The sequence below is a fragment of the Enterobacter ludwigii genome (genome assembly GCA_023023105.1).
In the GTDB taxonomy this organism is placed as follows: Bacteria; Pseudomonadota; Gammaproteobacteria; order Enterobacterales; family Enterobacteriaceae; genus Enterobacter; species Enterobacter adelaidei.
In genome coordinates this window covers 922,742-1,153,427 of record CP083824.1, presented here as the reverse complement: position 1 = coordinate 1,153,427, position 230,686 = coordinate 922,742, and the positions used below count along the sequence as shown (strand labels likewise).

General features: G+C 53.4%; 215 protein-coding genes, 2 tRNA genes, 1 other RNA gene, 4 pseudogenes and 1 other annotated feature (2 of these 223 cut by a window edge). Of the genes and pseudogenes, 83 read left to right on the top strand and 139 right to left on the bottom strand.

Translation table 11 applies throughout. The annotated features are described in order from the left end of the window. From LCD46_05385 to fimA, 4 genes are all read right to left on the bottom strand, one after another. Window positions 1–2,294, bottom strand: partial view of a fimbrial biogenesis usher protein gene (locus tag LCD46_05385; GenBank protein UOY71767.1) — the 5' portion only. 271 nt of this gene lie to the left of the window's left edge; 2,294 of the gene's 2,565 nt are visible here — the first part of the coding sequence; its start codon is at window positions 2,292–2,294; the stop codon falls past the left edge of the window. Between the two features lie 14 nt (window positions 2,295–2,308). After that, window positions 2,309–3,001 carry a type 1 fimbria chaperone FimC gene (gene fimC, locus LCD46_05380; GenBank protein ID UOY71766.1) on the bottom strand — a complete coding sequence of 231 codons (693 nt, stop codon included), beginning with the start codon at window positions 2,999–3,001 and terminating at the stop codon, window positions 2,309–2,311. Window positions 3,002–3,035: 34 nt separating this feature from the next. Beyond that, the gene (gene fimI, locus LCD46_05375; protein UOY71765.1) at window positions 3,036–3,581 is read right to left on the bottom strand and encodes a type 1 fimbrial protein subunit FimI; all 546 of its coding nucleotides are present in this window, start codon (window positions 3,579–3,581) and stop codon (window positions 3,036–3,038) included. A gap of 63 nt (window positions 3,582–3,644) precedes the next feature. Then, a complete protein-coding gene (fimA, locus tag LCD46_05370) occupies window positions 3,645–4,205 on the bottom strand; it encodes a type 1 fimbrial major subunit FimA (protein ID UOY71764.1) in 561 nt (186 codons plus the stop codon). Window positions 4,206–4,515: 310 nt separating this feature from the next. Here fimA and folD point away from each other — a divergent pair, with 310 nt between their 5' ends. From folD to LCD46_05345, 5 genes are all read left to right on the top strand, one after another. Next, on the top strand, window positions 4,516–5,382 hold the full coding sequence (gene folD, locus LCD46_05365; GenBank protein ID UOY71763.1) for a bifunctional methylenetetrahydrofolate dehydrogenase/methenyltetrahydrofolate cyclohydrolase FolD: 867 nt from the start codon (window positions 4,516–4,518) through the stop codon (window positions 5,380–5,382). Between the two features lies 1 nt (window position 5,383). Continuing rightward, the gene (ybcJ, locus tag LCD46_05360; protein ID UOY71762.1) at window positions 5,384–5,596 is read left to right on the top strand and encodes a ribosome-associated protein YbcJ; all 213 of its coding nucleotides are present in this window, start codon (window positions 5,384–5,386) and stop codon (window positions 5,594–5,596) included. A 233-nt stretch (window positions 5,597–5,829) separates the two neighbouring features. Further along, window positions 5,830–7,329, top strand: coding sequence for a PTS transporter subunit EIIC (locus LCD46_05355; protein ID UOY71761.1), 1,500 nt, complete (start codon window positions 5,830–5,832; stop codon window positions 7,327–7,329). Between the two features lie 83 nt (window positions 7,330–7,412). Continuing rightward, window positions 7,413–8,429: a Mal regulon transcriptional regulator MalI gene (malI, locus tag LCD46_05350; GenBank protein UOY71760.1), complete on the top strand. Its 1,017-nt coding sequence runs from the start codon at window positions 7,413–7,415 to the stop codon at window positions 8,427–8,429. A 73-nt stretch (window positions 8,430–8,502) separates the two neighbouring features. Continuing rightward, window positions 8,503–9,030, top strand: coding sequence for a metal-dependent hydrolase (locus LCD46_05345; GenBank protein UOY71759.1), 528 nt, complete (start codon window positions 8,503–8,505; stop codon window positions 9,028–9,030). An 89-nt stretch (window positions 9,031–9,119) separates the two neighbouring features. On the opposite strand, the gene cysS is transcribed toward LCD46_05345, so the two are convergent. Beyond that, entirely contained in the window at window positions 9,120–10,505 is a 1,386-nt protein-coding gene (gene cysS, locus LCD46_05340) for a cysteine--tRNA ligase (protein UOY71758.1), read from the bottom strand. Between the two features lie 175 nt (window positions 10,506–10,680). On the opposite strand from cysS, the gene ppiB reads away from it, so the two are divergent. The 7 genes from ppiB to mnmH all read left to right on the top strand — a co-directional run bounded on the left by ppiB (window position 10,681) and on the right by mnmH (window position 16,372). After that, a complete protein-coding gene (gene ppiB / locus LCD46_05335; protein UOY71757.1) occupies window positions 10,681–11,175 on the top strand; it encodes a peptidylprolyl isomerase B in 495 nt (164 codons plus the stop codon). 3 nt (window positions 11,176–11,178) lie between these two features. Continuing rightward, window positions 11,179–11,901, top strand: a complete 723-nt coding sequence (gene lpxH, locus LCD46_05330) for a UDP-2,3-diacylglucosamine diphosphatase (GenBank protein UOY71756.1) — start codon at window positions 11,179–11,181, stop codon at window positions 11,899–11,901. Between the two features lie 161 nt (window positions 11,902–12,062). Beyond that, window positions 12,063–13,183 (top strand): IS3-like element ISSen4 family transposase gene (locus LCD46_05325; protein ID UOY71755.1). Its coding sequence is split into 2 segments (ribosomal slippage): window positions 12,063–12,321 and window positions 12,321–13,183, totalling 1,122 coding nucleotides; the frame shifts between segments, so codons are not numbered across the junction. Window positions 13,184–13,262: 79 nt separating this feature from the next. Continuing rightward, window positions 13,263–13,472 carry a DUF1471 domain-containing protein gene (locus LCD46_05320; GenBank protein ID UOY71754.1) on the top strand — a complete coding sequence of 70 codons (210 nt, stop codon included), beginning with the start codon at window positions 13,263–13,265 and terminating at the stop codon, window positions 13,470–13,472. Between the two features lie 171 nt (window positions 13,473–13,643). Further along, entirely contained in the window at window positions 13,644–14,153 is a 510-nt protein-coding gene (gene purE, locus LCD46_05315) for a 5-(carboxyamino)imidazole ribonucleotide mutase (protein ID UOY71753.1), read from the top strand. Next, window positions 14,150–15,217: a 5-(carboxyamino)imidazole ribonucleotide synthase gene (gene purK / locus LCD46_05310; GenBank protein ID UOY71752.1), complete on the top strand. Its 1,068-nt coding sequence runs from the start codon at window positions 14,150–14,152 to the stop codon at window positions 15,215–15,217. Before purE ends, purK begins: the two co-directional genes overlap by 4 nt. Window positions 15,218–15,301: 84 nt before the next feature. Continuing rightward, complete coding sequence (gene mnmH, locus LCD46_05305; protein ID UOY71751.1) at window positions 15,302–16,372, top strand: tRNA 2-selenouridine(34) synthase MnmH; 1,071 nt, start codon at window positions 15,302–15,304, stop codon at window positions 16,370–16,372. Window positions 16,373–16,497: 125 nt separating this feature from the next. On the opposite strand, the gene LCD46_05300 is transcribed toward mnmH, so the two are convergent. The 3 genes from LCD46_05300 to LCD46_05290 all read right to left on the bottom strand — a co-directional run bounded on the left by LCD46_05300 (window position 16,498) and on the right by LCD46_05290 (window position 20,923). Next, window positions 16,498–17,643, bottom strand: coding sequence for a porin (locus LCD46_05300; protein ID UOY71750.1), 1,146 nt, complete (start codon window positions 17,641–17,643; stop codon window positions 16,498–16,500). 182 nt (window positions 17,644–17,825) lie between these two features. After that, window positions 17,826–20,240: an ABC transporter permease gene (locus LCD46_05295; protein ID UOY71749.1), complete on the bottom strand. Its 2,415-nt coding sequence runs from the start codon at window positions 20,238–20,240 to the stop codon at window positions 17,826–17,828. Then, on the bottom strand, window positions 20,237–20,923 hold the full coding sequence (locus LCD46_05290) for an ABC transporter ATP-binding protein (protein UOY71748.1): 687 nt from the start codon (window positions 20,921–20,923) through the stop codon (window positions 20,237–20,239). The genes LCD46_05295 and LCD46_05290 overlap by 4 nt, the downstream gene beginning before the upstream one ends. On the opposite strand from LCD46_05290, the gene tesA reads away from it, so the two are divergent. From tesA to LCD46_05275, 3 genes are read left to right on the top strand one after another with little or no spacing between them, the layout of a single operon-like run. Further along, window positions 20,894–21,517, top strand: coding sequence for a multifunctional acyl-CoA thioesterase I/protease I/lysophospholipase L1 (gene tesA / locus LCD46_05285; protein ID UOY71747.1), 624 nt, complete (start codon window positions 20,894–20,896; stop codon window positions 21,515–21,517). The genes LCD46_05290 and tesA overlap by 30 nt on opposite strands. 28 nt (window positions 21,518–21,545) lie before the next feature. Next, window positions 21,546–22,316 carry an SDR family oxidoreductase gene (locus LCD46_05280; protein ID UOY71746.1) on the top strand — a complete coding sequence of 257 codons (771 nt, stop codon included), beginning with the start codon at window positions 21,546–21,548 and terminating at the stop codon, window positions 22,314–22,316. A gap of 1 nt (window position 22,317) precedes the next feature. Next, complete coding sequence (locus tag LCD46_05275; GenBank protein UOY71745.1) at window positions 22,318–23,229, top strand: co-chaperone YbbN; 912 nt, start codon at window positions 22,318–22,320, stop codon at window positions 23,227–23,229. A gap of 51 nt (window positions 23,230–23,280) precedes the next feature. Here the strand turns inward: LCD46_05275 and fetB are convergent, their stop codons facing one another. Together fetB and fetA are read right to left on the bottom strand one after the other, a co-directional pair. Then, window positions 23,281–24,063: an iron export ABC transporter permease subunit FetB gene (gene fetB / locus LCD46_05270; protein UOY71744.1), complete on the bottom strand. Its 783-nt coding sequence runs from the start codon at window positions 24,061–24,063 to the stop codon at window positions 23,281–23,283. Continuing rightward, window positions 24,056–24,727: an iron ABC transporter ATP-binding protein FetA gene (gene fetA / locus LCD46_05265; protein UOY71743.1), complete on the bottom strand. Its 672-nt coding sequence runs from the start codon at window positions 24,725–24,727 to the stop codon at window positions 24,056–24,058. The genes fetB and fetA overlap by 8 nt, the downstream gene beginning before the upstream one ends. A 136-nt stretch (window positions 24,728–24,863) precedes the next feature. On the opposite strand from fetA, the gene LCD46_05260 reads away from it, so the two are divergent. Then, window positions 24,864–25,778 (top strand): SPFH/Band 7/PHB domain protein, encoded by a 915-nt coding sequence (locus LCD46_05260; GenBank protein ID UOY71742.1) that lies wholly within the window; start codon window positions 24,864–24,866, stop codon window positions 25,776–25,778. Further along, window positions 25,775–26,227 carry an NfeD family protein gene (locus LCD46_05255; GenBank protein ID UOY71741.1) on the top strand — a complete coding sequence of 151 codons (453 nt, stop codon included), beginning with the start codon at window positions 25,775–25,777 and terminating at the stop codon, window positions 26,225–26,227. Before LCD46_05260 ends, LCD46_05255 begins: the two co-directional genes overlap by 4 nt. On the opposite strand, the gene cueR is transcribed toward LCD46_05255, so the two are convergent. Further along, window positions 26,224–26,634 (bottom strand): Cu(I)-responsive transcriptional regulator, encoded by a 411-nt coding sequence (gene cueR / locus LCD46_05250; protein ID UOY71740.1) that lies wholly within the window; start codon window positions 26,632–26,634, stop codon window positions 26,224–26,226. The genes LCD46_05255 and cueR overlap by 4 nt on opposite strands. 108 nt (window positions 26,635–26,742) lie before the next feature. Here cueR and copA point away from each other — a divergent pair, with 108 nt between their 5' ends. The 3 genes from copA (at window position 26,743) to ybaK (ending at window position 30,765) form a co-directional block, all read left to right on the top strand. Then, window positions 26,743–29,241, top strand: coding sequence for a copper-exporting P-type ATPase CopA (gene copA, locus LCD46_05245; protein UOY71739.1), 2,499 nt, complete (start codon window positions 26,743–26,745; stop codon window positions 29,239–29,241). A gap of 50 nt (window positions 29,242–29,291) precedes the next feature. Further along, window positions 29,292–30,086: a TraB/GumN family protein gene (locus LCD46_05240; GenBank protein UOY71738.1), complete on the top strand. Its 795-nt coding sequence runs from the start codon at window positions 29,292–29,294 to the stop codon at window positions 30,084–30,086. Between the two features lie 199 nt (window positions 30,087–30,285). Beyond that, window positions 30,286–30,765 (top strand): Cys-tRNA(Pro)/Cys-tRNA(Cys) deacylase YbaK, encoded by a 480-nt coding sequence (gene ybaK, locus LCD46_05235; protein UOY71737.1) that lies wholly within the window; start codon window positions 30,286–30,288, stop codon window positions 30,763–30,765. A gap of 47 nt (window positions 30,766–30,812) precedes the next feature. Here the strand turns inward: ybaK and ushA are convergent, their stop codons facing one another. Continuing rightward, window positions 30,813–32,465, bottom strand: coding sequence for a bifunctional UDP-sugar hydrolase/5'-nucleotidase UshA (gene ushA, locus LCD46_05230; protein ID UOY71736.1), 1,653 nt, complete (start codon window positions 32,463–32,465; stop codon window positions 30,813–30,815). Window positions 32,466–32,634: 169 nt separating this feature from the next. Here ushA and LCD46_05225 point away from each other — a divergent pair, with 169 nt between their 5' ends. Together LCD46_05225 and LCD46_05220 are read left to right on the top strand one after the other, a co-directional pair. After that, window positions 32,635–33,855, top strand: a complete 1,221-nt coding sequence (locus LCD46_05225; GenBank protein UOY71735.1) for an MFS transporter — start codon at window positions 32,635–32,637, stop codon at window positions 33,853–33,855. A gap of 230 nt (window positions 33,856–34,085) precedes the next feature. After that, window positions 34,086–35,762 carry a Kef family K(+) transporter gene (locus tag LCD46_05220; GenBank protein UOY71734.1) on the top strand — a complete coding sequence of 559 codons (1,677 nt, stop codon included), beginning with the start codon at window positions 34,086–34,088 and terminating at the stop codon, window positions 35,760–35,762. Between the two features lie 92 nt (window positions 35,763–35,854). On the opposite strand, the gene LCD46_05215 is transcribed toward LCD46_05220, so the two are convergent. The 9 genes from LCD46_05215 to LCD46_05175 form a co-directional block, all read right to left on the bottom strand. Then, window positions 35,855–37,159: an inosine/guanosine kinase gene (locus tag LCD46_05215; protein UOY71733.1), complete on the bottom strand. Its 1,305-nt coding sequence runs from the start codon at window positions 37,157–37,159 to the stop codon at window positions 35,855–35,857. A 62-nt stretch (window positions 37,160–37,221) separates the two neighbouring features. Then, window positions 37,222–38,184, bottom strand: a complete 963-nt coding sequence (hemH, locus tag LCD46_05210) for a ferrochelatase (protein UOY71732.1) — start codon at window positions 38,182–38,184, stop codon at window positions 37,222–37,224. Between the two features lie 124 nt (window positions 38,185–38,308). Continuing rightward, complete coding sequence (gene adk, locus LCD46_05205; protein ID UOY71731.1) at window positions 38,309–38,953, bottom strand: adenylate kinase; 645 nt, start codon at window positions 38,951–38,953, stop codon at window positions 38,309–38,311. Window positions 38,954–39,147: 194 nt separating this feature from the next. Next, window positions 39,148–41,022 carry a molecular chaperone HtpG gene (gene htpG, locus LCD46_05200; GenBank protein ID UOY71730.1) on the bottom strand — a complete coding sequence of 625 codons (1,875 nt, stop codon included), beginning with the start codon at window positions 41,020–41,022 and terminating at the stop codon, window positions 39,148–39,150. Window positions 41,023–41,132: 110 nt separating this feature from the next. Beyond that, window positions 41,133–41,738: a recombination mediator RecR gene (gene recR, locus LCD46_05195; protein UOY71729.1), complete on the bottom strand. Its 606-nt coding sequence runs from the start codon at window positions 41,736–41,738 to the stop codon at window positions 41,133–41,135. After that, window positions 41,738–42,070, bottom strand: coding sequence for a YbaB/EbfC family nucleoid-associated protein (locus tag LCD46_05190; protein UOY71728.1), 333 nt, complete (start codon window positions 42,068–42,070; stop codon window positions 41,738–41,740). The genes recR and LCD46_05190 overlap by 1 nt, the downstream gene beginning before the upstream one ends. 54 nt (window positions 42,071–42,124) lie before the next feature. Further along, on the bottom strand, window positions 42,125–44,053 hold the full coding sequence (gene dnaX, locus LCD46_05185; GenBank protein ID UOY71727.1) for a DNA polymerase III subunit gamma/tau: 1,929 nt from the start codon (window positions 44,051–44,053) through the stop codon (window positions 42,125–42,127). Further along, window positions 42,731–42,795 (bottom strand) — a sequence feature (DnaX frameshifting element). Its footprint overlaps the gene before it by 65 nt. 88 nt (window positions 44,054–44,141) lie before the next feature. Further along, on the bottom strand, window positions 44,142–44,693 hold the full coding sequence (apt, locus tag LCD46_05180; GenBank protein ID UOY71726.1) for an adenine phosphoribosyltransferase: 552 nt from the start codon (window positions 44,691–44,693) through the stop codon (window positions 44,142–44,144). Between the two features lie 152 nt (window positions 44,694–44,845). Further along, window positions 44,846–45,223, bottom strand: a complete 378-nt coding sequence (locus LCD46_05175) for a DUF454 family protein (GenBank protein ID UOY71725.1) — start codon at window positions 45,221–45,223, stop codon at window positions 44,846–44,848. Window positions 45,224–45,273: 50 nt separating this feature from the next. Here LCD46_05175 and priC point away from each other — a divergent pair, with 50 nt between their 5' ends. Together priC and rsmS are read left to right on the top strand one after the other, a co-directional pair. Beyond that, entirely contained in the window at window positions 45,274–45,801 is a 528-nt protein-coding gene (gene priC / locus LCD46_05170; protein ID UOY71724.1) for a primosomal replication protein N'', read from the top strand. 14 nt (window positions 45,802–45,815) lie between these two features. Further along, window positions 45,816–45,974, top strand: a complete 159-nt coding sequence (gene rsmS, locus LCD46_05165) for a pleiotropic regulatory protein RsmS (GenBank protein ID UOY71723.1) — start codon at window positions 45,816–45,818, stop codon at window positions 45,972–45,974. A 29-nt stretch (window positions 45,975–46,003) separates the two neighbouring features. On the opposite strand, the gene mscK is transcribed toward rsmS, so the two are convergent. Then, window positions 46,004–49,351, bottom strand: coding sequence for a mechanosensitive channel MscK (gene mscK, locus LCD46_05160; GenBank protein ID UOY71722.1), 3,348 nt, complete (start codon window positions 49,349–49,351; stop codon window positions 46,004–46,006). Window positions 49,352–49,464: 113 nt separating this feature from the next. Then, window positions 49,465–50,118 (bottom strand): multidrug efflux transporter transcriptional repressor AcrR, encoded by a 654-nt coding sequence (gene acrR / locus LCD46_05155; protein ID UOY71721.1) that lies wholly within the window; start codon window positions 50,116–50,118, stop codon window positions 49,465–49,467. Between the two features lie 141 nt (window positions 50,119–50,259). On the opposite strand from acrR, the gene acrA reads away from it, so the two are divergent. The 6 genes from acrA (at window position 50,260) to LCD46_05125 (ending at window position 57,103) form a co-directional block, all read left to right on the top strand. Beyond that, complete coding sequence (gene acrA / locus LCD46_05150) at window positions 50,260–51,453, top strand: multidrug efflux RND transporter periplasmic adaptor subunit AcrA (protein ID UOY71720.1); 1,194 nt, start codon at window positions 50,260–50,262, stop codon at window positions 51,451–51,453. Window positions 51,454–51,475: 22 nt separating this feature from the next. Further along, window positions 51,476–54,622 (top strand): multidrug efflux RND transporter permease subunit AcrB, encoded by a 3,147-nt coding sequence (gene acrB / locus LCD46_05145; GenBank protein ID UOY71719.1) that lies wholly within the window; start codon window positions 51,476–51,478, stop codon window positions 54,620–54,622. Window positions 54,623–55,135: 513 nt separating this feature from the next. Beyond that, entirely contained in the window at window positions 55,136–55,510 is a 375-nt protein-coding gene (tomB, locus tag LCD46_05140) for an Hha toxicity modulator TomB (protein ID UOY71718.1), read from the top strand. A 27-nt stretch (window positions 55,511–55,537) separates the two neighbouring features. After that, window positions 55,538–55,756, top strand: coding sequence for a hemolysin expression modulator Hha (gene hha / locus LCD46_05135; protein ID UOY71717.1), 219 nt, complete (start codon window positions 55,538–55,540; stop codon window positions 55,754–55,756). Window positions 55,757–55,966: 210 nt separating this feature from the next. Beyond that, complete coding sequence (maa, locus tag LCD46_05130; GenBank protein UOY71716.1) at window positions 55,967–56,518, top strand: maltose O-acetyltransferase; 552 nt, start codon at window positions 55,967–55,969, stop codon at window positions 56,516–56,518. 117 nt (window positions 56,519–56,635) lie between these two features. Next, complete coding sequence (locus LCD46_05125) at window positions 56,636–57,103, top strand: YlaC family protein (protein ID UOY71715.1); 468 nt, start codon at window positions 56,636–56,638, stop codon at window positions 57,101–57,103. Here LCD46_05125 and LCD46_05120 read toward each other — a convergent pair. Then, window positions 57,075–58,535, bottom strand: coding sequence for a PLP-dependent aminotransferase family protein (locus LCD46_05120; protein ID UOY71714.1), 1,461 nt, complete (start codon window positions 58,533–58,535; stop codon window positions 57,075–57,077). The genes LCD46_05125 and LCD46_05120 overlap by 29 nt on opposite strands. 101 nt (window positions 58,536–58,636) lie before the next feature. On the opposite strand from LCD46_05120, the gene LCD46_05115 reads away from it, so the two are divergent. Then, window positions 58,637–59,347, top strand: a complete 711-nt coding sequence (locus LCD46_05115; GenBank protein UOY71713.1) for a GNAT family N-acetyltransferase — start codon at window positions 58,637–58,639, stop codon at window positions 59,345–59,347. On the opposite strand, the gene ykgO is transcribed toward LCD46_05115, so the two are convergent. Next, entirely contained in the window at window positions 59,344–59,484 is a 141-nt protein-coding gene (ykgO, locus tag LCD46_05110) for a type B 50S ribosomal protein L36 (GenBank protein ID UOY71712.1), read from the bottom strand. The genes LCD46_05115 and ykgO overlap by 4 nt on opposite strands. A 2-nt stretch (window positions 59,485–59,486) precedes the next feature. Continuing rightward, window positions 59,487–59,747 (bottom strand): type B 50S ribosomal protein L31, encoded by a 261-nt coding sequence (locus tag LCD46_05105; GenBank protein ID UOY71711.1) that lies wholly within the window; start codon window positions 59,745–59,747, stop codon window positions 59,487–59,489. Window positions 59,748–59,968: 221 nt separating this feature from the next. Here LCD46_05105 and LCD46_05100 point away from each other — a divergent pair, with 221 nt between their 5' ends. Further along, window positions 59,969–61,534, top strand: coding sequence for an EAL domain-containing protein (locus tag LCD46_05100; protein UOY71710.1), 1,566 nt, complete (start codon window positions 59,969–59,971; stop codon window positions 61,532–61,534). Here the strand turns inward: LCD46_05100 and LCD46_05095 are convergent. After that, a complete protein-coding gene (locus LCD46_05095; GenBank protein ID UOY71709.1) occupies window positions 61,527–61,799 on the bottom strand; it encodes a metal-sensing transcriptional repressor in 273 nt (90 codons plus the stop codon). The two genes, LCD46_05100 and LCD46_05095, sit on opposite strands and share 8 nt — an antisense overlap. A 136-nt stretch (window positions 61,800–61,935) precedes the next feature. On the opposite strand from LCD46_05095, the gene LCD46_05090 reads away from it, so the two are divergent. Continuing rightward, a complete protein-coding gene (locus LCD46_05090) occupies window positions 61,936–62,775 on the top strand; it encodes a nickel/cobalt efflux protein RcnA (GenBank protein ID UOY71708.1) in 840 nt (279 codons plus the stop codon). Between the two features lie 39 nt (window positions 62,776–62,814). Here the strand turns inward: LCD46_05090 and LCD46_05085 are convergent, their stop codons facing one another. The 3 genes from LCD46_05085 to LCD46_05075 form a co-directional block, all read right to left on the bottom strand. Beyond that, complete coding sequence (locus tag LCD46_05085; protein UOY71707.1) at window positions 62,815–65,904, bottom strand: beta-galactosidase; 3,090 nt, start codon at window positions 65,902–65,904, stop codon at window positions 62,815–62,817. Between the two features lie 104 nt (window positions 65,905–66,008). Next, window positions 66,009–67,079, bottom strand: a complete 1,071-nt coding sequence (locus tag LCD46_05080) for a LacI family DNA-binding transcriptional regulator (GenBank protein ID UOY71706.1) — start codon at window positions 67,077–67,079, stop codon at window positions 66,009–66,011. Window positions 67,080–67,156: 77 nt separating this feature from the next. After that, window positions 67,157–67,768 carry a hypothetical protein gene (locus tag LCD46_05075; GenBank protein UOY71705.1) on the bottom strand — a complete coding sequence of 204 codons (612 nt, stop codon included), beginning with the start codon at window positions 67,766–67,768 and terminating at the stop codon, window positions 67,157–67,159. Between the two features lie 87 nt (window positions 67,769–67,855). On the opposite strand from LCD46_05075, the gene LCD46_05070 reads away from it, so the two are divergent. After that, window positions 67,856–69,277, top strand: a complete 1,422-nt coding sequence (locus tag LCD46_05070; protein ID UOY71704.1) for a PLP-dependent aminotransferase family protein — start codon at window positions 67,856–67,858, stop codon at window positions 69,275–69,277. Window positions 69,278–69,356: 79 nt separating this feature from the next. Here the strand turns inward: LCD46_05070 and LCD46_05065 are convergent, their stop codons facing one another. The 3 genes from LCD46_05065 to ffs all read right to left on the bottom strand — a co-directional run bounded on the left by LCD46_05065 (window position 69,357) and on the right by ffs (window position 70,178). Continuing rightward, window positions 69,357–69,572 carry a hypothetical protein gene (locus LCD46_05065; protein UOY71703.1) on the bottom strand — a complete coding sequence of 72 codons (216 nt, stop codon included), beginning with the start codon at window positions 69,570–69,572 and terminating at the stop codon, window positions 69,357–69,359. Then, window positions 69,569–69,820, bottom strand: a complete 252-nt coding sequence (locus tag LCD46_05060) for a hypothetical protein (GenBank protein UOY71702.1) — start codon at window positions 69,818–69,820, stop codon at window positions 69,569–69,571. The genes LCD46_05065 and LCD46_05060 overlap by 4 nt, the downstream gene beginning before the upstream one ends. Before the next feature lie 261 nt (window positions 69,821–70,081). Next, an RNA gene (gene ffs / locus LCD46_05055) (signal recognition particle sRNA small type) lies at window positions 70,082–70,178 on the bottom strand. A 169-nt stretch (window positions 70,179–70,347) separates the two neighbouring features. Here ffs and LCD46_05050 point away from each other — a divergent pair. Then, a complete protein-coding gene (locus LCD46_05050; protein ID UOY71701.1) occupies window positions 70,348–70,659 on the top strand; it encodes an MGMT family protein in 312 nt (103 codons plus the stop codon). Window positions 70,660–70,692: 33 nt separating this feature from the next. Here the strand turns inward: LCD46_05050 and LCD46_05045 are convergent, their stop codons facing one another. Next, entirely contained in the window at window positions 70,693–71,220 is a 528-nt protein-coding gene (locus LCD46_05045) for a YbaY family lipoprotein (GenBank protein ID UOY71700.1), read from the bottom strand. Between the two features lie 203 nt (window positions 71,221–71,423). Between LCD46_05045 and tesB the strand changes: the two genes are divergently transcribed. Then, window positions 71,424–72,284, top strand: coding sequence for an acyl-CoA thioesterase II (tesB, locus tag LCD46_05040; protein UOY71699.1), 861 nt, complete (start codon window positions 71,424–71,426; stop codon window positions 72,282–72,284). A 96-nt stretch (window positions 72,285–72,380) separates the two neighbouring features. Here tesB and amtB read toward each other — a convergent pair whose 3' ends face one another. From amtB to LCD46_05015, 5 genes are all read right to left on the bottom strand, one after another. Then, window positions 72,381–73,670, bottom strand: coding sequence for an ammonium transporter AmtB (amtB, locus tag LCD46_05035; GenBank protein ID UOY71698.1), 1,290 nt, complete (start codon window positions 73,668–73,670; stop codon window positions 72,381–72,383). Between the two features lie 35 nt (window positions 73,671–73,705). Continuing rightward, entirely contained in the window at window positions 73,706–74,044 is a 339-nt protein-coding gene (gene glnK, locus LCD46_05030) for a P-II family nitrogen regulator (protein UOY71697.1), read from the bottom strand. Between the two features lie 221 nt (window positions 74,045–74,265). Further along, on the bottom strand, window positions 74,266–76,047 hold the full coding sequence (locus tag LCD46_05025) for a SmdB family multidrug efflux ABC transporter permease/ATP-binding protein (protein ID UOY71696.1): 1,782 nt from the start codon (window positions 76,045–76,047) through the stop codon (window positions 74,266–74,268). Further along, window positions 76,040–77,812, bottom strand: coding sequence for a SmdA family multidrug ABC transporter permease/ATP-binding protein (locus LCD46_05020; protein UOY71695.1), 1,773 nt, complete (start codon window positions 77,810–77,812; stop codon window positions 76,040–76,042). Before LCD46_05020 ends, LCD46_05025 begins: the two co-directional genes overlap by 8 nt. A 30-nt stretch (window positions 77,813–77,842) precedes the next feature. Continuing rightward, window positions 77,843–78,301: an Lrp/AsnC family transcriptional regulator gene (locus LCD46_05015; protein UOY71694.1), complete on the bottom strand. Its 459-nt coding sequence runs from the start codon at window positions 78,299–78,301 to the stop codon at window positions 77,843–77,845. A 115-nt stretch (window positions 78,302–78,416) separates the two neighbouring features. Here LCD46_05015 and LCD46_05010 point away from each other — a divergent pair, with 115 nt between their 5' ends. Beyond that, window positions 78,417–79,463 (top strand): PLP-dependent cysteine synthase family protein, encoded by a 1,047-nt coding sequence (locus LCD46_05010; GenBank protein UOY71693.1) that lies wholly within the window; start codon window positions 78,417–78,419, stop codon window positions 79,461–79,463. Between the two features lie 40 nt (window positions 79,464–79,503). Here LCD46_05010 and cof read toward each other — a convergent pair whose 3' ends face one another. After that, on the bottom strand, window positions 79,504–80,322 hold the full coding sequence (cof, locus tag LCD46_05005; GenBank protein UOY71692.1) for an HMP-PP phosphatase: 819 nt from the start codon (window positions 80,320–80,322) through the stop codon (window positions 79,504–79,506). 101 nt (window positions 80,323–80,423) lie between these two features. Between cof and LCD46_05000 the strand changes: the two genes are divergently transcribed. Then, window positions 80,424–82,124 carry an SgrR family transcriptional regulator gene (locus tag LCD46_05000; protein ID UOY71691.1) on the top strand — a complete coding sequence of 567 codons (1,701 nt, stop codon included), beginning with the start codon at window positions 80,424–80,426 and terminating at the stop codon, window positions 82,122–82,124. Window positions 82,125–82,189: 65 nt separating this feature from the next. Beyond that, a complete protein-coding gene (gene queC / locus LCD46_04995; protein ID UOY71690.1) occupies window positions 82,190–82,885 on the top strand; it encodes a 7-cyano-7-deazaguanine synthase QueC in 696 nt (231 codons plus the stop codon). Between the two features lie 62 nt (window positions 82,886–82,947). Here queC and LCD46_04990 read toward each other — a convergent pair whose 3' ends face one another. The 9 genes from LCD46_04990 to bolA form a co-directional block, all read right to left on the bottom strand. Next, window positions 82,948–83,346, bottom strand: a complete 399-nt coding sequence (locus LCD46_04990; GenBank protein UOY71689.1) for a YbgC/FadM family acyl-CoA thioesterase — start codon at window positions 83,344–83,346, stop codon at window positions 82,948–82,950. A gap of 99 nt (window positions 83,347–83,445) precedes the next feature. Beyond that, the gene (locus LCD46_04985) at window positions 83,446–83,814 is read right to left on the bottom strand and encodes a helix-hairpin-helix domain-containing protein (protein UOY71688.1); all 369 of its coding nucleotides are present in this window, start codon (window positions 83,812–83,814) and stop codon (window positions 83,446–83,448) included. 148 nt (window positions 83,815–83,962) lie between these two features. After that, on the bottom strand, window positions 83,963–85,834 hold the full coding sequence (gene ppiD, locus LCD46_04980; protein UOY71687.1) for a peptidylprolyl isomerase: 1,872 nt from the start codon (window positions 85,832–85,834) through the stop codon (window positions 83,963–83,965). Window positions 85,835–86,046: 212 nt separating this feature from the next. Beyond that, a complete protein-coding gene (gene hupB / locus LCD46_04975; GenBank protein UOY71686.1) occupies window positions 86,047–86,319 on the bottom strand; it encodes a DNA-binding protein HU-beta in 273 nt (90 codons plus the stop codon). A 210-nt stretch (window positions 86,320–86,529) separates the two neighbouring features. Continuing rightward, window positions 86,530–88,884 carry an endopeptidase La gene (gene lon, locus LCD46_04970; GenBank protein UOY71685.1) on the bottom strand — a complete coding sequence of 785 codons (2,355 nt, stop codon included), beginning with the start codon at window positions 88,882–88,884 and terminating at the stop codon, window positions 86,530–86,532. Window positions 88,885–89,067: 183 nt separating this feature from the next. Next, window positions 89,068–90,342 (bottom strand): ATP-dependent protease ATP-binding subunit ClpX, encoded by a 1,275-nt coding sequence (clpX, locus tag LCD46_04965; GenBank protein UOY71684.1) that lies wholly within the window; start codon window positions 90,340–90,342, stop codon window positions 89,068–89,070. 127 nt (window positions 90,343–90,469) lie between these two features. Next, window positions 90,470–91,093, bottom strand: coding sequence for an ATP-dependent Clp endopeptidase proteolytic subunit ClpP (gene clpP, locus LCD46_04960; GenBank protein ID UOY71683.1), 624 nt, complete (start codon window positions 91,091–91,093; stop codon window positions 90,470–90,472). Between the two features lie 260 nt (window positions 91,094–91,353). Then, on the bottom strand, window positions 91,354–92,652 hold the full coding sequence (gene tig, locus LCD46_04955; protein ID UOY71682.1) for a trigger factor: 1,299 nt from the start codon (window positions 92,650–92,652) through the stop codon (window positions 91,354–91,356). A 330-nt stretch (window positions 92,653–92,982) separates the two neighbouring features. Further along, entirely contained in the window at window positions 92,983–93,300 is a 318-nt protein-coding gene (bolA, locus tag LCD46_04950; protein UOY71681.1) for a transcriptional regulator BolA, read from the bottom strand. A 305-nt stretch (window positions 93,301–93,605) separates the two neighbouring features. Here bolA and LCD46_04945 point away from each other — a divergent pair, with 305 nt between their 5' ends. Next, on the top strand, window positions 93,606–94,184 hold the full coding sequence (locus tag LCD46_04945; GenBank protein UOY71680.1) for a lipoprotein: 579 nt from the start codon (window positions 93,606–93,608) through the stop codon (window positions 94,182–94,184). A gap of 45 nt (window positions 94,185–94,229) precedes the next feature. Then, complete coding sequence (ampG, locus tag LCD46_04940; protein ID UOY71679.1) at window positions 94,230–95,705, top strand: muropeptide MFS transporter AmpG; 1,476 nt, start codon at window positions 94,230–94,232, stop codon at window positions 95,703–95,705. 45 nt (window positions 95,706–95,750) lie between these two features. On the opposite strand, the gene LCD46_04935 is transcribed toward ampG, so the two are convergent. Beyond that, the gene (locus tag LCD46_04935) at window positions 95,751–96,059 is read right to left on the bottom strand and encodes a hypothetical protein (GenBank protein UOY71678.1); all 309 of its coding nucleotides are present in this window, start codon (window positions 96,057–96,059) and stop codon (window positions 95,751–95,753) included. 124 nt (window positions 96,060–96,183) lie between these two features. On the opposite strand from LCD46_04935, the gene cyoA reads away from it, so the two are divergent. The 6 genes from cyoA to LCD46_04905 all read left to right on the top strand — a co-directional run bounded on the left by cyoA (window position 96,184) and on the right by LCD46_04905 (window position 102,479). After that, on the top strand, window positions 96,184–97,131 hold the full coding sequence (gene cyoA / locus LCD46_04930) for a cytochrome o ubiquinol oxidase subunit II (GenBank protein UOY71677.1): 948 nt from the start codon (window positions 96,184–96,186) through the stop codon (window positions 97,129–97,131). A 16-nt stretch (window positions 97,132–97,147) separates the two neighbouring features. Continuing rightward, a complete protein-coding gene (gene cyoB, locus LCD46_04925; protein UOY71676.1) occupies window positions 97,148–99,139 on the top strand; it encodes a cytochrome o ubiquinol oxidase subunit I in 1,992 nt (663 codons plus the stop codon). Then, window positions 99,129–99,743, top strand: a complete 615-nt coding sequence (locus LCD46_04920; GenBank protein ID UOY71675.1) for a cytochrome o ubiquinol oxidase subunit III — start codon at window positions 99,129–99,131, stop codon at window positions 99,741–99,743. Before cyoB ends, LCD46_04920 begins: the two co-directional genes overlap by 11 nt. Continuing rightward, window positions 99,743–100,069 carry a cytochrome o ubiquinol oxidase subunit IV gene (locus tag LCD46_04915; GenBank protein ID UOY71674.1) on the top strand — a complete coding sequence of 109 codons (327 nt, stop codon included), beginning with the start codon at window positions 99,743–99,745 and terminating at the stop codon, window positions 100,067–100,069. The genes LCD46_04920 and LCD46_04915 overlap by 1 nt, the downstream gene beginning before the upstream one ends. Before the next feature lie 11 nt (window positions 100,070–100,080). Continuing rightward, window positions 100,081–100,968 (top strand): heme o synthase, encoded by an 888-nt coding sequence (gene cyoE / locus LCD46_04910; protein UOY71673.1) that lies wholly within the window; start codon window positions 100,081–100,083, stop codon window positions 100,966–100,968. Between the two features lie 149 nt (window positions 100,969–101,117). Continuing rightward, complete coding sequence (locus LCD46_04905) at window positions 101,118–102,479, top strand: MFS transporter (protein UOY71672.1); 1,362 nt, start codon at window positions 101,118–101,120, stop codon at window positions 102,477–102,479. 32 nt (window positions 102,480–102,511) lie between these two features. On the opposite strand, the gene LCD46_04900 is transcribed toward LCD46_04905, so the two are convergent. Then, window positions 102,512–103,003 (bottom strand): YajQ family cyclic di-GMP-binding protein, encoded by a 492-nt coding sequence (locus tag LCD46_04900; protein UOY71671.1) that lies wholly within the window; start codon window positions 103,001–103,003, stop codon window positions 102,512–102,514. 121 nt (window positions 103,004–103,124) lie between these two features. Between LCD46_04900 and panE the strand changes: the two genes are divergently transcribed. Both panE and yajL read left to right on the top strand, forming a co-directional pair. Beyond that, complete coding sequence (gene panE, locus LCD46_04895; protein UOY71670.1) at window positions 103,125–104,036, top strand: 2-dehydropantoate 2-reductase; 912 nt, start codon at window positions 103,125–103,127, stop codon at window positions 104,034–104,036. After that, window positions 103,999–104,589 carry a protein deglycase YajL gene (gene yajL / locus LCD46_04890; protein UOY71669.1) on the top strand — a complete coding sequence of 197 codons (591 nt, stop codon included), beginning with the start codon at window positions 103,999–104,001 and terminating at the stop codon, window positions 104,587–104,589. The genes panE and yajL overlap by 38 nt, the downstream gene beginning before the upstream one ends. A 63-nt stretch (window positions 104,590–104,652) precedes the next feature. On the opposite strand, the gene thiI is transcribed toward yajL, so the two are convergent. Further along, complete coding sequence (gene thiI / locus LCD46_04885; protein UOY71668.1) at window positions 104,653–106,101, bottom strand: tRNA 4-thiouridine(8) synthase ThiI; 1,449 nt, start codon at window positions 106,099–106,101, stop codon at window positions 104,653–104,655. Window positions 106,102–106,292: 191 nt separating this feature from the next. Here thiI and xseB point away from each other — a divergent pair, with 191 nt between their 5' ends. From xseB to LCD46_04865, 4 genes are all read left to right on the top strand, one after another. Continuing rightward, window positions 106,293–106,535 (top strand): exodeoxyribonuclease VII small subunit, encoded by a 243-nt coding sequence (xseB, locus tag LCD46_04880; GenBank protein UOY71667.1) that lies wholly within the window; start codon window positions 106,293–106,295, stop codon window positions 106,533–106,535. After that, entirely contained in the window at window positions 106,536–107,435 is a 900-nt protein-coding gene (gene ispA, locus LCD46_04875; GenBank protein UOY71666.1) for a (2E,6E)-farnesyl diphosphate synthase, read from the top strand. It begins immediately after the preceding gene. A gap of 24 nt (window positions 107,436–107,459) precedes the next feature. Beyond that, entirely contained in the window at window positions 107,460–109,322 is a 1,863-nt protein-coding gene (gene dxs / locus LCD46_04870; protein UOY71665.1) for a 1-deoxy-D-xylulose-5-phosphate synthase, read from the top strand. 64 nt (window positions 109,323–109,386) lie between these two features. After that, on the top strand, window positions 109,387–110,361 hold the full coding sequence (locus LCD46_04865) for an aldo/keto reductase (protein ID UOY71664.1): 975 nt from the start codon (window positions 109,387–109,389) through the stop codon (window positions 110,359–110,361). A gap of 484 nt (window positions 110,362–110,845) precedes the next feature. On the opposite strand, the gene thiL is transcribed toward LCD46_04865, so the two are convergent. From thiL to nrdR, 5 genes are all read right to left on the bottom strand, one after another. Beyond that, complete coding sequence (gene thiL / locus LCD46_04860; GenBank protein UOY71663.1) at window positions 110,846–111,817, bottom strand: thiamine-phosphate kinase; 972 nt, start codon at window positions 111,815–111,817, stop codon at window positions 110,846–110,848. A 77-nt stretch (window positions 111,818–111,894) separates the two neighbouring features. After that, window positions 111,895–112,314, bottom strand: coding sequence for a transcription antitermination factor NusB (nusB, locus tag LCD46_04855; GenBank protein ID UOY71662.1), 420 nt, complete (start codon window positions 112,312–112,314; stop codon window positions 111,895–111,897). Window positions 112,315–112,335: 21 nt separating this feature from the next. Then, on the bottom strand, window positions 112,336–112,806 hold the full coding sequence (gene ribE / locus LCD46_04850) for a 6,7-dimethyl-8-ribityllumazine synthase (protein ID UOY71661.1): 471 nt from the start codon (window positions 112,804–112,806) through the stop codon (window positions 112,336–112,338). 87 nt (window positions 112,807–112,893) lie between these two features. Beyond that, on the bottom strand, window positions 112,894–113,997 hold the full coding sequence (gene ribD, locus LCD46_04845; protein ID UOY71660.1) for a bifunctional diaminohydroxyphosphoribosylaminopyrimidine deaminase/5-amino-6-(5-phosphoribosylamino)uracil reductase RibD: 1,104 nt from the start codon (window positions 113,995–113,997) through the stop codon (window positions 112,894–112,896). 4 nt (window positions 113,998–114,001) lie between these two features. Further along, a complete protein-coding gene (gene nrdR / locus LCD46_04840; GenBank protein ID UOY71659.1) occupies window positions 114,002–114,451 on the bottom strand; it encodes a transcriptional regulator NrdR in 450 nt (149 codons plus the stop codon). A 152-nt stretch (window positions 114,452–114,603) separates the two neighbouring features. Between nrdR and LCD46_04835 the strand changes: the two genes are divergently transcribed. Both LCD46_04835 and LCD46_04830 read left to right on the top strand, forming a co-directional pair. Continuing rightward, a complete protein-coding gene (locus tag LCD46_04835; protein UOY71658.1) occupies window positions 114,604–115,143 on the top strand; it encodes a DUF3251 domain-containing protein in 540 nt (179 codons plus the stop codon). Window positions 115,144–115,410: 267 nt separating this feature from the next. After that, the gene (locus LCD46_04830) at window positions 115,411–116,295 is read left to right on the top strand and encodes a nucleoside-specific channel-forming protein Tsx (protein UOY71657.1); all 885 of its coding nucleotides are present in this window, start codon (window positions 115,411–115,413) and stop codon (window positions 116,293–116,295) included. A 46-nt stretch (window positions 116,296–116,341) separates the two neighbouring features. Here the strand turns inward: LCD46_04830 and LCD46_04825 are convergent, their stop codons facing one another. The 7 genes from LCD46_04825 to queA all read right to left on the bottom strand — a co-directional run bounded on the left by LCD46_04825 (window position 116,342) and on the right by queA (window position 123,006). Further along, window positions 116,342–117,022 carry a YafY family transcriptional regulator gene (locus LCD46_04825; protein UOY71656.1) on the bottom strand — a complete coding sequence of 227 codons (681 nt, stop codon included), beginning with the start codon at window positions 117,020–117,022 and terminating at the stop codon, window positions 116,342–116,344. A gap of 14 nt (window positions 117,023–117,036) precedes the next feature. Further along, the gene (locus LCD46_04820) at window positions 117,037–117,402 is read right to left on the bottom strand and encodes a VOC family protein (GenBank protein UOY71655.1); all 366 of its coding nucleotides are present in this window, start codon (window positions 117,400–117,402) and stop codon (window positions 117,037–117,039) included. A gap of 140 nt (window positions 117,403–117,542) precedes the next feature. Continuing rightward, on the bottom strand, window positions 117,543–118,514 hold the full coding sequence (gene secF, locus LCD46_04815) for a protein translocase subunit SecF (GenBank protein ID UOY71654.1): 972 nt from the start codon (window positions 118,512–118,514) through the stop codon (window positions 117,543–117,545). Between the two features lie 10 nt (window positions 118,515–118,524). Further along, the gene (gene secD / locus LCD46_04810) at window positions 118,525–120,372 is read right to left on the bottom strand and encodes a protein translocase subunit SecD (protein UOY71653.1); all 1,848 of its coding nucleotides are present in this window, start codon (window positions 120,370–120,372) and stop codon (window positions 118,525–118,527) included. A gap of 27 nt (window positions 120,373–120,399) precedes the next feature. Then, window positions 120,400–120,732: a preprotein translocase subunit YajC gene (yajC, locus tag LCD46_04805; protein ID UOY71652.1), complete on the bottom strand. Its 333-nt coding sequence runs from the start codon at window positions 120,730–120,732 to the stop codon at window positions 120,400–120,402. Window positions 120,733–120,754: 22 nt separating this feature from the next. Then, the gene (gene tgt / locus LCD46_04800; protein UOY71651.1) at window positions 120,755–121,882 is read right to left on the bottom strand and encodes a tRNA guanosine(34) transglycosylase Tgt; all 1,128 of its coding nucleotides are present in this window, start codon (window positions 121,880–121,882) and stop codon (window positions 120,755–120,757) included. Window positions 121,883–121,935: 53 nt separating this feature from the next. Then, window positions 121,936–123,006, bottom strand: coding sequence for a tRNA preQ1(34) S-adenosylmethionine ribosyltransferase-isomerase QueA (gene queA, locus LCD46_04795; protein UOY71650.1), 1,071 nt, complete (start codon window positions 123,004–123,006; stop codon window positions 121,936–121,938). Window positions 123,007–123,098: 92 nt separating this feature from the next. Here queA and acpH point away from each other — a divergent pair, with 92 nt between their 5' ends. Together acpH and LCD46_04785 are read left to right on the top strand one after the other, a co-directional pair. After that, window positions 123,099–123,680, top strand: coding sequence for an ACP phosphodiesterase (gene acpH, locus LCD46_04790; GenBank protein UOY71649.1), 582 nt, complete (start codon window positions 123,099–123,101; stop codon window positions 123,678–123,680). 127 nt (window positions 123,681–123,807) lie between these two features. Beyond that, entirely contained in the window at window positions 123,808–124,410 is a 603-nt protein-coding gene (locus LCD46_04785; protein UOY71648.1) for a peroxiredoxin, read from the top strand. Window positions 124,411–124,455: 45 nt separating this feature from the next. Here the strand turns inward: LCD46_04785 and LCD46_04780 are convergent, their stop codons facing one another. The 8 genes from LCD46_04780 to phoB form a co-directional block, all read right to left on the bottom strand. Further along, window positions 124,456–126,324: an amidohydrolase gene (locus LCD46_04780; GenBank protein UOY71647.1), complete on the bottom strand. Its 1,869-nt coding sequence runs from the start codon at window positions 126,322–126,324 to the stop codon at window positions 124,456–124,458. Window positions 126,325–126,345: 21 nt separating this feature from the next. Continuing rightward, entirely contained in the window at window positions 126,346–126,891 is a 546-nt protein-coding gene (locus tag LCD46_04775; GenBank protein ID UOY71646.1) for an antibiotic biosynthesis monooxygenase, read from the bottom strand. Between the two features lie 48 nt (window positions 126,892–126,939). Continuing rightward, entirely contained in the window at window positions 126,940–127,581 is a 642-nt protein-coding gene (locus tag LCD46_04770; GenBank protein UOY71645.1) for a hydrolase, read from the bottom strand. Window positions 127,582–127,781: 200 nt separating this feature from the next. Further along, the gene (gene malZ / locus LCD46_04765) at window positions 127,782–129,599 is read right to left on the bottom strand and encodes a maltodextrin glucosidase (GenBank protein UOY71644.1); all 1,818 of its coding nucleotides are present in this window, start codon (window positions 129,597–129,599) and stop codon (window positions 127,782–127,784) included. Between the two features lie 131 nt (window positions 129,600–129,730). Beyond that, complete coding sequence (gene proY / locus LCD46_04760) at window positions 129,731–131,104, bottom strand: proline-specific permease ProY (GenBank protein UOY71643.1); 1,374 nt, start codon at window positions 131,102–131,104, stop codon at window positions 129,731–129,733. Between the two features lie 81 nt (window positions 131,105–131,185). Then, window positions 131,186–132,505 carry a branched-chain amino acid transporter carrier protein BrnQ gene (gene brnQ / locus LCD46_04755; protein ID UOY71642.1) on the bottom strand — a complete coding sequence of 440 codons (1,320 nt, stop codon included), beginning with the start codon at window positions 132,503–132,505 and terminating at the stop codon, window positions 131,186–131,188. A 409-nt stretch (window positions 132,506–132,914) separates the two neighbouring features. Then, entirely contained in the window at window positions 132,915–134,210 is a 1,296-nt protein-coding gene (gene phoR, locus LCD46_04750) for a phosphate regulon sensor histidine kinase PhoR (protein ID UOY71641.1), read from the bottom strand. 21 nt (window positions 134,211–134,231) lie between these two features. Then, entirely contained in the window at window positions 134,232–134,921 is a 690-nt protein-coding gene (gene phoB / locus LCD46_04745) for a phosphate response regulator transcription factor PhoB (GenBank protein ID UOY71640.1), read from the bottom strand. 187 nt (window positions 134,922–135,108) lie between these two features. Here phoB and sbcD point away from each other — a divergent pair, with 187 nt between their 5' ends. Continuing rightward, on the top strand, window positions 135,109–136,314 hold the full coding sequence (gene sbcD / locus LCD46_04740) for an exonuclease subunit SbcD (protein UOY71639.1): 1,206 nt from the start codon (window positions 135,109–135,111) through the stop codon (window positions 136,312–136,314). Next, window positions 136,311–139,442 carry an exonuclease subunit SbcC gene (gene sbcC, locus LCD46_04735; GenBank protein UOY71638.1) on the top strand — a complete coding sequence of 1,044 codons (3,132 nt, stop codon included), beginning with the start codon at window positions 136,311–136,313 and terminating at the stop codon, window positions 139,440–139,442. Before sbcD ends, sbcC begins: the two co-directional genes overlap by 4 nt. A 74-nt stretch (window positions 139,443–139,516) precedes the next feature. Here sbcC and mak read toward each other — a convergent pair whose 3' ends face one another. Beyond that, entirely contained in the window at window positions 139,517–140,422 is a 906-nt protein-coding gene (mak, locus tag LCD46_04730; GenBank protein ID UOY71637.1) for a fructokinase, read from the bottom strand. Between the two features lie 123 nt (window positions 140,423–140,545). Here mak and rdgC point away from each other — a divergent pair, with 123 nt between their 5' ends. Then, window positions 140,546–141,460, top strand: a complete 915-nt coding sequence (gene rdgC, locus LCD46_04725; protein UOY71636.1) for a recombination-associated protein RdgC — start codon at window positions 140,546–140,548, stop codon at window positions 141,458–141,460. 48 nt (window positions 141,461–141,508) lie between these two features. Here the strand turns inward: rdgC and ppnP are convergent, their stop codons facing one another. The 5 genes from ppnP to LCD46_04700 all read right to left on the bottom strand — a co-directional run bounded on the left by ppnP (window position 141,509) and on the right by LCD46_04700 (window position 144,147). After that, complete coding sequence (gene ppnP, locus LCD46_04720; GenBank protein UOY71635.1) at window positions 141,509–141,796, bottom strand: pyrimidine/purine nucleoside phosphorylase; 288 nt, start codon at window positions 141,794–141,796, stop codon at window positions 141,509–141,511. Between the two features lie 71 nt (window positions 141,797–141,867). Further along, complete coding sequence (locus LCD46_04715; protein UOY71634.1) at window positions 141,868–142,545, bottom strand: AroM family protein; 678 nt, start codon at window positions 142,543–142,545, stop codon at window positions 141,868–141,870. Between the two features lie 237 nt (window positions 142,546–142,782). Continuing rightward, the gene (locus LCD46_04710) at window positions 142,783–142,974 is read right to left on the bottom strand and encodes a hypothetical protein (GenBank protein UOY71633.1); all 192 of its coding nucleotides are present in this window, start codon (window positions 142,972–142,974) and stop codon (window positions 142,783–142,785) included. 45 nt (window positions 142,975–143,019) lie between these two features. Next, complete coding sequence (gene aroL / locus LCD46_04705; GenBank protein ID UOY71632.1) at window positions 143,020–143,544, bottom strand: shikimate kinase AroL; 525 nt, start codon at window positions 143,542–143,544, stop codon at window positions 143,020–143,022. Between the two features lie 144 nt (window positions 143,545–143,688). Further along, window positions 143,689–144,147, bottom strand: coding sequence for a YaiI/YqxD family protein (locus tag LCD46_04700; GenBank protein ID UOY71631.1), 459 nt, complete (start codon window positions 144,145–144,147; stop codon window positions 143,689–143,691). Window positions 144,148–144,244: 97 nt separating this feature from the next. Here LCD46_04700 and proC point away from each other — a divergent pair, with 97 nt between their 5' ends. Beyond that, window positions 144,245–145,054 carry a pyrroline-5-carboxylate reductase gene (gene proC / locus LCD46_04695; GenBank protein UOY71630.1) on the top strand — a complete coding sequence of 270 codons (810 nt, stop codon included), beginning with the start codon at window positions 144,245–144,247 and terminating at the stop codon, window positions 145,052–145,054. Window positions 145,055–145,070: 16 nt separating this feature from the next. Here proC and adrA read toward each other — a convergent pair whose 3' ends face one another. From adrA to LCD46_04670, 5 genes are all read right to left on the bottom strand, one after another. Further along, window positions 145,071–146,174: a diguanylate cyclase AdrA gene (adrA, locus tag LCD46_04690; protein ID UOY71629.1), complete on the bottom strand. Its 1,104-nt coding sequence runs from the start codon at window positions 146,172–146,174 to the stop codon at window positions 145,071–145,073. A gap of 102 nt (window positions 146,175–146,276) precedes the next feature. After that, the gene (gene psiF / locus LCD46_04685) at window positions 146,277–146,597 is read right to left on the bottom strand and encodes a phosphate starvation-inducible protein PsiF (GenBank protein ID UOY71628.1); all 321 of its coding nucleotides are present in this window, start codon (window positions 146,595–146,597) and stop codon (window positions 146,277–146,279) included. 89 nt (window positions 146,598–146,686) lie between these two features. Beyond that, window positions 146,687–148,102, bottom strand: coding sequence for an alkaline phosphatase (gene phoA, locus LCD46_04680; GenBank protein UOY71627.1), 1,416 nt, complete (start codon window positions 148,100–148,102; stop codon window positions 146,687–146,689). A 99-nt stretch (window positions 148,103–148,201) separates the two neighbouring features. Further along, the gene (iraP, locus tag LCD46_04675) at window positions 148,202–148,462 is read right to left on the bottom strand and encodes an anti-adapter protein IraP (GenBank protein UOY71626.1); all 261 of its coding nucleotides are present in this window, start codon (window positions 148,460–148,462) and stop codon (window positions 148,202–148,204) included. Window positions 148,463–148,672: 210 nt separating this feature from the next. After that, the gene (locus LCD46_04670; protein UOY71625.1) at window positions 148,673–149,887 is read right to left on the bottom strand and encodes a multidrug efflux MFS transporter; all 1,215 of its coding nucleotides are present in this window, start codon (window positions 149,885–149,887) and stop codon (window positions 148,673–148,675) included. A gap of 293 nt (window positions 149,888–150,180) precedes the next feature. On the opposite strand from LCD46_04670, the gene ddlA reads away from it, so the two are divergent. Next, window positions 150,181–151,281, top strand: a complete 1,101-nt coding sequence (gene ddlA, locus LCD46_04665; protein ID UOY71624.1) for a D-alanine--D-alanine ligase — start codon at window positions 150,181–150,183, stop codon at window positions 151,279–151,281. Here ddlA and LCD46_04660 read toward each other — a convergent pair. Then, entirely contained in the window at window positions 151,278–151,514 is a 237-nt protein-coding gene (locus LCD46_04660) for a DUF2754 domain-containing protein (protein ID UOY71623.1), read from the bottom strand. The two genes, ddlA and LCD46_04660, sit on opposite strands and share 4 nt — an antisense overlap. Before the next feature lie 248 nt (window positions 151,515–151,762). Between LCD46_04660 and LCD46_04655 the strand changes: the two genes are divergently transcribed. Next, complete coding sequence (locus tag LCD46_04655; GenBank protein UOY71622.1) at window positions 151,763–152,062, top strand: YaiY family protein; 300 nt, start codon at window positions 151,763–151,765, stop codon at window positions 152,060–152,062. Here the strand turns inward: LCD46_04655 and LCD46_04650 are convergent. From LCD46_04650 to LCD46_04640, 3 genes are all read right to left on the bottom strand, one after another. After that, complete coding sequence (locus tag LCD46_04650; protein UOY71621.1) at window positions 152,059–153,156, bottom strand: DUF1615 domain-containing protein; 1,098 nt, start codon at window positions 153,154–153,156, stop codon at window positions 152,059–152,061. The genes LCD46_04655 and LCD46_04650 overlap by 4 nt on opposite strands. 14 nt (window positions 153,157–153,170) lie before the next feature. After that, window positions 153,171–154,391, bottom strand: coding sequence for a peptide antibiotic transporter SbmA (sbmA, locus tag LCD46_04645; protein UOY71620.1), 1,221 nt, complete (start codon window positions 154,389–154,391; stop codon window positions 153,171–153,173). A 115-nt stretch (window positions 154,392–154,506) separates the two neighbouring features. Beyond that, a complete protein-coding gene (locus LCD46_04640) occupies window positions 154,507–155,040 on the bottom strand; it encodes an isochorismatase family protein (protein UOY71619.1) in 534 nt (177 codons plus the stop codon). Window positions 155,041–155,244: 204 nt separating this feature from the next. Between LCD46_04640 and ampH the strand changes: the two genes are divergently transcribed. Next, a complete protein-coding gene (gene ampH / locus LCD46_04635) occupies window positions 155,245–156,405 on the top strand; it encodes a D-alanyl-D-alanine-carboxypeptidase/endopeptidase AmpH (protein ID UOY71618.1) in 1,161 nt (386 codons plus the stop codon). Between the two features lie 2 nt (window positions 156,406–156,407). Here the strand turns inward: ampH and LCD46_04630 are convergent, their stop codons facing one another. Further along, a complete protein-coding gene (locus LCD46_04630) occupies window positions 156,408–157,031 on the bottom strand; it encodes a helix-turn-helix domain-containing protein (protein ID UOY71617.1) in 624 nt (207 codons plus the stop codon). 88 nt (window positions 157,032–157,119) lie between these two features. Beyond that, a complete protein-coding gene (locus tag LCD46_04625) occupies window positions 157,120–159,894 on the bottom strand; it encodes an autotransporter outer membrane beta-barrel domain-containing protein (protein ID UOY71616.1) in 2,775 nt (924 codons plus the stop codon). Between the two features lie 395 nt (window positions 159,895–160,289). On the opposite strand from LCD46_04625, the gene hemB reads away from it, so the two are divergent. Continuing rightward, window positions 160,290–161,264 (top strand): porphobilinogen synthase, encoded by a 975-nt coding sequence (gene hemB / locus LCD46_04620; protein UOY71615.1) that lies wholly within the window; start codon window positions 160,290–160,292, stop codon window positions 161,262–161,264. 72 nt (window positions 161,265–161,336) lie between these two features. After that, on the top strand, window positions 161,337–163,037 hold the full coding sequence (locus LCD46_04615) for a lysophospholipid acyltransferase family protein (GenBank protein UOY71614.1): 1,701 nt from the start codon (window positions 161,337–161,339) through the stop codon (window positions 163,035–163,037). A 105-nt stretch (window positions 163,038–163,142) separates the two neighbouring features. Here LCD46_04615 and tauD read toward each other — a convergent pair whose 3' ends face one another. The 9 genes from tauD to LCD46_04570 all read right to left on the bottom strand — a co-directional run bounded on the left by tauD (window position 163,143) and on the right by LCD46_04570 (window position 171,514). Beyond that, window positions 163,143–163,991, bottom strand: coding sequence for a taurine dioxygenase (tauD, locus tag LCD46_04610; GenBank protein UOY71613.1), 849 nt, complete (start codon window positions 163,989–163,991; stop codon window positions 163,143–163,145). Then, the gene (tauC, locus tag LCD46_04605; GenBank protein UOY71612.1) at window positions 163,988–164,815 is read right to left on the bottom strand and encodes a taurine ABC transporter permease TauC; all 828 of its coding nucleotides are present in this window, start codon (window positions 164,813–164,815) and stop codon (window positions 163,988–163,990) included. The genes tauD and tauC overlap by 4 nt, the downstream gene beginning before the upstream one ends. After that, a complete protein-coding gene (tauB, locus tag LCD46_04600) occupies window positions 164,812–165,579 on the bottom strand; it encodes a taurine ABC transporter ATP-binding subunit (protein UOY71611.1) in 768 nt (255 codons plus the stop codon). Before tauB ends, tauC begins: the two co-directional genes overlap by 4 nt. Before the next feature lie 10 nt (window positions 165,580–165,589). Next, window positions 165,590–166,552: a taurine ABC transporter substrate-binding protein gene (tauA, locus tag LCD46_04595; GenBank protein UOY71610.1), complete on the bottom strand. Its 963-nt coding sequence runs from the start codon at window positions 166,550–166,552 to the stop codon at window positions 165,590–165,592. A 172-nt stretch (window positions 166,553–166,724) separates the two neighbouring features. Further along, the gene (gene mmuM, locus LCD46_04590; GenBank protein ID UOY71609.1) at window positions 166,725–167,657 is read right to left on the bottom strand and encodes a homocysteine S-methyltransferase; all 933 of its coding nucleotides are present in this window, start codon (window positions 167,655–167,657) and stop codon (window positions 166,725–166,727) included. After that, a complete protein-coding gene (mmuP, locus tag LCD46_04585) occupies window positions 167,644–169,044 on the bottom strand; it encodes an S-methylmethionine permease (protein UOY71608.1) in 1,401 nt (466 codons plus the stop codon). The genes mmuM and mmuP overlap by 14 nt, the downstream gene beginning before the upstream one ends. A gap of 232 nt (window positions 169,045–169,276) precedes the next feature. Then, entirely contained in the window at window positions 169,277–169,996 is a 720-nt protein-coding gene (locus LCD46_04580) for a hypothetical protein (GenBank protein ID UOY71607.1), read from the bottom strand. A gap of 194 nt (window positions 169,997–170,190) precedes the next feature. Next, the gene (locus LCD46_04575; protein UOY71606.1) at window positions 170,191–170,640 is read right to left on the bottom strand and encodes a hypothetical protein; all 450 of its coding nucleotides are present in this window, start codon (window positions 170,638–170,640) and stop codon (window positions 170,191–170,193) included. Between the two features lie 176 nt (window positions 170,641–170,816). Further along, a protein-coding gene (locus tag LCD46_04570; GenBank protein ID UOY71605.1) for an IS1 family transposase occupies window positions 170,817–171,514 on the bottom strand; the annotation gives its coding sequence in 2 pieces (ribosomal slippage) (window positions 170,817–171,265 and window positions 171,265–171,514; 699 coding nt in all). A gap of 254 nt (window positions 171,515–171,768) precedes the next feature. On the opposite strand from LCD46_04570, the gene LCD46_04565 reads away from it, so the two are divergent. The 5 genes from LCD46_04565 (at window position 171,769) to ansB (ending at window position 179,222) form a co-directional block, all read left to right on the top strand. Beyond that, the gene (locus LCD46_04565; GenBank protein UOY71604.1) at window positions 171,769–172,878 is read left to right on the top strand and encodes an AI-2E family transporter; all 1,110 of its coding nucleotides are present in this window, start codon (window positions 171,769–171,771) and stop codon (window positions 172,876–172,878) included. A 120-nt stretch (window positions 172,879–172,998) separates the two neighbouring features. Continuing rightward, a complete protein-coding gene (locus tag LCD46_04560) occupies window positions 172,999–174,783 on the top strand; it encodes a diguanylate cyclase (GenBank protein UOY71603.1) in 1,785 nt (594 codons plus the stop codon). A 397-nt stretch (window positions 174,784–175,180) separates the two neighbouring features. Further along, window positions 175,181–175,675: an oxidoreductase gene (locus LCD46_04555; GenBank protein UOY71602.1), complete on the top strand. Its 495-nt coding sequence runs from the start codon at window positions 175,181–175,183 to the stop codon at window positions 175,673–175,675. 17 nt (window positions 175,676–175,692) lie between these two features. Further along, window positions 175,693–177,624, top strand: a complete 1,932-nt coding sequence (locus tag LCD46_04550; protein UOY71601.1) for an EAL domain-containing protein — start codon at window positions 175,693–175,695, stop codon at window positions 177,622–177,624. A gap of 551 nt (window positions 177,625–178,175) precedes the next feature. Then, window positions 178,176–179,222: an L-asparaginase 2 gene (gene ansB / locus LCD46_04545; protein ID UOY71600.1), complete on the top strand. Its 1,047-nt coding sequence runs from the start codon at window positions 178,176–178,178 to the stop codon at window positions 179,220–179,222. 105 nt (window positions 179,223–179,327) lie between these two features. Here the strand turns inward: ansB and LCD46_04540 are convergent. Beyond that, window positions 179,328–179,474: pseudogene (locus LCD46_04540) on the bottom strand (YggW family oxidoreductase). A 450-nt stretch (window positions 179,475–179,924) separates the two neighbouring features. Between LCD46_04540 and LCD46_04535 the strand changes: the two are divergent. Further along, on the top strand, window positions 179,925–180,593 hold the full coding sequence (locus LCD46_04535) for a hypothetical protein (protein UOY71599.1): 669 nt from the start codon (window positions 179,925–179,927) through the stop codon (window positions 180,591–180,593). 123 nt (window positions 180,594–180,716) lie between these two features. Here LCD46_04535 and LCD46_04530 read toward each other — a convergent pair whose 3' ends face one another. The 6 genes from LCD46_04530 to LCD46_04505 all read right to left on the bottom strand — a co-directional run bounded on the left by LCD46_04530 (window position 180,717) and on the right by LCD46_04505 (window position 186,907). Then, window positions 180,717–181,253 (bottom strand): hypothetical protein, encoded by a 537-nt coding sequence (locus tag LCD46_04530; protein ID UOY71598.1) that lies wholly within the window; start codon window positions 181,251–181,253, stop codon window positions 180,717–180,719. 22 nt (window positions 181,254–181,275) lie between these two features. Beyond that, window positions 181,276–181,728, bottom strand: a complete 453-nt coding sequence (locus LCD46_04525; protein ID UOY71597.1) for a MarR family transcriptional regulator — start codon at window positions 181,726–181,728, stop codon at window positions 181,276–181,278. Then, window positions 181,725–183,305, bottom strand: coding sequence for an AMP-binding protein (locus LCD46_04520; protein ID UOY71596.1), 1,581 nt, complete (start codon window positions 183,303–183,305; stop codon window positions 181,725–181,727). Before LCD46_04520 ends, LCD46_04525 begins: the two co-directional genes overlap by 4 nt. Window positions 183,306–183,598: 293 nt before the next feature. Further along, window positions 183,599–185,578: an FUSC family protein gene (locus LCD46_04515; protein UOY71595.1), complete on the bottom strand. Its 1,980-nt coding sequence runs from the start codon at window positions 185,576–185,578 to the stop codon at window positions 183,599–183,601. Between the two features lie 12 nt (window positions 185,579–185,590). Continuing rightward, window positions 185,591–186,610, bottom strand: a complete 1,020-nt coding sequence (gene mdtN / locus LCD46_04510) for a multidrug transporter subunit MdtN (GenBank protein ID UOY71594.1) — start codon at window positions 186,608–186,610, stop codon at window positions 185,591–185,593. A gap of 9 nt (window positions 186,611–186,619) precedes the next feature. Beyond that, complete coding sequence (locus tag LCD46_04505; protein ID UOY71593.1) at window positions 186,620–186,907, bottom strand: hypothetical protein; 288 nt, start codon at window positions 186,905–186,907, stop codon at window positions 186,620–186,622. A gap of 138 nt (window positions 186,908–187,045) precedes the next feature. Between LCD46_04505 and LCD46_04500 the strand changes: the two genes are divergently transcribed. Beyond that, window positions 187,046–187,672, top strand: a complete 627-nt coding sequence (locus LCD46_04500; protein ID UOY71592.1) for a TetR/AcrR family transcriptional regulator — start codon at window positions 187,046–187,048, stop codon at window positions 187,670–187,672. Window positions 187,673–188,218: 546 nt separating this feature from the next. On the opposite strand, the pseudogene LCD46_04495 reads toward LCD46_04500, so the two are convergent. After that, window positions 188,219–189,297: pseudogene (locus tag LCD46_04495) on the bottom strand (IS3 family transposase). A gap of 187 nt (window positions 189,298–189,484) precedes the next feature. Between LCD46_04495 and LCD46_04490 the strand changes: the two are divergent. After that, complete coding sequence (locus LCD46_04490; protein ID UOY71591.1) at window positions 189,485–190,615, top strand: KAP family NTPase; 1,131 nt, start codon at window positions 189,485–189,487, stop codon at window positions 190,613–190,615. 271 nt (window positions 190,616–190,886) lie between these two features. Here the strand turns inward: LCD46_04490 and LCD46_04485 are convergent, their stop codons facing one another. Next, window positions 190,887–192,029, bottom strand: a complete 1,143-nt coding sequence (locus LCD46_04485) for a hypothetical protein (protein UOY71590.1) — start codon at window positions 192,027–192,029, stop codon at window positions 190,887–190,889. A gap of 54 nt (window positions 192,030–192,083) precedes the next feature. Further along, a complete protein-coding gene (locus tag LCD46_04480; GenBank protein UOY71589.1) occupies window positions 192,084–192,320 on the bottom strand; it encodes a hypothetical protein in 237 nt (78 codons plus the stop codon). Window positions 192,321–192,550: 230 nt separating this feature from the next. Here LCD46_04480 and LCD46_04475 point away from each other — a divergent pair, with 230 nt between their 5' ends. Continuing rightward, complete coding sequence (locus LCD46_04475; GenBank protein UOY71588.1) at window positions 192,551–193,132, top strand: hypothetical protein; 582 nt, start codon at window positions 192,551–192,553, stop codon at window positions 193,130–193,132. A 341-nt stretch (window positions 193,133–193,473) separates the two neighbouring features. On the opposite strand, the pseudogene LCD46_04470 reads toward LCD46_04475, so the two are convergent. The 5 genes and pseudogenes from LCD46_04470 to proB form a co-directional block, all read right to left on the bottom strand. Next, window positions 193,474–193,860: pseudogene (locus LCD46_04470) on the bottom strand (DNA primase). A 2-nt stretch (window positions 193,861–193,862) separates the two neighbouring features. Beyond that, window positions 193,863–194,105: pseudogene (locus tag LCD46_04465) on the bottom strand (Arm DNA-binding domain-containing protein). Between the two features lie 164 nt (window positions 194,106–194,269). Beyond that, window positions 194,270–194,345 (bottom strand) — tRNA-Thr (locus tag LCD46_04460). Between the two features lie 111 nt (window positions 194,346–194,456). Then, on the bottom strand, window positions 194,457–195,710 hold the full coding sequence (gene proA / locus LCD46_04455) for a glutamate-5-semialdehyde dehydrogenase (GenBank protein ID UOY71587.1): 1,254 nt from the start codon (window positions 195,708–195,710) through the stop codon (window positions 194,457–194,459). 11 nt (window positions 195,711–195,721) lie between these two features. Then, on the bottom strand, window positions 195,722–196,825 hold the full coding sequence (proB, locus tag LCD46_04450; protein UOY71586.1) for a glutamate 5-kinase: 1,104 nt from the start codon (window positions 196,823–196,825) through the stop codon (window positions 195,722–195,724). A gap of 304 nt (window positions 196,826–197,129) precedes the next feature. Between proB and phoE the strand changes: the two genes are divergently transcribed. Further along, window positions 197,130–198,182 (top strand): phosphoporin PhoE, encoded by a 1,053-nt coding sequence (phoE, locus tag LCD46_04445; protein ID UOY71585.1) that lies wholly within the window; start codon window positions 197,130–197,132, stop codon window positions 198,180–198,182. Window positions 198,183–198,277: 95 nt separating this feature from the next. Here phoE and crl read toward each other — a convergent pair whose 3' ends face one another. From crl to gpt, 3 genes are all read right to left on the bottom strand, one after another. Further along, on the bottom strand, window positions 198,278–198,679 hold the full coding sequence (gene crl / locus LCD46_04440) for a sigma factor-binding protein Crl (GenBank protein UOY71584.1): 402 nt from the start codon (window positions 198,677–198,679) through the stop codon (window positions 198,278–198,280). Between the two features lie 57 nt (window positions 198,680–198,736). Beyond that, window positions 198,737–199,981: an esterase FrsA gene (gene frsA / locus LCD46_04435; GenBank protein UOY71583.1), complete on the bottom strand. Its 1,245-nt coding sequence runs from the start codon at window positions 199,979–199,981 to the stop codon at window positions 198,737–198,739. Between the two features lie 105 nt (window positions 199,982–200,086). Continuing rightward, complete coding sequence (gene gpt / locus LCD46_04430; GenBank protein UOY71582.1) at window positions 200,087–200,545, bottom strand: xanthine phosphoribosyltransferase; 459 nt, start codon at window positions 200,543–200,545, stop codon at window positions 200,087–200,089. 260 nt (window positions 200,546–200,805) lie between these two features. Here gpt and pepD point away from each other — a divergent pair, with 260 nt between their 5' ends. Continuing rightward, window positions 200,806–202,263: a cytosol nonspecific dipeptidase gene (pepD, locus tag LCD46_04425; GenBank protein UOY71581.1), complete on the top strand. Its 1,458-nt coding sequence runs from the start codon at window positions 200,806–200,808 to the stop codon at window positions 202,261–202,263. Window positions 202,264–202,334: 71 nt separating this feature from the next. Here the strand turns inward: pepD and dinB are convergent, their stop codons facing one another. The 8 genes from dinB to LCD46_04385 all read right to left on the bottom strand — a co-directional run bounded on the left by dinB (window position 202,335) and on the right by LCD46_04385 (window position 209,541). Continuing rightward, window positions 202,335–203,393: a DNA polymerase IV gene (gene dinB / locus LCD46_04420; protein UOY71580.1), complete on the bottom strand. Its 1,059-nt coding sequence runs from the start codon at window positions 203,391–203,393 to the stop codon at window positions 202,335–202,337. Between the two features lie 107 nt (window positions 203,394–203,500). Then, window positions 203,501–203,704, bottom strand: coding sequence for a (Na+)-NQR maturation NqrM (gene nqrM, locus LCD46_04415; protein UOY71579.1), 204 nt, complete (start codon window positions 203,702–203,704; stop codon window positions 203,501–203,503). Then, entirely contained in the window at window positions 203,704–204,927 is a 1,224-nt protein-coding gene (gene nqrF, locus LCD46_04410; GenBank protein ID UOY71578.1) for an NADH:ubiquinone reductase (Na(+)-transporting) subunit F, read from the bottom strand. Before nqrF ends, nqrM begins: the two co-directional genes overlap by 1 nt. A gap of 10 nt (window positions 204,928–204,937) precedes the next feature. Further along, entirely contained in the window at window positions 204,938–205,534 is a 597-nt protein-coding gene (gene nqrE / locus LCD46_04405) for an NADH:ubiquinone reductase (Na(+)-transporting) subunit E (GenBank protein UOY71577.1), read from the bottom strand. Between the two features lie 6 nt (window positions 205,535–205,540). Continuing rightward, window positions 205,541–206,179: an NADH:ubiquinone reductase (Na(+)-transporting) subunit D gene (locus LCD46_04400; GenBank protein ID UOY71576.1), complete on the bottom strand. Its 639-nt coding sequence runs from the start codon at window positions 206,177–206,179 to the stop codon at window positions 205,541–205,543. Further along, window positions 206,172–206,966, bottom strand: a complete 795-nt coding sequence (locus tag LCD46_04395; GenBank protein ID UOY71575.1) for a Na(+)-translocating NADH-quinone reductase subunit C — start codon at window positions 206,964–206,966, stop codon at window positions 206,172–206,174. The genes LCD46_04400 and LCD46_04395 overlap by 8 nt, the downstream gene beginning before the upstream one ends. Beyond that, window positions 206,959–208,194: an NADH:ubiquinone reductase (Na(+)-transporting) subunit B gene (locus LCD46_04390; GenBank protein ID UOY71574.1), complete on the bottom strand. Its 1,236-nt coding sequence runs from the start codon at window positions 208,192–208,194 to the stop codon at window positions 206,959–206,961. Before LCD46_04390 ends, LCD46_04395 begins: the two co-directional genes overlap by 8 nt. Before the next feature lie 3 nt (window positions 208,195–208,197). Beyond that, window positions 208,198–209,541: a Na(+)-translocating NADH-quinone reductase subunit A gene (locus LCD46_04385; protein UOY71573.1), complete on the bottom strand. Its 1,344-nt coding sequence runs from the start codon at window positions 209,539–209,541 to the stop codon at window positions 208,198–208,200. A gap of 298 nt (window positions 209,542–209,839) precedes the next feature. Between LCD46_04385 and LCD46_04380 the strand changes: the two genes are divergently transcribed. Beyond that, complete coding sequence (locus LCD46_04380; GenBank protein UOY71572.1) at window positions 209,840–210,580, top strand: murein L,D-transpeptidase; 741 nt, start codon at window positions 209,840–209,842, stop codon at window positions 210,578–210,580. Here the strand turns inward: LCD46_04380 and LCD46_04375 are convergent. Both LCD46_04375 and lpcA read right to left on the bottom strand, forming a co-directional pair. Then, window positions 210,551–211,318, bottom strand: coding sequence for a class II glutamine amidotransferase (locus LCD46_04375; GenBank protein ID UOY71571.1), 768 nt, complete (start codon window positions 211,316–211,318; stop codon window positions 210,551–210,553). The two genes, LCD46_04380 and LCD46_04375, sit on opposite strands and share 30 nt — an antisense overlap. Before the next feature lie 46 nt (window positions 211,319–211,364). Beyond that, a complete protein-coding gene (lpcA, locus tag LCD46_04370) occupies window positions 211,365–211,943 on the bottom strand; it encodes a D-sedoheptulose 7-phosphate isomerase (protein UOY71570.1) in 579 nt (192 codons plus the stop codon). A 239-nt stretch (window positions 211,944–212,182) separates the two neighbouring features. On the opposite strand from lpcA, the gene fadE reads away from it, so the two are divergent. Beyond that, window positions 212,183–214,627 carry an acyl-CoA dehydrogenase FadE gene (fadE, locus tag LCD46_04365; protein ID UOY71569.1) on the top strand — a complete coding sequence of 815 codons (2,445 nt, stop codon included), beginning with the start codon at window positions 212,183–212,185 and terminating at the stop codon, window positions 214,625–214,627. Between the two features lie 108 nt (window positions 214,628–214,735). Further along, window positions 214,736–215,506 (top strand): amidohydrolase, encoded by a 771-nt coding sequence (locus tag LCD46_04360; protein UOY71568.1) that lies wholly within the window; start codon window positions 214,736–214,738, stop codon window positions 215,504–215,506. A gap of 51 nt (window positions 215,507–215,557) precedes the next feature. Here LCD46_04360 and LCD46_04355 read toward each other — a convergent pair whose 3' ends face one another. From LCD46_04355 to dnaQ, 9 genes are all read right to left on the bottom strand, one after another. Then, the gene (locus LCD46_04355) at window positions 215,558–217,159 is read right to left on the bottom strand and encodes a gamma-glutamyltransferase family protein (protein ID UOY72893.1); all 1,602 of its coding nucleotides are present in this window, start codon (window positions 217,157–217,159) and stop codon (window positions 215,558–215,560) included. Between the two features lie 9 nt (window positions 217,160–217,168). Next, entirely contained in the window at window positions 217,169–218,044 is an 876-nt protein-coding gene (locus LCD46_04350; protein ID UOY71567.1) for an ABC transporter permease, read from the bottom strand. Window positions 218,045–218,046: 2 nt separating this feature from the next. Further along, window positions 218,047–218,988: an ABC transporter permease gene (locus LCD46_04345; GenBank protein ID UOY71566.1), complete on the bottom strand. Its 942-nt coding sequence runs from the start codon at window positions 218,986–218,988 to the stop codon at window positions 218,047–218,049. An 18-nt stretch (window positions 218,989–219,006) separates the two neighbouring features. Continuing rightward, window positions 219,007–220,521: an ABC transporter substrate-binding protein gene (locus tag LCD46_04340; GenBank protein ID UOY71565.1), complete on the bottom strand. Its 1,515-nt coding sequence runs from the start codon at window positions 220,519–220,521 to the stop codon at window positions 219,007–219,009. Window positions 220,522–220,523: 2 nt separating this feature from the next. Then, on the bottom strand, window positions 220,524–221,606 hold the full coding sequence (locus LCD46_04335) for an ATP-binding cassette domain-containing protein (GenBank protein ID UOY71564.1): 1,083 nt from the start codon (window positions 221,604–221,606) through the stop codon (window positions 220,524–220,526). Next, a complete protein-coding gene (locus tag LCD46_04330; GenBank protein ID UOY71563.1) occupies window positions 221,603–222,616 on the bottom strand; it encodes an ABC transporter ATP-binding protein in 1,014 nt (337 codons plus the stop codon). Before LCD46_04330 ends, LCD46_04335 begins: the two co-directional genes overlap by 4 nt. Then, the gene (locus LCD46_04325; GenBank protein ID UOY71562.1) at window positions 222,613–223,332 is read right to left on the bottom strand and encodes an FCD domain-containing protein; all 720 of its coding nucleotides are present in this window, start codon (window positions 223,330–223,332) and stop codon (window positions 222,613–222,615) included. Before LCD46_04325 ends, LCD46_04330 begins: the two co-directional genes overlap by 4 nt. Before the next feature lie 379 nt (window positions 223,333–223,711). Beyond that, window positions 223,712–223,788: transfer RNA gene (locus LCD46_04320), tRNA-Asp, on the bottom strand. Window positions 223,789–223,919: 131 nt separating this feature from the next. Then, entirely contained in the window at window positions 223,920–224,651 is a 732-nt protein-coding gene (gene dnaQ / locus LCD46_04315; GenBank protein ID UOY71561.1) for a DNA polymerase III subunit epsilon, read from the bottom strand. A gap of 31 nt (window positions 224,652–224,682) precedes the next feature. On the opposite strand from dnaQ, the gene rnhA reads away from it, so the two are divergent. Further along, window positions 224,683–225,183: a ribonuclease HI gene (gene rnhA / locus LCD46_04310; GenBank protein ID UOY72892.1), complete on the top strand. Its 501-nt coding sequence runs from the start codon at window positions 224,683–224,685 to the stop codon at window positions 225,181–225,183. Here the strand turns inward: rnhA and LCD46_04305 are convergent. Further along, window positions 225,180–225,899: a class I SAM-dependent methyltransferase gene (locus LCD46_04305; protein ID UOY71560.1), complete on the bottom strand. Its 720-nt coding sequence runs from the start codon at window positions 225,897–225,899 to the stop codon at window positions 225,180–225,182. The two genes, rnhA and LCD46_04305, sit on opposite strands and share 4 nt — an antisense overlap. A 32-nt stretch (window positions 225,900–225,931) precedes the next feature. On the opposite strand from LCD46_04305, the gene gloB reads away from it, so the two are divergent. Both gloB and mltD read left to right on the top strand, forming a co-directional pair. Continuing rightward, entirely contained in the window at window positions 225,932–226,690 is a 759-nt protein-coding gene (gloB, locus tag LCD46_04300) for a hydroxyacylglutathione hydrolase (GenBank protein ID UOY71559.1), read from the top strand. A gap of 68 nt (window positions 226,691–226,758) precedes the next feature. Then, the gene (mltD, locus tag LCD46_04295) at window positions 226,759–228,123 is read left to right on the top strand and encodes a murein transglycosylase D (protein ID UOY71558.1); all 1,365 of its coding nucleotides are present in this window, start codon (window positions 226,759–226,761) and stop codon (window positions 228,121–228,123) included. Between the two features lie 52 nt (window positions 228,124–228,175). On the opposite strand, the gene LCD46_04290 is transcribed toward mltD, so the two are convergent. From LCD46_04290 to LCD46_04280, 3 genes are all read right to left on the bottom strand, one after another. Further along, window positions 228,176–228,949, bottom strand: a complete 774-nt coding sequence (locus LCD46_04290) for a methyltransferase domain-containing protein (protein UOY71557.1) — start codon at window positions 228,947–228,949, stop codon at window positions 228,176–228,178. A gap of 75 nt (window positions 228,950–229,024) precedes the next feature. Further along, on the bottom strand, window positions 229,025–229,825 hold the full coding sequence (locus LCD46_04285; protein UOY72891.1) for an endonuclease/exonuclease/phosphatase family protein: 801 nt from the start codon (window positions 229,823–229,825) through the stop codon (window positions 229,025–229,027). Window positions 229,826–229,961: 136 nt separating this feature from the next. Further along, window positions 229,962–230,686 carry the 3' portion of an MFS transporter gene (locus tag LCD46_04280; GenBank protein ID UOY71556.1) on the bottom strand. Its footprint extends 451 nt past the window's final position, so only the last 725 of its 1,176 coding nucleotides appear in the window; its start codon lies off the right edge, out of view; it ends in the stop codon at window positions 229,962–229,964.

Sequence of the window (230,686 nt, the reverse complement as noted above, 5' to 3'; positions counted from 1 at the left end):
AAGCTGGCGCGAACCAGCGCGCCTTTGGTTGGCACCACGCTGCTCACGTTGTTTTCGATATCGGTGTTGTTGCTCATGGTGTTGGTATCCAGCGCCACGCGGTTGTAGCGATAGACGGTGGCATACGGCATAACCGCGTAGCCTCGCCAGTCGGTTTTCACGCCGGTCTGGTTTTCCACGCTGACGCCCGATGCTCCCGGCGCTTTGATCAGTACGTTGGTGTCGCCCAGTGGCTGACTGAAGGTCACCCCGTCGGCATGACCGACCACGCCCCCGGAGAGCTGCCAGTTGAGATCGTGCTGATCGCGTGAGTAGTTATAACCCGCGGCCAACGTGCCGTAAGTCGCCTGCCAGTTGGCACTGGCGCTACCGCTTGAGCCATTATTGCTGGTGTGTCCCTGGGTCACGCTGTAGTTTAGGTTGCGATCCTCCAGCAGCGTACCGCTGACGCCGGTTTGCCAGCTTGTATCGCCATCGCTGTTTCGGCTGGCGGATGCCGTGGCATAGGCGCGGTCTATCGCGCTGTCACGGCGATATCCCTGACGGGTAAAGAGGCTAAACGGCACGGAGACGTTAAACGACGCGATCCGGTCGGTACCTTCTATCCCGACGGATTTGTTCCACGACCAGGAAACGGAGTAGTTGATCCCCTTCACGCCCCCCGCATACCCCAGCTGATACCAGAGGTTTGTCTCGTCGGTTCCCCAGTAGCTCTGCTCGCTGCCGGAGATATATACCGATCCATAATCCCCCAGCGACTGAGACACATTGAGCTGGAAACGCCCTTTTTTATTCCACGTCAGGTTGTGATAACTCTGCACGTCCGGGACGCTGTTATCATCCTGGTTATCCGCATACTGATAACCTTCCATTGAGCGCCAGGCCACATCGTCCAGGGTGTAAAACCCTTTTGTGGAGTAGCGGTAACCCAGCAGCTGGAAGTTGGTGCCGAAGCCGTTGAGTGATTTCGCATAGAGGAAGCGCAGAGACTGTCCTTCATGTTTGCTGTCGTCCGCGAGCTGGCTGCGGGCGTGAGTAATATCGAGCGAGACCGCGCCCCAGTCACCGAGGTTTTTTCCGGCCCCGATAGCCACCGCGGTATAACGAGATGCCAGTTGGGTACCACCGTACAGCGTGTAACCATTGGCAAGACCGGTAATCAGGGTTCCCTGAGTAAAGAATGGCGTATCCTGATCGCTGTTACCGCTGCGGTAATCCCCGGCAACAAGATCGTACTTCCAGCGCCCTTCACGCTGCAGGAGCGGTACGGTGGAGTACGGCACGGTATAGCGCTGCTGGGTACCGTCTTTCTCTTCGACCGTCACTTCCAGGTCACCGCTTGAGGAGGTCGGGTTGAGATCGGTAATGGCGAACGCGCCGGGCTGGACATAGCTTTGATAAATGACATAGCCGTTCTGACGCACCACAACTTTAGCTGGCGTCCTGGCAATTCCGCGTACGGTTGGGGCATAGCCCTGCAGGCTGTCAGGGTACATGCTGTCAGATGAAAAGAGCCGTCCGCCGCGAAAACCGACGCTGTCGAAGACATCATTACCGGTATTACTGTCACCCAGCACCAGTTCACTTTTAAGCGGAATAACGGTGCGTTGCGCCCAGGTGCCGATATTCTGCCACTCGCTGTGTCGCTGCCCGTTATTCTGCGTGTAACGCCATGCGCCATTGTTACGTAAACGCCAGGCACCATAGTTCAACCCGCTCTGCAGGTTCAGATAATAACTGTCGTCTTCGCTGCCCCGGTTACCGGTGAAACTGTAGTTCAACAGTGCGGCGGGAATGCCTTCATCCCATTGTTCAGGCGGAATGTAGCCACGGGCGCTGTTCTGCAACGCCACCTGCGGCAGGCTGACGTTCAGACGCTGAGAGGCAAAGTTAAATGCCGTCTCACTACCAGGAATGGCCGTGGTCAGCGGAACGCAGGTATCGCCCTGTACATTTGCCAGTTCAGGAAATGCCGCAACATTGACACCAAAGCGATCGAGCATCGCGCGCGTGATGCACGGCGATAAACCGCCCGCCACTGGCGGGGTGTTTTCGGCTTGCTCAAAACGCACGTCCTGGGTGCCGATAAACTCATCGTTACGCCAGATATCCACACGATAAACGCCGGGTGCCTGCTGGTGACCTTGTTCAAAACGCGACAAATCCGCCACGCTGGCGGTATCGTCGGACAAGAAGGCCGGGTTGAAGTAGCTTTCGCTCCAGCCAGACTGCGGCCAGAGCGCGGCCATCAGCGCCAGTGCAACCGGGCAGTAACGTCCCAGATGATTTTTCATCGCCCTGACTCTGCTCACAGGTTGACGCTACGCGCCGGTGTAATGGCACCGTAGTCATTCACGCTCTGCCAGGAGAGCGTGCCGCTCGCACCGGCTGGCAGTACCTGCTGTGCCGAGTTTTTAGGCGCAACCATCAGGTTATCCAGCGTCTTGCCACCCAGCTTCATGTTGACCAGGGTGATGTAATACGGAGACGCGTTGCTGACTTTGAGGTGGTTGCCAGTACGCTCAAAACGCAGCTGGGAGAGCGCCTCTTCCGGCTGCATCGCCAGATTGTTCGGGCGTACAAACAGTTTGATACGCGAAAGGATCGCCAGCTGCAGCACGTTATTGTTTTCCGTTTTCTCCTTGTTCACTGACGGGATCGCTTTCACGTTCATGTAAAAGAGCGATTCGCGGTCGGCGGGCAGCGTCGGTCCGGCGTAAATAATACGCAGCGTGTTTTCGCTGTTTGGCTCACTCACAAACAGGGGCGGTGTGACGGCAAAGGTTTTTTCTTTTTGCCCGTTCGCATTTTCGATCCACGCGTTGATTAAATAGCGTTCTTGTTTGTTGCTGTTAGTGATCGCCAGCGACGTTTGCTTCGCATCTGCCGGATAAATAACGCGCGTGGCCCCCAGCGCAATACCGCCGGAAGCATTCGCGCAAGCAGAAACCATCATCAAAATAAACGATAAAAAAAGTCCTGGTTTAATTCGGGTATTCATCACAACCGTACCTTTAATAATGTGTTCGCAGGTGTTATGGATAAATCAACGTAAACCAGACATCCGACTGAATATTGCCTGGCATGAGATGTTCGGAAATAGCCCGATAGCGGGCGCTAAAATGAAACGCGAGTTCACTGGTATTTACCGGCAACCAGCTGACGGCAGTGGCATTTGGGATAATCTGACGTTGTTGTTCGTCAAAGAGCGCCAGCCCCACACCGCTGCTGACAGGTGTTTCACCTGGCCGCGATGTCGCCAGAAAAACCTGCGGATCTTCTGCGGGTGTGACACCCTGAAACTGGATCCCCACGGTGCGCGAGACATCAACGCTGCAATCCAGTAGCCGCACGGTGAAGGGGACATTCACCGTGGAAAAGCTCCCCACACCGGCAAATGAATTGGTTCGATACTGTCCCATGTCGATGCGCATATTCTGGCTGTCGGGCGCAACGGCGCAGCCGCCGTTCACCAGTTCACCTCTGAGGTGAACTTTGCCACCTTCGATCACCACGGTATGTGCCGATGCCTGGTTAGTCATCGCAAGCGCTAAAAGCAGTAATGCTCCCGTTTTTATCATCCTTCGTTCCTGGCATTAGCGTATGACGGCCTCGTCCCTGAGGCCTGAACATCCTTGTACGAATTATTCGTATTTCATAACGAAGGTGGCGTCAGCGTTTGCCTGGCCTGGCTCGGTGGTCGCAGCCGTTGATTTATAACGTGCGGTGAATTTCAGGGTGTTAGTACCTTCGATCAGGCTCTGTGCAGCAGAGAAGGTTGCACCGTCTGGAGTCAGAACGCTGGATTTGCTGTCAAGGATCTCGATACCCACGCCTTTCGCGGTGTTATCGTTGCTACCGGAAGTCACTGCCAGCAGGGTTTTGTCAGTTGCATCAATCTGACCGGTGAACGCAACGGCGGCGGTTTTCGCTACCAGTGGATCGCAATCGTTCAGTTCAATGTTGAATGGGATATTAGAGGTGGTGTCGCCCACTTTAGTGAATTTCGCGGTACGGTACTGACCGAGATTAACAGTCTGCTCGGAAGAATCAGTATTTACTGAACATGCAGCATTAACCAGTTCACCTTTAAAATGCACAGTACCGCCATTTACGGAAACCGGAGCAGGATCGGCTGCATGAGCGGCACCCGCGACCAGGGCCAGAGTTGCAATAACAGTAGAAGCAATGTTGCTGAGTTTCATGTCTATTCCTTTAAAATGTAAATAACCCTTCCCGCGAATAATCGGGAATAAGAAATACGTTCAATTGTTGAATTGAAAGCTTATTTCGGAGGAGACAAAGTAGCTCAGGAATCATTTTTTAAATATGTCAAAACGCTGCCATTTCTCCAGGTCACATCCTAATCCCGCCTAAGAAATTGACCATCCATCCCGAAGGGTTTTTATGCCCTACTGATGAAAACTCGCAAAGGGTGACTGACAGCGGCGCTCGCTTCTGACAAAATACAGGCAATCCCCCCTTTCAAACGTTACAGACGGAATCTTCTCTCTGATGGCAGCAAAGATTATTGACGGTAAAACGATTGCGCAGCAGGTGCGCTCTGAGGTTGCGGAAAAAGTGAAGGCGCGTAAAGCCGCCGGAAAACGCGCCCCTGGGCTGGCCGTTGTGCTGGTTGGTAGCAACCCGGCATCACAAATTTATGTCGGCAGCAAACGCAAAGCGTGTGAAGAGGTGGGCTTCGTCTCCCGCTCTTACGATTTGCCAGAAACCACCAGCGAAGCAGAACTGCTGGAACTTATTGACACTCTGAATGCCGATAAAGAGATCGACGGTATTCTGGTTCAGTTGCCGCTGCCCGCAGGCATCGACAACGTGAAGGTGCTGGAGCGTATCGCACCGGATAAAGACGTTGACGGTTTCCATCCGTACAACGTTGGCCGCCTGTGCCAGCGTGCACCGCGTCTGCGTCCATGTACGCCACGCGGTATCGTGACGCTGCTGGAGCGTTATAACATTGACACCTACGGTCTGAACGCCGTGGTCATTGGTGCCTCCAACATTGTGGGCCGCCCGATGAGCATGGAACTGCTGCTGGCCGGCTGCACCACTACCGTCACCCACCGTTTCACCAAAAATCTGCGTCACCACGTAGAGAACGCCGATCTGCTGATCGTTGCCGTCGGGAAACCGGGCTTTATTCCAGGTGAATGGATTAAAGAGGGTGCGATTGTCGTGGACGTCGGAATTAACCGTCTGGAAAACGGCACAGTCGTCGGTGACGTAGTGTATGAAGATGCTGCGGCACGTGCCTCTTACATCACCCCAGTACCGGGCGGCGTAGGCCCGATGACGGTTGCCACATTGATTCAGAATACTTTGCAGGCATGCGAAGAGTACCATGATGTAGAGGACGCGTAAGATGGCGACATTTTCATTAGGAAAACACCCACACGTTGAACTGTGCGATCTGCTGAAGCTGGAAGGCTGGAGCGAAAGCGGCGCGCAGGCGAAAATCGTGATCGCCGACGGGCGAGTAAAAGTCGACGGCGTGGTGGAAACGCGCAAGCGCTGCAAGATTGTCGCGGGACAGACCGTGAGCTTTGAAGGACAGAGCGTGACCGTTACGGCCTGAGCCATTTGACGCCCTCACCCCAACCCTCTCCCAGCAGGAGAGGGTTAAAAATCCCCTCACATCCATCACGGTTATTTATCGATCAACTTCAAATAATCACTATTTCCTCTGTTGAATAGTGAAAATTCAGTTGCGCGTTTTTCACACTTTGCCCACGATAAGTAGAACGTTCTACTAAAACGTTCTACTTACAATAACAGCGCTAAAAAAAGCGCTACTCGGGGGAAATCAGCATGAGTCTGATATCAGGGTTTGTTAAATCGCTGTCTAAGTTGTCTATGATTGGTCGCGCCTTGATGCTGCCAATTTCACTGCTTCCCGCTGCGGGCCTGCTGCTGGCCTTCGGCGATAAGTTCCACCTGCCGCTGATGATGAACGCGGGCGGGGTTATTTTTGATAACCTGCCGATGCTGTTCGCCATTGGCTCTGCCGTGGGTCTGGCGTCAGAATCCGGTATCGCTGCGCTGTCTGCGGCGGTATCGGTATTTGTCACGAATATCACCATTAGCACCGTGCTGAGCATCACGCCGGAAATGGCCTCTCAGGGCGGGAAATACGCCATGGTGGTCGGCATCCCGACGTTGCAAATGGGCGTCTTCGGCGGCCTGATCTGCGGTATTCTCGCGGCCTGGTGCTATAACCGCTTCCACACCATGCAGCTCCCGGAGTTCCTGGGCTTCTTCTCCGGTAAGCGCTTCGTGGCAATTGCAACGGCGTTCCTCTCGTTCCTGATGGGGCTGCTGCTGCCCTACATCTGGCAACATATCCAGGCCGGTATCGACGCACTCTCCGTAGTGGTTAACGGCGATAATCAGGCGGCGTCGACCTTTATCTTCGGTCTGGTGGAACGCGCGCTGATCCCGCTCGGACTGCACCACATCTGGTATCCATCCTTCTGGTATTCGTTTGGGGATTACACCACCCAGGCAGGCCAGGTGATCCACGGCGACCAAACCATCTGGTTCAAGATGCTGGAAGAAGGGGTCAAATCCTTCAGCAGCGACACCTACCAGAATGCCGGTAAGTTCATGCAGGGTGAATTCCCGCTGATGCTGTTCGCGCTGCCTGCGGCGTGCCTGGCGATGTATCACGAAGCCCATACGAAGAATAAGAAAATCGCGGCCGGTATTCTGTTCTCTGCGGCGTTGACCTGCTTCCTGACGGGGATCACCGAACCGGTTGAGTTTACCTTTATCTTCGTGGCGCCGATTCTGTACGTCTTTAACGCCATCATGGCGGGCCTGGCTTATATGACCATGTATCTGCTGCATGCGCATATCGCCAAGTCGTTCTCCGCGGGCTTTATCGACTATCTGTCATTCGGGATCCTGCCGTCGTTTAACGGTTACAAAACCAATTTCCTGAACGCCATTATCATCGGCATTCCAATGGGCCTGATTTATTACTTCACGTTCCGCTTTGTGATCCGTCGTTTCGACGTGAAAACGCCGGGCCGCACTGAAGTGACAGCCAATGCGGATGAGAAGTCAGATTCCGAACTCGCGACCGAGATCATCACCCTGCTGGGCGGAGCGCATAACATCAACTCCGTCGGCGCCTGTATCACCCGTCTGCGTCTGGAAGTGGCAAAAAGCGAGGCAGTTGATAAAGACGGCCTGAACGGACTTGGCGCGCGCGGCGTGGTCTTCGTCGGCGACAACGGTATTCAGGTGATTTTCGGTGCCAGAGCACAGTTTATCGCCCAGACCATGTCCACCATGATCGGCAAATAATAAGATGCCTGAACGACACGTCTCCTGTACGCTGGGAGACGTGTTTTATCTGGCTGATAATCGGCAAATTTCAGGGAGCGGTTTTGAAGAAAGTCAGCATTATTGATGTCGCAAAGCACGCGGGCGTTTCGGTCTCAACCGTCTCGCTGGTGTTGCGCCAGAAAGGGAAAATCTCAGAGGCAACGATCGAGAAGGTCAACGCTGCCATCAATACCCTGGGCTATGTTCATAACGTCGCCGCCGCCAACCTTCGCGCCAACACCTCCAATCTTATTGGTCTTATCCTCCGTGACTTCAGCGACAGCTTCTCCATCAAGGTGATGGCGAGCATCGTCCAGGAGCTGGAAAAACAGGGGTATATGGTGTTTCTCGGCCAGCCGCAGAATGACTATGACCATCTGGAACGCTGCCTGCTGTCGTTTAAACAGCAGGGCGTCGCCGGTGTGATTTACCTCGCTTCTGACACCCGGACATCCACCCTGCCGGAACACATTCGTCATTGCCCACTGCCGTTGGTTGCGGTCTCTCAGTCGTTGCTGGAGGAAAAATGCAACCTGGTGATGCGTGATAACCGTCAGGCGGCAAATCTGGCGGTACGTTATCTTATCGAGCGCGGCCATCGCAATATCGCCTACATTGGCGGGCGTGAGGGCTGCCTTATCCGCGAGCAGCGTCTGCTCGGTTTTCGCAGCGCGATGACGCAAAACGGGCTGGTCTGGCGCGATGAATACTCTCCGGCCTGCAGTGATGACACGCTGGCCGCGGGTTTCGCCACCCGCCAACTGCTGGAAAAAAACAACACCTTCACCGCCCTGCTCTGCCACTCGCCTGATGCCATGATCGGCTCTATATCAGCGATTCATCAGGTAGGACGTACGGTGGGTAAAGACGTGTTTCTGACGCAGCAGGTCGCGCTGGTCGGTTTCGAAGATATGCTGCACGTAAACCTCACGTCACCGTCATTGACCTACGTCTCCTCCGCCAGTGAAGAGACGGGGCGTCAGGCTGCCGGGTTGATTATTCGCAAGCTGAAAGAGCCGGACTTGCAAACGCAGCGGATTACGCTTTCCGGGCAGCTTATCGCGCGCGAATCGGCGTAAAATCAGAATTTAGCACAGGTCTGTTAGCGCGAGATTACTGCTATATTTCCATGATTTGCCATGGATAATGTCAATGCCTACCGTTATTACGCACGCTGCTGTTCCGCTTTGCCTGGGCTTAGGCCTGGGAACCAGAGTTATTCCGCCTCGTCTGCTGTTCACCGGAATTGTCCTCGCGATGTTGCCGGACGCCGACGTGCTGGCGTTTAAGTTCGGCGTTGCCTATGGCAATGTTTTCGGCCATCGCGGCTTTACTCACTCCCTGCTGTTTGCCTTTGTGGTGCCGATACTCTGCTTGCTGATCGGTCGACGATGGTTCAGAGCCAGCCTGCCCCGGTGCTGGCTGTTTTTAACCGTGTCATTACTGTCGCACAGCCTGCTGGATTCCATTACCACGGGGGGGAAAGGGGTTGGCTGGCTGTGGCCGTGGTCAGACGAACGCTTCTTTGCGCCATGGCAGGTGATTAAGGTCGCACCGTTCGCGCTGTCACGCTATACCACGCCGTACGGGCATCAGGTGATCATTTCAGAATTGCTGTGGGTGTGGCTGCCGGGAGTAGTGCTGATGGGGATGTTGTGGTGGAGAAGACGTGCGCGCTGATGCCCTCACCCCGACCCTCTCCCACGGGGAGAGGGAGCAAACCTGACCATTCCCTCTCCCTGCGGGAGAGGGTTAGGGTGAGGGGAAGATTACTTACGGCGCCAGGTGGTTCCCTGAGGGCCATCTTCCAGAATGATGCCCATCTCGGTCAGACGGTTACGCGCCGCATCTGCCGCCGCCCAGTCTTTCGCCTGACGCGCTTCCAGACGCGCGTTGATCAACGCTTCAATTTCCGCCACTTCACCGTCGTCCGCCTGCGCACCGCTTTGCAGGAACACGTCCGGCTCCTGCTCCAGCAGGCCGAGAACGGAAGAGAGCTTACGCAGATGGGACGCCAGCGCATTCGCTGCCGCCATATCCTCTGACTTCAGGCGGTTCACTTCGCGCGCCATGTCGAACAGCACGGAGTACGCTTCTGGCGTATTGAAGTCGTCGTTCATCACCTCAATGAAGCGCGCTTCGAACGCTTCGCCGCCCGCAGCAGGAACAGACCTGTCGGTACCGCGCAGCGCGGTGTACAAACGCTCCAGTGCCGAGCGCGCCTGCTTCAGGTTCTCTTCGCTGTAGTTCAGCTGGCTACGGTAGTGACCGGACATCAGGAAGTAACGCACGGTTTCCGCATCGTAATACTTCAGCACGTCACGCACGGTGAAAAAGTTGCCGAGTGATTTAGACATCTTCTCGCGGTCAACCATCACCATCCCGGAGTGCATCCAGTAATTAACGTACTCGCCGCCATGTGCACAGGTAGATTGTGCAATTTCGTTTTCATGGTGCGGGAACATCAGATCCGAGCCGCCGCCGTGAATATCGAAATGGTTGCCCAGCTGTTTGCAGTTCATCGCCGAACATTCAATGTGCCAGCCAGGACGCCCTTCGCCCCACGGAGATGGCCAGCTCGGTTCACCCTCTTTGGACATCTTCCACAGCACGAAGTCCATCGGGTTGTGCTTCACGTCAACGACGTCAACGCGGGCACCGGCCTGAAGCTGATCCAGATCCTGACGGGAAAGCGCGCCGTAGGTTGGGTCCGTCGGCACGGAGAACATCACGTCGCCGTTATCCGCAACGTAGGCATGACCGCGTGCGATCAGCTTTTCGGTGATTTCAATAATTTCGTGAATATGGTGGGTCGCACGTGGCTCGCTGTCCGGGCGCTGAATATTTAATGCATCAAAGTCTTTGTGCATTTCAACGATCATGCGGTCCACCAGCGCCACAAAGCTCTCGCCATTTTCATTAGCGCGTTTAATGATTTTGTCGTCAATGTCGGTGATGTTGCGCACGTACTTCAGGTTGTACCCCAGAAAACGCAGGTAGCGCGAAACAACATCGAAGGCGACAAAGGTACGGCCATGGCCAATATGACAGAGATCGTAAACCGTAATACCACACACGTACATGCCGACTTCCCCGGCATGGATAGGTTTAAATTCCTCTTTTTGGCGCGTCATTGTATTAAAGATTTTTAACATCGAAGATTCCATGTAAACACGTGTGTGGGTTGTTTGTTCCCTATAATACCCATAATTCGGAATAGGATCAGCACACAATGCAAGGTGATCGCGTCCTGTGGTTATGCTATAACAAGCCCCTATATGTGACCCGAACACGGGTTGACGCACCACAATAACGGAACAGGATGCAAAAATGGTTACTTTCCACACTAATCATGGCGATATCGTAATCAAAACCTTTGATGACAAAGCGCCTGAAACAGTTAAAAACTTCCTGGACTACTGCCGCGAAGGTTTCTACAACAACACCATTTTCCACCGCGTGATCAACGGCTTTATGATCCAGGGCGGCGGTTTTGAACCTGGCATGCACCAGAAAGAGACCAAAGAAGCGATCAAAAACGAAGCGAACAACGGTCTGAAAAACACCCGTGGCACGCTGGCGATGGCCCGTACTCAGGCGCCTCACTCTGCTACTGCCCAGTTCTTCATCAATGTGGCCGACAACGACTTCCTGAACTTCTCTGGCGAAAGCCTGCAGGGTTGGGGCTACTGCGTATTCGCAGAAGTGGTTGAAGGTATGGACGTGGTTGATAAGATCAAAGCCGTCTCTACTGGCCGCAGCGGCATGCACCAGGACGTTCCTAAAGAAGACGTAGTGATTACCAGCGTGACCGTCAGCGAGTAATAGGTGGCGACACTCTTTATTGCGGATTTGCATCTGCAAACAGAAGAACCGGCGATCACCGCCGGTTTTCTGCGTTTTTTACGCGGTGAAGCGAAAAGCGCCGACGCGCTGTACATTCTGGGCGACCTGTTCGAAGCCTGGATTGGCGACGACGACCCTAACCCGCTGCACCGGGAAATGGCTGCAGCCATTAATGCGCTGGTGGATTCCGGCGTTCCCTGCTACTTCATCCATGGCAACCGTGATTTCCTGCTCGGCAAGCGCTACGCTCGCGAAAGCGGTATGCAACTGCTGCCGGAAGAACAGGTGCTCGAACTCTATGGCCGAAAGATCCTGATCATGCATGGCGATACGCTCTGCACCGACGATACCGGTTATCAGGCCTTCCGCGCCAAAGTCCACACCCCGTGGATCCAAAAAGTGTTCCTGTCCCTGCCGCTGTTTATCCGCAACCGTATCGCAGCCAGAATGCGCGCGGGCAGTAAAGCCGCCAACAGCAGCAAATCCATGACCATCATGGACGTCAACCCGCAGACAGTGGTCAACGTGATGGAAAAGCATCGCGTCCAGTGGCTGATCCACGGTCATACTCATCGCCCCGATGTACATTCCCTTATCGCCAACGGCGAACCGGCCCACCGCGTCGTACTGGGTGCCTGGCACAGTGAAGGCTCCATGGTCAAAGTCACACCAGAGAGTGTAGAGCTGATCGCTTTTCCGTTTTAACCCCTCAAATATCATTCTATTTTTTTGAATAACATTGGCAAATTGTTCCGATTTTAATCAGCCCATGGTTAGCCTAATATTTATCACATCTGACCTGCTCCCCGTTGATTAGTACACCCCGATGTTAGTAATGTCTTCATAAGCCACATGAGGACATCCCCATGAAGAAGCGTTTTTCCGACGAACAGATCATCAGTATTCTCCGCGAAGCCGAAGCTGGGGTACCCGCCCGTGAACTCTGCCGCAAGCATGCCATTTCCGATGCCACGTTTTACACCTGGCGTAAGAAGTATGGCGGTATGGCGGTGCCTGAAGTTAAGCGCCTGAAGTCGCTTGAGGAAGAGAACGCCAGACTCAAGAAGCTGCTTGCCGAAGCCATGCTGGATAAAGAGGCGCTTCAGGTGGCTCTTGGGCGAAAGTACTGACGACAGACCAGAAGCGGGAAGCCGTGATGTTGATGTGTGATGCGACCGGTCTGTCGCAACGTCGTGCCTGCAGGCTTACAGGTTTATCCCTGTCGACCTGCCGCTATGAGGCTCACCGTCCGGCTGCTGATGCGCATTTATCAGGGCGCATCACTGAGCTGGCACTGGAGCGCAGGCGTTTTGGCTACCGTCGTATTTGGCAGTTGCTGCGCCGTGAAGGGCTTCATGTTAATCATAAGCGCGTGTACCGGCTTTATCACCTCAGTGGCCTGGGCGTAAAACGCAGAAGACGTCGTAAAGGGCTGGCAACAGAACGTCTGCCGCTGCTCCGTCCGGCGGCGCCCAATCTGACCTGGTCGATGGATTTCGTCATGGACGCACTTTCCACCGGTCGCAGGATCAAGTGTCTTACCTGCGTCGATGATTTCACAAAGGAATGCCTGACGGTCACTGTTGCCTTTGGGATTTCAGGCGTTCAGGTCACGCGTATTCTGGACAGCATTGCACTGTTTCGAGGCTATCCGGCGACGATAAGAACTGACCAGGGGCCGGAGTTCACTTGCCGTGCACTGGATCAATGGGCCTTTGAGCATGGTGTTGAGTTGCGCTTAATCCAGCCGGGCAAGCCAACGCAGAACGGATTTATTGAGAGCTTTAACGGACGATTTCGCGATGAATGTTTGAATGAGCACTGGTTCAGCGATATCGTTCATGCCAGGAAAATTATTAATGACTGGCGGCAGGATTATAACGAATGCCGCCCGCACTCCACGCTGAATTATCAGACACCGTCTGAATTTGCAGCGGGCTGGAGAAAGGGTCATTCTGAGAATGAAGATTCCGACGTTACTAACTGAGTGTTGTATCTAATCGTGGGGGCAGGTCACATCAGGGCAACACGCCCTATCCCAGATAAATTACTTCAGGAATACGACCATGAAATCCATCAAAACTTTCGTTGCAGTTGCCGCTCTTTCTATGATCTCTTTTGGTTCTTTCGCTCAGAGCGTCAGCGCGAGTGCTTCTACCCTCGACCGCGCAGAAGCGAAAATCGCCGCTCAGGCTGCTGAACAAGGTGCGTCTTACAAAATCACCAGCGCACAGGTTAACAACCGCGTATACATGACCGCAGAACTGACCAAATAAAGACACCTGATTGATGAAAACAGACCGCCAGATAGCGGTCTGTTTTGTTATGTCCTGGCGGTCACAACGGCTCAAGTTTTAACCGCGCAACCGTTTTCCTTCCCCGTATTACATGCTATTCTCTGTGCCCTCGAAAGCAGTGTGTTTCGCACCACAGGAGTTTTAAGACGCATGTCTTCCCGCAATAATCCGGCGCGTGTCGCCATCGTGATGGGGTCCAAAAGCGACTGGGCTACCATGCAGTTCGCCGCCGAAATCTTTGAAATCCTGAATGTTCCGCACCACGTTGAAGTGGTTTCCGCACACCGTACACCGGACAAACTGTTCAGCTTCGCCGAAGGCGCTGAAGAGAACGGTTATGAGGTGATCATTGCCGGTGCGGGCGGCGCAGCACATCTGCCAGGCATGATTGCCGCTAAAACGCTGGTCCCCGTTCTGGGCGTGCCGGTACAAAGCGCTGCGTTGAGCGGTGTCGATAGCCTCTATTCCATCGTGCAGATGCCGCGGGGTATTCCGGTCGGCACGCTGGCGATTGGTAAAGCGGGTGCTGCAAATGCTGCCCTGCTGGCTGCACAGATCCTGGCGACGCATGATAAAGACTTACATCAGCGTCTGGCTGACTGGCGTAAAGCACAGACCGACGAGGTGCTGGACAATCCGGACCCACGGGGTGCGGCATGAAGCAGGTTTGCGTCCTCGGTAACGGTCAGTTGGGCCGTATGCTGCGCCAGGCGGGTGAACCGCTGGGTATTTCCGTCTGGCCCGTCGGGCTGGATGATGAACCTGAAGCGGTACCGTTCCACCAGAGCGTGATCACCGCCGAGATCGAACGCTGGCCGGAAACGGCGCTGACTCGCGAGCTGGCGCGTCATAACGCCTTTGTTAACCGCGATGTTTTCCCGATTATTGCCGACCGTCTGACGCAAAAGCAGCTGTTCGACAAGCTCGGTCTGCCGACTGCACCGTGGCAGCTCCTGTCGGATAAAAGCGAGTGGAATGATGTTTTCGCGATGCTGGGCGAACTGGCCATCGTGAAGCGCCGCGTGGGCGGTTACGATGGCCGCGGTCAGTGGCGCCTGCGTGCAAATGAAACGGCAGAACTGCCGGATGATTGCTACGGCGAGTGTATCGTTGAGCAGGGCATCAACTTTAGCGGCGAAGTGTCGCTGGTTGGCGCGCGCGGGCACGACGGGCATACCGTCTTTTATCCGCTGACGCATAACCTGCATCAGGACGGCATTCTGCGCACCAGCGTGGCGTTTCCGCAGGCCAGTGCGGAACAACAGGCACAGGCGGAAGACATGCTGTCTGCCATCATGCACGAACTGGGCTACGTCGGCGTAATGGCGATGGAGTGCTTTGTCACCCCGTCAGGTCTGCTGATCAACGAGCTTGCGCCGCGCGTGCACAACAGCGGCCACTGGACGCAAAACGGCGCGTCCATCAGCCAGTTCGAACTGCACCTGCGCGCCATCACTGAGCTGCCTCTGCCGCAGCCGGTGGTGAATAGCCCGTCAGTGATGATCAACCTGATCGGCACCGATCTGAACTACGACTGGCTGAAGCTGCCGCTGGTACACCTGCACTGGTATGACAAAGAGGTTCGCCCGGGTCGTAAGGTCGGTCACCTGAACCTGAACGACAGCGACACGGGCCGTCTGAGCGCCACCCTCGAAGCCATCATCCCTCTTCTGCCGCCGGAATACGCGAGCGGAATTGTCTGGGCACAGTCTAAGATCAAGTAACACACCTGCGCCGGGGAGTTGACCTTCCCCTTCCCCGGCGTACAATCCCCGCCCATTGCTGCTGAGTTTTCTTCTGGAATAACCATGAACGATGGAACGGACTATCGCGCGATCCTCGCGTCCGATACCCCTTTAATCGACGTTCGCGCGCCGATCGAATTTGCACAGGGCGCGATGCCCGCCGCGCTCAACCTGCCTTTAATGAACGACGACGAGCGCGCCGCCGTCGGCACCTGCTATAAGCGGCAGGGCCCCGAGGCCGCGCTGGCGCTCGGCCATAGTCTGGTGAACGGCGCAACGCGTGAGGCACGGATCAACGCCTGGCGGGAGGCCAGCCTTGCCCATCCTGAGGGCTATCTCTGCTGCGCACGCGGCGGCCAGCGTTCGCACATCTCACAGGCATGGCTGAAAGAGGCGGGTGTCGACTACCCGTTGATCCGCGGCGGCTATAAAGCCCTGCGTCAGACGGCGATTCAGGTCACAACCGAGCAGTCACAAAAACCGATGGTACTTATCGGTGGCTGTACCGGCAGCGGTAAAACCCTGCTGGTTAAGCAACATGTCCAGGGCATTGATCTGGAAGGACTGGCTCGCCATCGCGGTTCATCGTTTGGCCGCACGCTCACGCCGCAGCTTTCCCAGGCCAGCTTTGAAAATCACCTTGCGGTTGAGCTATTAAAAAAAGACGCTGCACGCTGGGTGCTGGAAGATGAAGGTCGGATGATTGGTTCCAACCACCTGCCGGAGTGCCTGCGCGACCGTATGGTTGAAGCTCCTATCGTTGTCGTCGACGACCCGTTTGATATCCGTCTTGAGCGCCTGCGAGAAGAGTATTTCGACCATATGTGGGCAGATTTTTCTGCGGCTTACGGTGATGAAGAAGGCTGGAAAGAGTACAGCGAGTACCTGCACCACGGCCTGTTCGCCATTCGCCGCCGTCTGGGGCTGCAGCGGTATGCAGAATTCACCGAGCTGTTAGATTCCGCGCTGCTGGAACAACAACGCTCTGGCAGCACTGATGCGCACTTCCGCTGGCTTGCCCCGTTGCTGAATGATTATTACGACCCGATGTACAGCTATCAGCTTGGAAAGAAAGCGGAGAAGATTGTCTATCGCGGAACGTTCGAAGAAATTGCTGAGTGGCTTGATCGCTGAAAAATAAAGCCGGGTGACGAGGTAAAAGCAAAACGGCAACCAGGGTTGCCGTTTTTAATGTTTGTTCCCTCTCCCTGTGGGAGAGGGTCAGGGTGAGGGCATCAGGCCGCACCCTACAAGATCACTTAGAAGTCGTAACGCAGACGGACCAGGTTCATATCGCCCAGATCGTCGGTGCTGGAGGTGAATACGTGTTCGTAATCAACACGGAAACCATAATCCAGCTGGAAGCTGATACCCACACCGTTGTCGATGCGCTGGTAGTTACGGCCGTTCACGTACTCGATGCGATCGCCCATGAAGTAAGGCTGGATGGATTTAACCGCATACTGATTGATTGGGAATTTATACCCTGCGAAGTATTCAATACCCCACGCGTCGCCCGCAAAGTAGTCGTTAACAGACACTTTTTTGGTGGTCAGGAAGTTCTGGTACCAGCCGCCGCCAAAGGAGAAGGTCCAGTTGTCAGGTTTCCAGCTCAGCGCAGTACCGAGGATGTTCTGATCGTAGGTTTTGCTGTCGCCGTTGTCCGGGTTACGCATGTCGGCGCGGGTGTAGTTCCACGCCGTACCCCAGGTCAGATCTTTAGTCAGGTGATAATCCAGACCCAGTGAACCGCCGCCTTTACGCTTGTAGCGCAGGCCGTTGCCCGGCAGGTATTCGCTGTCTTCAAACAGGTAGGATGCATAAATGTCAGCATCGCCAACGGTTTTCTTATATTTCAGCATGTTGCGTGAACGATAAGAACCGTCGTAGTCACCGTTGATACCGTTACCTGGTGCCTGACCGATCATGTCGTAGTCCCAGATATCGGTTTTCACGCCAACCACATCATAGTAAACGCTGTTCTGCTGACCATAGGTCAGTGTACCCCAGGTGTCGCTCTTCAGACCGGTGTACAACATACGGCGAGTCGTGTTGTTCGCGCCTTCTTTGTAGTGGTTGTCCCAGTCGAACAGCGCAGGAATGTTCACGCCCAGCTCGTAGTAGCTTACCCAACTGATGTCATCAAACAGGTAGTAATCGGCTGCGAAACGGAAACGGGTACCGCCGTCGAAGCCATTACGTTTGTAGGAACCTTTGTCGCCATCGCCCGTCATCATGTTGAACTGAGGACGGATACTGTCGCCCACGGTGAAGTTCAGACGGCTCAGTGGATCGCCCGCCTGAGGATCCTGTTTAAGAACGGTGATTTCCGCCTGAGAAGCGAAGGTAGTCAATGCCACTGCCGCGCCGATCGTAACCGCCAGCGCTGATTTTTTTATAGTCATTATTTTTCCTTAATAGACACGCTGCTAAATATTTAGCGGGTGAATATTAACTGGAAATAATCAGTCTGTGTGGACGGTTTTTTAATGTTTTGTGCTACTAAATGAGTGGGTATTATCTTTTTGTGCCATTAAATTACTACGCACCGATATAAAAACCGGTGCGTAATTATCACCACATTGAATCAACTCTCAAACTGGCGGAACAGGGCTTTGCCCTTTAACAAGCGTGTACCGAGCCAGCCTCCACAGAGGGAAAGCAGTACCGCACCAAAGAGAGGCAATGTCAGCCAAAGACGCCAGTCAGGCTCCCATGGGAAGTCGAAGACCTTTGTCTGCAGGACAGCCAGCGCCGTCTCTGCACCAATGGCCGCGACCAGACCTGCCACCAGCCCCAGCAGTGCGAATTCACTCCAGAGCGTCGCCCGCAGCAGCCGCTTACCGGCCCCCAGCGTGCGGTAAACCACCAGCTCCTGATGGCGCTGGCGCATCCCCACCTGTACCTGGGCCAGCAGCAACAGCACGCCACAGATCGTAACCAGCACCACCATCACCTCCAGTGCGCGGCTCACCTGCTCCAGCACCTGTCCCACCTGCTTCAGGATCGCCCCAATATCCAGCAGGCTGACCGTCGGAAACTCCCGGTTAAGCTGGGTCAGCATGCCGTTGCCGTTTTCCCAGCGGAAGCTGGTCAGCCAACTCTGTGGCTGCCCGTCCAGCGCCCCCGGCGGGAAGATAAAGAAGAAGTTGGGCCGAAGGCTTTCCCAGTCCACCTTACGCAGGCTGGTGACTTTCGCGGTAAAATCCTGCGTATCCCCGGTAAACGTGACGCTGTCTCCCAGCTTAACGCTCAGACGCTTCGCCAGCCCCTCTTCCATCGACACTTCCCCCACTTTCGGCGGCCAGGTTCCGGCGGTAATGGGGTTATGATCGGGGCGTTTTTCCTGCCAGGTCAGGTTCAGCTCGCGGTTAAGCGACTCGTCCTTGTTCCCTTCCGTTGACTGACCGTTGATCTGCGTCAGCCGCGCGCGAACGATGGGGTAGAACGACTCGGGGATAATGTGATGCTCCGACAGAAATCCCTTCAGCGGCGTGACCTGCTCAGGCGCGATATTGATCAGGAAATAGTTTGGGCTTTCCGGCGGAAGCTGCTGCTGCCAGCGATCCAGCAGATCGCCTCGCAGCACCAGCAGAAGTGCCAACAGCATAAACGACAGCGAAAACGCCGAAAGCTGGCTGAGCGTGGACCAGGGCTGATGCAGCAGACGGTTCACTGCCAGCCGCACGGGAAGCGATTTTACCGTGATTTTTTTCAGAATATTGAGCAGTATCCAGCCCAGTACGCCGCACAGCAGCGCCAGAACAACCGCCCCGGACAGTACTGCCCAAAGCAGAGTGCTGCCCCCCATCAGCCAGGTCAGCAGCCCAACCGCCACCGCGATTATCACAGGAAGATAGAACTTCAGCGGCCAGACGTTTGCCACGACGTCACGGCGTAAAACACGCAGCGGCTGCGTCGCAATCAACAGCCGGTACGAACGGAGCCCCACCAGCACCGAAATTACCGTCATCGCGCCCATCGCCCACAGCCACGGCCAGAGGCTGGCCGGCGGCAATGCTGCCGGGAGCACCGGTTTCAGCATCACCATCAGCAGTTTTTCGAACAGTAGCCCCATTACCCCGCCGGTGAAGGCCGAGAAAAGCAGCAGCATCAGCCACTGGCCGACAATCAGCTTACGCAACTGCACCCTGCCCGCACCCAGCGTTTTGAGAACCGCCACCAGATCGTAACGGCTGCGGCAGTAGTGCCCCATTGCGACGGCAACTGCCGCCACTGCCAGCAATAGCGTTAACAGGGCCGAAAGCAGCAGGAACTGCTGAGAACGCTCGAGGGACTTACCGAGCGCTCCCTCGTCCTGCTCCAGCCCGTACCAGCGGTGTTCCGGTTTTAACTGCGGCAGAAGCCATTTTTCATACGCGTCAAGCTGGGCAGGCGTGCCGCCAAACTTATAGCGCCAGGTGACGCGGCTACCCGGCTGTACGGCATTGGTTTTCGCCACATCGGCGGTGTTCATCAGTAATCGCGGCGCGAGCTGGAACGGATTAAACCCGGAGTCAGGTTCCTGAACCACTTCCCCGGCAATTTTCAGCGTAGCATCACCGACATCAATGCTGTCGCCCGTATTCAGGTTCAACAGCGCCATCAGGCGCGGCGCTAGCAGCACCGTGCCGGGTTTGGGTTTCAACCCTGGTGGGCTGGTTTGCAGTTCGCCATACATCGGGTAGATGTCATCGACGGCTTTGACGCTTGCCAGCTGCGGCGTTTCGCCCGCGAAGGTCATGGTCTGGAAGCTTATCTGCTCCCCGACCTTGAGCCCCCGCTTGCGCGCTTCATCAATCCAGCCCGGCGGAACCCCGCGTGAACTTTGTAGCGCCCTGTCTCCCGCCATAAACTCCCGGCTTTGCTGACTGAGCCCTTTCTCCATGCGGTCGCTGACGCTGCCGAGCGCCAGCACGCACGCTACCGCCAGGCTTAAGGCCAGCCAGACTATCAGCAGCGAGGGCGAGCGCCACTCGCGCCAGAACCAGCGGGCAATCATGCTTCCTCCTGAAGAACACCGTTGACCAGCCGCAGACGACGGTCACAGCGGGCGGCAAGTTGCGGGTCGTGGGTCACGAGGATCAGCGTAGTGCCATGTTCACGGTTGAGCGAAAACAGCAGGTCAGCAATCTTGTCCCCGGTTTTACGGTCAAGGTTACCGGTAGGCTCATCAGCGAACAGTACCTCCGGACGACCGTTAAACGCGCGCGCCAGCGCCACGCGCTGTTGCTCCCCGCCGGAAAGCTGTGCCGGAAGATGGTCGAGGCGTTTGCCCAACCCCAGTTGCTCCAGTAAGGCCTTTGCATGCGCGCGGCTTTCACGGCTATTTTCGCCGCGCAGAAGCGCCGGGAGTTCGACGTTTTCCAGCGCGTTCAGCGTCGGGATAAGCATAAAGGACTGAAAAACAAAACCGATGTGTCGCGCACGCAGCGCAGCGCGCGCCTCTTCATCAAGCTGATGCAGCGGTTGCCCGACAAGGTGGACCCCTCCGCTGCTTCCGTCGTCCAGACCCGCCAAAATTGCCAGCAGCGTAGACTTACCGGAACCGGATTCGCCAATCAGCGCGATGGTTTCAGCGCGTTTGACAACGAGTTCAACTCCAGTAAGGATGGAAAGCTCGTGTTCCCCCTGACCGACGGATTTCTTAAGACGATGAACTTCAACACTGTTTTCCGCTGGCATTTGCCCTTCCTGTTTTTGATTCTGATGACCTTCCGCGCGGCGGCAGCGGACACGTTACTGGTTCTCGGCGACAGCCTGAGTGCAGGCTATCGCATGGCCGCCAGCGCGGCCTGGCCTGCTTTGCTCAATGATAAATGGCAGAGCACAACGCCGGTGATCAATGCCAGCATCAGCGGCGATACCTCGCAGCAGGGCTTGTCGCGGCTGCCTGCCTTACTCAAACAGCATCAGCCGCGCTGGGTGCTGGTTGAGCTTGGCGGCAATGATGGCCTGCGCGGTTTTCAGCCTCAGCAAACAGAACAGACGCTGCGCACCATTCTGCAGGATATCAAGGCGGCAAACGCCCAGCCGCTGCTGATGCAAATTCGCCTGCCCGCTAACTACGGTCGTCGGTATAATGAGGCCTTTAGCGCGATCTACCCAAAGCTTGCCAAAGAGTTTGATATTCCGCTGCTGCCATTTTTCATGGAAGAGGTCTATCTCAAACCCCAATGGATGCAAGACGATGGGATCCATCCCAATCGCGATGCTCAGCCGTTTATTGCCGACTGGATGGCAACGCGGCTGGCCCCTTTAGTTAAACATGACTCCTGATTAAGCGGAGATCCTGACAGGTAAAGTTATGCAAAAATCGGTCTTAATTACAGGATGTTCCAGTGGAATTGGCCTTGAAAGCGCGCTCGAATTAAAGCGCCAGGGATTTCGGGTCCTGGCAGCCTGCCGTAAACCCGACGATGTCGAACGCATGAACGGGATGGGGTTTACCGGCGTGCTGCTGGATATGGACTCGCCGGAGAGCGTTGAACGCGCCGCCGATGAAGTGATCGCGCTGACCGATAATCGTCTGTACGGGCTCTTTAACAATGCCGGCTACGGCGTGTATGGCCCGCTGGATACGCTCTCCCGCGAAACGCTGGAAAAACAGTTTTCGACCAACTTCTTCGGCGTGCATCAACTGACTATGCGCCTGCTCCCCGCCATGCTGCCGCACGGTGAAGGACGTATCGTGATGACCTCCTCGGTGATGGGCCTGATCTCCACCCCAGGCCGCGGCGCCTACGCCGCCAGCAAATATGCGCTGGAGGCCTGGTCTGACGCCCTGCGCATGGAGTTGCGTCACAGCGGCATTAAGGTCAGCCTGATTGAACCCGGCCCCATCCGCACCCGCTTTACCGAAAACGTCAACCAGACGCAGGCGGACAAACCGGTCGAAAACCCTGGCATCGCCGCACGTTTTACCCTCGGGCCGGAAGCGGTTGTCGCGAAAGTGCGCCATGCTTTTGAGAGTGAAAATCCAAAAATTCGCTATCCGGTGACGCTGGTCACCCATGCCGTAGGCTGGTTAAAACGCCTGCTGCCGGGCCGGATGATGGACAAAATTTTACACGGTTGAGTTGAAGCAACGACGCTCACCCCCATGTAAAGAACAAACCGACAAAAGAGAAAGCCGCATGTCCGTACAGAATATCGTCAATATTACTGAAGCAAACCTGCAACAGACCCTCGAACAGTCAATGACCAAACCGGTGCTGTTCTACTTCTGGTCTGAGCGAAGCCAGCACTGCCTGCAGCTGACGCCGGTACTGGAAAGCCTTGCCGCACAGTACAACGGCCAGTTCATTCTCGCCAAACTGGATTGTGACGCCGAGCCAATGGTGGCATCTCAGTTTGGTCTGCGCGCGATTCCAACCGTCTATCTTTTCCAGAACGGTCAGCCTGTTGATGGTTTCCAGGGGCCGCAGCCGGAAGAGGCTATTCGCGCTCTGCTGGATAAAGTCCTGCCGCGTGAAGAAGAGCTGAAAGCGCAGGAAGGCATGGCGCTAATGCAGGAAGGCAAATATGACGAGGCGCTGCCGCTGCTCAAAGAGGCATGGCAGTTGTCGAAGCAAAACAGCCAGATTGGTCTGCTGCTGGCGGAAACGCAGATTGCACTACACCGCTCAGAAGACGCAGAAGCCGTGCTGAAGACGGTTCCACTTCAGGATCAGGACACCCGTTACCAGGGGCTGGTCGCGCAAATTGAGCTGCTGAAGCAGGCGGCAGACACCCCGGAAATTCAGCAGCTGCAACAGCAGGTAGCTGACAACCCGGCCGATGCCGCGTTGGCAAGCCAGCTGGCGCTGCAGCTGCATCAGGTAGGGCGTAACGAAGAAGCACTGGAGCTGCTGTTTAGCCATCTGCAAAAAGATCTGGCTGCCGCAGACGGCCAGGCGCGTAAGATGTTCCAGGAAATTCTGGCCGCGTTGGGCACCGGCGACGCGCTGGCGTCGAAGTATCGTCGTCAGCTTTACGCGCTGCTGTATTGATGCACTTTGCCCGGGGGCGGCTTCGCCTTACCGGGCCGACAAAAGCCGATATTACCCCGTCTTTTTCAACTGCGTCACCACCAGCTGGTGGCGCGCGTTATAGAACTTCCGGTAGGTCAGGTAACAGGCAATGATGGTTGACAGGCTCGCCGTTGAGAGCAGCATAAACGTTACCATAATCTGATACTTAATCGCTTTTACCGGATCGATACCGGCAAAAATCAGCCCCGACATCATACCCGGCAGGCTCACCAGTCCCACCGTTTTGGCAGAATCCACCGTCGGGATCAGCGATGAACGGATGCTCTCACGGATCAGCCGCGCCGAGGCCATTTTAGGCGTTGCCCCCAGGCTTAACTTCTCCTGCAACTGCTGCTGTTCACTGCTGAACCGTTGGCCCAGATTGTTGTAACACAGCCCCACGGCAACCATCGCGTTTCCGGCGATCATTCCGGAAATGGGGATGACCTGCATTGGCGTAAACACAATTGAACCAGAGAGCACCAGCACTGCCAGCGTGAGCGCCGTCCCGGTCGTTATGGCAATAAACGACGAGATAAAGGCCTTATCAATGTACTTACTGCGTTTTTGCGCATTCCACGCTGCGTTAAAGCAGATAAAAAGCACCATCAGCAGCGTCAGCACGGCGTGGTTGACGTTGAAAATATACTTCAGCACATAGCCGACAATAATCAGCTGAATAACCGCCCGGCAGATACTCCACAGAATATCTTTTTCCAGCCCCAGCTTTTCCCGGTAGCTGACCACAATCGCAATCAGCACCAGCACCATCGAAAACGCCAGGGATTCATTGGTAATATTATGCTCACCCACGGTTAGCCTCCTGCATTTTCCCACCGTGCGGCTGGAGCGTAATCACGTCATCCGCATGGGTTATTTCGTTAGCGTCGTGCGTCACCCACAGCACGGCAACATTCTGCTTGCTGGCGTAATGATGAATGATGTCGTTAACGTTGCGCTTATTGGCCTCATCCAGCGCGCTGGTGATTTCGTCCAGCAACAGCACCCTGGGTAAAAATTGCAGATTACGGATCAGCGAGACGCGTTGCTTTTCTCCACCCGACAACTCACTCACGGCTTTGGTCAGCGTCTCCTGCGGCAAGCCAAAACGTTCCAGATCGGCCGATAACCGCTCAGGATCGGGCGTCTTATTGCGAATTTTCCAGGGAAAAATCAGGTTGTCATACACCGTATCGCCGAAGAGCGTGGGCGTTTGTACCGAGTATGAGACCTGCTGGCGATACGCCTCAGGAGAGAGCGTTGCAATATCCTTCCCCTCAAAAAAAATCTTGCCTGAGGTCGGGCTGAGCAGCGAGGCAATGATTTTTAGCAGCGTACTTTTCCCGCAGCCCGATGGCCCGGTGATCAAACGAAACTCCCCCGGCGAAACGGTAAAGCTGACATTATTCAGAATAGTGGTTTCACCCACACGGTAGCCTACATCCGCGATTGTTAAAATCGCGCTGTTATCCTTCATGTTATTTCCTGCCTTCATCCCAATAATTAGCAGTAGTCTACGGCGATTAGTGATTGTATGGCGACTTTCCTCGTATACTTAGGGTCAACAAACAGCCATACGGTTTCCGCCACAGCATGCAAAACAGGAGGTTTTTATGCTCATCGTTGTTCCTGTCCTTATTTTCGTTGCGCTGGTTATTGTCGGCGCTGGCGTCAAAATTGTCCCGCAGGGTTACCAGTGGACAGTCGAGCGTTTCGGACGTTACACCAACACATTACAACCTGGTTTAAGCCTGATTGTCCCTTTCATGGACAGAATTGGTCGTAAGATCAACATGATGGAACAGGTGCTGGATATTCCTTCTCAGGAAGTGATCTCTAAGGATAACGCCAATGTCACCATTGATGCCGTCTGTTTTATTCAGGTAATTGATGCGCCAAAAGCGGCCTATGAGGTGAGCAATCTGGAGCTGGCTATCGTTAACCTGACGATGACCAATATCCGTACCGTACTGGGTTCGATGGAGCTGGATGAGATGCTCTCACAGCGAGACAGCATCAATACCCGACTGCTGCACATTGTCGATGAAGCGACGAATCCGTGGGGGATCAAAGTCACCCGTATTGAGATCCGCGACGTTCGCCCGCCGGCTGAACTGATCGCCTCCATGAACGCCCAGATGAAGGCCGAGCGAACCAAACGTGCCTATATTCTTGAAGCCGAAGGGGTACGTCAGGCCGAGATCCTCAAAGCGGAAGGGGAAAAACAGTCGCAGATCCTCAAAGCCGAGGGCGATCGCCAGTCTGCGTTCCTCCAGGCGGAAGCGCGTGAACGTTCGGCCGAAGCGGAAGCTCGTGCCACCCAGATGGTGTCAGAGGCGATTGCCGCTGGTGATATCCAGGCCGTGAACTACTTTGTCGCGCAAAAATATACCGACGCGCTGAAACAGATCGGCTCAGCAAACAACAGCAAAGTGGTCATGATGCCGCTGGATGCCAGCAGTCTCATGGGCTCTATTGCCGGGATCGCTGAACTGATCAAAGACAGCGGAAACGAGCGTAAAAAATGATTGAGCTTATTGCCGCATATCCTCACGCTTTCTGGCTAAGCCTCGGGGGGTTATTGCTGGCCGCTGAGATGCTGGGCGGCAACGGCTACCTGCTCTGGAGCGGTGTCGCCGCCGTCATTACCGGGCTGCTCGTGTGGCTTCTGCCGCTCGACTGGGCGTGGCAAGGTGCGTTGTTTGCCGTACTGACACTGGTGGCTGCATGGCTGTGGTGGCGCTGGCTTAACCGACGGGTTAACGAGCAGAAACCGTTAGATGCGCACCTTAATCAGCGCGGGCAGCAGATTGTCGGCCAGCGTTTTACGCTCGACACCGCGCTGGTGAACGGGCGTGGACATATGCGCGTGGGCGACAGTTCGTGGCCTGTCGTGGCCGACGATGACCTCAGCGCCGGAACGCGGGTTGAGGTCGTTGCGGTAGAAGGAATAACTCTGCGGGTTAAAGCCTGTTAAACAGATGCCTTACGATGGCAGCAGCCAGCAAGATTATCTATGATCGGGCAATCGGCGCTGTCATCTCCCGGACATGATTCCGCCAGCGCCAGCAGCTGTTTGCGCATCGCCTGTAACTCGGTGATGTGGCGTTCAATCTCAGCCACCTTTTCCAGCGTGCGATTTTTCACATCAGCGCTGTGACGCTTCGGATCGTTAAACAGATTCACCAGCTCGCCACACTCTTCCAGATTAAAACCGACCTGTCTTGCCTGACGCAGCAGCGTCAGTTCGTCAAGATGCAGTTGCGTGTAACTGCGGTAGCCGTTTTCGCTGCGCAGCGGCGGTGTCACCAGCCCTTTCTCTTCATAAAAGCGAATCGCTTTGCTGGTTAAGCCGGTTTTTTTCGCAACATCACTGATATTCACATTTCCCCCTTGACCTTCCCCTTGATGGAAGGTTTAACCTTCATAACAGTTAGCCAAAAGCGTTATGTTGGTCAACAACTGACCAGATCATTATACGGGAGTTTTGTTATGTCTCACACTATTGACCTGACATTGGACGGCCTCTCCTGCGGCCACTGTGTCAAACGCGTTAAAGAAAGTCTGGAACAGCGTCCTGACGTTGAAAGTGCTGAAGTTACCATCGATCATGCCGCCGTAACCGGTAGCGCCAGCGCGGATGCGCTGATTGATACCATCAAGCAGGCCGGTTACGGGGCGGAGCTGAGCCACCCAAAGGCTAAACCGCTGGCAGAGTCATCATCCCCGTCGGAAGCACTGACAGCGGCCACTCCTGAGCTTCCGGTAGCTGATGATATTGATGACAGCCAACAGCTGCTGATCAACGGCATGAGCTGCGCCAGCTGCGTCTCCCGGGTACAAAACGCCTTACAGGCCGTACCGGGCGTCGCGCAGGCACGGGTCAATCTTGCGGAGCGCACCGCGCTGGTGATGGGCAGTGCCTCCGCCGCAGATTTAGTGCAGGCCGTTGAGAAAGCAGGCTACGGCGCTGAAGCCATCGAAGACGATGCAAAGCGTCGTGAACGTCAGCAGGAAACGGCGGTTGCCACCATGAAACGCTTCCGCTGGCAGGCAATAGTTGCCCTGCTGGTCGGGGTTCCGGTGATGGTGTGGGGCATGCTCGGCGACAACATGATGGTCACCGACGACAACCGCACGCTGTGGCTGGCGATCGGTTTGATCACCCTTGGGGTGATGATCGTTGCAGGCGGACATTTTTATACCAGCGCCTGGAAGAGCCTGAAAAACCGCACGGCGACAATGGATACGCTGGTAGCGCTCGGCACCGGCACGGCGTGGCTATATTCGATGAGCGTGAACGTCTGGCCCCAGTGGTTCCCGATGGAGGCGCGACATCTCTATTATGAAGCGAGCGCGATGATTATCGGCCTGATTAACCTGGGCCATATGCTGGAAGCCCGCGCGCGTCAGCGTTCCTCAAAAGCGCTGGAAAGATTACTTGATTTAACGCCGCCAACCGCGCGCGTGGTCACAGAGGACGGTGAAAAGAGCGTTCCGCTGGCCGAGGTTCAGCCCGGCATGACGCTGCGACTGACCACGGGCGACCGCGTGCCCGTTGACGGTAAGATATCCCAGGGCGAAGCCTGGCTGGATGAAGCGATGCTGACCGGCGAGCCTATCCCTCAGCAGAAATCCCACGGTGACGCCGTTCATGCCGGTACGGTGGTACAGGACGGCAGCGTGCTGTTCACCGCCAGCGCCGTCGGCAGCCACACCACCCTGTCACGCATTATCCGCATGGTGCGCCAGGCGCAGAGCAGCAAGCCGGAAATTGGCCAGCTTGCGGATAAAATCTCAGCCGTTTTTGTTCCGGTCGTGGTCGGTATTGCCCTGCTGAGCGCGGCTATCTGGTACTTTTTCGGCCCCGCACCGCAGATTGTTTATACCCTGGTGATCGCCACCACGGTGCTGATCATCGCCTGTCCTTGCGCACTCGGTCTTGCCACACCGATGTCGATTATCTCCGGCGTAGGCCGCGCCGCCGAGTTTGGCGTGCTGGTGCGGGATGCGGATGCACTGCAGCGGGCCAGTACGCTCGACACGCTGGTGTTTGATAAAACCGGCACGCTGACCGAAGGCAAACCGCAGGTTGTGGCCGTGAATACGACAGGCCTGACAAAAAATGACGCACTGCGTCTTGCTGCCGCGCTTGAGCAAGGCTCCAGCCATCCTCTGGCTCGCGCGATTATTGAGAAAGCCGGGAATGCCAGCCTGCCGCAGGTGAGCAATTTCCGCACCCTGCGCGGGCTCGGCGTCAGCGGTGAAGCAGATGGCCACGCGCTGCTGCTGGGCAACCAGGCATTGCTCAATGAAAACGGTATTGATACTGCCGAGCTGGAAAGCGAGTTGAAGGCGCAGGCGTCTCAGGGCGCCACGCCGGTTCTGCTGGCGGTGGATGGCAAAGCCGCCGCGCTGCTGGCCGTGCGCGATCCGCTTCGCCAGGACAGTGTGGATGCCTTAAAACGCCTGCACCGCGCGGGTTATCGCCTGGTCATGCTGACCGGGGATAACCCGACCACCGCCAACGCCATCGCGAAAGAAGCCGGTATTGATGAGGTCATTGCTGGCGTACTGCCGGACGGTAAAGCTGACGCAATCAAGAAACTGCAAAGCCAGGGGCGTCAGGTGGCAATGGTCGGCGACGGCATCAACGATGCCCCTGCGCTGGCCCAGGCGGATGTCGGTATCGCCATGGGAGGCGGGAGCGATGTCGCTATCGAGACGGCAGCGATCACGCTGATGCGCCATAGCCTGATGGGCGTTGCTGATGCGCTGGCCATTTCAAAAGCCACGTTGCGCAACATGAAGCAGAACCTGCTGGGGGCATTTATCTACAACAGTTTCGGCATTCCGATTGCCGCCGGGATTTTGTGGCCGCTGACCGGCACGCTGCTGAACCCGGTGGTCGCAGGTGCAGCCATGGCGCTCTCCTCCATCACCGTGGTGAGCAACGCCAACCGACTGTTGCGGTTTAAACCGAAAGATTGAACCTTGTTCTCGTACGCGCTAGCATGAACCTTTCAGTTCATGGAGCGCGTATGAGTCTGTTTAATCGTATAAAAACATCGTTTCGCGCCCTATTCCCCCGCCGTTATGCCTGGCCCGGTCTGGATATCTCGCTTCCTGGCGGCCAGCACCTGCACCTGGTGGGCAGCATCCATATGGGTACGCAGGATATGTCTCCCCTGCCTCCTGGTCTGATAAAACTTCTCAAGCGCGCCGATGCGCTGGTTGTTGAGGCGGACATTTCGGGCCATGAATCACCGTTTGCCGGTCTGGAGAGCACTCTCAGCCTGGCAGAACGTCTGGATGATGATCTGCTCGCGGAACTGACGCGCGTCGCGGATGAGACGGGCGTGTCGCTCTCGATGCTCGACGCTCTGCCGCTCTGGCAAATTGCCATGGTGCTTCAGGCCACGCAGGCGCAACGTCTGGGTCTGCGCGGTGATTACGGCATTGATTACCAGTTACTGAATATGGCAAGGGCACGCAGGATGCCGATCATCGAACTGGAAGGGACGGACAGCCAGATTGCGCTGTTGCGACAACTGCCTGACGACGGTCTGATGCTGCTGGATGATACCCTGACCCACTGGCACACCAACGCGCGCCTGCTGCAGACCATGATCGGCTGGTGGCTGGATGCTCCCCCCGCAGACAGTAAGCTGGCGTTACCGTCTACATTCAGCGAATCGCTGTATGATGTGCTGATGAATGCGCGTAATAAAGCCTGGCGGCAGACGCTGCATGCCTTACCTGCCGGGCATTACGTTGTCGCAGTAGGTGCATTACATTTGTACGGAGAAGGGAATTTGCCGTCACTGTTGAAATAAAAAAATGGCCAATATTTCTATTGGCCCGTCAAAGAGGAATTTCATCGTTTTTATTATGCCGAAGGAGACCTTCGGTTGAGCCGATTGTCGCTCAAAGTGACCATCACTGCCAATACTATTGCGCAAGATGGTGCTATTTTTTAGACAAACGTCAGGCGTATGCTGTGAGCATGAATTGTCTGTCGTAAGAAGGATAGCTATGACTCCCGCCGTTAAATTACTCGAAAAAAACAAAATTCCTTTCCGGATCCATACCTACGATCACGATCCGAATGAAACCAATTTTGGTGATGAAGTGGTGCGCAAACTGGGGCTGAACGCTGACCAGGTCTATAAAACGCTGCTGGTCGCCGTGAATGGCGACATGAAGCACCTCGCCGTCGCGGTTACGCCCGTCGCCGGGCAGCTTGACTTGAAGAAAGTGGCGAAAGCGCTGGGCGCGAAAAAAGTGGATATGGCAGACCCAATGGTTGCGCAACGCACCACGGGCTACCTGGTCGGCGGGATCAGCCCACTCGGGCAGAAAAAACGGCTGCCGACGCTGATAGATGCGCCTTCACAGGAGTTTGAAACCATCTTTATATCCGGCGGCAAACGCGGGCTGGATATTGAACTCGCGGCGGGCGATCTGGCGAAAATGCTGGACGCGAAATTTGCGGATATTGCACGCCGGGAGTAAGAGAAAAGCCGGGTAAGGCGCAGCCGCTACCCGGCAAAACAACCGCACTACTGCCAGCTCACCTCACCCTTCGGCTCGTATGCATTCACATCAATCGGCGAGTTTTGCTCGATGAACTGCTTCAGCACTTCCGCGTCGATAAAACCGGTGTTCACATAGCCTGGTTTGTTATCAATATGCGGATAGCCGTCACCGCCGGTGGCGTTAAAGCTTAACGTCGCCAGACGGTACGTTTTAGCCGGATCAACCGGTTCGCCTTTGATCTTCAGATCGTTAAGCTTGCCGTCTTTCGCCACAAAGCTCACGTTGGCAAACTGCGGATAGGCACCGGAATCCGGCTTCATCTGCGCCACGGCGGTCAGGTAGTCCATGACCTCTTTCCCGCTCATGTCCGCATAGACCACCACGTTACCGAACGGCTGCACCTTCAGAACGTCTTTATAGGTAATGTTTCCACCTTCGATGGAATCACGAATACCGCCGCCGCTCATTACGCCAAAATCAGCGCCGGTACGCGTCATTTGCGCTGCCAGCACCAGATGCCCCATATTGGTCTGCACGAAGCGAACTTTGCTACGATCCCCTTCCAGACGACCATTGAGCGTGCCAATCTTCACATCCAGCTGTGCCTTACCTTTATTCTGGAACGGCGTCAGCAGGGAGAGCATCTGCTGGTTTTCAGCAATCTCCGGGGTGTAAAGTACGCGCTCACTTTTCCCGTCAGGATAAGTGACTTTCTTCTTCAGGTTGACCGGGATGAGCTGGTAATGCACCAGTTTCATCTCGCCGTTACGGAACTCAAAATCCGCCCGGCCCACGTATTTGCCCCACTCATGCGCCTGCACAATCCAGATGCCGTTCTGACGGTCTGGGGCACACGGCGTGCCTGGCACGTAATCAACCTGCTTTTTATTCTCGGAGGCCATGCAGACCGGATCCTGTGAGTGACCGCCCACAATCATTGCCAGCGAGCCAGCCGGCAGGCTGCGCGCCATCTCCACGTCACCTGGCGCATTAGAGCCGTGCTCGCCATTGTCATAGTGCCCCATGTGGGTGGTGGCAATAATCACATCCGGTTTTTCGTTCTGCTGTAATTCCTGAATAACCAGCTTTGCTTCGTCTGCCGGTTTACGGAATTCGATATCGGTAAAGAACTCCGGGTTGCCAATTTTCGCCGTATCGTCAGTGGTTAGGCCAATCACCGCGATTTTCAGGTCCTGGCGCTTAAACAACGCCCAGGGTTTAAACAGGCGTTCGCCGGTACTTTTCTGGTAAATATTGGCGGAGAGGAACGGGAATTTTGCCAGTTTTTCCTGCTGGCGCAGTACCGTTAGTGGATTATCAAACTCGTGGTTGCCGACGGCCATCGCATCGTAACCAATCAGATTCATACCGCGAAAATCGGGCTCGGCATCCTGTAAATCGGATTCCGGTACCCCGGTGTTGATATCTCCCCCGGACAGCAACAGCACGCTGCCGCCCTGAGCCGCCACCTCTTTACGAATACCATCCACCAGCGTTTTTTGCGCCGCCAGACCATATTCGCCGTATTCACTGCGCCAGAAATGCCCGTGGTGATCGTTGGTATGCAGAATGGTGATTTTGTAGGTTTTATCTTTTTCGTATGCCTGCGCGGGCAGGCTTACCAGGCCCCATGCGGCGATAAGCGCCAGCGCGACGCCCCGCTTCATTAACTTCATCTTTTCTCTCCCTGACCAATAGACAAAGGCAAAAATTACAATGACTCACAATAATAGACAAATAAGTTTTCAGAATTGCGACTTTCTTCAAATGCCCCTGACAGGTATGTTAGTTGGATAATAATTACATCCTGCATTTCTAATAACTAAAGACGTGGTAATTCTCTCTATGGCAATCAGTGAATCAACCCAGCCCGTTCCGGGCGTGCCGGCGTCACCGCCGAAATCGCGCACCTCTTTTAAAGTCTTAGGTGCAATCAGTCTTTCTCATCTGCTCAACGATATGATCCAGTCGTTGATTCTGGCAATTTATCCGCTGCTGCAATCAGAGTTCTCTTTAACCTTCGTGCAGATCGGGATGATCACCCTGACCTTCCAGCTCGCGTCCTCGCTACTGCAGCCAATAGTGGGCTACTGGACGGACAAATACCCGATGCCATGGTCGCTACCGATTGGCATGTGTTTCACCTTAAGCGGGCTGGTACTGCTGGCCATGGCTGGGAGTTTTGAAGCGGTGTTAATCGCCGCCGCACTGGTGGGCACCGGCTCGTCGGTCTTCCACCCGGAATCCTCCCGCGTGGCGCGTATGGCCTCCGGTGGTCGTCACGGCCTGGCGCAGTCACTCTTCCAGGTGGGCGGTAACTTTGGTAGCTCTCTCGGCCCGCTATTGGCCGCGGTGATTATTGCCCCTTACGGTAAAGGCAACGTGGCATGGTTTGTGCTAGCCGCACTGCTGGCGATTATCGTACTGGCGCAGATCAGCCGCTGGTATGCCGCTCAACATCGGGTGAACAAGGGTAAACCTAAAGCGAAGGTGATTAATCCTCTACCGCGTAACAAGATTATCCTGGCGGTTTCCGTCCTGCTGGTGCTGATTTTCTCGAAATATTTCTATATGGCGAGCATCAGCAGCTATTACACCTTTTATCTGATGCAAAAATTCGGATTATCGGTACAAAATGCGCAGATCCACCTGTTTGCCTTCCTGTTTGCGGTCGCTGCCGGGACAGTGATTGGCGGGCCTGTGGGGGATAAGATTGGGCGTAAATATGTAATTTGGGGCTCTATTCTCGGCGTGGCACCGTTTACCCTTATTTTGCCGTACGCCAGCCTTGAATGGACGGGAATTTTAACCGTGATTATTGGTTTTATCCTCGCTTCCGCGTTTTCCGCCATTCTTGTCTATGCGCAAGAGCTGTTACCTGGTCGTATCGGTATGGTTTCCGGACTCTTTTTCGGGTTCGCCTTTGGCATGGGTGGGCTTGGTGCTGCGGTGTTAGGGATGGTTGCGGATCACACCAGCATCTTCCTGGTTTATAAAATCTGCGCTTTCCTGCCACTTCTTGGGATGTTGACCATATTCCTGCCTGATAACCGTCACAAAGCGTAAATTACAGGTAGCCAAAGTTTTACTTTGGCTACCTGACACCCTGATGCCATAAGGGTTTCTTCTGCCTCCCCCTGCTGAATTTATCAAAATGCGCTTTTTTTCGTGCTTATTGCTGTTTTATTCAAATTTCAACAATTATTCATAAACATAAGAGTAAAAATTGTCATAAACTATTACTCGGTTTTTTTGGTTTGCGCCAAAAAGGAACACCCACAACGAAAGGAGACGGAATGCATCACGCCACACCGCTTATCACCACCATTGTTGGTGGCCTTGTGCTCGCTTTTATCCTTGGCATGATTGCCAATAAACTGCGTATTTCTCCCCTTGTCGGCTATTTGTTAGCGGGTGTCCTGGCGGGACCGTTTACGCCGGGTTTCGTTGCGGATACCAAACTGGCTCCTGAACTGGCGGAATTAGGCGTGATTCTGCTGATGTTTGGCGTCGGTTTGCATTTTTCACTGAAGGACCTGATGGCGGTAAAGTCGATCGCCATACCGGGAGCGATCGCCCAGATAGGGGTAGCGACGCTGCTGGGGATGGCGCTTTCAGCAATTCTTGGCTGGTCGCTGATGACCGGCATCGTTTTTGGGCTGTGTCTTTCCACCGCCAGTACCGTGGTGTTGCTGCGCGCACTTGAAGAGAGACAGCTGATTGACAGCCAGCGCGGACAAATTGCGATAGGCTGGTTGATTGTTGAAGACCTGGTGATGGTGTTAACGCTGGTACTGCTGCCCGCAGTCGCCGGGATGATGGAAAAAGACAACGTCGGCTTTGCCTCGCTGGCACTGGATATGGGCATTACCATCGGTAAAGTTGTGGCGTTTATCGCCATCATGATGCTGGTGGGCCGCCGTCTGGTGCCGTGGATCATGTCCCGCAGCGCAGCAACCGGCTCACGCGAGCTGTTTACCCTCTCCGTGCTGGCGCTGGCGCTGGGTATCGCCTTTGGTGCCGTAGAGCTGTTTGATGTCTCCTTTGCCCTGGGCGCGTTCTTCGCCGGGATGGTGCTGAACGAGTCCGAGCTGAGCCACCGTGCGGCGCATGACACTCTGCCGCTACGTGATGCTTTCGCCGTACTGTTCTTCGTTTCCGTCGGGATGCTGTTTGACCCGATGGTCCTGATTCATCAGCCGCTGGCTGTGCTGGGCACGCTGGCGATTATTATCTTTGGTAAGTCGCTCGCGGCTTTCTTCCTGGTAAGGATGTTTGGCCACTCCCCGCGTACGGCGCTGACCATCGCCGCCAGTCTGGCGCAAATTGGTGAGTTTGCCTTTATTCTGGCGGGTCTGGGCATGGCGCTGAACCTGCTACCGCAAGCCGGGCAGAACCTGGTGCTGGCAGGTGCAATCCTGTCGATTATGCTGAACCCAGTCCTGTTCGCACTGCTGGAAAAATACCTCGATAAAACCGAAACGCTTGAAGAACAGACGCTGGAAGAAGCTATCGAAGAAGAGAAGCAGATCCCGGTAGATATTTGTAATCACGCCCTGCTGGTTGGTTTTGGTCGCGTAGGCAGCCTGCTCGGTGAGAAACTGATGGCGCAAGGGATCCCTCTGGTAGTGATTGAAACGTCACGCACCCGCGTCGACGAGCTGCGTGAGCGCGGTATCCGAGCGGTGCTGGGCAATGCGGCAAACGAAGAGATCATGAATCTGGCGCATCTGGACTGCGCACGCTGGCTGCTGCTGACCATCCCAAACGGCTATGAAGCGGGTGAAATTGTGGCTTCCGCGCGCGAGAAGTGCCCGACGATTGAGATTATCGCCCGGGCACATTATGACGATGAGGTGGAGTACATTACCGAGCGCGGTGCGGATAAGGTCGTGATGGGCGAGCGCGAGATTGCGAATACGATGCTGACGCTACTGGAGAAACCGCCGGCTGAAGAGGCGGTGACGGGGTAGGTTTGGTGCGGCCTGATGCCCTCACCCTGGCCCTCTCCCACGGGGAGAGGGAACAAACATTAAAAAAGGCAACTTACGTTGCCTTTTTACATTTACCGATCCCAATAAGCCTCTTCCAGGCTGTCTTCCCTTTCCGGCAGACCACGCGTTAAGCGCGGGGAATGCTGATTAAGCACCTGATAACTCACGCGGTTAGCGTATTTGCACACCTGCGCCAGCGACGAATAGGTCAGCCAGTTGAACTTGTGCTTGCTGGAATTCGGGACGTTAGTTTTATGGTAAGCATTCGCGGTGATGTCATGGAGCAATGCGGCCAGCGCGCCATCACCTGCACCGTTGGTGTTCATGATCTTCTCTGGCCCGCCCATATACGGGGCGATGTGCGAGTAGATACGCAGCGGATTAACACAGTCTTTAAAACGCATACCACGGCTGAACTCGTACTGGTTGAACTCGGCGATCGCGCCAGGCAGCAATGGATGCTGGGTTTTGCGCTTGCTCTCTTCTTCGGTGAAGCCCGCCATGTATAACCCAACCGGCCCTGCGGTACAGAGAACCAGATCCACCCACTCCAGCGCTTTATCAGACGCCAGCAGCGGATCGCTTTCGCCCGTCAGCGCTTCCGCCTCTTCTTCGTTCATCGCCAGAATCGAGACGTGCTCTTTCAGGAACACCTGCCACCACTCCGGATTGTCGGCAATCACGAATTTGGTGCCCAGCGTGAGAACGACGGGGACATTGTATTTCTTCGCGTACTCAATCGCTTTCATGGTCGCGTCCGGCATCGGCTCACCCGGTTTGCAGCGCACCAGATAGGAGGTCAGCACCAGCGCCGAGGCGCCTGCAATCACCTCTTCCGGGATGCTCTCGGCACGCAGTTTGTTCATGTGACCCGGGCTGATGGCAAAGGTACGCTCGCCGGACTCACCGATCAGCGTAAAGCAGCGGCCAATCGGCCCGTCGACCCCCTGGAGATAGTTCAGATCGGTACGGCTTGAGGTATTGCACAGATAACGGTAGGCATAGCCTCCAATTTCGATATTGCTGCACATTACGCCCAACAGTACCGAGCGGTCATCAGCCAGTACGGAGTAGTTGTGCATGGTGTTACCGATGGTACCGCCGGCAAACTGATGGGTGATCAGGTTTTCGCGCACCAGTTCCTGGTAAAGCGCTTCGGCAACGTCGTCCTCAATCACCAGCGAGTGCCCCGCGCTCAGACCGTAACGGGCGACAAACGCATCATCCACTTTCGCTTCAATGTCCACCAGCGTCTGGTCGATACCAACGACCCATGCGGCACTGGTTTCATTCTCAGGCTGGATTTGCTGCAGGAGCGGATCGCGGGCATCAACGGGAAAGTAGTGTTTGGATTTGCGTTTACCGGGAAATTTCATGGTCTGAACTGTACAAAGAATATGGGCCGGGAATGTTAGCACAAACCCGGCCCGGAGTGCGATCAGCGACTGTTTGTCACCAGAGAGACCATCATGTCGATATGCTCAGGCGAGTCGTTAAGTGCCGGAATGTATTCGTACTTCGTGCCCCCCGCTTCCAGGAAGAACTCTCTGTTTTGCACAGCAATTTCTTCGAGCGTTTCCAGGCAATCCGCCGAGAAGCCTGGCGACATCACCTGAATATGCTTCACCCCTTTCTCACCAAGCATCTTAAGCGTTTCATCGGTATATGGGGTGAGCCACGGCTCGCGGCCAAAGCGCGACTGGAAGGTCATCATCACCTTCTCCGGCGGCAGGCCGAGGGCAGAAACCAGTTCGCGCGTGGTATCACGACAACGCTGCGGGTAATCATCCCCCTCGTCAGCGAAACGCTGCGGAATGCCGTGATAAGACAGCAGCAGCAGATCCGGCTCGCCGTGTTTTTCGAACGACGCACGCGCGCTGTTGGCAAGCGCCTTGATATAGAGATCGTTATCCGCGTAGTCGCGAATAAAGGTCACGCCAGGTATGCGACGGCGAGTCGCCAGAATACGCGCCAGTTCATCCCATACCGCAGCAACCGTCGAACAGGAGTACTGCGGATAGAGCGCCAGCACCACAATGTGGTCAACCCCCTGCGCCAGCAGTGATTCAACCGCACTTTCCAGCGAGGGTTTACCGTAGCTCATGCCGAGCGCAACGGGCATATCCGGCAGGCGTGCGGCCAGCGCCTTTTCCTGGCGACGGCTGTAAACCATCAGCGGAGAACCTTCTTCCATCCAGACGGACTGATAGAGCCTGGCGACGCGCGGAGAACGAATCGGCAGAATCACGCCACGGAGCAACGGCCACCACAGCAGTCTTGGGGTATCCACGACGCGCGTGTCGCTTAAAAATTGTCGCAGGTAGCGTTTTACCGCGTCTGATGTAGGTGCTTCTGGGGTGCCCAGATTGGCAAGCAGGATGCCGGTTTTCGCCTGACTCATTCACGCCTCTTAACCATTTGAATGGTTGTCAATTGTAGCGGAAATGCATTTAAACGAAACCCATTGCTGCGATAGGAAAGATGGGAATATTTCTCACCCGGAGCCCCGGGTGAGAAAGGTGCGATTAGCCGAGGATTTTTTCCAGCTCTGCACGTACGTCAGCAACGGCTTTGGTACCGTCAACTTTCGCGTATTTGGTGTTACCCGCCTGCGCTTCTTTGGTGTAGTAGCCAATCAGCGGTGCAGTCATCTGGTGGTATTCCACCAGGCGCTTACGCACGGTCTCTTCCTGATCGTCTTTACGGGTAGTCAGCTCTTCGCCGGTCACGTCGTCTTTGCCTTCAACCTTAGGTGGGTTGAATTTGATGTGGTAAACGCGGCCAGAAGCAGCGTGTACGCGACGGCCAACGATACGGTCAACGATCAGCTCGTCCGGTACGTCGAACTCCAGAACGTAGTCCACGTTGATGCCCGCTTCTTTCATGGCGTCAGCCTGAGGAATGGTGCGTGGGAAGCCGTCCAGCAGGAAACCGTTACGGCAGTCTTCCTGAGCAATGCGCTCTTTGACCAGAGCGATAACCAGCTCGTCGGTCACCAGCTTGCCTGCGTCCATGATGTCTTTCGCTTGTTTACCCAGCTCGGAGCCAGATTTAACAGCGGCGCGCAGCATGTCACCGGTGGAGATTTGCGGAATACCGTATTTCTCCATGATGAACTGAGCCTGAGTTCCTTTACCCGCGCCCGGAGCGCCAAGCAGAATAATACGCATTGCGAAAATCCCCTCAAAAGTCGTTTCAATTTTTCAAAAGCGCTAAACAATACCACCAGAACGGGCATCGCTCAAGGAAGGCGGGAAGGCTGAAACGGTTAACGGGGGGAGATTATTTGGGAGGGTGGGGTCTGGTGCCCTCACCCCGGCCCTCTCCCACGGGAGAGGGAGAAGACCAGGGGAGGCGTGGTCAATTACGCCAGCAGCAGCGCATTCACACGTTTAATGAACAGGTTAGGATCTTCCAGCGTGCCGCGCTCGGCCAGCAGGGACTGATCCAGCAGCAGTTCAACCCACTCGGCAAAGCGGGCGTCGTCCTGGGTGTCCGCCGCGCGTTTCACCAGAGGATGATCCGGATTAAGCTCAAAGATATATTTCACTTCCGGCATCGCCTGGCCCGCCGCAGCGAACAGTTTCGCCATCTGGGTGCCCATTTCGTCAGCGTCGGTGGTAACGATCGCCGGGGTATCAGTCAGACGATGAGTGAAACGCACCTCTTTCACACGTTCGCCCAGCAGGGTTTTCACGCGCTCAACGAATGGTTCCAGCGCCTTCTCGGCTTCTTTCGCGCTTTCATCCACTTCATCCGCCAGCTTGTCGATGGACTCATCCGCTTTGGCAACGGACTGGAACGCCTTACCGTCAAACTCGGTCAGGTAGTTCATCATCCACTCGTCGATGCGGTCAGAAAGCAGCAGCACTTCGATGCCTTTCTTGCGCAACAGCTCGAGGTGCGGGCTGCTCTTCGCCGCCGCGTAGCTGTCGGCGGTGATGTAGTAAATCTTCTCCTGCCCTTCTTTCATGCGCGAGACGTACTCTTCCAGCGACACGGTCTGCGCGGAGGAGTCGGTGTGCGTAGACGCGAAGCGCAGCAGTTTGGCGATGGCCTCCACGTTCGCGGTATCTTCCGCCGGGCCCTCTTTCAGCACCAGGCCGAATTGTTTCCAGAAGGTCTGGTATTTTTCCGCATCGTCTTTCGCCAGTTTTTCCAGCATCTGCAGCGCACGTTTGGTCAGGGCGTTGCGCAAGTTACGGGTGACGGTGCTGTCCTGCAGAATTTCGCGGGAGACGTTCAGCGGCAGATCGTTGGAATCTATCAGACCACGCACAAAACGCAGGTAGTTCGGCATGAACTGCTCGGCATCGTCCATGATGAACACACGCTGTACGTACAGCTTCAGGCCGTGCTTGTGATCGCGGTTCCACATGTCCCACGGTGCCTGTGCCGGAATGTACAGCAGGCTGGTGTACTCCTGCTTACCTTCCACACGGTTGTGGCTCCAGGTCAGAGGGTCGGTAAAATCGTGGGCGATGTGTTTGTAAAACTCGTTGTATTCGTCGTCTTTGATTTCAGACTTGTTGCGCGTCCACAGTGCCTGCGCCTTGTTGATCTTCTCCCAGGAGACCACGGTTTCGCCGTCTTTCTCTTCCTGTTTTTCAATCTCAACCGGCAGGGCGATGTGATCGGAATATTTGCTGATGATGGAGCGCACGCGCCAGTCGTTCAGGAAATCATCTTCGCCTTCACGCAGGTGCAGGGTGATTTCGGTGCCGCGATCCGCCTTGGTGATGTCATCAACGGTGTATTCGCCTTCACCTTTGGACTCCCAGAACACACCATTTTCCGCGCTGTCACCTGCTGCACGGGTACGCACGGTAACTTTGTCCGCGACGATGAACGCCGAGTAGAAACCAACGCCGAACTGACCGATCAGCTGGCTGTCTTTCGCCTGGTCAGAGCCCATGGACTCCAGGAACGCTTTGGTGCCGGATTTGGCGATGGTCCCGAGATGGTCGATGACCTCATCGCGATTCATCCCGATGCCGTTATCGGCGATGGTCAGGGTACGGTTCTCTTTATTGAAAGAGACGCGCACGCGCAGCTCACCGTCGCCTTCGTACAGATCCGGGTTAGACAGTGCGCGGAAGCGCAGCTTGTCCGCCGCATCGGAGGCGTTGGAAATCAGCTCACGCAGGAAGATTTCTTTGTTGGAATACAGGGAATGGATCATCAGGTGCAGAAGCTGTTTTACTTCTGACTGGAAACCACGGGTTTCTTGTCCTTTCATCTAAGTCGACCTCAACAATGCCATTTAATGGGGTTTTAAAACGTTGAGGGATAGATGGGGATAAGGGGGGGAAATTTCAAGCGGAGGCCACGGACGCAGCCTCCGTTTGGTCAGAAAATAATCTTGTGGCGTCCCGCAAGAGAGTGCGACAGCGTGGTGCCATCGACCATCTCCAGCTCGCCGCCCACCGGCACGCCGTGGGCGATACGGCTGGCGTCAACGCCGTACTGCGAGCAAAGCTCGGCGATGTAGTTGGCCGTTGCCTCCCCTTCCACCGTAGGATTGGTGGCGAGGATCACTTCGTTGATCGTTTCGGACTCAAGACGCTGTTCAAGGCGGTCAAGACCGATATCGTCCGGGCCAATACCGTCCAGCGGGGAGAGATGCCCCATCAGCACGAAATAGCGGCCGGAAAACTGCCCGGTCTGCTCAATGGCGTAGATGTCCGCCGGACTCTCCACCACGCAAATCTGACCGTTTTCCTGGCGACGCGGGTTCGAACAGATGTTACACACGTCCTGCTCGGTAAAGGTACGGCAATCCGCACAGTGACCAATTTCTGACATGGCGCGGGTCAGAGCCTGCGCCAGGCGCATCCCGCCGCTGCGGTCGCGCTGCAATAGCGTAAACGCCATGCGCTGCGCCGACTTCGGGCCAACGCCCGGCAGGCAGCGCAGTGCTTCCATTAACTGCGTGAGCAGCGGACTGGTTTGCATCAGAATGGCATCTTGAAGCCAGGTGGCAGTTGCATGCCGCTGGAAACAGAGGCCATTTTCTCTTTCTGAGTTTCGTCGATACGGCGAGCGGCATCGTTAAACGCGGCTGCAACCAGATCTTCCAGCATCTCTTTGTCGTCTTCGAGCAGGCTTGGGTCGATCTCAACGCGGCGGCAGTTGTGCGCACCGTTGATGGTCACTTTGACCAGACCGGCACCGGATTCACCCGTGACTTCCAGCTGAGCGATCTCTTCCTGCATCTTCTGCATTTTTTCCTGCATCTGCTGAGCCTGCTTCATCAGGCCACCCAGACCGCCTTTTCCACCAAACATAGGCTTCTCTCTTTTTTCACGTTTAAGGATTACAACCGTAAGTCAGACTCACGATCAAATGGGGCGAATACTCTCTTCATCCAGATCGGCGTCGAAGAACCGGCGCAGGGTCTGAATGTTGTTATCCGCGATAATTGCCTCGCGCGCCTGCGCGAGCTTCTCTTCATAAATGGCCTGACGCCACTCCAGCGGCGTTTTCACTGCCGGATTATCATCTTCAATGATAGTCAATTCAACCGGCGCCCCCTGTAATGCGGTGAGCGCCTCGGCCAGCGCCTTTTGCGCGCCTGGCGAATTCAGGTGTCGTTGACCAGGACGCAGGTGTAACCGCACCTGATTGCCGTCCTGCTCTTTCCAGGCATTCAGCGCGACCTGCTCCACCAGCTTGGGCAACTGAAGCTTACTGACCTCGGCGGCCCAGGCATCACGCGCAATTGACTCTTCGGCGAGCTTCGCAGAAAGCTCCGGCGTTTTCTCATGCTCCAGCGCCTTTTTCAGCGCTTTCGGGGTGGCGACTTCTTCCTTCACCTCTTCGATGATAGTGGTCGCCTTCCAGCGGTAAGCCTCTTCTTTCACCGGGGCTTTCTGCTCGAGCGCGGAGGGTGCAGGACGCGACTGTACGCGCTCCGTTACCGAGGCCAGTCGTTCAAGCGCGGCGTTGTTAACCGGCCGCGCTCTTGCAGGCGCTGCCGGTTCACTCTTTTTTGGTTTGGTTGCTCCCTGCGCACGCTGCAACTGGCTGCGCGCGGCAAGCACCGAACTGGTGGCGTCCGACAGCGGCACATTTTGCTGCGGCGGCGGTGTCGGCTGCGGTGGTACCTGCTGCGGTGACATCACCGCCGTCGGTGCGACCGGAGCAAAGGATTGTCGCGGTACGTCCGGTTCCGGCAACGGCATACGCGGGTGGAACGCCAGCGCGCGCAACAGCGTCATTTCAACGCCCATACGCGGATCCGGCGCGAACGGTAACTCTTTGCGGCCAATCAGCAGCGTCTGGTAGTAAAGTTGAACATCAGCAGGCGGCACGGTGCGGGCAAGTTCACGCATCCGCTGTTCGATAGCCGCCATATCCGCACCAATGGCAGACGGAGAAAGCTGCAGCATCGCCACGCGGTGCAGCAGGCTGAGCATCTCGACCAGCAGCCCTTCGCATTCGATACCCCGGGCAGCGGCCGCATCGACCTGCGACATAACACGCTCGCCGTTGGCGGCAATCATCGCTTCGATAAGGGAGAGCGCCTGATCGTCATCCAGCGTGCCGAGCATGGTGCTGACCGCCTCGGTCGAGAGCTTGCCGTCACCGCTGGCTATCGCCTGATCGGTAAGACTTAACGCATCACGCAGGCTGCCGTCCGCTGCACGAGCCAACAGCTGCAGAGCACGCGGTTCGTGGACAATTTTCTCTTCGTCGAGAATATGTTCAAGCTGAGCACGGATCTGTTCAACGTCCAGCGCCTTCAGATGGAACTGCAGGCAGCGCGACAAAATGGTGACCGGCAGCTTTTGCGGATCGGTGGTCGCCAGCAGGAATTTCACATGCGCGGGCGGTTCTTCCAGCGTTTTCAGCAGGGCGTTGAAGCTGTGACGCGACAGCATATGCACTTCATCGATCAGGTAGACCTTGAAGCGCCCACGCGCCGGGGCATACTGCACGTTGTCGAGCAGATCGCGGGTATCTTCAACTTTCGTGCGTGAAGCAGCGTCGATCTCGATCAGATCGACAAAACGCCCCTGCTCAATCTCCCGGCAGTTATCGCATACGCCACACGGCGTGGCGGTGATCCCGGTTTCGCAGTTCAGACCTTTTGCCAGCAAACGGGCAATAGAGGTCTTGCCGACGCCGCGGGTGCCGGAGAAAAGATAGGCGTGATGGATGCGACCTAGCGACAAGCCGTTCGCCAGGGCCGTCAGCACATGTTCCTGACCGACAACGTCAGCAAAGGTTTGTGGTCGCCACTTACGGGCTAACACCTGATAACTCATGGGCAGGCTCTGCAACGCTGGAAGGTGAATTTATGGAGGGGAATGCTATCACAACCTCACCCATTGAGCGAGGTTGTGAAAATCGGGATCAGTGACCCGGGAATGGCACCAGGCTGTAGCTGGTAATACCCTGTTTTTCCAGGCGCTGTTCACCGCCCAGATCGAACAGGTTGATGATGAATGCCGCATCGGTCACTTCACCACCCAGACGACGGATCAGCTTCACGGTCGCTTCGATGGTGCCGCCGGTTGCCAGCAGATCGTCAACCACCAGCACTTTGTCGCCAGGGACGATCGCATCAACGTGGATCTCCAGCTGATCGGTGCCGTATTCCAGCTCGTAGCTTTCAGCGATGGTTTCACGTGGCAGTTTGCGCGGTTTACGTACCGGAACAAAACCCACACCCAACGCCAGCGCAACCGGTGCGCCAAACAGGAAGCCACGGGCTTCGGTACCTACTACTTTGGTGATCCCGGCGTTTTTATAACGCTCAACCAGCAGTTCAATGCTGAGCGCGTACGCTTTCGGGTCTTCCAGCAAGCTGGTGACATCACGGAAAAGAATGCCAGGTTTTGGATAGTCCTGGATACTTTTGATGCTGTTTTTCAGATATTCAAGCTGCTGTGCAGTTGCGGTCATCGGTTTGTGCCTAAATGAAACAGTGTTACTCACAGCGCGCAACGAGTCGATTAAAGATAACAATTGTTTAACCTTTAACCAGGCGCACCTGTGCTCGAAAACGGTCGAATTTACTGGCTGTGCGAGATAATTGCAACAGACATTATAAGGCGTCAGTGCTTTTGTTGCTTTTCATCAACCACCGGGATTCGCCACATAAAGATGAGCAGGCATGTCAGGATCGCCAGCAACAGGATCCGTACCCACATCATTTTCACCAGCCATAATGAAATAGCGAAGGTAATGAGGATCACCGCGATCGCGCGCGGTTTAGCACCGGGCGGCATGGCCCGGTGTTTTTGCCAGTGGCGCAGATAACCGCCAAACCATGAGCGATACAGCAGCCAGTGGTGAAAACGCGGCGATGATCGGGCGAAGCACCAGGCCGCCAGCAGGATAAACGGCGTGGTCGGCAGCAAGGGTAAAACCACACCTAATGTGCCAAGCACTACCGCCAGCCAGCCAATGATGATTAAAATAGTACGCTGCATAATGCGAATCGTTATCAAACTGAACGGCTACTTTACCACTGGAGAGCGCCTTGAAAACAGCCTTGCTTCTGGAGACGCTGCAAAAACAGCTGACCACCCTGCGAGCAGAGGCTACCCCTCTGATGGGGCACGCCACGCTGAAGCCGCGCTTTGACCGGCAACTTTTTCGCACCCGAAGCACGCTCATTCAGGATTATATTGCTGAAGCCCAGGCCCATCTTGATGAGCTTCGCCACGCGGTTGAGCACAAGCAAACACAGCAGGTGGCCTGGCTTGCAGAGCATCTCACCGGGCAAATCACCGCCCTGCGCCGGGAAATTGCCACCTGGACGCTGCGCGCCTGGGACGGTGCATCTCCGGGGCTCGGCAAATGGCAGCGTAAGCGGCTGGAGAACCAGGAGTTTGAACGCCGGTTGTTCGAGATGAAGCGCGAGCGGGAAGCGCGCCTGAGCAACAGTGAAACGCTGGAAGAGCAGCAATTATTGATGCGTGAGATTAGCGCGCTGGAAGGACGCCTTGTCCGCTGCCGTCAGGCGCTGGATGAGATTGAACGCGTGATTGCACGTTTGACCCGTTAACAGGAGCCACACAAATGTCACTGGAAAATGCACCCGATGAGGTCAAGCTGGCCGTTGATTTGATTATGTTACTGGAGAATCATGAAATCCCCCCAGAGACGGTGCTTAAGGCGCTGGAGATTGTACGGCGAGACTTTGAAGGTAAGGTGAGGGCAATACAGCCCTCACCCTAACTCTCTCTCACTGGGAGAGGGAAAATAGATTAGGCAGGAGTAGGATCATCACCCTTAATGTCGCGCTTCACTTCCGTATGCTCGTCACCTTTCTCGTTACGCAGGTGAACTTCAAGCTGGTTGAAGGCGATATTAATATCGTTCTCACGACACAGGCGATCGATAGAGCGGTTCAGCTCATCCACGGTATAACTGCGGTCACGCAGTTCACGTACGTATAAACGCAGCTCGTGATCCAGCGTGCTCGGCCCAAAGGTGGTGAAGAAGACCGATGGCGCAGGATCGTGCATCACTTTCGGATGTTCAGACGCCGCCTGCAGCAGTACCTCTTTTACCTTATCCAGATCCGAACCGTAGGCCACGCCCAGGCGGATAACTACGCGCGTCACGGTGTCTGAAAGCGACCAGTTGATCAGGCGCTCGGTCACGAACGCTTTGTTCGGGATGATCACCTCTTTGCGATCAAAGTCGGTAATGGTGGTGGCTCGAATACGGATCTTGCTGACCGTACCGGAGAACGTGCCGATGGTGACGGTATCGCCGATACGAACTGGACGTTCGAACAGGATGATCAGGCCGGATACAAAGTTACCGAATATCTCCTGCAGGCCAAAACCAAGACCTACCGAGAGCGCGGCAGCCAGCCACTGGAGTTTATCCCACGAGACACCCAGCGAGCCAAAGACCGTCATCGCCCCGACAATAATAATGACGTAGTTGAGGATGGTAGTAATGGCATAGGACGCCCCCTGACGCAGGTTCAGGCGCGACAGTACCAGTACTTCCAGCAGGCCCGGCAGGTTGCGAATCAGCGCCCAGGCCACCATCGATGAAACCAGCGCAAAGAGCAGGCTGCCCATGGTGACGCTCTTCATGACCGCAGCACCGGCTTCGGTACCGTTGTATTGCCAGAGGGTGATACTGTCCAGATAGGCGAAGACGGTAATTAAATCAGACCAGATAGCCCAGAACATCACCGCAAACAGAGCGACCATCACCAGCATGGTGATACGCAGCGTCTGCTGGTTGACCTGCTCCAGGGCGATGGTCGGCTCTTCCTGTGGCTCCGCCCCTTCCGCGCCCTCTTTTACCTGATGTTGACGACGCGCAATGGCACGGCGATAGGCGATACGACGGGCCGCAACACTCAAACCTCGCAGAACGGTCTGATAGAGCAGGTTCCAGATGATCACCAGATAAACCGTTTCAATCCAGCGACCAGACAGACGCAGCGTGGTGTAGAAGTAGCCCGTTGCCGTGAGCACCATCAGCGCCAGCGGAATGATTGCCAGTACCGTCACGGTAGCCAGACGAATATTGTGGGACTCTTTATCACGCCAGCTATCGCGGCACATCGGCCACATCAGAATGGCAATCAGGAGCAGGTTCAACAAAATAACCAACTGCCCCAGTACATCATCCATCAGATGCAGCGGGGAAAGTTCAGAGACAACCGACCAGAAGTGCAGCGGCAGAAGAGCCAGGCTGATACGCACAATCTGACGACGCCAGTGGCTGGTCAGCTGCGCAGGCATGTTGAAATGGCGCACTGCCACGCCGTCTTTTTCCAGTACCTTCCAGCACAGACCAAACACCAGCCAGAACAGCGCCAGTTTCTTACTGAATGCCCACAGCAGATCGCTGACGTTAAGCTGCATCGTGAGCAGAATCAGACCTACCGCCAGGATAATCAGGCACACCGGCAGGGCGCGGATGAGATCGATCAGAATCGCTTTCGGCGTATGAAGCTGGCTATCGTTTCGCAGTTGTCCCACTTCGGATGCCAGTTTCGCCTGATACTTCTTCAGCCAGCCCAGACGCCAGCGGATCAGACCGGCAATCAGCAGCAGCGGTAATCCCGCCAGGAAGGCAATCATCACCGCAGGCCAGGCTTTCTCCCAGTTCACGGTAATTTTCATGCTCTTGATCTGCGTTTTCAGCGTCTCAGGGAAGGATTTAATCCAGTCCCAGTCCATTGGCTTGTTGCTGTTTACCCAGAAAATCTGCTGCGTCAAAATTTCCTGCAGACTTTTCGAGACGCTCACCAACTGCTGCTGGTTGATCTGCAGGTTAATGGCCATCATCAACTGGTTGCCCAGCTGTTTGTTGAGCTGGTCCAGCAGTTCGCGACGCATATCCACTACCTGAAGTAGCGCATCGTGCACCTCCGGGTTCACGTCACTGGAATGGCCTTCTTCAATTTTGGCGACAAAGGTATCGCTCTGGAAAAGGGCATCTCGCTGCTGGTTGACATCAAACTGCTCCAGACGCAAATCCGCGATGCGGTTGGTCATATCCTCCAGTTCATCGGCAGACGGGAGCGTCTGCTGCTGTTGGTAGAGAATACGCGACAGGAGGAGGCTGCCTTTCAGAACCGCAATCTGCTCTTTAATGTTGCGTTCAGCCTGCAGCGCGCGGTCCAGCCAGTTTTTTACTTTGATATTTTGCTGAACCAGCGAGTTACCGCTTTCCGTCGCCTGTATCAGACGCTGGCTGAGCTGATGGTTAGCCTCGAGTTCCTGTTTCACCAGTGGGTTCGCCTGAATACGAGCGGTTTCGTCAGGTGATACTGCCTCCTGGGCGGTTTTTTCTGTCAGCGTCAGGCGTTTACTGTTAACCGCCTCCTGCAACAGCTGCAGCTGGTGTTCCAGGCGATTAATATTCGCGGTGACGTAATCACGCTGTTTCTGAAGCGTGTCCTGCAGCACCGTATTCCCTTCCAGGCTCTTACGCTGCTGTTCGATTTGCGCGTTGAGTAATGTTTGCTGAACCAGCAGCAGGGTTTGCTGCGTCGGGCGTAAAGTGCCCTCACCCACCGTCGTGCCATTCAGGCGGTTACGGATCTGCTGCAGCTGTTGGGACGCGGCGTACATTGCGTTTTGCACGCGCTCGGGCTGAGTCTGCAGTGAGACAAGTTGGCTATTATACGTTGCGAGATCGGACTGTGCGGTTTGCAGATCGTCAAGTGATTGCGAGACACGCGACTCCAGCTGACGTAAAGAAAGGGTCGCGAGTGTTTTACGTGTTTCATCGTCGTTATCGACGTCACTCAGGGCATTCAGCGCATCCGTTGCCTTGCGCATGTTGTCAGGAGCCTGAGCCACCTTCTGACGCAGTTGCGCGGTTTCAGCTTTGACACGCTCAATTTTATCGTACGTTTCCAGCGTTTCCGTCAGATCCTGCTGGATAAGCTTCTCCTGAGGAGAGAGATCTTTCTGTTTGTTCAGGGTGTCGAGTTGCGACTGAACATCAGCGCGCGAGGGAATATCATTGCTGTTGTCGGCACGGGCCCAGGAAAGCGGTGCCGTGGCGAAGAAAAACAGCATCGCAAGGAGCAATGCAAAAACAGGATGTTGCGAGCGATTGATGGGCAGCATAGTCGTGAATGATGTCAGAAGATGACCGAAAATAGTCCGGCGTGAAGAATATCACGCTCGCCTGAAGCAGAATAGCGCGAACGTTATCCTCTGAGATAAATCCTGGAAAGGGGTCAGGCCGTTAACGAAGGCGTGTCGCTGCGCAGCGTGGGGCAGAGCTGTAGCATTTCCAGTAAAATCGCCACATAACTGCGAGCTTCCTCTCTGAGGTCAAAGGATTCCGGCGCAAAAAGCCAGTTTTCCATCAGGCCTGAAATGTAGCTGCGCATCAGAATAGCCGCCCGTCGGGTCATCAGATTGGCCGGTAACAGCTTTGCCTGCATACACACGCTCAGGTTCTGTTCGATGCGGTCATAGCTCTCCAGGCTGAGACTGCGCTGCGCCTGCTGCACCACCGCCATCTCACCCACGAACTCGCATTTATGGAAAATAATTTCCATCATTAACCTGCGACGTTCCTCAACGACTGTCGCTTCAAGGATATATACTAATATTTCTCTTAATACTGAGAGTGGATCGTCAGGGAATTTTGCCCGATACTCACTCTCTAGATCGCTAATGCTGGACTCTGAAAGCTCCCAGATTTCACTGAACAGATCTGACTTGTCTTTAAAATGCCAGTAAATCGCTCCCCGCGTGACACCTGCGGCCTGAGCAATCTGTGCCAGCGAGGTCGATGAAACACCCTGCTGAGAGAACAAACGCATTGCCACATCCAGAATGTGTTGTCGGGTTTCCAGCGCTTGTTGTTTAGTTTTTCGTGCCATAGGTGGGTGAATTTACAGGAGTCAGATTTACATACATTTGTGAATGTATGTACCATAGCATGACGATAATATAAACGCAGCAATGGGTTTTTGGACTCAGGACCATTGATCAATTTGAAATCGGACACTAGAGGTTTACATATGAACAAAAACAGAGGGTTAACGCCTCTGGCGGTCGTTCTGATGCTCTCAGGCAGCTTAGCGCTTACAGGATGTGACAATAAACAGGCTCAACAAGGAGCTCAGCAGATGCCAGAAGTTGGCGTTGTGACGCTCAAATCCGAACCTCTTCAAATCACTACAGAATTACCCGGCCGTACAAATGCATATCGCATTGCGGAAGTTCGTCCTCAGGTGAGTGGCATTATCCTGAAACGTAACTTTACCGAAGGCGGGGATGTTAAAGCGGGTGAGTCTCTGTATCAGATTGATCCGGCAACCTATCAGGCATCTTATGAAAGCGCCAAAGGCGACCTGGCGAAAGCACAAGCCGCAGCCAAAATCGCCCAGTTGACGCTGAACCGCTACCAAAAACTGCTCGGTACCAAGTACATCAGCCAACAGGATTACGATACCGCCCTGGCAGATGCCCAGCAGGCTAACGCGGCCGTAGTGGCAGCGAAAGCAGCTGTCGAAACCGCCCGCATTAACCTGGCCTATACCAAAGTGACCTCTCCGATTAGCGGTCGTATTGGCAAATCTTCCGTGACGGAAGGGGCACTGGTGCAGAACGGTCAGGCCACTGCGCTGGCGACTGTGCAGCAGCTTGATCCAATCTACGTCGACGTGACCCAGTCGAGCAACGATTTCCTGCGTCTGAAACAGGAGCTGGCTAACGGCACCCTGAAGCAGGAAAACGGCAAAGCCAAAGTGGAACTGGTGACGAACGACGGTATCAAGTTCCCGCAGGAAGGTACGCTGGAATTCTCTGACGTGACGGTCGACCAGACCACCGGCTCCATCACCTTACGTGCGATTTTCCCGAACCCTGACAAGAATCTGCTGCCAGGTATGTTTGTTCGCGCACGTCTGGAAGAAGGGACCAACCCAACCGCCATTCTGGTTCCACAGCAGGGTGTAACCCGTACACCTCGCGGCGATGCGAGCGCACTGGTTGTCGGGGCTGATGACAAAGTCGAAACACGTAATATCACTGCTACACAGGCGATTGGCGATAAATGGCTGGTGACGGAAGGTCTGAAAGATGGCGATCGCGTGATTATTACTGGTTTGCAAAAAGTTCGTCCTGGCGCGCAGGTCAAAGCACAGGAAGTGAAATCTGACGATAAACAACAAGCTTCGGCCGCTGGCCAGTCAGAACAAACCAAGTCTTAACTTAAACAGGAGCCGTTAAGACATGCCTAATTTCTTTATCGATCGCCCCATATTTGCGTGGGTGATCGCCATAATCATCATGCTGGCTGGGGGACTTGCGATCCTGAAGCTGCCTGTCGCGCAATATCCGACCATTGCGCCACCGGCGGTGACAATTTCCGCAACCTACCCAGGGGCTGATGCGAAAACGGTGCAGGATACCGTTACTCAGGTCATCGAACAGAACATGAACGGTATTGATAACCTGATGTACATGTCCTCAAACAGTGACTCCACCGGTACGGTACAGATCACCCTGACCTTCCAGTCAGGTACTGATGCTGACATCGCGCAGGTTCAGGTGCAGAACAAACTGCAGCTGGCGATGCCACTGCTGCCGCAGGAAGTACAACAGCAGGGCGTGAGCGTCGAGAAATCGTCCAGTAGCTTCCTGATGGTTGTCGGCGTTATCAACACCAACGGCACCATGACGCAGGAGGATATTTCCGACTACGTGGGCGCCAACATGAAGGACGCCATTAGCCGTACTTCTGGTGTGGGTGACGTTCAGCTGTTCGGTTCCCAGTATGCAATGCGTATCTGGATGGACCCGAACAAACTGAACAACTTCCAGCTGACGCCGGTTGACGTCATCAGCGCCATCAAAGCCCAGAACGCCCAGGTTGCTGCCGGTCAGTTAGGTGGTACGCCACCGGTGAAAGGCCAGCAGCTTAACGCCTCGATCATCGCGCAAACGCGTCTGACCTCTGCCGCTGAGTTCAGTAAGATCCTGCTGAAAGTGAATCAGGACGGTTCACAGGTTCGCCTGCGCGACGTGGCAAAAGTGGAACTGGGTGGTGAGAACTACGACATCATCGCGAAGTACAACGGCAAACCGGCTTCCGGTCTGGGTATTAAGCTGGCGACAGGCGCTAACGCCCTGGACACCGCTACAGCGATCCGCGCAGAACTGAAGAAGATGGAACCGTACTTCCCGTCAGGCCTGAAGATCGTCTACCCGTATGACACCACGCCGTTCGTTAAAATCTCGATTCACGAAGTGGTTAAAACCCTGGTAGAAGCGATCATCCTGGTATTCCTGGTAATGTATCTGTTCCTGCAAAACTTCCGCGCGACGTTGATTCCAACCATCGCCGTTCCGGTTGTATTGCTCGGTACCTTTGCCATCCTGTCGATATTCGGTTATTCGATAAACACCCTGACGATGTTCGGGATGGTGCTCGCCATCGGCCTGCTGGTGGATGACGCCATCGTGGTAGTAGAGAACGTTGAGCGTGTAATGGCGGAGGAAGGTCTGCCGCCGAAGGAAGCCACCCGTAAATCAATGGGCCAGATCCAGGGCGCGTTGGTCGGTATCGCGATGGTTCTGTCGGCGGTATTTATCCCGATGGCGTTCTTCGGGGGGTCTACCGGTGCGATTTATCGTCAGTTCTCGATTACCATTGTTTCTGCAATGGCGCTGTCGGTACTGGTTGCGTTGATCCTGACACCTGCTCTGTGTGCCACCATGCTGAAGCCAATTCAGAAAGGTGGTCACGGCGAGCATAAAGGGTTCTTCGGCTGGTTTAACCGCATGTTTGATAAGAGTACGCACCACTACACCGACAGCGTGGGCAACATCCTGCGCAGTACCGGTCGTTACCTGCTGCTCTATATCATCATCGTGGTGGGCATGGCCTATCTGTTCGTTCGTCTGCCAAGCTCGTTCCTGCCAGACGAAGATCAGGGCGTGTTCCTGAGTATGGCTCAGCTTCCGGCGGGTGCGACACAAGAACGTACTCAGAAAGTACTGGATGAGATGACCGACTACTACCTCACCAAAGAGAAGGACAACGTTGAATCCGTATTTGCGGTTAACGGCTTTGGTTTTGCGGGTCGTGGTCAGAACACAGGTATTGCCTTCGTTTCTCTGAAAGACTGGTCTGAACGTCCAGGTAAGGAAAACAAGGTCGAGGCGATTACTGGCCGTGCCATGGGCACGTTCTCGAAGATCAAAGATGCGATGGTCTTTGCCTTCAACCTGCCTGCGATTGTTGAACTGGGTACGGCGACCGGTTTCGACTTCCAGCTGATTGACCAGGGTGGTCTGGGTCACGAGAAACTAACGCAGGCACGTAACCAGCTGTTTGGCGAAGTGGCAAAACACCCTGACCTGCTGGTGGGCGTGCGCCCTAACGGCCTGGAAGATACGCCGCAATTCAAAATCGACATTGATCAGGAGAAAGCTCAGGCCCTGGGCGTTTCCATCAGTGACATCAATACCACTCTGGGCGCAGCCTGGGGCGGTAGCTACGTCAACGACTTCATCGACCGTGGTCGTGTGAAGAAAGTGTACGTGATGTCAGAAGCCCAATACCGTATGTTGCCGAACGATATCAATAACTGGTTCGTCCGCGGCAGTAACGGTCAGATGGTACCTTTCTCCGCGTTCTCTACGTCACGCTGGGAATACGGTTCGCCGCGTCTGGAGCGCTATAACGGTCTGCCTTCCATGGAAATTCTGGGTCAGGCTGCTCCGGGTCGAAGCACCGGTGAAGCGATGGCGATGATGGAGCAACTGGCGAGCAAGCTGCCGTCGGGAATTGGCTACGACTGGACCGGTATGTCCTATCAGGAACGTCTGTCCGGTAACCAGGCCCCTGCCCTGTACGCCATTTCACTGATTGTGGTCTTCCTGTGTCTGGCAGCACTGTACGAGAGCTGGTCGATTCCGTTCTCCGTCATGCTGGTGGTTCCGCTGGGGGTTATCGGTGCACTGCTTGCCGCAACCTTCCGTGGCCTGACCAACGACGTGTACTTCCAGGTAGGCCTGCTGACAACCATTGGCTTGTCGGCGAAGAACGCGATACTTATCGTGGAATTCGCCAAAGATCTGATGGAGAAAGAAGGTAAAGGCCTGATTGAGGCGACGCTGGAGGCGGTACGTATGCGTCTGCGTCCAATCCTGATGACGTCTCTGGCGTTTATCCTCGGCGTTATGCCACTGGTTATCAGCTCTGGTGCTGGCTCCGGTGCACAGAACGCAGTAGGTACAGGTGTAATGGGTGGTATGGTCACCGCGACCGTTCTGGCCATCTTCTTCGTACCGGTGTTCTTCGTGGTGGTTCGCCGCCGCTTCAGCCGCAAGAATGAAGATGTTGAACACAGTCATTCAGTAGAGCATCACTGATACCGGTTTCACATGATAAAAAGGCCGCATTAGCGGCCTTTTTCATTTCCTGAAAAAATCATAAAATACGCTTATTGTTTTTCCATTTATTTCCTGCCATGTTTATTAGGCATATCATAATTAACTGATCGCTTAATCGGTGAATTCGGGATTTTTTTAATTTCATTTCCACGCTTAAGCTATTAGGAATATTCCTAACAACAAGTTCGGACAAACAGAACTCCGGACCAGGACGTCTTCCCATCGTTTAAGCTAAACCAATGAAACGTAAGGAAGCGAAAAAAAATTCTTTGTTAATTTAGATCAAAATGTTCACTTCCGGACAAACATTTGCGTAAACGCTCGCAGTCTGCGGTTTTATTTGTAATTTTTCGTAATAGCGCGGTGAAATCTTGAATGGAGTGGCTTATAGTTAGAGATATCAGGAACACAGCACCCATGTGGCTAAGTATGTTGTATCCATCCCGACAATGATGTTCGGTGAGTAAGAAATCACTCAGAAGGGGATGCGCTATGGACGAGTACTCGCCAAAAAGGCATGATATCGCGCAGTTGAAATTTCTCTGCGAATCCTTGTACCATGACTGCCTTGCCAATCTTGATGAAAGCAACCATGGCTGGGTGAACGACCCAACGTCTGCCATCAATTTACAGTTGAATGAGCTTATAGAGCATATCGCAACCTTCGCACTTAATTATAAAATTAAGTACAATGAAGATAATAAGCTCATTGAGCAAATTGATGAATACCTGGATGACACCTTTATGTTGTTCAGCAGTTACGGCATTAACGCCCAGGATTTGCAAAAATGGCGTAAATCGGGAAACCGGCTATTCCGCTGTTTCGTCAACGTGAGCAGAGCTAACCCGGTTAGTCTTTCCTGTTAAAATTATTACAATTACTAAGGTGAATTTATGTCTGATAAACCACTCACAAAGATCGATTATTTGATGCGCTTACGACGCTGTCAGTCAATTGACACGCTCGAACGTGTCATTGAAAAGAATAAATACGAGCTTTCTGATAATGAACTGGCGGTATTTTATTCAGCTGCAGACCATCGTCTTGCTGAGCTGACGATGAATAAGTTGTATGACAAAATTCCTACTTCTGTATGGAAATTTGTTCGTTAATCTTTGAAGTGTGCCTGTAGAGTTCTACGCCACGTTCTGAACTGTATTCACCTATCCAGCTATGCTCCCTGTGCAAAAGCCAGGTCTCCATGTAAAACATGCGCATCAACAACAATGTTGTGACAATAGTCACATCGGTTATTAGGGAACGTTCCCATGTCGAGCGGTTAATATTACCCTGCGGTAAATACGTTCACAGAGGTTTCCAGGATGAGCATTGAAAAACAGAAGATGATTGCAGGTGAACCTTATCGCCCTGGTGATGAGACATTACGGACTGACCGCCTGCGGGCCCGCCATCTGGTTCATCGTTATAACCACACCGCACCTGATGAAAAAACAGAACGCCAGAACATTCTGGCGGAACTTCTGGGAAAAAGCGAAGGGGCTTATATTGAACCGAGCTTCCGATGCGACTACGGATATAACATTTATCTGGGTAAAGACTTTTACGCTAACTTCGACTGCGTGATGCTCGATGTGTGCCCAATTCACATTGGTGATAACTGCATGCTCGCGCCGGGAGTTCATATTTATACGGCAACCCATCCACTGGACGCCGAAGAACGTAATAGCGGCGTGGAGTTTGGCAAACCCGTGAGAATCGGTAACAACGTCTGGATTGGTGGACGTGCGGTCATTAATCCCGGCGTAACCATTGGCGATAATGTAGTGGTGGCCTCCGGCGCTGTCGTGACGAAAGACGTCCCGACCAATGTCGTCGTTGGCGGTAACCCGGCAAAAATCATCAAAAAACTGTAAGGCTGCGGGGAGTCAACTGTTATGGTCTTTTAGCGCCATACTGTTACTTTTTTCAACCAAATGGCTCCCCTAAAATTGACAGATCCCCTGTATTGTCAACTCTCATGAAGGCAAAAAATGACCGAGATACAGCGCCTGCTCACTGCCACCATCGACGAACTTAACCTCCGCGAAAAGCGCGACAATCGCCCGCGCTTTAGCATTAGCTTTATCCGCAAACATCCTGGACTGTTTGTTGCAATGTATGCCGCCTGGCTGGCGACGCTTATTGTGATGCTGAAATCCGAAACGCTGGTGGACTCCGTCTGGCTACTCGTTGTGCTGTTTGTTGTATTTAACGCCTTTTTCTTTTTCGACGTGAATCCCCGCTACCGCTACGAAGATATCGACGTACTCGATTTTCGGGTCTGCTACAACGGCGAATGGTACAACACCCGTTACGTACCAACAGAGCTAATCGACAGCATCATGCACTCTCCGGCTGTCGAAAACGTGCAAAAAGAGAAGCTACAGAAAATGATCTCTACCAAAGGTCAGCTTTCTTTCTACGATGTCTTTACCCTTTCTCGCCCTGTTGCTGCGTAATTAAGGCCTGCAGGCGTCGGATCCCCGGCACAAACTGAGAAGCAGAGGTATTGCCGTAACCTAATACCAGACCGGTTTGCCCCTGCTTTTTCTCCAGGTAATATCCGCTCAATGCAGCGGGGGCCAGCTGAAACGCCCTCGCCTGCTCCACCAGCTTCTGGTCATCAATCCCTTCTATCGCCAGCGTCAGGTGCATTCCGCCCTCGCCAGCAAGAATGCGATGCGGAGTATGAAGCTCCCCGCTCAGCACCTCCCGTAACTGGCGGTAACGTTTACGATAGAGCCGACGCATGGCGGCAAGATGACGGGCATAATGGCCTTCTTCAATAAACAGCGCCAGAGTACGCTGTTCAGCACGGTGTCCACCGCGTAACAGTGCACCAATAGCCGGATGAGCCGCATTTGCCAGCGCCGGGGGTAACACCATGAACCCCATTCTGAGCGACGGAAACAGCGTTTTGCTGAATGTCCCCAGATAGACGACGGGGGCATTCGCTACCATTCCCAACATTGCCGGCACGGGCTCACCGGTGTAACGGAACTCACTGTCGTAATCGTCCTCAATAATCCAGGCGTTATGTTGCCGGGCAAGTTCCAGCAATGCCAGACGCCGCCGCGCACTGAGTACGCTTCCGTAAGGGAATTGATGTGAAGGCGAGGTGAAAATAAGCGAGGGGGAAGGAACATCCAGCCCTTCCCAGCACATTCCCTCGTCATCAACAGGTATTGCCGTCATCTTCAGACCGTTTTTTACAAAAGCACTTTTTGCCCCGCTATATCCGGGATTTTCCACCCACGCGACATCTCCCTGCTCGCTCAACAGCATCGTGCAAAGATTGACGCCTTCAAGCGCGCCTTCCGTTATTACAATCTGGCTGGCGTCACAGTCAATTCCGCGAGACAGGGCAAGATGACGGGCAATGGCCGCCCGCAGCGACGGTTCCCCGGCAGGTGAACCATATCCCAACAGGCTACTCCCCTCCTCCCGCAACACGCGATCGAACAATCTTCGCCACAGCGGTAGAGGAAAATAGTTGATGGCAGGCGTCCCGGGGGTGAATGCCATAACCGGTGTATCCCGGGCCACTGGCGCAGGTAACAAGGAGACCCGCTTTGCGAGCGTGATGGCAGAATCCGGCAATGCCCGGGCGACAGAACGGTGAGCTAACTGTGCCACACGCGTTCCCTGTCGGTTACGCAGTAAATATCCTTCGAGCGTGAGCTGATCCAGCGCTGCATTCACGGTGTTCCGCGAAAGAGAAAGTTGACGAGCCAGCGTCCGCGAACCCGCAAGCTGGCAGCCAGACTGTAACCTGCCGCACAGTATGGCCTCCCGCAATGTTAGATAGAGCGTACGTTGAAGCGTCTCCTCACCACGCGCTTTCAGAGCAGCATTGAGCAACGTATAAAATTCATCACCGGGTATATTCATCTCACCTCCGCCTGGTACCACCAAAACATAGCCGAGTGGTTCTTTTTATGGAACCAGTAACTCACTAGTCTGGAACTCTTTTCAACGTCACGGACATTAAGATGAAGACATTCAATCAGTTTGGTCAGCCAGTGGGTGAACCTCTTATCGACTGGCAACCTCGTCAGCACCCGTCTCGGGTCGTCCTTCAGGGGCGCTATTGTCGGCTTGAGCCTCTGCGAGTGGAGCATGCCGACGCACTGTTCAACGCTTATTCCCGGGCCGAAGATACCCGCAGCTGGACATGGCTGCTACGGGAGCCAGATGCCTCGGCGGGTGAGTTTGCCGGGTGGGTGGCGAGCGTGTGTGAATTATCCGATCCCATTCACTTTACCGTAATTAATAACCACACAGAGTCTCCTGTCGGAACACTGGCCCTGATGCGGATCGATCCTAAAAACGGTGTAGTGGAAGTGGGACACGTTCATTTCTCCCCACTGTTAAGCCGCACGCCAGAGTCAACAGAAGCGCAATATCTGCTGATGCAGTACGTGTTCGATACTCTTGGCTACCGCCGTTATGAGTGGAAATGTAACAGTCTGAACGAACCTTCGCGCAAAGCGGCACTGCGTCTTGGTTTTCAGTTTGAGGGGCGTTTTCGCCAGGCGCTGGTCACAAAAGGTCATAACCGGGATACCGACTGGTTTTCGATACTCGACAAAGAGTGGCCGGCGCTGGCGAAGGCCTTTGAAGGGTGGCTTGCCATCGACAATTTTACTGCCGATGGCAAACAGAAAAGATCCCTGGAAAGTTGGCGAGAAACACGCATCTAGCGTCTTTTTTTACGTCCCTGAACCGCCTTAAAGCGCGGGTTAGATTTGCAAATCACATATAAGCGTCCCTTGCGTTTGACTATCTGGCAATCCGGGTGACGCTGTTTCGCACTACGTAATGAGTTAAGTACCTGCATAGTTAGCCCCGCTTCGCATTAAGAAAACCACCAAAACGCTTGCGGAAGCGTGCCGCGCTGCCATCCGTAGAGAACGTTTTCTGCTTGCCGGTATAGAACGGATGCGATTTTGAAGAGACCTCAATAGTGATGTAGGGATAGGTTTCACCGTCGAGTTCAATTTCGCGGTCGGTCTTTATGGTCGAGCCAACTTTAAAGTACTCATTGGCACTGGTATCGTGGAAAACCACGGTGCGATAGGCGGGATGGATATCTGGTTTCATCGTAAGCTCTTCTTGTTTTGTTATAACATAACAAAATGATATCGAAGCTCTGATGAAATAACAACCCCCCTCTATCCTGATGCTATTTTCTGATTTGCCTTAGATAAAATGAAAACCAGGCTACACACGTGCTATAACTACATCATTTCGCGGTAAAATCTTTCTCTTCAGGCAGGGAACTCTGTACCCAGGAACGGGCATATGAGGAAGGAAACGACAGCATGAAAACCCGGCATATGGTCAGTCTGGTGACTGGTGTACTTATCTTTTCTGTGTTGATCCCCATTTGCCTTAGCATCTGGCTGGCGCACCGCCAGGCGGAAGAAAAATTTGTCGATGCGCTGGACAGGTATGCCTCACGTGTACTGGTACGTACTGACATGGTTATGGAGCAGGCAAAAGAGGCGCTAAATCATTTGCAGGCCTTTAAGGGAGTCCCCTGTAGCCCTACGCATTTAATGGAAATGCGCCGGTCCGCTTTCTCGTGGCGTTATGTCCAGGAAGTTATCTATGTCGACAATCTTAAGCCCCTCTGCTCCTCCCTGGAGCAAACCAGCAAAGCGGTCTCTTTTCCCCCTCCGATGCGTATTACAGAAGATGGTTACAGCACATGGCTAACCACACAAAACGATCTCGGCTTTAACCGCTATATGGCTGTCATGGGGAAAGGCCATTACCTTGTACTGATTGATCCCGCCTCGCTTGTCGATGTAATCCCTTTCAGTCAGCTCACGATCAATGCCTCCCTGGTGGGGCATAAAACACATCTCATTTTTGCCAGAAGTAACAAACTTGATCCGCATATCCGTAACATGGTTATGGGTCAGAAGGTCACCAGCATTCAGTACAACGGGTCAATGTACATCATGAAGCCGGTGCCTGAGTTAGGGTTTACGATCGTGGCCTGGGCTGCACTCAAGCCACTGGCTGAAACCTGGCACCAGCAGCTTATTTTCTGGCTACCTTTCGGCATACTGATAAGCCTGCTTGCCGCGTTCTTCGTCTTGCGCGTATTGCGCCGTATCCAGTCGCCGCGCAATCGCCTGCTTGACGCCATTAACAGCCGCGACATTGTGATTCACTATCAACCCATTGTGGCACTCTGTAGCGGAAAAATTGTGGGTGCTGAGGCGCTGGCACGCTGGCCTCAGCCAGACGGGAGCATTCTCGCGCCAGATATTTTTGTTCCACTTGCTGAGCAAACCGGGCTCATCTCGCAGCTGACCCAGTTAGTTATCGAAAAAGTATTCGAAGATATGGGCAACTGGCTGCACCTTCACGAGGAACAGCATATCTCCATCAACCTCGCGCCTGCGGATTTGACCTCCGGCGATCTGCCACCACTGCTGGGTCAATTACTGAATAAGTGGGCAGTCCATCCGAAACAAATCGCCCTTGAGTTAACCGAACGTGGCTTTGCCGACCCTAAAATCAGCGCGCCAGCCATCGCCGCCTTCCGTCGTTCAGGGCACTCTATCTATATTGATGATTTTGGTACTGGCTATTCCAGCCTGAGCTATCTGCAGGATCTTGATGTCGATACGCTAAAAATTGATAAATCGTTTGTGGATGCACTGGAGTACAAAAACGTCACCCCGCACATTATTGAAATAGCGAAATCGCTGAAGCTGGCGATGGTTGCGGAAGGGATTGAGACAGCTGGGCAGCTCGCATGGCTGCACCGCCACGGGGTGCAGTATGGTCAGGGATGGTACTACAGTAAGGCACTGCCAAAAGCAGAATTTATTTTTTGGGCTGAAAATAACCTCAGGATGCATTCTACTTAAGGTAGGATTTGATCACCTGTAACACCACGCCAAGATCGGCTTCACGCTTTGCTTCTTCGGGCTCTTTCACCACGTGATCGGTTAAATGCCCTTCGATCACCTGCATCATCATGCCGTTAACCGCTCCACGGATCGCCGCCAGCTGTTGTAGCACCTCGGCACATTCGTGATCACTGTCCAGCATTTTCTCCAGGGCGTTACTCTGCCCCTGAATTTTCTTCAGGCGAGTCAATAACATTTTCTTGTCGCGAACGGTATGTGACATCTGGTGATCCCTTCTCTTTTTTGACGTTTAAAGCATATCACGCTCTACTCCCCCTGAGTATTTTTCTACTGGGGGGTAGTATTAATCTACTGGGGGGGAGTAGTATTTGATCTCGCTTTCCATTCCGGAATCTTCGATGAACGATTTTGCTTCACTCCTGCAACAGGGCAACGCCTGGCTGTTTGTCCCCAGCGCTATCCTGCTCGGCGCGCTGCATGGCCTCGAACCGGGCCACTCAAAAACGATGATGGCCGCCTTTATCGTGGCAATCCGCGGTACGATGAAACAGGCTGTGATGCTCGGTCTGTCGGCAACACTTTCCCACACGGCGGTGGTCTGGATCATTGCCATGGCTGGTTTATGGTTTGGTCAGGGATGGGATGCACACACGTCCGAACCCTGGTTCCAGCTGATCTCCGGGGTATTGATCATAGCAATCGCCTTGTGGATGGCCTGGCGAACCTGGAAAGAGAGTCAGCCGCACGATCATCATCACGATCACCACCATGACCATGACCATGACCATGACCATGACCATGACCATGACCACCATCATGAGCATCACCACCATGGACATCAACTGGTTGAGGAGGAGTGGCAGGACGCCCATCAACGGGCACACGCACAGGATATTAACCGACGTTTCAACGGTCAAAACGTCACCACCGGGCAGATCGCGATGTTTGGCCTGACCGGGGGGCTTATCCCCTGCCCAGCATCAATAACTGTCCTGCTGATCTGCCTGCAGCTGAAGCATTTTGCCCTCGGCGCAACGCTGGTGTTCAGTTTCAGCATTGGCCTGGCGATCACGCTGGTGGCTTCCGGCGCAATTGCCGCCTTAAGCCTCAAGCACGCGACCAAACGCTGGCCCGGGTTTAGCGAATTCTCCCGTAAAGCGCCATGGATCTCCGCTGCGCTGATTACCATAGTAGGGATTTACATGAGCCTGCATGGCCTGAGCGGCATTCTGGCGTAAGACTGCGGCCACGCTCTGTGGCCGCATCTTCATGGTCAGTTAAGAGTTCTGCTGCCAGCTGAAGGTATAGCGAAGCTGGCGCCTCTGCAGAATGAATTCCGGTGAGACGCTGGGGCTCCAGGAATCGTCGCCGCCCACGCCCATATGGAACGCATCGAGATTGAGCCAGCAACCAGGCTCCTCACGCAACAAATGATGGTGGGTTGTCTCACGCAGCTGCTGTTGGCTGTAGCGGCTCGCGGAGAAATGGAACCGACCCTTTAACTGGTGCCTTCCCAGCACAACTTCACGGGTATCGCAGCGCAAACCATTTTCTGTAGGGAAAATATACGGTGTGTGCATCGCCTCCAGTGGTAGTGTCCAGCGCCCCTGCTGGGCCGCCAGCTTTCTGTCCGGGTAGTTTTCGTGCGGTCCCAGCCCCAGCCAGTGAACGTTTTCCGGCGTTTCGACGAGGTGAACGCTCAGGCCAATCCGCGCGGGTTCCGGGATATCAGACGCAATATCGACCTGAATGTCACCGTGCAGCACGCCCCGGTCATCCACCCGCCAGATTTTACGACTCAGGAACAGCGCTTTGCCGTGAAACTCCAGGGCATGCAGGGTGGTGACCACCACCTCACCCGCGTGCTGCTCTGAGCCACACTGCAGAACGCGCGAAGTAAGATCGTACATACCCGCCGCTTTCCAGCGCTCAACCCAGGCATTCGGATCGATCCGCGTCGCCTCACTCACACCAATGTCATTGTCCAGCGGTGCACGGCTGAAGTTATCCGTCACAGGTGAAATCAGCGTTTCAACACCATTACGCCACCATTGCGTCAGGTTCCCGGACTGGCGGTCGAACTGCCAGCGTTGTTGCTGATGCGTGATTTCAAGCATACGATCGTTTTGCGTCAAAACAGGAGCCACACCCGCGGGAGCTGGCGGAGAGATAAACAGCGGAGCCGGAAGCGGCCACTGTTCCCACGCGCAGCGATGATCTGCCGGTGACCACGGTGTTGCCCGCGGCTGAAATACTTCGACATTCAGCCAAACTTCACCCGGTTCTGGCTTGATCTCCGGAAGATCGATTTCCACATGCTGAGTCTCTCCAGGAGCAACAGCGAGTGTGACCTCGCCCGCGTCCAGTACGTTCCCATCCCGGGCAATCGTCCATTTCAGCACTTCGTTATCGGTATGGCGGAACAGATAGTCGCTTCGCACCGCAATCACCCGCGGTGACGAACTCACCCACGTAAACGTGAAAAACTGCTGCGCACGCTGCGCCTCATACAGCGCCGGATGTGGCGTGCGATCGGGAAACACCAGACCATTCAGGCAGAACTGACGGTCATTCGGTTTATCGCCAAAGTCCCCGCCGTACGCCCAGAACGTGTTGCCATTTTGATCTTTTTTCGTCAGGGCCTGATCGACCCAGTCCCAGACAAAGCCACCCTGCAGGCGAGGATGGCTGCGAAACGCCTGCCAGTATTTCGCGAACCCACCGAAGCTGTTCCCCATCGCGTGGGCATATTCGCAGAGGATCAGCGGACGCGTTTCATCCGGCATGCCGATCCATTTCTTGATTGACCATTTGGGTACAGCAGGGAAAGGCTGGTCCTGATCGACCCGGGCGTACATCGGGCAAACAATATCGGTCGCGGCTGTGTTCGCGCCGCCACCTTCATACTGTACCGGGCGCGTTGGATCCGTGGATTTCACCCAGCGATACAGTGCGTCGTGGTTTGCACCGTGCCCGGACTCATTGCCCAGCGACCAAATGATAATTGAGGGATGATTACGATCGCGCTGCACCATGCGGGTCACACGCTCGCTCATAGCAGGCAACCAGCGCGGATCGTCTGCGAGGCGACTCATCGGCACCATGCCATGGGTTTCGATATTAGCTTCGTCAATGACATATAGCCCGTAGCGGTCGCATAACGTGTACCACAGCGGATGGTTTGGGTAGTGCGAGCAGCGCACAGCGTTGAAGTTGTGCTGCTTCATGATTTCGATATCGCGCCGCATCGTCGCTTCGTCCATCACCTGGCCATTTTCCGGATGATGTTCATGCCGGTTTACCCCGCGGATCAGCAGCGCTTTACCGTTGAGTTTCAGCAGACCGTTGCTGATTTCAACGCGGCGGAAGCCAACATCGCAGGCTTCAATCTCCAGCACGTTGCCCTGCGCATCCCGAAGCGCGATCGTCAGGCGATACAGCTCCGGCGTTTCAGCACTCCATAACGCCGGGGCATCAACGGGAATGGCTACCGTTAAACGCTCGGCCCAGCTGCCGCGCTCGTCCACAATAGCAGACCCGGGGCACTGGGTTGCGCTGACGCATTTTTCCCCCTTACGCCACAGGGTAAAGGCCACCTCGCAGTCTGCAAAACCAGCGCCTGCCAGTTGGACGTCGACCTTCAGCACTGCGCGGTCCAACTCTGCGTTCAGGTCTGTCGCCACCTGATAATCAGCTATATGCGTCTCGGGTTTATGCAGCAACGACACATCGCGGAAAATGCCGCTCATGCGCCACATGTCCTGATCTTCCAGATAACTCCCGTCGCACCAGCGCAATACCATAACGGCCAACCGGTTTTGTCCGGGGCGTAATACCGCCGAGAGATCAAATTCGGCGGGGAGTCGGCTGTCCTGTGAATACCCCATCCACTGCCCGTTGCACCACAGATGAAACGCCGAGTTCACGCCGTCAAAGATAATCCGGGTTTGCCCGCTCTGCAGCCAGGCGTCATCCACTTCAAATGTGAGCGAATAACAACCGGTCGGGTTTTCCTGTGGAACGAAAGGTGGGTTAACAGGTATTGGATAAGTGACGTTGGTGTAGATGGGGGTGTCAAAACCCTGCATCTGCCAGTTAGACGGTACGGGCATCGTGACAGCATCCGCGCAATCTTCTGTCACCCATTTTTGGGGAACCTGCTCCGGCGCTGGAAAGTAGCTAAATTGCCATTCCCCGTTAAGGGAGCGTTTGCTGAGAGATGCGGCATCATCCCGGGCAGGTTGTTCATGATGCCAACTGTGTAACGGCGCGTGTGCGGCCAGGCGGTTCCACTGGGTTACCCCTGGGTTTTCCCAGTCCCGACGGGCCAGAATTGCGCTGAGAGTCAGCGATAGTGTGTTGGGCATATCAACCTCTTTTGCGAAGCGCTCACAATTTTGCTTAACATGCCCTGCCACTGGGTTACGGTAAAGTGTTCGATCGTGGGGTAGCGAGTCAGATCACAAAAGTCTTATTTACGGGCAAGTTGTTCAGCCCGTAGCGCCAGGCTTCTGAGCTGCTGCGCGAGATCCTCATATTCTGCCTGCTGCGGCACACGGCGCGCGCTGGAATGACGAGTCACCAGCGTAACAGGCAACTGAACCTGCCAGCACTCTTCTCCCTGAGTGGGCGCCAGCAGCCACTCCACACTTTGCTCTCCCGCCTCACGAAACGCCTGGCGAACGGTTGTCAGCGGCGGGGAAAACCAGGCGCTGTCTGCGGTATCGTCAAATCCAACCACGGATATCTGGCCGGGAATGGATATCCCCTTTTCTGCGCAGGCACGCATTACTCCGAGCGCCATTTGATCGTTCGCTACCAGAATGGCATCAGGTAATTCCACCGCCGATAACAGCAGATGTCCTTTCTCATATCCACAAGCCGCACTCCAGTCACCGTATGCCAACGCGATGGGTTCAAGGCCAGCCTCTGCCAGCGTAGCTTTCCAACCCGCCAGACGCGCCCGCGCAGAAACCGAGCTTTCCGGTCCGCTCAGCAGGGCAATGCGTTGATGCCCTAATGAAAGTAAATGCTCAACGCCCAGACGTGCCCCCTGCGCGGCATTAAACACCAGGCTGTTCACCTGCGCTGCAGGGGATACATCAATGAACAGCACCGGGACGGGTGACGCCAGCGCCCTGAGCTGTTCAGCGAGACGATCGTCAAGCGGAACATTCACCAGTAGCGCTTCCACGCGCTGCGCCAGCAACGCCTGAAGTGCGCTCTGACACTGCTGCGGTTGCTCAACCATGGAAATAAGGACGCTCGCCCCCTGTTCCGACGCACGCAATTTTACCGCCGACACAATTTGCGAAGGCGCGTGCAGGGCCAGGTCGGTAGTGATGAAGCCCAGCGTACGGATGCGTTTACCCGCCAGCTGCTGTGCCCGAAGGTTAGGAACGTAGTGCAGCTCCGCCATCGCCTGCTGCACCTTTTCCCGCGTACGGGCAGAGACATGTTCCGCATCGTTAATGACGCGGGACACGGTCTGATAAGAAACCCCCGCAAGGAGGGCAACATCATAGAGAGTGATTGCTTTCATGCATTCTGGCGTCGCAATTTTAGAAGCTTCTATTCTGGCACAGCGACGCCGTTAAAGCATGTGAGCGCTTCGCAAAATTAAACAACCCGTTCCGGCTGAGGTACTTTCTCAATGCGCGGCTTCTGGCGGAACCAGGGCAGACAGAGCTGGATAAGCGGGCCAATGGTCAGGGCATACAAGACGGTTCCCACACCAAAAGTGCCGCCAAGCACGCACCCAATCAGCAGAACAGACACTTCAATTGACGTACGCACGCTGCGAATTGACCACCCCATACGAGCATGAATACCCGTCATCAGACCATCGCGTGGGCCAGGCCCGAAACCCGCACCGATGTACATGCTGGTCGCAATCGCGTTCATCACGATGCCCGACACCAGAAAAGCGATTCGAATAGATAAGGAATCAAGTTCCGGGATAAGCGCCATGCTGGCGTCCGCCGCCAGACCGATACAAATCACGTTACTGATTGTGCCAAGACCCGGCATCTGACGCAGGGGGATCCACAGCAGCAGCACCGCAGCGCCGGTCACAATGATCACCGTCCCGATAGTCATCCCCAGTTGTATCCCTACTCCAAGGTGGAAAACATCCCATGGATCAACACCCAGATCAGAACGAATAAACATCGCGGTTGAAAGCCCATACAGCCCTAAACCAACATAAAGTTGTAGCAGACGACGTACCATTTTTTATCTTCTCCAGTGAACCAGACTTTCATCCTGACCTAAAATGGCACTATGATTAATGTCCAGTTTTCAAATAGTGGACTGCATATGTCATCACGTCGCTTCGGAAGCCAGTCTCTGGTACGTCTTTTAGGCCACTGGCAGCAAACCTCATCCCGCACCCCACTCTGGCGTCAGCTGGCCGACGCGCTGCGTCTGTTAATCCTTGATGGCAGACTGGCACTGAATACGCGGCTACCAGGCGAACGGGAACTGGCCACCGCGCTGGATGTGAGCCGGACGACTATCAGCAGCGCCCTCGCCCATCTGCGCGAAGAGGGATACCTCGAAAGCCGCCACGGAAGCGGATCGCGCGTGATCCTCCCGGATACGCGCGCCGTTCCAACACTTTCAGCGGCAAGCGCCGCGCTGGATCTCTCCACTGCCGCGCTCAATGCCGGGCCAGAGATCCACCAGGCTTATACCCATGCGCTCACGGCCATTACCCAGCATCTCTCGCTGACGGGTTACGATCAGCTTGGGCTGCCGTCACTGCGGGAAGCCATCGCTGCACGCTATACCGCGCGTGGTCTTCCGACCAGGGCGGACGAGGTGATGGTGGTTAATGGTGCCGTCAGTGGTTTTGCGCTGGTACTGCGGATGATGACCGGGCCGGGGGATCGTGTCGTGGTCGATCATCCCACCTATCCGCTGGCGATTGCCGCCATTAAGGGGGCACAGTGTCGGCCCGTGGGGGTCTCACTGCCGGAAACCGGCTGGGATACGAATGGCTTTGCGGCAACGCTTGCCCAGACGGCGCCTCGTCTGGCGTATCTGATGCCAGACTTTCATAACCCGACCGGGCGATGTATGGATATCGCGACCCGTCAGGCAATAACCGATATCGCCGCGCAAACCCGCACGGCGCTGGTGGTGGATGAAACGATGGTCGATCTCTGGTTTGACTCACCGCCGCCGCCGCCGCTGGCATCGTTTAACCCGCAAGCCAACGTAATCACGCTAGGTTCTGCCGGAAAAAGTTTCTGGGGAGGACTGCGTCTAGGCTGGATCCGCGCCTCTTCGCGCACCATCGCGACACTTGCTCAGACGCGAGATACCCTGGATTTAGGCTCACAGCTGCTGGAGCAGCTGGCGACACTGTGGCTTATCGACAATAGCGATCGTTTTCTGCCCGCTCGTCGCAAGATGCTGGCAGAACGACGCGATCGATGCGGTGAACTGTTGCGCGAACATTTCCCGGAATGGAAATTTCATGAAGCGGAAGGTGGACTCTCATACTGGATCGAACTGCCTGGTATGCAGGCAACACAGCTAGCCGCACGAGCGGAAATACTAGGGATCAACCTGGGGACCGGTACACGGTTTGGCTTATCGGGGGCGTTTGATCGCTATTTACGTATGCCTTTTTCGCTCGAACCGACAGAGCTTGAACAGGCTTTACTGAGGATTAAGCCACTCTGGCTCTCCCTGAATAAAAACGCGCCATCAGTAAAACGCAGTCTGGTGTAATATAAAAACTTGAAGTTGATCATAAAATAAAAACTGCTGACTGTAATACATGCAGTCAGCAGTTTTCACCTGTCAGGATTTAGTGCTGAGGAGGAATAGGAAAGCCTTTCAGTGAAATAACGAAGTTTTCACCGTCTTTCTTTATTTTTGCGCCGGTATCGCACCAGTCAGACGCAATACGAAAGAACTCATCACTACCGACATTCCAGCCAAGACGTACATGCTTCACGTAGCCTGAACGCAACAAATCGCAGGCCTCTTTGTAGTCACTGGCAGTAGACAGTTGTTGTTTCATTTTCTCTTCTTCAGAAGTTTACGTAGAGCTTTGATTTCTTTAGGAGTAAAAGGAGAAACACTCTCTTCTTCCGTATGCTGATTATCAATATCCTCTTCCGATACTCCCGCCTCTTCTACTGCTTCAAATGCCAGCAGCAGCAGTTTCTCTGTCGTCACGCTTAAATTCTCGTTATTCACTTCCGCATAGTGACGAAGTCTTTCTTTTAGCGTGCCATCAATTTTAACGTTTAATACCGCAGTAGCCATGTTTGTCACTTCCCTTCGGAATAAGTGTTTTATTTAATACACGAAGTTAACAATGTTATCCAGATATATATTTTTTTGAGTTATGGAAGAAAATAGACATCCAATGATAAAATGACAGTCTATTATTACAGGTTTATGACAATAATATTTCAATACAATGAAATATATATTACACGATATAGGCGTACTAATATTGTGGACTAACCGTTTAAGGGGAAGGAGAAGCAGGGTAAGTCTTGCGGAGCCACAAATGGGTGGGGGCCCTGCCAGCTACATCCCGGCACACACGTCGTCTGCCCTGGCTGCTTCCTTCCGGACCTGACCTGGTGAACAGAGTAGCGTTGCGGGAGAACCAACAGAGCCCCCATTGAGAGCGTTGATAACCAACGCGCTGGCGCATTATCCCTGTGCTAACGCCCAATTGCAAGCTGCCAGGAACCGGATGCTGGTTTCTTGCGCAAACTGGCGCAGCAATCCTGACGATCTTCGTTTAACATGACTGTCCAGTAAATCCCGCAGGTGAACGTATGGACGAACACGACTCATTTCCACAGCGTGTATGGCAAATCGTGGCCTCTGTTCCGGAAGGCTATGTTACCACCTATGGTGATGTCGCGCGTCTGGCGGGCTCCCCGCGTGCAGCGCGGCAGGTGGGCGGTGTCCTGAAACGACTGCCGGAAGGCAGTACGTTGCCCTGGCACCGGGTGGTGAACCGTCATGGTGTCATCTCGCTGACGGGTCCGGATCTCCAGCGTCAACGTCAGGCATTACTCTCAGAAGGTGTGCAGGTGTCGGGGTCAGGGCAGATCGATTTACAGAAGTATCGCTGGGTATATTGACCCCTCTCCCGAAGGAGAGGGGCAATGCAGAAATTACATCTGCGTCGGTGGGGTTGGCAGGGAAGGCTGATTGGTCTGCGGAGCAACCGGGACTTCGGTCTGCTGCACCGGCACCAGGTTCAGGTCAACTTTGGTCCCACCGTTGTTAATCGCTTCCTGGACCGTATCGGTGATAAAGACCAGCTTACCGTTAATGGTTACCGCAGCGCTCAGCAGGATACGGGCATTAGGCTGCACGTCTGATGGGTTGTACGGCAACACGAAGCTAAACGGTGCTTGCTTACCTTCAGTACGGACGGCACGCTGCGCCAGCACTTTCGACGGCGCGTCTGCCAGAGAAGCATCAGACAGGGTTACCGTTAACACCGCATCCGGCGGTAAGGCCACTTTCTGTTTAATCCAGATGGTACCGGAAACGTTAGGCTGCTGAATGGATTGCTGAGAAAGGGTATTAATCCCGTTTGGGTCTGCTGCTGGCACTGGCACCTGGGCGCTCTTACCGGCACAGGCGGACAACGCCACCGCAATAGCTACACCACTTAGCATGGGCACGAGTTTCATTGAAGTCTCCTTATCATCAATGCACCAGCGGGATCGATCCCATCCGATGTCGTTTCAATCACATAACGTATTCAAGTGTGGCACAGATCACTGATTAATGCCTGAGATCGTCCCGATATTCAGATTATTCTACCCATCGGACCACTTTCATTTCTGCGTTATACTCTGCCTATCTTTCGCTACGGCGTTTATTGAGGACAACTATGAGTCAGGCACTGAACAATCTGCTGACATTACTGAATCTGGAAAAAATTGAGGAAGGACTCTTTCGCGGACAGAGCGAAGATTTGGGCTTACGCCAGGTCTTCGGCGGGCAAGTCGTTGGACAAGCGCTGTACGCTGCAAAGGAGACTGTCCCGGCAGACCGTCTGGTGCATTCATTCCACAGCTACTTCTTACGCCCTGGCGATAGCGCAAAACCGATTGTTTATGACGTCGAAGTCTTGCGAGATGGCAACAGTTTCAGCGCGCGCCGCGTAGCAGCCATTCAGAACGGTAAGCCAATCTTTTACATGACCGCCTCTTTCCAGGCACCTGAAACCGGATATGAGCACCAGAAGGCGATGCCTCCGGCCCCGGTACCCGACGAGCTGAAATCTGAAACAGACATCGCCCGCGCGCTGGCGCATCTGCTTCCACCGCAGGTCAAAGAGAAGTTCCTCTGTGACAAGCCGCTTGAGATCCGTCCCGTCGAGTTCCATAACCCGATGAAAGGTCACACCGCCGAGCCGACGCGCCAGGTCTGGATCCGGGCTAACGGTAATGTGCCAGAAGACTTCCGCGTTCATCAGTATTTGCTGGGTTATGCGTCTGATTTCAACTTCCTGCCGGTGGCGCTGCAGCCGCACGGCGTCGGGTTCCTGGAAAAAGGGATGCAGGTTGCGACGATTGATCACTCCATGTGGTTCCACCGTCCTTTCAACATGAATGAGTGGTTGCTCTACAGCGTGGAGAGTACGTCAGCGTCAAGCGCGCGCGGGTTTGTACGTGGGGAGTTTTATACCCAGGATGGCGTGCTGGTGGCCTCGACGGTACAGGAAGGGGTGATGCGTAATCGCGGGTGATTATGTGCGGCCTGATGCCCTCACCCTGACCCTCTCCCACGGGGAGAGGGAATACACACTAAAAACGGCAACCTGAGGTTGCCGTTTTGCTGTTTATTACGCGTTATACGCATTCTCGCCGTGGCTGTTGACGTCCAGACCTTCGCGCTCCTGCTCTTCCGGTACGCGCAGACCAACCGTCATGTCCGCCAGTTTATAGCCAATGAAGGCCACTACAGCAGACCACACAACGGTGATAGCAATACTTTCCAGCTGTACCAGCAGCTGATGAGCCATGGTGACGCCTTCTGCATAACCCACGCCACCGAGAGATTTCGCGGCGAAGATACCTGTCATGATACAACCGATGATGCCGCACACGCCGTGTACACCAAACACATCGCAAGGGTCATCAACGCGCAGAATACGTTTCAGTGCAGTCACGCCCCACAGACCCGCCAGACCGGACACCAGGCCGACCAGCAGCGCACCGCCTACACCTACATAACCACACGCTGGCGTGATGCCAACCAGACCGGCAATCGCCCCTGAACAGGCACCCAGCAGGGAAGGTTTACCGCGCACCGCCCACTCACCAAATACCCAGGAGAGGATTGCACCCGCCGTAGCCACTACAGTGTTCACGAAAGCCAGTGCAGCAATTTCGTTCGCGGCACTTGCCGAACCGGCGTTGAAGCCGAACCAGCCAAAGTAGAGGATCGCAGTACCCGTAAAGACCATCGGCAGGTTGTGCGGTTTGAACGCCTCTTTACCGAAGCCAACACGTTTGCCAATCAGGTAGGCCCCTACCAGACCCGCTACCGCGGCGTTGATGTGTACAACGGTACCGCCCGCGAAGTCCAGCGCACCGTGCGTTGCCAGCAGACCACCGCCCCAGACCATGTGTGCAATTGGCACATAGGAGAGCGTCAGCCAGACCACGACAAAAATCAGCACCGCAGAGAAGCGAATACGTTCAGCCAGCGCGCCCACAATCAGCCCCACGGTAATACAGGCGAACGAGCCCTGGAAAGCAACATGGATGTACTGGTAGAAGCTGCCCATCAGCGCGGTCAGCTCAATATTTTTCAGCATCACCCAATCGAAGTTGCCAAAGAAGGCGTTGCCGGTGCCGAAGGCCAGCGAGTAACCGTAAACCACCCATAGCACGCAGACCAGTGCAAACGTCACGGCAACCTGCGTCAGCATGGAGAGAACGTTTTTGCCACGGATCAGGCCACCGTAGAACAGCGCAATGCCCGGAATTGACATGAACAGCACCAGCGCGGTGCTGATCATCATAAAGGCATTATCGGCTTTGTCTGCCACCGCAGGAGCAGCAGCCAGCGCCAGGCCCGGCAGCAGTGCCAGCGAACCCAGACCCGTTTTAAGTGTTGCTATCTTCATTTTCTCGATCCCTATCACTGTGTGCCAGGAGTTACTTACAGTGCCGCTTCGTCAGATTCGCCGGTACGGATGCGAATGACGCGCTGCAGTTCGGCAACGAAAATTTTGCCGTCGCCAATTTTGCCGGTGTAGGCCGCTTTGCTGATCACATCGATGACTTCATCAAGCTGGTCATCAGCAATCGCGACATCAATTTTTACTTTTGGCAGGAAGTTAACGCTGTATTCCGCCCCGCGATAAAGCTCGGCATGACCTTTCTGACGACCAAAGCCTTTCACTTCGGTGACAGTCAGTCCCTGAATACCCATTGAAGACAACGCTTCACGCACGTCTTCGAGTTTGAATGGTTTGATTACAACCGTAACCAGCTTCATAGATCCCCTCCAGTCAGAATTCGGTAATGGCCGCAGCTAACGCAGAGGATATTGCAAGGGGTGTGCCAGAAATGAAAAACAGGGTGAATCGCGGTGCAAGGAGCGTTACGCGGCCTTGATCAACAAACGGGTGAAAAAAAAACGCACCATGCCGGTGCACGGTGCGTTTCAGTTTTGCACCAACAGGAATGACTGTTAGTGCGCCGCCTCATTTTGGTGCGTCAGGCGCTCAGTGACTCTTCCTCGCGCACGCTGGCAGCCAGCTCTTCGCCTGCCAGTTGCAACTGGTACATCTGCCAGTAGCGCCCTTTTGCTTCCAGCAACTCCCGGTGTGTACCGCGCTCAACGGCTTGTCCACGGTGCAGCACCAGAATAGTATCCGCCTCAACAATCGTGGAAAGGCGGTGGGCAATTACCACCAGCGTCGTATGGTCACGCACGGCGGCAAGTGCCTGCTGGATAGCTTGTTCGGTACCGGAATCAATACTGGCCGTTGCTTCGTCCAGAATCAAAATTTGCGGCGTTTCAATCAGTACCCGCGCCAGCGCCAGAAGCTGTTTTTGCCCAACAGAGAGATTGTTCCCCTGCTCACCCAGCTTCGTATTGATCCCGTCGCTGAACCCACGAGCCAACTCTGCCAGTTGCACTTTCTCCAGCACCTCCCAGACCTGTTCATGGGTATAGTCCCGACCCAGCGTCACGTTGGCGTAGAAGGTATCCGCCATCACGACCGGATCCTGCTGCACCATTGCAACGCCTTTACGTAACACATTATGGTTGAGAGACGCGAGCGGGCGTCCGTCGAGGCGAATTTCACCTTGGCTTAGCGGGTAGTAACCCATCAACAGGCTTGCGAGCGTACTCTTACCGCTGCCGGTATGCCCCACCAGCGCAACAAAGCCCCGCGACGGGACATCCAGCGTGATGTCCTGCAATACCAGCCGGTCTTCGCGATAAGCAAACGAGACGTTATCAAAGGCAATGGCCCCGCTTTGCAGCGCGCGGTCATCGTTGCCGTAGGTCTGACGTGGTCTGTCCATCAACTCGAACACTCGCTCCCCTGCCACGACGGCCTGCTGGAGCATCGACTGCTGTGTCGTAAGCTCAATCAACGGTTCGTTAAGGCGGCCAAGGTAGCTGATAAAAGCATACAGGACCCCAACCTCAATGGTTCCGTGAGTGGTCAGGCCAAACAGCATGAGCAGACCACAGAGCACCAGCGCGGAGAAGAGGCTCAACAGCGGGCGTAACAGGAAACCGTCAAGCCGCAGCGTCTGCATACGCGCCATATAGTGTGAACGACTGGCTTCGCCCATCCGCTCGCCAAAACGTGCCTGCTGGCGGAACTGCTGGATGACGCTCATGCCGTTGATCACTTCATTGAAGCCATCATTAATATCGGCCAGATAGGCTCGCACCCGACGCACAATGGGTGTGCTGTAACGTTGATAGATAACCATCACAATCAACACCGCCGGGAAGATGGTGATCGCCACCAGTGCCATACGCCAGTCGAGGCTGAACATCGCCACCAGCATCGCGCCAATCAGCGCCGCGCTGCGCAGGACGGTTGCCACCACGGTGACGTACAGATCGCGGATCACCTCCGTATCGTTGGTCACGCGCGAAATCACCTGCCCGACTGGCTGGGTATCAAACTCGCTGAGCGGCTGGCGCAGCGCAGCGTCCATGACATCAGTACGCAACTGCTGCACGACCCCCACGGCTGCACGGTTAAACAGCAACGACTGGGCATAATGAAGCCCCGCCGCCGTCAGCTGTAAGCCAACGTAAGCCACACCCAGGCCCGCCACCAGCCCCAGAGGCAGGTAGCTTTTGGCAACCATATTGTCGATGAAATAGCTAATAAGCAGTGGACCGCTGACTTCAGCAATCGCCGCAATCCAGAGCAACAGCACGGCAACAGACAGCGGTTTTCGCCACGGTGAACCGTAGGCCAGCAGACGTTTTAGCGTCGGCCACATCGAGCCAAATTTACGCATTAGCGGCCTCCGTATCCTGCTCCGGGGCATCATCCAGCGCCGCTTCAAGCTGTTGATAACGATACATGTCGCGATACCAGCCCGATTGCTCAGCCAGTTTTTCATGCTGCCCGCGCTGGGCAATGTGCCCATGCTGCAACACTAAAATTTCGCTGGCTTCCGCCAACGCCGACAAACGGTGGGCACTGATAATCACCGTACGTCCGTCGCCCCACTGGCGCAGGTTATGCAGGATCTGGTGCTCGGTACGCCCATCCACAGCGGAAAGCGCATCATCCAGAATCAGGATTTCGGCATTGAGAAGCAGCGCGCGGGCAATTGAGATTCGCTGCTTTTGTCCTCCGGACAACATGACGCCACGTTCCCCGACCTCCGTTTCGTAGCCCTGCGGCAGACGCAAAATATCATCATGTACGCTGGCTAAACGCGCCACATGTTCAATCTCTTCCTGCGTCGCCGACGGGCGTCCGAGGGCGATATTGTTTGCTACCGTGTCCGAAAATAAAAACGGCGTCTGGCTGACGACCGCCAGACGACCTCGCCAGTCGTCCAGCAGCAGTTGCGTCAGGGGAATATCATGGAAGCGAATATCGCCCTGCGTGACGTCAAAGTGGCGCTGAATCAGTGAGAGCACGGTACTTTTGCCAGAACCTGTTGGGCCACAAATGCCCAACATCTGACCAGGCTTGAGCGTAAAACTAACGTTCTCCAGTACCGGATGTTCCGTTTGCGGATAAACAAACTTACGGACGTCAACATTTATGACACCGCGCCCTTCCGGTACGGCTTGGTTGCCGTCATTCACCACCGGTGCTTCGGCCAGCATGGCGCGAATACGGCTGTAGGCGGCGCTGCCGCGCTCCACGATGTTAAACATCCAGGCCAATGCCAGCATCGGCCAAATCATCAGCCCCAGGTACATCGCAAAGCTGGTCAATTGTCCCAGGGTTAACGAGCCCTGTACCACCATCCAGCTCCCCCCACCAATAGCCAGCAGGTTTGCCATACCGATCGCGACATAGATTGTCGGGTCAAAACGCGCATCAATTCGCGCGACGCGCATGTTCTTCGCCCCCGTGTCTGCGGCATCGGCGGCAAACAGTGCTGATTGCCGGTCCTCCAGACCAAAGGCTTTAATCATACGGATGCTGGTCATACTCTCCTGCGTACGGTCGTTCAGTGAAGAGAACGCCGCCTGCGCCAGCTTAAAGCGCTCATGCAGTTGCTCACCAAAACGGTTGATCGCCAGTGCCATCAGCGGCATCGGCAACAATGCCAGCAGGGTGAGCTGCCAGCTGATCTGGGTCGACATCACAATCAGGACCGCGCACCCCATGACCAGAGAATCCACCAGCGTTAACACCCCTTCTCCTGCGGCGAACACCACACGATCGACGTCGTTTGTCGCGCGTGCGATGAGATCCCCGGTGCGATGTCGCAGATAAAACTCTGGGTGTTGTCGGCTCAGCTGGCGGTAAAAATCTTCACGCAGCTCAACGGCCAGCTGATAGGAAGCGCCAAAAAGGAGCACGCGCCAGACGTAGCGCAGCAGATAGACAATGACGGCCGTCAGCACAAGCGTGCCAACCCACATCAACACCCGTGCGGTGGTGTAATGCTGTTCGGTGACGCCATCCACGACGTAGCCCACCACCTTCGGCGGGATCAGCTGCAGAATGGCAATGATAATAAGCAGGGCTACTGCACCGAGGTAGCGTTGCCACTCCCGACGAAAGTACCAGCTTAATTGGGCAAATAATCGCACGCGGTTTGTTCCTGAAGGTATTTTACGAAGTTATTCAATAGGTAGTGCTGTGGTGTATTTAATCTGTTCCATGGCGAAGCTCGAGGTGACGTCCGACAAGCCCGGCACGCTGTTCACCAGTCGTTTGTAAAAATCGTCATAGCGCTTCATGTCAGCTACCTGAACGCGCATCAGGTAATCGTACTCTCCGGCCATACGCCAGAAACCGAGCACCTCAGGCATGTCAGAAACCTGAGTGACAAAACGGCAATACCACTCGCTGCTGTGATGCTGGGTTTTAATCAGCACAAATGCCGTTAACCCAAGCCCCAGTTTTTCGGGATCTAATAACGCGACGCGTCCCAGAAGAATGCCGTCATCTTCAAGCTTCTTGAGGCGCTTCCAGCACGGTGTGGTGGTCAGATTAACGGCATCTGCCAGCGCCTGCAAAGAGAGGGTACAGTCACTTTGCAGCAGTGAAAGAAGCTTGCGGTCAATTTTATCTAGCATACCCACCTCACAGAGAAAATTTTTCTCCCTTCATTCTATTTTAAAGGCCAGATAGCAACAATTTTTTCTGTGCTTTTCGCTATGCTGGGCACAAAATGACAAACGGATAACTACGATGAATAGCTCCTGGGTTAAACATGCCATCAGCGAAATCAATGCCGACTATCAGCGCTCGGCGGATACGCACCTGATTCGACTTTCCCTGCCGGGATTTGACGGTATTCAGCTCTATCTGAAAGATGAAAGCACCCATCCTACCGGTAGCCTGAAGCATCGCCTGGCGCGTTCACTGTTTTTATACGGTTTATGTAACGGCTGGATTAAAGAAGGTACCACCATCATTGAATCCTCATCCGGTTCAACGGCGGTGTCTGAAGCCTATTTTGCCCGCCTGCTGGGTTTACCCTTCATCGCCGTGATGCCTTCCTGCACGGCGAAACGTAAAATTGAACAGATCGAATTCTACGGCGGACGATGCCACTTTGTGGAAAGCGCCTGTGAAATCTACGCGGCATCTGAAATGCTGGCACGCGAGCTGAACGGCCACTACATGGATCAGTTCACCTTTGCGGAACGAGCCACCGACTGGCGCGGTAATAACAATATCGCCGACAGTATTTTCCGTCAGATGTCCCACGAGCCGCATCCCGTTCCCTCATACATTGTGATGAGCGCCGGGACGGGCGGCACCTCCGCCACCATCGGGCGTTATATCCGCTGCCAGGGCTACGACACCCAACTAATGGTGGTTGATCCGCAAAACTCCGTGTTCCTCGACTACTGGCAGAACCGCGATATCGGCCTGCGCAGCCCGGTGGGCAGTAAAATTGAAGGGATTGGCCGCCCACGCGTGGAACCGTCGTTCATCCCGGATGTGGTGGATGAGATGTTGCGCGTGCCGGATGCCGCAAGTGTCGCCACCGCGCACTGGCTGGAGACCCAGCTTGGCCGCAAAGTCGGCGCTTCTACCGGGACCAATATGTGGGGAGCCCTGCAGCTAGCGGTACGCATGCGTGAAGAGGGTCGAACAGGATCCATCGTCACCCTGCTCTGCGACAGCGGCGAGCGCTACCTTGAGACCTATTACAATGCGCAATGGGTGCAGGCAAATATCGGCGATATTGAGCCCTGGAAAGCGCAAATTGCACAGCTGGTGAAATAAAAAAAGCCAGACCGAAGTCTGGCTTGCTGGAAGGGTCTCACTATTCGGGGGAATATGGGAGGTTGTTGTTGTCCAGCCAATGCGTCAAAAAATGGGACACCGCTTCGTTACCGCAATGCCCGATAACAGGCAGATGAGGAAGTTCTGCAATTAGCTGCGGCATCGCATTCCCCATTATCAAACCGCGACCTACGCTGCCCAGCATCTCGCGGTCATTCATGGCATCGCCAAACGCCATACAATCCTGCAGTGTGAAGCCCAGGTGGTCACTCAGTACCGCCAGGGCAGAACCTTTGTTACAGCCAACGGGGAGCACTTCCAGGCAATCCACCGCCGAGAAGGTCAGGTGCGCCTTGTCTCCCAGAGACTCATTTAACTGAATGCGCAAGCGACAGAGATCGTCATGATCGCCACAAAAACAGATTTTGGTCACCGCATGGGCAGGGATCCGACGCAGATCGATAAGCTGATATTTAAAACCGCTGTAGACATGCGCATGCAACAGCTCCGGTATTTCACGCCCGGTAAACCAGCCGTTATCGTTAAAAACATGGAGGCTGGCCTGCGTATCCCAGGTACTGTGTAGCACGATATCCGCCACTTCCGGGTTAAGATCCTGACGGTGCAGAACGTCCCCTTCCACGGAATGAATGCGCGTCCCGTTGCCCGTGATCAGAAAAGCGTCCAGGGAAAACGCCCCCAGTAAATGGCGCATCTCCAGCACATGGCGACCGGTGGCAAACGTCAGAGTGACATCACACTCGTGCAGACGCTTCAGCGTATTCAGGGTTTTCTCCCCTAAACGGTGATCCGGCATTAACAGCGTACCGTCCATATCAAATGCAGCGAGCCGAGCCATGATTACTCCTGAAGTGTGATGCGGTTAACTTGTGCTTCAGTATTACGTGAGATATACGGAAGTAATAGTGAATAGATGACAAATATTGTTCCGGGTTTCTCATGCGCCAGCTCAACCGACTCAACCAGTATCACCGTTTGTGGCAGCCTTCCGCTGGCGCGACACAACACGTCACCATCAGCGAACTGGCCACCCGCTGTTTCTGTAGTGAAAGACATGTTCGAACGCTGCTGCGTCAGGCTCATGACGCGGGATGGCTTACCTGGCGTGCGCAGTCTGGTCGCGGAAAGCGCGGTGAACTGACGTTCCATGTCACCCCGGAGTCACTGCGCAATGCGATGATGGAAGAGGCTCTGAAGCATGGACAGCAGCACAATGCGCTTGAGCTGGCCCAGCTTGCGCCACAAGAGTTACGTTCATTGCTGCATCCGTTCTTAGGCGGACAGTGGCAAAACGATACGCCGACGCTGCGCATTCCCTATTACCGCTCACTGGATCCCCTTCATCCGGGTTTTTTACCCGGCCGGGCAGAACAGCACCTGGCAGGACAGGTTTTTTCCGGGTTAACACGCTTTCACGGCAACAGCAGTGAACCAGCTGGCGATCTTGCCCATCACTGGGAAGTGTCAGAGGACGGTTTGCGCTGGCATTTTTATATTCGCTCAACGCTACACTGGCATAACGGTGATAAGGTCGAAACCATGCAGCTTCAACAAAGCCTGATGGCACTGCTTGCCCTGCCTTCCTTGCGTAAGTTGTTCCAGAGCGTCTTACATATTGAAGTCACCCATCCCCAGTGCCTGACCTTTATCCTGCATCAACCGGACTTCTGGCTGGCGCACCGGTTGACAACCTACTGTAGCCGGCTTGCGCATCCCGACCAGCCGATGACGGGTAGCGGCCCCTTCAGACTCAGCGTGTACGACCCCGACCTGGTGCGCCTTGAAAGCCACGAACAGTACCATCTCAGCCATCCATTGCTTAAAGCTATCGAATACTGGATAACACCGTCGCTGTTTGACTATGGGTTAGGTACCAGCTGTCGCCATCCGGTGCAGATCGCCATTGGCGAGCCGGATGAACTGGAGCGCCTGCGTCTGGTCACTAACAGCACCAGTCTGGGTTTTTGTTATCTCACCCTGAAGCAAAGCCCGCGCCTGAGTGAAATGCAGGCTCGGCGGCTCATCAATATCATCCATCTCTCAACGCTTCTGCATACGCTTCCACTGGATGAAGGGTTGATTACCCCGACAGAGGAGTTACTCCCCGGCTGGACGATCCCAAAGTGGCCTGAATTAACGAATGTACCTCTGCCGGAAAAATTAATACTGGCTTACCATTTGCCCGTCGAGTTACATACGATGGCAAGCCAACTAAAACTGTATCTTGCGCAACAGGGCTGTGAGCTTACGGTCATCTTTTACGATGCGAAAACCTGGGACGGATGCCAAAATCTTGCTGATGCTGACATCATGATGGGGGACAGACTGATTGGCGAAGCGCCGGAATATACGCTTGAACAATGGCTGCGCTGTGACGTCTTATGGGCACACCTGCTGAACGCGCCGCAATTTGCCCATCTGCAGGCCACTCTGGACGCCGTACAGACCCAGACCGACGAACAGGCCAGACATGCCGGGCTCAAAGCCATTTTCTCACAGCTCATGGAAAAAGCTGTACTAACGCCACTGTTCAACTATCAATACCAGATCAGCGCCCCGCCAGGGGTCAACGGTATTCGGCTCAACACTCGCGGCTGGTTTGATTTTACCGAAGCCTGGCTGCCCGCCCCCAAATCGTGAAGAAGCTGGTCGCCGTCGTGGTCAGGCGGTAACATAACGTTTTATCGTAACTATCGAGATGATTTATGAAACGTGCCGTCGTCGTGTTCAGCGGAGGACAAGATTCTACTACCTGCCTGGTTCAGGCCCTTCATCAGTATGATGAAGTTCACTGTGTCACTTTCGATTACGGTCAACGCCATCGCGCTGAAATCGACGTTGCGCGTGAACTGGCTCTGAAACTGGGCGCACGCGCGCACAAGGTGCTGGACGTTACGCTGTTAAATGAACTCGCCGTCAGTAGCCTCACACGCGACAGTATTCCTGTACCTGACTATGTACCTGACGCCAGCGGTATCCCAAATACCTTTGTTCCTGGCCGTAATATTCTTTTTCTGACCCTGACGGCGATTTATGCTTACCAGGTGCAAGCCGAAGCGGTGATCACCGGCGTATGTGAGACCGACTTCTCTGGCTACCCGGACTGCCGTGACGAGTTCGTGAAGGCACTAAACCACGCGGTCAATCTTGGGATGGCGAAAGAGACGCGCTTTGAAACACCACTGATGTGGCTGAATAAAGCAGAGACCTGGGCACTGGCGGACTACTGGGGCAAACTGGACCTGGTTCGCAGTGAAACCCTCACCTGCTATAACGGTATCAAAGGCGATGGTTGCGGTCAGTGCGCTGCCTGCAACCTGCGCGCTAACGGGCTTAATCACTACCTGGCCGATAAGGCCGGCGTAATGGCCGCGATGCAGAAAAAAACCGGACTGAAATAGAGTTACTTCACCGTGCTGTCGACGAATGAGCGTCGACAGCACAGGTGAACTGGAAAAAAACCCTACACGATCATCTGCTCCAGCTTTTCACGCAACTCTCCTTCCAGCGGCAGCGCTTTCTGGGTTTTAAGATCAATACAGACAAAGGTAATGAGAGCATCAGCCACCACCTGTCCTTCGGGATCCAGCGTCACTACCTGACTTAACACGCCACTCTTCCCATTTAGCTGCTGTACCTGGCTGGTGACAGTCAGCACATCCCCCAGTACGGCAGGACGGCGGTAGTTAATATTAATATTGACGACCACGAACGCGATGTTATGCGCAGTCAGCCATTGAAAACTTTCGCTGTTTTCCAGACCGTCCCAGCGAGCCTCCTCAAGAAACTCAAGATAGCGGGCGTTATTGACATGCTGGTATACATCAAGATGGAAACCGCGAACTTTGATTTTTGTCTGCATAGCGCAATAGCCTTTAGTGTTGTTATAGGATTAGAGGTCACAACTGGTATGACCTCATTATCCTGGCAAATTTTTGCAGCAGTGCAAGAAATTGCTTATTTACAACGTCAGGTGTGAGAGATTGCGCTCAACCAGTGAGCTACCCATCCCCGGGACCTGCTTCAGGTCGTCGACCGTTTTAAAGGGGCCATACTCTTCGCGGTAGCTGACAATGGCCTGCGCCTTTTTCAGCCCTACCCCATTCATCACGCGAGCGATATCCTCTGCTGATGCTGAATTGATGCTGACTCGCGAGCCATCATTGTCAGCCGCTTTGTTACTCCCTGTTGTTTTGGCGGGAGCATTCGTTTGTGCTGGTGTCTCTGCCTGACTTTGTACGACCTGTGCTTTTGCAGCCAGCGCGCCAGCGCTCATCCCGGTGGTGGCAATAGCCAGTGTAATGAGCAGTACTTTGATTCCACATTTCATGCTGTTATCTCCTTGTTTGTTGACAGCCACACCACGATAGCCGCCCCGGAAAACAGGCACAAACGACAGATAACAGAAATGGAAAAGGCCGCGAAAGCGGCCTTTAGTTTTTGCAGAGCGTTACGAAAATCTGCGAGCAGTTACGTAATTATTGCTGCTGAGTCATCACATCGCCCAGCTTAATCTTGGCTTCTTTACGCAGGTTGCTCATCATCGCCTCGAAAGCAATCTGGGCGTTGTTCTGAGTAATCCCCTGAACCATCGCTTTCTTCTGCGCTTCTGGCATCGTGCCGGCTTTCACTTCATCCAGCGCCAGCAGAACCACATTGCCCTGCATATCCGTTGTGGTACCGAAGCTCGGTTTGTCTTTTGCTGGCAGGGAGAGACCAAACGCAGCCTGGCTGATTGGATCCTGACCGGTACGGCTCAACGTTTTCGCCTCACCGAAGCTCAGGCCAGCGGCTTTCAGCGCGTCCTGTTTGCCTGCTTTCAGATCAACCAGAATCTTCTCAGCATCCAGTTTCGCCTGCTGTTCCGCTTTGTTGTGCTTAACCTGGGCGACAATCTGATCCTTCACTTCCGTCAACGGTTTAATCGCTTCTGGTTTGTGCTCGCTGACACGCAGAACGAATGCACGATCGCCGTCAACGGTAATGATGTCAGAGTTACTGCCAGGGGTGCCATTCTCGCCCACCAGACCACCGTTGAAGATGGCATCAGAAACCGGTTTGAAGTTCAGCTCTTCCGGCAGGTTGTCACGTCCAAACCAGCCCGTCTCAACCGCTTTCACACCAGCCGCCTGCTCTGCACCAGCCAGAGACTCGTTGTCGTTGCTGGCGGCATCGCTCACTTTCTGCTGCAGCGCGTAGTAGGCATCCAGCGCTTTCTCTTGCTTCACTTTCGCCGCGATATCATCGCGAACCTCAGTCAGTGGTTTGGTTTTCGCAGGGATAATATCGTCCAGACGCGCGACCAGGAAACCAACGGAAGACTTGATTACGCCAGAGAGCTGGCCTTTGTCTTTCAGACCGGCATTTTTCAACTCATCAGGGGTCGTTGCATCTTCCAGCCAGCCCATATCACCGCCGTTTTTCGCGGAGATAATATCGGTGGATTTCGCTTTCGCGACGGTGGCGAAATCAGCACCTTTGCTCAGTTCGTCCAGAACCGCCTTAGCATCTGCTTCCGTTTTAGTCTGGATCACGCTGTAGCGGTTACGCTGCGGCTGAGTGAACTGATCCTGATGCTGATCGTAATAAGACTGGATTTCCGCATCTGACGCAGTTTCCTGCAACGCTGCAGCATCCAGCTTGATGTAGCTCACACGGAACTGCTCCGGAGAAATAAAGGAATTCTTATTCTGCTCGTACCAGGCATTAACGTCAGCGTCGCTCACCTGCTGTTTCGCGGCCAGGGCATTCACATCAATGGTCGCTTCACGTACAACGCGCTGCTGCGACACTAATGCTGCCAGTTCATCCGTTTCACCTTTGAGCATGAAATCGGTACCCACGACGGCATTGATGAGCTGCTGGGTGGTTAGCTGGTTACGCAGCGCCTGAGCGTACTGATCGGCCGTCATCCCCATCTGGTTGACGATGCTGTTGTAACGTGCGTTGTCGAATTTGCCGTTAGACTGGAAGGCTTGTGTAGAGAAGATGGCTTTTTTCACCTGCTCATCACTGATGCCCAAACCCAGTTTTTTTGCATACTGATCCAGCAGCGCTTCGTCGATAAGACGGTTCAGTGTCTGTTGGCGCAGGGTCTTCATATACCCTTCGTTCGCCGCCAGTTCAGAGAATTGGTCGCCCAGCTGTTGCTGCATACGGTTACGTTCACCGGCAAAAGCATTCTCGAACTGACCACGGCTGATTTCCTGGCCATTCACTTTTGCGGCATAGTTTGCGCCACCGCCAATAAGGTAACTGCTCACGCCGGTCAATATGAACGACACGATAATGATACCGAAAATAATCTTGAGCACGAGACTGTTAGCAGCCGTGCGTAAGCTGTCCATCATGGTGTAACAACACTCCGCTGTAGGTGACTGGTTACCTGACGCTGACGGAAAATCCTGCCCGTCGCGCGTGAAGGCGTATTGTGACAAGAAAACGGGGCGATTGTCAGCCCACAACTCGCATAAACTCGCACAAATCAGGTCTGGACAAACAAAAAAGGCACATCAAATGATGCGCCCTTGTACTATTCAGCTTCCCTGAATCGGGAAAGCAATCAGTTTACTGCGTCTTTCAGCGCTTTACCTGCACGGAAACCCGGCACTTTAGCAGCAGCAATGGTGATCTCTTTACCGGTCTGAGGGTTGCGGCCAGTACGGGCAGCACGCTCTTTAACAGCAAAAGTACCGAAGCCTACCAGTGCAACGTCGTCCCCAGCCTGCAGAGATTCAGTAACAGAAGCAATTAATGCATCTAACGCACGTCCAGCTGCAGCCTTAGAAATATCAGCACCAGCAGCAATTTTGTCAATCAGTTGAGATTTATTCACTGTTCTCTTCCTCTCTTTATAATTTATATCGCGCCTGAATCCTTCACAACGCGACCGCGCAGCAGTTATATCAGGCCTGCCATGACCTTACAACACCCGTTGTTGATGGCTGACCTAATCAGCAATCTAAATTAGCTATACAAAAAAAGGCTGGCAAGTGCGAAATGACTTACCAGCCTTGTTTTTATTGACGCTCTTTGCGCGAGGTCACTATTTTGCGGTTACAACCTGCATTCCGGAGGGTTCATTCTGCAGTGCGAGACTAAGAACTTCCTCAATGCGTTTAACCGGATGGATCTGCAGATCGGCAATTACGTTGTCCGGAATCTCTTCCAGATCGCGTTTATTCTCGTAAGGAATCAATACCGTTTTGATCCCACCACGATGTGCAGCCAGCAGTTTTTCTTTTAATCCACCGATTGGCAGTACCTGTCCACGCAGGGTTATTTCCCCCGTCATCGCCACATCGGCACGCACCGGGTTCCCCGTCAGGCAGGAAACCAGAGCGGTACACATGGCAATACCCGCGCTTGGGCCATCTTTCGGCGTCGCGCCTTCAGGAACGTGCACGTGGATGTCGCGTTTTTCGTAGAAATCCGGGTTGATACCCAGTTTTTCCGCGCGCGCACGTACCACGGTCAATGCAGCCTGAATGGATTCCTGCATCACTTCACCCAGAGAGCCGGTGTAGGTCAGCTTACCTTTACCCGGTACACAGGCGGTTTCGATGGTCAGCAGATCGCCACCCACTTCCGTCCATGCCAGACCCGTCACCTGACCCACGCGGTTTTCGTTGTCCGCGCGACCATAGTCAAAACGCTGAACGCCGAGATAGGCATGCAGATTGTCGCCGTTAATCACAATGTGTTTCAGGCTCTTATCCAGCAGCAGCTGTTTCACCGCTTTACGGCACAGTTTAGAGATTTCACGCTCAAGGCTACGCACGCCCGCTTCACGGGTGTAGTAGCGGATGATGCCAATAATCGCGCTGTCCTCTACGGTCAGCTCGTTGGCTTTCAGCGCGTTACGCTCAATCTGTTTCGGCAGCAGGTGCTGCTTAGCGATGTTCAGCTTCTCATCTTCGGTATAGCCGGAGAGACGGATCACTTCCATACGATCCAGCAGCGGGGCCGGAATGTTCATGGAGTTGGAGGTCGCCACGAACATCACATCGCTCAGGTCGTAGTCCACTTCCAGGTAATGATCGCTAAACGCCACGTTTTGTTCTGGATCAAGCACTTCCAGCAGCGCAGACGCAGGATCGCCACGCATGTCCGATGACATTTTGTCGATCTCATCGAGCAGGAACAGCGGGTTTTTAACGCCCACTTTCGCCATTTTCTGGATCAGTTTACCCGGCATAGAACCGATGTAGGTACGACGGTGACCGCGGATTTCCGCTTCATCGCGTACACCACCCAGCGCCATACGGATGTACTTACGCCCGGTCGCCTTGGCGATGGACTGACCCAGAGAGGTTTTACCCACACCAGGAGGTCCTACCAGGCACAAAATTGGGCCTTTGATTTTGTTTACACGGCTTTGTACCGCGAGGTACTCAAGAATACGGTCTTTCACGCGTTCCAGGCCGTAGTGGTCGGTATCGAGGATTTCCTGGGCCTGACGCAGGTCTTTTTTGACCTTGCTGCGGGCGTTCCACGGAACCTGCACCATCCACTCAATGTAGCCGCGTACAACTGTCGCTTCAGCCGACATTGGAGACATCATTTTCAGCTTCTGCAGTTCCGCTTCCGCTTTCTCTTTTGCCTCTTTTGGCATCTTCGCCGCGTCGATCTTGCGCTTCAACGCTTCGTTTTCGTCCGGCGCATCGTCCATCTCGCCCAGCTCTTTCTGAATAGCTTTCATTTGCTCATTCAGATAGTACTCACGCTGAGATTTCTCCATCTGCTTTTTCACGCGGTTGCGAATACGCTTCTCAACCTGCAGCAGATCGATTTCAGACTCCATCATCGCCATCAGATATTCCAGACGCTCGTTAACGTCGGACATTTCCAGCACGGACTGTTTGTCAGCCAGCTTCAGCGGCATATGTGCAGCGATGGTGTCCGCCAGACGGGCAGGATCGTCGATGCTGTTCAGCGACGTCAGCACTTCTGGTGGGATTTTCTTGTTCAGCTTGATATAGCCTTCAAACTGGCTGATCGCGGTGCGTACAAGCACTTCCTGCTCGCGTTCATCAAGCTGAGGCGAATCAAGGTACTCTGCCTTCGCAGAGAAATGTTCGCCATTGTCAGACAGAGTGGTAATACGCGCACGCTGCAGGCCTTCAACCAGCACCTTGACGGTGCCGTCAGGCAGCTTCAGCATCTGCAAAATAGAGGCCACGGTCCCGACGGTGAAAAGATCGTTTACACCCGGCTCATCCGTTGATGCTTCCTTCTGCGCCACCAGCATGATTTTTTTATCATGATCCATGGCGGATTCGAGGCAACGGATAGATTTTTCCCGCCCTACAAATAAGGGTATGACCATGTGCGGATAAACCACCACATCGCGCAACGGCAATACGGGGATTTCAATGCGTTCAGAACGCTCAGGATTCATAGAGCTCTCTCTTAGTTTAGTGTCCGCCAGGTAAGCTGGTCATGTAACAGTACTTCACACAACCATTAACATGTATCCAGTATATGGGGATGTTTCCCACACATTCAACGCCATGATTACGGAAAAAGTAAAGGGGAGATAAAATCCCCCCTTTTTGATTAACTGCTTGTATGTTTTGGTGAATTATTCGCCAGACGCCTGCTGCGCTTCCGGTTTGCCGTAAATCAGTAACGGTTTGGTTTGACCGCTAATGACGGACTCGTCGATAACCACTTTTTCGACATCTTCCATCGATGGCAGATCGTACATGGTATCCAGCAGCGCCGCTTCTACGATAGAACGCAGACCACGCGCACCGGTTTTACGAATCATCGCTTTTTTAGCAATCGCATCCAGCGCTTCGTCACGGAACTCCAGATCAACACCTTCCAGATTGAAAAGCGCCTGATACTGTTTAGTCAGCGCATTTTTCGGCTCTTTCAGGATCTGGATCAGCGCCTCTTCACTCAGCTCATTCAGCGTGGCCACAACCGGCAGACGACCAATGAATTCAGGAATCAGACCGAATTTGATCAGATCTTCTGGTTCAACCTGAGATAGCAGTTCGCCTTCGTTCGGTTTTTCTGACGTCGATTTCACCGTCGCGCCAAAACCAATGCCGGAGCCGGTTTCAACACGGTGGGAGATAACTTTATCCAGACCCGCAAACGCACCACCACAGATGAACAGGATCTTGGAGGTATCAACCTGCAGGAACTCCTGCTGCGGATGTTTACGACCTCCCTGTGGCGGAACAGCGGCAACAGTCCCTTCGATCAGCTTCAGCAGTGCCTGCTGTACGCCTTCACCCGACACATCACGGGTGATCGACGGGTTGTCGGATTTACGAGAAATCTTGTCGATCTCATCGATGTAAACAATCCCGCGCTGGGCTTTCTGTACGTCGTAATCGCACTTCTGCAGCAGTTTCTGGATGATGTTTTCTACATCTTCACCCACATAACCCGCTTCGGTCAGAGTGGTGGCATCCGCCATGGTGAACGGAACATCCAGCAGACGCGCCAGAGTTTCAGCCAGCAACGTTTTACCGGAACCGGTTGGGCCGATCAGCAAAATGTTACTTTTACCCAGTTCTACGCCATTGCTGGTATCACCGTTACGCAGACGTTTGTAGTGGTTATATACCGCTACCGCCAGTACTTTCTTAGCCTGCTCCTGACCGATGACATAATCGTCAAGGTGATGACGAATTTCATGCGGAGTTGGCAGCGCGCTACGCTCACGGTGTGGCGCAACTTCTTTAATCTCTTCGCGAATGATGTCGTTACATAAATCGACACATTCGTCGCAGATATACACGGACGGCCCGGCAATCAGTTTACGCACTTCATGCTGGCTTTTGCCGCAAAAAGAGCAGTACAGCAGTTTGCCCGAACCATCTTTGCGTTTATCTGTCATGAGTCCAAACCTCTTTTTAAGTTCTTTGTGCCGCACATGACGACGCAAATGCCATTCTAAGACGCAAGCTGCTCTCAGGCAGAGTGCCGCCCTACTTTAGTATAGCGGCACACTTGCGTCGCGGGCATCAATTACGATGGGTCAATACGGAGTCGACTAAGCCGTACTCAACTGCCTCTGAAGCAGAGAGGAAGCGATCGCGCTCGGTATCGCGCTCGATCTGCTCAAGCGATTGACCTGTATGCTGCGCCATGAGTTCATTCATGCGCGCTTTTACTTTCAGAATTTCACGGGCGTGGATTTCAATATCCGTCGCCTGCCCCTGGTAACCACCCAGCGGCTGGTGAATCATCACGCGGGAATTAGGTAAGCAGAAACGCTTGCCTTTAGCCCCTGCTGTTAACAGGAACGCGCCCATAGATGCAGCCTGACCCATACAGATAGTGCTTACATCCGGCTTGATGAATTGCATGGTGTCATAAATGGACATACCTGCCGTAATCACGCCACCCGGGGAGTTAATGTACAGGTAAATGTCTTTTTCCGGGTTTTCCGCTTCCAGAAACAGCATCTGCGCCACGATCAGGTTAGCCATGTGGTCTTCCACCTGACCGGTCAGAAAGATAACGCGTTCCTTGAGCAGACGGGAATAGATATCAAAAGAACGCTCACCACGTGAGGTCTGTTCAATAACCATTGGCACCAGCGCCATATGGGGTGCAAAGTTATCTCGTTCGCCACTGTATGACATTTCCGTCTCCTGGATCAAAATTGAAAACACCTGCTGTACTGATTGTAACCTTACGGACGGATTATCAGCCAGTCTCATTCATCGTGATTACACACTTATGGGGTTCACTGTGCCCTATTTCAAGCATAACAACCTTTTGTTGTTACGCTAACACTGAAAGGGCGTTTTAGCACTCTTCCTGGGCTATTGGTGTGATAAAAAAAACCCGCTGCCACAAGGCAACGGGTTTTCTGTTCAAACTTTAAACCTTTGGGGCGAAATTACGCCTGCTGGTTCATCAGTTCGTTGAAAGAGGTCGCTTTTTCGGACACTTTAGCTTTCGCCAGTACCGCTTCAACAGCCTGCTCTTCCAGTGCGACATTGCGCATGTTGTCCATCAGCTCTTTGTTTTTACCGTAGAACTCGATAACTTCTGATGGATCTTCGTATGCAGACGCCATCTCTTCGATCAGGCCTTTCACACGCTCTTCGTCAGCTTTCAGCTCGTGGGTACGAATCACTTCGCCCAACAGCAGGCCAACAACAACGCGGCGTTTAGCTTGCTCTTCGAACAGCTCACGCGGCAGTTCCATTGCTTGCTGCTGGTTGCCACCGAAACGCTGTGCAGCCTGACGGCGCAGCACGTCGATTTCGCTGTCGATCAGGGCAGCTGGAACGTCGATGTCGTTCGCTTTCACCAGACCTTCGATCGCCTGAGATTTCACACGGTTACGCACAGCGCCGTTCAGCTCGCGCTCCATGTTTTTACGCACTTCTGTACGCAGACCCGCTACAGAACCATCTTCCACGCCGAAACGTTTGATGAATTCTTCAGTCAGTTCTGGCAGTTCGCGCTCTTCAACTTTCTTCAGATTGATAACGAACTTGGCCGCTTTACCTTTCAGGTTTTCAGCGTGGTACTCTTCAGGGAAGGTCACATCAATAGTGAACTCTTCGCCAGCTTTGTGGCCTTTGATACCGTCTTCGAAGCCTGGGATCATACGACCCTGACCCATTGCCAGTACGAAATCAGACGCTTTACCGCCTTCGAACTCTTCGCCGTCTACAGAACCGGTGAAGTCGATGGTCACACGGTCTTCCGCGTCAACAGCGCCTTCTTTCTCTTTCCAGTTCGCCTGCTGCTTACGCAGGGTGTCCAGCATGCCGTCAACGTCTTCGTCAGTCACGGACACAATCGGTTTTTCAACTTCGATTGATTCCAGACCTTTCAGCTCAACTTCCGGATACACTTCGAACTCTACGGAGTAGGTGAAGTCTTCGCCCAGTTTGTATTCGCCTGGAACGTAGTTTGGCGCGCCGGCCGGATTGATTTTTTCTTTGATGATCGCATCAATAAAGTTACGGCTCATCAGTTCACCCAGCACATCCTGACGCACGGAAGCGCCATAACGCTGAGCAACAACATTCATTGGTACTTTGCCCTTACGGAAGCCGTCAATACGTACTTTTTTTGCTACGTTGACCAGCTCGCTTTTCACAGCAGTTTCGATGCTGTCAGCAGCGATAGTAATCGTTACACGGCGGCCAAGGCCTTGAGTGGTTTCAACTGAAACTTGCATCTTGTTACCTCAAAAAAATCACAGTGCTCGGTCAACTCTGAATCTGTCTGTTATACCGGGATGCTCTCTTAGTGCAGATTCACATTCCCTGTCGCCAGAATCATCCCGAAGACATTCAATAAGACGCGGCATTATAGCGGCATCACTTAGGTGAGTCGAGAACGGTTGGGGCATGTTGCTGCGGCTTTTTTCACACTTTAAGGCTATTTTTAGCCTTAAAATCGCACCATCCGCTCAAAACTCAGACAAAACAAAACGGCCCGGAGGCCGTTTTGAGGAAATCTTTAAGCAACATACTGGAAAAACTCCAGCCGTTGCAAATCCGATTTATCAGGCGATGGTGCCAGCACCGCGGCAAGGCGGCGATGCGAAAACCGTATCCTGCAAACCTTCCCATTCCTTAATGGTGTAGGTATGCAATGCCAGCGCATGTACGGTTGTGGAGAGTTCTTCCGTCAAGGTGCTGTAGATCAAGCGGTGTCGGTTCAGGAAACGTTCTCCCGTGAAGCGATCGCTAACCAGAACCACTTTAAAGTGGCTTTCAGAACCTGCCGGCACGTTATGACGATAGCTTTCGTCGACGACTTCGAGGAACACAGGGTTGAACGCTGCCCTTAATTTATCTTCTATCTGCTCACGTATCATCATGAAATTACTCCTCCGACAACGCCAGGATGTCACCCATCCCTTTAAATGTTAGCCGCTTTTACCGTTTCCATTACACCTTGACAACAAATATTTAGCTTTCGTCTGATTTTCTCATTCAAACGAATGAAGTTAACTGTGTGGCTCATACCTTTTGTCATTCACACGAGGTGAAAAAGGGTGCAAAGGTCAGTTTTCAGACAAGGCGATGAATTTACATGCGTTGACCACTTCCCCTGACCGTTGGCGATGTTATGATGGCGGCAATTTTTCTCTCTATATGCTTACGATTCGTTGAGAACCTGAAAATGTTAAAAAAACTCTTCTTTCCGTTGGTAGCCCTTTTTATGCTGGCAGGCTGTGCGACTCCGCCTACCACCATCGATGTCTCACCAAAAATTACCCTGCCTCAGCAGGACCCAAGCCTGATGGGTGTTACCGTGAGTATTAACGGTGCCGATCAGCGTCAGGATCAAGCGCTGGCAAAAGTGACCCGCGATAACCAGCAGGTAACGCTGACTGCATCCCGCGACCTGCGCTTCCTGCTGCAGGAAGTGCTGGAAAAACAGATGACTTCTCGTGGCTATATGGTTGGCCCAAGCGGTGCGGTAGATCTGCAGATCATCGTGAACAACCTTTATGCTGATGTTTCTCAGGGTAACGTTCGCTACAACATCGCCACCAAAGCGGATATCGCCATCATTGCCACCGCGAAGAATGGCAACAAGATGACCAAGAACTATCGCGCGAGCTACTCTGTAGAAGGCGCGTTCCAGGCATCGAATAAAAATATTGCTGATGCGGTTAACAGCGTGCTGACGGATACCATTTCCGACATGGCGCAGGACACCAGCATTCACGACTTCATCAAGCAGAACGCGCGTTAATCCTGCTGACTGACCCGGTTTTTAGCCGGGTCAGTTTTTAAGAACATGTCCAGTCATTACTTACGCATTTTCCAGCAACCGAAATCAGCGATTCTGCTGATCCTTGGCTTTGCCTCCGGTTTACCTCTCGCGCTCACTTCAGGCACCTTGCAGGCATGGATGACCGTCGAGAATATCGATCTCAAAACTATTGGCTTCTTCTCACTCGTCGGCCAGGCTTATGTCTTTAAGTTCCTGTGGTCGCCGGTGATGGATCGCTACACCCCACCGTTTCTCGGCCGCCGTCGCGGCTGGCTGGTTATGACGCAGGTGCTGTTGCTGCTGGCCATTGCCGCCATGGGCTTCCTGGAACCGTCAACTCAACTTCGCTGGATGGCCGCCCTTGCGGTGGTGATCGCCTTCTGTTCCGCGTCCCAGGATATTGTGTTTGATGCCTGGAAGACGGACGTGTTGCCTGCTGAAGAACGTGGAGCTGGTGCGGCCATCAGCGTGCTGGGCTATCGCCTTGGCATGCTGGTTTCCGGTGGGCTGGCATTGTGGCTGGCCGACCGCTACCTTGGTTGGCAAGGCATGTACTGGCTGATGGCCGCCCTGCTGATCCCGTGTATTATTGCCACCCTGTTCGCCCCCGAACCGAGTGATGTCATCCCGGTTCCCCGCTCTCTGGAACAGGCCGTCGCCGAACCATTACGCGATTTCTTTGGCCGCAACAACGCCTGGCTGATCCTGTTGCTTATCGTCCTCTATAAACTGGGCGATGCCTTTGCGATGAGCCTGACCACCACCTTCCTCATTCGTGGTGTGGGTTTTGATGCGGGTGAAGTGGGCGTGGTGAATAAAACGCTGGGGCTGTTTGCGACCATTGTCGGGGCACTTTATGGCGGCGTGTTGATGCAACGCCTGACGCTGTTCCGTGCGCTGCTGATCTTTGGCATCCTGCAAGGCGCATCCAACGCAGGCTACTGGCTGTTGTCAATTACCGACAAACATATGATCAGCATGGCCGCAGCGGTGTTCTTTGAAAATCTCTGCGGCGGTATGGGGACCGCGGCATTTGTCGCCCTGCTGATGACCCTGTGCAACAAGTCATTTTCCGCCACGCAGTTCGCACTGCTCTCGGCGCTCTCTGCCGTTGGCCGCGTGTACGTTGGGCCAATTGCCGGCTGGTTTGTAGAAGCCCACGGTTGGCCAACGTTTTATCTCTTCTCCGTGGTGGCTGCCGTACCGGGTATTTTATTGTTGCTGGTCTGTCGCCAGACGCTGGAATACACCCAACGGACGGAACACTTTATGCCGCGCACTGAATATCACCGCGCTTACCGTTTCGCGTTACGTCTGTTAATGGCGGGTTGCTTCGCGCTGGTGCTCTGGCTTGTAGTGCTCATTATTAATGCCAGCACCTCTATGGCACTTCCCCTTGTAACCCTTCTGCTGGATGCCGGAGCCCTACTGGCTGTCGCCGGGATCCTGATCGGGGGTCTGCTCGATTTCATGGCTCTGCGTAAAACGCAGATGACCTGAAGAGAAATGCGAAAGGTTATTTCCCGTTGTAATCACTAAACGAAATTATAACGGTGAAATAGCCGCCAACCGCTGAAAAAAATAATTGTTGTTTTGTGCGGGATAAAATTTGGAAATTATTGGAGCCTGTTCCAAAACACTATTTTTCATTAACCGATTCAGCATCAGATAGTTTGATTTTTCGTTTTTTATATGTCTCTTTATTGATAATAAATTGTTAATTTTTTGTTTATTTTCAACAATGGTTATACCAATTGCCCCTTTTAGGGTATGCTTGGGGGTCCTTTCGTTATAAAGCCCTTGCCATGCGGCTTCGGTCATAAAAACCGACATAATTTGCAACACTTGTGACACGTGCGGCAGAACCCGGTAACACCTTCCTGACACAGTCCTAATGATGTTTACAGTAATGTAACCTTCCCGTAAAATGCCCGCACACTTTAAACGCCACCAGACTCCGTGGAATTGAGGTCGTTAAATGAGACTCGGGAAATACAATAAAAGTTTGGGATGGTTGTCATTATTCGCGGGCACTGTATTACTCAGTGGCTGCGATTCTGCACTACTAGACCCCAAAGGGCAGATTGGACTGGAACAACGTTCACTGATATTGACGGCTTTTGGCCTGATGTTGATTGTGGTTATTCCTGCCGTTTTGATGGCTGTTGGTTTCGCCTGGAAGTATCGTGCGAGCAATAAAGATGCGAAGTATAGTCCTAACTGGTCACACTCCAATAAAGTGGAAGCTGTGGTCTGGACAGTGCCTATTCTGATCATCCTGTTCCTTGCCGTGCTGACCTGGAAAACCACTCACTCCCTCGAACCTAGCAAGCCGCTGGTTCATGATGAAAAACCGATTACCATCGAAGTGGTCTCCATGGACTGGAAATGGTTCTTCATCTATCCGGAACAGGGCATTGCTACCGTGAATGAAATCGCCTTCCCGGCGAACACTCCGGTTCAGTTCAAAGTGACCTCCAACTCCGTAATGAACTCCTTCTTCATCCCGCGTCTGGGTAGCCAGATTTACGCGATGGCCGGTATGCAGACTAACCTGCACCTGATTGCCAATGAAGCAGGCACCTATGATGGTATCTCCGCCAGCTATAGCGGTCCGGGCTTCTCAGGTATGAAGTTCAAAGCTATTGCGACGCCAGACCGTGCCGCTTTCGACCAGTGGGTTGAAAAAGCGAAACAGTCTCAAAACACCATGTCTGACATGGCGGCGTTCGATAAAGTGGCTGCACCTAGCGAATACAACAAGGTGGAGTACTTCTCTAACGTGAAACCTGATTTGTTCAAAGACGTTATTGGCAAATTTATGGATCACGGTAAGAGCATGAACATGTCCCAGCCAGAAGGCGAGCACAGCGCGCATGAAGGTATGGAAGGCATGGACATGAGCCACGCGGAAACCGCTCACTAAGGGGCCGAGGAAGAAAATGTTCGGAAAATTGACACTGGATGCAGTGCCATACCATGAACCCATTATCGTGGTTACGGTGGCTGCAATTATCATTGGTGGTGCGGCTTTACTGGCCTTAATCACTTACTTCGGTAAGTGGAGCTACCTGTGGAATGAGTGGTTGACTTCGGTTGACCACAAAAAACTCGGTATCATGTACTGCATCGTCGGTATCGTCATGTTAATTCGTGGCTTTGCGGATGCGATCATGATGCGTAGCCAGCAGGTGCTTGCCTCTGCGGGTGAAGCTGGCTTCCTGCCACCTCACCACTACGATCAGATCTTTACCGCCCACGGCGTTATCATGATCTTCTTCGTGGCGATGCCGCTGGTTATCGGTCTGATGAACGTTGTCGTTCCGCTGCAAATCGGCGCGCGCGACGTTGCATTCCCGTTCCTGAACAACCTGAGCTTCTGGTTCACGGTTGTTGGCGTAATCCTGGTTAACCTGTCACTGGGCGTGGGCGAGTTTGCTCAGACCGGCTGGCTGGCTTATCCACCGCTTTCGGGAATTGAATACAGTCCTGGCGTAGGTGTCGACTACTGGATTTGGGCAATTCAGCTCTCCGGTATCGGTACAACCCTGACCGGTATTAACTTCTTCGTGACTATTATCAAGATGCGTGCCCCTGGCATGACGATGTTCAAGATGCCAGTATTTACCTGGGCATCTCTGTGCGCCAACATCCTGATTATTGCCTCCTTCCCAATTCTGACCGTCACCGTCGCGCTGCTGACCCTGGACCGCTACCTGGGCACCCATTTCTTTACCAACGATATGGGTGGCAACATGATGATGTACATCAACCTGATTTGGGCCTGGGGTCACCCGGAAGTGTACATTCTGGTTCTGCCTGTCTTCGGTGTGTTCTCCGAAATCGCAGCGACCTTCTCACGTAAGCGCCTGTTTGGTTACACCTCTCTGGTGTGGGCAACCGTGTGTATTACCGTGCTGTCGTTCATCGTTTGGCTGCACCACTTCTTCACCATGGGTGCAGGCGCGAACGTAAACGCCTTCTTCGGTATCACCACCATGATTATCGCCATCCCGACCGGGGTGAAGATCTTCAACTGGCTGTTCACCATGTACCAGGGCCGCATCGTGTTCCACTCAGCAATGCTGTGGACCATCGGCTTCATCGTGACCTTCTCCGTGGGCGGGATGACCGGCGTACTGCTGGCGGTACCGGGTGCTGACTTCGTACTGCACAACAGCCTGTTCCTGATTGCGCACTTCCATAACGTTATTATCGGTGGTGTGGTCTTCGGTTGCTTCGCTGGCGTCACTTACTGGTGGCCAAAAGCGTTCGGCTTCACGCTGAACGAGACCTGGGGCAAACGTGCGTTCTGGCTGTGGATCATCGGCTTCTTCGTAGCGTTCATGCCGCTGTATGTGCTGGGCTTCATGGGTATGACCCGTCGCCTGAGCCAGCAGATTGACCCTCAGTTCCACCCAATGCTGGTTGTTGCAGCCTGTGGTGCGGCGCTGATTGCACTGGGTATCGCATGCCAGCTGATTCAGTTCTACGTTTCTATTCGCGACCGCGATCAGAACCGTGACCTGACCGGTGACCCATGGGGTGGCCGTACGCTGGAGTGGGCGACCTCTTCTCCACCTCCGTTCTATAACTTTGCCATCGTGCCACACGTTCACGAACGTGACGCATTCTGGGAAATGAAAGAAAAAGGTGAAGCGTACAAGCAACCTGCTCATTACGAAGAGATCCATATGCCGAAAAACAGCGGCGCGGGCATTGTGATTGCCGCTTTCGCAACGGTGTTTGGTTTCGCAATGATCTGGCACATCTGGTGGTTGGCGATTGCGAGCTTCGCTGGCGTCATCATTAGCTGGATTGTGAAGAGCTTTGACGAGGACGTGGACTACTACGTACCAGTCCGTGAAGTCGAAAAACTGGAAAACCAGCATTTCGACGAGATTTCTAAAGCGGGGCTGAAAAATGGCAACTGATACTCTGGCGCACTCAACTGCCCACGCGCATGAACATGCGCACCACGATACAGGACCGACCAAAGTCTTCGGTTTCTGGATCTACCTGATGAGCGACTGCATTCTGTTCTGCTGTCTGTTCGCGACCTATGCCGTTCTCGTGAACGGCACAGCGGGCGGCCCGACTGGCAAGGACATCTTTGAACTGCCGTTCGTTCTGGTTGAAACCGCACTGCTGTTATTCAGCTCTATCACCTACGGCATGGCGGCTATCGCCATGTATAAAAACAACAAGAGCCAGGTTGTCTCCTGGCTGGCGTTGACCTGGTTGTTTGGTGCTGGATTTATCGGGATGGAAATCTATGAATTCCATCACCTGATTATGGAAGGTTTCGGGCCTGATCGTAGTGGCTTCCTGTCCGCGTTCTTCGCGCTGGTCGGTACTCACGGTCTGCACGTAACCTCAGGCCTGATCTGGATGGCGGTACTGATGTTCCAGGTATCCCGTCGCGGCCTGACCAGCACTAACCGTACCCGTATCATGTGCCTGAGCCTGTTCTGGCACTTCCTGGACGTGGTATGGATCTGTGTGTTCTCTGTTGTCTATCTGATGGGGGCGATGTAATGAGTCATTCAACCGATCATGGCGCTTCCCACGGTAGCGTAAAAACCTACATGACAGGTTTTATCCTGTCGATCATCCTGACGGTGATCCCGTTCTGGATGGTGATGAGCGGTTCTGCTTCTCACGCGGCGATTCTGGGCACCGTCCTGGTTACCGCAGTGGTTCAGATTCTGGTGCATCTGGTTTGCTTCCTGCACATGAACACCAAGTCCGATGAAGGCTGGAACATGACGGCCTTCGTCTTTACCGTGATTATCATCGCTATCCTGGTAGTCGGTTCCATCTGGATTATGTGGAACCTCAACTACAACATGATGGTTCACTAAGAGCGGCGAGTATGTTTAAGCAATACCTGCAAGTAACGAAACCAGGCATCATCTTTGGCAACCTGATCTCCGTGATCGGAGGGTTCCTGCTGGCCTCTAAAGGTAGCATTGATTACACCCTCTTTATCTACACGCTGGTCGGTGTGTCACTGGTTGTTGCGTCCGGTTGTGTATTTAACAACTACATCGACATGGATATCGACAAGAAGATGGAAAGGACCAAAAATCGGGTGCTGGTGAAAGGCCTGATCGCCCCTTCCGTCTCGCTGGTGTACGCCACCTTGCTGGGTATTGCTGGCTTTATGCTGCTGTGGTTTGGTGCTAACCCACTGGCCTGCTGGCTGGGGGTGATGGGGTTCGTGGTATATGTGGGCGTCTACAGCCTGTATATGAAACGCCACTCCGTCTACGGCACGCTGATTGGTTCTCTCTCCGGCGCTGCGCCGCCGGTGATTGGCTACTGCGCGGTCACGAACGAGTTCGACAGCGGTGCAGCTATCCTGCTGGCTATCTTTAGCCTGTGGCAGATGCCGCACTCCTATGCCATCGCGATTTTCCGCTTTAAGGATTATCAGGCAGCGAACATCCCAGTTCTGCCGGTCGTGAAAGGCATTTCCGTTGCCAAGAACCACATCACGCTGTACATCATCGCCTTTGCCGTGGCGACGCTGATGCTCTCTCTGGGCGGATACGCTGGATACAAATATCTGGCAGTAGCGGCCGCAGTGAGCGTCTGGTGGCTCGGTATGGCGCTGCGCGGTTACAAAGTGGAAGATGACAAAGTCTGGGCGCGCAAACTGTTTGTGTTCTCGATTGTGGCCATCACCTCGCTGTCCGTGATGATGTCCGTAGACTTCATGGTGCCTGAATCACACAACCTGCTGACTTACGTCTGGTAAGCCACAACAGGTGAATAAAGGGGTGCTTCGGCACCCTTTTTTATTCACTGAATCTATTAATAACGCATGTAATATTTGTTAAATAACCCTTTATTTACCCCGCTCCTTCCCCGCACTACACTATGGCCTGCTTTTGAACTGAGGTGGTAATGAACGATTATAAAATGACGCCAGGCGAGCTACGCGCGACCTGGGGCTTAGGGACTGTCTTCTCGCTACGGATGCTTGGCATGTTTATGGTCCTGCCTGTTCTGACCACGTACGGTATGGCGCTGCAGGGAGCCAGCGAGGCGCTGATTGGACTTGCAATCGGTATCTACGGACTGGCGCAGGCGGTATTCCAGATCCCGTTTGGGCTGCTCTCTGATCGGGTTGGACGAAAACCGCTGATTGTCGGTGGTCTGCTTATTTTTGTTCTCGGGAGCGTCATTGCCGCCCTCTCCCACTCAATATGGGGCATTATTCTTGGCCGGGCCTTGCAGGGTTCCGGTGCGATAGCTGCTGCGGTGATGGCACTGTTGTCAGATTTAACTCGCGAGCAAAACCGCACCAAGGCCATGGCGTTTATCGGCGTAAGCTTTGGCGTCACCTTTGCGATTGCGATGGTGCTCGGCCCCATTATTACCCATGCACTCGGCCTGCACGCCCTGTTCTGGATGATTGCCGTGCTGGCGACAATCGGTATCGCCTTAACACTATGGGTGGTGCCAGACAGCAAAAACCACGTTCTCAACCGTGAATCTGGAATGGTAAAAGGCTGCTTCAGCAAAGTGATTGTCGAGCCTCGCCTGCTCAAGCTCAATTTTGGCATTATGTGCCTGCATATCCTGCTGATGTCGACCTTTGTCGCCCTGCCAGGCCAGCTTGCCGCGGCGGGCTTCCCGGCCGCTGAGCACTGGAAAATCTATCTGGTCACGATGCTGATTTCGTTTGTCTCCGTCGTACCGTTCATCATCTACGCCGAAGTGAAGCGCAAGATGAAGCGCGTCTTCGTGGGCTGCGTGGCGGTACTGCTGATTGCCGAGATTGTACTCTGGGGCTCCGGCCCGCACTTCTGGGAACTGGTAGCGGGTGTGCAACTCTTCTTCCTGGCGTTTAACCTGATGGAAGCGTTGCTGCCGTCGCTTATCAGTAAAGAATCGCCTGCGGGTTACAAAGGCACGGCGATGGGTATTTACTCCACCAGCCAGTTTATCGGCGTGGCAATTGGCGGTTCGCTTGGCGGCTGGGTGGATGGTCTGTTTGACTCACAAACCGTATTCCTTGCAGGCGCGCTGCTGGCCACTGTCTGGCTGCTGGTCGCCAGCACTATGAAAGAGCCGCGCTACGTCAGCAGTCTGCGAGTAGAAATCCCTGATGATGTTGAGATCAACGACGCGCTAAAACAGCGTCTTGAAACCACGGAGGGGGTAAGTGAAGTGCTGATCGCCCCGGAAGAGCGTAGTGCCTATGTCAAAATAGACAGTAAGGTAACTAACCGCTTTGAAGTCGAGCAGGCACTCAAAGCCTGAAAAAATGCCCGGTCTGACCGGGCATTTTCGTCTTAATCGCGGAAGTTTTTAAACTGGAACGGTTGCCCCAGATCGCCGCCACGCACCAGCGCCATTACGGACTGCAAATCATCACGTGATTTGCCGGTTACACGAATTTCTTCGCCCTGGATCTGCGCCTGCACCTTCAGCTTACTGTCTTTGATGAGCTTAACGATCTTCTTCTGCACCGCGCTCTCAATGCCCTGCTTCAGTTTGGCTTCGACAAACCAGTTTTTACCGCTGTGCACAAACTCTTCCGGCACATCCAGAGATGTTCCTTCAATGCCGCGCTTTAACAGCTTGGCACGCAGAATGTCGAGCAGCTGATTTACCTGGAAATCAGACTCGCTCAGCACCTTAATGGTCTTATTTGCATCGTTCAGCTCAAACGTTGCTTCAACGCCACGAAAATCGAAACGTGACTCAACTTCGCGGGTTGCGTTCTCTACGCCGTTGCGAACTTCCTGGATATCAACTTCGGAAACAATATCGAAAGATGGCATCTTTTCTTCTCCCTTCACTTTTGTTGCGTTGCATAATACCCGCTACGAGGCATAACTCAACAGAAGCTTAGCTGTATAATTAAGCTGTAACACCTGGCGCAGTTGCAGGTGAGGAGGAACAATGAAAATTACAGTGCTCGGATGCGGAGCGCTTGGTCAGCTGTGGCTGACCGCGCTGTGCAAGCACGGACATGAGGTTCAGGGCTGGCTGCGCGTGCCCCAGCCCTATTGCAGTGTAAATCTGATTAGTGAAGACGGAAGCATCTTTAATGAATCTCTCACCGCGAACGATCCTGACTTCCTGGCGCAAAGCGACCTTTTACTGGTGACGCTCAAGGCATGGCAGGTTTCAGACGCCGTAAAAGCACTGGCCGCTCAACTCCCCCCCACATCCCCTGTTCTGCTGCTGCATAACGGCATGGGGACGCTTGATGAGCTCAAAAGCATCCCGCAGCCGCTGCTGATGGCGACGACCACGCACGCTGCACGTCGCGACGGTAATATCATCGTACATGTCGCCAGTGGGGTGACGCATATCGGCCCTGCCAGGGCACAGGATGGCGACTTCGGTTATCTGGCAGACGTACTGCAGAAGGTATTGCCGGACGTGGCCTGGCATAACAATATCCGTCCTCAGCTGTGGCGCAAGCTGGCCGTAAACTGCGTGATTAACCCGCTCACGGCGCTGTGGGATTGCCCTAACGGCGAGCTAAAAAACCATCCGCAAGACGTCGCCGTCCTATGTGCGGAAGTCGCGGAGGTCATTGAGCGGGAAGGCTTGCATACCTCGGCAGAGGATTTACGCTATTATGTCGAACAGGTTATTGATAGTACTGCAGAAAATATCTCCTCGATGTTGCAGGATGTTCGGGCATTACGCCACACTGAAATCGACTACATTACCGGCTATCTGCTAAAACGCGCCCGCGCACACGGTATTGCGGTGCCGGAAAACGCCCGTCTGTATGACCTGGTTAAACGTAAGGAGAGTGAATATGAGCGCGTCGGCACTGGTCTGCCTCGCTCCTGGTAGCGAAGAGACAGAAGCGGTCACCACCATTGATTTGATGGTGCGCGGCGGTATTAAGGTGACAACCGCCAGCGTCGCCAGCGACGGTAATCTGGCAATCACCTGCTCACGCGGGGTAAAAATCCTCGCGGATGCCCCGCTGGTGCAGGTGGCCGACGGGGAATACGACATCATCGTCCTGCCTGGTGGCCTGAAGGGCGCAGAGTGTTTTCGCGACAGCCCGCTGCTGGTCGAAACCGTGCGCCAGTTTCATTTATCCGGCCGTATCGTCGCGGCAATCTGTGCCGCCGCCGGAACGGTTCTGATTCCGCACGATATCTTCCCCATCGGCAACATGACCGGTTTCCCGGGTCTTAAGGATACGATCCCGGAAGCACATTGGGTGGATAAACGCGTCGTCTGGGATCCGCGCGTCAACCTGCTCACCAGCCAGGGGCCCGGCACCGCGATTGATTTTGGCTTAAAGATTATTGACCTGCTGGTCGGACGCGAGAAAGCGTACGAAGTGGCGTCATCGCTGGTGATACCGGCGGGGATTTATAATTATTACGAATAGGAGTTCTCCCTCACCCTGTGGGAGAGGGGCGGAGGCAACAGGTCGCCCCCGCCCTGCAATAAACTACGGGCGATACACCTTCACATTCGCAAAGCCCTGCTCGAGCAGATACAGCGCCTGCAGACGGCTCATCACCCCACGCTCACACCACAGCAGATAGGTTTTGCTCTGGTCGAGGTCGCCAAATTTGGTGCTCAGCTTGTAGAACGGCAGAGAAACCACTTCGACGCCTTCAACCTGCAGCGGCTTGTCATCCTGCTCATCAATGGAGCGAATATCCAGAATTGCATCGTTAGCGCCGAAACCGCTCACGGTTTCAACTTCTACGACTTCCTGCTCGGTCTGCTGGGCAATCTCGCGGATATCAATGTTGGACGCTTCCGCCACCACTTTTTCCAGGATGCTAAAATCGAAGTTCTCTTCTTCCGCTTCGATCTTCGCCTTAACCGCTTTCACCGTTGGGCTTTTTGAGATCACGCCGCAGTATTCCGGCATGGTACGGGCAAAATCTTCAGTACCGATTTCGCGCGCCAGATCGATGATGTGCTCTTTATCGTGGGAAATCAGCGGACGCAGGATCAGCGTATCTGACACGTTGTCGATCAGACGCAAGTTGGTCAGCGTCTGGCTGGAGACCTGGCCAAGCGCCTCACCGGTAACCAGCGCCTGCACGCCGTAGCGCTCAGCCACTTTGGATGCTGCACGCACCATCATACGCTTCAGCACCACGCCCATCTGGCCGTCGTCGACTTTCTCGAGGATTTCACCCACGACCGGCTCAAAGTTGATCGCCACGAAACGCACGCGGTGGGAACTGCCGAAGCGGTTCCACAGATAATGCGCAACCTGACGAACGCCGATTTCATGCGCCGCGCCGCCCAGGTTGAAGAAGCAGTAGTGCACGCGGCAGCCGCGACGCATCAGCATATAGCTGGAGACGCCGGAATCGAAGCCACCCGAGATCAGAGACAGCACATCTTCCTGAGTACCAATTGGGAAACCGCCGATACCTTCGTAACGACCTTTCACCAGCAGCAGACGATCGTTTTCGATCTCCAGGTTAACGGTTACGTCCGGGTTGGTCAGACGCACGCGCGCAGACTCGACGTGCTGATTCAGACCGCCGCCAACGTAACGTTCCACTTCAATGGAGCTGAATTCGTGCTTGCCGCGACGCTTCACGCGCACGCAAAAGGTTTTGCCTTCGATCTGGTCGCGGTACTGCACCAGCGCTTTTTCGAAGATGTCATGCAGAGAGGTGAAAGGAACATCTTCCACTTCCAGAATATGGTGGATGCCCGGAATACGGGTCAGCGCGTCGCGGATATCCTGACGCTTGTTTTCGTCTTTCGCGCGGACTTCAACGTGGTCCCAGTGGCGCACCACGGCGAGGGTTTCGTCGTAGTGCTTTAATACGTTACGAATGTTCCCGGTGAGAATTTTAATAAAGCGCAAACGCACAGATTGGCTTTTGATGGTGATTTCAGGGAACAATTTAATGATAAACTTCATGGCGGCAATGTTTCTTAGGCAAGCTTATAAGGCTTGTAATGGAAAAATACAGCAGCCCCTATAACCGAAGGCTGCTTCCAGGCGCGCAAGTATACCACCATCGCGCCGCTCCTGTGCACATTGCGCGTTATTTGATAATTGCCCTGAGTCCGTTACCATGTCGGGGCTGAGAATATAAGAGTCAATTCACTATGCCGAAGAAGAACGACGCACCGGCCAGTTTCGAAACTGCGCTGAGTGAACTGGAGCAAATCGTTACCCGTCTTGAGAGCGGCGATCTCCCGCTGGAAGAGGCACTCAACGAATTCGAGCGTGGCGTGCAGCTGGCACGTCAGGGGCAGGTCAAACTGCAGCAGGCCGAGCAGCGCGTGCAGATCCTGCTTTCCGACAGCGAAGACGCGAAAACCACGCCTTTTACACCGGACGCCGAGTAAATGGATTTTGCCAACGAGCTTCAGGCATGCGTCGCGCGTGCCAACGATGCGCTGCGCCGTTTTATCGAGCCACAGCCTTTTCAGAACACTCCACTGGTTGAAGCCATGCACTATGGCGCACTCTTGGGAGGAAAGCGCCTGCGCCCATTCCTGGTCTATGCCACAGGCAATATGTTTGGTATCAGCGAAAACACGCTGGACGCCCCGGCAGCTGCCGTTGAGTGTATCCATGCCTACTCACTGATCCACGATGATTTACCGGCAATGGACGATGACGACTTACGTCGGGGTCAGCCTACCTGCCATATCAGGTTTGGCGAAGCAAATGCTATTCTGGCGGGAGATGCCCTGCAAACGCTGGCATTTTCGATTCTGAGCGATGCACCGATGGCTGAAGTGGCCGATCGCGACCGCCTGGCAATGATCTCCGAACTGGCCATGGCCAGCGGCGTGGCCGGTATGTGCGGGGGGCAGGCACTGGATCTGGACGCCGAAGGACGTCAGGTTAATCTGGAACAACTGGAGCGTATTCATCGCCATAAAACCGGGGCATTGATTCGTTCCGCCGTTCGCCTGGGCGCGCTGAGCGCGGGTGAGCAAGGGCGCAAAGCCCTGCCGATTCTGGACAGATACGCAGAAAGTATCGGTCTGGCATTCCAGGTTCAGGATGACATTCTGGATGTGGTGGGCGATACTGCAACATTGGGTAAACGTCAGGGTGCGGACCAGCAGCTTGGCAAAAGTACCTACCCCGCCCTGCTGGGTCTTGAGCAAGCCCAACGTAAAGCCCGGGATCTGATAGAGGATGCCCGCCAGTCGCTGAATCAACTGGCCGCGCAATCACTGGATACTTCGGCACTGGAAGCGCTAGCGGACTATATAATCCAGCGTGATAAATAAACACACTATCTCGATGAGCCTTTGATGAGTTTTGATATTGCCAAATACCCGACACTGGCGTTAGTTGACTCCACCCAGGAGTTACGTCTGTTGCCGAAAGAGAGCCTGCCGAAGCTGTGCGACGAGCTGCGTCGTTACCTGCTCGACAGCGTAAGCCGCTCCAGCGGTCATTTCGCCTCCGGGCTTGGCACGGTAGAGCTGACCGTGGCGCTGCACTATGTCTATAACACGCCGTTCGATCAGCTCATCTGGGACGTGGGTCACCAGGCCTATCCGCACAAAATTCTGACCGGGCGTCGCGATAAAATTGGCACCATTCGTCAGAAAGGCGGCCTGCATCCATTCCCGTGGCGCGGTGAAAGCGAGTATGACGTGCTGAGCGTCGGCCACTCCTCCACTTCAATTTCCGCGGGTATCGGGATTGCCGTCGCTGCCGAAAAAGAGAACAAGCAGCGCCGCACCGTCTGCGTGATTGGCGACGGGGCCATCACTGCCGGTATGGCCTTTGAGGCCATGAACCACGCGGGTGATATCAAGCCGGACATGCTGGTTATTCTTAACGATAACGAAATGTCGATTTCTGAGAACGTCGGCGCGTTGAACAACCATCTGGCCCAGTTGCTCTCGGGTAAGCTTTACTCCTCGCTGCGTGAAGGCGGGAAAAAAGTCTTCTCCGGCGTACCGCCGATCAAAGAGCTGCTCAAGCGTACCGAAGAACACATCAAAGGCATGGTTGTACCGGGTACCCTGTTTGAAGAGCTGGGCTTTAACTATATTGGCCCGGTTGACGGACACGACGTGCTGGGGCTGGTGTCGACGCTCAAGAACATGCGGGATCTTAAAGGCCCGCAGTTCCTGCACATCATGACCAAAAAAGGGCGTGGCTACGAGCCAGCGGAAAAAGATCCGATCACCTTCCACGCGGTACCGAAATTCGACCCGTCCAGCGGCTGTCTGCCAAAAAGCAGCGGCGGCATGCCGAGCTATTCAAAAATCTTCGGCGACTGGCTGTGCGAAACCGCGGCAAAAGACAACAAGCTGATGGCGATCACCCCGGCCATGCGTGAAGGCTCCGGCATGGTGGAGTTCTCCAGAAAATACCCTGACCAGTATTTTGACGTTGCCATTGCCGAGCAGCACGCGGTGACGTTTGCAGCGGGCCTGGCGATTGGCGGCTACAAACCGGTTGTCGCGATCTACTCCACCTTCCTGCAGCGCGCTTACGATCAGGTGATCCATGACGTTGCCATTCAGAAGCTGCCTGTGCTGTTTGCTATCGATCGTGCGGGCATCGTCGGTGCGGACGGACAGACACACCAGGGGGCTTTTGACCTGTCGTTCCTGCGCTGTATCCCGGATATGGTCATCATGACGCCATCCGACGAGAACGAATGTCGTCAGATGCTGTTTACCGGCTACCACTATCAGGACGGCCCAAGCGCGGTTCGCTACCCACGCGGTAATGCGGTAGGCGTTGAGCTGCAACCGCTGGAGAAGCTGGCGATAGGTAAAGGTCTGGTGAAGCGTCGCGGTGACAAAGTGGCGATCCTGAACTTCGGCACATTGATGCCAGAGGCCGCGAAAGTGGCTGAAACGCTGAATGCCACTCTGGTGGATATGCGCTTTGTGAAACCGCTCGATGAATCCCTGATCCTGAACATGGCAGAAACCCATGACGTGCTGGTGACGCTGGAAGAAAATGCCATCATGGGCGGCGCGGGCAGCGGCGTGAACGAGGTGCTGATGGCGAATCGTAGAGCCGTTCCGGTACTGAACCTCGGTCTGCCGGATCACTTCATTCCGCAAGGTACTCAGGACGAAGCCCGCACGGCGATTGGCCTGGATGCCGCAGGTATCGAAGCAAAAATCCGCTCCTGGCTGGGCTGATCCCTCCCCCTGTTCTGCTCCTGCTATGCTTAAACGTATTGTTTAAAACAGCAGGAGTGGAACCATGCAATACACAACATTAGGAAAAACAGACCTTAAGGTTTCCCGACTTTGCCTGGGGTGCATGACCTTTGGCGAGCCTGACCGGGGTAATCATGCCTGGACGCTGCCGGAAGAGAGTAGCCGCCCTATCATCAAACACGCCATCGAAGGGGGCATTAACTTCTTTGACACCGCTAACAGCTACTCCAACGGCAGCAGTGAGGAGATTGTCGGCCGTGCCCTGCGTGATTTTGCCCGTCGGGAAGAAATTGTGGTCGCCACCAAGGTGTATTACCCGGTTGGCGATCTGGCTCAGGGCCTTTCTCGCACGCAGATCCTGCGTTCTATTGATGACAGTCTTAGACGCCTGAACATGGATTATGTCGATCTGCTGCAAATTCACCGCTGGGATTACAACACGCCGATCGAGGAGACGCTTGAAGCACTCAACGACGTGGTGAAAGCGGGTAAAGCGCGCTACATCGGCGCCTCATCAATGCACGCGTCGCAGTTTGCACAGGCGCTCGATCTCCAGGCACAGCATGGCTGGGCGCGCTTCGTCACCATGCAGGATCACTACAATCTGATCTATCGCGAAGAAGAACGTGAGATGCTGCCGCTGTGCCATCAGGAGGGCGTGGCGGTGATCCCGTGGAGCCCGCTGGCGCGCGGTCGTCTGACCCGTCCGTGGGGGGAATCCACGGCCCGCCTGGTATCGGATGAAGTGGGAAAAAATCTGTATGAAGGAACAGAGGCCAGCGATGCGTTGATTGCAGAACGTTTAGCCGGGATTGCTGACGAAACCGGTGCAACCCGGGCCCAGGTGGCGCTGGCGTGGCTGCTGGGTAAACGCGGGGTTACGGCACCGATTATTGGAACATCGCGGGAAGAACAGCTTGATGAACTGCTGAATGCGGTGGACATCACGCTGACGCCGGAGCAGATTGCCGAGCTGGAGACGCCATATCAACAGCATCCGATGGTGGGGTTTAAGTAAGCCCTCACCCTGACCCTCTCCCGGTGGGGTGAGGAATCCCCAGTAATTTTTTTTAACCGGAAGCGATGAATATTGCTTCAGGAAAATTAATGGCTTACAGCGATGTCTGGTCCGGCTGTAAATCGCCGAAGCGTTTCCGTAAGGCCGGGGCGAGGCGCAGGGATGCGCCGAGAGGGCGTGGCCTGCAGGGATGCAGGCTCATGCCCGACCCGATAGCCTGAAGGAATAAGCTGAGGGTACCGCGAAGCGGCGATTTACCGCCGGGAGCCCGGGTCGCCAGGGTGGCGGCGATTGAGCCGCCCTGGCACGTTCACAGGTCATGCTGTTACAGAGTAGCAATGAACATAAAGTGAACGGAATGACCACCAGAGCCGTATGCTCCCCCTCACCCCAGCCCTCTCCCTCAAGGGAGAGGGGGGTCGTCCGTGCTGGTATTATTTTGTGGGGATCCCTCAGCCCGGTGGGAGAAGGGAAAAAAGCAAACTTACGCGAAGTGATCGTATCCTTTCCAGTCCAGCGTAATGGGCGTACCGTCTCTCACAAACTTCAGCCCTTCGCTCTCCGGCATGATCTGCCCGATGCAGGTAAATTTCGCGCCGAGATGCGCTAACGCCACGTCCAGCGTTCCACGGTTGAGCTCAGGCACCGTGAAGCACAGCTCGTAATCTTCTCCACCGGAGAGCGCCCAGCGCAGCGCCTGCTCAGGATCCACATGGCGAAGCAGTGGCTCTGACAGCGGGAAGAGATCCAGGTCAACACGCGCACCCACGCCGCTGGCCTTCAGAATATGACCGAGATCTGAGATCAGCCCGTCAGAGAGATCGATAGCCGAACTTGCCCGCTCGCGCAGCGCCTGACCGTGCAGAATACGCGGTGTTGGCCGCAAATGGCGTTTCACCAGATATGCCGCGTCGTCAGCATCCTTCACGGTTAAGCGGTCCTGGAGGATCGCCAGCCCTGCGGCACTCTCGCCAGGCGTACCGGTCACGTAGATCCAGTCACCGGGTTTTGCACCCGATCGTTTCAGCGCGCGACCGAGCGGCACATAGCCGTGGATTGCCAGCGTCATCGACAGCGGCCCGGCAGTGGTATCACCGCCAATCAACTGCATATCGTAATAGTTGAGCTGCTCAAACAACGCATCGCTAAAGGCTTCAAGCCAGACTTCATCTATCTCTGGCAGCGTCAGAGCCAGCGTCAGCCACGCGGGATCGGCGCCCATTGCCGCCAGATCGCTCACGTTGACGGCCAGCGCTTTATACGCCAGATCGGCAGGATCGATATCCGGTAAAAAATGACGTCCGCACACTAAGGTGTCGGTGCTGATTGCCAGCGTCTGTTTTTCGGGAATATTGAGAAGTGCGCAGTCATCGCCAATGCCGGTTTCAACATCAAGACGAGAGGTTCTGACACGGTCGAAATAACGGGCAATCAGGGAGAATTCGCCGCATGCCATACGTTATGCCTCAGCAAATAAAAGAAAAAACCGGAGCCGCACTGCCCATCAGGCAATGCAGAACTCCGGTTTGCGGATCACTTTTTGTGGGGACGGATCGCAGGTGCTGCTTTATCAAGTACGCCGTTTACAAACTTGTGGCTGTCTTCAGCGCCGAAGGTTTTCGCCAGTTCGATCGCTTCGTTGATGGCCACTTTATACGGCACATCATCACGTTTAGACAGCTCAAACAGCGCAATGCGCAACACTGCTTTTTCAACCTGACCCAGCTCTTCGAGCAGACGGGACAGGTAGGGCTTCATCAGACCATCGAGATACGCGCTATTAGTCGCCACTCCCGACAGCAGTTCACGGAAGTACAGAACATCGACGTCTTTTACGTCCTGTTCTGACAGGAACTGGTATTCAACATCAGCGATGTCGTTCTGGGACAACTGCCAGGAGTAAAGTGCCTGGACGGCACATTCACGGGCGCGGCGACGAGCAGCAGGTTTCACGGAATTCCCCTTACAAAAAAATCAGGCCTTGATGGCTTTCAATACATTGATCATTTCAAGCGCGGTCAGTGCAGCTTCTGCGCCTTTGTTACCGGCTTTAGTGCCAGCACGTTCGATGGCTTGTTCAATACTTTCGGTGGTCAGCACGCCGAACGCGACAGGAATTTCAGCATCCTGCGCAACGTGAGCCAGACCATTGCTTGCACCGCCCGCAACGTATTCGAAGTGCGCAGTGCCGCCACGAATAACGGTACCCAGAGCAATCACCGCGTCGTATTTACCGGTTTTTGCCAGCGCGCCTGCTGCCAGTGGCAGTTCGTAAGCACCTGGAACCCAAACAACGGTAATGTTGTCATCTTTAACCTGGCCGATACGTTTCAGGGCGTCAATGGCACCTTCCAGCAGGCTGTCGTTGATGAAGTTGTTGAAACGCGCAATGGTGATGGCGACGCGAGCGTCCGGGGTAGCTACAGCAGCTTCAATAATGTTCATACTCTTCCTTTACGGGTTCATTTGGCCCCGCAGGGGGGCGGATTTTATCATAATACTTTGCGTACTGCTTCCCTATTTCAGGAGCAATTACGCTGTCGTTAAATGGAGGCAGACATCCGGACCCACCGGACGAATCTCGCTAAATTTGAGTTGTGGTGCATCGGCCAGCTTTTCAAGGCCGGGCAGCACAAACAGGCCACGCGCGTCGCTACCCAACAGTTTAGGCGCAACATAAACAATCAGCTCATCCACCAGCCCAGCCTGTAAGAGCGCACCGGCGAGCGTTGGCCCCGCTTCTACCCAGATGCTGTTTACCTGTTGTTTGCCAAGTAACATCATTAACACCACGAGATCCAGATGCCCGTTATGCTCCGGCACCATGATGCTGCGCACGCCTTCCGGCCAGTCACGTGAATCTTCTTTAGTGCGCGCAATCCAGGTTTCACCGGGCTGCTGCACAATGCGGTGTTCAGGTGTGACGCGGTTCTGGCTATCTATGACAATACGCAGCGGCTGACGCAGGTTCTCCTGCGGGTAAAGCGCCTGGGTATCGGCATTCAGTTCGTTCCAGCGCACGGTCATGGCGGGATCGTCAGCCAGAACGGTTTCACTGCTGGTGAGGATAGCATGGCTTTGCGCACGCAGACGTTGCACATCGCGCCTTGCCTGCGGAGAGGTGATCCACTGGCTCTCACCGTTCGCCATTGCCGTGCGACCGTCCAGAGAGGCGCCCAGCTTAAGTTGGATATACGGGAACCCGGTGCGCATGCGCTTGAGGAAGCCTTTATTGATCGCTTCCGCGTCTTGCATCATCAGCCCATGGCTGACGTCAATCCCTTCCTGCTGCAGACGATACAAACCGCGGCCGGCGACCTGCGGGTTCGGGTCCTGCATTGACGCGACGACGCGTGAAACACCCGCCGCAATCAGTGCTTCACAGCACGGTGGCGTACGGCCATGATGGCTGCAGGGCTCCAGCGTGACGTAGGCCGTAGCACCGCGCGCCTTCTCACCGGCCATGCGCAACGCGTGCACCTCAGCATGCGGCTCGCCCGCGCGATAGTGAAAACCTTCGCCCACAATCTCGCCATCTTTGACGATAACGCACCCGACATTCGGGTTGGGATGGGTGGTAAAACGCCCGCGCTGCGCCAGCTTCATGGCTCGCGCCATGTAAATCTCATCCTGCATGAGCTTAATCCTGTAAGCGGGCGATCTCTTCGCCAAACTCTTTGATATCTTCGAAACTGCGGTAGACCGAAGCGAAGCGGATATAGGCGACCTTATCGAGCTTTTTCAACTGCTCCATCACCAGGTTGCCAATCATCTTGCTTGGCACTTCACGCTCACCCAGACCACGAAGATAAGATTTAATGTGGTTTAACGCCATTTCAACGTCATCCGCGCTGACGGGACGTTTTTCCAGGGCCTTCAGCATTCCGCTGCGCAGTTTCTCTTCGTTAAACGGCTCGCGCACGTCGTTGCTTTTTACCACGCGCGGCATTACCAGCTCAGCAACCTCAAAGGTCGTGAAACGCTCGTTGCACACCAGACATTGCCGACGACGGCGTACGGATGACCCTTCGCCCACAAGACGAGAGTCGATGACTTTGGTATCCACAGCGGAGCAGAATGGGCAATGCATACGGTATCCCTGTTATCCGGTTAACTGATTTTCATTTTACCCTGATCTGGCCTGACAACAAAGGAAGAGCTTTTTGAGACAAAGGATCTATGTCTGACAGGTGGATGCTGGCTACCATAATGAGGATCCGTTATTTCAAGGAAATAAACGCAATGACAAGACGTTACCTGAAGATTTTGCTGGTGGGGAGCCTCTTCACCCTTAGCGCCTGTGCACAGCAAACCGAAGTTCGCCAGATGAAACAAAGCGTCAATACGCTCAATACGGCAATGGATAAGCTGAATAAAGAAACGGTGAAGATCACCCAACAAAACGCGCTGAACGCAAAATCCAGCAGCGGGGTGTATCTGCTGCCTGGTGCCAATACGCCTGCGCGACTCAACAGCCAGATTGGCACGCTGAAAATGTCACTGGTGAACGTTTCGGCGAATGCAGATGGTACTCGCGCAACATTACGCATCCAGGGTGAATCCAACGATCCCCTTCCGGCCTTCACTGGCACCGTCGAGTGGGGCCAGATCCAGGGCACTACCGAGAGCTACCAGGAAGTGAATGTGAAGAACCAACTATTCACCGCCCCCGCGAGTATACTGGCGCCCAGCGATGTTGATATCCCGCTTCAGCTGAGTGGACTCACGCCAGATCAGTTAGGTTTTATCCGCATCCACGATATCCAGCCCGCCGCGCAATAACCCCTCCTGCAGCGGAGTGCAATGTCACTCCGCTAACATTTACATTTCGTATGGATTGGCAACATTAATGATTGTCGCTACAATCCCGGCCGTTTAAAGTACGCAAACGTGAACGCAATCGATTACGCGTGTGAGAGATATGTGAAACAACACATATTTTTGTGAGCAGGGATTCCTATAATAGGCACCGCAGAAACACGAAATATTTAGAAACGCAATTCGCGCATTTTTCACTCCCGGAAGGGAATTTCAATCAGTGGCATGATTATGAAAAAAACATTACTTGCAGCCGGCACCGTGCTGGCACTTTCCTCCTCTTTCACTGTTAACGCAGCGGAAAACGATAAACCACAATATCTCTCCGACTGGTGGCACCAGAGCGTTAACGTCGTCGGCAGCTACCACACCCGTTTCGGACCACAGATCCGCAACGATACCTACCTGGAGTACGAAGCATTCGCCAAGAAAGACTGGTTTGATTTCTACGGTTACGTGGATCTGCCGGTGTTCTTCGGTGGTAATACCGATGCGAAAGGTATCTGGAACAACGGTTCCCCGCTGTTCATGGAAATCGAACCGCGCTTCTCCATCGACAAACTGACCGGCACCGATCTGAGCTTCGGTCCGTTCAAAGAGTGGTACATCGCGAACAACTACATCTATGACATGGGTCGCAACGATTCTCAGGAACAAAGCACCTGGTATATGGGTCTGGGTACCGACATCGACACGGGTCTGCCGATGAGCCTGTCCATGAACATTTACGCGAAATACCAGTGGCAGAACTACGGTGCGTCCAACGAAAACGAGTGGGATGGATACCGTTTCAAAGTGAAATACTTTGTACCGCTGACGCAGCTGTGGGGCGGTAATCTGAGCTACATCGGTTTCACTAACTTTGACTGGGGTTCAGATCTGGGTGACGATAACTTCTATGACAACAACGGGAAGCATGCTCGTACCAGCAACTCTATCGCTTCCAGCCACATCCTGGCTCTGAACTACGATCACTGGCACTACTCCGTTGTTGCTCGTTACTGGCACAACGGTGGCCAGTGGAACGACGATGCCAGCCTGAACTTCGGTAAGGGTGACTTCAGCGTTCGTTCTACCGGTTGGGGTGGTTACCTGGTCGTGGGTTACAACTTCTAATCTTGTGGTAGCCGCCGGACAAAAAGCCAGCTCACGAGCTGGCTTTTTACTGCTTAACCTTCCGCAAAAAATCCGCCAGAGACCTGTCTGCACTCTCGCTAAACCGCCGCTCCGTCTGCACAATGTTAAGACACCTGTCGAGCCGGAAACAGCGGTAGTCATCGCGCCGTTCACACCAGGCCGCCAGCAGCCAGCGCTCCCCCCAGAAGAACAATCCCAACGGCTGAACCTCACGCTGTGAGAGCTGTCCGGCTTCATCACGGTAATGCAGCGCCAGCACGCGCTGGGCGGAAATTGCCTGATGAATCATGTCAAAATCGCTACGGGAGTGGCTTTGCATGCAAAAATCCGGGGCGTAGATCCGCGTCTGCTCCGCCTTTCGACGACTCTCCTCAGGCAGAATCGCTAACACCTTCTCCTGAGCCGACTCCAGTTCGCGCGACAGCGAGTCTCCTCCCCAGGTTTTGAGCAGGCGAATCGCCACCATCAGCGCCTCTGACTCCTTGTTTGTCAGCATCAGCGGCGGTAAATCAAAACCCGACATCAGCCGATAGCCGCTTCCCGCCTCGCCCTCCACCGGCACGCCGGAAAGTGACAAGTCGCGGATATCGCGGTAGACCGTCCGCTCAGACACGCCAAGCCTGTCCGCCAGATGCGCTGCCGTTGTCAGACGCCTGCCCCGCAGGATCTGCACAATCTGAAACAAACGGTCAGCGCGTCGGGTCATATTTTCGTTAACTCTCAGGCAGGTTGATGGAGACCGACGCGATTACCTTCACTGTCGGTAAACAATGCGATAGTGCCAATGCCACGAGGTAATTCCAGTGGGCCGAATACACACTCACCGCCTGCGGTAACGATACGATCGAGCGTAGCAGGCAGATTGTCAGTATGCAGGTAGATAATAGCGCCTTCGTGAGACGGCACAATGCCCTCAAATTTTGCCAGCGCTCCGCCGGTACCCGGATCCTCATGCGGGAAAACGGCCAGCTCAGCGCAGTCCATTTTCTCGCGTTTTAACGAAACCTGCATCACTGGCTCATAAAAAGTAATCGCGCGATCCATATCCGTGACCGGGATTTCAAACCAGTTAATTACACTTTTCATACATCCTCCTGACTGTTTGTTTGGGTTCGACAAGAGTCTACGACAGGGCTCCTGACAGCATACTGTCAGGAGTGTTTGTCAGGAGCAGATAAAAAAAATCCCGGTCAACAGACCGGGATTTCGATAACGCGATAAACGTCTTACGGCAGAATTGACGGCTGATCCGCACCTTCTTTCTCGACTTTCTGCTGGAGCAAATGCTCGCGCTTCATGCCGAGTTTCAGTGCCAGTGCGGATGCGACGTAAATAGAAGACGCCGTACCGATAGTCACACCGATAAGCATGGTCAGCGAGAAGCCTTCCAGCACCGGACCACCGAAGAGATACAGCATCAGGATAACCATCAAGGTTGTACCGGATGTGATCAAGGTACGGTGCAGCGTCTGGGTCAACGACACGTTAAAGATTTCGTACGGCGTACCGCGACGGATCTTACGGAAGTTTTCACGAATACGGTCAGATACCACGATACTGTCGTTCAGTGAGTAACCGATAACGGACATCAGCGATGCCACGATCGTCAGGTCAATCTCAATGTGGAACAAAGACAGTACGCCCATGGTGATCACCACGTCGTGCGCCAGCGCGATAACCACACCTGCCGCCAGTCGCCACTCGAAGCGGAAACCAACGTAAATCAGGATGGAGATCAGCGCCACCATCAGCGCCATTGCACCGGTTTGGGCAAGGTCTGCACCCACGCTTGGGCCGACAAACTCAATACGCTTAACCGTCGCATTCTGGCTGGTTGTTTCGTTAATCACGCTAACAACCTTGCTGCCCAGCTCCTGGCTGCCGTTGGCATCGTGTACCGGAGGCATACGCACCATGATATCGCGGCTGCTGCCGAAGTTTTGCAGCAGCGGCTCTTCAAAGCCCGCTTTCTGCAGCGATTCGCGCATCTGGTCCATATCAATCGGTTTTTCCAGGGAAATTTCAATTACCGTACCGCCGGTAAAATCGAGACCCCAGTTAAAGCCTTTCACACCCATAATAACGATGGACAGAATCAGCAGAAAACCTGAAATGCCGAAGGCCCAGTAGTCCCAGCGCATAAAGTCCCAGACTTTACGGCCGTGGTTTAATTGTTCAACAGTATATTCCTGTGCCACAACGCACTCCTCAGATAGACAGCTTTTTGACGCGCTTGCCGCCGTACAGCAGGTTCACGATGGCACGGGTGCCGACAATAGCGGTAAACATCGACGTTGCAACACCGATACCGGTAGTAATCGCAAAGCCTTTGATCGCGCCAGTACCCACTGCATACAGGATAAGAACCTTAATCAGTGTTGTTACGTTCGCATCGAAGATGGAGCTGAACGCGCCTTTATAGCCTTCTTCAATCGCCTGCTGCACAGAGCGACCGTTGCTCAACTCTTCTTTGATACGTTCGTTGATCAGTACGTTGGCGTCGACCGCCACCGCAAGGGTCAGAACGATACCCGCAATACCCGGCATGGTCAGCGTCGCACCCGGCAGCAGGGACATGATGCCGATGATCAGCACCAGGTTAGCCAGCAGCGCGGACGTCGCAATAAGACCAAACTTCTTATAGAAGAAGATCATGAACAGGATAGAGACCACCAGACCGGCCAGACACGCTTCCAGACCCTGCTGGATGTTTTGCATACCCAGAGTAGGACCAATGGTACGTTCTTCAACAATCTGAATTGGTGCAATCAGCGCACCGGCACGCAGCAGCAGAGAGAGCTGACGCGCTTCGTTCGGGTTGCTGATACCGGTAATACGGAAGCTGTTACCCAGACGAGACTGGATATTGGCGATGTTAATCACCTCTTCCTCTTTCACCAGCACTGCACGGCCATTGGCATCTTTCTTACCGCTGTCTTTGTACTCCACGAACAGGGTCGCCATCGGTTTACCGATGTTGTCCTTGGTGAAGTTAGACATGATGTTACCACCCGCGCTATCCAGCGAGATGTTAACCTGCGGCTGGTTGTATTCGTCCTGGCTGGAAGTGGAGTCAGTGATGTGGTCACCGGTCAGGATCACGCGTTTGTACAGCACAACAGGCTGACCTTCGCGGGTCTGTTTCACTTCGGAGTCACCCGGAATACGGCCTGCTGCGGCAGCGGACTGATCAACGTTGGAGTTAACCAGACGGAATTCGAGCGTTGCGGTCGCACCCAGAATCTCTTTCGCACGTGCGGTATCCTGGATACCTGGCAGTTCGACCACGATACGGTCAGCACCCTGGCGCTGTACCAGAGGCTCAGCCACACCCAGTTGGTTTACACGGTTACGCAGAATGTTAATGTTCTGCTGAACGGCGTATTCACGCGCTTCACTCAGACGCGCATCGGTCATCACCGCGCGCAGCTGGTTGCTGCCTGAAGAGGTGATCACCAGATCGCGGTGACGCTGAGACAGATAAGTTACAGCCTGATCGCGCGCCGCGCTGTCGCGGAACGTGATGCTCATACCGTAGTTATCTTCTTTACGTACGGTAGTGTACGCGATGCCTTTTTCACGCAGATCGCTACGCAGGCTGTCGATATTCTGTTCCTGCAGTTTGCCCAGCGCGGTATCCATATCCACTTCCATCAGGAAGTGAACGCCACCACGCAGGTCAAGACCGAGTTTCATTGGCTCTGCGTTCAGTGCAGCCAGCCAACGAGGGGTTGCAGGAGCAAGGTTAAGCGCCACGACATATTTATCACCCAGCACGCCCATCAGCGCTTCACGGGCGCGGAGCTGCGTGTCGGTGGTGTCGAAGCGAGCAAGAATTGCACCCTCTTCCAGAGCCACAGACTTAGCGGTAATTTTTTCTTCTTGTAACGTTTTCTGGACCTGGATCAGCGTTTGCTCACTGGCGGCGACACCGCGCGCGCCAGTGATTTGAACAGCCGGATCCTCACCATACAGGTTGGGAAGCGCGTACAGCAGGCCGACGAGAATCACGACGACCAGCATGATGTACTTCCACAAAGGATAACGGTTTAACACGGCAGTTCCCTTTGGGAAAAGTTGGGATTACAGCGCCTTCATAGTGCCTTTCGGCAGAACGGCAGCTACGAAGTCACGTTTGATAACCACTTCAGTGGTGTCGTTCAGCGCGATAGCAATGTAGCCGCTTTCAGCCACTTTGGTTACGCGACCAACCAGACCACCGTTGGTCAGCACTTCATCGCCTTTCGCGATGGAGTCCATCAGCTTTTTGTGCTCTTTGGTACGCTTTTGCTGTGGGCGCAGGATCATGAAGTAGAAGATCAGACCGAACACAACCAGCATCAGAATCAGAGACATCGGGCTGCCCTGCGCCGGAGCACCTGTTGCCGCTACCGCATCAGAAATAAAAAAGCTCATTCAAATTCCCTCATTATTAAAATTAATCAACGTTCAAAGGTGGAACGGTTCGACCCTGACGTTGGTAGAAATCGGTCACGAAGCTCTCTAATTTACCCTCTTCGATAGCCTTGCGTAAACCAGCCATTAAGCGCTGATAATAGCGAAGGTTATGAATGGTATTGAGACGCGCACCCAAAATCTCATTGCAACGATCGAGATGATGCAGATACGCGCGAGAATAATTGCGACAGGTATAGCAATCGCACTCGGCATCGAGCGGACTGGTGTCACTCTTATGCTTCGCGTTACGGATTTTCACCACGCCATCGGTAACAAACAGATGACCATTACGCGCGTTACGGGTTGGCATCACGCAGTCGAACATATCAATGCCGCGACGTACACCTTCAACCAGATCTTCTGGTTTACCCACACCCATCAGGTAACGGGGTTTATCTGCCGGGATTTGCGGGCAGACATGTTCCAGAATGCGATGCATGTCTTCCTTCGGCTCACCCACAGCCAAACCGCCGACAGCGTAGCCATCAAAACCTATCTCTACCAGACCTTTAACGGAGATATCACGTAAATCTTCGTAAACACTGCCCTGAATAATGCCGAACAGCGCATTTTTGTTCTCCAGGGAGTCAAAACGATCGCGGCTACGCTTCGCCCAACGCAAAGACATCTCCATAGAACGTTTAGCGTAATCCCAGTCGGCCGGATACGGTGTACATTCGTCGAAGATCATGACGATGTCAGAACCGAGATCGTACTGAATCTCCATCGATTTTTCTGGATCGAGGAAAATAGGATCGCCGTTGATCGGGTTACGGAAGTGTACGCCCTGCTCAGTGATCTTGCGAATATCACCCAGGCTGAAGACCTGGAAACCGCCGGAGTCGGTCAGGATTGGGCCTTTCCACTGCATGAAGTCGTGCAGGTCACCGTGGAGCTTCATGATCTCCTGACCCGGACGCAGCCACAGGTGGAAGGTGTTGCCGAGGATAATCTGTGCGCCAGTGGCTTCCACTTCTTCCGGCGTCATCCCTTTTACGGTGCCGTAGGTGCCCACAGGCATAAACGCGGGGGTTTCCACCACACCGCGATCAAACACCAGGCGACCGCGACGCGCGCGGCCATCGGTGGTATCGAGTTCAAATTTCATTTTTTCTCCGACGTCAGAAAAACAGTCCAACGTTGTAAAACGGTGCCGCGGACTTATTCCCCGACACGCTCATTCAAAGCCTGCGGATTGTACGTGATAAACATCGCGTCCCCGTAGCTAAAAAAGCGATATTTTTGTTCTACCGCAGACTTGTAGGCATTCATCGTATGCTGATAACCCGCAAACGCGGACACCAGCATAATCAGCGTGGATTCAGGCAGATGGAAGTTGGTCACCAGCGCATCAATGACTTTGTACTGATAACCTGGGTAGATGAAGATCTGCGTATCGCCAAAGAACGGTTCGATAAGATCGTTCTTCGCGGCCTGTGCGGCGCTCTCAAGCGAACGCACAGAGGTAGTGCCGACGGCAATCACGCGGCTCCCCCGGCCTTTCGCCGCCAGAACAGCATCCACTACGTCCTGCGTTACTTCGGCATACTCGGAGTGCATGATGTGATCTTCGATGCTGTCCACGCGCACCGGCTGGAAGGTACCCGCGCCAACGTGCAGCGTCACGAACGCCATCTCAACGCCTTTTGCACGCAGTTTTTCCAGCAGCGGTTCATCAAAGTGCAGACCCGCGGTCGGCGCGGCGACTGCGCCAGGTTTCTGGCTATAGACAGTCTGGTACAGCTCGCGGTCGGCCTCTTCGTCCGGACGCTCAATGTACGGCGGCAACGGCATGTGGCCGATAGCATTCAGAATGTCGAGCACAGAACGCTCGTCATCGAATTCCACCTCGAACAGCGCATCGTGGCGCGCGGTCATGGTCGCTTTGATGCTCTCGTCATCACCGAGCAGCAGTTCTGCACCCGGTTTGGGTGCTTTAGAGGCGCGAATATGTGCCAGAATACGTTTATCATCGAGCATACGTTCGACCAGCACTTCAATCTTGCCGCCGCTGGCTTTACGGCCGAACAGGCGCGCTGGGATCACGCGGGTATTGTTAAAGACCAGCAGATCGCCAGGGTTGAGCTTGTCGAGCAAATCGGTGAAAGTACCGTGCGTCAGCTCGCCCGTTGGCCCATCCAGTGACAGCAAACGACAGCTACTGCGCTCAGGCATTGGATAGTGAGCAATCAGGGATTCAGGTAGTTCAAAGGAGAAATCGGCGACGCGCATGACGTATACTCGTGACTTAAAAACAGGCGGCATAGTCTAGTGCTCACACCCTTTTGCTGCAACAACTAGCCACCCCCGGACAAATAAAACGCATGAATTTTCTCGCTCACCTGCATCTCGCGCACCTCGCTGACAGCTCCCTTTCCGGTAATTTGCTGGCCGATTTCGTACGCGGTAACCCCGCTGAGAACTATTCCCCTGAGATCGTTGACGGTATTTTTATGCATCGCCGTATCGACGTGCTGACAGATAACTTGCCGGAAGTGACGGAAGCCAAAGCGTGGTTTCGCCCCGAAACGCGCCGGGTAGCGCCGATCACGCTTGATGTGATGTGGGATCATTTCCTGTCGCGCCACTGGGCACAACTCTCGCCGGAGTTGCCATTAACGGATTTTGTGCGCTATGCCCACCAGCAGGTGTCAATCATTTTGCCCGACTCGCCGCCGCGCTTTGTGAATCTGAATAACTACCTGTGGTCAGAACGCTGGCTGGAGCGCTATCGCGAGATGGATTTCATTCAGAATGTGTTAAATGGGATGGCCAGTCGCCGACCGCGCCTGGATGCGCTGCGCGACTCCTGGTATGACCTGGATGAACATTACGATGCGCTGGAGACCCGATTCTGGCAATTCTATCCGCGCATGATGGCGCAGGCGAAAAGCAAACAGCTCTGACAGAATTCGCATTGATAGGTAAAAGCTGGCGGAACGATTGTCACCACCTCTTTGTCTTATCCTGGAACACTCTCTATACTGGCTCGCGTTGCGTTCCAAATAACCTTAGTATCTACAGGAGAATCATATGGTTCTGGTAACTCGTCCGGCTCCGGATTTTACAGCTGCAGCAGTTCTGGGCAACGGTGAAATCGTTGAAAACTTCAACTTCAAACAGCACACCAACGGTAAAGCGACCGTTCTGTTCTTCTGGCCAATGGACTTCACTTTCGTTTGCCCATCTGAGCTGATCGCGTTCGACAAACGTTACGAAGAATTCCAGAAGCGTGGCGTAGAAGTTGTTGGCGTCTCCTTCGACTCTGAATTTGTACACAACGCATGGCGTAACACCCCTGTCGACAAAGGCGGCATCGGTGCGGTGAAATACGCAATGGTTGCGGACATCAAACGCGAAATCCAGCAGGCTTACGGTATCGAACATCCGGACGCTGGCGTTGCACTGCGTGGTTCTTTCCTGATCGACGCAAACGGCATCGTGCGTCACCAGGTTGTGAACGATCTGCCACTGGGTCGTAACATCGACGAAATGCTGCGTATGGTTGACGCGCTGCAGTTCCACGAAGAGCACGGTGAAGTATGCCCGGCTCAGTGGGAAAAAGGTAAAGAAGGTATGGCTGCCTCTCCAGACGGCGTAGCGAAATACCTGTCTGAGAACGTATCCAGCCTGTAATCGGCACGGTTTACGAAAAAGGCCCGCTTATGCGGGCCTTTTGTTTTAGAACGCGAAGCACGAACACCCTAACACGCCCCAGAATGCCTGTTCATCGGAGACAGGAATATCCGAATGGCGCGCGATACCGTGCGCGTGCCCATGCACGCCACAACTCCCGATGCACTGGTGCATCTGTACCACCGCGCCCACTTTACTGGCGGCTGGCGGTGCGGAGCGATAATGTCCGGGTACCTTCACCACCGGCGACCACTCTGGCACAACCGGAATTGGCGGTGGCGACAGTGGGCTGAAATGTCCGGCGGCATACACCACCTTGCCATCCACCACGGTCAGTACCGATTCAATACCTTTGATCTCCTCTTCCGGCACGCTGAAGTAGTCTTTCGACAGCACCACCAGGTCCGCCAGTTGCCCTTCGACCAGGCGACCTTTTTTACCCTGCTCGCTGGAAAACCACGCACTGCCTGCCGTCCACAGCTCAAGGGCAACGTCACGCGGCAGACGGTTATTGTCGTCATACATCGCGAGCCCACCCACGGTACGCCCGGATACCAGCCAGTAGAGCGCCGTCCAAGGGTTATAGCTCGCCACGCGGGTCGCGTCCGTTCCTAACCCCACCGGCACATCCAGTTCCAGCATTTTCGCTACCGGCGGCGTATGCTTCACCGCCTCTTTGCCATAGCGGTCGACAAAGTACTCGCCCTGGAATGCCATGCGGTGCTGGACCGCAATCCCACCGCCCAACGCCTTAACGCGTTCAATATTTCGCTCGGTAATGGTTTCTGCATGGTCGAAGAACCAGTGCAGCCCGTTGAACGGGATATCGCGGTTCACTTTCTCGAACACATCCAGCATCCGACTGATGGATTCGTCGTAAGTCGCGTGCAGGCGGAACGGCCAGCGGTTTTCCACCAGATGACGCACCACACGCTCCAGTTCGTCTTCCATTCCTTCCGGCAGATCCGGACGCGGCTGAAGGAAATCCTCGAAATCCGCCGCCGAGAAGACCAGCATCTCACCGGCTCCGTTCGCGCGATAGAAATCCGTTCCCTGACCCGGTTTGAGCATATCGGTCCAGCGCTCAAAATCGTCCAGTTCCTGTTTCGGGCGCTGGGTAAAGAGGTTGTAAGCAATGCGCACAGTCATCTGCGCTTTGGCGTGCAGCTCAGCAATGACCTCGTAATCTTCCGGGTAGTTCTGGAAACCGCCCCCTGCATCAATTGCGCTGGTCAACCCCAGGCGGTTCAGCTCGCGCATAAACTGGCGCGTAGAGTTCACCTGCTGCTCAATGGGCAGTTTCGGCCCTTTCGCCAGGGTGGCGTAGAGGATCATCGCATTAGGTTTGGCGATCAGCATCCCGGTCGGGTTACCGTTGTTATCGCGCACAATCTCGCCGCCCGGCGGGTTCGGGGTCTCTTTGGTATACCCGACAGCTTTCAACGCCGCACGGTTGAGCAACGCGCGATCGTAGAGATGCAGCACAAATACCGGGGTGTCCGGTGCCGCCTCATTGAGTTCTTCGATGGTCGGCATTCGACGTTCAGCAAACTGAAACTCGCTCCAGCCGCCGACAACACGCACCCACTGTGGTGACGGCGTGCGGTCGGCCTGAACTTTAAGCATGCGCAACGCATCCGCCAGTGAAGGAACACCTTCCCAGCGCAGCTCCAGGTTGTAATTGAGCCCGCCGCGGATCAGGTGCAGGTGAGAATCGTTCAGGCCGGGGATTACCGTGCTTCCCTGTAAATCGACGATCTGCGTTCCCTGCGTCGCATAACTCATGATGCGATCGTGATTACCCGTAGCAAGGATCTTGCCGTTGGCGATCGCTACCGCCTCGGTAAGCGGATTCTCACGATCGAGTGTATGGATCTTACCCTTAGTTAAGATCAGTGTGGCAGTTTGAGACATAACGTACTCCTTTCGGCCGAATCAGGCTTTTTTTAGCCATCCGGCAAACAGACGGGTCACGATGGGCATCCACAGCCAGACCACCAGCGCGACCACACAGGCATCGTTAATCAAATGCAGCAGCAATGAGCCTTTCAGGCCAGGAAGCAGCGCGCCAGTCACTTGTGGTACCAGATTGGTGCTGGGAAAGATCACCAGGAGCGTGATCAGAAACTGTTTCCACTGTTTTGGCTTACGTACGTGTGTCTCCGGTGGCGTAAACCAGAACGCAGGTTCCGTACGCACTTCGGTTTTGTCGCCTTCCGCCAGCAGCGGTTCAATCTCTTTCACCAGGCCATTACGGGTATCGGACTGAGTCCACTCATAGAGGTGTTCAAGCGTGTCGAAGCGGATGATCACCGTCCACAGGTTTTGCCCTTCGGACGGGCGGATCACATTCGCGCCCAGATGGCCGGGAAATTCCGCCGCGACGGGCATGATCCTGCCAAGCCACTGTTCGTAGTGCTCAGCCTGTCCCGGAAGTAACGTGTGAGTAATCACCAGCGTCACATGTGATGTTTGCGCCATAAAAGCTCCCTGGTCATTGATGGGCGGGAGAACCCCGCCCTGAAAGGTTTACGCTTTACGTTCTGGCGCGCCATGAACGAGGGTGTAGGCATAATCAACGCCCATGCCATAAGCCCCGCTGTGCTCGCGAACCAGGTCCATTACCGCGTCGTAAGTGCCTTTGCGTGACCAGTCGCGCTGGTACTCAAGCAGCACCTGCTGCCAGGTCACCGGTACGGCCCCGGCCTGAACCATACGGTCAATCGCTCGTTCGTGCGCATCAACGGATGTACCGCCGGACGTATCGGTTACCACGTACACTTCGAAGCCTTCGTCGAGCGCCATCAGCGCCGGGAAAGTCAGGCAAACCTCGGTCCACAGGGCTGAGATGATAAGTTTCTTACGGCCCGTTGCTTTAACTGCCGCAACAAACGCATCGTCTTCCCAGGAGTTCATCGAGGTACGTTCAATGGGTTTGACATCCGGATGAACCGCCAGCAATTCTGGCCAGATATAGCCGCTGAAGCTTTTCGTTTCGACCGACGTGTAGATAACAGGAACATCAAAAATTTTGCCGGCTTTCGCCAGTGCTACCGTATTATTCTTCAGCAATTGACGGTCAATATTAGCGACACCAAAGGACATTTGCGGTTGGTGATCGATAAAAATCAGTGCGGAATTGGATGGGTCAATCAGTTCACGAATAGACATAAAAGTACCTTTTAAACAATGGGTTAAAAGTAAACATTCGGTGTGCTATATGAGAAAGGGCCCTGACTGATAAAGCAAATTGAGTATAGCGAGAATTGACTGAGCGAATAGTAAAGATATTTGTCCCCTCTGTTGAATAAAACCGAACAACACAGGGAAATATTCTGCAACCCGTACACCGTACCGGTTGCAGACAGAGATTAATTACCGAACCAGATGGAAGCAGAAATTGCAGGTAATGAGAGTATGCCTTCCTGAAGAGTCCCTTTACCCTCCTTACATTGCCACGCCTTCACGTGCAGCAATGGGGAGTCATCCAGCACCACTTCACAGGCCTCACCCCGGTTAATCGCCACCAGCACGCGCTGCTGGTTATAAACACGGACAAACACCACCACGTTGTTGTGGGCGTACAGCACCTGGCATCCGCCATAGCGTAATGCCTGGTGCTGTTTACGTAACTTCGCCAACCGCTGATAAAGGCTGAACAGCACCTTGTCCTGTTTCGCTGGCTGCCACGGGAAGGTTTTGCGGCAGAAGGGATCATTGTTACCGTCCAACCCTACTTCATCACCGTAGTAAATACAGGGTACGCCTGGCCATGTGAAGAGCCAGGTGACCGCCAGCGGCAGACGCGCCACATCCTTGCCAAGCAGGGATTTAAAGCGCGCCGTATCGTGGCTATCCAGCTGATTAAACATTCTCAGTTGCTGCTGATGCGACAGACCAGCGCGGTAATTATCCATCCACGCCATACAGGTTTCGGCATCAATGTGATTCGGATCGTAGGAGATATCGGTATTCGCGAGGAATCCCCACAGCGGGAAGGTAAAGCCACGATAGTTCATCGCCGCATCTTCCGCATCGGCCTGCAGCCACTGGCGCGCATCGCCAAAATGTTCGCCAAATACAAATGCCTCTGGCTGAGCCACTTTTGCCGAGCGGGTAATACCCGTGACGTGTTGAATATTGTTCCGCGCCCCGCCCGCTTCGCCCAGCATGTGCACCACATCCAGGCGCCAGCCATCCATATTCCACGGTGCTTTCAGCCAGTGGCGCACAATGCTGTCTTCACCGCCGTAGATTTCATCGATCAGAGAAGGAGACTGGAAATCCAGCTTTGGCAGGCTCGGATAACCCAGCCAGTCCAGCGCTCGTCCCTCCTCATTAAAGCTATACCAGCTTCTCTGCGGTGAATCCGGGTTATGGCATGCTCCGCTCATCGACTGATTATGACGGTCAAACCACGCGTGTGAATCTCCGCTGTGGTTAAACACACCGTCCAGAATCAGGCGCATGCCTTCATTTCTGGTGTTCTGCCGCAGGCGCAATAACGCCTCATCGCCGCCAAACTGCGCGTCAACGTGGCGATAATCTTCGGTATCGTATTTGTGTACGCTCGGAGCTTTAAACACCGGGTTGAGATACAGCGCCGTCACGCCGAGCTTTTTCAGGTACGGCAACTTTTCGCTGATACCGTCGAGATCGCCGCCGTAGAACGTCGAACCGCCCGCCTGCGCGGTTAGTGGTTCATCCCACGCTTTCAGGATAATGTCATGGCCCGCGGCATGGTGGTGATAGATCTTATCCTGGTCAGCAGTGCGTTTTTCACTGCGGGCAAAGCGGTCCGGGAAAATCTGGTAAAAGACCTGATCGTTAACCCATTGCGGTCCGTTATCCGGGTAATCAACGGCAAACTGCTCAAGACGGGCCGGAGGGAAACGGCTAAACCCCTGCGGGGTAAACCACAGCTGACGGTTGTTCCACAGCAGTTTGAAACTGTAGCGCCGGCGTGGCTGCCCGCTGCGCAAGTCGATATTTGCCCGCCAGGCTGTGATACCCGGCTGCGGCTGGCTACGCTGTTTGTGCATTTTCAGCGCGGTCTCTTCGTTATCAATTTCGGCGCGGAGCGTCACGCGTTCAGGCTGATTTTCCCCCGTCAGCCAGAGCGTAATCACAAGGTTGTCTTTGTTTTGCTTAACAAATGGGGCAACCGGAAGGTGCCAGGCGTTTAACATCACGAATCCCCTTTGATGAAATTGACGTCACCTTGCCACAGGGTGGTTAAGGTTAGCTCATCATGATGCGGTTTATTGGGGGAGGAGGATGGGGGAGGAGAAAAAATGCCCGACATCGTCGGGCATTAACATTACTGTGCTTCCGCCAGCTGACGGTCACGGCGGCATTTAAACATCCAGCCAACCAGTAGCAGGACGATCCACGCGAAGCCGACGTATAAGGAAATACGGGTATCCGGGTGGTAGCCAATCAGGGCGATGATAAAGACCAGGAAGAGCAGGCCAACCACGGTCGTTGCCACACCGCCCGGCACTTTGAACTTCAGCGCTTTCACCTCATCCGGAGACAGACGACGGCGGAATGCAATCTGTGACAGCAGGATCATAATCCACACCCACACCGTCGCGAAGGTCGCCAGCGATGCAATCACCAGGAAGACGTTTTCCGGCATGATGTAATTCAGGTAAACCGAGAACAGCAGTGCGACGGTCATCACCACCACGGTGACCCACGGCGTACCGCGGCGTGAAGTTTTGGCAAATACCTTTGGCGCACTGCCCTGCTCCGCCATGCCGTGCAGCATACGCCCCACGCCAAAGACGTCACTGTTGATCGCGGAAAGCGACGCTGTCAGCACGACAAAGTTCAGAATACTGGCAGCAAACGCAATGCCCATATGCTGGAAAGTCAGTACAAACGGGCTACCGTTAGTGCCCACCTGGTTCCACGGGTAGATGGACATGATCACGAACAGCGTACCCACATAGAACACCAGAATACGCATCGGCACCGAGTTGATGGCGCGCGGAATCGACTTCTCCGGGTCTTTCGCTTCCCCGGCGGTGATACCGATAATCTCAATACCGCCGTAGGCAAACATCACCATCTGGAGCGACATCACCATGCCGAGCCAGCCATTACTGAAGAAGCCGCCGTTGCTCCAGAGGTTATGGATACCGGTCGGCTGACCGCCGTTACCAATCCCCCAGATGATGATCCCGAAACCGGCGACAATCATGATGATGATGGTGGCGACCTTAAAGAAAGAGAACCAGAACTCCAGTTCACCGAAGACTTTCACGCTCATCAGGTTAACCGCGCAGATGATCAGCACCACGCTCAGCACCCAAATCCAGTGCGGTACCGCCGGGAACCAGACCCCCATATAGATACCAAACGCGGTCACATCGGCAATCGCCACAATCAGGATTTCAAAGCAATAGGTCCAGCCGGTAATAAACCCGGCCAGCGGACCTAAGTTTTCCTGCGCGTAACGGGAGAACGAACTGGCTGACGGATTGTGAACCGACATCTCCCCGAGGGCACGCATGATGATATAGGCCGCCACACCGCCGATGATGTAGGCCAACAGAACGCTTGGACCGGCCATTTTAATGGCATCTGCCGAGCCATAAAAAAGACCGGTACCGATAGCGGAGCCCAGCGCCATAAAGCGGATGTGGCGCGTGCTGAGTCCACGTTTAAGTTTGTTAGTGCTTTCCATTTAAATCTTGCCATTCAACACGAAAAAAACAAAAAACCACGGGGCCTTAAGCCCCGTGGTTAAACAGTTTGTTGCCGTTGATTAATGGGCGTTCGATGCGACCTGACGCCCTGCAGCACGATCCCAGATAACCGCCAGAACCAGTGCAACAACGGTAGGCATCAGCCAGGCCAGGCCTTGTTCGGACAGCGGCAGACGCTGTGTCCAGGCTGGCAAAATTTCTGCGAAAGCTGATGCTTTAATCCCGTCAAGGATACCAAAAATCAGGCTGATAAACATGGCTGGCGCAATAATTCGTGAGGAGTTATTCCACCACGGGCGAGTAAAGCTCAGTACCACCAGCACGATACACGGCGGGTAGATAGCCGTCAGCACCGGAATAGAGACCTGAATCAGGTGGCTCAGACCGAGGTTGGACACCGCCATGGAGAAAATGCCGAGAATAAACACCAGAGTGCGGTAAGAGAGCGGCAGATACTGCGCAAAGAACTCAGCACAGGCGCAGGTCAGGCCAACGGCGGTCACCAGACATGCCAGGAAGATGAGCGCTGCCAGCAGCATACTGCCCGCACCGCCGAAGGTGTGCTGAACATAAGCATGCAGAATAGCCGCGCCATTCGCGTTTTGATCAACCAGCATGGCGCTATCGGAACCCAGACGGAACAGCGCCAGATAGAGCAGCGTCAGGCCCACGCCGGCCATCAGGCCAGCCCAGATGGTGTAGCGGGTCAGCAGACGTGCTTCGGTCACACCACGGGAACGCGCGGCGTTAACGATGACGATACCAAACACCATTGCGCCCAGCGTATCCATCGTCAGGTAGCCGTTCACAAAGCCGTTGGAGAATGCGGCATTTTTGTAGGCATCCATGGCGTCGCTAATCGGACCTGCCGGCCAGACAATCGCCGCAACCGCCAGCACAATCAACGCCACAATTTTCAGCGGAGCCAGGAAGTTACCTACGGTATCCAGCAGCTTGCCCGGATAGAGAGAAACCAGAATCACAATCGCGAAGTAGATCAGGCTGTAGATAAACAGCGGCATCGCGCCGTCACCGGTCAGAGGAGCAATGCCCACTTCGAAGGAAACGGTCGCCGTGCGCGGGGTCGCAAACAGTGGGCCCACTGCCAGATAGCAGACGGTTGCCAGCAGAACACCCGCCACTTTGCCGATCGGGGTGCTGAGGCTATCAACACCGCCACCCACTTTCGCCAGGGCGATAACGGTCAGTACCGGTAAACCCACAGCAGTAATCAGGAAACCAAATGCGGCAGTCCAGACGTGTTCACCCGCCTGTAAACCAACCATTGGAGGGAAAATGATGTTGCCTGCGCCAACGAACAGCGCAAATGTCATAAAGCCCAGCGCGATGATGTCACGCGATTTTAAGTGATGGGTCATAAAACCTTACTGCCTGTGGATGTGGTGTTGAAAACATTGAGCTTTTCGATTTCCCTGGTGGGAAGATACAGCCGAAAAATTGCTCAATTTCAGCGGGAAATGCTCCCGTCCTGGCGTGGAGAAGAATAGTTTTTCGATTTACCACGCAAATACAGTCGGTCTGACAGTATCTGGGGCGCAATTTAAACGCTTATAACGTTTAAAGGCAAGGTGGGATCGCAAAACCAGAACAATATGCCACCATGAAAAAACATACCAGCACAATACGCTAATTATCAGAAAAACCCATGGCTAATCATGCGAACAAAAAACAGTCAGCCGTATAAAATTCATTCGCGTTTCGTTTGACTGCAAAGCAAACGGGCCAGCAAACGCTGACCCGTGGAAAGGTAAAATGACACACCCGTTATCAGGCGATCTTTTTGGCAATTAATCGTTCCGGGATCACGAAACTAAAGCGGGTTCCCTTACCCTGGGTACTCTGAATATCGAGGCGGCTTTCATGGTGATTGACGGCATGTTTTACAATCGCCAGCCCCAGACCGCTTCCCCCTGTCTGTCGCGATCGCGCCTTATCCACGCGATAGAAGCGTTCGGTCAGACGCGGGATGTGCTCCGGAGCAATCCCCGGACCATTATCCTCGACGCTAAATTCAGCGCCCGTAGGGGTATGCTGCCATCGCACCACGATCTCCGTCCCTTCCGGTGTATGATTCACCGCGTTATACACCAGGTTGGAAATGGCGCTGCGCAACTCATCTTCACTGCCCAAAACCTTCAGCGTATTGTCGACCTCAAAAGTCAGGTGGTGCTTCTTATGGCTTAACGTCTGTGCTTCACGCTCCACCACCCGCAGCATCATGGGGACATCAATGGTGTCATTCAGCGCAAGCGTTGGCGCCGCTTCGATCTTTGAGAGCGTCAACAGCTGTTTCACCAGACCTTCCATACGGTGCGTTTGCTCGCGCATGGTGTGCAGCGCTTTTTCACGTGGCGCACCTTCAAGCGTTTGCTCCTGCATCATCTCCAGGTAACCCTGCAGTACGGTCAACGGGGTGCGTAATTCGTGGCTCACGTTCGCGAAGAAGTTGCGTCGCGCGCCTTCCAGCTGGTGCATCTGGGTGACATCGCGCGCCACCATCAGCCACTGCCGATCGCTGTAGGGCATCACGCGGATTTCCAGATGGCGACCATTATTGAGTTTCAGATTATGCGGACCGGTAAAATCACGCTTTTTTAGATACTGCGCAAACTCAGGATAACGCAGAAGGTTGAGGATATTCTGGCCATTATCATCCGGCCAGCGCAACCCCAGCAACTGTTGCGCAAGACCATTACACCAGAAGATTGTCCCTTCTTCGGTCGTCAGAATGACCGCATCCGGTAGCGACTCCGCCCCGCTGCGAAAACGCTTGATCAGGCTTCCCAGTTCGCGGCGGCGCTTTTTATTACGCATCTGCATCTGATGCAAACCGTAAAGCAGCGGCTCCCAACTGCCGCTTCCCGGCGGCGGTGTCATACTTCGGTCAACCCATAGCCACCAGGAGAGGCGTAACAGGTTCCAGAAATGCCAGATCAGCAGCCCGGTGACCGAGGCCAGCAGAAACCACGGCAGATGTCCAAGAAAGGCCCCCAGAATGAAGGCCGGAATACAACATAAGATCAGTTCAAAGACGAGCCTTTTCCATGACAGACGTTCCAGCACGCGTCACACTCCTGTCATTGTTCAGAAACGGGTAGAAAAACGATAACCCGTGCCGCGGACCGTCTGCACCATGCGATCGTGGCCGCTCAGTTCCAGCGCTTTTCGCAGGCGGCGGATATGGACGTCAACCGTCCGGTCTTCGACATACACGTTAGTTCCCCAGACGTTATTCAGCAACTGTTCGCGGCTGTAGACGCGTTCCGGATGAGTCATAAAGAAGTGCAGAAGTTTAAATTCGGTAGGCCCCATGTCGAGCGGGTTTTCGCCCGTCATGACGCGGTGTGAGGTCGGGTCAAGGCTCAGACCTTGCATCTCAATCACCTCTTCCACTGCCATCGGTGAAATGCGGCGCATTACGGCTTTGATGCGAGCAACCAGCTCTTTCGGGGAAAACGGCTTAGTAATGTAATCATCGGCACCCGTTTCAAGCCCACGCACGCGATCCTCTTCTTCACCACGTGCCGTGAGCATGACTACGGGGATATCGCGGGTCATCGCTTCACGTTTAATGTGTTTGATAAACTGCAGTCCAGAGCCGCCAGGCAACATCCAGTCGAGCAGAATCAGATCGGGCCAGGGCTCATTCAACTGGTTCACCGCGCTGTCATAATCTTCCGCTTCAACCGGCTGGAAGCCATTTTGTTCGAGCACGAAGCACACCATTTCACGAATTGGAGCTTCATCTTCTACGACCAGAATACGTCTCGCCATACTTTGCCCTGTCTTATCTTATTTAAGTTACAAGTTTGTAATGCGGCGTCATTATGCGTCAGATTTATGACAGATTTATGAAAAACCTTACCACCATAAATGGCAAACTGTTGTTTTATTACAGCGGTTATTTTCCGCTCCCTGAATGTTTATAATCGTCTACATCTTTTTTCGCCACGGATCTCCTATGCGCATACTTCACACTTCGGACTGGCATCTGGGTCAAAACTTTTACAGTAAAAGCCGTGCGGCTGAGCATGAAGCGTTCCTGGACTGGCTGCTGGAAACGGCCCGATCGCGCGAAGTGGATGCGATTATTGTCGCGGGTGACATTTTCGACACCGGCTCGCCGCCAAGCTATGCGCGTGAGCTGTACAACCGCTTCGTGGTAAATCTGCAGCAAACAGGCTGCCATCTGGTGATTGTCGCCGGTAATCACGACTCCGTCGCCACGCTGAATGAATCCCGCGACATCCTGGCCTTCCTGAACACTACCGTGGTGGCCAGTGCCGGGCATGCGCCGCAGATCCTGAAAAAACGTGACGGTACACCGGGAGCGGTGCTGTGCCCGGTTCCCTTCCTGCGCCCACGCGATATCGTGCAGAGCCAGGCAGGGATGTCCGGCGGGGAAAAACAGCAGCATCTGTTGCAGAGCATCACTGACTATTATCACCAACAATATACCGATGCCTGTACCTTGCGCGGCGAACAGCTCATTCCGGTGATTGCGACCGGGCATCTCACCACCGTCGGAGCCAGTAAAAGTGACGCCGTACGTGACATCTATATTGGTACGCTGGATGCGTTCCCGGCGCAAAATTTCCCGCCTGCCGACTACATTGCGCTAGGGCATATCCACCGCGCGCAGATCATCGGTGGCTGCGAACACATTCGCTATTGTGGCTCGCCCATTTCGCTGAGTTTTGATGAAACAGGTAAAGCCAAGTCTGTGCATCTGGTGAGTTTTAACGGAGGTAAACTGAGCGCCGTCGAAACGCTGGAAGTCCCTGTTACCCAGCCGCTGGCGGTGCTGAAGGGTGACCTTGATGCCATCACCTCCCAGCTTGAACAGTGGCGTGGCACTGCGCTTAATCCCCCCGTCTGGCTGGATATCGAAATCACGACAGACGACTATCTGCATGATATGCAGCGAAAAATTCAGGCGCTGACGGAAGATCTTCCTGTCGAGGTTTTACTGGTACGCCGTAGTCGCGAGCAGCGCGAAAAAATCCTGCTGAGTGCTCAGCGCGAAACGCTGAGTGAACTTAAAGTCGAAGAGGTTTTTGAACGCCGACTGGCCCAGGAAGAGATGGACGATGCAAAACGCGCCCGGCTGAACGAGCTGTTCGCCCATACGCTCCACGCGCTGAATAACGAGGAGGAGAACGCATGAAAATCCTGAGCCTGCGTCTGAAAAACCTCAACTCACTCAAGGGCGAGTGGAAAATTGACTTTACCGCTGAGCCGTTTGCCAGCAACGGGCTGTTTGCCATCACCGGCGCGACCGGGGCAGGTAAAACCACCTTGCTCGACGCCATCTGTCTGGCGCTTTATCACGAAACACCGCGACTGCAGAAGGTCTCTCAGGCGCAAAACGATCTGATGACGCGCGACACCGCTGAATGCCTGGCGGAAGTAGAGTTCGAGGTAAAAGGCACCGCCTATCGCGCCTTCTGGAGCCAGAACCGGGCGCGCAACCAGCCGGACGGGAACCTGCAGGCGCCGCGCGTGGAGCTGGCGCGCTGCGAAGATGGCAAAATCCTGGCCGACAAAGTGACGGATAAGCTGGAGCAAACCGCCGCGCTCACCGGGCTGGACTACGGGCGCTTTACCCGCTCAATGCTGCTCTCACAGGGGCAGTTTGCCGCCTTCCTTAACGCCAAACCGAGCGATCGCGCCGAGCTGCTGGAAGAGCTGACCGGCACTGAGATCTACGGCCAGATTTCCGCCATGGTATTTGAGAAACACAAAGCTGCCCGCAGCGTGCTTGAAAAGTACGAGGCGCAGGCGGCGGGCGTTGTGCTGTTGAACGAAGAGCAACAGCAGCAGTTACAGCAAAGTTTGCAGGCACTTACTGACGAAGAAAAAACACTGCTGGCACAACAGCAGCGCCAGCAGAAGGATTATCAGTGGCTTACGCGCCATGATGAGCTTCTTCGCGAGCAACAGCGCGTAACCGTGTTACAACAGCAGGCGCAGCAGGCGCTGACCGACGCCGCGCCTGACCTGGCAAAGCTCCAGCTTGCTCAACCCGCCGCTCAGCTTCGACCGCTTTGGGAGCACCAGCAAGAGCAAGCCTCGCGTCTGGCTCAAACCCAGCAGCGAATTATCGAAGTAAATACTCGCTTACACGATAAAACCGCGCTGCGCTCGCGTATCCGTAATACCGCCATTCATACCCATGAGCAGTTGCAGACTGAATTAACGGTATTGACGCAGTGGCAGGCAGAACATGATCGATTCCGCTTATGGGGACAGGAAATGGCAGGCTGGCGAGCGCACTTCGCTCAGCTTGGCCGTGATAAAAATCAGCTTACTGCCCTGACCGCCCGCCTCACTGAATTACGCCATAAACGGGCCGCCCTGCCGGAAACAACCCTGACGCTGACGGTGGATGAGGTTGCAGTAGCGATGGAACAACAGGCGCAGTCACGAACGATGCGTCAACGTCTGACCTCGCTCCATGCCCGCTATCAGCCGCTACAAAAACGCCTGCACCAGAACGGTGAAAGCATGCAGAAGGCCCTGGCTGAGCAGGTAAAACTCAATGAAACATTGACGCTACGTCGCCTGCAATACAAAGAGAAAAACCAGCACTATCTGGACCTGAAAGCCCTGTGTGAACGTGAAGCGACGATTAAAGATCTGGAAAGCTATCGTTCTCAGCTTGAGGCAGGTAAACCCTGTCCACTGTGCGGCTCCAGCGAACATCCCGCCGTGGAGAAATATCAAGCACTTGAACTGACTGATAATCAGCGCCGCCGTGATGCCCTGGAAAAAGAGGTCGCCTCGCTAAAAGAGGAAGGGCTGCTGGTTCTGGGCCAGGTTAATGCCCTGACTCAACAGATCCAGCGCGAGACAGGCGAAGCGCAGACACTCTCTCAGGAAGAGCAAGCGCTCACTAAAGAGTGGCAGGAGGTTTGCGCGGCATTAAATATTTCGCTGAATATTCAGGAAGATATTGCCATCTGGATGAGCGAACAGGAGCACTATGAACGCCAGCTTTATCAGCTCAGCCAGCGTCTGACGCTGCAAAACCAGCTCAACGAAATGGAAGAGCAGGAACGCCAGTACCAGCAGCAACTGGCGACAACGCGTCAGGGGCTGGAAAGCGCCCTGGCCGCACTTTCACTCAGCGTACCTGAAGAAGGTACAGAGGCCGCCTGGCTGAACACCCGTGAAACGGAGTTCGCACAGTGGCAGGAAAAACAGACACAGCAGGGTGCGATTCAGGAACGTATAAACGCCCTGAAGCCACTGCTTGACGCACTTCCGGTCACCAACAGTGAAGAGACCGAACCCGCCATTCCTGACAACTGGCGCGCAATCCACGACGAATGCGTGTCTCTGCAGAGCCAACTGGCGGCACACCGGCAGCAGGAAACGCTGGAGCGTGAGCGCCTGCAGCAATCGCAGGTGCAATTCACCCAGGCCCTGTCAGCCAGCTGTTTTGCCGATCAAGATGCGTTCCTTGCCGCTCTGCTGGATGAGAACATGCTCCAACACCTCAATCATCTGAAGCAATCGCTGGAAAACCAGATACAGCAGGCAGCCGCCTTGTCCGGACAGGCAAACCAACAGTTGCAGGCGCACCTGGTGCTGCGGCCAGAAGGGCTCGACGCCGATGCACCAGGCCTGCAGATCCGGCTCCAGCAACTGACGCAGCAGCTTCGTGAGAACACCACGCGGCAGGGAGAGATCCGCCAGCAGCTTAAGCAGGATAGCGATAACCGCCTGCACCAACTGGCTTTAATGCAGCAAATTGAAGAGGCCAGCCGTCTGGCAGACGACTGGGGGTACCTGAATGCGCTTATCGGCTCCAGTACCGGCGACAAGTTCCGCAAGTTCGCCCAAGGGCTGACGCTGGATAATCTTGTCTGGCTTGCTAACCAGCAACTTAACCGCCTGCACGGGCGTTATTTGCTCCAGCGCAAAGCCAGCGATGCTCTGGAGCTGGAAGTGGTCGATACCTGGCAGGCGGATGCCGTGCGCGACACCCGTACGCTCTCTGGTGGCGAAAGTTTCCTGGTCAGCCTGGCGCTGGCGCTGGCACTTTCCGATCTGGTGAGTCACAAAACGCGGATCGACTCGCTGTTCCTGGATGAAGGGTTCGGCACGCTCGACAGCGAAACGCTGGATACCGCGCTGGATGCCCTCGACGCGCTAAACGCCACCGGGAAAACTATCGGTGTCATCAGCCACGTCGAGGCGATGAAAGAGCGTATTCCGGTGCAGATTAAAGTGAAAAAGATCAACGGGCTGGGATACAGCAGGCTGGATAAAGAGTATGCGGTGGAGTGAATGGGGGGCGGTGCGGTCTGGTGCCCTCACCCTGACCCTCTCCCACAGGGAGAGGGAATAAACACTCTTTGCTTTTATTCCGGCCACAACCAAGCCGCGCCGCGCACGCCGCTGGAATCACCGTGCAGCGCTTTGCGGATCGGGGTCTCACACTCGCCGCCAAACACCCACTGTTTCACCAGATTCGGGACCGTGCTGTACAGGCGGTCGACGTTGCTCATGCCGCCGCCGAGCACAATCACGTCCGGGTCGAGAATATTCACCACGTGCGCCAGCGATTTCGCCAGGCGCATTTCGTAGCGGCGGAGCGCCAGTTCAGCTACCGAATCCTGTTCTTCGACCAGACGCATGATCTCGCTCCCTTTGAGCGGCTGACCACTCAGACGGTGGTAATCGGTCGCAAAACCGGTACCGGAGATAAACGTCTCAATACAACCTTGCTTGCCGCAATAGCACGGTACTTCAGCGCGGTATTTAAGCTCATCTTCATCCATCCACGGCAGCGGGTTGTGTCCCCACTCGCCCGCCGTACCGTTACCCCCGATATGGGCACGCCCGCCAAAGGCCACGCCTGCACCGCAGCCGGTACCGATGATGACGGCAAAAACGGTATGGGCACCGGCAGCCGCGCCGTCAATCGCTTCTGAAACCGCCAGACAGTTAGCGTCGTTGGCCAGACGCACTTCGCGTTTCAGACGCGCGCTCAAATCTTTATCAAAAGGCTGACCGTTTAGCCACGTCGAGTTGGCATTTTTAACCACCCCGGTATATGGCGAGATCGACCCCGGGATCCCCATCCCAACGCTGCCGTTTTGTCCTGTCGCCTGCTCTGCCATTTCAACCAGTCTCGCGATCGTCTCGATAGTCTGGTGATAATCATCGCGCGGCGTAGGCAGACGGTGGCGGAACAGCTGTTCCCCCTGCTCGCTCAGTGCGATGACTTCTGTTTTGGTGCCGCCCAAATCAATCCCAATACGCACAAGACTCTCCTCATTATTTTGATTATCAACAGAGTAGAAGCACGCTTCCCGATTAGCAATGCAAGCGATGCGACAATTCGTTATCATGCCCGCTGATTTAACGACAAGGCCGTGGAAATTATCATGCTGTGGTTCAAAAATTTGATGGTTTACCGTCTCAGCCGCGACGTTTCGCTGCGTGCAGAAGAGATGGAAAAACAGTTAGCCGCTTACACCTTTTCCCCTTGCGGTAGCCAGGATATGGCAAAAACCGGTTGGGTTCCGCCAATGGGTTCACAAAGCGATGCACTGACCCACGCCAGCAGCACGGGTCAAATCATCGTCTGCGCCCGTAAAGAAGAGAAAATTCTGCCAACGCCGGTGGTTAAACAGGCGCTCGAAGCGAAGATCTTCAAGCTGGAAGCCGAACAGGGTCGCAAGCTGAAGAAAACCGAAAAAGATTCGCTGAAAGACGAAGTTCTGCACTCTCTGCTGCCGCGCGCCTTTAGCCGCTTCAGCCAGACCATGATGTGGATCGATACCGTTAACGGGCTGATTATGGTGGACTGCGCCAGCGCCAAAAAAGCAGAAGATACGCTGGCTCTGCTGCGCAAAAGCATCGGCTCTCTGCCGGTCGTACCGTTGGCGCTGGAAACGCCAATCGAGCTGACCCTGACCGAGTGGGTACGCAGCGGTGCTGCCGCGCAAGGTTTCCAGATCCTCGATGAGGCCGAGCTGAAAGCCCTGCTGGAAGATGGCGGCGTGATCCGCGCGAAGAAACAGGATCTGGTGAGCGACGAGATTGCCGTACACATCGAAGCGGGCAAAGTGGTGACCAAACTGGCGCTCGACTGGCAGCAGCGGATTCAGTTTATGATGTGCGATGACGGTTCCGTGAAACGTCTGAAGTTCTGCGATGAACTGCGCGATCAGAATGAAGACATCGACCGGGAAGATTACGCCCAGCGTTTTGACGCGGACTTCATCCTGATGACCGGGGAACTGGCCGCGTTGATTCAGAATCTGGTGGAAGGTCTCGGCGGCGAAGCGCAAAGATAACAGGCAAAGCGTAGGCCGGGTAAGCGTTAGCGCCACCCGGCTTATTTTTTATTTCAGATAGCGGCACAGATAAGAGGTCGGTTCAGCAACCTGCAGATGGAACTCGCTGTGGCCAGGAACGTTGAAAACTTGCCCGGCTGCGTAAACTTTCCATTCCGTTTCACCCGGCAGTAGGACGTTGAGCGCACCGCTAACGACCGTCATCTCTTCCGCTTCGGCCGTACCAAAAGTGTATTCCCCTTCGGCCATGACACCGACACTGGCGCGGCCAGTGCTGCTGCTGGTAAAACCAATGGATTTCACTTTACCGGAAAAGTATTCGTTACTTTGAAGCATGAACTGGCCCTTATATTTTTAGATAAAAATTCACTATAGGGGCCATGCTCATCACCTGTCACGCAAAATCATTACGTCAGAAGCTCTGAAGCCAGGCGAGCCATCAGAACATTGGATAACAGCACCGGCACATCCAGCGCCTTCTGCAGTAAATCGCGATGATGCTGGTGGAAGCCAAGACAGTCCAGAATCAACACATCCGCCCCTCTCTCCAGCAACTCACGTCCGGCCTCAATCAGTGCGGCATCGCTATCCCAGAAAGGATTTGCCAGCGCATATAAGGGCACTTTTTCAAGCACGTGCCACTTTGCCTCCTGGTTGTCCATCAACTCTTCAATCGGGACGATGACCCCCACCTGATGACCATCAACAATTGAGGCCACCAGCGGCGGGATGATGCGCATCGGCTCCAGCAGAATCGCATTACGCGCCGTGAGACCTTTAATGGGTGCGGTACTCATCAGCAAAATAACGTCATAACCTTGATTATCGAGCACTTCTATCACCCCTTGCAGCGAGCGCTCGATTTTCTGACGCGAAACATGCGCCAGTTTACCGTCACTTAATAACGTCGCCAGGGGATCCTCCCCCGCCTCGACAGCGTAGTCCTCCATGACCTCTTCCCGACTCATCTTCCCCAGCAGGCTAAGATGCGTTATCTGTTGTTCAGAGACATGCTCGGTTAAGAGCGGTAACACTTCGCTTACAGGGACCACACCAATGGTGAGGATCGCCAACGTCGCCTTCATCTTTATCGCCTTCCATTACTACAACATCGTGCACACAGGTACAGGCTCACTACGCTGCACAGTTCATTTTTTCAACAAAACAGCACCAAGCGTAGCAGGTGATCTTCACATCGAAATGTAAAGATCGACCGTCAATATCGGAGTTACTTGTAATAACTAAATATTAACTCCTGCTTAACTTTCTCGATGAGTAAAAAGTGTGATTCAGGCACGATCCTGGAGCGTTTAGGAAAACGGTCAGGTTATATCAGGATCTTCGTAGCGCCGTTTCGCATCCAGCGCTTCCTGTTCAGTCTCGTGTTCACTGATCAGCGAGTCTGGTTTAGGGTGATCGGCACGCAGTTGATACCAGGTAACAGTATGACCCGTATGGCCTTTTTCAACGGTAATAATGCGCGCTTCACGCGGATAGGGAGGTCTGGTCGGCATAGCTCATCCTTTTTTATATGTCTGAGCTATAAGTATAGACGCCGGTTAGCTGGCACAAGCCAAACGTAGAGCAGTAATAATCTGGGTAACCACATCTTCAGGAGCCGCAGAAGCATCCACCACGTGGTGTGCTGCTTCACGGTATAGCGCATCACGTTCAGCCAGCACTTCTCTCACCTCTTCGCTAAGCGGTCTGGAGGTCAGTGCAGGACGTTGCCCCTCTTCCGGAAAGGCTTCCAGACGCCCTACCAGAGCCGAAACAGGTGCACTGAGATAGATCACAATCCCTTTTTCGCGCATAAAGTGGCGATTACATTCAGCCAGAACAATGCCCCCTCCTGTCGCGATAACCGCAGAAGGTGTGGTTACCGCTTTCAGCGCTGCCGTTTCACGTGCGCGGAAGCTGTCCCATCCTTCCTGTTCGACAATGTCCGCGATCGTTCTTCCGGCCTCTGTTTGCAACCAGTGGTCAGTATCCACAAACTGACGATCGCACGCGCGTGCCAGTTCCAGGCCAACGGTGGTTTTCCCACAGCCGCGGGGGCCAACTAAAAAGATGGGTTGGGTCATAACCAGGTGTTCCCCTTGATGCCGGATGGCCGAAGAGTGTAAAGAAATAATTGCAGAAGATGTTTCGATTACTTTACTGCAAAGCGGTACGGGATGACAACCCTGAGGAGGCCATACTGTACCACAAATTGACAATGGTTATCATTACGCGGTGCGACGCTTCACTTCCAGCAACCATTTATCCAGCTCTGCGGCAAACTGCTGACGATCGCGCTGGGATAAGCTGTCTGGCCCACCCGTCTGCACACCGCTGGCGCGGAGCGTATCCATAAAATCACGCATAGTGAGTTTTTCCCGAATGGTCGCAGGTGAATAACGCTCACCCCGAGGGTTAAGCGCTGCAGCCCCTTTCTCCAGCACTTCGGCAGCCAGAGGGATATCCGCCGTGATCACCAGATCTTCCGCGCTACACAGACGGACAATTTCGTTATCAGCCACGTCAAACCCGGCCGGAACCCGCAACGCGCGAATGAATCTGGAAGGAGGGACGCGAATATTCTGGTTCGCCACCAGCGTTAGCGGCATCTGAACACGCTCGGCGGCACGGAACAAAATTTCTTTAATCACATTCGGACACGCGTCCGCATCAACCCAAATCGCCATATTGTCTCCCCTTAATGACTCTGCCGACTATTGTCGCCTGCATTTCGTTGTTAAGCTATCAATCAGAGAAAACAACGCATAATGACGGAGAGTCGTGATGGATAAGAAAATCGGGTTTATCGGCTGCGGTAACATGGGCAAAGCCATCCTGGGCGGCCTGATCGCCAGCGGGCAGGTGCTGCCGGGTCAGATTTGGGTTTATACCCCGTCACCTGATAAAGTCGCCGCGTTGCGCGATCAATACGGGATCAACGCCGCCGAAAGCGCTCAGGAAGTCGCCCAGGTCGCCGATATCGTCTTTGGCGCCGTCAAGCCGAACATCATGATCAAAGTGCTGAGCGACATCACCTCCAGCCTGAATAAAGAGACGCTGGTCGTCTCCATTGCTGCGGGCGTCACGCTGGATCAACTGGCGCGCGCGCTGGGTCATGACCGTAAAATCGTCCGGGCGATGCCTAATACCCCTTCACTGGTCAACGCTGGCATGACTTCCGTCACGCCAAACGCACTGGTGACCACGGAAGACGTGGCTGATGTCCTGAACATTTTCCGCTGCTTCGGTGAAGCGGAAGTGATTGCCGAATCCATGATCCATCCGGTTGTCGGCGTGAGCGGTTCAGCCCCTGCGTATGTCTTCATGTTCTTAGAAGCGATGGCCGACGCCGCAGTACTGGGCGGTATGCCGCGTGCGCAGGCGTATAAATTCGCAGCACAGGCAGTTATGGGTTCTGCCAAAATGGTGCTGGAAACCGGTAAACATCCTGGTGAGCTGAAAGATATGGTTTGCTCCCCTGGCGGTACCACCATCGAAGCGGTGCGGGTACTGGAAGAACGCGGATTCCGTGCTGCCGTCATCGAAGCGATGGCAAAATGCATGGAAAAATCAGAGAAACTGAGTAAATCCTGATCGTCTCAGCCGGGTGTCAGGCAGCCACTTCTGTGCGGCCACGCCCGGCATTTTTTGCCTTGTACAGCGCCACATCAGCCGCCTTGAGCCACTCCCGGTAGTGCCCAAACTGCGGCCCCCAGGTGGCGATACCTACGCTTATGCGCAGGGTTTCTTCAGGTGCGCAAGGTAACGACAGTTTTTCCAGCCGTTCATGAACCCGGGACATAACGGCGATTGCGCTGTCAGCGGCTGTCCGCGACATAATCACCGCAAATTCATCTCCACCAAAACGGCCTATTGCATCGCCTGAACGTACCGAAATCTGCAACTGACGCGTAATCGCAATGATCGCCTCATCACCCACATCATGCCCCCAGGTGTCGTTGATGTTTTTAAAGTGGTCGATATCAATCAGCAATATTGTTGCCGTACCATTATGACGTCGGCACTGCTCAAATTCGTTTCGCAACAGCATTTCCCAGTGTCGACGATTAAAGACTCCTGTCATTCCATCGCGTGTACTCATCATTTCCAGCCGCCGCTTATGTTCAGCCAGCCTGACGGCAGTGCGATGGCTTAGCCAGGCAAACAGCATGGGATAAAGCACAAACACAGGAAGCGTTAAGCCCCACTCCACCGGATCAGGATTAAAGACCACCACTCTCCCGACCGGGGGCAGCGTCAACAGTGCGGAAAGCAGGGTCAATATGATCCCCGGAATGAAGAGTCGACAGCCGCCGGAGCCCATCATATTCATGCCCACCATCATCACCAGCGCGGTTGTGGGTAACGCATTTATCCCCATCACGCCAATCCAGAGCCCGGCGATAATGGCATCCATTTTGAGATTGAAAATTTCCTGCTGATGAGGTGATGAAGCACGACAAGATAACTGCCAGGCGAGATGAGGCCAGATGAACGCCCATCCCACCAGTAAAAGCCACCAGCCACCGGGTAAAAAATGGGTGACCAGTATCCCCGCTACAGGGAAAAACATCGCCGCCAGCCCGACAGCGCGCGCCAGCCGAACTCGCCGGGCAAACTGAATGCCAGCACGGTGAGGGGCATCCAGAGAAAGGGTTAAATCCCACTCTTCGCGAATGCATTTTTTGTTGTAATAAGATTCATCATTCATCATTTTTGGGAATATTCTGAAACATTTTCCCAAATTATAGAGAGGGGGGGTGCGAGGAAAGTATGAAATTTCGGGTGAGTCGCCAGAGCCACTCACCCGTTAGAACTACGCTTTTTTCTTCAGGCAGGTGCTCATAAATTTACTGCGATCGTCACCTTTCAGAGACTGCTCAGTGGCCTTCGCATTACAGTCGCGCATTTTCTGCTGCTGTGGCGTCAGGCTTTTTTCAGCAGGTTTAGATGCGCCATTTTTAAGGCAATCGCTCATATAGGTCTTACGGGCATCCCCCTTCAGACTCTGGGACGTGGCCTGTTGGTTACAGGTGGTCATGCGTTGTTGCTGAGGCGTTAATGTTTTCTCTTCCGCGTTCGCCGATGAAATCAGGAACAGGCCAGAGAGCAGAGTAACCAGTAATGTTGTTTTCATTGCACCATCCTTTTGTAAACATTCCCTGTAAGTCTGGTCCGTGACAGGAAAAAAGTCACCCGGCAGAGACAAATTCCGCCGGGCTTTTATCATTTAAGGCCTAGTGCCGCTTTCATGGTGTAGAACAGATCGGTTTGATCGGTCAGTCCTACCACATTTGCCGCATGCGGTCCGTAGGCGGCAATACGCAGCTGAGTGCCCGTGTGCTCCATGGACTCTTCTTCAGAGTTGCCATAGCTCAGCACCATTACAGCACCATCTTTCGTGTTCAGCGCCTGCGTCAGGCCTGGCGCTTTGGTATCTGCCGGGATGATCTGGCTGGCGTGCGCATGGTCCGCGGTGACCACCACAAGAGTGTTTCCGTCTTTCTTCGCGAATTCGAGTGCCTTCTGCACCGCTTCGTCCAGGTCGACGGTTTCGCCAATCTGGCCACACGGATTCGCCGCATGATCTTGCTTGTCGATCGACGCGCCTTCCACCTGCAGGAAGAACCCTTTTTCGCTCTTGCTCAGCAGAGAGATCGCTTTATCGGTCATTGCCGCCAGCGTCGGCACGCTGTCAGTGCGTTTCGGGTTAGGAGTACAGGTCACGGCAGGCTTATCAATATTGCCGTGATAAGAGGCTTTTGGACCTTCCCAGCGCACAGGCATATTGCCATCAGAGAACAGTCCCAGCAGCGGTTTGTCTTGATTCGCCTCAGTGATTGCTGCCAGAGCGCTTGCATCGCTCACCAGTTGATAGCCACGAGCCTGTGCCTGCTCACGCAGCGTTTTACCCTGCCATTCGCCAGCCGTCGCGGTTTCTGCAAAGGTTTTCGCCCCACCGCCCAGCGTGACGTCAGCGCGTGCATTCAGCAGTTGTTCAGTAATCGAGCCTTTGCCCCCTTTTTCCAGGGCGTTGGTTGGACATTTTTCACTGGTCACCGACGGGCCGTAGCACTTACGTGAAGTCACATGCGATACCAGCGCCGCCGGCGTCGCGTCCTGAAGTTCAGCGGTAGAAACGTTGCCGGTGGCCAGCCCCGCCGCTTTTGCCATTTCCAGAATGGTTTGATGATCTTTTTCGTGAATATCGACACCCAGCGCGCCATTATAGGTTTTTACCCCCGTAGACCACGCCGTAGCAGAGGCAGCCGAATCCGTTACGTAATCCGGTTTACCGGTTTTTTTATCCAGTGAGTAATGGGTATATTGTCCGGTCAGCGGCAATGCGTCGATACCTTTAAAAAATCCGCCTGCCCCCTCGGCATAATTTCGCGCCGCTGTTATTTCGGAATCACCCATTCCATCGCCAATAAGCAGAATGATATTTTTCGCCGGTTTCTCATTCAGCGAAGCGCGAATAGCGGCTGTTTGATCTTCAGATAAACGGCGTGCGCCGCCTGGCTGAGTGATATCCCCTTTTGCTGCGCGATTATCCAGCATGTGAGTATTGGACGTATCAGCATAAATAGCAGGGGTAATAAACAGGGGAAGTAATGCGATGAAAAGTGCGCTCTGTTTCAATTTATTTTCTCCATGTACAAATACATAAAAATAAAAACAGAGCGACTATAGGCATCCTGCATGACAATTCTATGACACGTCGTTATGTCCGGCGACGGTTTAGCTGCGAGGATGCCTCAAGAGCTTCTTTACGTATTGCTGGAGCAACTCTGCATCCTCAACCGGAACCTGAGTATCGGGTTTTGCCTTATCCAGCGCACCTTCGACGCTCTCTATTAATGCCTGCTGGTCAGATTTAGCCATCTGTCGTAATAGTGCGGTGACAACAATTTCCAGAGCTTCGACCTGGGCGACCAGTTCTTTTGACTCCTCTTCCTTTTGTGCAAGCTTGACCAGCAACTCAGCAATGAGATTTTTCATCGTGTTATTTCCTTATGTGATTTCCCCTGAAACTAACATCAAGAGGGAAATATGCAAAGCGGAGAAAGGTATTATCTTATGCAAAAGTGACGACATCGAAAAAAATAGGGTTTCGGAATTATCAGCGAAACGTTTTTCTATAAAAAATGCCGCATTGGGTGATAGAAAAATGCGGCAATCATAAGAATATACAATACATCGACAGAAGCATTATCTTGCCGATTTTACCTCCGCCATGTGCCTGCGGCGCCGCAGAGCAATAGCCAGCTGGATAATGTTGATCAAAACAACAATCGCCGTCGCGGCAAATACCCAACGAAAACCGGCCATCGCGGAAACAGAGGCGCCAATAAGCGGACCGGCAACATTACCCAAATACATAAACGACTGGTTATATCCAAAAATACGCCCTGTCACCTGGTCGCTGGAATATTTGACCAGCAAGGTCTGTACCGCAGGCAGCATTGCGCCATCGGCAAAGCCGAGCAAAAATCGCAGCACGCCAAGCTGAAGCGGAGAGGTCACAAACGACATCGCGAAAAAGAGCACCACGGCAAAAATCAGCGTAGCCATCAGAATTCGCGCCGTACCGATCCTATCCCCCAGTTTTCCCAACCGTGGTGCAGAAATCAGTGCCGATACGCCTGGCACGGCGGCGATCATGCCGCTGAGAAAGGCGATATTATTGCTGTCTGGCTCCATCGACTTAATAAACAACGCCAGAATCGGCCCGACCGAACCGTTACAGAGCTGGATCACCATAGTAGTAACAAACAGGCTGATCATGAGCCCAGGGTAAGGCAGAGAGGCGAAGACAGCCTTGCCACTCAGACGTTCAGATTTGCTGATAACGGGACGACCGCCCTCTTTGATAAGAAAAAGCGTGACCAGAAAACTGACCACCAGCAGGATCGCGGTAATGATAAATACGGCGCGCAGCCCGACGTGGTCCGCCAGAAAGCCCCCCAGCAGCGGGCCGCCAATTACGCCGCTAATCTGTGCGGTGGAAAGCGTACTCAATGCCCAGCCGCTACGTTCTCGCGGCACCTGCGAGGCGACCAGCGCCATGGCATTCGGAATATACCCGGAAGTCAGCCCCATCACCGCCCGCAGGAAAAACAGTTGCCAGACGTTGGTGGCGAAGGCCTGCAGCAGAATGGCAATCGCCATCCCGAGCGAGGCGCGCAGCAGCATCAGCTTTCGGCCTTTCCGATCCGCCAGGCTGCCCCACATTGGTGACACAATCGCGGAGACCAGAAACGTGACGCTGAACGTCAGACCAGACCACATGGAGAGCGCCTCGTGCGAGGTCACACCCAACTGTGACACATACAGCGGCAGGAACGGCAGGATCTGGCTGATGGCGAGCCCGGTAAAGAAGCAACCGAACCAGACCGAGATAAGATTAACTTTCCATGATTCCATAAAGAAACAGTCTTCATTTTTAGGCGAATTCGCCTACAGATTAGCAAGTTACGCATACTGACGTCGCACCAGAGATGCGGCCTTGATGACTTTGGTGTTTTATCTTCCCAGTCATCATATTTGTGAAATAAGTCACAAATCATCCATTTCCAGGCGAGATTTTATGCTTCAGAAGAGTTTTCCCTCTCCCACTTCCCCATCAACATTCCCCAAAACATTATGGCGGAAGGCCGCGAAACCCGCAGGGCATCGTGGTATGTTATTGGCTTTTCGTCATACTGGAAGAGAGTGAGATGGCAAAGCAGCGCGTAGGTATTGTCTTTGGGGGAAAATCAGCAGAGCACGAGGTTTCATTGCAATCAGCCAAGAATATCGTTGATGCAATTGATAAAAGCCGTTTCGACGTGGTGCTGCTGGGCATTGATAAACAGGGCCAGTGGCATGTTAACGATGCTAGCCAGTATCTGCTTAATGCCAACGATCCAGCACATATCGCCCTTAATCCTTCGGAAATTAGCGTCGCCACTGTGCCCGGCGTCGTGAAGGGGCAACTCATCGACGCTGGCAATGCACAGTCTCTCGCTCAGATTGATGTCGTGTTCCCCATCGTTCACGGTACTCTGGGTGAAGATGGTTCCCTGCAGGGAATGTTGCGCATGGCCAACCTGCCGTTCGTCGGCTCGGACGTCCTCGGCTCTGCCGCGTGCATGGACAAAGACGTCACCAAACGCCTGCTGCGTGATGCCGGGCTGAATATAGCGCCTTTCGTGACGCTCACTCGCGCCAACCGCGACAAACACAGCTTCGCGCAAATTAGCGGAGAGCTGGGTCTGCCGCTGTTTGTGAAACCGGCAAACCAGGGCTCCTCCGTAGGCGTCAGCAAAGTCACCAGCGAAGAAGAGTTCACACAGGCTGTCCGTCTGGCGTTTGAATTCGACCATAAAGTGGTGGTTGAGCAGGGCATTAAAGGCCGTGAAATTGAGTGTGCCGTGCTGGGCAATGATTTTCCACAGGCGAGCACCTGCGGTGAAGTGGTCTTAAACAGCGACTTCTACTCCTACGACACCAAATACATTGATGACAAAGGTGCTCAGGTTGTCGTGCCTGCCAATATCGATCCCGCAATCAACGATAAGATCCGGGCGATCGCCATTAACGCCTATCAGACACTCGGCTGCAGCGGTATGGCGCGTGTGGATGTATTCCTGACGCCGGAAAACGAGGTGGTCATCAATGAAATCAACACGCTGCCGGGTTTCACGAATATCAGCATGTATCCGAAACTTTGGCAGGCGAGCGGGCTGAGCTACTCTGAACTTATCACTCGCCTGATCGAGCTGGCGCTGGAGCGTCATGCCGCCGACAGCGCCCTTAAAAGCTCCGTAAACGGTTAATCGGCGCTCTTCGCCGTCTCCGTCTCATCCGCTGTCGTTTCTTCAGGACGACGGCGGATAATCAATCCAGCCAGCCAGAAGCTGATCACCCAGGTCACCAGCCCGACGGCATAGGTTTGCCATCCTTTTGCTTCAAATCCCAGCAGCCCCACGACGCCGTTAAGAATAAAGATCAGCCCGATAGCAAAGGCGTAGTAGTGCCAGTCACGGCGTAGTTTGGACGTGAGTTTCATAACAACTCCGGCAGGAAAAAAAGACATCCTCTCACAGTTTTACGGCCAGGTCTGTGGCGGATACGGAAATTCTGAAACGCGACGCAATTTCACTTAAGGGATGAAATTGTGATGTGCTGCAGAAATCGACAATCCAGGAGAATTCCTGAGGGAAAATTACCACGATTCTGATATTGACAAATGCGATGACCTGTCAAACTCCCCCTGTAAGAAGCGTATTGAACAGAATGATATTTCGGGAGGTCATCATGGCTGATTTTACATTGTCGAAACCGATTTTTGGCGGCAAACCAAAAACCTCCACGGCAGGTAATATTGCTTATGCCCTGTTTGTTCTGTTCTGCTTCTGGGCCGGTTCCCAGCTGCTCAATATGCTGGTTCATGCGCCAGGGGTATATGAACACCTGATGCAGGTACAGGATAACGGACGCCCGCGAGTTGAGATTGGGTTTGGTGTCAGTACCCTGTTTGGCCTTGTTCCCTTCCTCGCCGGTTGTATGATTTTAGGCGTCGTGGCGTTAGTTTTGCGTGTTCGCCGCCGCCGTTAAAGCCCCATACAACGCGCCCGACGATCGTCCACCCGCTTTGCGAACCATGCGGTTGTCAGGTTACGCGTGATCTTCGGGCTTTCCAGTTGAATACCCGGCAGAATAGCTCTCGGTAACGTTTTCCCGCTCTTCTGCTCGGCAAGAGCAAAGACTTTCTTGTACAGATCCGTTTTCTCAAAGGCCAGGCTATCACCTTTCTCAAGCTGACGGCGAATATCGCTGTTGCTCAGGCCAAGCGCTGTCGATAATTTCCGTACCGCCAGCTCGGTGCTGCCCGCCTCGCTGCTGCCGTAAGCGATGAGATCGCCGTCCAGCGCCAGCTTGACGCCGCTTGCGCGGCTGACCGCACTCTGAAATGCCGCATTACGGCTGGCATACCAGCCCGCGTTAAAGTCGGCAAAACGGTACAGCGGCTCATTGTAGTTCGCCGGATAGTTCAGCAGATGATACGTGCCGAACCACAGCCCACCGCGCAGGGAGAAGACCTCCTGGCGCACCGTACCGTCGATTTTCCACGGGTAGCCGTCGGTATGCTTCTCCGCGAACGCGATGCTCACCTGCATCGGGCCACCGGTGTGTACCGGGTTCAGTGAGCCAAACAGCTTCTGCCCCATCGGGACCATACTGATGAAATCATCAAAGATGGCGCTGAGCTGTTTTTCAGTTTTCACCGTATCCAGCCGTTCGCTGTAGCTTTTGCCGTTTGGCGAGGTGATTTTAAGCGCGGTATGAACAAGAAAGACCGGGATATGCATGGATTCCGCGCGGCGGTCGATCTCTTTCCAGGCAATTTTGTTCAGACCCGGCACCACCGGGTCTGACTGGTACATTGATTCCTGCTGCGCCACCGCCAGTACCGAGCAAATATTCTCCTCGGTCGGCGCGATCTTTTGGCTTTCAAAGGTTTTTGCCAGCGCCTCTGCCCACGCATTGCGATCCTTCACGCTGGCGGGCATTTTCTGCCGCACAACGCTTGCCACATCAACCGGCTTTTCGCCCTTCTTGAGCGGAGCAGCCCCTTTTTCGGCGCATCCGACCAGGACGAGAGCAGTCAGTAAGGACAACGGTAACGCACGCGGTACGGCAAAAGACATAGCAACTCCCTGTATTAGCTAAAAGTATTGGTCACTTCCTGCAGGTCACGATCGTCCAGCTCACGTTCAAAGCTGCGCAGACGTTTGTAGATAGACATCAGCTCCACCAGCGTGGTCCAGGAGTTGATTAAGTACTGGAACGCCCCACGGACCTGACCGAAAACGTTAGTGATCTGCGTCATCAGACCGAGCGTAATCGTACCCGCAACAATGGACGGGAACAGCAAGAACAAACCGAAAACGTTATCCACCTGCAGATACAAAATGCGCGCAATGTTGAAATACATATAGTGGAAGTAGAGACGGAAATAGTTACGACGCACAGCGCTGAACAGCTCACGTACGGTCGGTGGCGATGCACGGTTTGCATCATCTTCACCGTATACCAGCTCTTTACGATAAGCCGCTTCGACACGCTGATTTTTAAACTGCAGCCCTGGCAGTTTAATCCCAACCACCGCCAGCAGCCCCGTCCCCATCAGAGACCAGACGATTGCTGCAATCACCAGACCGTACGGTAGATGGCCGACAATAGGCAGATCCGGCACATGCGCCGAGAGTGTAACCAACACGGGCAGGAAGGCAATAAGCGTCATAATGGCATTGATAAAGCTTACGCCCATGTCTTCAAGGGTGGAGGCAAAACGCATGGTGTCTTCCTGCACACGCTGCGCCGCACCTTCGATATGGCGCAGGTGTTGCCAGTGCGCCATATAGTGTTCGTTCATCGCGGTACGCCAGCGGAAAACATAGTGGCTGACGAAGAAGTTGTTCATCACACCGATGACTACAGCAATAAGAGCGATGCCAAGGAAAATGCCTACCTCGTGGTAGAACTGATTAATGGTCACTTTATGCGGTGAACTCAGCGCCGTCTGGATCAGATCATAGAACGGAGCATACCAGGCGTTGACCGCCACACCCACTTCCACAAGGAACCAGGTCACAAAAATAATCAGTGATGTGCCGAGGATTGACCAGTATTGCCAGCGGTGCGGAGAGTACACAAACCAGAACAGCGCAAACATCCCCACGCACAGCGTGTAATAGGCATAAAACAGCAGATAGCTCAGCGACCAGAAGCGCGCCGCGCTAATCGGTACATCGCCCGTCGCACCCGTGATGCGCGTCAGCCAGGTACCGCCGCCCGCCTGCCAGAAAATAACGGCGATCAGTGCCCAAATAAATGCCGACAGGAAAAATGGCCCCGGCTTTGGGAAAAAAGACTTAAACATAATGCTTCCTTCTTGTTGTTATGGCTTTTGCTGTGTTCAACACATCACCACACGAAAATCATGCCTGAGCCCGTCTCAAGGCTCAGGCAAAAAGGTCAGACCCGAGGGTTAATTATTAGTTCGCTTTCCAGTTTTCGAGAATTGTTTCGGTGCGTTTCACTGCGAGAGGATTCGCCGGCGCGATGAAGTTACGCCAGACGTCGTTGTGGTGGTTAATCAGGATCTGCGCATCTGCCGCCGGGCGATTGGCGGTAGTGTGAGCATCTTCCGCCACGGTGATGTGATAACCCCGGCTCACACCGTTCTTGATCGTCGCATCGACACAGTAATCCGTGGCACAACCACAGATGACAAACTCTTGAATACCCTGCTCGCGTAATAGCGCCTCAAGCGGCGTGTTATAAAACGCATCGCAGGCCGTCTTGGTAACATAGAGCGCATCAGCAGGCTGGTGCAGTTCAGGCAGCAATGCAAACCCATCACTTCCCTCTTCCAGCCCCCCTGCCTCGGTATGCTGGATAAAAATCACCTTGTCGGCTGCCTGCGTAAGCTGGTTGATCAGAGAGACACACTTTTCACGCTGATGACGAGGCGTTTCAAATACGCCGTTCTGCATATCGACAACCATAACCACACGCTTTTCAGACATACCGTTCTCCGTAAGATTGAGTGACACAGGTGCCTATCATAAGCCCGATGTCACAAAATGGGAGATGGCTTGCAAGTAAATTGTTCATATTTACCCATGGTTACGTTTTTCTCGCTATCGTTATGCAATTCGGGGCATTGCAAGGTTCCGATTAGTAGTATAAATACCCATTACTTTCCTCATTCACTTCATGGATGCTTTTCGTTGAAACGTTGTCTGCTCTCTTTTGCCGCGCTGTGTGCGGTGAGCTTTTCTACCGCCCAGGCAGCCCAACCGCTGACGGCGCCCGTTCTGGCTTCAGATATTGCCGATCGCTACGCGAACCTTATCTATTACGGCAGCGGCGCGACCGGGATGGCGATGGTCGTGATCGACGGCAACCAGCGCGTGTTCCGCAGCTTTGGCGAGACGCGCCCAGGAAATAACGTTCACCCGCAGCTGGATTCCGTTATCCGCATCGCATCCTTAACCAAGCTGATGACGAGTGAAATGCTGGTGAAACTGCTCGACCAGGGCGTGGTTAAGCTCGACGACCCGCTCAGCAAATACGCGCCGCCTGGCGCGCGCGTTCCGACCTACCAGGGCACGCCAATCCGGCTTGTGAACCTTGCCACCCATACCAGCGCCCTGCCGCGTGAGCAGCCAGGCGGGGCGGCGCATCGTGACGTATTTGTCTGGCCAACGCGCGACCAGCGCTGGAATTACCTGAGCACCGCCACGCTGAAGGCAGCTCCGGGTTCGCAGGCCTCCTATTCAAACCTGGCGTTTGACCTGCTGGCGGACGCCCTTTCTACGGCGTCTGGTAAACCCTACACGCAGCTGTTTGAAGAGCAGATAACCCGTCCGCTGGGCATGAAAGACACCACCTTTACCCCGTCCCCGGACCAGTGCCGTCGTTTGATGGTGGCTGAGAAAGGCGCTAGCCCCTGTAATAATACGCTGGCGGCCGTGGGCAGCGGCGGGGTTTACTCCACGCCTGGCGATATGATGCGCTGGATGCAGCAGTTCCTTTCATCGGATTTCTACTCGCGCAGCAGCCAGGCCGATCGTATGCAGACCCTGATCTATCAGCGTACCCAGCTGCACCGCGTTATTGGGATGGACGTGCCGGGTAAAGCCGATGCGCTCGGCATGGGCTGGGTCTATATGGCGCCGAAAAATGGCCGTCCGGGAATTATTCAGAAAACCGGCGGCGGCGGTGGATTCATCACGTATATGGCGATGATCCCGCAGTCAAACGTGGGCGCGTTTGTTGTCGTTACCCGCTCTCCGCATACGCGTTTCGTCAATATGAGTGACGGCCTTAATAATTTAGTGGCTGAACTGAGCGCCAATAAAGCTCAGGTGCTTACCGCGTCCAACTGATATTAATATTCCGTGGGCAAACGGTTGATACTAACCAGTTTGCCCCGGCTCATACTGATATAGTTTCCTTGCCGTAGGGCTGCGAGAACCTCTGCAACAACCGAGCGTGAAATACGCGTACTTTGTTGAATATGATTCATCACACCAATTTTTGAACGCAACGCTTCATCCCATTCCGCCATATTCAGCAGCATGGCGCGGATCTGGTGATAGGAGTTATTTCCCACCAGCTGCATATCGCGTTTTCCAAGAATGTAATTTATCCAGGATAACCAACCGAAAGCGTCTTGCCACAGGGAATTCTGTTGCAGCAGTTGGCGGGTAGTTTCAGTGGGCAAATAAAAACCCGTGCAGGATGCTTTGGCTATCACCTTATATTCCTGACAGGAATTAATCATCACGGCGGACAAACCAAAAATAAAGGGCGCTGTCGCGATGCCCACAAGCAGTTCATCCGAATGTCGATAGATTTCGATGATACCGGTCTGTACTACGATCGTCCGGGACTCACTACCCTTGCCGGAGGTAATTAATTGCTGTGGGGCACATTTAAAAGAGGTACTGGCTGATTTCAAGTACTGTTCGAGCCGGCGTAATTCAGAAAGTGGTTTCGCATTAACGTTCATGCAGACCTCAAGGCATCCGTATTTGTCGGTTCAATATTATTTTTATTTCTGTATATAAAAAGCGGGGGATATCCCCCCGCCTTATTCATTACCAGGTATATTTCACACCCAGATTTGCCCCCCAGTTCTGGTCAACGTCGCCGCCGCCCAGATAAGTGGCATCAGTGTAAGCACTGAAGTTTTTCGTGAAGCTGAACTGGGTGCCCAGCCCTACCCGCACAGCTGAGCCTTTCACGCCGTTATCAATGCTGTCGCCGTTAATATCAGCATTGTTATCGGCATCATCATACACGTAGGCCAGTTTGAAGTAAGGGGTCAGAGCCTGATCGCCGCCGTAGTTGAAGGTGTAACCGGCATCGACACCGAGTTCATAACGCAGGCTATCGTAAGATTGCCCATCCATGCGCATGTCATTGCTGAGACGATAGTCATCACCGGACTGGAAGAGGCCAGACACCGCTGCGTATGGCGTAACGTAGCCGGAGAGGTTTGGCTTCCAGTCATAGCCCAGTTTCAGCCCAAAACCCACTGCGTCATTGGTGGTGTTACCGTCAACATACTGACCGTTGCTCATGTTAGCAGAGAGATCGCTGTTGAAGCGGGTATAGCTCAGGGAACTGTCGAGGAACAGATCGTTCATGAACTTCGCCGACGCGTAGATCATCGCCGTCTGGCTGTCCTGATCGACCTGACCGCTACGATCGCTGATATCTCCCTTCGCAAAACCTGCCGCTCCGCCGACGATCCATTTCGCGTTATTACCGTCAATCTGGGTATCCAGACCCACCATAATACCGCTCACGTCCTGATCGTAGCTGATTACACCATTGTCACCGTCGAAGTTGCCACCGAAGTAGCTCACCCACGCCCCGCCGTTATCCGCCAGCCCGTGACGGCTGTTGGTCAGACGCGTTCCGACGGTATCCTGCTGCAGGTTCCAGATGTTGGTATTGGCAGAAGGGATGCTCAGCGCCATATTCGCGTAGTCGGTCAGCGTTTTCTGCTGGAGGACAACGGTGTCACCCTGCTGCTGCGCCTGATAGGTGTAAGCACCTAAATCGGCTTTGTTTGCGGCAGTAAAGCTGGCTGCTGTATCCGCGTTATTGTCATAGACGCGAACGATCTCTTTGTTTTTGTAATCGGCTACGGAACCTGCACCGGTCGCATCGTCGATGCGTACTTTGTAGTTGCCCGCAACGTCACCGTTCACCGCCAGATGGCCGTCAGAGTTAATCGCCACAACGCCGTAGTCATAATCGGCATTGTGCTTATCGTTGGTGATATAGCGCGCGTTGTTCAGATCGCTGTTCAGCACGTAGTCACGGCTGGCAACGTTCAGCACACCACCATCGCTCAGCACCATATTGTGCGTATCAACCTGACCCAGCCCCAACGCCAGCTCTGCGCCGTTATCCACGGTGATGGTGTTGGCATAGAGATCGGCCGTTTCTTCCGTCAGTGCCGCGCGGCTATTGCTGTCCAGATACAGATGGTCAGTGGCCACACCACCGCTATCGCCGATATTCAGCGAGGATGTATTGGTCAGCGTAATGGAATCAGCCAACAGGCCTGAGTTTTCAACATTGACCTGCGACTGGTTGTTTACCGTCAGCATGTCGATGTTAGAAAGCTTGCGGGTATCCCACTCAGAACCGTTATCCAGCGTAACGTTGAAAAGACCGCTCTGATAAACCGATTCTCCCGCAACGTGTCCGTTGCTGTCATAGGTGGAGTCCGGCCAAATGCTGTTGGGGGACAGCGTGCTCCAGTCTACGTTGCTATAGCCCAGGCCGTACATTTGAGCCGTGCCGATAGCCTCGACGCTGGACTGTGCCGCGCCCACCCATTTGCTGCCGTTAGTGAGAGTCACATCCAGCTTATCGGTACCGTCCCAGCCGTTAGTCGTGGGGTTATAGATGCCATCCTCGGTGGTATCGGTTGCCGGATCGCCATTCGGGTAGAAGTTGTTGTCGAAGGTACTGGAGAATAAAATATCGCCAGTGATGGTGGAATGATCGAACGTGGCAGAGGTCTGCATCGCGTTGTCAGATTCGCTGGCTGACACAATCAGCGCCGCATCATCTGCTGCTGTCGCATTGGTTTCACCATAGTCGCTCGGCTTCGCGGTTTGACCATAGAACCCGCTGGTACCCAGATCGCTATACGCGCCAGAAGTCAGTACAGAATCTTTCACCACAAGCGTGTCAGTAAACACCTTGCTGCTGTTAGCCACGCCTTCAACGCCGTCGTACGGGGTATTATCCCGCTCCTGATAACCCTGCGTCAGGGTAATACCGGCAACGTGAGAATTATTCTGGATAACAATATCCGATTCCACATCCAGGGTAATCGCATTGCCCAGACCATAAGTATCAAGATAATGTGTTTCCGTATTTTCCCCGTTAACAACGTCATACGCATAGTGCTCGTAAGTGTCGTTAATAGTGGAATTGTCGACGGTCAGGCTAAAACGATCGTACTGCGAATGGATCGTACCGTCGGTATCCAGGCCATCAGAACACGAAGCGGTCATACATTGAGAGGTGATCATGCCATTAATAGTGCTATTGGAAATGCTCAATGCATTCGCCCGACCATTAACACCCTCATCCAGATAATATGTGGAAATAACACCATTCACGGTGGATTTATTCATCACCGGATAAATATCACCGTCGTGAGCAACGTCAGAGTCATTCCAGTCCGTATAACCATAATACCAGGGAGTGGAAGCTGTATTATCATATCCAAAAGTATTATATGTCGTACCGGAAATATCTTTCGCATTGGCCTGAGAAGCGATAGCCAGGGTGCAGGCTAATGCAAGTTGAGATACAACCAGTTTCTTTTTCCATGTTTGCATTGGGTCATCCCTCCTCAGGGACGTAAGCAAGTTTGTCCATCAATCATTTGGCAATATTTATTGCGGAGGGAATTATGCATTTTCAATTCGAAAAGGTTCAATGAATGTTTCCATTAAGTCCGTATCCAGACAATTGACCTTAAGATACATGAAAAGAATAGGGTCACAATAGATAAATATTATAAAAACATAACGTTAAAATACTTACCAGCAGATGCGAAATATATAATCAAAAATAATAAATCACTTTCAAACATGCATGACCATTAATATAGAAGCAGCACAAATATTTCATTAGCGAATATCGCAAAAAACAAAATGCCCACTTTAGTAAAACACCCGTCTTCACTTTGATGTACACTAGCCCTCTTTGTTCCACAAACATCAGGCATACCATGACCGATTTAATTGCACGCCCCCGCCGCCTGCGCAAGTCACCTGCACTGCGCGCTATGTTTGAAGAGACAACACTGACCTTAAACGATCTGGTGTTGCCGATTTTTGTCGAAGAAGAGATTGATGACTATAAGGCCATCGAAGCCATGCCTGGCGTGATGCGCATTCCGGAAAAATATCTGGCGCGTGAGATCGAACGCATCGCCAACGCCGGGATCCGCTCGGTAATGACCTTTGGCATCTCCCACCATACCGATGCCACCGGCAGCGACGCGTGGAAAGAAGATGGCCTGGTCGCTCGTATGTCCCGCATCTGCAAAGAGACAGTGCCGGAAATGGTGGTGATGTCTGACACGTGTTTCTGCGAATACACCTCTCATGGCCACTGCGGTGTGCTGTGCGATCACGGCGTGGACAACGATGCCACCCTGCTTAATCTCGGCAAACAAGCGGTCGTCGCTGCCGCTGCCGGTGCGGATTTCATCGCGCCATCCGCCGCGATGGACGGACAGGTTCAGGCGATTCGTCAGGCCCTGGATGCTGCAGGTTTTACTGACACTGCCATCATGTCCTACTCCACCAAATTTGCCTCCTCGTTCTACGGCCCGTTCCGTGAAGCAGCGGGTACAGCGCTGAAAGGCGACCGTAAAACCTATCAGATGAACCCGCTTAACCGCCGGGAAGCGATTCGTGAATCCCTGCTTGATGAAGCCCAGGGCGCAGATTGCCTGATGGTGAAACCGGCCGGTGCTTATCTCGATATCCTGCGCGACATTCGCGAGCGTACCGAGCTGCCACTGGGCGCTTATCAGGTAAGCGGTGAGTACGCGATGATCAAATTCGCCGCCCTGGCAGGTGCGATTGATGAAGAGAAAGTGGTTCTCGAAAGCCTCGGCGCGATCAAACGCGCAGGCGCGGATCTGATCTTCAGCTACTTCGCGCTGGATCTGGCCGAGAAAAAAATCCTCCGCTAATCTTCACCAAACTGCAATACAACCGACATCTGCTCCTTCTACTGTCTTCGCAAGACGGCAGGAGGAGTAATCATGTTTAGCCTCGATAGCGTTCTCGACGATCTTTGGCCTCAGGCGAGGCCAGCACCCTGGCAAAAAAGTCTGTTAAAAAGACTGTTTTACGAAGACGAATTCCAGCAATTTGCCGCAGCACACCGCCACCTGAAAGGTCTGGATATGGTGGAGCAAGTTCTGGAGCACCTTGATATTCTCTGCGCCGTTTCCGCCCGCGATCTCGAACAAATCCCCGAACATGGCCCGCTGGTCATTATTGCCAACCACCCGACGGGTACGCTTGACGGGCTGGCGCTGTTGTACGCCGTCTCCAGGGTACGACGCGATGTCAAAGTCGTGACCAACCGGATGCTGACTCACCTTGAGCCCCTCAGTTCGCTGTTTATTCCAGTGGACAATATGGGTGGCAGGACGGCGAAAACGTCCCTGGTCCAGATGGAACAGCATCTGCAAAACGCAGGCGTGTTGATTTTCTTCCCGGCGGGAGAAGTTTCGCGGCCCACGCGTAAGGGTATTCGCGATAAAAAATGGCACTCTGGCTTCATCAAACTCGCCAGTAAACTGCGCGCCCCGCTGCTGCCAGTGCATATTCAGGCGCATAACAGCCTGCTCTTTTATGCCAGCACGCTGGTCTCCCCGACGCTGTCGATGCTGTTGCTGATGCAGCAGATGTTCCGCCGCCGCCATAGCCAGCTGCCGATTAAAATCGGCCAGCAGATCGCCTGGCATCACTGGCATAGCGCCACCCTTTCGTCACGTGAGATGGCCGAGCAGTGTCGTCAGCACGTGATGCGTCTTGGCAAGGGAGTGCCTGGCGTCTTTAAAACCCAGTGCGCTATCGCCCGCCCGGAAGACCGGGCCACCCTGAAACGCGCGCTGGCGCAGGCCGAATGTCTGGGCAAAACCAGCGACGGTAAAACCATCTATCTTTGGCAACGTAACGGTCAGGAAGATGCCCCGCTGTTGCGCGAGCTGGGCCGCCTGCGCGAAATTGCCTTTCGCGCGGTGGAAGAAGGGAGCGGCAAACGCCGGGACACCGACCGTTATGATGATGATTATCTGCATCTGATCCTGTGGGATGATGAGGATCTGGAGATCGTCGGCGCGTATCGCTTTATGCCTACCGCCAGACAGGTTGAGCGTCGCGGTCTGGAAGGGTTGTACAGCTATAGCCTGTTCCACTACGACAACAAAATGCAGGATGTGCTGGAGCACGGTATTGAACTGGGGCGCAGCTTCATTCAGCCACGCTACTGGGGACGTCGTGGTCTGGATTATTTGTGGTCCGGCATTGGGGCGTACCTTGCACGTTATCCGCACTATCGCTACCTGTTTGGCCCGGTCTCCATTTCCGGCGGCTTACCGCCTGCCGCACGGGATTTGCTGGTGGCATTTTACCGTCTCTGGTTCCCGGCGACACATCCATTAGCCGCCTCACGTCAGCCGTATCCGGCATCGCTGCCGGATGTTCTGGCACAGTTTAGCGGCGTGGATTATGTGGATGACCTGACGAAGCTTAAATCGCTGCTCGGAAACCTCGGTTGCGGCATTCCCCCGCTCTACAAACAGTATTCCGAGCTTTGCGAACCCGGCGGCGTGCAGTTTATTGATTTCGGCAGCGACCCGACATTTAACGACTGCGTCGACGGACTGGTGCTGGTGGATTTGTGTTACCTGAAGGCGAACCGCTATCAGCGGTATATTGAGGCGCACCTTTAAATGTGCGGTATTTTGTAGGCCGGGTAAGGCGTAGCCGCCACCCGGCAATTGTGCACCGTTTTCGCCGGGTGGCGCTGCGCTTGCCCGGCCTACGGGAGCGACGGGTTAAGGACGGTAAAACGGCTTATCGCCCAAAATCGTTGCCCGCTGCATAATCCGGCGCTGCGGCAGGTAATCCGCATTGGCGTAATGCTGAGTCACGCGGTTATCCCAGATCGCCAGATCGTTCTCCTGCCAGCGCCAGCGTACCTGAAATTCCGGTTTAGTGATATGCGCAAACAGGAAACTCAACAACGCCTCGCTCTCTTTTTCCGTCACGTCCACAATGCGCGTGGTGAACCCTTCGTTGACGAACAGCGCCTGCTTGCCCGTTACCGGGTGAGTACGCACGACCGGATGTAGCAACGGTGGATGCTTTGCAACCGCTTCCTGCCAGCGCTGATGTTCTTCTTCGCTCTTACGGTACTTGTACTCCTGGAACGATTTTTTGAAGTCATGCTCCGCCCGCAAGCCGCTCAGCAGCGTCCGGAACGGCGCGGACAACGCTTCAAAGGCCGCTATGCCGCTAGTCCACAGCGTATCGCCGCCGGTTTCCGGTAACAGCTTCGCCGCAAGAATCGCCCCGGCAGGCGGCGTCTCAATAAAGGTCACATCAGTGTGCCAGTTGTCGTTATCCGGTGGATTATCGTTGTGGGTATCCAGAACGATAATCTCCTCCACGCCTTCCGCATGCGGATAGACGGGGTGGATATGCAGGTCACCAAAACGCAGCGCCAGAGCGCGCTGCTGCTGCGGGGTTATCGCCTGTTCGCGCAGGAACACCACCTGATGGCGCAGTACTGCGTGGTACAACTGCTCGAACTGGTTATCGCTCAGCGGACGGGTCACATCCAGCCCCGACACCTGCGCGCCAATGTACGGCCCCAGCGGGGTAATGGTCAGACGTTCACTCATTGTATTTCTCCATGCCAGGGCGTCAGGCGGCGCTGTAACGCGCGCAGCCCCAGTTCTAATCCAAAGGCAATCACGGCGATCACCGCAATTCCTGCCAGTACCACGTCAGTCGCCAGAAACTCTCCGGCAGACTGCACCATAAACCCAAGGCCGCGCGTGGCTGCAATCAGCTCCGCCGCCACCAGCGTGGACCAGCCCACGCCGAGGCCGATGCGCAGTCCGGTTAAAATCTCCGGCAGCGCGCCGGGTAAAATCACGAACAACAGCACCTGCGTGCGGCTTGCTCCCAGCGACTGCGCCGCGCGGATCCGCACCTGCTGGGCGCTCTTCACTCCCGCCAGCGCCGACATGGCGACCTGGGCAAAAATCGCCAGATAAATCAGCAGAATTTTTGACGTTTCACCAATACCAAACCAGATCACCATCAGCGGCAGGTAGGCCAGCGGCGGCACCGGGCGGTAAAGCTCAATCAGCGGGTCGAGAATGCCGCGAACAGTCGGGCTCAACCCCATCGCAATTCCCACCGGAATACCAATGATGACCGCCGCCAGCAGCGCCACCAGAATACGGGCCAGGCTTGCGCCTAAGTGCTGCCACAGCGTGGCATCCATAAAGCCCTGCGGCCCGGCGATGGAAATAAGTTTGGCCAGCACCTGTCCCGGCGGTGGCAGAAACAGTGGGCTAATCCACTGCTGGGCAGCCACCAGCCACCACACCGCCAGTAATGCCAGCAGCGTGCCGACGCTCAGTGTGATTTGGTGCGAGAAAGGCCAGCGCAGCACCATACGCGTGCGGCGCGTTTTTTCACTGAAGACGATGCTCATGAGAACGCCTCCCGTTGTTCAAACACGCGGCTTAAGACGTATTCACGCTGTTCGATAAACAGCGGATCGGATTTGATGCTGCGCACGGGTTCTCCTGTGACGTAGCGACGGGCGAAATCCAGCGGCAAACGCTCCAGCACGCGGCCTGGCCCTGGCGATAACAACACCAGTTCGGTGGCCATAAATACCGCCTCTTCAATATCATGCGTGATCAGCAGCACCTGTTTGCCGGTTTCATGCCACAGGCGCAGCAGCAGGGTTTGCATCTGCTCCCGGGTGAAGGCGTCCAGCGCCCCGAACGGCTCGTCCAGCAGCAATAGCTGTGGATTCGCTGCCAGCGCACGGGCAATACCTACGCGCTGGCGCTGACCGCCGGAAAGCTGCCAGATAAAGCGTTTTTCCGCCCCTTCCAGCCCCACTTTTTTCAGCATCGTCCGTGCCGTTTCCAGCCGCTGTTCGCGACTGATGCCCGCAAGCTGTAGCCCAAACGCCACGTTTTCCTGCACATTGCGCCAGGGAAGTAATCCTTCGTTCTGGAAGACCACGCCGCGCTCGGCGCCCGGGCCTTCCACCTTTTGGCCTTCCAGTTGAATGGTGCCATGCTGATAAGGGACAAACCCGGCGATCAGATTCAGCAGCGTGGTTTTTCCGCACCCGGACGGGCCCAGCACCACCAGCAGTTCTCCGCTGTCCAGCGTCAGGTTAATGTCCTCCAGCGCGGGTTTACCGCCGTAATCGGCGTACAGGTTCGTAATATTCAGCATGGCGGACTCCTTATTTCACAAAACGATCGGTCACGTACTGGCTGTAATCAGCGGCCACCGCAGGCACTTTGCCCTGCTCTTTCAGGAAGGTGGCGGTATCAACAATCGCTTTGTTTACCGGCCCGGTCAGCTGCTGCACCTGCTGTGCGGGGGTGAGATAGGTATTGCCTTTCACCAGCCCCGGTACGTCCGCTTGCGGCACGCCGCTCAGGCGGGAGAGTTTTTCCAGGTTGGCGGGCTGCTTCAGCCATTCATCCGGGTTGCTGATATAGGGCTGCTGGGCGTCAATCGCGCTTTTGGCGAAGGCTTTCACCACCTCAGGGTGTTTCTCGGCGAAGTCTTTACGCACGACCCACACGTCGAGGGTTGGTGCGCCCCACTGGCCCACTTTTTCAGAGTCGGTCAACACGGTACCGTCTTTTTCCAGTTCGTTGACAGCCGGTGCCCAGACGTACGCGCCGTCAATGTCGCCGCGCTGCCAGGCCGCGATAATTGCCGGCGGCTGCAGGTTGATAATTTGTACCTGACCCGGTTTGATGCCCCAGTGTTTCAACGCCGCCAGCAGGCTGTAGTGGGTGGTGGAGATAAACGGCACGGCGATGCGTTTACCGATCAGATCTTCCGGTTTGGTGATGTTTTTCTTCACCACCAGCGCTTCAGAGTTACCGAGCTGCGAGGCGAGCAGGAACACCTCAATCGGCACCTGCTGGCTGGCCGCAACCGCCAGCGGGCTGGATCCGATATTGCCGATCTGCACATCGCCGGAGGCTAACGCACGCACGACGGACGCACCGCTGTCGAACTTGCGCCAGTCAACCTTCGCGCCGCTCTCTTTGGCAAAGGTGTTGTCCGCCTGCGCGACTTTCGCCGGTTCCGCAGAGGTTTGATACGCGACGGTGACGTCTACCGCCTGCGCCTGAAATGCCCACAGCGCCAGTGCGCCGAGAAGTGTGATTCGCGATGAAATTGCCATAGTGCCTGCTCCCCTTGTTGTTATGAGGGCAGTATTTCCGGCGCGGGAATTTTGATAAAGGAATAAAAATGAATCGCTCATAACGATTCGTTTTTAGATAAAAAGCGGGAAAGGATAGTTGATTTTGTGCGGTGTAGCTTTTTCCCTCTCCCAAAGGGAGAGGGTGAGGGCATCAGCGCTGCGCGTTCAGCTCAGCAATATCTTTCGGCGTGGTCCGACAGCATCCACCGATTAATTTGGCCCCTGCGTCCAGCCACTGCGGCAAATACCCTGCCAGCGTCTCGCACACTTCACCGTGGTGGTGCCAGGTTTTGGTTACCGCGTCATAATGCTCGCCCGAGTTCGGGTAAACCACCAGAGGCAGCGAGGTCAGACTCTGCAGGTGTTTCAGCGCCGCGGTGGTGTTTTCCAGGGCGATGCAGTTGATGCCCAACGCGACAATCTGCGGATAATGCCCCAGCTTCGCAATCACTTCCCGCAGCGGCGTACCGTCGCTCAGGTGTTCGCTGTCCCGCAGGGTAAAGGAGAACCACGCCCGGGCGCGGGGATACTCGGCCAGGAGTGCCGCCAGCGCTTTGATTTCCCCAAAAGACGGCAGCGTTTCGCAGGCCAACAGATCCGCTCCCGCATCCAGTAGCGCTTCTACGCGTGGACGGTGGAAGGTGGTGAACTCTTCTTCGCTGCGTACATAGTCGCCACGATACTCAGAGCCGTCCGCCAGATACGCACCATACGGCCCAACGGAACCGGCCACCAGCAGCGTACCCGCATGCGGGTTCTCAGCCAGATACGCTTCGCGCGCCTTACGCGCCAGTTCCACGCTTTTGCCAATTAACGCCCGAGATTGCGCCTCGTCCAGACCGCGCGCTGCAAAGCCCGCAGGCGTGGCCTGATAGCTGGCGGTGATCGCCACCTGCGCGCCTGCCCGGTAGTAGTCGAGGTGAACTTCACGGATAAGATCCGGGTTTTCGACCAGCACTTTGGCAGACCAGAGGCTGTCTGCAAGATTACAACCACGAGCTTCCAGCTCCGTTGCCATCGCGCCATCCAGCACCACAAACGGCTGTTTTTCGAGGATGGCGGTAAGCGGATTATTCTGCGACATGTTCAGGCTCCTGCGATGTCATATTTCGGGTCAGGTAGTAGGCACCATAACACAGGGCAACAAACGGAAGCCCGCAATAAAGGGCAATGCGCTGGCTTGGGTCAAACCACAGCCCAACACAGGCCACCACACAGAGGATAAATCCGAGCACGGGAACCAGCGGATACCATGGCGCGCGGTACTGCAAAGCCGAGAGAGGCTGGCCGGACTGTAAATGACGACGACGGAAAACAAAATGCGACGCACAGATGCTGATCCACACCGCCACCACCGCAAAGCCAGAAATCGCCGACAGCGCCACAAACACCGTGTCCGGTGCCACCACGCTTGAGAACAGCGCCAGCACGCCGCCAAGCATAGAAACGGATAGCGCCGTCAGCGGTACGCCGTTCTTATTAACGCGAGCAAAACAGCGCGGCAGCGTTTTCTCGTTCGAGAGCGACCACAGCATGCGGCCAGAAGCATAGAGCCCGGAGTTAGCCGCCGAGAGGATCGCCGTCAAAATCACGAAGTTAAAGATGTCTGCGGCGTAAGGAATACCAACCTTTTCAAACACCAGCACGAACGGACTCTTTTCCACGCCCGCCTGCTGCATCGGGATCAGCGCCGCCAGCACAAACACGGTACCGATAAAGAAGATAATCAGGCGCGCGATGGTGGTGCGGATAGCGACCGGGATCACCTTATGCGGATTTTCCGTCTCTCCGGCTGCAATACCGATAAGCTCTGTGCCGGAGAAGGCAAAGTTCACCGCCACCATGGTCATCAGGATCGGCAGGCCACCGTGCGGGAACCAGCCTTCAGCCGTAATATTTGTTAAGCCCGGCGCAGGCGAACCGTCCTGCATCGGGATAAAACCAAAGATTGCCGCACCGCCAAGAATAATAAAGGCGATAATGGTGATCACTTTGACCAGAGAGAACCAGAACTCTCCCTCGGCAAAGAAGCGCGTGGAGATGACGTTCAGGCCAAAAATCACCGCGCAGAACACCACGCACCAGACCCAGACGGGCACCTGCGGGAACCAGTACTGCATGCAGAACCCGGCGGCAGTAAAGCTCGACCCGAGCGCTACCGTCCAGGTCAGCCAGTAGAGCCATGCCACGGTATAACCCGTCGCCGGCCCCAGATAGCGAGCGGCGTAGACGTGGAAGGCACCGGTTTCCGGCATCGCCACGGAAAGCTCGCCCAGACACTGCATCACCAGCCAGACCACCAGCGCGCCTATCAGGTACGCCAGCAGCGTGCCCGCCGCCCCGGTCGTGGAAATGATGTAGCCGGTATTGAAGAATAACCCTGTCCCAATCACGCCACCCAGCGAGAGCATAATCAGGTGGCGTGTTTTCATGGTGCGCTTAAGCTGCCCATTTTCTTGTTGTGTTTGCATATCACCTTCTATACGTATGGACATCTAAACATCCAAAGAAGGTGTGTTATACCGCGATTGTTAATAAAAAGCTAGATGACCAGGCGCAGACGGGCGCGACGCGCGCTGAGTTTGGGGTGGGTTGTGAGGATCACATAGAGAATCGGACGCCAGGCCATAAGCACCTCCGCAAGCAGATACTTATGATTTTTACCAGGTGAGAGCAATCCGACCTCATGCGAAAGTTAGTTTATTATTCTTTTTGCAGAGCGTTATTAAATAATTCTTGTGCATATTTTTTTACATTATCATTAGACAACTCCTGCAGTTTTTCATATTGCACATTATCTATTTCCAACTCAACCTTATGACTCCCGCCAGAGCTTTTGTAAAGCATGAAAAACAAAAAAATCAATCCCACACTGAAAATATACCTAACCCATTTATCACGTCGAAATAAGAATCTTGACGCGCTAATAACATGTGATAAAACTAAAAAAATTAACAGAGCCAAAGGATAACAAAAAAACAGCACAGCATACCTAAGATATTTATCCTGAGAAACTGAAAACAAAGAGTATAAATAAATAAAAAGGCAAACAACACCCACACCTGTAAAAACGAATGCTGCGGGCAAGCAAATCTGCCACATCTTAAGAACAACAAGTCGTGAACTTTTGTATAAATACCTTTGAAATAATCTTCTTTTAAAGTAAAACCTAAGAACCATCAATGTGCTATTTAGCAAAAAAAGAATCAACATAGGATAAAAAACAAAGAAGCTTAGCAACGCTTCTGAAAACACGTCCTCTGATAAATAGATAGAAAGATACTCATTTAGTAAAACGAAAGCAATCAGACACATCCCCCCGAAAAAGTAGAGAAAGAATCCCTCACTTTCTAGTCTCCATCCATTTTCTACTATTTTTTTGAAAATAAAAAAATGCCTTCTAAATTTTTTCATTTCGCTCACTATTTTCATTATCACTTATTTCCATTGGATTTTTTTGCTCAGTATACTGTGACAATTTAAAGATGGGGAAAACATAATCTTGAAACACTTCTGAAAAGTCCTTCACCATGTTTCATCCTGAATTGTTCATAATCTCAACCGAACATAGTATGAACCATCGCTCCCCTCTCCCGTTTGGGGAGAGGGTGAGGGAATTACTCAAGGGTAATCATCCCCTCCTCCGTTCTGAGCCAGCGCGGCATTTTTAGCGTATCAGAGTAGTAGGTTACTAGTTCAAACAACAGATCTTGCATCATACGTTCTGCTCCTGCCATCAGAGCACCACTCATTAACAGTTGCGTCAGAACCTGACAGTAATGACCTAACTGATCAGGTTCCGGTTCGAATACAGGCAGACGTGTTGGGAGGGACTCCACGGTCAGGTTCTCCTTCAAATGCTCCGGCACAGGTTCAAGTAGTGTGGGTTGTAATAATGCCAGGCAGACAGAGAGTCGTCCGCACAGGGCAAGCCTTGTGGCGAATTCGTCACACTCCACCAGAGCGTCAACAAATCGCTCGCAGTTGTCCGCTAGTTCAGTGAAATCGGTGTTGTGGGTTAACGGCAATGTAAATAATGGGTGAGTCTGAGTTAGGGTCGTAGCCATAGTGGCAGCCTCCGATGAATGATGTAAACACCGCCATCAGAGAGGTCAATCTCATGGGTGGCGGGCTGAGCGAAGTTGACCTTACCGGCTTCATCGGATACCGGCGCACCTTACGATGCCCTCACTCAGCCCACCATTGAGGTATAGCAGAGCGCACGACGGGTAATGACTCCAACTTACTGATAGTGTTTTATGTTCAGATAATGCCCGATGACTTTGTCATGCAGCTCCACCGATTTTGAGAACGACAGTGACTTCCTGCCCAGCCTTGCCAGATGCTGCCTCAGATTCAGGTTATGCCGCTCAATGCGCTGCGTATATCGCTTGCTGATAACGTGCAGTTCTCCCTTCAGGCGTGATTCATACAGCGGCCAGCCATCCGTCATCCATACCACGACCTCAAAGGCCGACAGCAGGCCCAGAAGACGCTCCAGCGTGGCCAACGTGCGTTCACCGAATACGTGCGCCACAACCGTCCTCCGTATCCTGTCATACGCGTAAAACAACCAGCGCTGGCGTGATTTAGCGCCGACGTAACCCCACTGTTCGTCCATTTCCGCGCAAACAATGACGTCACTGCCCGGTTGTATGCGTGAGTTTACCGACTGCGGCCTGAGTTTTTTAAGTGTCGTAAAATCGTGTTGAGGCCAACGCCCATAATGCGTGCACTGGCGCGACATCCGACGCCATTCATGGCCATATCAATGATTTTCTGATGCGTACCGGGTTGAGAAGCGGTGTAAGTGAACTGTAGCTGCCATGTTTTACGGCAGTGAGAGCAGAGATAGCGCTGATGTCCGGCAGTACTTTTACCGTTACGCACCACGCCTTCAGTAGCTGAACAGGAGGGACAGCTGATAGAAACAGAAGCCACTGGAGCACCTCAAAAACACCATCATACACTAAATCAGTAAGTTGGCACCATTACCCGCACGACGCATGATTATACGTCACCGATGAAGAAAGCAGGAGGTCAATCCCGACGCCTGATTTTGCAGGCGTGGCAAAACGATACTTCTATATCCATTATCTAACAAGGGTCATTATCTGAAGCAGCCTCGCAATTATTGGTAAATCCCTAAATCAGTTCTATAGTCGACACAGTTTCTTAGTAACCAGGACTGACTGATGCGCTTTAACGGACTGACCAAAGGTTTCTTTATTTTTATTCTCGCCCTTGTCACCTGGGCCTTCTTCGACGTGCTGTCGCCCTACTTCTCCGCCATTCTGTGGGCCGCGATCCTGACCGTCATCTTTAACCCGGTAAAAAACAGATTGCGCGCCGCGCTAGGGGATCGCAACGGCTTGGCCTCGCTGCTGACCATCGGCATCATCTGCCTGATTGTGTTTATCCCGTTGACGGTGATCCTCTCCTCACTCGCCATTGAGCTGAACGTGGTTTACACCAAGTTACAGGAGAACAACACACAATTCCCGGAAGTGGTCGCAGGCCTGTTCAACCGCCTTCCGGATTGGGCCAGCGGCTTCCTGGCAGATCACAACCTGAACAACGCGGCACAAATCCAGAAAAAACTCTCGGATGTCGCCCTGCAGGGTGGACAGTACCTGGCCGGCAGCGCGTTTCTGATTGGCAAAGGAACATTTGGTTTTGCGATTAGCTTCGGCATCATGCTTTATCTGCTGTTCTTCCTGCTGAAAGACGGCCCGTATCTGGTGCGCCAGATCCTCGACTCCCTCCCTCTGTCGGATTTCGCCAAGCAGCACCTGTTTGCCAAATTCGTCGGCGTGTCGCGTGCCACGGTAAAAGGAACGGCGGCGGTGGCAGTGGTTCAGGGCATTCTCGGCGGGATTGCGTTTGCTATTGTGGGGATTGACGGTAGCGTGCTCTGGGGCGCGCTGATGGCGTTCCTCTCGCTGGTGCCCGCCATCGGCTCGGCGATTGTCTGGGTGCCTGCCGCCATCTTCCTGTTCGCCACGCATCAGATCTGGCAAGGGCTGTTTATTGTGGGCTTCTTCGTGATCGTCGTCGGGCTGGTGGACAATATCCTGCGCCCGCTGCTGGTGGGAAAAGACACCAAAATGCCGGACTACCTGATTCTGATCTCGACCCTCGGCGGCATGGAGCTGTACGGCATTAACGGCTTTGTGATTGGGCCGCTCATCGCCGCGCTGTTTATCGCCTGCTGGAACCTCTTCTCCGGGCGCGATCACGAAGGTAACGCCGAAGAGCTGGACGCGGATTTCATCGAAGAAGGAAAGAATCCTCCGGATTTGTGAGGATGTGACGATAAAAACCATACCAGGCGGCACTGTGCCGCCTTTTTTTTCGCCTTAAATCAAACGTTTTCTATAATTTGAAAGAACGCCATCCTACTCATGTCGTAAAAGGATCATCAGGTGCGAATCGCGACGATAACAAACTGGGCCTATGGTGCCACTGTCTGCCTGACCATCGCCTCCGGCATCATCATGCTGATGGCCTCCAATGCCGACACCGCAGAACGTCAGGCGGTGGAACAACGCCAGCGTTTTGATGGGCTTACTGAAGATGTGGAGACCGACGCGTGGGCGCAGTCCGATTTGGCACGCCTGTACGTCATTAAAAAAGATCCGCAAACCTTCAGGGAATACCAGCAGTCAGAGGGCTATCTGAAGAACATTGAATTCCGGCTGGAAAAACTGCGGGACAATGGTGCATCAGATGATGAGCTGTCTCTGCTGCGTGAAGGGTTAAAAATTATTGATGAGCTGCAGGATGAGCAGCAAACCGCGCTTTCCAGCCTGGAACGAGGAGAAGACGCTCAGGCCATTGCTCTGCTCTATGGTGAGCCCTATGAGAAGGAGCTGGAGCGCGCGCAGAAGCAGATCGATCACTTTCACCAGATACTCGACAAACGCGTCATCGCCTCCGTTCAGGATGCAACCAAAAAATCGAAAGCGCTGCGTACGGCTTCTGAGCTGATGGTCGCTCTGACCGCCCTGCTGTTCTTGTTTGTGCTCGGCTTTATATTAAAACGTCGCGTGCTGCGCCCCGTGGTGCGTCTGAGTGATGTGGTACACCGCCTGGCCTCACAGGATTACGCGGTTGAAACGCCCAATTTCAACCAGATTGATGAGATCGGCGATATGGCTCAGGCCATCCGCATCTTCCGTGAAAACGGCCTGGCGCGACAACGTCTGGAAAAAGAGCGTGATGCCGACTGGGCCATCCGCGAGCTGCTGGCGCGCATGACCCAGCGACTGCAAGGGTGCGAGAACTTTAACGATGTGATTAACGTGGCGGAGCTGTTTGCACCGAATATCGCACCGGGGATAGCGGGCCAACTCTACGTGCTTGACCGCGATCCGTGGCAGATGCGCTGTGTCGCACAATGGCTTTCACCGATCGGGGAAAAGACGACATTCCATCCGGATGAGTGCTGGGCCGTGCGTCGCGGGCAGAGCCACCCGCCGGTAAATGGTGAGCCAGATATCGCCTGTTACCACCTGCCGGAGTCACAGTCGAATAGTTCACTGTGCGTGCCGCTTATCGCCCAGGGCGAGGCGATTGGTTTGCTCTCCTTCCAGAATATCACTGCGGATAATGCCCCTTCCCGCGCGTATCTGGAACTGATGGCCGAAGCACTCGGTCTGGCGCTCGCCAACCAGCGACTACGCGACGCATTGCTGGAAAAAGCCCTGTTTGACCCGCTTACCGGTTTGCGTAATCGTCATCATCTGGAAGATACCCTGCAAACCCAAATGACGCAGGCGATGCGTAACGGTGAACCGTTAAGCTGCATGATGATCGACATCGATCACTTCAAGAGCATCAATGACCGCTTCGGCCATGAAGCGGGCGATCAGGTGATCAAAAGCGTGGCGTCGATTGTTCAGCGGGCGGCACATGACAATGGACTGGCGTTCCGCTATGGGGGCGAAGAGTTTCTGGTTCTGCTCTCCGGTGCTGGTGAAGAAGAGGCTCACACCTGCGCACAGAAGATTTACAACGGCGTGCATGAGCTGTCGCTTCGCTACGGGCTTACAGAAATTGGGCCGGTGGATGTCTCGATTGGTATTGCCAGCTATCCCCAGCATGCCCAGAGTGACAACCTGCTGCGCGCCGCGGATGTGGCCCTATACCGGGCGAAAGAGTTGGGTCGGTCAAGGATTGTGAGTTTTGGGATGCTGGAGGCGGGCTGATTAAACAGGTTTTCCGGTATGAATTTTTCCCGCCAGCGACAACGTGGCTTACACGTTCTCGCCCAGCTGGATAAACGTACGGCTTCGCCACCCGTTATGTTGTGTTTTTCTACGTTACCGGGCCGGGTAAAATCAGTAGTGTGAGAAAATATCAATCAATTAAAGCGATCATTTTTTAAACGCGGGGGAGTTTATTCAAGTAACATTGGTTTATCTCAACAACTTAACCGTTTTTTATGCAGAAAACACCCTGTCACCTCACAAACACAACTCATTGATTTCACTTGATTTACACGCAAAAAATGTATAAAAACAGTAGCGTCTCAACAAAATATATAAACTAGTATGATAACTAAATTATAATTCTTATACTTCTGGTAAAAAAGTGGAGGCCAAAATGCGATTAATCCTACTGCTGTTATGCTGTCTGGCACCGAGTTTGACCTGGGCTGGCGACCTGCCAAAACCAGTCGGTAAACCCATTTTAACGATTTACGGTAATATAGAAAATACCAATGATAATGGGAAAGCAGTGTTTGATCTCGCCAGCCTTGAAAAACTGGGTATGGTGAGTTTTGAGACAACATCCCCCTGGTATAATGGCCGCACTAAGTTTGAGGGCGTTCCAATGAGCAAACTCATGGATTATGTGGGTGCGAAGGGATCAAACATTAATGTTATCGCGCTCAATGATTACTCTACCGTCATCCCTCTCAGTGACTTCAAAAAATACAACGCCATACTTGCCCTAAAGGTTAATGGCGAATATATGCGCATCCGCGATAAAGGCCCATCGTTCATTGTATACCCCTATGACAGTCTTCCTGAGTTGAATAATCAGATTTATTACTCACGATCAGCATGGCAGGTTAGCAAAATGAAGATTGAGTAGTCGTTCAGGAGAACATAATGAACAGGATACTGGTTGGTATCATTTTTTCTCTTTTTATCACGACAGGATATATTGCATACCTTGTTTATGATCGACAGCAAGAGTTGCAAAAACTGACTCAATACACTGAGTCCTGGTCAGTGGCCCAACTGGTATCTGAGTATTACCGTTTTGAATCATGGCTTGGTCTATACGCAACCGATACCGATGACGTTACGATAGACCAGGTCCGCATGCGACTTGAAATTATGCTGAGTCAGGGCGATTTAATGAAAGGGGGAGATTTAGGTCACTATATTGACAGCGATAAAACGCACCAGGAGCTCGCTTCACGCGTAGAGCAAATACTGAACTATCTGGATGGTCATCTTGAGAAAATGAGCCATTCTGAGTTACAGGCATACCTGAAAAATATGCATATGCTCGATGCACCACTGAGTCAACTTTCTGCAACAGCATTAACGAAAGACATTAACACGGTTAATGAATCCAACAAGAAAGTACAGATACTTTATTATATTTACTCTGCTCTTTCATTGCTCCTGGTGATATTAAGCTTTATCCTGGGATTTTTAATGATCTATCAGAACAAAAATATTCTCAAAGCACATATGCAGGTTAAAAGCCTTGCTGAAGAGCTCCAGTTATCAAAAGAAACACTGCAAATTCAGAATGCGAAGCTGGAATATGATGTCTATCATGACTCCCTCACCGGGATGAAAAACCGACTTTACTTCTGGGACGATCTCAACAAAATTAATCTTCAGGCAGATAAAAACCATATCCCTGTAACGGTAATGTTATTTGATTTAGACCGGTTCAAAGAGGTCAACGATACCTATGGCCATGATACCGGCGATTTACTGTTACGTCAGGTATCCCGCCGTCTGACTTCAATGAGTTGCGATTCAGAGACATTTTACCGCCTGGGCGGTGATGAATTTGCGCTTCTGTCCAGTGGTTTAACCGAAACAGCGGCACTTTCGCGAGCCAGAGAAATCAGCGATGAGATTAGTCAGCCCTATACGATTAATAATCAACTTATAAAAATTGCTACCTGTGTGGGTATCGTTTTATCAGACAATGAACGACGCTCTGATTATCTCTATAAATTTGCCGATCTGGCGCTCTATGAAGCCAAAAAAGAAGGTTCACAGCAGATAAAAGTCTTCCGTCAGTGGATGATGCAAAGATTGCAGGAAAGCAGAACCCTTGAACATGACATGGCACTAGCACTCGATAACCATGAGTTCGTTGTATATTACCAACCTATTGTCGATTCATTCAGCAATCAAATTTACGGATATGAAGCGCTTATTCGCTGGATACACCCGGTGAAGGGGATGCTGTCACCTGATTACTTTATTTCTGTCGCTGAAAAAACCGGGATGATCAATCAGATCGGCAAAATTGTGCTTGAGCTTGCCTGCCGGGAAGCAGCGCTATGGGCGATTCCGGCAAGGATCTCCGTAAACGTCTCACCTATTCAATTGGGTAATAAATCATTTACGACGATGGTGCAATCCATCCTTAAAGAGACAGGACTACCGGCTAACCGACTCGAGTTGGAGGTGACGGAATCTTCTCTTTTCAGTGACAGCAACATGCCAATCACTATCCTCAAAAAGCTCAGATCTCTGGGTGTAAAAATTTCCATCGATGATTTCGGAACGGGATATTCGTCGCTCTCAAGACTGAGTGAATTGAATTTTGATAAAATTAAAATAGACAAATCCTTTGTGAATCCTATTTCCACACAGGATGATGCGCTTAATATCGTCAAATTGATAACCGGTATGGCGAAGAGCCTCAATATGAGTGTCATCGCAGAAGGTGTTGAAACCGAAGCGCAGCTTGAACGTCTTCAGGCACTTGGCTGCGATCTCGTGCAGGGATATCTATTCGGAAAACCTCAATCTCAAGTCGACCTAAAAATCAAAAACGGCTAAATCACATTTAGCATTTTCTCCTGCTTTACACAGCACTTTTTCATTATCCGTTAACGCTTTAGTAACGGAAAAAAAGACGCCTCGTCAGGGAACGGTGGCGTCCAGAATGAAAAAACCAGGCATCAATTCCATCAAGATATATGTGTCGAAAACGGTACGAAACCGTTTGCGTACGCATTATCTCACAGCAGGAGAGTGCCATCAGCTACTAAAATGGGTAATACCGATGCGGAGTTAGTCCATCACCTCTGCTCAGGTGGCCAAATTCAGTGTGGCCTGGTTTGATGAACGTCGTATTGATTGATGAGTTGAGGAATAAACGGGTATTGCTGAAAGTGCTGCTGGGAAGATGGAAACCCTTTCAGAGTGGTTGTGGCAGGTTTTTCAGAAACGTAGCAACGGCGATTTTGCTGGTGGTTCGGGTGGAAGCGACATCCACCTCTAAATTTAACAATCTAAAAAATACATTTGTCTGGTTAACTGGATGAAATCACATTATTCAACTATGAGGTTGGGATAATACGATAAATTCACGTAACTGGAGAAATAACATGGAGTTTTTCAGGAAAACGGCACTGGCAGCACTGGTTATGGGTTTCAGCGGTGCAGCGCTCGCCTTACCGAACATCACCATTTTAGCGACCGGCGGGACGATTGCCGGTGGCGGTGACTCCGCAACTAAATCTAACTATACGGCGGGCAAAGTTGGCGTAGAGAATCTGGTCAAAGCCGTTCCTCAACTTAAGGATATCGCTAACGTTAAGGGTGAGCAGGTCGTCAATATCGGTTCGCAGGATATGAACGACGACGTCTGGTTAACCCTGGCGAAAAAGATCAATAACGAGTGTGACAGCACCGACGGCTTCGTGATTACCCACGGTACAGACACCATGGAAGAGACCGCTTACTTCCTCGATCTAACCGTGAAGTGCAATAAGCCAGTGGTGCTGGTTGGCGCAATGCGTCCGTCTACCGGGATGAGCGCAGACGGTCCGTTCAACCTCTATAACGCGGTGGTGACCGCGGCGGATAAAGCCTCTGCCAGCCGTGGCGTGCTGGTGGTGATGAATGACACCGTGCTTGACGGGCGCGACGTGACCAAAACCAACACCACCGATGTGGCGACCTTCAAATCCGTAAACTACGGACCGCTGGGGTACATTCATAACGGTAAAATCGACTACCAGCGAACGCCTGCGCGTAAGCATACCACCTCCACGCCGTTCGACGTTTCTAAGCTGAATGAGCTGCCGAAGGTCGGTATCGTCTATAACTACGCGAATGCTTCAGATCTGCCGGCAAAAGCGCTGGTGGATGCCGGTTATGATGGGATTGTGAGCGCGGGTGTGGGTAACGGCAACCTGTACAAAACAGTCTTCGATACGCTGGCAACCGCAGCGCATAAAGGGACTGTTGTGGTGCGTTCTTCCCGCGTACCGACGGGTTCAACCACGCAGGATGCTGAAATCGATGATGCGAAATACGGTTTCGTTGCCTCTGGTTCCCTGAACCCACAGAAGGCACGCGTACTGCTGCAACTGGCGCTGACGCAGACTAAAGATCCGAAACAGATCCAGACGATGTTTAATCAGTTTTAATCGCTGAAGGCGGCTGCGCTTATCAGACTTGAAAGTCAAAGTGATAAGCGCAGCGCCATCAGGCAGTTTGCCGGATGGCTTTATCCGGTAAATGCACTTAGGATCTTATTCGGTGAGAAACAGTTCAGGCAGCGAGTTTAAAAACAGTTTTCCGTGCTGGGTGATCTGCCAGTGCGTCTCACTCTCGGTCAGATCCCCCTGAGCAATGGCCTCATCAAGCGGCTGACGAATCACCGTCTCCGACAACCCCGTAGTTAGCCTGGATAATAACGGGCAGAAGAGCACAGGTGAAGATCAGCTTAGTAGCGTGCTAACAGCCTGTAATATACTGCGCGCGGCGGATGTGGCCCTGTACCAGGCAAAAGAGCTGGGAAAAGCGAGGATTGTGAGCTTCACGATGCTGGAGACGGGGTAATCGTTAGCCCGCAACCGTTGGCTTCTCTTGCCAAAGGCTTTCTACTGGTAGTACCAGGGCGGATTGCTGAGACACAGCGGTGGTTACTAATATCACCAGCAAATTTGATGCCCGTCAAAGAAATATGACTACATGGCTCAAGAAGTTAATGGGCAAGTCGATACTCAATATGAAAATACGTCAGCACACCTTACCTGGTTGAAAAGAGCCTTTTGTTAATTCAGCTGATATATCTGGCACAGATAATCGACACAGCAACTTAAGTTAAATTATTATATGGAGATAAAATGAAAGTACGTCTTTTAGCAATATCCACATCTTTAATTCTTGCTGGCTGCGCAGGTTCGGTAAAACCAGACACCGTAAAGGCAGCAAATGGTAGCTCAATTGAAATTTACAGCGTGTCCGCCATTCCAGAGCTGAATAACAATCGAGTGGCCGATAGTCACTTACGCGAAGTGACTCCGACTCATGCAGCGGCCGGTATGGGGATCGCGGTGGTCGGTGCATTACTCGGAAGTATCAACAGTAGTGATTTTGATAAAGAGAACTATAAAGGAACAACAGTCGAAACCCTGGAGAACCCAACAAACAACTGGTTTATTCCAAAAGCCAAACAAAATATTACTCAGTGGATGAATGAAAAAGGGAATGGCCACCTCTATAAACAACCTCTGTATATTGGTAAGGCGACCTGGGCATTAATCTATAAAGATGCGAATGCTGCAACGCCGCTTTATCAGCTAAAATATAAAGTTCTGTTTTATAAACGCCCGGAAAGCGGGAATATGTTCTCTGCATTTACAGTAGCAGAATGTACCCCAACACCTGTCGAGGCCCCATTGAGCGACTGGAATGCAAACAATTATAAGAAAGTTGTCAGCGAAACTGAAAAATATATGAATAGTTGCCTGCTTGAACTGAATAATCAGCTTCCACGCTTGCTAAAACAGTAATACCCGCTACTAAGCCCGACTCAGTGTTCTCACTTTGTTTTTAATTCGACTCGATGAGTCCTTCATCGAGTCGATTAAGAATCCATTATTACATAGTCGTCATGATAAGAAAAAATTAACAGATTAACGTCCCGCAAGAATGATTTTACAGAAAACATCCAGAGAAAACACACCAGAAGGATCATTCTCCTGGTCAGGAGGAATGGCAAGGTCAAGCATCCGGGTGTATCTCTGAGTCGTGGCGCTGTATGTTTCTTTAGTGAGATCCATGTCCGAATGATAACCCAGTAACTTCAATATTTTTGACACATCTAACATATTACGTTCGCTGATCGAATCAAAACCCTGAAATGTGAGGTCGTGCGTAAGCGAAAAATTTGGAATAGCAGTAAAAAGCTTATCCTTTTCACTATCCGAAAACATGTGATAGGTTCTCTGCAGTTTCTTAAATAGGCAAGCTATTTCATTAATAAAAACAGTTTCTTCCGGAACTTCAAACTCATTCAGAAGACCGGGATACGCCACTTCCAGCGCCCATAAATGGTTTGTCGAAATAGCAGTACGTATAAGCTCTGTGTCGTAGCCATTTCGTAAATCAAAATGGTCAAAAAGATCACACATCATAAAAATACTCAGTTTATGCAGACCTTCAACAATCATGTTGCTTACCTCAATAACCCCATTACAAGCCTTTCATGCTCTTGTACGAAATAAACATTCTGTTAATAACGTCCTGGAACATTTCCAAATCACTATTATTCATGCAAGACAGTAATTCATTCAGTTTCCTGTCCCGCTCGCTCATAGCTTTGGCAAGGATAATTTCTCCCGCCGTGGTGAGCCGGACAATTTTCACTTTACGATTACCAGATTCTTTTTCACGTGTAATGAATCCGGCTAATAAGAGAAAATCCAGAGCTTCCGTGACACTTCGGGAGGTGAAGTTCAGACAATCCATGATGCTTGAAGCATAGCATTGTGGCGTATCTTGTATAACCTTCAACACACGCAATTTTGATAAGCTTAACGCCATTGGCAATAAAGTTTTATTAACTTCATTCCTCATCTCGTGATAAAGGACATTAAGTTTTTCAATCACACGAATAAGATCGTTCGATAGCGGCTTTTCGCTCATTCAGAAATACCTTTAAGTTTATATCTGAGAACCTTACCCACACCAGATTTAGGTAATGCATCAATATATTCAATATGTTTAGGTACTTTATATGATGTCAAGAATTTCCGGCAGTATTCCCGAATATCACTTTCCATTGGCGTTATATCTGATGGTACGATAAATAGTTTTATCGCCTCGCCAGTAACATCATCCTGCACGCCTATTGCCACCGCCTCTTTGACTAATGGATGTTGCAGAACCACAGCTTCAATTTCAGCAGGGTAAACATTAAACCCGGAAACTATAATGATATCTTTCTTTCTGCCCTGAATAGTAATGACGCCTTGCCGATCCTGCACGGCGAGATCGCCTGTGAAATACCATCCATCCCTTAAGGCTTCATGAGTTTCTTCATCTCTTTTCCAGTACCCGGACATAACCTGAGGCCCTTTGACTGCGACTTCACCTTTTTCACCGGGTGAAACAGTATTCCCATCGGCATCAACCAGTTTTATCTGCGTCTCTGCGACGGCACAACCCACGTTACTCAGGCATTGCGTGGTTGCAAAAGACTGAACGGAAACCAGAGGAGAACACTCCGTCATGCCATAACCAGCAAGAATCGGTTTTCCTGTAATGCCGAACCATTTCTCAGCCACAGGGCGAACCAGCTCCGTACCACCGCTAACGCAAAAATTAACTGCTGAGAAATCCAGTTCTGCAAATTTAGGGTGGTTCAACAATGCGTTATAAAGCGTGTTAACCCCTGTAATGGCCGTAAATTTATACTTCATCATAGCACTGATGACGTCATCAATTTTTCTGGCATTGCTGATAAAAATATTCACTGCACCAATCGAAAAGAAATAAAGAAAATTCACCGTTAGTGAAAAGATATGATATAAGGGCAATGCAGTTACAATTCGCTCTTTACCCTTTGTCAGATATTCACCGCAAACACGATGTAATTGATTGAGGTTTGCCGCGATATTGCCATGAGTCAACATTGCCGCCTTTGGAATTCCACTCGTGCCACCGGTATACTGAAGAAAGGCCAGGGTATTCTGTTTTACCTCGGGAGCGGTAAATGAAAAACACTGTCCCAAAAATATGATTTTTTCGAGAGTGGTGATATTTCCCTTTTCATATGAGTCAGATAGACATTCATCAGGCGTGTCCGGAAAATCATCCATACCAGCTTCAATAATATAAAGATTATCACCTTCCGGACATTTTTCTTTCAGTTCTGGTAACGTAATGATGGCCTTAGGACGACAGTCCATCATATATTTTTCAATTTCATAGCGTGTCGAATTTGGGTTTATGTTAACAACGACCATCCCTGACCGTAACACCCCCATGACTGAAATTGCATACTGTAATGAATTTGGAAGCATGATAGCGATACAATCACCACGCGTAAAAAAAGCTTCATTTTGTAACCATGCAGCAATATTTCTGCTGAGCTCGCCCATTTTTGCATAACTGACTATCGCATCGTTGCATATAATGGCAGGATAGCACTCATAAGTTATGCAAGATGATTCAAACATTTCGGTCAAAGTATGATGTTCTTTAGTCTGGTTCTGATTCACCGCATTGCCCCCCGGTTATTGTCTTTAACTAATTTTTAACATTAGAGATGTTTAATCAAGAGTTGGAGTAGTATTTTTTTATAAGTGAGAGTTCCCTCACTTATTTTAATTTCACGGCGTTACTTCATGCTTCCACTATATTTCATAGTCACAACCCCATGATCAAATAACTCAAAAACACAATACTCCAACACTCCAAATAAATTTGAAAATAACCTTTATTTTTTTAACAAAATTACAAAAAAACAAGAACATCGAGTTATGCTCTACCATAGGCTTAAGTACAAGACAAATTATAACGTTGAGGTGAGGTTAAAGAAGTGTCGCTGGCTCTCCTCTAACCCCTTAGCGGCATCCCTGAACGAGTCCGGCAATACGCTATCGGGAACAGGATAATAAACATCGCTATCGCTTACAGTCCTACCATTTAACACACTGGAAATCTTGTCCATATTACCCTGAATCCCCAAAATAAATTCATTGGCGGGTTCCTGGTTTTTCAGATGTTCTTTTTCAAACGAAACGCGATCGATATAAAAAAGCACATTTTTTATGGCGTTCAAAATCGACAGAGAGTGTTGATGCAACTGATCATGCGATCCTTCAGCGCTAAACCAGGTGGGTTCAATGGCAACTCTGGCCGCGATATCTTCACATTCCACGAGACCGGTCGCGACCTTCTGACGTGTTTCATTATGGCGAGTTGCACTGTGAAGCCAGTTCCGGGCTTCATCAAATAATGCACCAAGATTCTGCAACATTACACCGCCCTCTCGTTCCGGTCTTATCAGGGTATGGATAAGACCTGCAACGATAATCCCCAGGATAATACCGACGATCCTGTCCCTTACTTCTGTCAACCCTGTGACCGGACCAAACGTCTCAAGCGTCGCAAGAGCGAAGGTGAACATGATTTGCACCCCTGCATAACTTATATTCTCCGGGCCAGCAGAGATCCACGAAGACAATGCGATGACTGGAAGCACAATACAGAGCAGGCCAAACAGCGTATCGATCCGTGGAGTAAGATAGACAATAGCCACCAGCGCAAACACACTGCCAACTGCAGCACCGACCAGACGAAGGATGATTTTCCGATGCGTATTCCCCAGACCCGGCTGCGCAACAATGAGACAACTGAGCATAATGGTATGAATACCTGACCAGTCCGTTGCGGTATAGAACAAATAACAAACTGCCGCACTCAGCAGTGTTTTAAGTGAAAAAAACACATAATTTTCGTTGCTGAAGGCATCCTTTACCAGAACACCCGCGTGTGTACCTGGCGATAGTTCCTGGGTATTTGCCTTATTTTCCGCTGCCGCCACTTGTTTGTTATAAGAGCTGATAATGTCCGCTATCGCGATAAAGGCTGGTTCTGCGGAATGCAATACCGGAGGTTTCGTTTGCCAGTCAGGCTCCCCATTAATTAGCATTAATTCTAACTGCTTTATTGCATTACGGAGTGTTTCTGCATCCTTTAATACATCCTCCCCTTCAAAGCTAGCGGGAAGATGGCAAGATGCTGTACGCAGTTCAGAAACAATTGCGATCGCAGTAAGATAATGCCCCCCTTTTTGTGCAGCATGTTTGTCCCGCATCGTTTTGTAACGCAAAAGCCGGTACAGCGTCTGAATATCGCGTCCTGCCTGGCTTAAGGTGTTTTGTCTTCGCAGTAACGCGGCATCAGCTGAAAGTAGAGAAGCCATATCCGACAATTGCTTCCCAATGGTCCGTTTTAGCTGAATCTCCGGCTCCAATGGCATCAGGAGAGAATTGACAATTAATGTCACGGCAATGGGATAGTTAACGGCCACCCATACCCAAAGGATCCCTCTGACCAGAGTATCTGCATCAGGTGAAATATCCACAAGGCTTTGCGTGTATATTGCGACAATAGCAACCACAAAAAATACCACGCCGATTTTTGTCGTCCGCATCAAAAACGCACTGACAAAAAAAAGCGTGAAGGAGATTAGGATCCGCAAAAATGGGGTATTCCATGTCACTTTCAGAACAATTAATGACAGAACAATAGAGAAAGTGGACCCGACGATAAACAATATCCCCGTCAGTCTGGTCACAACAATGTTCGTCTGGGTGACAAAAAAAACGGTAATTAATGACAAAGCCAGCAGCGGTACCTGCAGGCTTTGCGACATGATCACCACAATCGTACAAGCCACCATAGCACGTAAGACATGGTTCAGACGCCCGGGATATGGACGCATAGAAATCCACAAATCACTCATAGCAGGAGACGTGGTACCCATAGTCTGACCCCGTTAAAACTTGTTGCCGCGGTGCAACGTTACAACAGCTGAAGCACCAATACGGAAGAGTCCTTTATCGGTTTCAGACATTTTTATTTTTACCGGGAAACGCTGGGAAACATGAACCCAGTTAATGGTCTTTTCGACTAACTGCAGTCCTCCGACGGTGGCACTGTCACCCGGTGCAACGCCATAGCTCATTGAGTCTACGGTGCCAGAAAAAGCTTTGCCGGTATCCGCCATGATAAATACCGTTGCCGTTGTTCCTTCAGTAATACCTTTCAGATCGGTTTCCCTGAAGTTGGCGATGACATACCACTGCCCTGTATCAATGAGCGTCATGACAGGTTGTGCCGGGGATGCATATTGACCCGCAGTGGTCTTCAGTGCTGTGACTCGTCCATCGAATGGGGCACGAACTTCACTGTATTCAAGATTCAGCTTAGCTTCGGCAATTTGTGCCCTTACTTCATCCCGCTGCGCCACAAGCGCATCCACACCGCTGACAGCGGCACTGGCCTGTCGGGCCTGAAGTCTGGTCGAGTTATAATTAGCTTCATCACTGTTTCTCGCTGTTCTGGCCTGCTCCAGCTCTTCTTTAGACACATAGTTTTTACCCATCAGCGCCAGCTTACGGTTATATGTATCCTGCGCCTGCTGATACTGGCTACGGGCACTCTCTACCTGGGCAGCGACGGCATCGGCGTTGTACTGCTGCGCACTGACGGAGCGTTCTGATAACTTGATCTGCTCATTCAGGGTGATCAGACGGGCCTGACTGGCATCCAGTGAATTCTGGAATGGACGCGGATCAATGCGGTAAAGCAGCTCCCCTTTTTTCACGAGCTGGTTATCTTTGACTGGCAATTCAATAATTCTGCCACTCACCTCAGGAACGACGTTGATGGTGTCAGCATAGACATAAGCATCATCAGTACGCGGTGCGGCATCAATTCTGAACAAGACAAGCACCAAAACCATCAGCGTCACCAGAAATAAACTGAGCGCATAAATTTTTCTTTTTACGGTCATTTCGGCACCTTAAGACGGGAAGAAAATCAGCCATGTCAGCATAGAAATCAATGCTGTAACGCAGGGATACACAACGACTGCCGGGGATAACCAGCCCGTTTTGTGCAAGTTACTGGAAAGTATGTGTAAGAGCGTCATTCCTGTGACACCGATGCCCGTACACAGAAGCCAGTCAGGGAAGGATGCGCCGAACAAGACAACAGAAGGTGCGGGAGAACACCCAGTCAGGGAGCTCACGGCAATAAACAGCACCGTCAGAAGATGGAATGATGATGGCTTGCCTGGATGTTTGTACATTTTCGTATGTTCATGAAATTTAATGTTAAAGTAGCTAAACTTGAATCTTTATTCAAGTTTAGCTTATCTTATACAGCACCAAATCTCAAGATCGTGCAAAATAGACAACCAACAGGTCACCTTCTTCCAGGACACATTATGGCAATTTCAGATACCAACCGCTTACGACCCCCCATGCAACGAAGGGGGCACCTCAGGGTTCAAAAAATCCTGGATGCAGCCGCTGAGATTATCAGTGACATCTCCATTGAAAAGCTCACTATTCAGGAACTTGCAAAGCGTTCAGGTACAGCGCCGGGTTCGCTTTATCATTTTTTCCCCGATATTGAGTCCGTTAAGGAATCACTGAAGCTCAGTTTTGATAACAAACTTTCCGAGATGTTGGATGCGAAAAAAAACCAATATGTGGAGCAGGACTGGTGCTCTTTGCCTGCAGGCGATCTTATTAATGCTATTTTTCAGCCCTATGCCAACTTCCTTATTGAGAACAAGGCCTATTTACCACTTCTTCTGAGAATAAATCCGGATTTTACTCAGTCGAAGTTTCTTGCTTTCCTGATCCATATATTAGAGCGCAGGAACCGTAACGTTACAAAATCAGAAATTATACGAGAAGCGAACTTCCTTCATTCCCTCGCTATAGGTACTCTGCAGCAGGCTTTCCAGCGGGATAATAAACTTCCTTACGAGTTCATTCCCAAAATACTGCATTCTCTAGCACTCTACCTTGAATCAACGGAAGTACAGTTGGTTAAATCGGATTAGTAAAAATACCTTTGATATCATAGGTATTTATTGCTGATATATGTCTGAGTATATGTCCTGAAGTGCATGGTTGTTAATCCCCCCCCGCTCCATGCACTACCTCTCATAGCATCAAGAGGTGGTTGAATTGCATGCTGGCTACATCCGCGAAAGAACGTCACAACCAGTGAGTAAATGTGGTTAGCAAACCGATGTTCTTGATACTGAATTTTCTATAATTAAAAAAAAGCCTGCAATTAAGCAGGCCAAATTCAGAAGAATACTTCGCGCTTAAGTATATCAAGAAATCGTGGACAAACCATCTTAAAAAACCAATTAAAATCAATCAACCTATTATTATATTGAGAGCATTTATTGCCAAAATGCTTTCTAATTTCACTGATAGTGATTACATTCTTCTATTTATTTTCGCCATGAAACCTTTATATAAAAAGGCACGTCTCCCTCTCTTTTTACCGTGTCCAAATAGGTCTTTTGACCTGCCACCAGGATTAGATACAACCTTCAGTTAGTAATGTCGGTTGGTTTTTCTTCATATTTCCTGTTTCACCAGTCCGTTGCGAATTCAGCTGGTGTTTGGTAATCCAGCGATGAATGGGGACGGCACTCGTTATAATCCTGCCGCCAGTCATTAATCGTTTTCCGGGCATGAAGAATATCGCTGAACCAGTGTTCATTCAGACACTCATCGCGAAAGTGTCCGTTAAAACTCTCAATAAATCCGTTATGCGTTGGCTTACCTGGCTGGATAAGCCGTAGTTCCACACCATGCTCAAAGGCCCATTGATCGAGCGCGCGGCAGGTAAATTCCGGACCCTGATCGGTTCTTATTGTCGCCGGATCGCCCCTAAACAGCGCGATGCTGTCCAGAATACGCGTGACCTGAACGCCTGAAATACCGAAAGTAGCGGTGATTGTCAGACACTCCTTCGTGAAATCATCCACACAGGTCAGGCACTTGATCCTCCGACCGTTGGCCAGTGCGTCCATAACGAAATCCATCGACCATGTCAGGTTCGGCGCATCCGGGCGCAGAAGCGGAAACCGTTAGGTTGCCAGCCCTTTACGGCGTCGTCTGCGTTTTACGCTCAGTCCATTAAGGTGGTAAATACGGTATACACGCTTGTGATTGACGTGAAGGCCCTCACGACGCAGCAGCTGCCAGATGCGGCGGTAGCCAAAACGCCTGCGCTCCAGTGCCAGCTCAGTGATGCGCCCTGATAAATGCGCATCAGCTGCCGGACGCTGAGCCTCATAGCGGCAGGTCGACAGGGACAAACCCGTAAGCCTGCAGGCACGACGTTGCGACAGACCGGTCGCATCACACATAAACTCAACGGCTTCCCGCTTCTGGCCTGTCGTCAGTACTTTCGCCCCAGGGCCACCTGAAGTGCCTCCTTATCCAGCATGGCTTCGGCAAGCAGCTTCTTGAGGCGGGCGTTCTCCTCTTCAAGAGATTTAAGCCGCTTCACCTCGGGCACCTCCATACCGCCATACTTCTTACGCCAGGTATAATAGGTGGCGTCGGAAATGGCGTACTTACGGCAGAGCTCACGGGCAGAAGCTCCGGCTTCCGCTTCGCGAAGAATACTGATGATCTGTTCGTCGGAAACACGCTTCTTCATGGGGATGTCCTCATGTGGCTTATGAAGACATTACTAACATCGGGGTGTATTAATCAACGGGGAGCAGGTCATCACATAAGGGAAATTTAGTTAAGGAACATGGGCAGAAAAATGTTGAATATTTCAGCCTAACTATATAATTTCTATGTTGTTATAGATTTTCCATTATAAGCCAAAAGGACTACTCATGATACTGACAACTTCGGAAAATAGCTTCAATGATGGTTTCACTGATGATTCAGATTTATTTAATAGAAAACCACTATTTGAGCAAATAATGAGAGTTACACTCCAGGCTCCAGATGAAAATCTTGTATTAGCATTAGAAGACAAATGGGGTAATGGAAAGTCAGCCTTTGTTAAAATGATGACCTCAGAAATAAAATTACGGCACGATGATTTAAACGTTATATATTTTGATGCCTACGAAAATGATTATCAAACCGATCCTTTCATATCGTTATCATCAGTAATATATGAATTGATAGAGGGCGAAAAAAAACTCGCCCCTAAGCTTGGTGAAAAACTATTGAATGCCAGCAAGAAAATAGGTGTCTCGGTTCTTTCTCACTCTGCAAAATTTGCCATTTCCGCAGCCACAGCTAATCTTTTAACAGCCACAAGCTTAGAAAAGGCAACAGATGCATTAGCTGATTCGTTATCAAACCCCGTAGAGGAATACATAGCAAATAAAATTAAATCAGCCAAAAACGAAAGAAACAACATCATTTATTTTAAGCAAATCCTAGAGGAGTTCTTCACTAAAACAAATAAAAAAACCCTTATTGTGATTGACGAACTTGATAGAGCAAGACCAGATTATTCATTAGATTTACTGGAAAAAATAAAACATATATTCTCTGTAAAAGGATTCGTTTTTTTCCTTGTAGTTAATCGGGATCAATTTGAGAAAAGTATTGAATGCCGTTACGGAAACATCGACTCCCGACTATACCTTAACAAATTCATTCATTACTGGTTTAGCTTACCTAAAGCCACACGTAATAATGAAAGAGTAAAGGAAGGGTATCAACAGTCAACAATGGAACAGTATTTACTATCTATAGATAAAGAGCAAAGGCTTCTAACAAGAGGAGGCCCTCTCGTCAATACGTTATCAATGCTTCTGGAAAATAATGGATGTTCTCTCAGAGAGGCTGAGCGTTGCTACTCAGTTTTTTCCGTGATTGATAATAAACATTTAATAACTGAAATGCCCGGAACAGTTTTTCAAGTATCCTTGGCATTGGTATGCTTCCTTAAAGTCTGTAGCCCTGCATTACTCGAAAAATTAATAAAAAAAAACAATCACAGCTGAAAGAGTCATATCATCAATAAACATCCCTCAGAATGAAATAAACACAAGCGAGCACTTTTATAAATTAAATTGCATTATTAACTACCATTTACTGACTGATGATGAAATGCGAGAGAGAAGACGAATCCCCGAACCGAAAGATTCCCTACTGCAGGAAATAGAAGGCAGCAGAAGCAGACGAATAGAATATATTGACAGTATTTATACTTCATTTAACAACATGACTATTTCTGACTTTTAATAACCCCCCCATTAGAATGGGGGGAGTGTTTTACAGTGAACTTTTTTTTGCTCCCTCAATCTCAGCCTGACACACATCATTATTTTTAAATGAGTATTGGAGGTAGACATATCCTTTGGAAGAGCTGTTAGCTCTGGCTTCAATAGAGATAGTATCAATATTATTTTTTAGCGGCGTTTCTTTTGCGCCCTTCCAGGTTGCAGATAAGAAGCGCTCTTTTTTGTTTAGCCCCATCATCCAGTCCTGAGGCTCTTTCCAGATTGAACCAGCAAGCAAAAGGTCTGTAGTTTCAGCCTTTCCATACAGTGAGCTTAGAGAATTACTCAATTCCTCAAACTTGGATTTAAGAGCCAAACCATAGCTATCAGTATCAATATTTTTTCCTAAAGCCCGTATTTGACATAAGCCAGATTTAGGCGAGATCAACAAACCATACATTTCAAAATCTGCGTTTTGCTTCGGTAGTGTATCGGAAGTATACAGATTCACGCTATCCGGTAGTGGTTTTAACTTTGCCCCGATCATATCTTCGATATTTTTCTGGGTCAGACCAGCTTCAAGACCGAACGGGCCTTCAGCGGGTGGCAACAGAGGGGGTTGTTCTTGGGTAGTTTTAGAAGTTGCTTCCTTCTTGCCGCTGGCGGTTGCTGCATTATCTTGAACAGGTGCTAACTTAACTTCAGCGAGCCCATACTTAGCGGTAAGGTATTTTTGCTGAAGCATAGCCATGCTTTGCTCTTCAGTGGCAACTGCTGATAGTTTCAGTACCTGAATCAAACCACCAGTGTACTGGCTGGCATCTGCTTTAGCTTCGTTAATTTTAACAGTCAGATTATCGATCTCTGTTTTAATAGAGGCAGCAAGTTCAGGGTCTGGCTTGGTACCAGAGACAACTACATCAATTTTGGCACCGGACTCAATAGCATTGATACGCTGTTCTAAAAGAGCCTTATTAGTTCCTAAAACCTCCAATCTTGCTGTCGTTAAATTCTTGATTAACCCACCAGAAAATTGTTGATCAACTTCTTTCGCTGCTGAGATTTCTCCCTCAGTTTGGGACAACTCAGCCTTAAGTGCAGAAACTTCCTGTTTTTGTTCGGGGGTTAACTCTTGTGGCCCACACCCGGTTAACATCGTTATGCCCACTAATGTTGCAATCAAAGTTTTCTTCATATCCCTATCCCAGTTGAACGCATTCGGATTAATCCTATCAGGAAGTTAGACGTATTAGAATTTGTCAGTCTTGGTCAAATTCATTGGCTGATGAATGTCTTCCGACTGTTCCTGCTTGATACGCCTCACCAGCCCGTCCGCATCCACGCCACCAGCGATTATGTTGTAATGATTGGTCTGGTTGATGGTCCCCCCTGAATGGTTGCTGGTGGATGAAACAACAGGAGCGCCATAGCCACTGAGGTACTGCACGGGGTTGTAATTCATCCCGCCATTTATGGCCCGTGACATGTCACTTTCCGGAAGTTAATTGCCGCCGTTCTCGTGATCGATAATCCCTTAAATGAGATGTGTAGCTAAGCTACCGATCAGAAGAAGAACGTAAAAAACACCACAACACTAAGCAGGAAAGTTTCGTGCTAACCTCATAGCCTTGAAGGGCAGGAATTTAAGTCGATTGGCATTGTTGAAGTGCCGACTTATCTGTCAGGTGTTCATGGCTGATATAGCGAAGGCGTCAAATGGAATTTTTGAAACTCTATGGCAAAGAGATTTTTTCAGTAGTAGCGGCGTTACTCACATGGACCTTAAATACTTACTTCAAGGCTCGCGTCAGGCTTGCATACGGCGAGTTGCACAACTTTACTTTTCTCGTTCCTGAACCTTTAAGGAATCCAGAAGGTGAAGTTATTCGCCACCAGCAACTTGTACACACACGTTCGGTCACGTTGTTAAATGAAGGTCGAGAAGTCGCAACAAAAATTGAGGTGATTTTCAACTATCAACCGAGATATCTGAATATATGGCCGGTTCGGAAGTTTACAGAATTCAAAGAGGCTGATGGAAGGTACATCATTGAATTTGAAAGCCTTGCTCCAAAGGACTCTGTAATGTTCGAAGCTCTTTCTATCAACGGAGATTTGCCTGACATCCTTGCAATAAGATCCAAGGAATCGATAGCCCGTGAAATTAACCTCGTTCACTATCGCGATTTCAGTCCTTTGGTGAAGCGAACATTGGCTTTTTTGCTTTTGCTTGGCTTTACCTCAGCGGTCTATTTGACACTTCTGCTCCTGCAGTGGTTGTTGGTTACCGCTGGATAAAAATCATTATAGAGATACAAAAAGTGGTTGCCTCAGTTGCCTCATTGCCTCAGAAATTACAACCATATGTATTTTAAGGTTTTAATTTCAAAATGTGAGGCAACTCAGGGGTGATTTGAGGCAACTCGCGCTGAAATCCGGTTGCCTCAGTTTGTAAGTTGCCTCAAAACACGCAGTATTTGCCTCAAACAAGGTAGTAATTGCCTCAGAGTTGCCTCAACAATCTTTGTAAAAAACCATATATATTAATTAGATAGAAAATCTAACTAGCTATGAGGCAACTGAGGCAACTGAGGCAACTGAGGCAACTGAGGCAACTGAGGCAACTAAAAGTCACATCGCTACTGCGTTTTTTCTTCTGTCAGTTCAGGGGCAAACAGCAAAACATAAGTCCATGGCTGAGCATTATTCAGATGCTTTAACCGCGGCGTTTTAATCTGCCAGCCTTTGCCGTGCCCTGGCTTTTTCAGCATCCCCGACTCACTGAGAATTCTCACCACCGTATCCTTATTGAAGCCCTTGGCTACCTCATTTTTAAAAGGTGTCGGCAGGAAATAAAACAGTACCGGTTCATTAAAATCTCCCCCCTTGTCTCTGTATCCGTAGAGCTCATGAATCGGCAAATCGCGCGGATCATAATTGAGCGGAGCGAAACGGCTCATGCCATAGGCGTTAAGAAAGGCCTCACACTGTTCAATGACCTGCTGATGCTCCTTATTTCCGGTCCCCCCGGATCGATACCCCCAACGATACCCCTTTTTGCCTCATCACGTTTTGAGCGAGCATCAGCAAGAGTAACAGCAGGGTAAACGCTCAACACCAAGAGTCTCTCTTTGCCATCAACACGGTATTTTAAGCGCCAGTACCGAGCACCATTTGGGTTAACAAGCAGATAAAGCCCACCGCCATCAGCCATCTTGTATGGCTTATCCTTTGGCTTAGCTGTCCCTACCTGCCGAGCGTTTAGCTTCATTGGAGGTATCTCCTTTAGACCGAACAGCGTATACCCCCGGATATCCCCCCAAGATGATGTAGATTAAGGGGTACTTCGCTAGACCTCAAAATAATGAGAAAGGGCTTAAATCTAATGTATAAAGGGTTCTAGAGGGCTTGAGTATACTTTGAGAGATGCTTGAATGGTGCCGATAATAGGAGTCGAACCTACGACCTTCGCATTACGAATGCGCTGCTCTACCAACTGAGCTATATCGGCCCTGAGAGGCCGGTTACGAATGTAACCACGGGGCAAAAGGTTAGATCTATCCGGGTGATGCGTCAATGCCCTTTTGAATCAAACGGCTATTTTTGCATCACCCGTGATTATTTACGCACGAATCGTATCGTCACCAAAGCCGATCCACTTGTAAGTGGTCAGTGCTTCAAGGCCCATCGGGCCGCGCGCGTGCAATTTCTGCGTGCTGACAGCCACTTCGGCGCCCAGCCCGAACTGACCGCCATCGGTGAAGCGCGTCGAGGCATTAACATATACCGCAGAGGAATCCACTTCGTTCACGAAGCGATCGGCATTGCGCAGGGTGCGCGTCAGGATCGCGTCAGAGTGCTGCGTACCGTGTTCACGAATGTGCGCAATCGCGTCGTCGAGATCGGCAACAATCTTCACATTCAGATCCAGAGACAGGAATTCATCGTCATACTGCTCAGCTTTTACTGGAACCGCAGTCGCCGGGCCATCCTTCAACAGCGCCAGAGCACTGGCATCAGCGTGCAGCGTCACGCCGCTTTGCGCCATCTGTTTGCTTAGTGCTGGCAGGAAAGTGCTCGCAATGCCCTGATGCACCAGCAGCGTTTCCACGGTGTTACAGGTGCTTGGACGCTGGGTTTTCGCATTGACGATAATCTTCAGCGCCGGCTCAATCTCAGCACTGTCGTCCACGACGATATGGCACACGCCAATACCACCGGTAATTACTGGAATGGTCGACTGCTCGCGGCAGAGCTTGTGCAAGCCCGCACCCCCACGTGGGATCAGCATGTCGATGTATTTATCCATGCGCAGCATTTCGTTCACCAGTGCGCGGTCCGGGCTCTCGATAGCCTGGACGGCACCCGCCGGTAAACCACACTCTTCCAGCGCCTGCTGAATAACGTTTACCGTCGCAGCATTGGTACGCCAGGTCTCTTTTCCGCCGCGCAGAATGGCGGCGTTGCCGGTCTTCAAACACAGGGAGGCGACATCAACGGTGACGTTTGGGCGAGCTTCATAAATCACGCCGATTACGCCAAGCGGCACACGGCGACGCTCAAGACGTAAACCGCTGTCGAGCAGGCCACCGTCAATCACCTGCCCAACCGGGTCGGCGAGATTGCAAACCTGACGGACATCATCAGCGATGCCTTTCAGACGCGCCGGCGTCAGCGCCAGGCGGTCAAGCATGGCCTCGCTCAGACCGTTTACACGTGCCTCAGCCAGATCCTGTTCATTAGCTCGCAAAATCTCAGCGGATTGCGATTCCAGATAATCAGCGATTTTTTCCAGCACGCGATTTTTCTCGCGGCTGGAAAGGAGCGCCAGTTTGTAAGAGGCGGCTTTCGCAGCTGCGCCCATTTGTTCCAGCATGTTCTGGCTCCTTAACGAATAATCATGTCATCACGATGCACAGCAACCGGGCCATACTCATAGCCGAGGATGGCGTCGATCTGCTGCGAGTGGTGACCGGCAATGCGGCGTAAGGCATCGCTGTTATAGCGGCTTACGCCGTGGGCAATATCGCGACCTTCGAGGTTACGGATGCGGATCACTTCACCACGGGAGAAGTTGCCTGTCACGCTTTTAATTCCTTTAGGAAGTAATGAACTCCCTCGTTCCAGAATCGCGGCTGTCGCCCCTTCATCAACGACGAGTTCGCCAGCAGGAGGCGCGCCAAATATCCAGCGTTTACGGTTTTCCAGCGGGGATTCCTGCGCGTGGAAACGGGTGCCGACGGAGAGGCCTTCCATCACGTCGCCAATCACACCTGGGCGGCTGCCCGCCGCAATAATGGTGTCGATACCGGCGCGGCACGCTACATCAGCGGCCTGCAGCTTGGTACCCATGCCGCCGGTTCCCAGGCCAGACACGCTGTCGCCCGCGATGGCGCGAAGCGCATCGTCAATGCCGTGTACATCGGTAATCAGTTCGGCTTCAGGGTTAGAGCGCGGGTCGGCAGTAAACAGACCCTGCTGATCGGTCAGGAGCAGTAATTTATCGGCACCGGCCAGAATCGCGGCCAGCGCTGAGAGGTTGTCGTTATCACCCACTTTGATTTCAGCGGTGGCAACGGCATCGTTTTCGTTAATGACGGGAACAATATTATTGTCCAGCAACGCACGCAGGGTATCGCGGGCGTTCAGGAAACGCTCCCTATCTTCCATATCCGCACGCGTCAGCAGCATCTGCCCGACGTGGATACCGTAGATAGAGAACAGCTGTTCCCAGAGTTGAATCAGTCGGCTTTGTCCCACGGCGGCCAGCAGCTGTTTAGAGGCGATCGTCGCGGGGAGTTCGGGGTAGCCAAGGTGTTCACGCCCGGCGGCAATCGCCCCGGAGGTTACAATCACAATACGATGCCCTGCGGCATGTAACTGAGCGCACTGACGTACAAGCTCAACAATGTGGGCGCGATTTAGGCGGCGCGATCCGCCTGTTAAAACACTGGTACCGAGTTTTACCACCAGCGTCTGGCTGTCACTCATGATTCTCTGCCGTTCAACGATAAGGGAAAGTAATGTCAAACGAACGTTTTAACAGGAGTCAGCCCCGTTGCCAACTGCCATAGCACATCACGAAACACTTTATTGCTCGGGATCAGGAAGCGTAGCGGCAAAGTTTGACAATTTTATTACTGAAATAATAAATCACAGTTTTTTAAAATTATTCTTAGTTTGTCATAAAAGTTTCACTCCAGAACGATAAAACCCTTCCTGTTTTTTCACGGGACTTAAGCATGAGCTTATCGTCCAGCGAATTTTTTAGCGCGTTTATAAGACAGGATCGAAAATGAAAAAGAGCACTCTGGCATTAGTGGTTATGGGCGTCGTGGCTTCTGCATCTGTTCACGCAGCTGAAGTTTATAATAAAGATGGTAATAAACTGGACGTGTACGGCAAAGTTAAAGCCATGCACTACATCAGTGATGATGCCACCAAAGATGGTGACCAGACTTACGTGCGTTTCGGTTTTAAAGGCGAAACGCAGATCAACGATCAGCTGACAGGCTATGGCCGCTGGGAATCTGAATTTGCGGGTAACAAAGCAGAAAGTGATTCCTCACAGAAAACACGTCTGGCCTTCGCCGGTCTGAAACTGAAAAACTTCGGTTCCCTGGATTATGGTCGTAACCTGGGTGCACTGTACGACGTCGAAGCATGGACCGATATGTTCCCTGAGTTCGGCGGTGACTCTTCCGCGCAGACCGACAACTTCATGACCAAGCGTGCCACCGGCCTTGCCACGTACCGTAACACCGACTTCTTCGGTGCGATTGACGGTCTGGATATGACGCTGCAATACCAGGGTAAAAACGAAAACCGTGACGCCAAGAAGCAGAACGGTGACGGCTTTGGTACTTCTCTGACGTATGACTTCGGTGGCAGCGATTTCGCCATCAGCGGCGCCTACACCAACTCTGACCGTACCAATGCTCAGAACCTGCTGACTCGCGGCCAGGGCGACAAAGCAGAAGCGTGGGCAACCGGTCTGAAATATGATGCTAACGATATTTATCTGGCAGCAATGTATTCAGAAACTCGCAATATGACGCCAATTTCTGGTGGTTTTGCGAATAAAGCTCAGAACTTTGAAGTTGTCGCACAATATCAGTTCGACTTTGGTCTGCGTCCGTCCCTGGGTTATGTCCAGTCTAAGGGCAAAGATATCGAGGGTATTGGTGACGAAGATCTGGTGAAATACATTGATGTTGGCGCAACCTATTACTTCAACAAAAATATGTCTGCGTTTGTTGATTATAAAATCAACCAGATTGACGACAAAAATAAACTGGGCGTGAGCAGCGATGACATCGTTGCCCTGGGGATGACTTACCAGTTCTGATTATGAGAAATAAAAAAACCGGCTTGATGCCGGTTTTTTTTGGTCGAGATTAATGCAGTCTGATGCCCTCTCACACAGGAAGAGGGAGAAAACCATCAGGCAGTCAGCTTCACCGCTTCGCTGGAGAAGTCATCCGCTGGCTCGAACTTGAGATCCAAAGTAGCCAGCAGCGCGCTTGCCTTGTCCTGGAACTCTTTCAGGGTATATTCCAGGCGGTCAATGACTTCCTGATCTTTAATGGAGGTGGCCTGCCATTTGCCGTCTTTATTAAACAGGCCAAACTGGTAGCTATATGTAAAGCGTTTTTCCTCTGCTTCCATTTCCATCCACCAGCCCCAGAATTCACGTTTTTCGGGTGCAGGCTTCACGTTGACGCATACAGCCAGACAGTCGAAAAAAAAGCGATTCTCTTCACACTGCTCTTCTCGAATATACGGGCCAAGAGCCATAAATTTCTTAATCAGTCTACTTTTCGGGTGTCCACTCGGTAACGTCATTGCGATCTCCTTTTGTGAAGCCACTGTTTTACCAAACCAGCAAAATTTAGCAATCTATTAACACAATCTCTGAGCGATCCAGCGCGTGATCTCTTTCAAGGCTTTGTCAAAATTCTGATAAACCGGGCTGAACGGCACCTCAAGCAATTTACCATCCGCAGATGACGAAGTGATTAAGCGGGACTCTTCTTCCGGACTAAACGGATCGTTTTTCCAGAAACCTGATAGCATCGGTGTTGGACACCGACGTCCCAGCAGACCTTGCGTTTTTAACGAGTAACGATTGAGTTCAACGCGTAGCGCTTCGTCTGATGCATCATGCATGCCAAGACGGCTGGCCAGCACATCCAGATACATTTCGGGTACGCTGCCCTGACGTTCGGGATCGCTTAGCAACGCGTGAACGACCGGGCCAAGACAGGCGACGGCTTTCAGGCGGGATGATTCAATGTAAGCCAGACGCACCGCGACGTTCGCCCCGAAACGGAAACCAAATGCGGCAACACGGGTGTGATCTACCCAGGGAATATTCTCCAGCGCTTTTAGCGCATGCTGGTGCAGTAAACTGGAATCCTGAGTCAGTTTCCACTTGGATGAGAAGCCAATTGACGGCATATCAAGCGTTAGCATCGCGATCCCTTTTGGTGCGAAGTAACGCTCATAAAGGCTGTAATAGTCGATCTGTAGTGAATCCAGCCCGCCACACATGAGGACGGTTGGGAACGGACCTTCCCCTTCAGGCATATGCAGGAATCCGGTAACGGACGCCCCGCCAGGAATGGTGAATTCCAGCTCGCGCATCCGCCCCGGTAAGCGTTGAGCAGCCTCTTCATAGGCACGATTCGCCAGCGCCTGAGCCTGCTCAGCCAGTTCATCCCCTTTTAAATGCGGATACGCGGCAATGCCATAGAGGTTTGCAGCATGCAGCCAGTGCTTGCCGCTGATCGTGGCGTCCTCTTCCTGGCTGGCTTTTTGCTGCCAGAGCATCGCCTGTTTAGACCACTCGTAGATCCAGTTACCACCGCGGTATCCCACGACGGTATCGTAGAGTTCACTGTCGGTGCGCTCGGCGTCACTCATGACGATCCGAGCCTGCACGTCGAGAATTTCACGGGGGTCTATACCCCGCCAGATCCACATCAGGCGGTTAATCATGCGATACCAGTGGGGCACGTTTTTACCGTCTAATGCAGACTGGATGGCAGGCATGGTCCCCGGATTAAAGCGGCGCACCAGCGTCGACGTTTCGGGGTGTTTGAAACGGGGTTTGAAGAGAGTCTCGGTGAGATTCGCCTGCGTCATTACGTTGCCTCCATGAATCGTCATATAGAGACTATTGTAACGCGCGCCAGACTAAAAAAAACAACGCCCGGTATCACCGGGCGTTAAAATAATGACGGTTCGGAATTAACGACCAGAGATAGGTGGTACAAAGACCACGCCCATATCCCACGGCTGTTCAATCCAGGTGTCCTGTGGAATATCAATCACATAATCGTCAACCAGAGGGCGGCCTGCAGGCTTGGCGAAAATAGTGACGAAGTGGGCTTTTGGATACATTTCGCGAATGGCCACAGCGGTACCACCGGTATCCACCAGGTCATCAATAACGATGAAACCTTCACCGTCACCTTCCGCGCGTTTCAGCACTTTCAGCTCACGCTGGTTGTCATGGTCATAGCTGGAGATGCAGACGGTATCGACATGACGAATACCCAGCTCACGAGCCAGCAGCGCCCCCGGTACCAGACCGCCGCGGCTAACGGCAATAATGCCTTTCCACTGTTCGGAAGGCATCAGACGCGCAGCCAGTTTGCGGGCGTGAATCTGCAACATGTCCCAGGTGACGACGTATTTTTCGCTCATGTGAAGTGTCCCAGCCTGTTTTTATACGGCTTAAAAAGTGTTCGAGGGGGAAATAGGTTGCGCGAGATTATAGAGATCTGACGCACTAAAAACCAGTGTTTAGCGCCCTGAGCCCGAGTTTTTACATGCTTTATGCTACCAGCCAGCGGAGAAAGTGGTATTCTCGGTTTCATCTCGCAAGTCTGACTTGTGGTAACTATTAACCTGCTAACCCTGTGACCTGCAACCCTGTTTGCAGTGCATCGACAAGGAGACTTATCGTGTCTGAACTGTCTCAATTATCTCCGCAGCCACTGTGGGATATTTTTGCCAAAATCTGTTCCATTCCACACCCTTCCTACCATGAAGAACAGCTTGCCGAACACATTATGGGTTGGGCGAAGGAAAAAGGCCTGCATGCTGAACGTGACCAGGTTGGTAACATTCTGATCCGCAAACCAGCAACTGCTGGCATGGAGAACCGCAAACCGGTTGTACTGCAGGCGCACCTGGACATGGTGCCACAGAAGAACAACGACACCGTTCACGACTTCACCAAAGACCCGATTCAACCGTACATCGACGGCGACTGGGTGAAAGCACGCGGCACCACGCTGGGCGCGGATAACGGCATTGGTATGGCCTCTGCGCTGGCCGTGCTGGCGGACGACAGCGTTGAACATGGTCCGCTGGAAGTGCTGCTGACCATGACCGAAGAAGCGGGTATGGACGGTGCATTCGGTCTGCAGGCGAACTGGCTGCAGGCAGATATTCTGATCAACACCGACTCAGAAGAAGAAGGCGAGATCTACATGGGCTGCGCGGGCGGAATTGATTTCATCTCTACCCTGCCGCTGTCACGCGAAGCGATTCCTGCTGGCTTCCAGACCTTCAAGCTGACGCTGAAAGGGCTAAAAGGCGGTCACTCCGGCGGTGATATTCATCTGGGTCTCGGCAACGCCAACAAACTGCTGGCACGCTTCCTGGCTGGCCATGCGGCTGAGCTGGATCTACGTCTGGTAGACTTCAACGGCGGTACCCTGCGTAACGCGATCCCACGTGAAGCATTCACCACCGTGGCCGTACCAGCGGCAAAAGCGGACGAGTTGAAAAAACTCTCCAGCGTGTATCTGGATATCCTGAAAAACGAATTGTCGGCGAAAGAGAAAAATCTGACCGTGGTGCTGGAACCCGTCTCCACGGATAAAGCCGCGCTGACCGCGCAGTCCCGCGACACCTTCGTTCAGTTGCTGAACGCGACGCCAAACGGCGTGATCCGCAACTCTGACGTGGCCAAAGGCGTGGTTGAAACCTCTCTGAACGTGGGCGTGGTGACCATGAGTGACGACAGCGCAGAGATCATCTGCCTGATCCGTTCACTTATCGACACAGGCAAAGAGTACGTGGTGAGCATGCTGGAATCTCTGGGCACGCTGGCCGGTGCGAAAACATCTGCTAAAGGCAGTTACCCTGGCTGGCAGCCGGATGCAAGTTCTCCGGTGATGGCTCTGGTCCGTGAAACCTATCAGCGTCTGTTCGACAGCACGCCGAACATTCAGGTGATCCACGCGGGTCTGGAATGTGGTCTGTTCAAGAAACCGTATCCGAATATGGACATGGTCTCTATCGGGCCAACTATTACCGGGCCACACTCTCCGGATGAGCAGGTTCATATCGAAAGCGTGGGTCATTACTGGACGCTGCTGACTGAGCTGCTGAAAGCGATTCCTGTTAAGTAACTCCCTCCCCCAGCCCTCACCAAAAGGGAGAGGGTGAAAAACATAGGCCCGGTAAGTACTTCCGGGCTTTTTTACAATCCCAAAACCAGCTGCCGCTCTAACTGCGGGTCCAGCAGCGTGACGTGCAATCCCACCAGCCTCACCCCTCGCCCTCCTCTTCGTTCTTCCCATGCCTTTTTCGCCGTCGCAATGAGATCCTCTTTATTCAGACGCGGCCAAACGTGTTCCTGCGTGGTCTGCTGGAAATCGTTGAATTTTAATTTGATACCCTGACGGGCAATGAGCAGATCCGGTTTCACCTTGAGCAAGCGTCGCTCCAGCTCAGGATAGAGCTGTTCCGTAATGATGGTTTCGCATTCAGACCAGTCATGAATGTCTTCAATCAGCGTTCGCTCAACCCCAACGGATTTCCGTAGCCGTTCGCTGTTCACATCACGATCGTCAATCCCCTGGCTGCGTTCCCACAGTACGCGCCCAAATTTTCCAAAACGCTTAAGCAACATTGCCAGATCGCTTCGCTGCACATCTTCACAGGTCCGTAATCCCATACTTTCCAGCTTTGCAGCAGATACTTTTCCCACACCAGGGATTTTGCCAAGTGGCAGCGTTTTTAAGAACGCAGGCACCTCTTCCGGCGTGATGACGTACTGACCGTTGGGCTTATTTAAATCGGAGGCGATCTTGGCCAGAAATTTCACCGGAGCGACTCCTGCCGACGCGGTCAGATTTAACTCTTTGAAGATGGTCTGGCGGATTTCCTGTGCCATCAGGGTTGCTGAGCCGTGGCAGTGTACGCTGTCGGTCACATCAAGATAGGCTTCGTCCAGCGACAGCGGTTCTATCCGAGAGGTGTAGCGGGAGAAGATTTCCCGAATATGAATTGAGGCCTCTTTGTAAGCGTCAAAGCGACCGGGTAAAAGAGTGAGATGAGGGCAAAGCTTCAGGGCCATTGCGGTAGGCATGGCGCTGCGCACGCCAAATTTACGCGCAGGGTAGTTGGCGGTGCTGATAACACCACGCTGAACGCGGCTGCCGCCAATGGCGATGGGAATATCCCGCAGCGCCGGGTTGTCACGCATCTCCACTGCGGCAAAAAAGCAGTCCATATCAACATGGATTATTTTGCGCATAGTAAGCCCTCACTCATTACTGGATAAGTATACAGTAAATAAATGAGGGTTGAGAAGTGTGCGTGAGAATTGTCGGGTGGCGGTTTCGCCTTACCCAACCTACCAGATTAAATGATGCGCTGCTGCTCGCGCGCCATGCGTTTTTTACGGGCATCGCACGGTTCCGGGCAGTCGCACACCTTCTTCATCCCAATGGAAGAGATGCCGCCGCAGCTGCCCTGAAGGCTTTTCCGCTTAACGATCCAGCCTAACGACATGCCGAAGATGACAAGCACAAAAACCGCAAAGGTTGCCAGAAACGTCAGCATCATCAGCCTCCAAAGTCATCAAGCATGATGTTCTCATCTTCCACGCCAAGATCTTTCAGCATCTTAATGACTGCGGCGTTCATTACTGGCGGGCCACACATATAAAACTCGCAGTCTTCCGGCGCAGGATGCTGTTTGAGGTAGTTTTCATACAGCACGTTGTGGATGAACCCCGTATAGCCCGTCCAGTTATCTTCTGGCTGCGGATCGGAAAGCGCCACGTGGAAGGTAAAGTTCGGGTTTTCACGCGCCAGCTGTTCGAACTCATCGTCGTAGAACATCTCACGCAGCGAACGGGCCCCGTACCAGAAGCTGATTTTTCGCTGGCTACCCAGTCGTTTGAGCTGATCAAAGATGTGCGAGCGCATCGGGGCCATGCCGGCACCGCCGCCGATAAACACCATTTCCGCGTCGGTATCTTTGGCAAAGAACTCACCGAACGGACCGGAGATCGTCACTTTGTCACCAGGCTTGAGAGACCAGATGTACGAAGACATGACACCCGGCGGTGCATCCGGCACATTCGGTGGCGGCGTGGCGATACGCACGTTGAGCATGATGATGCCCTTCTCTTCCGGGTAGTTAGCCATCGAGTAGGCGCGTAGCGTTGGCTCTTTTACCTCCGATACAAAGCGGAAGAGATTGAATTTATCCCAGTCGGCGCGGTACTCATCCGGCACGTCGAAGTCAGCATACGCCACAGCGTGTTCCGGGCACTCAATCTGAATGTATCCTCCGGCGCGGAACGGAACATCTTCCCCTTCCGGCACCCGCAGCTTCAACTCTTTGATAAACGTGGCTTTGTTATCATTAGAGATAACCTCACATTCCCATTTTTTAACGCCAAATATCTCTTCCGGCAGCTCTATTTTCATGTTCTGACGTACGGCGACCTGGCAGGCCAGACGACAGCCCTCTTTTGCCTCACGCTTTGTGATATGCGCCAGTTCGGTTGGCAGGATATCTCCTCCGCCCTCTTTCACCGTAACGCGGCACTGCCCGCAGGAGCCACCGCCGCCACAGGCCGAAGAGACAAAGATCCCGTTGCCGGAGAGCGTATTCAACAGTTTATCTCCGGCGGGCGTGCGGATCTGGTTCTGCGGCTCGTCGTTAATATCAATCACCACGTCGCCGGAATTCACCAGCTTCGCACGTGCCACCAGAATAAGCCCTGACAACACCAGTACAATCAGCGTGAACATCGCCACGCCAAGCATAATTTCCATCAGTTAGCCCTTATAGCTGCACACCGGAGAAGGACATAAACCCCAATGCCATCAGTCCGGTGGTGATAAAGGTGATCCCTAAGCCACGCAGGCCTGCAGGCACGTTGGCATATTTCATTTTTTCGCGGATCCCCGCCATGGTGACAATCGCCAGCATCCAGCCAATGCCAGAACCGAAACCGTACACCACGGATTCACTGAAGTTGTAATCACGCTGAACCATAAACGAGACGCCGCCGAAGATGGCGCAGTTCACCGCGATCAACGGCAGGAAGATCCCCAGCGCGTTGTATAGCGACGGGAAATACTTATCGAGGATCATCTCAAGGATTTGCACCAGCGCCGCAATCACACCGATAAAGGTGATGAAGTTCAGGAAGCTGAGATCAACGCCTTCCACCAGCGCGCCGTCCCGCAGTACAAAGTTGTATACCAGGTTGTTGATCGGCACCGATAAGCCGAGCACCACGGTAACCGCTACGCCCAGGCCAAATGCCGTCGAGACCTTCTTGGACACGGCAAGGAACGTACACATGCCGAGGAAGAACGCGAGCGCCATGTTTTCAACAAACACCGCACGCACAAATAAACTCAGGTAATGAGCCATTGTCGGTTACTCCTTTTCCTGCTGTTCTGGTCTCAAAGTACGAATAAGCCAGATCAACAAACCGATAATGAAAAATGCGCTAGGAGCCAGCAGGAACAGGCCGTTTGGCAGATACCAGCCGCCGTTCTGCACCGTTTCCAGCACCGTGATGCCAAACAGCTTGCCGCTGCCAATGAGTTCACGCAGGAACCCCACGGTCAGCAGGATCACACCGTAGCCGAGGCCGTTACCTATACCGTCCATAAAGCTCGCCAGCGGCGGCATTTTCATAGCGTAGGCTTCCGCACGCCCCATCACGATACAGTTGGTGATAATCAGGCCGACAAACACCGACAGCTGTTTGGAGGTTTCATAGGCGAAGGCGCGCAATAGCTGATCGACCACGATCACCAGCGAGGCGATGATCGCCATCTGCACAATGATCCTCACGCTGTTGGGAATGTGATGACGGATCATGGAGATAAACATGCTGGAAAACGCGGTAACCAGCGTGACTGCCAACGTCATCACTACCGCTGTTTCCAGCTTGGTCGTCACCGCCAGAGCTGAACAGACACCCAGTACCTGCAGCGTGATCGGGTTATTGGCGATCAACGGGCCAATGAGCACCTTTTTGACTTCTTTCAGTTCACCGGTATCAGCCATTGTTCAGCGCTCCTTCACGTACGTTTTTCAGGAAAGGACCAAAGCCCAGCTCGCCCATCCAGAAATCAAAACTGTGCTGCACACCTTTTGAGGTGAGCGTGGCACCGGAGAGCCCGTCGACGGCGTAGTCGTCACCGGGACGAGCAGCCCCTTTCATTACCTTCAGCGCAGGCAGACCGTTATCGTCGAGCACTTTCTTGCCGACAAACTGTGCCCGCCAGTTAGGGTTCTCCACTTCACCGCCGAGCCCCGGCGTTTCGCCCTGGTCATAGTACGTAATGCCTTTCACAGTGCGACCATCCGTATCAAGCGCCACAAAGGCGTACATCATCGACCACAGACCGTTGCCGTAGATAGGCACTACCACTTCCTGCACCCGTTTTTGTTCATCGCGCACGAGATAGATTTCGGCAAGATTACTGCGACGCTTGATGCCAGCCGGATCCTGTGAGGCGTCCAGCGTCAGGCTCATCTGCGGGTCTTTTAATGCCAGCGACTGGTTGTATTTCGCCGGATCTTTATCCAGCAGTTGCCCGGTTTTTAAATCCACCAGACGCGCGGTAATACGCTCAGAAAAGACTGCAGAGACGTCGTCGGCATTCATACCTTCCTGCATCAGCCCGGCAACAGCCAGGATATTGCGCTGTTTATCCAGCGCGCGCTGCTCCTGCTGTCGCGGCTTTAACCCCACGGCAGAACCGGCCACCACAATGGAACAGACAAGGCAGAGCACCAGCACCACCAGCAGCGTTTTGCTGATGCTGTCGTTATTTTTAACTTCAGCCACGCGCCTTCCTCCGCTGAATATTGGCACGCACCACCAGATAATCGAAAAGTGGCGCAAACAGGTTGGCAAACAGAATGGCCAACATCATCCCTTCCGGATACGCCGGGTTGACCACACGAATCAGGACACACATCGCACCAATGAGCACGCCATAGCTCCATTTACCTTTATCGGTAAACGAGGCAGAAACGGGATCGGTCGCCATGAACATCATGCCGAATGCGAAGCCCCCCAACACCAGATGCCAGTACCAGGGCATGGAGAACATCGGATTGGTAGTCGAACCGATCACATTGAACATCGTGGCGGTCAGCACCATGCCGATCATCACACCGGCAACAATCCGCCAGGAGGCTACGCGACCGAAAAGAATGATCGCACCACCCAGCAAAATCATCAGCGTAGAGACTTCTCCAATGGAGCCCGGTATGTTGCCAATAAAGGCATCAAACCAGGTAACAGGCTGGCCTGTCGCGTTGTTAACCAGCGTTTCGCCCCCGTGTGCCGCCCACTGAGAAAGAGGTGTCGCACCGGAGAAACCATCCGCCGCTGTCCATACCAGATCGCCTGAGATTTGCGCAGGATAGGCAAAGAACAGGAACGCACGTCCCGCCAGCGCAGGGTTGAGGAAGTTACGCCCGGTCCCGCCGAAGATCTCTTTCGCAATCACCACACCAAAGCTAATCCCCAGCGCAGCCTGCCAGAGCGGTAATGTTGGCGGAACAATCAGGGCAAAAAGAATGGAAGTAACAAAGAAGCCTTCGTTGATCTCATGTTTACGGATGATGGCAAAAAGCACTTCCCAGAAGCCACCCACGATAAATACCGTGATGTAGATCGGCAGGAAGAACACCGCCCCCAGCGTCATCATGCTGACCCAGCCCGCGTCTGACGCAAAGCTCACGCCCAATGACTGCGCCAGACGGTAGTGCCAGTCAGACTGGATCACCTGCGCCAGCTGCTGAGCATCGTACAGATGATGCAGTGCAGGAATGGTCTGCAGCCCCACGTTGTACATGCCCCAGAACATGGCCGGGAAGACCGCAAACCACACCAGAATCATCATTCGCTTCAGATCGATGGCATCGCGAACGTGTGCCGCGCCTTTCGTCACCAGGCCTGGCGTGTAAAAAATGGTGGTCGTCGCTTCATACAGCGGGTAATACTTTTTGAGCTTCCCTTCGGTAAAGTGCGGCTCAATTTTTTCAAAGAGGTGTTTTAAGCCCATCGGTTATCCTTCCTGCTCAATGCGGGTTAACACCTCGCGCAATACGGGTCCGTATTCGTATTTTCCCGGACAAACATAGGTACAAAGCGCCAGATCTTCTTCGTCCAGCTCCAGGCAACCCAATGCCTGAGCGCTGTCGGTATCGCCGGCGAGCAGATCGCGCAGCAGCATGGTCGGCAGAATATCCAGCGGCATGACGCGCTCGTAGTTGCCAATGGGTACCATCGCGCGCTCTCCGCCATGCGTGCTGGTCGAGAAGTTAAAGAGTTTATGGCGCAGGAAATGGCCCAGCGTGGTCCGGGTGACGGAGTATTTTTCCGCACCGGGCAGAACCCAGCCAAACAGCTCTTTCTCGCGCCCTTCCTGCACAATGCTGACCTGCAAATGGAAACGCCCCAGATAAGCGTGCGCATTCACGGCATGGCGTCCGCTGAGAACCGAGCCGGAGATCAGGCGGTTTTCGCCCTCTTTTATTTCACCCACCAGCAGTTCATTAATGTCAGCGCCCAGCAGCGTTTTCACCAGACGCGGGTTGGCCGCTTGCGGCCCGCCGATGGCGATTACCCGTTCAGCCCTGAGTTCACCCGTGGTAAACAGCGTACCGATGGCAATAACATCCTGATAATTCAGGTGCCAGACCTGTTTCGTCAGGCTCACGGGTTCAAGAAAGTGAATATGCGTCCCGACCAGACCTGCGGGATGAGGGCCTGCAAACTCATTAAATGTCACCTGCCCCTGCGGGTGCCCACCGAGCTTACCGCCACCAGCCTGACAGACGTGGACCTTTCCTGAGGTCAGGCGGGTTAAAATAGTCAGCCCGGCATCAAAGGCTTTTCGCTGAGACAGAATAACCGGTTGCGGGTCTGCGCTGAGCGGGTTGGTGTCGATTGCCGTAACAAAAATAGCGGCCGGTTCCGTACCCGGAACAGGTGATTTGCTAAAAGGACGCGTGCGAAGCGCGGTCCATAAACCAGACGCCAGAAGCTGAGCCTGAACCGCGTCACGGCTCAGCGATGCGAGGTCTGCGGCGTCATAATGCGCAAATTCACACTGCTCATCGCCTTCAATACGGATAACCACCGACTGCAGAACGCGGCGTTCGCCGCGGTTGATCGCGACAACAGTGCCGCTTGCGGGTGCCGTGAACATGACGCCGGGATTTTTTTTGTCCTCAAAGAGCGCCTGCCCTTTAATCACGCGATCGCCCTCCTGCACCAGCATAGAAGGACGCATTCCCAGATAATCATCACCTAAAATGGCAACATGACGGACACTTGCGCCTGACGAGACGAGCTGCTCAGGCACGCCTGCAATCGGCAAATTAAGTCCTTTTTTTATTTTAAACATGTGGTTAGCAGGTTTCCATAAACAACAATCCAGTGGACGCGGAGTGTACCATTTTCACCTTCTGACGGGCAGGTAATCCGCCGTCGGGGGCGCCAAATTGCGAGCTATTGCGCAAAGTTCCTGGCGCAAACGCGATTGTGATGGTTTATAAAGTAAAACTAATTTGTAAACTCACCGCCCGGCTCTTGCGAAAATCTCTGGCGGTGCTAATGTGAGCGCTCCTAACAGAATAATCTGATTTCGGGTCTCTTTTGCCGTCCTGGCAAGTTGGTCATGGTTTTATCAAGGAACTAGTAGTATGCGTAAAATCGCATTGTTCATTGCGATGCTTCTGATTCCGTGCATGTCGTTTGCCGGGCTGCTCAGCAGTAATAGCTCAACGACGCCGATCAGCAAAGAATATAAACAGCAGTTAATGGGATCGCCGGTTTATATTCAGATCTTCAAGGAAGAGCGCACTCTCGATCTGTTTGTAAAAATGGGCGAGACTTATCAGCTGCTTGATAGCTACAAAATTTGTAACTACTCCGGCGGGCTGGGGCCAAAACAGCGTCAGGGCGATTTCAAAAGTCCGGAAGGGTTTTACAGCGTTCAGCGTAACCAGCTCAAACCTGACAGCCGCTTCTATAAAGCCATTAACATCGGCTTCCCGAATGCCTATGACCGTGCTCACGGTTATGAAGGTAAATACCTGATGATCCACGGTGCCTGCGTGTCTATAGGCTGTTATGCGATGACCGATTCCGGCATTGATGAGATTTTCCAGTTCGTGACGGGCGCGCTGGTCTTTGGGCAACCTAACGTTCAGGTCAGCATCTATCCGTTCCGCATGACCGATGCCAACATGGCACGCCACAAGTACTCTTACTACGCGGATTTCTGGAAACAGCTGAAACCTGGTTACGACTACTTTGAGCAGACCCGCAAGCCACCAGTGGTCTCTATCGTAGATGGCCGTTACGTGGTCAGCAAACCGCTGAGCCACGAAGTCGTCCATCCACAACTGGCGTCAAATTACACGGTCCCCGAGACAAAATAGCACCCACTCGCCTGGCATAATCTTTTGCCAGGTTTCGTTGCCCGTCAGCGGCTGCGTTGCAATGACAGTGACCACATCGTTCGGTGTGGTCTCCTTCTGAAAATCAATCTCCACATCCTGATCGAGCAAGGTCGCAACGCCAAACGGTGCGCGACGGGTGATCCAGAACAGATTTGTCGAGCAGAACGCCATCACATATCGCCCGTCAGAGAGCAGCATGTTAAACACGCCTTTTTCGCGTAGCTCCGACGCCAGCGTCGCGATGTATTTAAACACGGCGGCCATGTTACCTGGCGTGCGGGGATAGCGCTCCGTCAGCTTGTGCAGTAACCAGCAGAAGGCTTTTTCACTGTCGGTTTCGCCAACCGGGCGGAAATTGCCCGTCTCCAGAGATTTATAACCCGTGAGTTGCCCATTGTGTGCATAGGTCCAGTTACGGCCCCACAGTTCACGGGTAAACGGATGGGTATTTTCCAGCGCCACTTCGCCACGGTTTGCCTGGCGGATGTGGGCAATCACCGAACAGGATTTAATGGGATAGTCCTGCACCAGTTTAGCGATCGGTGAGTTAAAGCTGGGTTGTGGATCTTTGAACGTGCGACACCCTTTGCCTTCGTAGAAAGTGATGCCCCAGCCGTCTTTATGAGGCCCGGTTCCTCCACCACGCTGAACCAGCCCGGTGAAACTAAAGCAGATATCGGTTGGCACATTGGCGCTCATCCCGAGCAATTCGCACATACATCACCTCCACAACAGCGGGGGCAATTCAGCCCCCAGCGAAGTCTTACTTAACCATCTCTTTTTCGATCAGCTGGATCAGGATATGGATCACTTTGATGTGAATTTCCTGAATGCGGTCAGCATAACCGAAGTGCGGAACGCGAATTTCAATATCCGCCGTACCCGCCATTTTACCGCCATCTTTACCGGTCAGGGTGATAACCTTCATACCCTTCTCACGCGCTGCGGCAATCGCTTTGATCACGTTGCCAGAGTTACCAGAGGTAGAGATACCCAGCAGCACGTCACCTTCACGTCCGACCGCTTCAACATAGCGGGAGAAGACGTAGTCGTAACCAAAATCGTTGCTCACGCAGGAGATATGGCTCACATCAGAGATCGCAATCGCGGGATAGCCCGGACGGTTTTCGCGATAACGCCCGGTCAGCTCTTCTGCGAAGTGCATAGCGTCGCAGTGGGAACCGCCGTTACCGCAAGAGAGCACTTTGCCCCCGGCTTTGAAACTGTCGGCCAGCAGGACCGCCGCGCGCTGAATAGCGTGAATATTGGCATCATCTTTCAGAAAGTTAGCCAGCGTTTCCGCCGCTTCGTTCAGTTCGTTACGAATAAGATCCTGGTACATGAGGATAATCCTTCAGTATTGATGAAATAACACAGTGGAGTGTACCGGATAGCGGGAAAAGCGAGAAGCTAAAGCCATACGAATCGCTCGGCGTTTTGATTTTTTGTGCCGGCTAAAACACGAACAATGTGAACCAGGTTGTAATTATTTTGTAAACACATTGCTAAAAGAATTCACATCAACTACAACCATATCATCACAAGTGGTCAGACCTCCTACAAGCAAGGGAGCTTTTCTTTATGATGATTTTGAGCATTCTCGCAACCGTTGTTCTGCTCGGTGTGTTGTTCTATCACCGTGTAAGTTTATTCCTGAGCAGCCTGATTCTTCTGGCCTGGACGGCTGCACTTGGCGTCGCAGGTCTCTGGAATATCTGGCTTTTAGTCCCACTCGCTATCATTCTTCTGCCGTTTAACTTTGCCCCGATGCGTAAATCCATGATTTCTGCCCCGGTGTTCAAAGGTTTCCGCAAAGTGATGCCGCCAATGTCGCGTACTGAAAAAGAAGCGATTGATGCGGGCACCACCTGGTGGGAAGGCGACCTGTTCCAGGGTAACCCGGACTGGAAAAAGCTGCATAACTACCCACAGCCACGTCTGACTGCTGAAGAACAGGCCTTTATTGACGGCCCTGTGGAAGAAGCGTGCCGTATGGCAAATGATTTCGCCATCACCCATGAAATGGCCGATCTGCCGCCAGAACTGTGGGCGTACCTGAAAGAACATCGCTTCTTCGCGATGATCATCAAGAAAGAGTACGGTGGTCTGGAATTCTCCGCTTACGCTCAGGCCCGTGTCCTGCAAAAACTGGCTGGCGTCTCTGGGATCCTGGCCATCACTGTCGGCGTACCTAACTCCTTAGGCCCGGGCGAACTGCTGCAACATTACGGTACGGAAGAGCAGAAAGATCACTACCTGCCGCGCCTGGCACGCGGTCTGGAAATCCCTTGCTTCGCGCTGACCAGCCCGGAAGCGGGCTCCGATGCGGGTGCGATCCCGGATACTGGCGTGGTTTGCATGGGTGAATGGCAGGGTGAGCAGGTGCTCGGGATGCGCCTGACCTGGAACAAGCGCTACATCACGCTGGCACCTATCGCCACCGTGCTCGGTCTGGCGTTTAAACTCTCTGACCCGCAGAAACTGCTGGGTGGAGAAGAAGATCTGGGCATTACCTGTGCGCTGATCCCAACTTCTACCCCAGGCGTTGAAATTGGTCGTCGTCACTTCCCACTGAACGTGCCGTTCCAGAACGGTCCAACGCGTGGCCAGGATATCTTTGTACCGATTGATTACATCATCGGTGGCCCGAAAATGGCCGGTCAGGGCTGGCGTATGCTGGTGGAATGTCTGTCTGTAGGTCGCGGTATTACCCTGCCGTCAAACTCCACTGGTGGTCTGAAATCTGTGGCGATGGGGATTGGTGCGTACGCTCACATCCGCCGTCAGTTCAAAATCTCCATCGGCAAGATGGAAGGTATTGAAGAACCGCTGGCACGTATCGCGGGTAACGCCTATGTGATGGATGCCGCAGCTTCCCTGATTACCTACGGCATTATGCTGGGCGAGAAACCAGCTGTACTGTCCGCAATCGTGAAGTACCACTGTACTCACCGTGCGCAGCAGTCGATCATTGACGCGATGGATATCGCGGGCGGTAAAGGCATTATGCTCGGCGAAGGTAACTTCCTCGCCCGTGGTTATCAGGGCGCGCCTATCGCAATCACCGTTGAAGGGGCGAATATTCTGACCCGCAGCATGATGATCTTCGGTCAGGGCGCCATTCGCTGCCATCCATACGTGCTGGAAGAGATGGCCGCTGCGCAGAACAACGACGTAGATGCCTTCGATAAGCTGCTGTTCAAACATATTGGTCATGTGGGTAGCAATAAGATGCGCAGCTTCTGGCTCGGTCTGACGAATGGCCGTACCAGCGCTACGCCAACCGGTGATGCGACGAAACGTTACTATCAACAGTTGAACCGTCTGAGCGCCAACCTGGCTCTGCTGTCTGACGTTTCTATGGCAGTGCTGGGCGGTAGCCTGAAGCGTCGCGAACGTATCTCTGCACGTCTGGGAGACGTGCTGAGTCAGGTGTTCCTGGCCTCTGCGGTCCTGAAACGCTACGACGATGAAGGTCGTCAGGAAGCGGATCTGCCGCTGGTCCACTGGGGCGTACAGGATGCGATGTATCAGGCAGAACAGGCCATTGACGATCTGCTGGCGAACTTCCCGAACCGTTTTGTGGCCGGAGCCCTGCGCGTGGTGATCTTCCCGACCGGTCGTCATCACCAGGCACCATCCGACAAGCTGGATCACAAAGTAGCGAAGATCCTGCAGGTTCCGAGCGCAACCCGTTCACGTATCGGTCGTGGTCAGTATCTGGCTCCAACCCCGCATAACCCGGTGGGTCTGCTGGAAGAGGCGCTGCTGGACGTGATGGCTGCCGATCCGATTCATCAGAAGATCTGCAAACAGCTGGGCAAAAACCTGCCGTTTACCCGTTTGGACGAACTGGCAAAACAGGCCCTGGCGGGCGGTATCATCGATAAGGATGAAGCTGCAATCCTGGTGAAAGCTGAAGAGAGCCGTCTGCGCAGTATCAACGTGGATGATTTCGAACCGGATGAGCTGGCGACGCAGCCGGTAAAGCTACCGGAGAAACACCGCAAATCTGAAGCTGCATAAGGCGTTTCGCTTGCACAAACCCCGCCATGCGCGGGGTTTTTTATTGCCACATTTTCTCGTTATGTCGTGCTACAGTGTCAAAAAGTGGTCGTTTGAGGAGTCTGAATTGTGCCTGGTCTGAAGATTTCGATTTTGCAGCAACCGTTAGTGTGGATGGATGGCCCCGCCAACCTGCGTCACTTTGATCGTCAACTGGAAGGTATTACCGGGCGTGATGTGATTGTCCTGCCGGAGATGTTCACCACCGGCTTCGCAATGGAAGCGGCTAAACAGTCTATGCCGCAGGAAGAGGTAGTTGCCTGGATGCATGCCAAAGCGCAGCAGACCAACGCGCTGATCGCGGGCAGCGCCGCCCTGCAAACCGAGCGCGGGCCGGTGAACCGCTTCCTGCTGGTTGAGCCAGAAGGGAAAGTGCATTTTTACGACAAACGCCACCTGTTCCGTATGGCGGATGAACATCATCACTATGAAGCCGGAAACGAGCGCGTGGTGTTCGAATGGCGCGGCTGGCGAATTCTGCCGCTGGTCTGCTATGACCTGCGCTTCCCGGTGTGGTCACGCAACCGCAACGATTACGACGTAGCGCTGTATGTCGCCAACTGGCCTGCGCCACGCTCCCTCCACTGGCAGTCGCTGCTGGTGGCGCGTGCGATTGAGAACCAGGCATACGTGGTGGGCTGTAACCGCGTGGGGACTGACGGCAACGGACATCACTATCGTGGCGACAGCCGGGTGGTGAACCCGCAGGGCGAGATCATTGCCACCGCCGAGCCACATCAGGCGACGCGCATTGATGCCGAGCTGTCGCTGACGGCACTGAAGGAGTATCGGGAGAAGTTTCCGGCGTGGCAGGATGCGGATCCGTTTAGTATTGGGTGAAATTTTCCTCTCACCACCGCCCTCTCCCATTGGGAGAGGGCGGATAAAACATTAACTCACTAATGCCTGCCCGTCTTTGCGGCTTTCCGTCGCGGCAACGTAATGCCCTTCCGGCAGACGGTAAATCACCTGCGCACCGCCAAAGTTGTAATCCTGAAGCGGATCTTCTACCACGATCTGATGCCCGCGTTCGCGTAGCGCCGCAATCGTGTTGCGATCGAACGTCGACTCAACGATCACCTCTCTCCCCTGCACCACGCGCCAGCGCGGCGCGTCGATAGCTGCCTGCGGGTTTTGTCCGTGCAGCATAATGCGCAGCGCCATCTGCATGTGCCCCTGCGCCTGCATTGGCCCGCCCATCACGCCGAATGACATCAGCGGTTTTCCCTTACCGTCCATCGCAAAGCCAGGAATGATGGTGTGGAACGGACGCTTGCCGCCCGCCAGCGCGTTCGGGTGATTCGGATCCAGCGAAAAACCACAGCCGCGATTTTGCAGGCTGATCCCCGTGTCCGGCACCACAATCCCGGAGCCAAAGCCCATATAGTTAGACTGAATAAACGAAACCATCATGCCGTTGGCATCCGCTGTGCTGATGTAGACCGTCCCGCTTTGCGTCGGCGAACCATAGACGAAATCAGAGGCGTTATTCTGATCGATAAGCGCTGCACGCGATTTCAGATAGCTATCGCTCAGCAGCGCTTTGGCAGCGAATTCCATGTGCTCTTCATCCGCCACGTAGCGATCAAGATCGGCCAGCGCCAGTTTCATTGCTTCAATAGACAAGTGCAGCGCCTGAACGGAATCCGGGTGGTGTTTTTCGATACCGCACTGCTCCAGAATGCCGAGCGCAATCAGCGTGGCGATCCCCTGCCCGTTTGGCGGCAACTCCTGCACCGAACCGCCCGCAAAATCACGTGACAACAGTTCAACCCAGTCTACACGATGGTTTGCCAGATCGTCGGCGGTAAGATGTGCGCCATGTTCTTTGGCAAAGCCGGCAATTTTCTGCGCCAGCTCGCCGTGATAAAACGCTTCGCCGTTGGTTTTGGCAATCAGCTCCAGCGAGTTTGCCTGCGCCGGGTTACGGAATATTTCGCCAATGCGCGGGGCGCGTCCCTCAGGGGCAAAACACGCACTAAAGCCCGGCTGGTCTTTCAGCTTGTTGTAGCCCCGTTGCCACAGATGACCAATCAGCGGAGAGACCGGAAAACCGTTGCGCGCGTAATCAATCGCAGGCTGTGCCAGGGTGGTCAGCGGCAGCGTGCCAAAGCGTTCCGCCAGTGCGACCCAGCCGGATACCGCGCCCGGCACGGTCACTGCGTCCCAGCCAATTTCCGGCACCGCGGTTTTGCCAGCAAACAGATCGGCATGCCAGCTGGCAGGTGAGCGGCCCGATGCATTAAGGCCGTGGAGCTTTTCCCCATCCCAGACAATGGCAAAGGCATCGCTACCAATACCATTCCCTGTGGGCTCGACTACCGTCAGCGCCATCGCCGTAGCAACGGCCGCGTCGACGGCATTACCGCCCAGTTGTAACATGCGCATCCCCGCCTGTGCCGCCAGCGGCTGCGAGGTAGCAACGGCATTATGCCCCATCATCGGTGGGCGTCGTGAATCATAACCGGATGTGAAATCAAGCGCTTTGGTCATCATGACTCCTTAGTCGTGGCGCGGCTCGAGCGCATCGCGCAGCCCGTCGCCGAGTAAATTAAAGCCCTGCACGGCAAGGAAAATCGCCACGCCGGGGAAAACGGACATCCACGGAGCCTGCTCCAGGAAACCTTTCGCGGTATTGAGCATCGAGCCCCAGGACGGATTTGGCGGCTGCTGTCCCAGCCCCAAAAACGAGAGGCTGGCTTCGGCGATAATCGCCGAGGCAATCGCCAGCGTGGCCTGCACCAGGATCGGTGACATTACATTCGGCAGGATGTATTTGATGATGATCCAGCGGTCCGGCAGGCCAATCGCCCGCGCACCGTCGATGTACTCTTCGTTGCGGATGGCGATCACCTGCCCGCGCGTCAGGCGGGCGAAGATCGGCATCGCCGAAAGACCGATGGCGATCATGGCGTTGGTCAGGCTCGGGCCCAAAAACGCCCCCAGCGCGATCGCCATGATCAGGAACGGACAGGCCAGTAGCGCCTCGATAACGCGCGAGATCACCCCATCCCACATCTTCTGGAAGTAACCCGCAACCAGCCCCAGCGGAACGCCGATGACAACAGCAATCACCACCGACATACAGCCTGCCATCAGCGAGGTGCGTGCTCCCCAGATAATGCGGGATAAAATGTCGCGCCCCAGCTCGTCGGTGCCGAACCAGTACATCGCCGAAGGCGCTTTGCGCACCGCCAGGAAGTTGGCTTTGACCGGGTCGAACGGCGCAATCCACGGCGCCAGCAGCGCGAGCAATACAAAGAAGCCCACAATCACCGCACCAATCACCGCACTTTTGTTCGCGAGGAATTTCTTCAGCACCCGGTTCTGCGCGCGCGGCAGTGCAGGCACAACGGTTTGAGTCGACAGTTCCGCCATGGTTAACCTCGCATTTTCGGGTTGATAAGAACGTAGAGCACGTCGGCCAGCAGGTTGAGCATCAGGAAGCCAATCGCCACGATCAGCACCACACCCTGCACCACCGCGTAGTCACGGTTAAATACCGAGTCGACGATCATCTTGCCGAAGCCCGGAATGGTGAAGACCTGCTCGGTCAGCACCGCGCCGCCCAGCAGCTCGCCGAACAGCAGCGTGGTGAGGGTAATTACCGGCACCAGCGCGTTGCGAAACGCGTGCTTCAGGATCACCGCCTTAGGCAGCAGCCCCTTAGCCCGCGCGGTACGGATGTAATCTGCTTTCAGGACCGCAATCATCGAGGCGCGGGTGTGGCGCATCAGCGTCGCCGCCAGGCCGGTTCCGAGCACGGACGCGGGCAGCAGCAGCGTGCGTAGGTTCTGGAGAGGATCTTCACTGAACGGTACGTAGCCAGACGCGGGCAGCCACTGCAGGTTTACCGAGAAGACCAGAATCAGCAGGATCCCCAGCCAGAAGTGCGGGATCGAGATCCCCGATATCGCCACAAAGTTCGCCCCATGATCGACCCAGCTGTTTTTGTTCACCGCCGCGAGGATCCCCATGCTGATGCCAAACACCAGCGCGATAATCATCGCCAGTAGCGACAGCTCCAGCGTGACCGGCAGCTTGCTGGCGATCAGCTGCATCACCGGTTCGTGCGTGCGTAAGGAGACGCCCAGATCGCCCTGCAGCGCCCGCGTCAGCCAGTGGAAATACTGCACGGGGATCGGCGCATCGAGATTCAGCTCCGCGCGCAGCTGAGCAATGATCGCCGGGTCGCGCTCCTCGCCGGCCATGGCAATCAGCGGGTCGCCGGGCAACAGCTTTTGCAGTCCGAAGACCATCATGCTCACCAGCAGCAGGGTTGGTATAGCCAGCAGCAGACGTTTGCAAATCAGTTCCAGCATGGGTTCTCCTCAGGACGTTTATTTCGCCAGCGTCAAACCGGCCAGACGCACGATGCCGTCCGGGTACGGCTTAAAGCCCTGCACGCTTTTGTTCAGGCCAAAAATGCGCGGCTCGAAGTAGAGGTAGGCAATCGGCATATCGGTCTGGAGCTGCTTCACCACCTTGTCGTACAGCGGCTGGCGTGCGGCCTGGTCGGTGCTCTGGCGCGCCTGGGTCAGCCACTCATCGACCTGCGCGTTGCTGTAGCGGCCGTCATTCAGGGTGCCTTTGCTGTTGATAAAGCCGTAGATGCTGCCGTCCGGATCCGGGCGACCGGACCAGCCGGAGAAGCTCAGCTGATAGTCCCCGCTCTGCTGGCGGTCGAGCAGGGTAGCGAACTCCGTCATTTGCAGATTAAGGTTAAAGCCCGCCTCCGCCACCATCGCCTGCAGCACCTGACCGACCTGCTGCGATGTCGGGTTGTTCGGCACCAGCAGGTTGACGGTCAGCGGTGCGGTGACGCCTGCCGCTTTCAGCAGCGCTTTGGCTTTATCGACGTCACGCGGTGGTACCGGCAGGTTGACGTGATACGGGCTGACCGGCGAAAACGCCTGATTGGCCGGGGTGTACAACCCCTCAAAGACCACCTGGTTTAACGCATCGCGGTCGATGGCCTGAGAAAACGCCTCGCGCACGCGCGCGTCTTTGAACGGATCGTTGGCCGGCACCTTGCCGTTGTTGATGTTGAAGGTGATGCCCTGATAACCCAGACCGGTGACCTTCGCCAGCGCCAGCTTGCTGTCAGCCTCCACCGTCTTCACGTCGCTGGCGGCGATGCCTTCAGTCAGGTCGAGATCGCCCGCGCGCAGGTTCGCGAGGCGCACGGAGGCATCGGGGATCGGCAGATAGATAATTTTGTCGAAGTGGTAAGCGCCTTTGTTCCAGTAGTTGTCGAAGCGGGTCAGAACGATGCGGTCCTGGGACACGCGGCTGTCGAATTTATACGGACCGGAACAGACGGGATGCGCGGCAAAATCCGGTTTTTTTGCCGCTTCGGGTGCCATCATCGCGCCCGCGCGGTCGGTGAGTTGCATCAGCAGCGCGGCGTCCGGCGTTTTCAGGTGCAGGGCAATCTGCATCGGGCCAGTGACTTCAACGGACTCCACGGAGGAAATCTCGCTTTTACGCAGGGAGCCTTTTAAGGTCAAGGCACGGTCGAGGTTGTATTTTGCGGCGGCAGCATCGAATTTCTCACCGTCGTGGAAGGTGACGCCCTCGCGCAAATTCAGGGTGAGGGTTTTACCGTCGTCGCTCCACGCCCAGTCTTTCGCCAGACCGGGGATAACCTTCAGGTTTTCATCCACGTCCACCAGCCTGTCGCACAGGGAGGCAAACACGAAGCGGCCATAGTAGGTGCGCGCCAGATGCGGGTCGAGCATGTCCGGGTCAGCGCCCAGACCAATCCGCAGGACACTTTCAGAATGGGCGGGCAGCGCCGCGCCGAGCAGCATTACACTTCCCAGTACGGTCAAAAGAGAATTACGCATTGTCATTATCATGAGTTCCTTGAAGGAAGGGAGGAGTGAGATGCCGCGTGTTCAAACAGCGCGCGGCGGCGCAGAAAGGCAGCAGATGGCGGAGCAATCTGGATAACGCTGCGATCGCGGTTGATCTCCTGCCAGCGGTGGCAGGCAACCTGACGCCCGCCGTCGAGCACCTGATTGATCGGCTCAACCTGGCGGCATTCGTCGGTGACGTACGGGCAGCGGGTGTGGAAACGACAGCCGGACGGCGGGCTGGCAGGGTTCGGTAAGTCCCCCTGCAGCAGCGGCGCGTCACGTTCAACGCCTGGCTGCATCTGCGGCGCAGAGGCGATAAGTGCCTGGGTATAGGGGTGCAGCGGCGCATCAAAAATTTCGTCAACAGTCGCAAGCTCGACGATTTGCCCAAGATACATCACCGCCACCCGGTCGCTCATGTGGCGGATAACCGCCAGGCCGTGAGCGACAATCACCATCGTCAGCCCCAGCTGGTGCTTCAGGCTTTCCAGCAGGTTCACCACCTGCGCCTGAACGGACACATCCAGCGCGGATACCGGCTCATCACCCAGCAGCAGCTTCGGTCCCGAGGCCAGCGCGCGCGCGATGCCGATACGCTGGCGCTGCCCGCCGGAAAACTCGTGCGGGTAACGCCCAGCCCAGGCCGCAGGCAGGCCAACGGTTTTAAGCAGCTCGGCAACGCGGTACTGGCGGTCCGCTTTTTTCATATTCTGATGCAGCCACAGCGGCTCACCGACAATCTGCTCCACCGTCATGCGCGGGTTCAGCGAGGCAAAGGGATCCTGGAAGATAATCTGCAGCTCGCGCCGGAGCTGGTTCAGACGCGCTCCTGATGCATAGGTGATCTCCTCCCCCTGGTAAAACACGCGCCCTTCGCTGGCGGCCAGCAGGCGCAGCAGCAGACGACCGAGAGTGGATTTTCCGGAACCGGACTCGCCAACAATCGCCAGCGTTTCGCCCGGCATCACGGCAAGCGAAACGCGATCGACCGCCGTGACGAACCGTGCCGGGGTAAACAGTTTTTTCGGGCCGGGGAAGAGCTTGCTCAGGTCACGGGCTTCAAGAATGGGCGTAGTCATGCAATTTCTCCCAGGGCAATGTGTTGCTCCAGCGGCACGCGGAAGCAGGCAACCTGATGACCCGCGCCGAGCGTATTGAGCAAAGGTTTTTCATCATGGCAGCGTGACTGCGCAAACGGGCAACGGGTAGCGAAACGGCAGCCTTTCGGCATAAATTCTGGCAGTGGCACCGAGCCTGGAATGGTGGAGAGCTGCCCCTTACGTGCCCCAAGAGAAGGAATCGACCCCATCAGGCCGATAGTGTACGGGTGCTGCGGATCGGCAAAGATGGCCTCAACGCTCCCCTGCTCTACCACCTGACCGGCATACATCACCGCCACCTGCTGGGCGACTTCTGCCACCACGCCTAAATCGTGAGTGATCATCAGGACCGCCGTGCCGGTCTCTTCTTTGAGGGTGTTCAGCAAGGTGAGAATTTGCGCCTGGATCGTCACGTCAAGGGCTGTGGTCGGTTCATCGGCAATCAGCAGTTTCGGGTGGTTAATCAGCGCCATCGCAATCATCACGCGCTGGCGCATTCCGCCGGAAAGCTGGTGGGGATATGCTTTCAGGCGCATCTCTGCCGCCGGGATCTGTACCTTCTCGAGGATCTGCAGCGCGACATTCATCGCCTCTGCGCGCGAGACACTCTGGTGTCGCATGACCGCTTCGCTAAGCTGGTCCCCCAGCGTAAACGCCGGATTGAGCGAGGTCATCGGCTCCTGGAAAATCATCGCCAGCTCGCTGCCACGCAGGTCAGCGTATTCCCGAGGCGAAAGCTTGCGGAGATTGTGACGGCGAAACTGCATCTCCCCGCTGACGATCTGCGCGCTGGCGGGCAGTAACCCCATTAACGCCAGTGAGGTGATACTTTTTCCGCATCCAGACTCTCCCACCAGCGCCAGCGTTTCGCCCGCTTTAATTATCAGTGAAATACCATCAAGGACGCTCACAGGCGAGCCGGCGAATTTAACGTTGAGATTATGCAGGTTCAGTACAGGCGCAGTGTCCTTAAACGGGATCGTCGTCATAGCGTGAAGTCGTCCTCAAGGTGGATAGCATGGATCAGGGCGGTTTGCAGGCTGAGCAGGTGTTCGCGCATGGCGGCCGCGGCCTCATTAGGCTGGCGATGGATAATCGCAGACATGATCTTGTGATGGTGGTCGTTGTAGCTGTCGACACGTTCGGGGGTGCGGGCTAATTCGCGCAGATGCTGCCAGCCCGGTTCACGCCGCACGGCATCAATGGCATCAAACAGGCCGAGCATCAGGCGATTACCCGCAGCTTCCGCAATCGCCCGGTGAAATGCGCTGTCCCACAGTTCGTTGAGATCGCGGTCATCCGGGCTGACCTTATCAATGCGTTCCAGCATGCGCTGCATCAGCGCGAGGTTTTCCCTGGTGGCACGCAGTGCCGCAAGCCGGGCTAAGCCGGGTTCGAGCTGCAGACGAGCTTCCATCACTTCCAGAAGGTTGGTTTGCTGAACCAATCCCTGAAGGGCCAGCGGTTCAACCGGGGCAGCCGGACCGATAAAAGTCCCTTTGCCCTGTTTACGCCAGATGCGCCCCTCTTCTTCCAGCACATCCAGCGCACGACGCACTTCACGTCGTCCTACGCCGAGAGTTTCCGATAGCTCACGTTCTGTGGGCAGCGGAGTGCCTGGTGTTGACTCGTGCTGGTTGATTAACCCGCGCAGTTGTTCAAGCGCGGTGCTGGAATTTGCCAGAAACCGTGACGGTTTTTCCATATTGGTTCGCTCGCTTTCATCATTACTTTATTTTTATTAACGATAAGTTATTGATATGAAATGAAGCTTATCGTGCTAATGATTAAGCAATAACCAAACCAATTCACAATTGGTTCGGTTATTTTTTGGAAAGCGGGAGATAACCAAATGATTCTGCGTGAATTATTTTTACAGAAAGACACATTCTGTCTGAGATCTGGAGAGAGGGAGGGTGGCGAAATGCACAACATCAGTGCAAATAACGCACTAAATCTGTGCAAATGTTAATTAATTGCACTATAAAAATTAACGTTTTGTTAACGATAAGTGAGGGAACGGAATTGCAGAATGCTGAAACGACGAAGGCCTGAATCATTTCTGATTCAGGCCTTCTGAATAGTGGCGGAACGGACGGGACTCGAACCCGCGACCCCCTGCGTGACAGGCAGGTATTCTAACCGACTGAACTACCGCTCCACTGTTCCCGTTTGGGGAACGAGGCGCATATTACGGTGTGCCTCCGATCTCGTCAACGCTTTTTCTCACGTTTTGAATCGTTTGCTGCAAAAATCGCCCAAACGATGTTTTTACAAGCATTCCGGCGCTTTTCAGGCGCGCCACAGACAGCTTCCACCCTTCTTCTGTACCAGATCAAGTCGGGATTCGTGGTTAAGAAGCTCTTCATCACTGGCTAAAACAACCCGCAACCGACTGGCCTGACGGACAACGCGCTGAATTCCCGCCTCACCCTGCGTTTGCTGAGATTCATTTTCCATGCTGAACTTCATTGACGTCTGCCCGCCGGTCATCGTCAGATAGACATCGGCCAGGATCTGGGCATCGAGTAATGCCCCGTGCAGCGTTCGCTTGGTATTGTCTATTTCGTAGCGGGAACAGAGCGCATCAAGGCTGTTACGCTTGCCGGGGAACATTTTCCTCGCCAGCGCCAGACTGTCTGTTACCTTACAGAAGGTGTTTGTCTTCGGGATATCACGATTAAGCTTGCTGAATTCATAATCCATAAAGCCGATATCGAACGAGGCGTTATGGATGACAAGCTCGGCACCCTTGATATATTCCAGGAACTCGTCAGCGACATCCGCAAAAGTTGGCTTATCCAGCAAGAACTCATCGGCAATACCGTGAACGCCGAACGCTTCTGGGTCCACCAGCCGATCAGGTTTGAGGTAGACGTGGAAGTTGTTCCCCGTAAGACGACGGTTCACCACTTCAACGGCACCAATCTCGATGATCTTGTGCCCTTCGTAGTGCGCGCCAATCTGGTTCATACCGGTGGTTTCGGTATCGAGGACAATCTGGCGAGTAATTGCAGTGCTCATAGCGGTCATTTATGTCAGACTTATCGTTTAACTGAACGTTTCAATTACAGGAAGTCTACCAGAGATGCGTAAACAGGTAGAAATTTTCACCGATGGATCTTGTCTCGGCAACCCAGGGCCTGGCGGCTATGGCGCCATTATGCGCTATCGCCAGCACGAAAAAACTTTTAGCGAAGGCTATTTTCTGACCACCAACAACCGAATGGAATTGATGGCGGCCATAGTGGCACTGGAGGCGTTAAAAGAGCATTGTGACGTGGTGTTAAGCACCGATAGCCAGTACGTACGTCAGGGGATAACCCAGTGGATCCATAACTGGAAAAAACGCGGCTGGAAGACCGCTGATAAGAAGCCGGTTAAGAACGTCGATCTTTGGAAACGTCTTGATGCGGCGCTGGGCCAGCACGAGATTAAATGGGAATGGGTTAAAGGCCACGCCGGTCACCCGGAAAACGAACGCTGCGACGAACTGGCGCGCGCTGCGGCATCCAATCCTGCACATGAAGATGCAGGGTATCAGCCCGACGTTTAATCGGTTTTTTTGTATTGCCGCGTTGCACCAACAGTTTGACGGATATGCGTTTTCGTTTTGCTCTGCTTCATTGGATTAAGCGTAAGAGGGATTGTGCGCTTACGTGCAACGATGAACTGCATGCAGCCTAAAGCGGGCAAATGCGTGCTCAACAGTACCCCTCCCTGCCGCGCCCAGGGGAGCACCTGAAAACCGCCGTAGCAGAGCACCTCAAAGTTTAGCAGTGAAAGCCAGTCGAGCTGGCGCATCATCGTAAACATCCGGCTGTTGTAAGGTGGCGTCCTGCGCAGCACGGGTACCAGCTTACGCAGACCCATTAAACTCAGTGGATTGAACCCGCTGAGTACCAGCCAGCCATCGTCAATCAGAACACGGTCGGCCTCACGCAGCAAGCGATGGGGATCGCTACACCAGGGCAACGTGTGTGCAAGCAAACACGCATCAACGGACTTTTCCGCAAATGGCAGATGCAATGGGTCTGCTTTCACCTGAACCGGCAATCCGCCGAGCGAGACATTGACCTGATGTGAGATAGCGCAGCTTTCGGTATTGATTTCCGCGCTGAGATTGCCAATCTTAAGCAGGTGAAAGCCATACATTTTCGCAAGCCAGGGCTTCAGTTGTTGCTCTAAGGCCTCGCGATAGTATTCACCCCAGGGCAATTCCGCCCAACGCTCCGGTGCTGCGACAGTCTGAGGTATCCTTGCCGGTTTCATCAAAACACCTGCCACGTTATTAGAGGTAATGTATGAATCTTATCAGTATTCCTGCTTTTGAGGACAATTACATCTGGGTTTTGGTTGACGATGATCGTCGATGCGTCATTGTTGATCCCGGAGAAGCCGCCCCTGTATTACGTGCCATAGAAGAGAATAACTGGCAGCCAGAAGCCATTCTCTTGACGCATCATCATCACGATCACACTGGCGGCGTTCCCGAGCTGCGGGCCCATTTTCCCCATCTTGTGGTTTACGGACCGGCAGAGACACAAGATAAGGGAACAACCCGGATAGTCCAGGAAGGCGAAAAGATCCTCATACACCAGTGGGAATTTTCCGTATTTGCCACACCAGGTCACACTTTGGGACATCTGTGTTTCTACAGCAAACCTTATCTTTTTTGTGGCGACACACTGTTCTCTGGAGGCTGTGGAAGACTTTTCGAAGGCACAGCGACCCAGATGTATCAGTCCTTACAGAAAATTAATGCCCTACCCGATGACACGCTTATTTGTTGCGCACATGAATATACATTAGGAAATATGAAGTTTTCCGTTAACCTCTTACCCGAGGATCGCGCGATCCAGGATTATTATCACAAAGTGAAGGAGTTACGTGCAAAAAACCAAAACACACTCCCCGTAATTCTGAAAAATGAGCGCAAGATTAATTTATTTTTACGAACAGATGATATTGATTTAATTAACAAAATTAACCAAGAAACAAATTTGCAACAACCAGAGCATCGTTTTGCATGGTTAAGGTCAAAGAAAGATAACTTCAGATAATTGCGGGTTGCCTTTTCAAAATTTCGCCGTTATCATCGCTCGTCTTTTAAGCAACTATTGACACACACATGAAGGCAAAAGCGATATTACTCGCCTCTGTCCTGCTTGTAGGTTGCCAGTCGCAGAACGGCAGCAACGTACAACAGCACGCACAGAGCCTTTCTGCAGCTGGTCAAGGGGAAGCAGGGAAGTTTGCAAGTTCGGCGCGATGGATGGACGATGGAACATCATTCGCGCAGGATCAAGACTTGTGGACCTCTATTGGCGACGAGCTAAAGATGGGAATTCCGGAAAACAGCCGGATTCGCGAACAGAAACAGAAGTACTTAAGAAATAAGAGCTATCTCCACGATGTAACGTTACGGGCAGAGCCGTATATGTACTGGATAGCCGGGCAAGTTAAGAAACGTAACATGCCTATGGAGCTGGTACTCCTACCCATAGTGGAGAGCGCTTTTGACCCACACGCAACGTCTGGCGCCAATGCCGCAGGCATTTGGCAGATCATTCCGAGCACCGGGCGAAACTATGGTCTGAAACAGACTCGCAGCTATGATGCGCGTCGTGACGTTGTCGCTTCAACGACAGCCGCTCTCGACATGATGCAACGTCTGAACAAGATGTTTGATGGCGACTGGCTGTTAACGGTCGCAGCGTACAATAGCGGCGAAGGTCGTGTACTGAAGGCAATGAAAGCGAATAAAGCACGGGGTAAATCCACCGATTTTTGGTCGCTCTCACTGCCACAGGAAACAAAGATTTACGTACCGAAGATGCTGGCATTGAGCGATATTCTCAAGAACAGCAAGCGTTACGGTGTACAACTGCCAACACCAGACGAAAGTCGTGCACTGGCGCGCGTTCGCCTCAGCAATCCAGTTGATATTCAACAGGTTGCAGATATGACGGGTATGTCGGTAAGTAAATTGAAAACCTTTAATGCTGGCGTTAAAGGCTCAACGCTGGGGGCGAGTGGCCCGCAGTACGTAATGGTTCCGCAGAAACATGCCGATCAGTTACGCGAGTCTTTAGCATCGGGTGAAATTGCCGCCGTTCAGTCAACGCTGATCGCGGACGCTTCATCAGTCAACAGCCGCAGTTATAAGGTTCGTTCAGGTGATACGCTTTCGGGTATTGCATCACGTCTTGGCGTGACAGCAAGCGATCTGCAGCAGTGGAATAACCTGCGCAGTTCAGGCCTTAAAGTGGGTCAAACTCTGACAGTGGGTGCAGGTAGCAGCGCACAGCGTCTCGCCAGCAACAGCGATAGCATCACCTATCGCGTGCGTAAAGGCGATTCCCTGTCCAGTATCGCAAAACGACACGGCGTGAACATCAAAGATGTGATGCGCTGGAATAATGATACTGACAATCTGAAACCAGGCGACCAGTTGACGCTGTTTGTGAAGAACAGCGCCACGCCAGACTCCTGAGAACACGATGGAAAGATAAAAAGGCACCGATTCCCCTCGGTGCCTTTTTTGTTTATCCCGCTTTTTGCGCTTCAGCCATGATGGTATCGCTGGTAAACGAACCATCCTCCTGTAATTCAAAGTAAGCCTTCACCTCTGCGGACGCACTCTGCTGATACAACCGAATAGCGTGACTTAATGCCTCCGGAGTGCGCATACGGGCGATCCATGAGCTGAATTCCAGCGGTAAGCGATCGGTTATTAATGAGCGCGAAATCAATCCCGCCTCGGTAATGAACGATAACCACTCTCCACTGGAGTAGTTTTGCACATGCGAGGTATCGCGCAGTGCTTCCACCGTCTGCAGCCAGATATTGCGCACCGGGTGTCCCGGAGACATCACATCCATAATGATAAGAACACCACCCGGCTTCAGGACACGTTTTACTTCACGTAATGCCTGGCCAACATCATGCCAGTGATGTGCGGAATAACGGCTGATAACCACCTCAAACGAAGCATCTTCAAAAGGTAAAGATTCGGCATAGCCCTGGTGCGTATCAATGTTTTCCAACCCCTTCGCTTTCGCCGCCTCGGCAACCACCGCCAGCATCTGGCTGGATAAGTCATACGCGGTAACGTGCGCGACCTGTTGCGCAGCCTTAAAGCTGGCATGCCCTGCCCCGCAGCCTAAATCCAGCACGTGCGCCTGCGGGAACGCCGCCAGACGTTCACCGAGACGCACCAGATCGCGGCCAGATGCGTGCACGGCGCTGCTCAGATACGCACTTGCCTGAGAGCCAAACTGTTTTTCTACGTTGTCATGATGGGAGCGTGTTGTTGTCATCGTACTGTCCTTTGTGGGTGAAAAATAAAGGGCAGCACCCGAACAGGCCTGCCCCACGGCAGACCTGACACACCATTATTTATCAGGTTTGCCGGGACTGAATTCAACGAGTAGAGGATTGTGATCGGAGGCGCGCGTCACCAGAACGGAGGCGTCGTGCACGCTCAAACCGCGATAGAAGACAAAATCGAGAGGACGACCAAAGGCTTTCTTGCGTTGGTCATCGCTAAAACGAACTTCACGCAGCGACATCTCGCGCGCAAAGCGATACAAGGCATTCATGCGCGGACGGCTCCAGGCATTGAAATCGCCTGCCATAATGATGGGGCCGCTGTGATGGGCAATCTGATCGCCAATTGGAAGTAACTGCTTACTGTAGACATCCACGCCCAGGCTGAAGTTTACCGCATGGATATTCACGACCATCAACATTCGGGTGTCCGGCAACGGGTAGACCGTGACCAGCGCCGATTTCGCCAGACGCAGAATGGGTTCACGTTCGCGCAGAGGACAGCAATAGACCGGATGCGCTGAAGAGAGTGTCATCACACCTGAGGGATGTTGCGGCAGGACAAACGCGGGAACCTGATCGGCGGCAAGATAGTTCGTGGTGGCAAACCGCACCAGCTCAGGGGTGGTTTGCGCCTCCTGGAGCAGAACCAGATGGGCATCTTTTCCAAAATTCTTAAGTACCGATAACCATTCCGCACGCTGCTGCTTAAAGATATTCCACACCAGTACACGGATTTTCTCATCGCTGCTTAACGGTGTGCCGGCAGGTAATGCCTGGCTTATGCTCGCAAACGACCCCGGAGGCAAGATCCTCTCCGCTGGCATTCCGGCAACATAACGCATGGCATAGGTATTTTTTCGCACTTTTGGAAACAGCCTCTGTAACATGAACCAGCCCTGAAAACGGTCTGGTTCTAATGTTATAGGGACTTTAGGTTACACTTTCAACGCAATTTCTGAGAAACCGCTTTCCAGTTTTGTAAGCAAGCACTTACTGATGTTACCCCAGTGCTACCCGAGTTGGTCTATCAAGGCGTCCACTCAGACCAATCAACAGGAAGGCTACAAGCACGATCGCAGCACCAATCCATGGCGTTTGCGCCAGTCCAAAATGTTCAACCGTCTGCCCACCCACAATGGAGCCAATAGCAATGCCGATATTAAAAGCGGCAATGTTCAGGCCGGATGCCACATCCACCGCGTTGGGCGTATACAGTTCTGCTTTCTGTACCACATAAACCTGAAGGCCCGGCACGTTACCGAAGGCAAAGATCCCCATGACCAGGACCGTGGCCAGTGCGGCGTATTGCATTGATGCAGTGAACTGGAACACCAGCAGCAAAACAACCAATGCTGCAAAGATGAATTTGAGAGCGGGAACCGCACCATGTTTATCTGCCAGTTTGCCGCCCCAGATATTACCTATTGCGACGGAAATACCGTAGCCCAGCAGAATCCAGCTCACCGCATTCGGGGAGAAGCCTGCGAGATCCTGCATCATCGGCGCCAGGAAAGTAAAAGCAGTGAATACACCACCATAGCCCAGTGCGGTCACGGCATAAATGATCAACAGGCGCGGATGCGTCAGAACCTTTAGCTGGTCGCGCAGGCTGGCGCTCGCACGACCAGGTATATTCGATGGCACTAACAGAAAACTGGCTACCAGAGCAATCACACCCAGTAAAGAAACCGCCAGGAAGGTTTCACGCCAGCCGAAGTGTTGGC

Coding starts and splice junctions, on each gene's coding strand:
- fimC (UOY71766.1), bottom strand. CDS start 3,001: ATGAATACCCGAATTAAACCAGGACTTTTTTTATCGTTTATTTTGATG.
- fimI (UOY71765.1), bottom strand. CDS start 3,581: ATGATAAAAACGGGAGCATTACTGCTTTTAGCGCTTGCGATGACTAAC.
- fimA (UOY71764.1), bottom strand. CDS start 4,205: ATGAAACTCAGCAACATTGCTTCTACTGTTATTGCAACTCTGGCCCTG.
- folD (UOY71763.1), top strand. CDS start 4,516: ATGGCAGCAAAGATTATTGACGGTAAAACGATTGCGCAGCAGGTGCGC.
- ybcJ (UOY71762.1), top strand. CDS start 5,384: ATGGCGACATTTTCATTAGGAAAACACCCACACGTTGAACTGTGCGAT.
- LCD46_05355 (UOY71761.1), top strand. CDS start 5,830: ATGAGTCTGATATCAGGGTTTGTTAAATCGCTGTCTAAGTTGTCTATG.
- LCD46_05345 (UOY71759.1), top strand. CDS start 8,503: ATGCCTACCGTTATTACGCACGCTGCTGTTCCGCTTTGCCTGGGCTTA.
- cysS (UOY71758.1), bottom strand. CDS start 10,505: ATGTTAAAAATCTTTAATACAATGACGCGCCAAAAAGAGGAATTTAAA.
- ppiB (UOY71757.1), top strand. CDS start 10,681: ATGGTTACTTTCCACACTAATCATGGCGATATCGTAATCAAAACCTTT.
- LCD46_05320 (UOY71754.1), top strand. CDS start 13,263: ATGAAATCCATCAAAACTTTCGTTGCAGTTGCCGCTCTTTCTATGATC.
- purE (UOY71753.1), top strand. CDS start 13,644: ATGTCTTCCCGCAATAATCCGGCGCGTGTCGCCATCGTGATGGGGTCC.
- purK (UOY71752.1), top strand. CDS start 14,150: ATGAAGCAGGTTTGCGTCCTCGGTAACGGTCAGTTGGGCCGTATGCTG.
- mnmH (UOY71751.1), top strand. CDS start 15,302: ATGAACGATGGAACGGACTATCGCGCGATCCTCGCGTCCGATACCCCT.
- LCD46_05300 (UOY71750.1), bottom strand. CDS start 17,643: ATGACTATAAAAAAATCAGCGCTGGCGGTTACGATCGGCGCGGCAGTG.
- LCD46_05295 (UOY71749.1), bottom strand. CDS start 20,240: ATGATTGCCCGCTGGTTCTGGCGCGAGTGGCGCTCGCCCTCGCTGCTG.
- tesA (UOY71747.1), top strand. CDS start 20,894: ATGAACTTCAACACTGTTTTCCGCTGGCATTTGCCCTTCCTGTTTTTG.
- LCD46_05290 (UOY71748.1), bottom strand. CDS start 20,923: ATGCCAGCGGAAAACAGTGTTGAAGTTCATCGTCTTAAGAAATCCGTC.
- LCD46_05280 (UOY71746.1), top strand. CDS start 21,546: ATGCAAAAATCGGTCTTAATTACAGGATGTTCCAGTGGAATTGGCCTT.
- fetA (UOY71743.1), bottom strand. CDS start 24,727: ATGAAGGATAACAGCGCGATTTTAACAATCGCGGATGTAGGCTACCGT.
- LCD46_05260 (UOY71742.1), top strand. CDS start 24,864: ATGCTCATCGTTGTTCCTGTCCTTATTTTCGTTGCGCTGGTTATTGTC.
- LCD46_05255 (UOY71741.1), top strand. CDS start 25,775: ATGATTGAGCTTATTGCCGCATATCCTCACGCTTTCTGGCTAAGCCTC.
- copA (UOY71739.1), top strand. CDS start 26,743: ATGTCTCACACTATTGACCTGACATTGGACGGCCTCTCCTGCGGCCAC.
- LCD46_05240 (UOY71738.1), top strand. CDS start 29,292: ATGAGTCTGTTTAATCGTATAAAAACATCGTTTCGCGCCCTATTCCCC.
- ybaK (UOY71737.1), top strand. CDS start 30,286: ATGACTCCCGCCGTTAAATTACTCGAAAAAAACAAAATTCCTTTCCGG.
- ushA (UOY71736.1), bottom strand. CDS start 32,465: ATGAAGTTAATGAAGCGGGGCGTCGCGCTGGCGCTTATCGCCGCATGG.
- LCD46_05225 (UOY71735.1), top strand. CDS start 32,635: ATGGCAATCAGTGAATCAACCCAGCCCGTTCCGGGCGTGCCGGCGTCA.
- LCD46_05220 (UOY71734.1), top strand. CDS start 34,086: ATGCATCACGCCACACCGCTTATCACCACCATTGTTGGTGGCCTTGTG.
- LCD46_05215 (UOY71733.1), bottom strand. CDS start 37,159: ATGAAATTTCCCGGTAAACGCAAATCCAAACACTACTTTCCCGTTGAT.
- hemH (UOY71732.1), bottom strand. CDS start 38,184: ATGAGTCAGGCGAAAACCGGCATCCTGCTTGCCAATCTGGGCACCCCA.
- adk (UOY71731.1), bottom strand. CDS start 38,953: ATGCGTATTATTCTGCTTGGCGCTCCGGGCGCGGGTAAAGGAACTCAG.
- htpG (UOY71730.1), bottom strand. CDS start 41,022: ATGAAAGGACAAGAAACCCGTGGTTTCCAGTCAGAAGTAAAACAGCTT.
- recR (UOY71729.1), bottom strand. CDS start 41,738: ATGCAAACCAGTCCGCTGCTCACGCAGTTAATGGAAGCACTGCGCTGC.
- LCD46_05190 (UOY71728.1), bottom strand. CDS start 42,070: ATGTTTGGTGGAAAAGGCGGTCTGGGTGGCCTGATGAAGCAGGCTCAG.
- dnaX (UOY71727.1), bottom strand. CDS start 44,053: ATGAGTTATCAGGTGTTAGCCCGTAAGTGGCGACCACAAACCTTTGCT.
- apt (UOY71726.1), bottom strand. CDS start 44,693: ATGACCGCAACTGCACAGCAGCTTGAATATCTGAAAAACAGCATCAAA.
- LCD46_05175 (UOY71725.1), bottom strand. CDS start 45,223: ATGCAGCGTACTATTTTAATCATCATTGGCTGGCTGGCGGTAGTGCTT.
- rsmS (UOY71723.1), top strand. CDS start 45,816: ATGTCACTGGAAAATGCACCCGATGAGGTCAAGCTGGCCGTTGATTTG.
- mscK (UOY71722.1), bottom strand. CDS start 49,351: ATGCTGCCCATCAATCGCTCGCAACATCCTGTTTTTGCATTGCTCCTT.
- acrR (UOY71721.1), bottom strand. CDS start 50,118: ATGGCACGAAAAACTAAACAACAAGCGCTGGAAACCCGACAACACATT.
- acrA (UOY71720.1), top strand. CDS start 50,260: ATGAACAAAAACAGAGGGTTAACGCCTCTGGCGGTCGTTCTGATGCTC.
- acrB (UOY71719.1), top strand. CDS start 51,476: ATGCCTAATTTCTTTATCGATCGCCCCATATTTGCGTGGGTGATCGCC.
- tomB (UOY71718.1), top strand. CDS start 55,136: ATGGACGAGTACTCGCCAAAAAGGCATGATATCGCGCAGTTGAAATTT.
- hha (UOY71717.1), top strand. CDS start 55,538: ATGTCTGATAAACCACTCACAAAGATCGATTATTTGATGCGCTTACGA.
- maa (UOY71716.1), top strand. CDS start 55,967: ATGAGCATTGAAAAACAGAAGATGATTGCAGGTGAACCTTATCGCCCT.
- LCD46_05125 (UOY71715.1), top strand. CDS start 56,636: ATGACCGAGATACAGCGCCTGCTCACTGCCACCATCGACGAACTTAAC.
- LCD46_05120 (UOY71714.1), bottom strand. CDS start 58,535: ATGAATATACCCGGTGATGAATTTTATACGTTGCTCAATGCTGCTCTG.
- LCD46_05115 (UOY71713.1), top strand. CDS start 58,637: ATGAAGACATTCAATCAGTTTGGTCAGCCAGTGGGTGAACCTCTTATC.
- ykgO (UOY71712.1), bottom strand. CDS start 59,484: ATGCAGGTACTTAACTCATTACGTAGTGCGAAACAGCGTCACCCGGAT.
- LCD46_05105 (UOY71711.1), bottom strand. CDS start 59,747: ATGAAACCAGATATCCATCCCGCCTATCGCACCGTGGTTTTCCACGAT.
- LCD46_05100 (UOY71710.1), top strand. CDS start 59,969: ATGAAAACCCGGCATATGGTCAGTCTGGTGACTGGTGTACTTATCTTT.
- LCD46_05095 (UOY71709.1), bottom strand. CDS start 61,799: ATGTCACATACCGTTCGCGACAAGAAAATGTTATTGACTCGCCTGAAG.
- LCD46_05090 (UOY71708.1), top strand. CDS start 61,936: ATGAACGATTTTGCTTCACTCCTGCAACAGGGCAACGCCTGGCTGTTT.
- LCD46_05085 (UOY71707.1), bottom strand. CDS start 65,904: ATGCCCAACACACTATCGCTGACTCTCAGCGCAATTCTGGCCCGTCGG.
- LCD46_05080 (UOY71706.1), bottom strand. CDS start 67,079: ATGAAAGCAATCACTCTCTATGATGTTGCCCTCCTTGCGGGGGTTTCT.
- LCD46_05075 (UOY71705.1), bottom strand. CDS start 67,768: ATGGTACGTCGTCTGCTACAACTTTATGTTGGTTTAGGGCTGTATGGG.
- LCD46_05070 (UOY71704.1), top strand. CDS start 67,856: ATGTCATCACGTCGCTTCGGAAGCCAGTCTCTGGTACGTCTTTTAGGC.
- LCD46_05065 (UOY71703.1), bottom strand. CDS start 69,572: ATGAAACAACAACTGTCTACTGCCAGTGACTACAAAGAGGCCTGCGAT.
- LCD46_05060 (UOY71702.1), bottom strand. CDS start 69,820: ATGGCTACTGCGGTATTAAACGTTAAAATTGATGGCACGCTAAAAGAA.
- LCD46_05050 (UOY71701.1), top strand. CDS start 70,348: ATGGACGAACACGACTCATTTCCACAGCGTGTATGGCAAATCGTGGCC.
- LCD46_05045 (UOY71700.1), bottom strand. CDS start 71,220: ATGAAACTCGTGCCCATGCTAAGTGGTGTAGCTATTGCGGTGGCGTTG.
- tesB (UOY71699.1), top strand. CDS start 71,424: ATGAGTCAGGCACTGAACAATCTGCTGACATTACTGAATCTGGAAAAA.
- amtB (UOY71698.1), bottom strand. CDS start 73,670: ATGAAGATAGCAACACTTAAAACGGGTCTGGGTTCGCTGGCACTGCTG.
- glnK (UOY71697.1), bottom strand. CDS start 74,044: ATGAAGCTGGTTACGGTTGTAATCAAACCATTCAAACTCGAAGACGTG.
- LCD46_05025 (UOY71696.1), bottom strand. CDS start 76,047: ATGCGTAAATTTGGCTCGATGTGGCCGACGCTAAAACGTCTGCTGGCC.
- LCD46_05015 (UOY71694.1), bottom strand. CDS start 78,301: ATGCTAGATAAAATTGACCGCAAGCTTCTTTCACTGCTGCAAAGTGAC.
- LCD46_05010 (UOY71693.1), top strand. CDS start 78,417: ATGAATAGCTCCTGGGTTAAACATGCCATCAGCGAAATCAATGCCGAC.
- cof (UOY71692.1), bottom strand. CDS start 80,322: ATGGCTCGGCTCGCTGCATTTGATATGGACGGTACGCTGTTAATGCCG.
- LCD46_05000 (UOY71691.1), top strand. CDS start 80,424: ATGCGCCAGCTCAACCGACTCAACCAGTATCACCGTTTGTGGCAGCCT.
- queC (UOY71690.1), top strand. CDS start 82,190: ATGAAACGTGCCGTCGTCGTGTTCAGCGGAGGACAAGATTCTACTACC.
- LCD46_04990 (UOY71689.1), bottom strand. CDS start 83,346: ATGCAGACAAAAATCAAAGTTCGCGGTTTCCATCTTGATGTATACCAG.
- LCD46_04985 (UOY71688.1), bottom strand. CDS start 83,814: ATGAAATGTGGAATCAAAGTACTGCTCATTACACTGGCTATTGCCACC.
- ppiD (UOY71687.1), bottom strand. CDS start 85,834: ATGATGGACAGCTTACGCACGGCTGCTAACAGTCTCGTGCTCAAGATT.
- lon (UOY71685.1), bottom strand. CDS start 88,884: ATGAATCCTGAGCGTTCTGAACGCATTGAAATCCCCGTATTGCCGTTG.
- clpX (UOY71684.1), bottom strand. CDS start 90,342: ATGACAGATAAACGCAAAGATGGTTCGGGCAAACTGCTGTACTGCTCT.
- clpP (UOY71683.1), bottom strand. CDS start 91,093: ATGTCATACAGTGGCGAACGAGATAACTTTGCACCCCATATGGCGCTG.
- tig (UOY71682.1), bottom strand. CDS start 92,652: ATGCAAGTTTCAGTTGAAACCACTCAAGGCCTTGGCCGCCGTGTAACG.
- bolA (UOY71681.1), bottom strand. CDS start 93,300: ATGATGATACGTGAGCAGATAGAAGATAAATTAAGGGCAGCGTTCAAC.
- LCD46_04945 (UOY71680.1), top strand. CDS start 93,606: ATGTTAAAAAAACTCTTCTTTCCGTTGGTAGCCCTTTTTATGCTGGCA.
- ampG (UOY71679.1), top strand. CDS start 94,230: ATGTCCAGTCATTACTTACGCATTTTCCAGCAACCGAAATCAGCGATT.
- cyoA (UOY71677.1), top strand. CDS start 96,184: ATGAGACTCGGGAAATACAATAAAAGTTTGGGATGGTTGTCATTATTC.
- cyoB (UOY71676.1), top strand. CDS start 97,148: ATGTTCGGAAAATTGACACTGGATGCAGTGCCATACCATGAACCCATT.
- LCD46_04920 (UOY71675.1), top strand. CDS start 99,129: ATGGCAACTGATACTCTGGCGCACTCAACTGCCCACGCGCATGAACAT.
- LCD46_04915 (UOY71674.1), top strand. CDS start 99,743: ATGAGTCATTCAACCGATCATGGCGCTTCCCACGGTAGCGTAAAAACC.
- cyoE (UOY71673.1), top strand. CDS start 100,081: ATGTTTAAGCAATACCTGCAAGTAACGAAACCAGGCATCATCTTTGGC.
- LCD46_04905 (UOY71672.1), top strand. CDS start 101,118: ATGAACGATTATAAAATGACGCCAGGCGAGCTACGCGCGACCTGGGGC.
- LCD46_04900 (UOY71671.1), bottom strand. CDS start 103,003: ATGCCATCTTTCGATATTGTTTCCGAAGTTGATATCCAGGAAGTTCGC.
- panE (UOY71670.1), top strand. CDS start 103,125: ATGAAAATTACAGTGCTCGGATGCGGAGCGCTTGGTCAGCTGTGGCTG.
- yajL (UOY71669.1), top strand. CDS start 103,999: ATGAGCGCGTCGGCACTGGTCTGCCTCGCTCCTGGTAGCGAAGAGACA.
- thiI (UOY71668.1), bottom strand. CDS start 106,101: ATGAAGTTTATCATTAAATTGTTCCCTGAAATCACCATCAAAAGCCAA.
- xseB (UOY71667.1), top strand. CDS start 106,293: ATGCCGAAGAAGAACGACGCACCGGCCAGTTTCGAAACTGCGCTGAGT.
- ispA (UOY71666.1), top strand. CDS start 106,536: ATGGATTTTGCCAACGAGCTTCAGGCATGCGTCGCGCGTGCCAACGAT.
- dxs (UOY71665.1), top strand. CDS start 107,460: ATGAGTTTTGATATTGCCAAATACCCGACACTGGCGTTAGTTGACTCC.
- LCD46_04865 (UOY71664.1), top strand. CDS start 109,387: ATGCAATACACAACATTAGGAAAAACAGACCTTAAGGTTTCCCGACTT.
- thiL (UOY71663.1), bottom strand. CDS start 111,817: ATGGCATGCGGCGAATTCTCCCTGATTGCCCGTTATTTCGACCGTGTC.
- ribE (UOY71661.1), bottom strand. CDS start 112,806: ATGAACATTATTGAAGCTGCTGTAGCTACCCCGGACGCTCGCGTCGCC.
- ribD (UOY71660.1), bottom strand. CDS start 113,997: ATGCAGGATGAGATTTACATGGCGCGAGCCATGAAGCTGGCGCAGCGC.
- nrdR (UOY71659.1), bottom strand. CDS start 114,451: ATGCATTGCCCATTCTGCTCCGCTGTGGATACCAAAGTCATCGACTCT.
- LCD46_04835 (UOY71658.1), top strand. CDS start 114,604: ATGACAAGACGTTACCTGAAGATTTTGCTGGTGGGGAGCCTCTTCACC.
- LCD46_04830 (UOY71657.1), top strand. CDS start 115,411: ATGAAAAAAACATTACTTGCAGCCGGCACCGTGCTGGCACTTTCCTCC.
- LCD46_04825 (UOY71656.1), bottom strand. CDS start 117,022: ATGACCCGACGCGCTGACCGTTTGTTTCAGATTGTGCAGATCCTGCGG.
- LCD46_04820 (UOY71655.1), bottom strand. CDS start 117,402: ATGAAAAGTGTAATTAACTGGTTTGAAATCCCGGTCACGGATATGGAT.
- yajC (UOY71652.1), bottom strand. CDS start 120,732: ATGAGCTTTTTTATTTCTGATGCGGTAGCGGCAACAGGTGCTCCGGCG.
- tgt (UOY71651.1), bottom strand. CDS start 121,882: ATGAAATTTGAACTCGATACCACCGATGGCCGCGCGCGTCGCGGTCGC.
- queA (UOY71650.1), bottom strand. CDS start 123,006: ATGCGCGTCGCCGATTTCTCCTTTGAACTACCTGAATCCCTGATTGCT.
- acpH (UOY71649.1), top strand. CDS start 123,099: ATGAATTTTCTCGCTCACCTGCATCTCGCGCACCTCGCTGACAGCTCC.
- LCD46_04785 (UOY71648.1), top strand. CDS start 123,808: ATGGTTCTGGTAACTCGTCCGGCTCCGGATTTTACAGCTGCAGCAGTT.
- LCD46_04780 (UOY71647.1), bottom strand. CDS start 126,324: ATGTCTCAAACTGCCACACTGATCTTAACTAAGGGTAAGATCCATACA.
- LCD46_04775 (UOY71646.1), bottom strand. CDS start 126,891: ATGGCGCAAACATCACATGTGACGCTGGTGATTACTCACACGTTACTT.
- LCD46_04770 (UOY71645.1), bottom strand. CDS start 127,581: ATGTCTATTCGTGAACTGATTGACCCATCCAATTCCGCACTGATTTTT.
- malZ (UOY71644.1), bottom strand. CDS start 129,599: ATGTTAAACGCCTGGCACCTTCCGGTTGCCCCATTTGTTAAGCAAAAC.
- proY (UOY71643.1), bottom strand. CDS start 131,104: ATGGAAAGCACTAACAAACTTAAACGTGGACTCAGCACGCGCCACATC.
- brnQ (UOY71642.1), bottom strand. CDS start 132,505: ATGACCCATCACTTAAAATCGCGTGACATCATCGCGCTGGGCTTTATG.
- phoB (UOY71640.1), bottom strand. CDS start 134,921: ATGGCGAGACGTATTCTGGTCGTAGAAGATGAAGCTCCAATTCGTGAA.
- sbcD (UOY71639.1), top strand. CDS start 135,109: ATGCGCATACTTCACACTTCGGACTGGCATCTGGGTCAAAACTTTTAC.
- sbcC (UOY71638.1), top strand. CDS start 136,311: ATGAAAATCCTGAGCCTGCGTCTGAAAAACCTCAACTCACTCAAGGGC.
- rdgC (UOY71636.1), top strand. CDS start 140,546: ATGCTGTGGTTCAAAAATTTGATGGTTTACCGTCTCAGCCGCGACGTT.
- ppnP (UOY71635.1), bottom strand. CDS start 141,796: ATGCTTCAAAGTAACGAATACTTTTCCGGTAAAGTGAAATCCATTGGT.
- LCD46_04715 (UOY71634.1), bottom strand. CDS start 142,545: ATGAAGGCGACGTTGGCGATCCTCACCATTGGTGTGGTCCCTGTAAGC.
- LCD46_04710 (UOY71633.1), bottom strand. CDS start 142,974: ATGCCGACCAGACCTCCCTATCCGCGTGAAGCGCGCATTATTACCGTT.
- aroL (UOY71632.1), bottom strand. CDS start 143,544: ATGACCCAACCCATCTTTTTAGTTGGCCCCCGCGGCTGTGGGAAAACC.
- LCD46_04700 (UOY71631.1), bottom strand. CDS start 144,147: ATGGCGATTTGGGTTGATGCGGACGCGTGTCCGAATGTGATTAAAGAA.
- proC (UOY71630.1), top strand. CDS start 144,245: ATGGATAAGAAAATCGGGTTTATCGGCTGCGGTAACATGGGCAAAGCC.
- adrA (UOY71629.1), bottom strand. CDS start 146,174: ATGATGAATGATGAATCTTATTACAACAAAAAATGCATTCGCGAAGAG.
- psiF (UOY71628.1), bottom strand. CDS start 146,597: ATGAAAACAACATTACTGGTTACTCTGCTCTCTGGCCTGTTCCTGATT.
- iraP (UOY71626.1), bottom strand. CDS start 148,462: ATGAAAAATCTCATTGCTGAGTTGCTGGTCAAGCTTGCACAAAAGGAA.
- LCD46_04670 (UOY71625.1), bottom strand. CDS start 149,887: ATGGAATCATGGAAAGTTAATCTTATCTCGGTCTGGTTCGGTTGCTTC.
- ddlA (UOY71624.1), top strand. CDS start 150,181: ATGGCAAAGCAGCGCGTAGGTATTGTCTTTGGGGGAAAATCAGCAGAG.
- LCD46_04660 (UOY71623.1), bottom strand. CDS start 151,514: ATGAAACTCACGTCCAAACTACGCCGTGACTGGCACTACTACGCCTTT.
- LCD46_04655 (UOY71622.1), top strand. CDS start 151,763: ATGGCTGATTTTACATTGTCGAAACCGATTTTTGGCGGCAAACCAAAA.
- LCD46_04650 (UOY71621.1), bottom strand. CDS start 153,156: ATGTCTTTTGCCGTACCGCGTGCGTTACCGTTGTCCTTACTGACTGCT.
- sbmA (UOY71620.1), bottom strand. CDS start 154,391: ATGTTTAAGTCTTTTTTCCCAAAGCCGGGGCCATTTTTCCTGTCGGCA.
- LCD46_04640 (UOY71619.1), bottom strand. CDS start 155,040: ATGTCTGAAAAGCGTGTGGTTATGGTTGTCGATATGCAGAACGGCGTA.
- LCD46_04630 (UOY71617.1), bottom strand. CDS start 157,031: ATGAACGTTAATGCGAAACCACTTTCTGAATTACGCCGGCTCGAACAG.
- LCD46_04625 (UOY71616.1), bottom strand. CDS start 159,894: ATGCAAACATGGAAAAAGAAACTGGTTGTATCTCAACTTGCATTAGCC.
- hemB (UOY71615.1), top strand. CDS start 160,290: ATGACCGATTTAATTGCACGCCCCCGCCGCCTGCGCAAGTCACCTGCA.
- LCD46_04615 (UOY71614.1), top strand. CDS start 161,337: ATGTTTAGCCTCGATAGCGTTCTCGACGATCTTTGGCCTCAGGCGAGG.
- tauD (UOY71613.1), bottom strand. CDS start 163,991: ATGAGTGAACGTCTGACCATTACCCCGCTGGGGCCGTACATTGGCGCG.
- tauC (UOY71612.1), bottom strand. CDS start 164,815: ATGAGCATCGTCTTCAGTGAAAAAACGCGCCGCACGCGTATGGTGCTG.
- tauB (UOY71611.1), bottom strand. CDS start 165,579: ATGCTGAATATTACGAACCTGTACGCCGATTACGGCGGTAAACCCGCG.
- tauA (UOY71610.1), bottom strand. CDS start 166,552: ATGGCAATTTCATCGCGAATCACACTTCTCGGCGCACTGGCGCTGTGG.
- mmuM (UOY71609.1), bottom strand. CDS start 167,657: ATGTCGCAGAATAATCCGCTTACCGCCATCCTCGAAAAACAGCCGTTT.
- mmuP (UOY71608.1), bottom strand. CDS start 169,044: ATGCAAACACAACAAGAAAATGGGCAGCTTAAGCGCACCATGAAAACA.
- LCD46_04575 (UOY71606.1), bottom strand. CDS start 170,640: ATGGCTACGACCCTAACTCAGACTCACCCATTATTTACATTGCCGTTA.
- LCD46_04565 (UOY71604.1), top strand. CDS start 171,769: ATGCGCTTTAACGGACTGACCAAAGGTTTCTTTATTTTTATTCTCGCC.
- LCD46_04555 (UOY71602.1), top strand. CDS start 175,181: ATGCGATTAATCCTACTGCTGTTATGCTGTCTGGCACCGAGTTTGACC.
- LCD46_04550 (UOY71601.1), top strand. CDS start 175,693: ATGAACAGGATACTGGTTGGTATCATTTTTTCTCTTTTTATCACGACA.
- ansB (UOY71600.1), top strand. CDS start 178,176: ATGGAGTTTTTCAGGAAAACGGCACTGGCAGCACTGGTTATGGGTTTC.
- LCD46_04535 (UOY71599.1), top strand. CDS start 179,925: ATGAAAGTACGTCTTTTAGCAATATCCACATCTTTAATTCTTGCTGGC.
- LCD46_04530 (UOY71598.1), bottom strand. CDS start 181,253: ATGATTGTTGAAGGTCTGCATAAACTGAGTATTTTTATGATGTGTGAT.
- LCD46_04525 (UOY71597.1), bottom strand. CDS start 181,728: ATGAGCGAAAAGCCGCTATCGAACGATCTTATTCGTGTGATTGAAAAA.
- LCD46_04515 (UOY71595.1), bottom strand. CDS start 185,578: ATGGGTACCACGTCTCCTGCTATGAGTGATTTGTGGATTTCTATGCGT.
- mdtN (UOY71594.1), bottom strand. CDS start 186,610: ATGACCGTAAAAAGAAAAATTTATGCGCTCAGTTTATTTCTGGTGACG.
- LCD46_04505 (UOY71593.1), bottom strand. CDS start 186,907: ATGTACAAACATCCAGGCAAGCCATCATCATTCCATCTTCTGACGGTG.
- LCD46_04500 (UOY71592.1), top strand. CDS start 187,046: ATGGCAATTTCAGATACCAACCGCTTACGACCCCCCATGCAACGAAGG.
- LCD46_04490 (UOY71591.1), top strand. CDS start 189,485: ATGATACTGACAACTTCGGAAAATAGCTTCAATGATGGTTTCACTGAT.
- LCD46_04485 (UOY71590.1), bottom strand. CDS start 192,029: ATGAAGAAAACTTTGATTGCAACATTAGTGGGCATAACGATGTTAACC.
- LCD46_04480 (UOY71589.1), bottom strand. CDS start 192,320: ATGTCACGGGCCATAAATGGCGGGATGAATTACAACCCCGTGCAGTAC.
- LCD46_04475 (UOY71588.1), top strand. CDS start 192,551: ATGGAATTTTTGAAACTCTATGGCAAAGAGATTTTTTCAGTAGTAGCG.
- proA (UOY71587.1), bottom strand. CDS start 195,710: ATGCTGGAACAAATGGGCGCAGCTGCGAAAGCCGCCTCTTACAAACTG.
- proB (UOY71586.1), bottom strand. CDS start 196,825: ATGAGTGACAGCCAGACGCTGGTGGTAAAACTCGGTACCAGTGTTTTA.
- phoE (UOY71585.1), top strand. CDS start 197,130: ATGAAAAAGAGCACTCTGGCATTAGTGGTTATGGGCGTCGTGGCTTCT.
- crl (UOY71584.1), bottom strand. CDS start 198,679: ATGACGTTACCGAGTGGACACCCGAAAAGTAGACTGATTAAGAAATTT.
- frsA (UOY71583.1), bottom strand. CDS start 199,981: ATGACGCAGGCGAATCTCACCGAGACTCTCTTCAAACCCCGTTTCAAA.
- gpt (UOY71582.1), bottom strand. CDS start 200,545: ATGAGCGAAAAATACGTCGTCACCTGGGACATGTTGCAGATTCACGCC.
- dinB (UOY71580.1), bottom strand. CDS start 203,393: ATGCGCAAAATAATCCATGTTGATATGGACTGCTTTTTTGCCGCAGTG.
- nqrM (UOY71579.1), bottom strand. CDS start 203,704: ATGATGCTGACGTTTCTGGCAACCTTTGCGGTTTTTGTGCTTGTCATC.
- nqrF (UOY71578.1), bottom strand. CDS start 204,927: ATGGAAATTATGCTTGGCGTGGCGATGTTCACGCTGATTGTACTGGTG.
- nqrE (UOY71577.1), bottom strand. CDS start 205,534: ATGGCTCATTACCTGAGTTTATTTGTGCGTGCGGTGTTTGTTGAAAAC.
- LCD46_04400 (UOY71576.1), bottom strand. CDS start 206,179: ATGGCTGATACCGGTGAACTGAAAGAAGTCAAAAAGGTGCTCATTGGC.
- LCD46_04390 (UOY71574.1), bottom strand. CDS start 208,194: ATGGGCTTAAAACACCTCTTTGAAAAAATTGAGCCGCACTTTACCGAA.
- LCD46_04385 (UOY71573.1), bottom strand. CDS start 209,541: ATGTTTAAAATAAAAAAAGGACTTAATTTGCCGATTGCAGGCGTGCCT.
- LCD46_04380 (UOY71572.1), top strand. CDS start 209,840: ATGCGTAAAATCGCATTGTTCATTGCGATGCTTCTGATTCCGTGCATG.
- LCD46_04375 (UOY71571.1), bottom strand. CDS start 211,318: ATGTGCGAATTGCTCGGGATGAGCGCCAATGTGCCAACCGATATCTGC.
- lpcA (UOY71570.1), bottom strand. CDS start 211,943: ATGTACCAGGATCTTATTCGTAACGAACTGAACGAAGCGGCGGAAACG.
- fadE (UOY71569.1), top strand. CDS start 212,183: ATGATGATTTTGAGCATTCTCGCAACCGTTGTTCTGCTCGGTGTGTTG.
- LCD46_04355 (UOY72893.1), bottom strand. CDS start 217,159: ATGACCAAAGCGCTTGATTTCACATCCGGTTATGATTCACGACGCCCA.
- LCD46_04350 (UOY71567.1), bottom strand. CDS start 218,044: ATGGCGGAACTGTCGACTCAAACCGTTGTGCCTGCACTGCCGCGCGCG.
- LCD46_04345 (UOY71566.1), bottom strand. CDS start 218,988: ATGCTGGAACTGATTTGCAAACGTCTGCTGCTGGCTATACCAACCCTG.
- LCD46_04340 (UOY71565.1), bottom strand. CDS start 220,521: ATGACAATGCGTAATTCTCTTTTGACCGTACTGGGAAGTGTAATGCTG.
- LCD46_04335 (UOY71564.1), bottom strand. CDS start 221,606: ATGACTACGCCCATTCTTGAAGCCCGTGACCTGAGCAAGCTCTTCCCC.
- LCD46_04330 (UOY71563.1), bottom strand. CDS start 222,616: ATGACGACGATCCCGTTTAAGGACACTGCGCCTGTACTGAACCTGCAT.
- LCD46_04325 (UOY71562.1), bottom strand. CDS start 223,332: ATGGAAAAACCGTCACGGTTTCTGGCAAATTCCAGCACCGCGCTTGAA.
- dnaQ (UOY71561.1), bottom strand. CDS start 224,651: ATGAGCACTGCAATTACTCGCCAGATTGTCCTCGATACCGAAACCACC.
- LCD46_04305 (UOY71560.1), bottom strand. CDS start 225,899: ATGAAACCGGCAAGGATACCTCAGACTGTCGCAGCACCGGAGCGTTGG.
- gloB (UOY71559.1), top strand. CDS start 225,932: ATGAATCTTATCAGTATTCCTGCTTTTGAGGACAATTACATCTGGGTT.
- mltD (UOY71558.1), top strand. CDS start 226,759: ATGAAGGCAAAAGCGATATTACTCGCCTCTGTCCTGCTTGTAGGTTGC.
- LCD46_04290 (UOY71557.1), bottom strand. CDS start 228,949: ATGACAACAACACGCTCCCATCATGACAACGTAGAAAAACAGTTTGGC.